The sequence below is a fragment of the Aeromonas sp. FDAARGOS 1404 genome, assembly GCF_019047085.1.
GTDB lineage: Bacteria > Pseudomonadota > Gammaproteobacteria > Enterobacterales > Aeromonadaceae > Aeromonas > Aeromonas veronii.
Genome location: NZ_CP077237.1, coordinates 57,672 through 288,357 on the forward strand (window position 1 = coordinate 57,672; position 230,686 = coordinate 288,357).

Consider the following 230,686-nt stretch of genomic DNA (forward strand, 5'->3'; position numbering starts at 1 on the left):
TTCGATATAGACGGCAGCCGGGGCCGCCCCCACCAGACTGGAGAAGATGCTGCTGACCGAGTCGGCACTGAGCGCCTTGCCGCTGTTGATGATGTGACCATCCTTATCCAGCAGGTTGGCCTGCCCCGCCACGGCGCGGATGGTACCGGTGGCATCGAATACCGCTGTCATCACCAGCGCCAGCACGCTGGGCAGCACCAGCGGCGAGAGGGCCCCCATGATATCCAGACTGAAGATGAGGGACTTGCCCTGATCGTCCGAAAGGCTCGGCAGGGCGAACAGCCCCTGATATTTCACCGCCGGATCGAAAATGAGACCAAAGATGGAGATGGCGATGATCACCAGCAGGATCCCGCCCGGTACTCTCAGCTTCTCCAGCCCGAAGATCACCGCAAGGCCGATCAGGGACATGATGACCGGCATCGAGGTGAAGGCCCCCAGCGCCACCGGCAGCCCCTCCAGCGGGTTCTTGATCACCAGCCCCACCCCGTTGGCGGCGATAAGCAGCAGGAAGAGACCGATCCCGATGCCGGTGCCGTGGGCAATCCCCATCGGCAGGTTGTCGAGGATCCAGCTACGCACCCCGGTCACCGAGATGGCGGTAAACAACACCCCCATCAGGAAGACGGCCCCCAGCGCCACAGGAATGGGGATCTGCTGCCCCAGCACCAGACTGAAGGCGGTAAACGCTGTGAGGGAAATAGCGCAGCCGATGGCCATCGGCAACTTGGCCCAGAGCCCCATCAAGAGCGAACCGAACCCCGCCACCAGACAGGTGGCGACAAACACGGCGCCGGGAGGAAAGCCCGCCTTGCCGAGCATGCTTGGCACCACGATCACCGAGTAGACCATGGCAAGGAAGGTGGTGAGGCCCGCCAGCACCTCCTGTCTGACATTGCTGCCCCGCTCGCTGATCATAAAGTAGCGATCAAGAGCCGTGAGCGGCTGTTGCTTTGCTGCGCTCTGGCTGGCGTCATCATTGGCCAGCTGTTCCACGCTGTTTGTCCTGCTGTTTGCTTGGGTCATACCCAACTCCTTCACACGCGCCTGAATGTTCCATGACGAAATGGCGACAGGATCTGCGGGTCTGCCGAGCGCCAGTCTGATGAGAAACAGGCGATGGTGGCAGAGGATGCGACAGACAGACCAGGGCAGGCAGCCTTGACTCAAACGTTTGCCTTGCTGGTCAAAAAAACCGGGCCATTTCACGTTCTATGCGGGGAGATCCCCTGTGGTGCGGCAAGACTGGCGCTCCTGTGGGGCACGCCAGCCGCCGTATTCGTTGGGGCTGCGCCGCGGCAACCCACTCCAGCCCCTACCCCCGTTCATGCACCAGTTGGCCATCCACATAGGTGCGGTAGATGGATCTGTCATCCCCCAGGGTCAACAGCACAAAGAGCTTGTCCCGCAGGGTGGTGGAGTTGTCATAACGCAGCTGCTGCAGCGGGGTGGCGACCGGGTCGAGTACCACGAAATCCGCCTCCTTGCCTACCGCAAAGCTGCCGATCTTCTCATCAAGCCCGAGCGAATGGGCACCGCCCAGGGTCGCCAGATAGAAAGCCTGATAGGCCGAAAGGCGCTCACCCTGCAACTGCATCACCTTGTAGGCCTCGTTGAGGGTCTGCAGCATGTTGAAGGTGGTACCGGCGCCGATGTCGGTGCCCATCCCCACTTTCACCTGCTTGCGCCACGCCTTGTGCAGCTTGAACAGGCCACTGCCGAGATAAAGGTTGGAGGTGGGACAAAACGCGATAGTGGAGTTGGTCTCTTTCAGGCAATCCCACTCCTGCTCTTCCAGATGGACGCAGTGGGCAAACACGCAGTTGTGACCGGTCAACCCATGCTGGTGATAGACGTCGAGATAACCCTTGTGCGCCGGGAAGAGGGATTTGACCCAGGCGATCTCGTCCTTGTTCTCGCACAGATGGGTGTGCAGATAGGTGGTGGGAAACTCTTCGCGCAGTCGCCGCGCCATCGTCAGCTGCTCGGATGTCGACGTGGGTGCAAATCTTGGTGTGATGGCATATAGAAGCCGACCGTTACCATGCCAGCGCTCGATAAGCTGCTTGCTCTGCACATAGCTGCTCTCGGCGGTATCGAGCAGATAGTCGGGCGCGTTGCGATCCATCATCACCTTGCCCGCGATCATCCGCATGTTGATGCGACTGGCCGCCTCGAACAAAGCATCCACCGACTCGGGGTGAACGGTGCCGAACACCAGCGCCGTGGTAGTGCCGTTGCGCAGAAGCTGCTTGATAAAGAAGGTGGACATCTCGCGGGCATATTCGAGATCGTTGTAGCGCCGCTCGGCCGGGAAGGTGTGGCGGTTTAGCCACTCCAGCAGCTGCTCGCCATAGGCCCCCACCATCTCGCTCTGGGGATAGTGAATGTGGGTGTCGACAAAGCCCGGCACTATCATCTTGCCGCGGTAATCCCGCACCCGCACCTCGGCCGGAATGCGATCCTTCCCCTCCTCCCACTCACCGAACCAGTCGATGCATCCGTTGCGAATGATCAGCAGACCATCCTCGATAAGACGGGCGTTGGACTCAATTTCCTCGGGCTGATCCACCACCCGGGTGATGTCGAAGAAGCTGCCGCGCACGGCTTTGACGGAGTTGTCGTATTTCATACCTCGTTCCCCTACTTTTTATTGTTCTGTTGTGACCATCAAACCCGTTCGACCTGGACGGCGGCGACCGGTTTGGCATCGGCCAGCGCCTCTTCATCGCGGCGGTTCGCGGTGCTGACAGGACGGGCCGTGAAGGTCACGTCCGGTTTGTCACTCAGCTGGATCACCTCCACCGCCTCGGCATCCTTGATGGCCGCCTTGCGTTTGCGGCTTTGCGGCAATACCAGATTCATGATGATGGCGGTGATGCCACCGGCACAGATGGGGTTCTCTACCAGCATGTAGATACCCGCCGGCAGCACCTTGAAGACGTTCGGGTCATAGGAGACACCAAGCCCAAGCCCCAGCGAGGTGGCAACAATCAGGGTCTCCCGCCGATCGAAGCCGTGGCTGATGATGATGCGACCACCGGCGATGGCGATCATGGAGAACATGATGACCATGGCGCCCCCCATCACAGGTGACGGTATGGTGGTAAAGAAGCGCCCCACCACCGGGAAGAGCCCCAACAACACCAGAATGACGGCAATAAACTTGCCCACATGGCGTGAGGCCACCCCGGTCATCTGGATAACGCCGTTGTTCTGGGCAAAGGTGGTGAGCGGCAAAGAGCCGAGGGCCGAGGCGATCACCGAGACCAACCCGTCCGCCAGCACACCGCCGGAGAGCCGTTTTTGAAACTCGGGGCCCTGAATATCCCGGTGGGAGACCATGGCGGTGGCGGTGATGTCCCCCACCGCCTCCAGCACGCTCAACAGATAGATGGTGCCCGCCAACATAAAGGCGTGAAAGTCGAAGGAGAAACCGTACTTGAACGGGATCGGCACCGTAATAAGCGGCAGGTTCTCAAGGGCGGAAAAATCCACCATGCCGAGCATCAGGGCCACCGCATAACCCACCATCAGACCGATGGCAATGCCGCTCATCCGCAGCAGCGGGCTTCGGCTGCAGTTGAAGGCGACGATGACACAGAGCACCAAAAGCCCCAGCCCGATGTGCTCGTATTTGCCAAAGGTGCCGCTGCTCATGGCGGAGAAGCCGCCGCCAAAGTCGATAATCCCCACCTTGATAAGGCTCAGGCCAATCATCAGTACCACTACACCGCTCACGGTCGGGGTGATCACCCGCTTGAGGTAGAGCAGCACGAAGGAGGAGCCCATCACCAGAAAGGCGCCGACAAAGGAGACCCCGAGCAGGGTCGAGACGATCAGCTCCTCGTGGATGCCATCTTTTTTCATGGCGCCGCCGAGTGCGATCATCACGGTCACGAAGGAGAAGTTGACCGACTGGATGGAGAGCAGCCCAGAACCGATGGGGCCATAACGGTTCACCTGCAACCAGGTGCCGATACCGGAGGCGATCATCGCCATGGAGACCAGATAGGCGGTGGTCTCGGTGGATAGACCCAGGGCGCCGCCGACGATCAGCGCCGGGGTTACCATGGGGACAAAAATGGCCAGCAGATGGGTCACTGCGCCCATCAGGGTTTGATAAAACGGGGGTTTGTCTTCCAGCTCGTAAATGAGATCCGAGTGCTTGCGTGTTGTTTTAGACATCGTGTTTGTCCCATCACACAGAATGTAGGCAGAGTACTCATTCCGCCGTCAGGCGCTGGGGGCGAACTGGCGCCCGCCCCTCACCTTTTCTTTTGTTATACCGACACTTTTTGCTCCAGCTTGCCCAGTTCGCGCAGGATCTGCTCCGGCGTGAAGTGCCACTTGCGCAGCCAGACACCGCAGGCGTCGTGGATGGCGGTAGCGATGGCGGGCGCGGCGCCGTTGACCCCGATCTCCGAGATGGACTTGGCGCCGTAAGGGCCAACCTTGTCATCACTCGGTACCAGGAAGGCCCGAAAGTCGCGCGGAATGTCGCCAATCTTGGGTGCACCATAGCTCTTCAGATCCCGGGTGAGCGGAATGCCCTTGCCGTCGTAACAGATCTCCTCGGTCAATGAGTGGCCGATGGCCCGCATGGTCGCCCCGTAGATCTGGCCGAGCGCCAGTTCTGGGTTGATGGGGGTGCCGCAGTCGAGCAGGGCGTAGAACTTGTCGAGCCGGATCTCGCCGGTTCTGACGTTGACCGCCACCTCGGCGAAGTTGGCCCCGTACGGGAAGGCAAGCTCAGAGGTGATGTAACTGGCGGTGCCCACCAGAATGCCGAAGCCGGTACCGGTCTCGGCCTTGTGGGCCAGCTTGGCAAGGCTCACCTCCCCCAGCTTGCCGCGCACCACGCCCGGGAACGCCAGCTCAACATCGGTTACCGGCTCGCCCAGCATGGCGGCACCATGGAACAGGATCTTCTCCTTGAGGTTCTCGGCCGCCTTCTTGGCCGCGTTGCCGGAGAAGCAGGTACCTGACGAGGCATAAGCCCCCTTGTCGAACAGGGCGTGGTCGGTGTCGCCGGAGATGACATGCACATCCCCGAGCGGGCAATGCAGCACTTCAGCGGTCAGCTTGGCCACCACGGTATCGAGGCCGGTGCCGATATCGGCGCCACCGGAGTGGACGATAAAGGTGCCGTCAGACTCCAGCTTGACCATGCAGTTGGCCTGATCGATATCCGGGATCCCCGATTTTTGCATGATGATGGCGACGCCACGACCGATGCGCCAATCCCCATCGGCGGGTTTGGGGCTATCCCACTGGATAAGTTCGCGACCCTGTTTGAGGATGGGTTCGAGGGCGCAGCTGGCCGCATGGGGCACCGAGGTGGGCATCTTGCCCTCGCCGATGGCACCCAGCACCTTGAGGATGTCCCCTTCATGCACCCGGTTGTGCTCCACCATGTCGAGCTGATCGATGCCCAGTTTCTCGGCAAGTTCGGCAATGGCCATGGTCAGCGCGAAGTTGCCCTTGGGCGCGCCATAACCCTGATACGCGCCGGTCGGGCAGATGTTGCTGTAGTAGGTGTTGACGGTAAAGCGCACGTTGTCGCACGGATAGAGCGGCAGGGAGAGCGCCGGGCCGTTGCTCGGCACCGTCAGAGAGTGGTTGCCGTAAGGGCCGGTGTTGGCGCGAAAATCCATCTCGATGGCGGTGATGGTGCCATCTTTCTTGGCCCCTACTTTCACCTTCACCTTGGCCACATGGCGGGAGGTGTTGCTGATGAACTCCTCTTCACGGGTGTAGCGGAAGGTGACCGGACGACCGGTAACCCTGGTCGCCCAGGCGCACACCTCTTCCAGCAGGATATCCTGCTTGGAGCCAAAGCCGCCCCCTACCCGCTCCTTGATCACATGCACCTGATGCTGCTTCATGCCGACGATGCGCGCCACCTGACGGCGCACGTGCCACGGCACCTGAGTGGATGCGTGAATAACCAGACGATCCCCATCCATGTAGGTGAAGCAGATGTGTGGCTCGGTCGGGCACTGCTGGGCCTGGGTCGATTCGTAGGTGCGCTCGACAATCTCGTCCGCCTCTGCAAAGCCTTTGGCCACGTCACCGATCTGGCCATGGACGCTGGCGGCCAGGTTCTCGTGCGGACGGGAACCGATGGGGAAGTTGATGATCATGTGCTCGTCACCGCGACGCACCGAGCAGGCGTTCTGCTGCTCGAGATCCGCCGGCGCCCCGGCCATGTAGACGATGGGCTCGTCGTGGACCAGCGGTGCATTGGGGGCCATCGCCTCATCGATATTCATGACCGCTGGCAGCACCTGATACTCGACCTCGATGAGTTTGAGGGCCGCCAGCGCGACCGCTTCGCTCTCGGCCACCACGGCGGCGACCCTGTCACCTACGTGGCGCACCTTGCGGCTGAACATACGGCGATCGAGCGGTGACGGCTCAGGGGCACTCTGACCACCCGGGGTGTAAAACACATCCGGGCAGTTGAGGTGGGTGATGACATGCACGACGCCCGGCAGCGCCTCGGCGCGGCTCACATCGAGTTTGGTGATCACCGCATGGGGATGGGGGCTGCGCAGCATCTTGATGATCAACGCATCTTCAGTAACCCGATCCTCCACGTAGCAGGGCTTGGCCTGCACCATCTTGGCGGCGTCCACTTTCGGGCAGCTCTTGCCGATATGGCGCAGATCGTCGCGAAACTCCGGGGCGATCTGGCACAGGTAATCGGGATCCTTCATCCGTGAGCAAGCGAGCTCGATGGCCTGATAGAACTGCTGATAACCGCCATCGCGGTGAAAGAGGCCCGAGAGGGCATCGTCGATTTGATCACGGGTAGGCTCGGGATGGCGATCAAGCAGCTCAGTGACGATGAGCGCGGCGGCCGGATCGTTGTAGCCGGACTGCACCACCCCCACATCCACCATCGCCTGCTGCACCAGACTGAGCTGGTTCCAGCTGCCCAGCGACTCGGCGGTGCGCACTTCTGATCCATCCAGCTGGGCGGCGATCAGCAGGGAGGCGTTGATCACCTTGCCGTTGAAGAGAATGGCGTCGGAGCCGGCGAAGCCGAAGCCGTCGTCGCTGTTGCGCACCGAGTGCATCCGGCACTGGTTGAACAGCACCCGCTGGGCATTGTCACCGGCCTTGCAGATGACGGTGCGCAGGGCACCGTTCAGGGTAAAGTTGAGTTCCATCATGCTTGCACCTCCTGCTGCTGGCAATCCACCAGCAGATCCGCCACTACCACGCCGGTGATATACCGCTTGTAACTTATGCTGCCCGCCAGATCTTCACGGGGCGCAATCAGCTCGCTTACGGCGGCCTCCAGCGCGGCATCGTGCAGTTCGCGGCGCTCCAGATCACGCAGGCGCATCGGCTGCGGGGTGACGCCAGCGACGGCCACCCGCATCTCGCCAATGCTGTCGAGGGCCACGGCGGCGGTCATTACCGCCAAGCCATCGGCGTTGCGGCTTATGCGGCGAGTGGCGCAGCGCAGTTCAGGCTCCGGCAGCACAACTCCGAGCACCAGGGCATTGCGCTGGCCCGCCAGATAGGCGTCGATGGGTTGCAGCAGGTTGTTCTCCAGCACGACCACCGCTTCGAGTACCAGCAGCACCGGCAGCAAGGGGGAATCCTGCTGTTGGCAGGCAAGTTCGCCGCCAATGGTGGCCTGATTGCGCAGATGGCGGGAGTAGACAAACCCCAGCGCGTCGCACAGGGCGGCCGGGGTACGGGGATCATCTTTCAGGGTCTGCAGGGTGACGGTGGCGCCGATATGGAGCTGGCCGTGCTGCTGCTCAATCTGGTTCAGTCCCAGCTTGTCCAGTGAGATAGCGACCTTCTTGTCGGTGCGGGTCGGGGCGGCGTTAAGCTTGCTGCCGCCCCCCATGTAGACGGCGTCGTTGCCGAAGCTGGCCTTGAGTTCCAAAGCCTGACCCAGTTGCTCGGGTCGGAAGAATTGCTCAATCATGTGTCGTCCTTACTCTTGCTGCCCGCCGCCGGGGAGATCCACAGGGCGGGCAATCCGGTCCAAAACTGTGGAAGGTGGCCTTAGGCCAGCTGATCCATCCGTTGCCACAGGCGGCTCGCCACCTTGCTGGCCTGCTCATAAAGGGGCGCGACATCGAACGGGAACTCGCGGTCCTGATAGACCATGCGCCCCTCCACCATCACGCTGTTGACGCTGTTCGATCCCATGCCGAAGGCGAGATGGCCACCGAGGTTGCGCGGCGCCAGCGGGGTCGGTGCGTCGTAATCGCAAATGGTGAGGTCGGCCTTGTAGCCCGGCTCCAGGCGGCCAAATTTGGCGCCGAAGTTGCGTTCCAGCAGGGTATTGCCGTTCCAGAGGAACCGGGCAAAGCTGTCGGGCCAGAGCGCGCCACCGGCATCCTTGTGCTTGAAGTAGGCGAACTTGAGCTCTTCGAGCATGTCGGAGCCGATGCCGTCGGTGCCAAGCGCCAGATTGCGATACTCAGGCAGGTGCATGTTGTAGCCCACATGGTTGTTCATGTTGGAGCGGGCGTTGTGCACCAGGAAGGCATCGCGGCTGTTGAGCAGCTCGATGTCGGCCGGGCTCAGGTAGATACCGTGGGCGACAAGCGACTTGCTGTCGATAAGGCCAAACTCGTCCAGCCGGGCGATGGGCTCCTTGCCATAGTGGTGGTGGCCGTGGGCCATGTCGTAGCGGTCTTCCGCCACATGGATATGCAGGCCGCGACCGGTGACCTGCACCGCTTCGCGCAGCATGGCCAGCCCCTCATCGGGGACGGTGAAGGGGGCGTGGGCACCGATATGGGCCTCTACCAGATAGGGTTCATTCCCCTTGGCCTTGGCCGCATCGATCTGTTGGGCGAACAGGATGTTCTCCTCCACCCCGGCCTGCAGCTCGGCGAGGCCGCCGTTGCGATCCGTGGTTTCGAAGCAGGTCATGCCGCGCAGGCCCACCTCCACAAACCCTTTGCGCAATACATTCAACGAGCCCTTGATGAAGTTGGGCGAGGCGTGGTGGTCGATCACCGCACTGCAACCGCTCTTGATCGCTTCCAGCGAGCAGATGAGGCCGCTGTAGTAGAGGGACTCCTCATCGAGCGCCCGATCGAGCCGCCACCAGAGGTTTTTCAGGGTGGAGATAAAATCCGGGCAAGGGGCGATATTGGCCATGATCCCCCGCGACAGGCCGGAGTAGAAGTGGTTGTGGGCACAGACGATGCCCGGCATCACCAGCTTGCCGCCCATCTCCCGATAGTTGGCCTCCGGGTAGAGGGCCCGCAGATTGGGCCCCACCGCTTTGATAAGCGATCCTTCGATGGCGATATCCACCCCTTCCAGCACCCGGGTCGGCTCAAGCTGGACGGCGGTGACGTTCTTCAGAATAAACATGGTGTGCTCCTTCGCTTATTCGTTATTCGCTCAGGCCTCGACGGCCCCCAGCAGGTAGTGGTGATGGGCATGGACATGGCTGATGATCCGGCACATGTCGCCAAGGGCCGCTGGCGCATCCTTGATCCGGCTCTGGGCGTCTATGGTCAGGCGATAGGTCTCGCCATCCTGACGCACCCGCAGTTCGCCACCATCCGCCAGATAGAAACCGGGGTTGCGGCTGTTGTCGAAGTCCTCGGGCAGGCTGAAGATGGTGACCTTGTCCTGATAGGGCTTGCCCTGCCACGGGCAGAACTGGGCGCAGTTGCCACATTCGTTGCAGTAGGCATCCAGGTGCAATGTCTGGAACTGATCCTTGAAGCCCGGCACCGCGATGGCGACGTTGGCCCGGTTGGGGCAGACATCCACGCACTTGCTGCAGAGGTAGTTGCACTCGAGGCAACGGTGCGCCTCTTGCGCCACGAAGGCATCGCGCTCGTTTTTGTCAACCATGGTGACGGCGATGCTCCCCTTGCGGCGGTAGATCTCATCCTTGCCCGACGGCTGGATGGTCACTTCACTCTGCTGGCTGGCGATATGCTCGCGAGAGAGCACCAGATCCGCGGCACGGCGGGCACCACCGATGGCACCGACGATGGAGGACGGGCCGCTCTGCACGTCACCGATCAGGAAGACGTTGCGACGGCTGGTTTCGCCAGTCTGGCTATCCACCTCGGGCCAACCATCGCTGCCAAGAGGAATGCCCATCGCTTTGAGCACCTCGCAGTCAGGCTGCTCGCCAATGGCGGTGATCAGGGCATCCATCTGCATCACTTCGGTCTGCTCGGTGGGCACCGGACGGCGGCGGCCCTGCTCGTCAGGATCCCCCAGTGCCATCATCCGCACGGTGAGCTTGCCATCTTTCTCAAAGCGTTCCGGATTGGTGAGGAAGCAGAAACGTACCCCATCCTCCACCGCTTCGAGATACTCCTCGCGATAGGCAGGCATCTCTTTCTCGCTGCGACGGTAGATCACGGTCACATCGCTGACACCCGGCACCTTGAGGGCGGCGCGGGCGCAGTCCATGGCGGTGTTGCCGGCGCCGATCACCGCCACATGGCGGCCGAGCGGCAGCGGTTTGCCCTGATTGAAGCTGCGCAGGAAGTGGAAGGATTTGTAAATCCGCTCGTGCCCCCCTTCGAGGCGCATGCCGCCATTCTTGTCCGCGCCGATGCCGACGAAGACATAGGTAAAGCCCTGGGCGTGCAGCTTGTCGACGGTGAGCGCCGGATCGCAAGCAAACTCGAACTTGACCCCGTGGGCGGCGACAAAGTCGATGTCGTGCTGGATAAGCTCGGCCGGGATGCGGAACTCGGGGATGATGTGTTTGACCACGCCACCGGCATCCGCTTCGCGCTCGAACACGGTGACCGGATGACCGGCACGGGCCAGGAAGTAACCGGCGGAGAGACCGGCCGGACCAGCACCAATCACCGCAACCGGGTGCTTGTCACCACTGCCTGCCGGTTTATGCCAGCGCGCCTTGTACCCTTCCCAGCCGCGCTCCAGCGCCACTTTTTTCAGCTCGCGGATATTGAGCGCGCTGTCGTAATCGAGACGGGTGCAGTTGTACTGGCACTGGTGATCGCAGATATGGCCGGTGATGGCGGGCAAGGCGTTGCGCTGATAAATCAGCTCAAGGGCCGCCACATACTCCCCCTCGCCCATCAGGCGAATGTACTCGGGGATATCCTGATGCACGGCGCAGGCGGTGACGCAGGGCGCTACGTAGCAGTCGGTCAGCGGCAGGCCGCCACCCACTTCGATGCGATCGTCGGACTTCCACTCCTTCTGGGTGTAATCCATGGTGAGGGCCTTGGCGGCAAGCGCTTCCAGCTTGGCCACATCCACCTGACTCATGCCCCAGCTATCGGAGGCGTCGATCTCTTTGAGGCACTCCAGCTGGCGCAGATAGCCACCCGGCTTGAGCAGGTCGGTGGCCATGGTGATGGGACGAATACCAGTCTCGAAGATCTCGGCGATATTGAACTTGCTGGCACCACCGGAGTAGGAGATGGGCAGCTTGCCATCGAAGGCGCGAGACAGCACGGCCGCCACGTTGATGGAGAGCGGGAACAGCGCACGACCGGACATATACATCTCATCCCCCGGCAGCGCACCTTTGCGGTTGATGGTGCCCAGGGTGTTGGTCAGCTTGACCCCGAAGGTGAGCCCCTTCTCGGCCCCCAGCGCCATCAAACGGGTCAGCATCGCCTTGGCCTGCTCCAGCTTGAGGTCGTGATCGAACGACTCTTCGCTCAGGCCAATGTAATCAAAGCCGCAGGTGTCGAGGATCTCGCGCACCCGCGGGTAGCCCAGCAGGGTCGGGTTGAGTTTGACGAAGGTGTTGAGCCCCTTCTCTTCCAGCATGTAGCGGCAGATGGCCTCAATTTCGTTCGGCGGACAGCCGTGCATGGTAGAGAGGGTGACACCGTGCACCAGATTGGCCGGGATGCGCTCCACCAGCTGTTGCAGGCGATCGCGCCGCGCCCCCAGCCCCAGCTCGGCGATAAACTGCTCGTCGGCCACCAGCTCGCGCAGCACCTGCTGGTACTCGGCAAATTTCGGATTGCTACTGGCATCCATCAGGCTGTGGATGAACTGCTGCATCGGTGGCTGTTTGATGCCGTCTAGGTTGTAACCCACGCTCATGTTGAAGATGAAGGACTTGGCCTCTCCGTCGAGCCGCGGGTCGAACACCTCCTCCAGCAGATAGAGGGCAAACCAGGCCTTCAGGTACTCGTCGAATGCCTTGGGCAGGGTGAACTCGGTGGACCACTCGGTGTTGAAGCACTCGTCTTCGGCATCAATGCAGGGCTTTTCCAGTTCGAGACGGTCAAGGATCTGCACCGTCTTGAGCTCGATAAAGCGCCCGCCGGTCAGCCAGGAGGTGACGATGTTCTGGGCCAACTGGGTATGGGGGCCGGCTGCCGGGCCAATGGGGGTCTCGCAGGTTTCACCGAACACCTTGATCTTGCGCTCGTCCTGCTTGCGATAGAATTGCGCGGCGGGAATACCGAAAATGCTCTGACTCTCTTTATATTCCGCAAAAATACGGGTCAGCAGATTCTTGAACGGAACGGGTCGCATAATATCGCCCATGGCTATCTCCTTGCAGCTGTTCTGCCCATTGGCAGCATGAATAAATGGGGTATCCCGCACAGGTGTTCCCCCTTGGCAAGGAGAAGAGCAACAATCAGGCCACTACAGTTACAAAACTATTTTTTACGGTAAAAGCGTGAGACAGCTCCAATTAATGGAGATAATTTACGATGCCACCATTATGGGTATTGCGAGTAGTTATCAATCACTCTGGAATTTACTTAATGAGCAGTTCAAAAAGAACTCGCCCTATCAGATCAAGTGCGAGAAATATCACTTTGATACGCCATTTATCTCCCCGTTATCTTTTTAAACCGGGTTATTTCGTGGGCTCGCTCTCATTTTCAAGAATGCCACCCAGCAGCGCCTGATAGCGCTCCGGGGTATCCACATCAAACAGGATGGCGGGGCTGTCGACGGGTACCATACGGTGCGGATGCCCGTGCAACCAGCGCCGTACCGACGACTGCACCGGGGCCGCTGCCAACTCACGGGCAAGGGATTTTGGCAGCAACACCGGATGGCCCGCCTCCCCCTGCCAGGTGGGGAAAAGAGCCTCACAGCCCCGTGCCTGCCAGAGCTGTTGATAGACATCGCGCGGGATACAGGGGAGATCCCCGTGGCTGATAAAGAGGTAGTCAGCGTCACTGGCCGCCAGGGCGCAGCGGATGGAGCTGCCCAGCCCCTGCCGATAGTCGGGATTGTGCACGACAACAATATCCGGCCGTGATCCGTAGCGGGCTTGAAGCTCCTCGCCACGATGGCCCACCACCAGAATAACCCGCTGACAAAAAGCCAGGGCATTTTTGAGACTTGCATCAAGCATTGTCCCCTGGCAATAAGGTAGCATCATTTTCCAAGTACCCATTCGGGAAGATAAACCCGCCGCCGTTATTATACAGTCACACTGCACTTGTTCCTGGCAACGTTGTTTCCCACTCCCTTCGATATTTATTTTGGTCGTCATTATGTCGCACCCACACGCTGTTGCTGTCGCATTTCCAGATATAGATCCGCTATTAAACCCGCTCACCAAAAATATTGATAGCCATACCACCTTAATTAGCCTCTGCGGCGCCGGTGGAAAAACCAGCACCCTATTCTGGCTGGCGGAATATTTTTATCAACAGGGTAAAAGGGTGCTAATTACCACCACCACCCGGATGTTTCTGCCTGCCCCGTCACACTATCGGGAATTGATTATCGAGACGGATCCCGTTCGTCAACTTACCCGCTGTCAGGCGCTACCGGATGGCCCGGCGCTGGTTGCCCTGTTCAGCCATCTCGACGAGCGCACCGGCAAGGTGGCCGGCCCCACACCCCAGCAGATTGATCTCATCAAGGGGCAGCAGCGCTTCGATCTGATCCTGGTCGAAGCGGATGGCGCCCATCACAAGTTATTGAAAGTGCCCGCTTTGCACGAACCTTGCATTCCCCAGAGCAGTGATTGGGTAATCGCCCTGACAGGCGGCGCCATGGTGGGGGCCAAGGCCGACCCGCAGCAGATCCACCGCTGGGCAGAGCTTCAGGCCCTGTGCGGGATAGAGGCCGGTGACCCGCTCGACTGGGCCCTGTTTCACCAGCTGCTCTGCCACCCCGAGGGGCTGTTCAAGGGCACCCCGGCCAGGGCGCGCCGGATCTGGTTTATCAATGGGGATTATCAAAATGAGGCGTCGTGGCTCGATGAATTGATAAAGCTGCATAGCCGCCACCCCGAGATCCATGCCATCTGGCAGGGGGCGGTTCGCGAGCCACAGCCCATTCGCCACGCACTCGGTTACTTCGCTCAGGATGAGGCTCAGCCGCCTCGCCCATGATGGTTTAAGGATAAGAAGAGGTACCTTATGAATCTGTTTGCACACGCAGCCCGACTGGAACAGGAGAACACGCCGTTTGCCATGGCCCAGATCATCGAGAGCCGGGGCTCCACCCCGCGCCATCAGGCCCAGATGCTGGTGATGGCCGATGGCCAGATCCTCGGCACCATCGGCGGCGGCATGATCGAGCGGCTGGTGATCGAGGAAGCGATGGCCGCCATTGCCGAGCGCAAGCCGCGCATCTTCCATGGCAGGATGGCCCGTAACGGTGAACATGCGGTAGGGTCGGATTGCGGCGGCGCCATGTCGGTCTATATCGATGTCTATGGCCTGCGCCCCCGACTGGTGCTCATTGGTGCTGGTCACGTCAACCGGGCGCTGGCCCATGCCGCCGCACCGCTGGGTTTTGATATCCATGTGGGCGACTGTTTTGAAGGGAGCCTCAACCCCGATCACTTCCCCGCCGGCACCCATCTCAAACAGGCCGATACCATCAGCGCGGTGATCGAGGCGCTGGCCATCGAGCCCGCCAACTTCGTCATCATCGCCACCAACCATCAGGACAAGGAGGCGCTGGAGCGGCTCATCAATCGCCCCCTCGCCTATCTGGGGCTGCTCGCCAGCAAGCGCAAGGTACAGACCTTCACCCAGGCCCTGCGCCAGCAAGGGGTGAGCCAGGAACAACTGCAGCGGCTGCACGCCCCCATCGGCTACAACATAGGTGCCGAAACCCCCGAGGAGATCGCCATCAGCATCCTCGCCGAGCTGCTGCAGGTGAAAAACGGCAAATCGGGTGGGCTGATGCAGGATGATGTGCGCCTCAAGCGGGATCAGCTGGTGGTGATGCGCGGCTCCGGCGATATCGCCACCGGGGTGGCGCTGCGCCTGCACAATGCCGGCTTCAAGGTGGTGATGCTGGATCTCGACAAGCCCACGGTGATCCGCCGCACCGTCGCCTTCGCGCAAGGGATGTTCGATGGCGAAACCAGTGTCGAGGGTGTGCGCGCCAAGCGGGTCGAGAGCGTTGAGCAAGCGTTCGAGCTGCTGGATCGGGGCATCATTCCGCTGCTGGTTGACCCTGACTGTGCCACCCTCGCCGAGCTCAAGCCCCGCTATCTGGTGGATGCCATCCTCGCCAAGCAGAACCTCGGCACCCACAAGGAGATGGCACCCATCACGGTGGCCCTTGGCCCGGGGTTTGAGGCAGGGCGCGACTGCGATGCGGTCATCGAGACCAACCGCGGCCACCATCTGGGCCGGGTCATCTATCAGGGCCCTGCCCAGCCCAATACCGGCATTCCCGGGGTGATCGAGGGGCACTCCGCCCGCCGGGTGGTGCGCGCCCCCGTCGCCGGAGTGATGAAGAGCATTATCAAGCTCGGTGATCTGGTGCAGGAGGGGGATGTGATCGCCCACGTGGGAGACGCCCCCATCATAGCGCCGCTCTCCGGCATGGTACGGGGATTGCTCAGCGATGGCATCGAGGTGACCGTCGGCTTCAAGATCGGTGACATCGACCCCAGAGGCGAGCGGGCCGACGCCACTACGGTATCGGACAAGGCACGCGCCATCGGCGGCGCCGTGCTGGAAGCCATGATGCATCTGGCCCAGCGCAGATAAGAGAGTGTTCTTAAAACCAGAAGGGCCCGCCATGATGGCGGGCCCTCTTTATCTCTTCGCGGGCAATCGGTTCAGCCGTGCTTGATACGGGTCTCCCCCGCCACCGACACCACTGAGCGCTTGCCCTTGCGGCTGATGACGAGAAGCGCCAGTACGATAAGGGCGATACCGCTCCCCTCCACCGGCCCCAGATTTTCGCCGAGCAGCCACCAGGAGAGCAGCACACCGGTCACCGGCACCGCCAGGGTGCTGAGGCTGGCAATACCCGCCGGCAGTTTTTTCAGTACGAACAGCCAGAGACTCCAGGCGATGGCGGTGGCGAAGATGGCGCTATAGGCCAGCGCCCCCATCACGTAGGGTTGCCAGTCGATGGGGCGCTCCGGCACCAGCGCCGCCACCAGCGCCATCACTATGGTTGCGTAGATCATCTGCCAGGTGGTGAGGGACATCAGATCTACCCCGGGATGGCGGGCATACATCCGCTTGGCGATGATGGCGCTGATCCCCCAGCAGATGCCGGAGAGGATCGCCAAGAGCGCACTCTTGAGGGATTCAAGATGCAGCAACCAGGGCTGGATCACCAGCAGCAGCCCGCAGGCCGCCACCCCGACCGCCAGATAGTGCAGCTTGCGCATCCGCTCGCCGAGAAAGAGCGCCGCGAAGATCACCACCCAGAACGGCATGGTGTAACTCAAAATGGCCACCTTACCCGCTCCGCCGCTGATAAGCGCCCACTGGGCCAACCCCACCATGCCGCAGGTCTGGAACAGGGCGATGGCCAGGGTATAGCGAAACGGGGTGGGTTTGAGATAACGGCGCCCGCGCAGAGCCAATACCAGCAACAGAACCAGAGATCCGCACAGGCAGCGCAGGGCGGTGAACTCGAAGGCCCCCGCGTAGAGCATCACCTGCTTCATCACGATCCAGCTGTAACTCCAGATGGCGGTGAGCAGGATCAATCCCACCAGCGCCGCCATATTGATCTTTCCACTCATTTGTTTGTTACTCACCTCTTGTCACTCATTGCGCCGGGTCTGTTCTCGGCGTCTTGCCCGCGCTTGAAGGCGGCCATCTTACGCCGCTCATCCTCCGCTGACCATGGTCGCCCCCAAAATGAACAAGGGGGCCGTCGGCCCCCGCAATCACACTCAACCCGAGCTGGAACGCCTAGCGGCAGATAAGGGTTCCCGTCTTGCCGGCAATGCCCTCGGCTGCCTTTTCCAGCAGGGTGATGAGGGATTTTCGCCCCGGCAGAGATGTGGCAAACGAGAGCGCAGCCTCTACCTTGGGCAGCATGGAGCCCTTGGCAAACTGCTCCTGGGCAATAAAGCTGTTGGCATCGGCCACGCTCAACTGATCGAGCCACTGCACATCGGGCTTGCCGAAGTTGATGGCGACCTTCTCTACCGCGGTAAGGATGATCAGCATGTCGGCGTCGATAAGCTCCGCCAGCTTGGCACTGGCCCAATCCTTGTCGATCACCGCGCTGGCGCCGCGCAGGTGATTGCCTTCGCGCAGCACCGGAATGCCGCCGCCACCAACTGTGATCACCACCTGACCGGCGGCCAGCATGGCAGAGACGGTATCCTTCTCGATGATATCAACCGGTTTGGGAGATGCGACCACCCGGCGATAGCCGCGACCGGCGTCCTCTTTGAGCCGCTCCCCCTTGGCCATCAGCGCCTCGGCCTCCTCCTTGCTGAAGAAGCCGCCGATGGGCTTGCTCGGGTCAAGGAAGGCGGGATCGTTTTTATCCACCTCAACCTGGGTCACCAGCGTGGCAACCGGCTTGTGAATGCCGCGTTCCAGCAAGGCTTCGCGCAGAGCATTTTGCAGGTCATAACCGATGTAGCCCTGACTCAGGGCCACGCAGACCGACATCGGCAGATGGGGGGACTTGGGCTCGTGGCGGGCCGCCACTTCGAACGCCTGCTGGATCATCCCCACCTGCGGCCCGTTGCCGTGGGTCACCACCACCTCGTGCCCCTGAGCGATCAGGTCGGCGATGGTGTGCGCCGTGCTCTGCACCGCCTTCATCTGCTCGGGCAGGTTGTTGCCCAGAGCGTTGCCCCCCAGGGCCAGTACGATACGCTGTTTCATCTTGTTATCTCCAGTGATGGGACAAGCCGGCGCAATACCGGCCCACCTTTCGTTGTTCACATAACCTTGCTGCTCTGCGTGTTTCGAACGGATTGTCAGCCTGCCGCCGCGGGACAAGGCGAGTGCAGATCCGGCGCCAACGCCGGATCAAAGGGTGCTCTGGCCAAAAACCGGCCATGCCCCCGTTGTCCGGTAAACTCGCCATCGCGAGCGACTATCTCGCCGCGACTGAGGGTCATTCTGATCTGGCCGGGGCAGCGCATCCCCTCGTAGGGGCTGTAGTCGCCGTTGTCATGCAGCAGTGGGTGAGAAATCAGGGTGTCACCACGGGGCTCCATCAGTACCAGATCGGCGTCGGCCCCCGGTTGCAAGTTGCCCTTGCACGGCCAGAGACCGAACAACTTGGCCGAATTGGCGCTGGTGAGGGCCACAAAGCGGGACGGCGAGATGCGCCCGCCCAATACCCCGTGGGCAAACAGCAGCAGCATCCGGTTCTCGACGCCCGGCAAGCCGTTGGGACAGCAGCTGAAATCGCCGCCCGAGAGGGTCATGCGCTGGGCGTGGGAGAAGTTGCAGTGATCGGTCGCCACCGTGTCGATGTCGCCAGCAGCGATACCGACCCACAGCTTGTCCTGCTCGCGGCGTGAGCGCAGCGGCGGGCTGAGCAGATAGTCGACCCCGTTCTCCCGGTAGTAGCAGGAATCATCCAAAAGCAGATATTGCGGGCAGGTCTCTACCCAGACCGGCTGACCCTGACGGCGCGCCAGCTTCAGATACTCCAGCCCCAATCCGTTGGAGAGGTGGACGATATAGAGCGGCGCATTGCCCGCCAGCCCCGCCAGATTGATCATCCGGGCGATCGCCTCCGCCTCGCACTCCAGCGGGCGGCTTTGCGGGTGATACCAGGGCTCATGATGGCCAGCGGCGAGCAGTGCCGCACGGCGCGCCGCGATAGCGGCATCGTTCTCGGGATGGACGGTGGCAAGCGCCCCCACCTCTTTGAGGCGGGCCAGGGCACGCAGCACGTCATGGTCCCCCAGCTTGTACTGGTAGGTAAGATAGAGCTTGAAGCTGCTGATCCCCTCCTCCTGCACCATGGCGGCCATCTCATTAAGGATGGCGTCATCCACATGCTGGATCACGCCATGAAAGCTGTAGTCGATCACCGCCTGATCGGCGGCGTAGTCGTGATAGCGGGCCAGCTGGTGATGCAGATTGCACCCCGCCGGGCCAAATCCCATATGATCGACGATGGTAGTAGTGCCACCACAAGCGGCGGCACGGGTACCGCTGAAAAAGTCATCGCAACTGCGGGCAATCCCGACATCGATGTTGAAATGGGTGTGGACGTCGATGCCACCCGGCATCACATAGCAGCCGCTGGCATCGATCACCTCGGTTTCGCTATCGGGCTGGATATCGGCGGCACGGGCGCGGATCACCCCGTGCTCGATCAGCAGATCCTGACGATATTCACCCTGCGCATCGACCAGCACACCGTTTTTGATCAGCCGTTTCATCCCCACCACCTCGAACATCACTTCAAACAGCAAGGCCCCGCCTCAACACAGACGGGGCACTTGCCACACTTGCGACAGCCGGGCGGCGATGACAGTCACCACCCGGCAGCCCCCTTACTTGTCCAGCTCGGCCAGATAGAGCATGGGGATCACGGCGTACATGGCGGCGCACTTGACCAGATGCTCTTTCCAGGTCTTCTCGTTTGGCGCGTGGGCTTCCGGCTCTTTACCCGGGCCAAAACCGATCACCGGAATACCGTGGCGACCCATGATGGAGACACCGTTGGTCGAGAAGGTCCACTTGTCTACCACCGGCTCCTTGTTGAATAGCTCGCGATAAGCCTTGGAGAGGGTTTTAACGGTGATGTGATTCTCTTCCACCTTCCAGGTCGGGAAGTAGCACTCGGTCGGGTAGACCAGACCGGTGTAGGCCGGACGGTCGTACTGATACATGAAGACCTCGGCACCGGCGGCTTGCACCGCAGGCAGGGCTCGGATCTCGTCGAGAGCCCCTTGCCAGGTCTCGCCCCAGGTGAGGCGGCGGTCGATGGAGACGGCGCAGCTGTCGGCGACAGCGCAGCGGCTCGGCGAAGTGAAGAAGATTTCGGAGACGGTCAGGGTGCCCTTGCCGAGGAAGTCGTCATTGCCTAGGTTGTGGCTGAGCTCCTGCAATTCGCCGAGGATCGGGCCCATCTTGAAGATGGCGTTGTCACCGCGCTCCGGCGCAGAGCCGTGGCAGCTGACCCCCTGCACCTCGACGCGGATCTCCATGCGGCCGCGCTGGCCACGGTAGATCTGGCAGTCGGTGGGCTCGGTACTGACCACGAACTCGGGGCGGATCTTGCTCTGCTCGATGATGTACTGCCAGCAGAGGCCATCGCAATCCTCCTCCTGCACGGTACCGGTCACCAGCAGGGTGTACTGATCTTCCAACCCCAGATCCTTGATGATCTTGCCCGCATAGACCATGGAGGCCATGCCCCCTTCCTGATCGGATGCACCGCGGCCACCGATGATCTCGTGATCTTCCATCCCCTCATAGGGGTCGAACTTCCAGTTGGCCATGTTGCCGACGCCCACGGTATCGATGTGGGCATCCATGGCGATCAGGTGCGGGCCGTGGCCGATATAGCCCAGCACGTTACCCATGGGGTCAATCTCAACCTTGTCAAAGCCAACCTTCTCCATCTCCTGCTTGATGCGCAGCACAACGCGCTCTTCATCGCAGCTCTCGCTCGGGATGGCGATCATGTCGCGCAGGAACTGACTCATCTCGGCCTTGTACTGGTAGGCCTTCTCCAACACCATTTCAAACGGAATTTGCTTGCTCATTGTGATTCTCCATAACAACTGAGAGTGCGCGGCCTGTTCGTCGACAGCGCCCTGTGCCCGTTACCGCGCCCCGTTGGCGAGGCGCGATCAATGCTTCAATTCGTGTCTCTGCTCTGGCGGGAGAGTTAGTCGCAGGCAGGATGCTTGCCTTCCCACACCACTTCCCGGTAATGCTTCACATCGGTGTCCCCTTCGGTGTTGATGATCAGCACGACCGAGTTGCTATCCAGCCCGAGGCGCGCCATCAGCGCCGCGCGATCCGGGTGGTGACGCACCGCCGCCAACACGCCGGTGCCGACCGAGCCGGATTCGCCGGAGATGATGCGGGGGTCATTGCCAAGAGGATTGCCGAGCACTCTCATCCCCAACGCCGACACCTTGTCGTGGCAGGAGATGAACTGGGTGGTGCAGCTTCTGAGCAATGGCCAACCGAGGGGGTTGGGTTCGCCACAGGCGAGACCGGCCATGATGGTGCGCATATCGCCCCCCACGTTGACCATCTCCCCCGCCACGCCGGAGCGATAGATGCAGTCGGCCTGATCCGGCTCGACCACGATGCTGTGCAGGTTTTTCGCACCAAAGCAGTCCACCAGATAACCGAGCACTCCACCCGCCAGCGCCCCTACCCCGGCCTGCAGCAGCACGTGGGTCGGCTGCTTGATGCCCATCCCCTGCATCTGCTCGACCGCTTCGTCGGCCAGGGTGGAGTAACCCTGCATGATCCAGGTCGGGATCTTGGTGTACCCCTCCCAGGCGGTGTCCTGCACTATGTGCCAACCGCGCTCTTCGGCCATCTTCATGGTCAGGCGCACGGTATCGTCGTAGTTCATGTCGGTGACGATGCACTCGGCACCGAGATTGAGAATGTGGTCAACCCGCTCTTGGGCAGAGCCCTTGGGCATGTAGACCACCGCATGCTGACCCACCTGCTTGGCGGCCCAGGCAACGCCGCGACCGTGGTTGCCATCTGTGGTGGTGGCGAAGGTCATCGGCTCCTTGATGGTGCGTTTGATGAGATCGAAGGAGAAATCCTCGATGGCCACCCCGTACTTTTCACAGAGCAGGTTGGCGATGGCATAAACGCCACCCAGCATCTTGAAGGCGTTGAGGCCAAAGCGCTTTGACTCGTCCTTGACCAATATATTTTTCACCCCGATATAGGCGGCCAGATCTTTCAGGTCGCACAATGGGGTCGGTTCATAACCGGCCAGTTTTTTATGAAAAGCGCGAGCCTTTTGTGCTTCGGCGCGAGAAAACAGCGGAGATGGCTCGGCGGTAAAAAAGCGGTTATCGGCAATATCCATCTTCAAAGAAAATTGGGACATGCTTACCTCACTAGGCGTTACCTGACAAAGAGCTGCCTCGCCGGAAGATCCGTTATTCAGATACCACGGGGAGAAAACTCGAAATAATGTGTTCGACAGCGTGGGCAGGATGAATATTCACCCTGCCCTGCCGTTATTTATTTCACCCGCTTTTGCGCCTCTTTAATCAGATTTTCCAGGGTTTCTGCCGGGGCGGAGAATTTACGGGCCATGATCATGGCGGCGATAATATAGGGCTTCCAGCTCGCCTCTTTGTAAGTAGCGATACGGTATTTCTCGAATACCCCTTCGGTCACTTCACCCTCTTTGCAGGAGACACCGGAAATATCGGCCGGCAGGCAGTGCATATAGAGCGCTTCGCCACCCTTGGTAAGCTTCATCATCTCCTCTGTGCAGTGCCAATCCTTGTGCTTGGCGTTCTGCTCAAGGCAATGTTTCTCCAGCTCCTTGAGGCCGGCGTGGTCATTGGCACGCAGTAACTCGGTGCGCTGCTCCATCACCTTGTAGGGGGCCCAGGACTTGGGATAGACGATATCTGCATCCTTGAACGCCTCTTCCATGGAGGTGACCTGACGGAAGCTGCCACCGGAGGCCTTGGCATTCTCCTTGGCCACTTCGATCACATCCGGGATCAGGTCATACCCCTCCGGGTGGGCCAGGGTCACGTCCATACCGAAACGGGTCATCAAGCCGATGATGCCCTGGGGCACGGAGAGCGGCTTGCCGTAGCTGGGGGAGTAAGCCCAAGTCATGGCAATCTTCTTGCCCTTGAGGCTCTCCAGGCTGCCGAAGTACTCCTGCAACCAGGCGAGATCAGCCATGGACTGGGTCGGGTGATCAATGTCGCACTGCAGGTTGACCAGCGCCGGACGCTGGGGCAGCACCCCCTTCTCGAACCCTTCATCCAGCGCCGCCCCCACTTCGCGCATGTAGGCGTTACCGGCACCGAGGAACATGTCGTCACGGATCCCGATGGCATCGGCGCAAAACGAGATCATGTTGGCGGTTTCACGGACGGTTTCGCCGTGAGCGATCTGGGATTTACCCTCATCCAGATCCTGCTGGGCCAGACCGAGCAGGTTCAGCGCAGAGGCGTAAGAGAAGCGGGTTCGGGTGGAGTTATCGCGGAAAACCGAGATACCGAGCCCGCTGTTAAACAGTTTGGTGCAGATATTTTCGGCGCGCAGGGTCTTGAGGGATTCGGCCAGTTTCAATACCAGCTCCAGCTCCTGAGGCGTTTGCTCCCAGGTCAGCAGAAAATCTTTTTCATGCAGGTTGGATTTGAGTGCTCTGATCTCTTTGATTAATTCGTTAACTGCTTTCATCGTTCGCCCCAATCATTGGATGAGATATGGATAGCTCCCCTTTCACTCACGATGTCACCAGCATCCCGGTTGTGGGTGAGCGCGTCGGTTAGCGTCGATATGAGGCAATCAATAACCATGCCAAACCAATAAAATGCCGGTAGATATTAATAAATGGCGAAAGTGTGTGATGCCACCCACAAAATCAGTGGCTATTTCAGCGATTTAATCCATAAAAATGTGAGCAGATCAGCCAGGCCATAAAATAGCAAGGTGATAATAATCAGAGGCGATATCTCGGCATCGGTGAGAATTATCATCAAAGGTCAGTTTCAGGGGCTGAAATGATATCAGCGGGGCTGTCGTTATCATTATGATAATGCCCGCAACACCTTTTCTCTTGGAAGGATCTATCCAGCGTTGACACTGCTGCTATCTCGTCTCCCCTTCGCTCCCCGCCCGTATCACCTCTCGCCTTATCTTCCGGCCACATTGCTGGGCGCGGTTGGCCCAAGGTGCTAACGTGAATACGCCAGCTGCGCATCTGTCTCGGATGCTCAGGATAGGCCAACGTTCACTGCCGCAACTGCGCGGATGAACCTGCATGACTTACATCTTTGAGGGATTATCTATGTCCAGGAATGCTGCTCTGCTCATCACCCTGACCCTGCTCGGGATCGCCCCTGCCCACGCCATCAGCGCCAAATATGCCGAGCAACTGGAACGATCCGGCTGCACCCAGGTCACCGAGGCGCAGGGCTGTGACATTCACAAAACCAAAGCGGAAAATGCCAAGGCGGGATTTGGCACGGCCGCCCCGGCCGCGGAGGGCGGTCTGAATCTGAGCTATGAGCAGAAGCTGGAGCGCTCGGGCTGCACTCAGGTGAGCGAGCTTAATGGCTGCGATATCAAGAAAACCAAGGCTGAGAACGCGGCTACCGGTGTTGGCAATGCTCCGGCCGCGGCAACCAGCGCCAGCCCCTATGCGGGCAACTGGATCGCCACCTTCCCCCAAACCGGCGCCACCGTGGCCAATATCCGCATCGATGGCAAGGATCAGGTGTGGGTCAACGACAAGAAGGTCAATGCCAAGAAATCTGATGGCGCGCTGGTGTTCAAGGATGGCATGGTCATCTACACCATTCAGGGGGATCGCCGTATCAAGGGTGAAGATGGCTGGATCGATAATGATGCTGGCACCAAGGGGCCCATCAACGCCAAGTAAGCAGCTGACCACGAAATGACGGGGGAGCGCGGGCACCCCGTTTCACCCCTGATTGCCCATCGCGTCCAATGACCAGCTCCGCCAGTGAGGGGCCAGAATCAATACCTCCTGCTCCAGCCAAGTCCCGTCTGTGATCAGTTTCTCAAGCCAGGGAACGCCTGCCGACGCGCCATGACCATCAACCTGATCAGCCTGCTTCGTCACACGCCAGGGCACCTTGCCACTGTCCGTCGCAAAGGTGCGCACCGGACGGGCATAGTGCTCCAGATAAGGTTGCAACTCACAGGGGAGCCAGAGCATGGCAGGACGTTGTAGCTCGCGCACCAGCTCGATGGCAATATCGATACCCCGTTGATCGAGGTCGCCAAAATGTGCCCACTGCACGCCCGCAGGCAGCAGCGGGATCAGCTGTTTGGCCAGGGTAGTATTGCGACCGGGGGCAAAGAGCAGCAGTTGCCCGGGTTGCAGCGGGTAGTCGACAAAGGCACCCTTGTTCTCCACCGTAATGACCCGCTCCCCCTGCCAGCCGATGGCAGCCAGCGTGCCCAAAACCCGCTCCGGCAACGCCAACTCCCCCAGCAGCGCCATTATTGCCGTCATATCGTGCTGCTGACCGTGCCGATCGACCAGCGAGAGCGGCTCGAGGGTACGGATGCGGATCACCTCATTTTGCGTGAGCGCCAAGTCCGCAAGCAGTGGCGCGGCAAGGGATGCTGACCGCGGATGCTTGCTATCCCCATGCCAGAGGGCATAAAAGCAGGCCTGATTGAGCCGTGCAGGCAAACTCACTCCCAGACGTTGCAGCAGCTCCCCCTTGTCCGGTTCGGGGAGCTCTGCCCGTGCCAATTGTCCGGTCAGATAAGTCCGCCCCGCTTCGGTCAATATATGACGGGAACTGCGCCCAACTGACTCAACTCCGCCCACTGCCTGCAACAGATCCTTCAACTCGCGGCCATGCCGACTCTCAAGGGAGCAGCCCTTTTCGTTCTGGCTATCGAGCAACCGTGCACACAAATCCTGTACCCGTACCTCATCAAACAGCGGCATCCTCACCTCTCCATGTGGCTTCATATGATGAAGTAGAGGTGATTTTCCCTGTCATTACCGTGACCGGCTTCGCAAGCGGTTCTTATCAGCCCCGCCATGCATGGCCCGTTACTGGTAAACCTGCCACAAAGGGCGCAAGCTGGTTTGATATAGAGACACACTGTGCTCTTCGCGGCACGACAACGCGATACCCGCTTTCACAAGGGCTTGCCATGACCGACGCCACAGACCCCTCGCCATCCTCTTCCTGGCATCTTTCGGATATCCGCGAGCTGGCGCACCTGCTGACTCTGGCGCTGCCCGCCGCGGTAGAGATCACCGAAGCGGTACATCAGGCGGTACTGAGTGGTATGGGGCTCAAGGGACAGGATGAGGGAAAAACAGCTGGGATCACCGGGCTGGTCTACAAGGGGGTACATGGCGCCGCCAACACCCTAAGCAGCGGTATCAACCAACTACTCAGCAGCCTGCCAGCCACACCGCCGCCCCACCAGATCCCCGAAACCCCGAAACGTGCAGCCCTGATCGCCACGCTCAACGGCGTGTTGGGGGACAAGCTGGTCGAGCACCACAATGCCCTCGCCACCCCCATGACCCTGCGCTATCAGGGCAAGCCCCTCGATTGGCAAGCAATGCCGGAGGATCTACCCCGCGAGGGACGGGTGCTGCTGATGGTCCATGGCCTGTGCATGAACGATCTGCAGTGGCAGACCGAGCATCAAGGCAAGCCGGTCAATCACGGAGAGCAACTTGCCAACACGCTTGGCTATCAGCCTCTTTACCTGCGCTACAACTCGGGCCTGCCCATCGCACAAAACGGGCAGCAACTTGCCCTGTTGCTGGAGCAACTGTTCGCCCACTGGCCGGGAGAGCTCAAAGAGATAACGATAATGGGCTACAGCATGGGGGGACTGGTTGCCCGCAGTGCCTGCCACCATGCCAGCCAGGCCGGGCTCACCTGGCCTGTGCACCTTGCCAATATGATCTTTATTGGCACGCCACACCACGGCGCGCCGCTCGAACACGCCGGACACTGGCTGGAGCAGTTGCTGCCCGCCACCGCCTACGGCAAACCCTTCGTCAGGCTGGCGCGGCTGCGCAGTGCAGGCATCAAGGATCTGCGCCACGGCAAGGTGATCGATGCCGTTGCCCCACCCGACCCCGCAGTCCTCTCACAGGACCCACGCGCGCCACTCCCATTGCCCGGCGGCGTCAACTGCTATGCCATCGCCGCGACCACTGCTACCAAGCGCAGCCTGCTGGCCGACCGGCTGATTGGCGATGGACTGGTGCCGCTACGCAGCGCCCTCGGCCAGCACAGCGAGGTGCGCCATCAGCTGGCCTTTCTGCCCGCCCATACCCTGATTGTCTATCGCACCAGCCATATGGCCCTGCTCGGCAGCCCGCAGGTAAGCCAGCAACTGCTGCGTTGGCTCAGCCCCTTGCAGTTATAGCGAGCTGGCTATTAAAGCAACAGAGTGCTGGTTCACAAAGGAGCCCTGTGGCACTCTGGGACGTCAAAGGGGAGACCCACACTGACACCTCATGTGTCCCCACTGCAAAGGAGCGCCACCGATGGCCAAAGCAAGCAAGAAAGAGATCAAAAAGAAGATCGCCGCTCGTCTTGAGAAAATTGCCAAGCATGAAGGCAAGATCAAGAAGCTGAAGAAGGCCCTGAAGTAGGGCCCATCGAATAAGAGAAACCGCCAAAAGGCGGTTTTTTCATCCCCCTTTCGCCCCTTTACCATCGTTTTGATACCAATGGCCTTGATGTAAACGCCTCAAGCGCACCTCAGCAGAACAACCCGACTGAAGCCACGCACGTTCACACCGCTGATATTTGGTCTAACAGCGCCAATCGGGCGCCGCGCGTGCCCATGCCAGCAACTACCTTCAACGGAGTGTTTGATATGAGCCAGCAGTGGAGCGCCATATGTACTCTTACACCCTCACCTTCAAGGAAGATGTCGATCGCCTGACCGCCCCCGAGCAGGAGATCACCTTGCAGAGCCCCGCCCAGGCGGGGGATTTTATTATCCTCTCCGACGGCAGCCGCCATCAGGTTATGTTTGTCACCCACCGCGCCCACTACAGCAGCCTCTATCTCGATAAAGGGGTCAGGGTGCCGCAGAGTTAGTGGCTATCGCCTTCAATTGATGGGGCTGAGTGAAATATTCACGCCGGAGACATAATGATCATCGCATCATGTCAATGTTCCTTTATCTCTATCTCGATATATCTGAGGAAGTGCGATGAAAAAATACAACATTGTCTTATATCAAATTCAATTTATTTAGCCACGAAAAAGCAAATCATACCTCACAAAAACGAACCGCCATCACTCAATATCATTGACCACATCCTTGGTGCGTTATAATAATTACTTTGCTGAACATATTTATTCGCAAGTCATTATTAGTGATGGAGTTATCACAATGAATAAAGTTATCTTACCCATAGCATTAATTACCTGTGCCACGCTCGCTCACGCAGAGTCCAGCACTATTATCAACGGTCTGGATTTTGGTCCATTAGCTCAGTTGGCTGGCACATGGAAAAGCACCGATGCTGGTGGTGTAGATGTAGCCCCCGGCCAGGAGGGTAGCAAAGTTGGCAAAGGGGGGCCGGCAGTGGAACCCTTTTACGAAGTCATTACTTTTGAACCGGCTGCCGATGCTAAAAATGCCAGCGAACAATATCTGGTAGCCATGTATTACAAGCAGGAAGTATTCAGAAAAAGTGATAATGGGAAATTTCATGACCAACGCGGTTATCTGATTTATGACAAGACTAATCAGCTTGTTTACAACTCATACTGTATACCTCGTGCAGTCTGTGTGGTCACTGAAGGCAAAGCGGGTAACAAAATCGAGTTCAAGACGGGCAAGCGCGGTATTGCGGAAAGCAATTATATGACCATTAATGATTCCACCACGGATTTCTCGATGACTCTGGACTTCTCTGAGAAAGATCTCCTCAAATACAGTCAAACCACCAACCTGATGGTGTATGGCAAGCCATTCGCACACTCCGATAGTGCATCCCTGACCAAAACCAATTGATGTTTCATGGCCAAGGTATTCATTACCTTGGCTTTTTTATATTCGTCGATAATCTATCCTGATGGCATCCCTATCCCACTCGGGATTGAGCACACCGGCATACCAAAGTGTCAGAATGACATCCATCTGATTGTTATGCTTCACAACCTTGCCGCTCTTACAGGCCGAGATCACTTCCAGCCATAACTGCTCGGGATTGATCGGTTTGGTAATATCCTTGTGTGACAATAAATCAATGGCAGCCAACACATATGCTCTGGTTTTGGTCGCAGCTACATAATGAACTGGCATGATGCAACTGATACAACCAAGACTGCAAAGAGTCAAAAAAGTTACCTTTGGATTATTTTTGAATTTTCCTGTACTGATATCACCACCAAATGCTTCAGCAATAGCCATATCCCAGGCGGTGGCATGCCCATAATTATTCTGCACCATCAGATGAATAGCTCTCAGCGCTGCACCACCATATTTACCATAGATAATCATCACTAATCCCTCCGTTTGCCCCATAGTAAGGCCGAACAGGCGAGATAAGCTAAAATAAATATCAATCACGATCATCGATTTTTTCCATTGATAACAAATCCATTTTTAGCTGAATTAAATATTGATCCATATCAATGTTATATCTTTATCTACCGAAAGGCTGACTGGTCGATGTCAGCCTCCCAATATCATTCATCAACTTCCATTTTCGTGTATAAACAGGTTCACCCAGCCTAGAGCACCTCTATTTTTACTTTGATAATCCCGTCGCGAATATTGGCGATGGAGCCGAAGGCGGATTTGGAAAGGTCGATAATACGCCCGCTTTTAAAGGCGCCGCGATCATTGACCTTGACCACTACGCTCTTGCCGTTGGCGAGGTTGGTGACCCGCACCATGGAACCAAAGGGCAATTCCATATGGGCGGCGCTATTGAGATTGTTGCGATAGAGCTCGCCGCTGGCGGTCTTTTTGCCGTGATAGCGGTCGGCATAATAGCTGGCATAGCCGGTTTCGCTATAGCCGCGCCAGCTGCCGCCGTGGCTCTCGTCATAACGGCTGCTACAGGCCGCCAACAGCAGACAAAGAGATAACAGCAGCCCTTTCTGGATATGTTGCACCTTTCCCCTCTCCTCTCTTCTTCTTTCCACTCTGCGCTATTTTTGCATCTTCGATGCAGCCGGTGACACTGGCGGCATGTTCGCAAGCAACTTCTCGCCTTATTGTCAGGCCGCAGCGATGGTGCGGCTACTTTGCCATATCTTCCATGTAAAAAGGGAGGCAAATGCCTCCCTTTCAACTAGTTACCGGTCATCCCGTGTCGGATGGGCCAGAGACTTCTCAGGCAATCAGCTTGTCGTCGGCGAAGCCGAAGCCCCGCAGACCCACCACATGCACGTGTTCGTGCTTGCCCTGCACCTTGCGGATGAGCTTGTAGGTCGTGCCCTTCTCGGGGCTGATGTTCTCCGGCGCCGCGATAAGCAGCTGCATATCCTGCCGCTCGCACAGCTCGAACAGGGTGGCGATGGATTTGCCATCCAGACGGGCCGCTTCGTCGAGGAACAACAGACGGCACGGGGCGATATCCTTGCCGCGCAGACGGCGGGACTCCTCCTCCCAGCTGATCAGTACCATCAAGAGGATGGCCTGACCGGTACCGATCGCCTCACCGGTGGAAAGCGCACCGCTCTCGGCACGCAGCCAGCCATCGGCCCCGCGCTGCACCTCAATCTCCAGCTCCAGGTAGTTGCGATAGTCGAGCAGCACGTCACCCATCACCTGATAGCTGCGATCCCCCTGCTCGATCTGCGGATTGAGGCGCTGGAACAGCTTGGCCATCGCCTCGGAGAAGCTGAGCTCCTTGTCGGCGAACAGATCGTTGTGCATGGCGGTTTGATCGGCCAGCGCCGTCAGCAGTCGGGTATGGGCCTCGCGGATATTGACGTTGAGGCGCACCCCGCGCACCAGACCGAAGGCGATGTTCTGCAAGCCCTGGTTGAGCACCCGGATGCGGTTCTGCTCGCGGCGGATGATGTTGGTGATCTTGGCCGCCACCTCGTGGGAGGAGAGCGACAGATGGGTTTCCCGCTGCTTGAGCTCGTCAGCCAGACGGGCCAGCTCGATCTCCATCTCTTCGATCGCCTCGACCGGATCATCGGAGCGGATGATGTCGTTGCGAATGCGATCCTTGAGGTAGCGGTAGACCTGCACATAGAAGGCGACCTTCTGCTCGGTGCTGCGGTTGCCCTCCGACAGTCGCAGCGCATCGCGCAGGGCCTCGTCGTGGGCCACCGCCACCCGCAGGGCGCCGAGGGCCTTGTCCGACATGGAGCGCAGCTCGTCGCTGTCGAGGTAGGCCAGTTCACGCTTGTTGAGGCGCTTCTCGACATCGGTCTCCCGCGCCAGACGCACCACCCGTGACCAGCTCGCCTTGTGACCCACCAGAGATTTACGGGCGCTGTAGTAATCCTTGCCTTCGAGCTTGAGACGACCGCCAAGGGATTCGATCTCGCGCTTGGTTACCTGCAACTGGGCCTCGGCGCTGGTGCGACGGGAACGGGTGCGGATCAGCAGCTCTTCGATCTCTTTCTTGTGGGCGCGCGCCTTCTCTTCCATATCGTCAGAGAGGGTCAGCCCCATGGCCGCCAGCTCCTGCTCGAACTCGGTCAGGGTCTGGCGCTTGGCCTCGACGCTGGAGTTGAGCGCAGTGCGCAGCTGCAACGCCTCGGTGTGGCGCTGGGCAATCTGCTTGTGCTGCTCGCCAGCGGTACGGGCCGCCAGCTCAGCCGCTTTCAGCTTCTCTTTGAGTCGCTCGCTCATCTCGGAGGCCTTGCCCAGCAGGTCTTGTGCATCCTGATAGGCAAAGTGCGGCAGACGGGCGACCAGCTGATCGAGGGCGTAGCAACGGCGTTTCTGCTCGGCCAGCAGGTCGCTCACCTCATCATAGGCAGCCTGCAGCGCAGCCAGATCCTGCGGATCCTGACGCAGCACCTGCACCATGGATTCCAGTTTTTCCAGCGACTTGCCGTGTTTGGCGATAAAGGCTTCGGCCTGTTTCAGGGCTTCCACATCGGCGTGAGCCGCCTCGAGGCGGGCCGCCAGATCAGTCTCGGCAAACAGGTGGGCAAACGGCAGCATGCCCTGCACCAGCTGGATATGGCGGGTCAGCTGGGCGGCGGCCGCTTTGGCCTCGGCCAGCTGCTTGTCGCACTCACCGATGGCACCTTGCAGCGCGCGCAGTTCGGCCTGTTTGGCCTGCACTTCGGCTTCGGGGTCGGGGCGGAAGGCGATATCCAGATGCTGACCGATAAAGTCGCGGAAGTGACCGTAGAGACGGTGATACTTCTGCTGCTCAAACGCGGCCTTGGCGTAGCCCTCGATGAGACCTTCGCGCTCAAGGTCGAGCTGCTCGATCCGTTTTTCCCGCGCGGCGCGACCAAACAGCGGCAGCTCGGGGTAGCGGGAGAAGCGCACCTGACGCTTGCTGGTGCGCACCAGCACGGCATCCCCCAGCTCGTCCGCTTCCACCAGATCCTCGTCAAAGGAGTCGGGGTTGCCCTGAATCAGGTAGATATCCTCCGGGCAATCTTCCAGCTTTTTCAGCCGCTCGATGGCGCCCTCAAGGTCGAGCACCACCAAAGCGCTGCGAGCCGGGCCGTAGAGCGCCGAGTAGTAAGGGGCATCGTCGATGGAGATATCGTCATAGACGTCGGAGAGCAGCACGCCCCCCACTTGCTCGGCAATGCGGGCAAGACGGGGATCCGCCTCGCCGGCTCCCAGCTGCAGGTTGCGAATTTGCAGCTCCAGCGCCTGTTTCTGCGCCGCGATGCGATTGCTCTCCTGCTCGAACTCGCGCTCCTTGTCGAGCACAGTCTGCATACCGGCCGAAAGCTCTTCGGCGGTGGCAAGCGGCAGGCCGCTCTGCTCGCGCAGCTGCTCGAGCTTTTCAAAGGATTTGAGCCAGCGTGGCGCAAGCTTGGTGAGCTCCGCAATATCGCGGCCCAGCTGGGTGCCCTGATGCTCGAGGCTGGCGCGGCGCTGATTCACCTCCGCCTGCTGCTCGGAGAGCTCCTCCTGACGGGTGCGTTGGGCTTCGAGGAAGATCTCCAGCTCATCGCTGCTGGCAATTAGCTGACCAGAGGCCTGCTGCAGCTCGTCACGCAACTTGAAGAGACTCTTCTGGCTTTCGCTCTCTTTCTCGAGGCGAGCCAGCGCAGCGCGCAGCCCCTGCCCCTGGGCAATGCGGGCCTTGTCTTCGATGTGACGCTTGAGCAGCGCCTGCGCGGTAGGCCAGGCGGCCTCGCGCACTGTTTTCGGCGCGATGCTGAGCAGCAGCGCCAGCGCCGCTTCGTGCTCGGCCACTGCCGCCTTGGCCAGTGCCAGCTGTTGCTCGGCCCCCAGCACCCGGCTGGTGAGGCTCTGCTCGGCTGCGCGGAACTGGTGCAGGGTGTCGCTCGCCTGTTCGGCGGTCAGCCCCGGCAGCTCGCACTGCTCGCGGGCAGCATCGAGGGCCTGCACCGCCTGACGGTACTGGATGGCGCGGGTCTGCTGAATATCGAGCGCCTGCTGGTAGTCGGCCAGCTGGGTCTTGAGGCTATCTACCTCGGCCTGCGCCAGCTCCTTGCGCTCTTCTACCTCCAGCAGCTGGCCGTGGATCTCCTCCACCACCGCCTGCTGCTGTTCGAGTTTGTCGGAGAGATCCGCCAGATCGGCGCGATACATCTCGATCTTCTTCTGCAGAGAAACCGCCGCCATCACCTTTGCCAGATGCTCGGAGGCAGACTCCAGCTCGTCGGTCAGCAGTTTCTCACGGTTGGTGAGCTGCTCCACCTCGTCGGCCAGATAGATGGCGCGCTGTTTCTCTTCTGCCAGAATGCGGCGCTTGTCGGCCAGCTCCTGGCGCGCCTTGAGGGCCAGCTCGGAGAGGCGGCTCTTCTCGGCGGCGTTGCGCACATAGTCGGCGGCCACATAGTGGGTGGTCTCTGTGATCAGGTTCTTGAACAGATCCCGCTGACCTTGCGTCTCCTTGATCGCCTCCAGCGTGCGGCGGTTTTCATAGATGGCCGCCTCCATGTCTGCAAACGCCTTGCGCACCCCGGAGTTCTCCGGCAGCAGGTATTCGCGCAGGGAACGGCTGATGGACGAGGAGATGCCGCCGTAGAGGGAAGCCTCGATCAGGCGATAGAACTTGCCGCGATCTTTTTGATCACGCAGTTTCTTCGGGGTGATGCCGAACTCGAACATGAAGTTGTGATAGTCGGTCACCGTATTGAATTTGGCGACTTTCAGCGCCCCCAGCTCGGCGGCCGCCCCTTTCAGGTCGGTAAAGGCACGTACCCGCCCCTTGCCGCCATCAAGCTTCTCCAGCAGCAGATCGGTCGGTGCCAGATTCTCCGGCACATCCACCAGCGCAAACGGGGTGATGTTGACCTTGTTGTCACGGTTGGCCACCTGTTCGAGGTGCACGCCGACCCAGATCCGCTGTTCGCGGCTGTTCATCACTTCCAGCAGGGAATAGCAGTGGCCGCGCTGCAGCTTGCCGTAGAGCCCCTTGTCACGGGAGGCGCTGCTCGATCCCGCTTCCGTGGTATTGCGGAAATGGAGCAATGACTGGTCGGGGATGAGCGCCGCGATAAAGGCCGCCATGGTGGTGGACTTGCCCGCGCCGTTGCCGCCGGAAAGAGTGGTGACCAGCTGGTCGAGATCGAAGGTCCGGGCAAAGAAGCCGTTCCAGTTGACCATGGTCAGGGATTTGAACTTGCCTCGCACCGGTTATACCTCCAGATCCAGTTGTTCTTCATCGAGATCCGCCTCGATGTCATCAAAGAGCGAGTCGCTGCTCGGCATTTCGTCGTCGTGGAAGATGGCTTCCCCCTCCTGGATCATCCGCAGCTGGACGGCGCGCGGATCTTCATCGGAACGCACGTCGGCGGCGAAACGGAACACCGATTCGTTGACCCGGAATTTATCCCCGTTGCCAAGAGCGGTGATCATGCCAAGGCGGCGCAGACGGCGCATGGATGTACGGATCTTTTCGAGCAACTTCTTCTTGTCGAGATCGGTACCGCCGGAGCGGCTGTTGACCATCCGCAGCAGCTGCTTCTCGTCGGCGAGGCTCAGCACCTCTTCTTGCAGCTCGGCCATGGCGAATACCCCTTCCGAAGCCAGACGATCCGGGCTCAGGTAGAGGTAGCAGAGCACCTTGCCCACCAGCATATCGAGCTCGGAGAGCACAGTGGTGCCGATGTCGGAGCTCGGGCGCGGACGCAGGTAGAAGAAGCCTTCCGGCGCCTTGATCAGCTCCACCTGATAGCGGCCGTAGAAGATCTCCAGCTCGCTGTGATATTCGACCAGCGCCGAATGCTGCTCGAACTCGTCGGCACTGATGTGGCGACCGGAGCGCAAGGCGGTGTCGATGCGCGGAAACAAGGGGTTGGCAATCGCCTCTGCGAGCCGCAGCGGCAAGGGAAACTCAGTATTGATCAATGACATAGGCCTGAACCTTGGATCCAGCTTGGTTAATGGGTTTCCATGCGGGTTGGCGATGCAGTTCGCGCTCGCCGCTGGCATGGCCCAGGCGCACGGCCTGGTCGATCAGAAGACGCGCCACATCGAAGTGGGCATGAGCCGGATAGTCCAGCAGGTATTCGCGCAGCACATCGGCCAGATCCAGCTGCTGGCCCTGCTCGGGATAGCGGGCCAGATAGCGCTCGATCCGCTCGGCCAGCTCCTGGTTGATGTCCACCATCTCCATGTACTCCATCTCGAGGGGCACCTCACCGGTCACCTCCTCGTCGTGGATGGCGATGGTTTCGTCGCGCAGCTCCAGCAGACGGGGCTCTTCGGCCACCCGCAGCTGCCAGTTGTGCTGCTCGAAATTGCGGATGGACTCGCGCAGCCGCTGGCTGAAGGCACGGTTCTTGTCCATGTCGATGGCGTTGCGGATAAATTTGTGGACGTGTCTGTCGTAGCGGGACCAGAGCTCGATGCACTGCTGACCCCAGCTGGTGATGACGTCAAGACGACCTTGCAAGGCGTGGGTGAGCTCCTCGACATGGAACAGATCGTCGCGCCCCTGCGCCGCTTCCTGAATGTTGAGCAGCCCCGCCTGCAGGCGGTGGCCGGCAGCGTCCAGGGTATCTTGCAGCTCGCGCAGGGTCTGGCCGGTCTCGTGCAGCAGCTTTTCGCAGCTGTGAATGGCATCGACCCAGTTCTGGGTCAGCAGGGCCGCGATTTCGCTTTTGACCTGATTCTGCTGCTCATCCATGGCGCGCTGGGTGAGATCGATGCGCCCCAAGGTCTCTTCCAGCGAGAAGGTGAGGCGCGGCAGCACCTCGGCATCCCACTGCTCGCGGGTGTTGGTCTCGAGCGCCGCCTTGCGGGCGGTGTCGAGCTCGGCAGCCAGGTGTTCGAGCAGAATGGAGAGCTTGATGGAGTCAACCTGACGCTGATCCATAAAGAAGTCGACGATGCTCACACCCAGGCGCGACAGACGGTAGAGGCTCTCCCCCGCCACCATGTCGGTGTTGAAGCGCGACAGCAGCTGCTGGCGAATGAGATCGTTGATGGCATTGTTGGCGCGACCGGTGAGGGTCTCGTCCATCTGGCCGAAGGCGCTGCTGACATAGCCAAAGGCGTCGTGCAGCGCCGCTTCCGACAAATCCGACTCATCTTCGGACAGGGTCTTGATTGCAATCAGAAAGGCCAGCCGGTCGGTCGGCAGGCTCAACGCCAACCCCTCCTGCCTGACCCACCCTACTAGCTCCGGCAAAGAACGCTCTGGCAGGGTACGGGATGTACTCATCATGATGTTGTCATCTCGTTGTTGTATTGGGCGCAAAATCGTGCTCGCGGCTACATCCGGTAGCATCGAAAACATGGTTCACATCGACGTGAACAGCGAGCAATCAGCTGGCCGGCTTCTGGGCCATCACATGGATATAGCGGCCGAGGGCGACAAAAGGCTCCTGACGGCAATATTGCTGCTCCATGGCCAGCAGATCGTCGAACTTCTCCACCTGATCCTGCTTGTGACGCATATAGTCGTGGATCACCCGCACCCCGGTCTTGCCGATGATGCGCAGCCCCCCGCGACCAATCCAGTCATAGACCTGTTCCGGCAACTGGGGATTGGTGGGCGTAAGCGCTGTCTGGCGCTTCTTGCGAAGGCCAAGGCGTACATAGTCAAAATTGCCCACCACCAGGCTCTGGAACAGCAAGCCATGACGGTTATAGAAAAGCAGCGACAGTATGCCCCCGGCATTGACGAAAGGGAACAGACCCAGCAAGGTCTGGCGCGGCTCGGCAAGCCACTCCAGCACCGCATGGCAGAGCACCAGATCAAAGGTCCCGGTCACGTGTTGCTTCAGATCCTGAATGGGGCAATGGATGAGACGGATTTTGTCTTCCAGCCCCTTCTCGGCGATCTGGCTGCGGGCCAGTTCCAGCATTTCTGCTGACAGATCGCACAGCTCCACCTGATGGCCCATGGCCGCCAGCTTCTGGGCAAAATAGCCAAAACCGCCCCCCGCATCGAGGATGCGCAGCGGTCGGTTGCCAAGGCGGGCCAGGCAGGCTTCGATGTCGCTCCAGACAATGGTGGTGCGGATGCGCCCCTTGGTGGAGTCGTAAATGTTGCGAGCGAACTTGTCGGCGCGCCCGTCAAAACTCTGATCGTGCTTCAAGGAGAAACTCAACATTAGCGCCACAGGGTTGTGGCCATCCCAAAAAAGAGAGGTATTCTGTCACATCCCGAATTTGCTGAAAACTCAAGGAAGTGTCTGCCGTGTTTGTGCTCAAAAAGTGGCTTGGTCAGCTGTTGATGCCGCTCCCCTTCTCCCTCTCCCTGCTGCTGCTCGCCCTGCTGCTGCTCTGGTTCACCCGTTTTCAGAAAACCGGCAAGCTGCTGGCCACCCTCTCGCTGCTCATTGTGGCGCTGATGGGGATGCGGCCGGTGAGCTATGAACTGGCCCGCGGGCTGGAGCAGACCTACCCGCCGTTCGAGGTGAGCCAGCATCCCAACATCGAGGCCATCGTGGTGCTCGGCAATGGTCATGTCAGCGACCCGGCGGTGCCGATGCGCAGTTGGCAGAACAATATCGCCCTGGCCCGCACCCTCGAAGGGGTTCGCCTCGCCCAGGCCTATCCGGACGCCGAGCTGGTGTTCTCCGGCTATGTATCGGGGGATACGCTCTCCAATGCCGAGGTCAATGCCCGGATGGCCGAGAGCCTTGGCATATCCCGTTCGCGAATGACGTTGTTTGAAAACAACAAAGACACTCATGATGAAGCGGTCAGTATCAGCCGCCATCTGAAAGGAAAAGAGGTGGCACTGGTTAGTTCGGCCACTCATTTGCCACGTGCCATGGCCCTCTATCAGGGTCAGGGACTCAAGGCCGTGCCGGCCCCCACCGACTACACCGCCAAGCAGAGCCAGGTACCCCAGCCGCTCTACAGTTATTTGCCCAAAGGGCGTTATTTGATGTATTCCGAAGCTGCCATCCACGAATGGATTGGGGTATGGTGGGCTCGCTTGCGGGGGCAGGTTAACGAATGAGCGATCAAGCGTTTCATTCCTGATTTGGATCAGGAAAGCGAAAAAAAATTACGTCATTTGCCGCCGGGTCAGCTATCTTGGGCTCGGTTCAATTCATATAATGTCGCGCAATCAAATGCCTAGGAGATATACAAGATGAGACAGCACCTGGTAATGGGTAACTGGAAACTGAACGGCACCAAGGCTTCTGTAGAAGCTCTGATCAAAGGACTGACCCCGGCTGCTGCCGCTCATCCTTCTGTGCAAGTCGCCGTCTGCCCGCCGGTTATCTTTTTGGGTCTGGTTGAGCAACTGACCGCTGGCAGCAAGATTGCCTACGGTGCCCAGAACGCTGACGTTCACGAGTCTGGTGCCTTCACCGGCGAAAACGCCCCCTCCATGCTGAAAGCCTTTGGTTGCACCTACTCTCTGGTCGGCCACAGCGAGCGTCGTACCCTGCACGCAGAGACTGACGACGTGGTTGCTGCCAAGTACGAAGCGATCCAGAAAGGCGGCCTGGTGCCGGTTCTGTGCATCGGTGAAACTCTGGAGCAGTTCGAAGCCGGCGTGACCAAGAACGTGGTTGAGACCCAGCTGAAAGCCGTTATCGACCGTTGCGGCATCGCTTCCTTCAACAACGCCGTTATCGCTTACGAGCCGGTATGGGCCATCGGTACTGGCAAGACTGCCACTCCGGAGATCGCTCAGTCCGTTCACGCTCACATCCGTCAGTACCTGGCCGGTTTTGATGCCGCCGTTGCTGCCAAAGTACAGATCCTGTACGGCGGTTCCGTCACTGGCGCCACTGCAGCCGACCTGTTCGGTCAGCCGGACATCGACGGTGGCCTGGTCGGTGGTGCGTCCCTGAAAGTGGACGACTTCTCCCAGATCATCGCTGGCGCTGCCAAGTAATCGCTGATTACGGCAAAGAGAGGGGCTCGTCCCCTCTCTTGTATCGCTTTTCCTATGGTGGCCCCCGCATCCCATATGAAAGCCGATATAGTAAAAGTGGCTTGTCTATTTAAACATTCGTATTTGACAACTCAGATCCAGAGGCACTCATGACCAAACAAATCAAACGTATTGGTGTTTTGACCAGTGGTGGCGACGCACCGGGTATGAACGCAGCCATTCGCGCCGTGGTTCGCGCCGGTTTGCATCATGGCCTGGAAGTTTACGGTATTTATGATGGCTACCTCGGTCTGCACCAGGATCGCATCGTCAAGCTGGAGCGTCACAGCGTCTCCGACGTGGTGAACCGTGGTGGTACTTTCCTCGGCTCCGCCCGTTTCCCTGCTTTCAAAGACCCCGCTGTGCGCGCCGAAGCGATCGAAAACCTGAAAAAACACGGTATCGATGCGCTGGTCGTCATCGGTGGTGACGGCTCCTACATGGGGGCCAAGAAGCTGACTGAAGAGGGTTTCCCCTGCATCGGCCTGCCGGGCACCATCGACAACGACATCGCCGGTACCGACTTCACCATCGGCTTTGATACTGCCCTGAACGTGGTGGTTGACGCCATCGACCGCCTGCGCGACACCTGCAGCTCCCACCACCGTATCTCCGTGGTCGAGATCATGGGTCGCCACTGTGGCGATCTGGCCATGTCTGCCGCCGTTGCCGGTGGTGCCGAGTATGTGATCGTGCCGGAAGTAGCCTTCGACAAAGAGAAGCTGCTCAAGCAGATCAAGGAAGGCGAAGCCAAGGGCAAGAAGCACGCCATCATCACCATCTGTGAACATGTGACCGACGTGAACGCCCTGGCTAAAGACATCGAAGCCCTGACCGGTCGTGAAACCCGCGCCACCATCCTGGGCCACATCCAGCGTGGCGGCGCCCCGACTGCCCGTGACCGCATCATGTCCAGCCGTATGGGTGCCTACGCCGTTGAGCAGCTGCTGGCTGGCCACGGTGGTCGCTGCGTCGGTATTCAGCGCAACGAGCTGGTACACCACGACATCATCGACTGCATCGAGAACATGAAGCGTCCGTTCGATCAGGAGCTTTACAACCTCTCCACCACCCTGTTCTAAGCCACGCGGCTTTTAACCGGCTGTTGATGACAAAAACCCTCCATCGGAGGGTTTTTTAATATCTTACAAAAACGGGTGCATCGGCACGCTGTGTGCCCCTCACCATACGGGTTGCCTGATTACCAACCCTTGCGCCATCTGACTGATCACCAGCCTTCCCCTCCTCACACCAACCAGCATCAGCCTACGAACAGAGTTCCGGTATTGTCGTGGATGTTTTATCACTGCGAACCGGCTTGCGTTGACCTGCGCTCTGTCGCCCCTGAAGCGAGCTTGTTCAGCCTCCTCGTCATACGCCGCTTTTTATATCTCAATCTTGTAGAAGGGACTCAGATATCTTCCCCAACCATGCTCCGGCGCAGTTCTCGTATTGCACTCACATGACTCACGCAGATGCACCGGCTACGCAAATCGCTACTCGCGCCCAGCCCAGCCCAGCCCAGCCCAGCCAGAGAATACGCCTCTGGCCTATTGCGCACCTCACTCTTGCTGCGGCCATGTCTCTTCCGAGGCCAACGGGGAAATTGGCGGTGATTAAACAGCCAGCTGCCACTCTGTATCCCCCCGATGCACCGCTCTCCTCCCTATGTCCCCAGTGTATTGCTGTAAAAATGCGGAGACTCCTGACTGATAAAGTGATGGTGCGACAAGGGTTGGCAACCAGACTCTCTCCATAGACTTCTTTTGGATGGGCTATCTACGTCAGGAATCGTCAAGTCATTGCCTTGCACACTTTTTATGGCCTCAATGACACTATTACGAGGGTGAAAACTTATAAAATGCCACTTAAGCTCCATACAAAACCCTTCACCAAACCAACCAACAGCTCACCAACTAATTGAATTTAAATGAAATAACCATAAAAACAGAATCTTGAATGCCTAACATGCCATGACAGGTGATAAAATCAGCTCAATATGACAAAAATAGCCATCTCAACCAACCACGCACATAAATCAGCTATTTTATCAACTTACACCTTGTTTTACCCCCTTGTTATGGTATCTTGACTACATCAACCAACAACTTAGGGAGAGAAAAATGAAAGAGTTTGTCGTCACTGCCGTTTTCACGGTGTTTTTCACCCTGGTTGCTGTCTCTCTGCCCTCACTGTCACAGTTCTGAGCCGGATAGAGAGGCATCAATCCGGACCGGCCCTCTTTGCCATGTCTGTTTAATCGCCACCAACTGGCGCTTTTCAGTAATAATGCCGAGATGGTCAACATAGATATGATTTTATCACGTTGACGCTGTTTCTTTCGCCACAAGGGTGTAACCAGGATGGTTTAACCATATGGCCTGATGGAGTAGAACCAGCAGCAAATCATATCCGAGGGGAGCGAGGCTCCCCTTTTTGTTACCCGCCGTTTGACAATCCCCTACCCCGGCATCTACAACAGGCCGGTTGACGCCATACGGCCCATACCCACAACTGATGTTTTCCCCTCCTGTACTCTCCATTCAACACAGCTAAATCCGTCAGCAATCTCTTGTGCACACCTTTGCTCTGATACTTGTCAGGCAGATATAAAAAAGCCCCCGCCATCATGGCAGGGGCTCGCGTTACGCAGTGTCAGATTAGGGCTGTTATATCTCAGCCCAGCTCAAAGCAGTTATGCCTTGTTCCAGCGCTCTGGGTCATATTCCGGGCTGAAGCGGTCAACAATGACAGCACAGGCCGCATCGCCGGTGATATTGAGGGAGGTGCGGATCATGTCGAACAGACGATCCAGCGCGAACAGCAGCGGCAGCCCTTCGATGGGGATCCCGGCCGCCAGCAGTACGGCAACCACCAGGAAGCTTGGGCCCGGCACACCGGCCTGACCGATCGCCCCCAGAGTGGAGGTCACAATGATGGCTGCCCAGGCACCGACGCTCAGATCGATGTTGTAAACCTGCGCGAAGAAGATGGCGACCAGACCGTAATAGATGGCGTTGCCGCTCATGTTGATGGTGGCCCCCAGCGGCAACACGAAGGAGGCGGTCGCGTTGGTCACTTTCAGGTCATGCTCGCAGGTCTCCATATTGACCGGTAGGGTCGCCATGGAAGAGGCGGTGGAGAAGGCCACGATCTGCGGCTTCTTCATGGCAGAGAGGTACTTCATTACCGGCGTGTTGGAGAACATCATCACCAGCAGCGGATAGACCACAAAGCCAAAGATAAGGATGGCAGCCACATAGACCACGAACAGCTTGAGTACCAGGGTCAGCACGTCGAAGCCATAGGTACCGATGGCTTCCGCCATCAGACCGAACACCCCGAGTGGTGCGATGATCATCACGATGTTAGTTATTTTAGGATACAGGTATAATCCCCAGTACTGACAGGCAACTACCCATGACACCTATCAAAATGACCACTGCCAGCAAGCCCAAAGCGATCCTGTACTCCCGTTTCTCTAGCAGCCAACAGGCTGATGGTGATTCAATCAGGCGACAAGAAGAAGCCGCATACAAGTTTTGTGAACGTGAGGGCTTAGAACTGATTGAGAGTCAGTTCAAGGATCTTGGCTTCTCCGGCTGGAAACGGCATGTAAAACGCGAGGGTCTTGAATCCCTTCTGATGGCAGTTGAGAACGGTACGATCCCATCTGGAACGTGGCTACTCGTTGAGGCTACCGACCGCCTATCTCGGCAGGGCTGGGATCATGTTGTCTCTCTGGTAAAGTCCCTCGTTAGTACTGGCTGTACCTTCGTTACTTTAGAGAACAACCAGATTTACACAAACGACAACATTCAGGATTTAATGAGTGCCCTGCCCCTGATGATCAGTGCTGACTTGGCATTCAAGGAATCTCAGAAAAAGTCTGAACGTCTTAGAGCCGTGAAGACCCAAAAAAGAAATCAACGAATAATTCAGGGACGACAGCCATTTTGGATTGATGTTGTGGACGGTAAGCCAATACTGAACAATATGGGCCCCCTAGCCCGCCGTATCGTTGATATGGCCCTTGATGGTATTCGCCCCCTAGCAATAGTTAGACAGTTCAATACAGAGGGAATCAAGAGCCCCAAAGGTAAAAACTGGGAAGTGGCAGTAATCCGCAACATTCTGAAAAACACGATCCTCTATGGTGCAAAGACGTACTTTGAGGCAAGGGATGGTGAATACAAAGATGTTGAAACAGTGGCGGGGCTCTATCCCAAGATTTGTACCCTTGCTGAGTTTGAGCTGATCACAATCAAAAAGAAGAAAGACGATACTTCATACAATACTGTGGGGCCTTTCAGTAATCTCTTAAAGTGCCAATGTGGGAAGCCACTTGTTGCAAAACAAAAACGTGGGGATGATTACTATAAAGTGTGTTCTGGAATGCAAAACAGAACTTGTACATACAAAGGTTACTATAAAAATATTGATTTCTATCTAATCAAACAGTTAGGCACACTATCCATGGAAGAAATCACCCACAAAAGTAATGTTATAGATAACTCACCAAGGATTACTGAACTAGAGCAGTTACTGATTGACTTGGAAGCTATGCGAGTAGTGAACAAAGGAAAAACTCGTATCCTTCAAAGAATCTACGAAGACATTGAAGAGGGTGAATCTGAACTTGAACAACTTCAAGCTCAAAAATCCCTCAGCGAAGGAGATACTAAAGTAACGCTGAGGGATGCATTGTCGTTTAGTGATAACCCAACTAAACAGAACATGATTTTCAGACGGCATATAAGTTCGATTGTTTGTAGAAAAGAAACCAAAAATATAATTGTTGGAGAGGTGCGTTTTAAAAGTGGTGCATCATATGAAGTTTGGGTGCACCATGATTCAAAAATAAAAAACACTAGTGAGTCAATTTCATACAAGTACAATCTAAAATCAAACAGACACATTTAGCAATTTATTTCCGTATTATTCATTAGTAACTTAGTAAAGTTACTCTGTGTTTTTGTCATCAACAGCTCAGCCAATATCAATTTAATATATTTGAAACAGCAATCACTGTTCCTAAAACTTCGAAACCACATAGAGACTCATCCGTAACAATCATTTCGTTATATTGCTTGTTATCACTAAGCAAGCTGTACCCTTCAGAAACTATCTGCACCCTCTTGTACAAGTAGCTTCCTCCCTTACGGAGCACAACGACTTTGCTATCCCTGAGGTCTTTCTGGCCCTGATCTAGAACTAGAACACTCCCTACGCCAAACGTTGGCTCCATCACATCGCTATCTACTTGCATAGCAGCAAGACTGTCTGCTTTATCTTGAAGAGCAGGAAAGGCCTCTAAATCCAAAAAAAGGAACTCTAATTTATCTAAGAAAGGAATTTTTAGTATCCTGCCATTCCCTGCTTCCTGAGCTACCGCCATGGTAGCCCTCTTAAACTCTTCGCCTGTCGCCAGCCACTCCACGGAGACATTCCCAGCTCTAGCGAGCGAAACAAGATTCTCAAGAGTCGGGCTTGAGACGCCCTGTAGGTAGTTATGGACAGTGCTGTAGCCAATCCCAGCCCTCTTAGCAAAGTCACGGCCAGAGCCCGCAGGGACAATTGATTTTAGCCTCTCGCTGAACTGCAAAACGCTCTCTTTCTTATCCGCCATACTACCACCTATCACCACAACAAAGGGAACAAAAGTTCCTTATTTGGGTTTGACACGTTCCATATAGTGATCAATCATATGCTCAATGTAAGTAACGAGTGATCATTATGAGTATTCATAATCCTAAAGAATCGCAGAAAAAGGAGCGGGATGCCAGTACAAAGAACTGGCACAGAGCAGACATACTGGCAGCGATTAAGAAGAAGGGAGGAACACTAGCACAGCTTTCAAGAGATAACGGATTACATGAGAGGACTCTCTATAACGCACTTGAGCGGCACTGGCCTAAAGGTGAGCAGATCATTGCTGACTATATAGGCGTTACTACCCATACCATTTGGCCGGAAAGATATGTATCATCAAACATCAGAAACAAATGAGTCTCATCTAATTTTTTAACCGTAATGGAACTACAGATATCATGAAAAAAAGAATGCAAGCGTTAGTATATAGTCTATGGGGATTAATCACTCTAATCTTTGGGCTAGGTACTTATAAAGAAATATATGAGCCCGGAATGGGTTTCTGGTCAAGCACGCTTACTATTATATCTGCCACATTTATGACATTAGTCGCTTTGTTAGCTTTGTCCTGGGCACTACTTTCCATGGAGCGGATTAGGAATAGACTGTTACCCCCCTCAAAATACAAATATGTAAACAATTACACTGTACCTTGTTTATTAATCCTTTTGGTAAGTATCTCGAATACACTGGGATCTTCTGCAAGTGCAATGCAAGGTAAAGAATTGGGATTTCTATCTGAAGCAGAATTTTCAGATGCCAAGAGGAATAAAATTTTTAATAAAAGTGAATACTCAACATATTTGATAGAGAAAAGAGAAAAAGACAGAGCGAATAAAGAAAAGAGAGAAGCAGACAAAGCTGCTGAAGAGGCCCTGTTAGCTAAAAAACAAAAGGAAGATAAAGCCAAGTGTCTTGAGGATGCATACTGTTATGCAACAAAATATGGTAAGGGGGGCAGTTATTCCTGCTCGAATGCTGTCGAAAAGTCAGCTAAATACCAATTCGAATGGACGGATGGTGTACTTGAACAGAAATTTTCTTCATACGACTGGTATGATAAAGAAAATAAGTTAGTAACCCTCTATGGGAGTAAAGCTAAGGCTCAAAATGCTTTCGGTGCATTTAAGAATGTTATATATTCTTGCACGTTCAATGCTGATACTGGTGAAATAATTAATATTCTGATTCAATAGCAAGGGGATACCGATGAAAGCAACATTCATGCTTTTACTATTTTTCAGCACAACAGCCCTAGCAACATATAGAACATACGATCCTTACAATGATAGGAAGTACATAAATGATGCAATAACAGGAAAATGTAGATCTGAACATCAAAGATATGACGATCTTGATTTTGAGTTAAAGTCTAGCCTAAGTGGCCTGAGTAACTCTGAGGCAGATAACGCCCTTGCCGATCTTAACGTTGCTACACGTAATCGCTGGGAGTGTATAGAAAGGGAATTGAATAAGAGAAACATAACTTTAGATCTAGAGAAATTATATAAAGAAAATGGTCTTTAAAGTATAGGAAAGCATTCAATAAGAAGAAGGATCTAATCCTTCTTCTGCCTTCTCGATAATCTATACCTGTTTTGTACTCATCATTTCCTTTTTGACACGAAACACTGTCGCCCTGCCACAATCGCACAGCTTCGCAATCTCATCCGGCGTGTTCTTTCCAGCCAAGAGCATTTCAGTGATCTTACTGTGTAGTTCCTTATTCTTCTGCTTGCCTTTGTACCGACCTGCCTCTTTAGCAATCGCGATGCCTTCATTACGCCTTGAAGCGATCATACCTCGCTCAAACTCTGCCACAGCACCCATCATGGTCAGGATCAGACGACTTTGCGGGGAGTTGTCAAAGCTCATGCCGTTAGCCAGGAAGCGAACAACGATTCCCCGCTCAACAAGGCCATCAATCAGTTCCAGTAAATCGCGGGTGTTACGTGCAAGGCGGTCAATGGAATGGGCAACAAGGGTATCGCCTTCACGGAGGTGTGAAAGTAGGTTCAGCGGCACTGTTGCAAAGTTAGCGATGAGGCAGCCTTTTGTCTTATTCAAAGGCCTTACATTTCAAAAACTCTGCTTACCAGGCGCATTTCGCCCAGGGGATCACCATAATAAAATGCTGAGGCCTGGCCTTTGCGTAGTGCACGCATCACCTCAATACCTTTGATGGTGGCGTAAGCCGTCTTCATGGATTTAAATCCCAGCGTGGCGCCGATTATCCGTTTCAGTTTGCCATGATCGCATTCAATCACGTTGTTCCGGTACTTAATCTGTCGGTGTTCAACGTCAGACGGGCACCGGCCTTCGCGTTTGAGCAGAGCAAGCGCGCGACCATAGGCGGGCGCTTTATCCGTGTTGATGAATCGCGGGATCTGCCACTTCTTCACGTTGTTGAGGATTTTACCCAGAAACCGGTATGCAGCTTTGCTGTTACGACGGGAGGAGAGATAAAAATCGACAGTGCGGCCCCGGCTGTCGACGGCCCGGTACAGATACGCCCAGCGGCCATTGACCTTCACGTAGGTTTCATCCATGTGCCACGGGCAAAGATCGGAAGGGTTACGCCAGTACCAGCGCAGCCGTTTTTCCATTTCAGGCGCATAACGCTGAACCCAGCGGTAAATCGTGGAGTGATCGACATTCACTCCGCGTTCAGCCAGCATCTCCTGCAGCTCACGGTAACTGATGCCGTATTTGCAGTACCAGCGTACGGCCCACAGAATGATGTCACGCTGAAAATGCCGGCCTTTGAATGGGTTCATGTGCAGCTCCATCAGCAAAAGGGGATGATAAGTTTATCACCACCGACTATTTGCAACAGTGCCTCAGCAATCATATTTTTAAATTATATAACTCCCAACTGAGCTTTTGCTCCAACGATAAGGCTTTCATTTTGAGTTTCTAAGGCAAATAAACCATACATCAAAGGAGAGGCCGCTGCTCTTTCTAAAGTCTGTTCATATAGTTTATTCCAAACTTTACCCCCTAGTTTTTCATACTCGATGATTAGAGTTTTGAGGCTTTCTTCTCCAAACAAAGTTACATGCCCAGCAAAATCAATCGCTGGGTCATCTATATGGGCTGTTGACCAATCAATAACGCCTGAAACAGCTCCATCCTTTGAAGCTAGTACATGCCCAGCATATAAATCGCCATGTATAAATTGGGTGAAATCTGCCCATAGAACATCATTATCCAACCATTTTCTGTAGCGGGTTTCCAATTGCTCACTTATACCAATTTCAGATTTTACTAACTGCAAATTGTTTGCTATTTCAGGTCTTAAATCTGAAGGTTTCATAATTTTCAAATCATTTTCCCGAACTTCTTTTTCAGGAATACTATGGATTTCAAATAAGGTTTTTGCCAAAGATGTTATGTATTTCGGGCTATCTTTGTCCATATTCCAAATTATTTCATAGGTTTCAGCATCCAAATTTAAAACAGGATTATCTTTAAGTATGGGATAAGCCACTAATTCTGTAGATGAAATTCTCCAATCAGGAACCTCTACAGAAAGATGTTTTTTTACCAATTCTAAAATGCGTTTTTCTTTCTTGATTTGTTCCCTCATGCCATCACGACGAGGAATACGCAGCAACCATTGTTGCCCCTTTGTATCAAGAGCAAAAACGACCTTAAAATCAATGCCCATTTCATTGAAATTCATTTTGTCCGTAAGCAACAAGCCGTGTGCTTCAGCAAGTGATTGAATATCTTGAATTGTCATTTTTAATTTCCTTTAAAGAGTTCAATAATTAATGTTCGGATTAGATTGGCTATCATTAACAATCTCTCTCAAAAGTCTTGATGATTTTGTGGTCTTTGATCTCGTAGATAATGTCAGCAATATTATCGACCAATTGCTTGTCATGAGATACGAAGATAATAGTTCCTGCATAGGACTTCATCATTGTTTCTAATGCGGCAATACTTTTTAGGTCAAGATAGTTTCCTGGTTCATCCATAAGCAAAATATTATATTTTCCTAAAAGCATTTTGGATAAAAGCAGTTTGATGATTTCACCTCCCGATAAGTCGGATAAGTTTTTTTGAATATCATTCGCTCCGATCCCCATTGAAGCCAATACTGCACGAATTTCCGCAACTGTGTACTCGCACTCTTCCTGCATAAAGGAGAGCACAGATTTATGCGTGTTAAATTTATATCCTGTTTGTGTAAAGTAGCCAATTTCAGCTTTTGGAGATATGGTTAATCCATCAGCACGTTCTGATATCATTTTTAACAAGGACGTTTTCCCTGTTCCATTCGATCCAGTTATAGCGACTTTAGCGCCAAGCGGTATTATAAAGTTAGCGTCATCAAAGATAGTACGGCTACCAAATTTTAAGCTCAGACCATCTGCCGTAATCGGGAACTTATTGTGCAGTTCTAGGGCTGAACTTTGACGAAAACGAATAGAACGCAAATGCTCTGGTGCTTGAATATCTTCTAATGCAGCCAAACGCTTTTCCATACTCTTAGCTGCCTGATACAGTTTTCTTTGCTTGGTGCCAGTCATTTTTGCATGCCCAAGTCGTCCAGCACTTTCGGTAGAGTTTTTGGATTTTTCTCCTTTTTTCTTATTGTCTAATCGATTAGCTTGCTGGCGTTTTTCTTGCACAGCAGATTCTAATCGCTCCCGTTCCTTCATCATCAGCTCATATTCTACGGCTTGGTGTTGTCGCTCTTCTTCTTTTTGACGCAAGTAATCCGAGTAACCACCCCAATATTCCGTAATTTTACCGTCTTTTAACTCCCATATCTTGTCTACAACCATATCAAGAAAATATCGGTCATGACTGATAACAAGTAATGCTCCATCAAATGCTTTAAGTTGACCAATAAGTAGATCTATTCCATTGAGATCAAGGTGGCTGGTTGGTTCATCCGCTAGAATGCCATGTACTTGTTGGGAAAATGCGGCAGCAATTTTTGCACGAGTTTCCTCTCCGCCACTCATTGTGTCGTTTTGTACATTGGAAACACCAAGGCGAGATAACATTGCCCGGTCTTCGACCGTTTCTATTTCGATTCCGCCCAGTTGGCTGATATGTGCAAAATCACCAAAACGCTGTAATGTCGCTTCGGCTAAAACAATTTCGCCATTAAGTACTTTGAGTAAACTACTCTTTCCTGCTCCGTTATCACCCACAAGACCAATACGGTCATAAGAGTGAATTTCCAATTCATCAATATCCAAAACATCACGCCCAGCATAATCCAAGCGTATGTTTCTCGCTTTAATAATTAAACTCATTTTTATTTACTCCTGTTTAGCTCTTGAAATGGCACTGTTGCAAAGTTAGCGATGAGGCAGCCTTTTGTCTTATTCAAAGGCCTTACATTTCAAAAACTCTGCTTACCAGGCGCATTTCGCCCAGGGGATCACCATAATAAAATGCTGAGGCCTGGCCTTTGCGTAGTGCACGCATCACCTCAATACCTTTGATGGTGGCGTAAGCCGTCTTCATGGATTTAAATCCCAGCGTGGCGCCGATTATCCGTTTCAGTTTGCCATGATCGCATTCAATCACGTTGTTCCGGTACTTAATCTGTCGGTGTTCAACGTCAGACGGGCACCGGCCTTCGCGTTTGAGCAGAGCAAGCGCGCGACCATAGGCGGGCGCTTTATCCGTGTTGATGAATCGCGGGATCTGCCACTTCTTCACGTTGTTGAGGATTTTACCCAGAAACCGGTATGCAGCTTTGCTGTTACGACGGGAGGAGAGATAAAAATCGACAGTGCGGCCCCGGCTGTCGACGGCCCGGTACAGATACGCCCAGCGGCCATTGACCTTCACGTAGGTTTCATCCATGTGCCACGGGCAAAGATCGGAAGGGTTACGCCAGTACCAGCGCAGCCGTTTTTCCATTTCAGGCGCATAACGCTGAACCCAGCGGTAAATCGTGGAGTGATCGACATTCACTCCGCGTTCAGCCAGCATCTCCTGCAGCTCACGGTAACTGATGCCGTATTTGCAGTACCAGCGTACGGCCCACAGAATGATGTCACGCTGAAAATGCCGGCCTTTGAATGGGTTCATGTGCAGCTCCATCAGCAAAAGGGGATGATAAGTTTATCACCACCGACTATTTGCAACAGTGCCGAGTGAAGCCAACCCGCAATCGGGTTATGAATCTGCATCGCGATTCGCAATCAGCTGTCTCTTGAGCATGTCGAACTCCTGCGATGTTATCTCGCCGTGCTCGTGCTGCTACACCAACTTGTCCAACTCATCCGCCACACCGCTCCCCACCACCTGCGATGGCCAGGTTGTTTGCTGGGCGCATTGGCGGAGTATCGTCTCGACCCGGGACACCCACACCGGCACAACCTTACGGGAGTGATTCACTGTCAAAGAATCGGCCCGGTGCTCTGACGCAAGTATCGGGATGGTCACCATTTGTAAGCCGTAGACCTGAGTGGTGATCAAGACTTCGATACCACCGACCGTACCGGTACTAATCGACGACGGTCGTGTTCGTCGCCTGCCGCAGGGACTCTGCACACCTCCGTTTACGCATGTGCCTGGAGGAGTTGGAAATCGTCGTGTTCGGGAAACATTAAACACAGGATGGCAGCGATCTGAGCCAGCACATGATCAGCTAGCTCACCATCCGGATCGACGGCCCACTGCATCGTCGCGCCAGCGATGACCGAGTGCAGGAGCAACTCAGCTGCCGCAGGAGCACCTGGGGGCAGTCGCTTGCGGATCCCCTCCACCACCGCGCGGTTCCGCTGGATCGCAAGCGTGCGTAGCTCCGGCACCTGGAGCTCGTACCAGGAGATGAGATAGTTCACCGAGAAGTCGTTGCGAGTGTTCATGCTCCGAACGAGCACCTGCAAAAATTCCCAGAGCCCTTGCGGCCCTGCGCCTATCGGTATCGCATTCAGGTAATGCCGCACCTGCTCGACGCCGCGCTCCATCATCCTCACCAGCAGCGTATCGCGGTTGGTGAAGCGCTGGATTAACGCTGCGCGGGAGAGCCCCACCTCCTTTGCTACTCCGCTGAGCGTGAACTCTATGGGACCGCAACGCTTCAGCACTACGGTGGCGGCCTCGAGTACCTCGTCATCGGACTTGAGCTTGGGGCGGGGCATCAGTGTTCACCTTCTGTATGGGTTGGGGCGGAGGCTGTGGCTGCCGCCGCCATTGTAGCAAATTGAAGACGGAGCGAGAGTAGAGCCACGAGCCCCGCAAACACGGCCGATACAACGAGGCCAGGGAGCGGACCAGCAAGGTCGACAAACGCGCCGGCCGCAAGCATAACCATGGGCGAGGCTGACAGCATCACCGCCGAGACCGTGCCGAGTACCCGGCCGAGAAGTTCTGGCGGCGTGCGGTTGTAGATGGCAGCGTTGAGAATGGGAGAGACTGAGCCGGTCAGCAGTCCCACGAGCGCGCCCAACAACATCAGCACCGGCACGCCTGGCAACTGTGAAAGCAGAAGCGAGCCCACCGCAGAGCCACAAAATGCCACCGCCAGCCAGTTCTGCGCTGATATCCGGGCGCCGACCGACGCATGAATGGCAATGCCAAGGAGACCACCAGCCCCCATCATTGAGGAGAACAGCCCGAGCTCTGCTACTTGGCGTCCTGCATCTACAAACAGCGCAGGCATGATGACGCTGCCGTTGGCGCCAACGATGCCCACGAAGATCATCACTATACCAAAGAGAGGGCGCAGCAGGGGTTCGCTCCAGAGAAAAGCGACGCCGGCGCGCATGGAGAGAGTCGCCGTCGTGGTCATCGTCCGAGCGGCACGCGCGGGAAGCACCCACGCGCCGAGCAGACCTGCAAGGACGGAGCAGAACGCCGTCAGCCCGAGCGTTGGCGCAGCGCCAAGCAGGCCGATTGCGGCCCCCCCAAGGGCCGGGCCACCTAGAATCGCGACGTTCCCGATCACCGCTTTCAGTGACGAGACGCGCTCAACGGAGAGCCCGGCGACGTGGCCGAGTTTGGGCAGCTCACTGTCCTGCGCGGCCATACCGGGTGCGTCGAACGCGGCACCGAGCACCACGCAAGCGATCAGCCCAGTGTTCGAGAGGGCGCCAACGGCATCGAGCAGTGGGATGCTCGCCATGGCCACGCCGCCCACCACACCCGAGATCAATGCGACGGGCGCGCGCCCGAACCGATCGACGAGGCCACCACCAACCCACGCGCCGATGATGGTCGCGATGACGCTGCTAGCGGCCGTGGCGCCCGCCCAGGCCGCGCTCTTTGTATGAGACAGGACGAACCATGGAAGCGCGAGGGCCGCCACCGCGTTGCCGATCCGGAAGAGAAAGGTCGCCGCGAACAGCGTCGCGAGCGGGCTATATCGACGTTCGCTCATTCCGCTGCGGCGAGCTGCGCCTTCGCCGCAGCGAGGTACTCTTCGTTACCCGAGTCGAGGGCGAAGAGTGCGTAGGTGACCGCCCCGAACGCAAGGCGCTCCGCGATGTGGTGGGCGAGCCGCGGCCACACCCGGCCACCGGCCGCTTCATACGTGAGGAGGAGCTTCGCGAGCCCCTCTTCACCAAAGACCATAAGGTGCGCGGCCATGTCGATGGCAGGGTCATCAACGCGGGCCTCGCTCCAGTCGATCATCCCGCTGACGCGCTCCGTGTTGTCGATGAGCACATGGCCCACGTAGAGATCGCCATGCACCACCACGGAGAAATCTGGCCACGACGAATCGTCGTCGAGCCAGCGCTGCCACCGGTGGAGGCGCTTGTCGTTCACCACGAACTCGCGTCGGACGCGGTCAACGTCGTCGGCCACCTTCTGACGGGCCTGCGTCGGTGTACGGATGAGCATCCCCGCATCCACGGCGGCGGAAATGGGGACGGCATGCAGGGCGGCGAGCGCGGTCGCGAAGCTCTCCGCGAAGACCTCCGAGTCCTGCGGCACGACCCAGTCGGGCGTGGACGAACCAGGCTGGATGACCATCGCAGTCGAGTCTTCGAGCATGGGATAGGCAACGAGCTCGGCGTTGGCCACGCGCCAGTCCGGCACCGCGAACGGCAGGCGATTCTTGAGCATTGCCAGCACCCGCGCCTCTGGTTCGACCTTCGCGCTTACCTCGGCTCGGCGCGGGATGCGCAGCACCCACCGACGTCCATCGTCGACGGTGGCGATCACGATCCTATAGTCGAGCCCAAGCTCATTGACAGTCAGCGGGCCATGGAGCTTGAGCCCATGTCGGGCTGCAAGTGCGTACAGTTGGGAGGTATCGGCGGTCGTGACTACGGTCATGATTCACTCCTGAGGGCTTGACGGGTTTAGCCACCTAAATGTAACAGTCACGTCGGTTATATTCAATCCGGCACTGTTGCAAAGTTAGCGATGAGGCAGCCTTTTGTCTTATTCAAAGGCCTTACATTTCAAAAACTCTGCTTACCAGGCGCATTTCGCCCAGGGGATCACCATAATAAAATGCTGAGGCCTGGCCTTTGCGTAGTGCACGCATCACCTCAATACCTTTGATGGTGGCGTAAGCCGTCTTCATGGATTTAAATCCCAGCGTGGCGCCGATTATCCGTTTCAGTTTGCCATGATCGCATTCAATCACGTTGTTCCGGTACTTAATCTGTCGGTGTTCAACGTCAGACGGGCACCGGCCTTCGCGTTTGAGCAGAGCAAGCGCGCGACCATAGGCGGGCGCTTTATCCGTGTTGATGAATCGCGGGATCTGCCACTTCTTCACGTTGTTGAGGATTTTACCCAGAAACCGGTATGCAGCTTTGCTGTTACGACGGGAGGAGAGATAAAAATCGACAGTGCGGCCCCGGCTGTCGACGGCCCGGTACAGATACGCCCAGCGGCCATTGACCTTCACGTAGGTTTCATCCATGTGCCACGGGCAAAGATCGGAAGGGTTACGCCAGTACCAGCGCAGCCGTTTTTCCATTTCAGGCGCATAACGCTGAACCCAGCGGTAAATCGTGGAGTGATCGACATTCACTCCGCGTTCAGCCAGCATCTCCTGCAGCTCACGGTAACTGATGCCGTATTTGCAGTACCAGCGTACGGCCCACAGAATGATGTCACGCTGAAAATGCCGGCCTTTGAATGGGTTCATGTGCAGCTCCATCAGCAAAAGGGGATGATAAGTTTATCACCACCGACTATTTGCAACAGTGCCCATCGGCGTAGTAGTGGATGTGGTCGATGACAAAGCCGGTGCGGGTCAGCGTGCGCCGGAGGATCGGCAGAAAATCGACCAGGAACGAAGTAGCGCGTGTGACGACGGCCGGTACGCCGACACGCGCCACGGCCTCGGCCCAGCGCGCGGCCGGCGGTTGGAGCAGGCCGTTGTGCACCGAACCGTGGTAGGTGCCGACCGCCAATGTGAGCCAGCGCTCTAGCTCGCGCAGCGTCAGGGCGGCCTTGTTTTCGGAATCGTAGTCGCCGCGCTGGTCAGGGTTGGAGAAGGTCGTTCCCGGCAGTTCGTCGTGAATCATCTGCATCGCCGTGCCGATGATCCGTTCCACGATGCCGCCATAGTGCGGCTGTCCCAGCGGGCGATAGTCCAGCCGGATGCCATGCTGCTCGCAACCCCGGCGCAGGGCCTCGCTCTTGAACTCGGCCGCGTTGTCTAGGTAGAGCAGCAAGGGCTTGCCGCTCATCTGCCAATCCATTTCCACGTTCAGTCCTTCCAGCCAAGGGCGCTTGTCGCAGGCGACATGCACGAGGCACAGGCCAACCGAAACGGCAGACGGCGCTTCCAGCGTGACGACCATGCCGAGCACGCAGCGGGTGAACACGTCGATGGCGAGGGTCAGGTACGGGCGGCCAATAGGTTGCCGGTCGCGGTCATCGACCACGATCAGGTCGATGACCGTATGGTCTATCTGCACCTGCTCCAGCGGCGCGGTCACGGCAGGAGGCTCGCCGCCCACACCTTGTAGGTCACGAGCGGCATCCTGGCCTTCCCGCCGGCGGATGACCTTGCGCGGGTCAAGGCTAGCGATCCGTAAGGCCACGGTATTGCGCGCCGGCACTCGCAGTTTTTGAGCCTTGCACACCTGAGTGACTTCGCGGTGAAAGGCCGCTAGGCTGCGCTTCTGCTTGGTCAGGAACCGCTTTTGCAGTAGCTCGTGGATGACGCGCTCGACCGGTTCCGGCAAGCGCCCCTTACCTTTACCTCCACCGGACTGGCCGGGCACCAGATCCGTCACGAGGCCGCTGCCTTGCCGGGCACGCCGGATCAGAACGTATACCTGGCGCCGAGACAAGCCCAGCGCCTGAGCCGCCATATCGGCCGCTTCGTGCCCGACCGTCTCCGACTGCGCCAACGGACTGATGATCTCCGCACGACGGCGCGCACGCTCCCAAGCCTCATCAGGCAGAGTGGCCACGCCTTGTTCTGGAATCCGTGGGGTGTCCGTCGCCATGCTCACCTCGCTTTGGTGCACACGAGTATTGAGCATAGTCGAGATTGGTGCAGATCACTTCTGATATTGAACTGTCAGGAGCTGGCTGCACAACAGCCATTACGCCCAATCAACTGGTGCAGTCGTCTTCTGAAAATGACATGAAACTGCCTATATGATACAGTATCATTTGTTTAATATAAAAGATACTCAATGGCAGACAGGGGTAAGAAAATGATTTTTGGGTATGCGAGAGTTTCGACTAAAGATCAGAGCCTTGAACGCCAGTTAGCTGTACTGGAGCCTGTCTGCGACAAGATCATTTCTGAAAAAGAATCAGGGAAGACCACCAGCGAAAGGCCAGAACTGCTGAACCGGCACTGTTGCAAATAGTCGGTGGTGATAAACTTATCATCCCCTTTTGCTGATGGAGCTGCACATGAACCCATTCAAAGGCCGGCATTTTCAGCGTGACATCATTCTGTGGGCCGTACGCTGGTACTGCAAATACGGCATCAGTTACCGTGAGCTGCAGGAGATGCTGGCTGAACGCGGAGTGAATGTCGATCACTCCACGATTTACCGCTGGGTTCAGCGTTATGCGCCTGAAATGGAAAAACGGCTGCGCTGGTACTGGCGTAACCCTTCCGATCTTTGCCCGTGGCACATGGATGAAACCTACGTGAAGGTCAATGGCCGCTGGGCGTATCTGTACCGGGCCGTCGACAGCCGGGGCCGCACTGTCGATTTTTATCTCTCCTCCCGTCGTAACAGCAAAGCTGCATACCGGTTTCTGGGTAAAATCCTCAACAACGTGAAGAAGTGGCAGATCCCGCGATTCATCAACACGGATAAAGCGCCCGCCTATGGTCGCGCGCTTGCTCTGCTCAAACGCGAAGGCCGGTGCCCGTCTGACGTTGAACACCGACAGATTAAGTACCGGAACAACGTGATTGAATGCGATCATGGCAAACTGAAACGGATAATCGGCGCCACGCTGGGATTTAAATCCATGAAGACGGCTTACGCCACCATCAAAGGTATTGAGGTGATGCGTGCACTACGCAAAGGCCAGGCCTCAGCATTTTATTATGGTGATCCCCTGGGCGAAATGCGCCTGGTAAGCAGAGTTTTTGAAATGTAAGGCCTTTGAATAAGACAAAAGGCTGCCTCATCGCTAACTTTGCAACAGTGCCGCGCAAGTCAATCCTGGCGGATTCACTACCCCTGCGCGAAGGCCATCGGTGCCGCATCGAACGGCCGGTTGCGGAAAGTCCTCCCTGCGTCCGCTGATGGCCGGCAGCAGCCCGTCGTTGCCTGATGGATCCAACCCCTCCGCTGCTATAGTGCAGTCGGCTTCTGACGTTCAGTGCAGCCGTCTTCTGAAAACGACATTTCAACACCCAAATGATACTAAACGAGACTCGGCAGATCGGTATCACTAGGGAGTACTCAAAAGAGATTTTCCTCTAGTGTCTTTTTCAACCGGGATCCCACTCTATCAAATCAGTAATTGCCGTTTACTCAGAATGGTTGAGTTTGATGGGTTATCACGAAACGCTTTTCTGCTGTTGAGAGTTGGGATAGCCTTAAATTTGTAAATTCCCTGTTAAAAACTGCTTTAGGTAGGCCCATATGCTTTTTAATCAGTTGCTTGCACGTTCTGCGGTATTGGAGGAGCGACTAGCTGACTTCTTCTCGTTACCGCTGGTAAATGATTCCAGTCGTCTACAGGCTGCTAGGGCACTTGCTAGCCTTAACTTTGAACATGCTCAAAGCTTGAAGTATCTAGTGGCAGCAGGCCTACATACATCAGCCGCAGCCCTACTTCGCGTGCAGTATGAGTCGCTGGTTCGTTCTCTTTGGGTGCTTTATGTTGCAACAGACAGCCAAGCTGAATTGATGCTCGCTGAGCTCACGCAGGATACTGCTAAGCAAGCCAACAAAATTCCGATGCTCAGCCAAATGCTAGAAGCAATTGAAGAGAAGGCACCACATGCACCAGTGGCTCATCTCAAGGAGTTCAAACATTACTCGTGGCGGCCTCTGAGCTCTTTTGTGCACGGTGGCATCCATGCAGTGAATCGTCATGGCAGAGGCTTCCCGCCTGAGCTGGTTCTGATGCAAATCCGACACTCGAATGGGCTGCTGGGGATTGCAGGTAATCTGCTTTTGATCCTGGCTGGCGTACCAGCAGAGGCCGGTAAAATGGCTGGCATATATACTGAGTTTCAAGACTGCTTTCCCCCGGCCGATTCACCTTACCCGCGAACCACTGAGCCATCTTACTAATTCACATCGGAGGCTCGTTGGTAATCACAAAAAGATAAAATATATCTTTACATTTTCCAGTTGTGCCACATCAAATATTATTCCAGTGGCTCAGATGATTTTTAACCAATGCAGATAAAAACAGGCTGATTTCTGTGCTAAGTATGAGATTCCTTGGACTTTTCAATTCAACAGCCGTGGGGCTGGGGTCTGATACTTTTGAGGAGTGAAGGCCAGTCAGCCTAGGTCAACACAACAAGCAGGGCTCAGAGGGAATTCATCCTATTCCCTGCCCTGCAAAGACCTACTCTTCCTTCTATCAAGACCATCGCATTAACGCGACTATCTGTGATTTTTGAAATCCTCCCCCCTGCATGTGTTACAAATTAATGGCACCCATGCTACGCCATATCAAACCCTAGAGCCTCCAGCCCTACAGTTTCTCTGTATGCGTATGCATGAGTGAAAAATCACCAGTAAACAATGATTTACTGGGATGTATAAAAAGGTATCTCATGAAAATAAAAACAATAAAACACTCCATTCCAATAAATTTCGATCTACTGTTCCCACACCTTCATAAGCTTAAGTTTGCGGCTTATGGCTGTGGAGCTGGCAAAACAACAGCCCTGATCAAAGAGATAAACAGCTCAAAACCCGATCAGTTCTTCATTCTCGTTTTCGGCACTAACAAGATGCAGGAGTATGTGGCATCAAAGATCGATGGTTCTCTTGCCTTCGTCAGCAACAAGGACTCGCTGAACTACTGCCATGACATTCTACAAGCAGTCCTGGACTACCTACGAGCTCCCCAGATCAGCCACAAAGCACTGATAATAAGCGATAAAATCTTCTTTAAACTAGATCCTAAGTTACTGAAAAAATTCAAAATATATCTGGATGACATTGTAACTTTCAGCTCTCATATCACTCTCAACGACGCCACACCAGCAGCAAAGCGACTAGTCCAAGATGAGTTGTTGAAGCTGACCCCCTATGAAATGTCCACCAGTAAGAAGGCTAAAAAGGGACAATCCAGCGAGCAGTACCGCATAGGAACAAAGCGTGATTTTTCGGGGGACATAACCACTACAGTGGGAAAAACTCTCGACATTATTCAGGATAATGACCAGTTCTTCATGGATTCGAGCTGGTTTTCTGACAGTTCAAAGTCCCAATTGAACATCACTGCTTGGCGAGATTTGCAGAAGTATATAGACGCAGGGCTAGACATGACTTTCATTGGAGCGAACTTCACTAACTCCATGATATATAAGGCACATAAGCATTTATTCAGGCCAATTACACTGCCCAATATACATGAACGAGCTGTCCCTTTGGATGATCGCCTAGAAATCTTCTACTTTCTGGAGCACACACGAGCATCAACGACTTGGAAGAATGATAACAATGAGTGCTTAACCAAGATTTATGACTACTTACGCACAAATTTAGGTGCTGATTACTACTACACCCACAACAACTCTGACGACAAACGTAAGAACGCTCGCGGGGAGGCATATGAGCTGCCAGGACACAAAATCAGTGTAGAAGCCCGTGGCTTGAACGATTTCAGGGCGTACGAGACTTGTGTTTGGTTAGCCACGCTCAAACCAAGCCCCAGCGAGGCTGCACACATTGAACATTTATTCGGCATTATCTATGGCGAGTTCATTAGCTCTAGGGAACATGAAGCTATGCACCAATTCGTACTGAGGGGGTGCTCTCGGGATTACAGTTCAACCCAAACCCAACGAGTCTATGTTCTCGACCGCGATCAAGCAGAAGCTCTGGGGACAAACATCAAGCACATTGACCTACAGCTCCCGTCAGATAACCCAGACAAGAAACCTGTCGGTGCACCCGTGAAGCAGTTCAAGCTGGCCGCCGCCGCTTCTGAACGCTGTAGAAGGAAGCTCCAAAAGAACCCAAGTTTGGAGGAGTTCAGGAAGTGGATGTTCAAGAGAGCCAATGCTAGCTGTACTGACTGGGAACGGGAGATCTTCATGGAGAGGTACGAGAAGCACCAGTCTACAGCCGTACTGAGGAAGGCTACGTAGTGGATACGAGGAAAGAGTGGGATTTAATACCTTATATATTATAGGGACTTATTCCCACCTTTTCAGTTCTGATTAATCAAAGGGCGATGAAGAACGCCGCTACCGCTTGCGGTAAGGAGTTCTTCTCATGTAGTCATGAGTAACGAGTGCAGCGAGTTCGCTTGACTACTGCCGACTTTCTGTGCAGTAACATAACCAACACAAAACTTACAACTAATACATACTTGTGCCAGTAGTCACTCGCAGGCTCATGACTACGTGGGGAAAAGAGCCTTACTGCAAGCAGTGACGGCCTTTTCATTTCTATTACTTAAATAAAATCGATTTCTTTTTGTACAAATATAAGTGCTACTGAACACGACGAATGGGCGATCCAGCCCATCGGAGGCCCTAAACCTCATATAGCGATTTATCTTAGGAAGGCACAATGAAAAGATATGATACTCTATCAAGAAAGTAGATCTCAGAGTATACGAAAGACCATATGATCCAAAAGGGTTCAACAAGAGGTTTGCAAACAAGTATGAACCCATCCATATTCCCAACCAAAGTCCACTTTCGCCAGTTCAGGGGAATGCTATCCCTCTTTTCGTTTGTTCATGACATGTACTTAATCAATGGCACGTAGAAACAGAGAAAACCTACTAGGTTCAACCAGAACAAAGTCATTCTCTTGTAGTACCAGAACACTCCGCCAGCTAAGACAGCAAAGAACCAGAGCACTCTAGGCATAATCACAATATATATGGCAGCTAAATCATTTAGATCAGACATCATAAACAAGATCGGCATCATGATGTAGTTGATTGCCAGTACTATGAAAAGTAATCCTATCATTGAATCTCACCACTGAATGGATAGTCCATTTCCATAACCGTAACAAAGGGTTTGAAGGAAAAGCGTTTATAGTGTTGGAGGATGAACCAAGCTCGAAACCCCGGCAATAGACCATATGGTTTGATATGCCCTGTCGTGGGATCTGGCCCAATGTCTGGGGCATCTAATCCGAAATGGTCAAACAAAGTTATTCGAATTGTCCCCTTGAAGAAGTTGCCGAACTTCTCGTACTTGGTGATCTCGGCCTTCCCTGCCCACACATCATTGATTGCGATTGTTGTCCCGCCGATGATGTCAGCCCCAGAGCTAAAATTAGGCAGTCTAAAACCTTGCTGGCGGGCCTTGTATCCATCCATCAGCTTGGATAGATCCAACTGGTTGATCTCACCCTTAAGTTGTTTGTTCTGTGCAACGACTTCATCAATGATGGTCTTTGAGAAGGCTTGTGTTTTGGGATGGATGCGAACCGCTTTCGTTAGTGTCGGATTGCGATAATCAGTGCCTGTGCTCTTCTCGAAGTGCTGGATCATCGCCAAGGTGTTCATCTTCAAATCACCACTTGAGAAGTACCCAACGGCCATTTTTCTGAACGTCTCAAACAGTGGCTTAGGGCTCATTGTCTCAAGGTCTTTGATGTTCAGATCATCGCCCAGCTTGCCCAGGATAAACGGCATAGATTTGATCTGTTGTGCCGTCATTGTCCCGTACATCATGTCATCGGCCTTGCTGCCGTCTAACTTCTTCTCTCGCTCGCGGGGGCTCTTGTAGATCAGTACTGGGACACGGTAGGTAGTAGCTGATTTGGTATCCGTCTTGGGCTGTAACTGCGGGATGGGTCTTTCTATCTTGGGACGTTCTTTCTCTGCTGATCCAAACCACATAGTGGGCTTTGCAGATGCGAATGCTGATTTGACGGTTTGCTCGAATTTATCCGAACCATGAACCGATATCTGATCTCCCTGTACCTTACAACAGGCGAAAACATCAGAACTAAAGCCCAATGCCACTTTAGAGCCATCAGGCAGTGAGCCGCCAGATGTGCTTAGGATGCGGCTGAATTCGTCTTTAGATAACGTCTTGATGTCTCTTAGGTCGGGTTTCTGCATTGGTGGCCCTTGTTCATTTCTGCAATGAGTCGGGCATTTTATCACCATGCACCAATTGAGGCTAACCCATTGGCAACAGTGCAGATTTCAAGCGGCGGTTTTTGTCTTCAAAAAGAACTGGCATCACCTTGTTGATCATCCAGACGAAGGCATCCACCAGGGTATTGAGCCCATCGACCAGTGGCTTGGCCCGCTCGCGCGGCTGTTTGGCCAGCGCAATGCCGAGGAACATGCAGAACACCAGGATCTGCAGGATGTTTGCTTCGTTGAGGGAGTTGAAGACGTTGGTGGGGATCATGCCAAGCAGGGTGGCGACTGCATCCGGCAACGCCCCTTTATCGGCATAGTCACCGCCAAACATGGAGGCAACGGAAGCGAAATCAACCCCGACACCCGGTTTGAAGATCTGCCCCATCACCAGCGCCAGCAACACGGCCAACGCGGAGGTCACGAGGAAGAAGGCCAGCGTAGCCGCACCGATCTTGCCCGCAGCCGGGCTGGCGCCCAGATTGGCGGCGCCGGAGAGGATGGCAACCGCCACCAGCGGGATCACCAGCATCTTGATCAGCTGGATAAACAGGGTACCGAGCGGTGCAAACACGGTGGCTTGTTCACCCATGAACGCGCCGACCACTGCGCCCAGTACCATGGCGACCACAACCTGGAAGCCGATGTTTTTAATGAGTCCTTTAGTTAACACAATATGTTCCTTTATGTAGCAAAATTCACACTTTTCCCAGTGCAATTAACCAAACAGGGGAATGAGCGGCTGCCCATTCCCCTGTTTGCGCGTGTTATCTCACATTTAATTGCTGTTTTAAATCAGCAAATCATTAACCTTGGCTATTAATAAGTTTGCGAAAAAGTGAAGATTCAAAGCGGTCTCGGCGATTTTTACCTCATCCCCCATGACAACTGGCAAAAGATTGTGCTAGTTTGGCTGCACAAACGTACACACAGGGATGTAAAGATGCTGAAAGTTAACGAGTATTTCGACGGAAATGTAAAATCCATCGGTTTCGAACAAAAAGGCGAGAAATCAACCGTCGGGGTGATGAACGCCGGTGACTACCTGTTCAACACTGCCGCCCCCGAACGGATGACAGTGATCAAGGGCGCCCTCACCATCCAGCTGGCTGATGAAGATGAGTGGCACACCTACAACCAGGGTGAATCCTTCCTGGTGGCCGGTCACTCCTCCTTCAAACTGGAAGTGAAAACCCCCACCGCCTACCTGTGCGAATTTCTCGACTGATCAGGCCGGTTGAAGGGGATCAGCCCCTTCAACCTTCTTGGGCAATCCCCAGCCCCATTATCTGTGTCCATGTCACAGCACCGCACATCCCCGCTTTCCATCCACGGCAAAAATCCTAGAATAAACAGACATAAACCATCACCGGATTGATGTCATGATCAGCGTGTTTGACCTGTTTTCCATCGGAATTGGCCCCTCCTCTTCCCATACCGTCGGCCCCATGCGTGCCTCTTATGCCTTCGTCCAGCAGCTCAAGCTGCAAGGGCATCTGCCACAGGTCACGCGGGTCGAAGTGGAGTGTTACGGCTCGCTGGGCCAGACCGGCAAAGGGCACGGCACCGGTAAGGCGATCATTCTGGGGTTGTCGGGCTTTGAACCGGAATCGGTCGATATCGATGCGATTCCCGCCATTCTGGCGCAAGTGGAAAAGGAGCAGAACCTGCCGCTGGCAGGCGAGCAACCAAGCCATTTTCCCCGCACCGGTGCCATCATCTTTAACCGCCGCAAGACCCTGCCGGCCCACACCAACGGCATGACTCTGCGCGCCTTTGATAAAGAGGAAAACCTGCGCTTCAGCCAGACCTACTACTCCATCGGGGGCGGCTTCATCATTGAAGAGAGCCACTTTGCCACCGCCAAGGAGGAGGCAGCCAAGTCCGATGCCGAACACCCAGTCCCCTACCCGTTCGACAGCGGCGCCCAGCTGCTGGCCCATTGTCAGGAGAGCGGACTCTCCATCTCTGGGCTTATCCTCGCCAACGAGCGAATATTTCGCAGCGATGAGCAGATAAAAGCGGGGCTGCGCAAGATCTGGCAGGCGATGCAGGGCTGCGTCGAGCGTGGCTGCAAGAGCGAAGGGGTGCTGCCGGGCGGCCTCAAGGTTCGGCGCCGCGCCCCGGGGCTGTTCCGCCAGTTAAGCTGCGAGACCAACTTCAACAAGGATCCGCTGATGGTGATGGAGTGGGTCGATCTCTTTGCGCTGGCCGTCAATGAAGAGAACGCCGCCGGTGGCCGGGTGGTGACCGCCCCCACCAATGGCGCTGCGGGCATCATCCCCGCCGTGCTGCACTACTACGATCGCTTTGTTCACAAGGTGGATGACGAGACGCTGATCCGCTACTTCCTCACTGCGGCAGCGATCGGCATCTTATATAAGAAGAATGCCTCCCTCTCGGGAGCAGAAGTGGGCTGTCAGGGTGAAGTGGGAGTCGCCTGCTCCATGGCGGCCGGCGCACTGACCGAACTGCTGGGGGGCAGTCCGGCCATGGTGGAGAACGCCGCCGAGATCGGCATGGAGCACAATCTCGGCCTCACCTGCGATCCCATAGGCGGACTGGTGCAGGTGCCCTGCATCGAACGCAACGCCATGGGGGCGGTCAAGGCGATCAATGCCGCCCGCCTCGCCCTGCGCGGCACCGGTGAGCACAAGGTGTCACTGGACAAGGTGATCAAGACCATGTGGGAGACCGGCAACGACATGAAGACCAAATACAAGGAGACGGCCCGTGGCGGACTCGCCGTTAACATTACCGAATGTTAAAAAACGGCAAATGACTCCATTTGGTTCCTAAATGCCCGGCATCGCCGGGTATTTTTATGGGCAAACGCTTAACAAAATGGATAAGCACAAAAATAAATTTTATACTCGCGCCTCAGATTCAACAAAAATAGATCTATTTCAACTTTTTTTAGGTCTGGAGCCGTTACACTACGGTTATCTGGTTCTGTGACCTGCGCTGACAAGCGCGTTCCATGGATCTCCCAAATTTCTGTGAGTGGGCATGCCGCCCCCTTCTACCCTGAGGTAATAGTGACATGATCAGCGTTTTTGATATCTTCAAAATCGGTGTAGGCCCCTCTTCTTCCCACACTGTTGGCCCGATGAAAGCGGCCAAACAGTTTGTTGACGAGCTGCGCGCGGGCGGCAAGATCCGCGATGTAACCCGGATCAATGTCGATGTCTACGGCTCCCTCTCCTGGACTGGCAAAGGCCACCATACCGACACTGCCATCATCATGGGCCTGGCTGGCAACCTGCCGGAAAATGTCGATATCGATGCCATCCCCGAGTTTATCTCCCGTGTTGAACAGACCGAGCGCCTGCCGATCGGCCTGCACTGCCACACCGTCAGCTTCCCGCGTGACGCCATGGTATTCCACGACGAAGCCCTGCCGCTGCACGAAAACGGCATGAAGCTGACTGCCCTGATTGAAGATGAAGTGGTTTACAGCAAGACCTACTACTCCATCGGTGGCGGTTTCATCGTTGACGAAGAGAACTTCGGCAAGGCTGACAGCGGCGACATGTCCGTACGCTATCCGTTCAAGAGCGCCGCTGAGCTGGTTGCCCACTGCAGCCAAACCGGTCTCTCCATCTCTGCCCTGATGATGGAAAACGAGAAGTGCTTCAACACTCCGGAAGAGATCTACAAGAAGTTCGGCAAGATCTGGAACACCATGCGCGAAGGTATCGAGCGCGGCTGCCGTACCGAAGGCGTTCTCTCCGGCCCGCTGCGCGTACCCCGTCGTGCCGCACCGCTCTACCGTCAGCTCAACACCAACGAGAACCTCTCGAGCGACCCGATGAACATCGTTGACTGGGTCAACATGTTCGCTCTGGCCGTGAGTGAAGAGAATGCTGCCGGTGGCCGCGTGGTCACTGCCCCGACCAACGGCGCTGCCGGTATCATCCCGGCCGTACTGGCCTACTACGACAAGTTCATCCAGCCGGTTGGCCGCGACGAGTACACCCGCTTCTATCTGGCTGCCGGTGCCGTCGGCATCCTCTACAAGATGAACGCCTCCATCTCCGGCGCCGAAGTGGGCTGTCAGGGTGAAGTGGGTGTCTCCTGCTCCATGGCCGCTGCCGGTCTGACCGAGCTGATGGGCGGTAGCCCGGAGCACGTCTGCGAAGCTGCCGAGATCGGCATGGAGCACAACCTGGGTCTGACCTGTGATCCGGTTGCCGGTCAGGTACAGGTGCCTTGCATCGAGCGTAACGCCATCGCAGCCATGAAGGCTGTCAACGCCTCCCGTATGGCCCTGCGTCGTACCTCCAAGCCGCGCGTCTCTCTGGACAAGGTGATCGAGACCATGTACATCACCGGCAAGGACATGGACTCCAAGTACCGTGAAACCTCCCGTGGTGGTCTGGCCATCAAGGTGATGCAGGTTGCTTGCGAATAAATAAGGGTTGCGACCCTCATCTGAACAAAGGCGGGATATCCCGCCTTTTTTATTGCCCGAATGGGATGCCGGGCACTTATACCGGCATACCGACCATTTCACTGTAGGGCGTCGCTGATATACCCCTGCTACGCCACCGCAATGCGGATTGCCTTGTCTGCATGCCTCTCTGATGACATGCCTTGATTAACTTTTATCAATGCATTGAAAGGGACATTACGCCCCTACATGAAACCTGTACCTGCTATCTTGCCCCAGCCACAATTTCACAACTAATCGATATCGAGATGCCCCCTCAGCTCAATATCCCCCCTTTGGTCATACCCTTGTTTGGCAAGACGCGGTTACCGCTCACCCTGCGGATTATCACGCCGCCACATTGATTGCCTCCTATGTGGCACTTTCGTGATCAGGGCAAACAATCAAGTACACAAACAGGGGGTTAGCTCATCATTTTGGCCACAGCGCATCGCGCAAACTGGTTTTAGCACCGTTATCACCGCCCTCTTTACGCGCCCTTTGATGGACAACTCATCACGCAGTGGAGGCCAAAACAGCGCCCAAGGAAGAGGCTGAAAATAATCGATGAATGAGCCAATAACCGTTGAAATGGAGGATATGAGTACGCGCCACTCGCTATTTTTGTGAGCGCCAGCAAAGGTTGAGGATATGGTGTTGGGAGCAGATTGACTTTCTATTTAAACAACGAAAAGTGAATATCACCAAAGGGAGGGTTTAATTTGGCCAGATCCTGTCACGGGATTATCGCAGGCCACCTCTCCGGGGCCGGAATGCGTCATGCCGAGTCACAAAGAATTAGCCCCGCTGGGCAGAACACACCACGGGGCTGGATATTCAGGATGTTTTTTTCAGGCTGGCCTTGTGCTGCTCCAGCAAATTCTCGGGGGGCGGCGGCACCTGCAGGTAGAACCCCTGGTTGGTCAGCGCGGCCATCACCTTGCCGACATCAGCCAGACCCAAGGGCTTGGCCGGATCCAGCTTGGTCATCAACACCAGCTCGGGACGCCCGAATGCGCTCAGCAGTGGCTCGGGAACGCGGGAGAAATCCTCTCTTTTTTCAACAAAAAGGTAGGTCTCGGCTTTTTTGCGACTTTTATAGACTGCACACAACATGGAAATTGATATAATCCGATGAGTTTATTGCCTCTGATGGGGGCAAACTATAACATCAGGAATTGAATAACAATAACGGATTAGCATCTCTGCCTCGGGGAAGATTCATGGTTGAGCGCGATAACGAATTGAAAGGGACCACCTTCACTATTTCTGTGTTGCATATCAGCGATGGCGAGCCTGAGCGGATACGTCAGTTGTTGGCCGAAAAAGTCGCCCAGGCACCCTACTTTTTTAATTGTGCGCCGCTGGTGATCAATGTTTCCCGACTGGAGCATATTCCCGATTTCGAACAGCTCAAGGAGCTGGTGGAGTCCGAAGAGTTTGTGCTGGTTGGCATCACGGGGGCGCGCAGTGAAGAGATGAAGACGGCCGCCAAGGCGGTGGGACTGGCCGTGATGGCCTCGGGCAAGAGTCGCAAGAGCGAACCGGAACCCGAGCCTGCCCCCGCGCCAGCCGCTCCTGTGGTGGTTCCCGAGCCCGAACCCGCCCCCTTGATCCCGAGCAAGGTACATGTGGGACCGGTTCGTTCCGGCCAGCAGATTTACGCAGCCGGCACCTCGCTGGTGGTACTGGGGTCCGTCAGTCCGGGAGCTGAAGTGCTCGCCGACGACAGCATTCATATTTATGGCACCCTGCGTGGCAGAGCCATTGCCGGTGCCCGGGGAAACACCCAGGCCCGGATCTATTGCCAGCAATTACAGGCCGAACTGCTCTCCATCGCGGGCACATTCCAGCTGAGCGATGCATTGCCGGCAGGCCTGATCCAGCAACCGGTACACGTCCGGCTGGACAACGAACAACTCCGAATAGACCGTATCAAATAGAGTTACAAGGAAGCGAGAATGGCGCGAATCATAGTCGTTACATCGGGTAAAGGTGGCGTTGGCAAGACCACAACCAGTGCGGCCCTGAGCACCGGCTTAGCCCAGCGTGGTCACAAAACAGTGGTCATTGACTTTGACATCGGTCTGAGAAACCTGGATCTCATCATGGGCTGCGAGCGGCGCGTGGTGTATGACTTCGTCAACGTCATCAACGGGGAAGCAAACCTCAATCAGGCGCTGATCAAAGACAAACGCTCTGAAAATCTGTTTATCCTGCCCGCCTCCCAGACCCGGGACAAAGATGCCCTCACCCGTGAGGGGGTCGAGAAGATCCTGGATCAGCTGGCAGAGATGAAGTTCGATTACATCGTCTGCGACTCCCCGGCGGGGATCGAGGCGGGTGCGCTGATGGCGCTCTATTTTGCCGATGAAGCGATCGTCACCACCAACCCGGAAGTCTCTTCCGTGCGTGACTCCGACCGCATCCTTGGCATCCTGGCCTCCAAGTCCCGCCGCGCCGAGCGTGGCGAAGACCCCATCAAGGAGCACCTGCTGCTGACCCGCTACTGCCCGACCCGCGTCAACCGCGGCGACATGCTGAGCGTGCAGGATGTGCAGGAGATCCTGGCCATCCCGCTGCTCGGGGTGATCCCGGAGTCCCAGGCAGTACTGCGCGCCTCCAACTCCGGCGAACCGGTCATCCTGGACAAGGAGTCCGATGCCGGTCAGGCCTACGAAGATGCGGTGTCCCGCCTGCTGGGCGATGCCAAGGAATTTCGTTTTCTGGAAGAAGAGAAGAAGGGCTTCTTTAGCCGACTGTTCGGGAGTTAAACATGTCATTATTGGATTATTTTCGTTCCAACAAGAAACAGAACACCGCACAACTGGCCAAAGAGCGGTTGCAGATCATTGTTGCTCACGAGCGTTCATCCAGAGGGGGGCCGGATTACCTGCCCCAGCTCAAGCAGGATATCCTCGATGTGATCCGCAAATACGTCAACATTGATCCGGAGAAGATAACCGTCCAACTGGATCAGAAGAGTGATGAGCTGTCGGTACTGGAGCTCAACATCACCTTCGCCGATGACAAGAAGGGATGAGCTGACGCCCTATGCGTGACCCCTTCCCCCAATGAAGACCGGATCCTGTCACTGGATCCGGTTTTTTATTGGCACAAAAACAGGTCACAGCGGCTCGCCTCATCTCGCCAAGGGGTCTGCCGACCGCTAGAATAGCGCCGCCCCGCAGGCAGTGATCTGTGATGGCACCTTTTTCTCTTTTCTGGAACAGACCGCTTATGTCTATGAATGACGAAATGCACAGTGTCGAGGAACTGCTCGATACCGCCCTCGAACTCTTTATGGAGCTGGCCTCTGACAACCTGCCGGAGCAGGAGATCGCCCGCTTCAATCAGGAGTTCAACGACCGCGGCCTGCTGGCCGAAACCGACCCGGCCGATGACTGGGAAGCGGACGTGGGTTTTGCGGTGAGCGATACCGACTATGCCGAGATCTGGGTAGGCCTTGGCAATGAAGAACAAGAGTATGAGCACCTGTTTGCCCGCATGCTGCTCTCCCGCCGTGTTGACGAGAAGTTCTGCCACATCGAATGGCTGCCCCAATAATTCCGGATCCCGATGATCCCAGCCACTATCAGTGGGAGTCAGACCCTGCTGCCGTGGCCCCCGTGCGCCCATCTGCATCCCTTGGGCGCCGGGTGTTGAGGTGGGCAGGCAAGATCGCGCTGGCTGGGCTACTCTGCTCGGTCGGCTCGGTCGCCTTGCTGCGTTTTATCGATCCGCCGATGTGGAGCTGGCGTATCGAGCGGGCCCTCTTTCCGCCCGCCAAGATCACCCAGGTACGCCATGAGTGGGTGGATCTGGAGTCCATCTCCAAGGAGCTGCAACTGGCGGTGATCGCCGCCGAGGATCAGCGCTTTGCCGATCACAACGGCTTTGACATGGATGCCATCAACGCCGCACTCAAGCACAACCAGCACAGCGAACGGGTGCGCGGCGCCAGCACCCTCAGCCAGCAGACCGCCAAGAACCTCTTTATGTGGAGTGATCGCAGCTTCCTGCGCAAGGGGCTGGAGGCCTGGTTTACCCTACTGATGGAGCTGGGTTGGGACAAGGCCCGCATTCTCGAGGTCTATCTCAATATCGTGGAGTTCGGCCCCGGCATCTATGGCGCCGAAGCCGCGGCCCGTACCTACTTCGGCAAACCGGCCAGCCGCTTGACCCGCTACGAGTCATCCCTGCTGGCCGCCGCCCTGCCCAATCCGTGGCGTTATCGGGTCAAGCCCCCGTCACCCTATGTGCAGAAGCGCTCGGTCTGGATCCGCCGCCAGATGGGGCAACTGGGTCAGATCACCCTCAATCGGGTGCATCAGGCCGACTGATCCTCAGGGCTCATCGGGTTTCTCCGGTGGGCCCAGATGACCGCCCACCATCTCGCGGTGAAGCGGCAGATAGTGCCACCACCAGGCCTCGCGCCGTCGCTTGATCTGTTGCCGCCGTCCCCGCTGCTTCATCCCCTTACTCCCTGCCAGATGATCCGCGCCTTAACCATACTCCCCCAACGGCAACTTGGACAGGTCAGGCACGCCCGGCGCACTGGTCTGGCCGCCACAGCCAATAATTGTTACAGTAGCGAACCTCGATGTATCTGGAGTGATTTCATGGAACAGCGTACCCCGGATCAGCTGGTCGAATGGGCCTATGATCAGTTTCTTGAGCAGGCCGCCGATATGCTGGCCCCCGAACAAATAGTCGACATCACCCTGGAGTTTGAGCAGCGTGGCGCCGTGGAGGCGACTCTGCCCAATGCCGACTGGTCGACCGAGCTGGGTGAGCCGGTCGATATGGAGCGCTGGGTCGAAGTGTGGGTCGGTTTGCTGGATCATCAGGATGAGTTTGAGGTGATCTTCGCCACCTTCCTGCTGCCCCGTCTGCTGACCGAAGATCAAGTGCATGTGCGCTGGCATCGCCAGCAGCAGGCATAAAAAAGGCGCCATCGGCGCCTTTCTTGTTTCTGTGCACTCTTATTGCTGTTCTCTGCTAATCCTGCGCCGCGATGGCCTTGGCCAGACAGCGGCGGCACCAGCAAGCGCTGGCCTCCTGCATCGGCATTGCCGGCAACTGGCTGCACCAGCACTGAGCAATGGTCTGACCGGCGGAGACGGCGCAATAGGCCGGTTCGCCACAACCCGGGCAGCGGTGGGTGCTTTTCGAGCCATCCAGCTCGGCCATCACCGCCAGCTGGGCCTTGCTATCCATCGCCGACCAGTGGCCGATCTCGGTCAAGGTGCGGCCACAACCAAGGCAAAGCCCGTCTTTCGCCTTGCAGAGACCAACACAGGGACTCGGCATCTTATTCGCTATCCTGTGCCTGCTCGCCTGCTTGTACCTGCGCGGCACCGGCGTCGGTCAGGGTAATGGCGTTATCTTCGATGACAATCTTGCCCTGCTTGTAGAGGCCGCCGATCGCCTTCTTGAAGGTGCCCTTACTCATGCTGAACAGCTTGTAGATGAGCTCGGGTTCGCTCTTGTCACCCACCGCCAGACTGCCGCCCTGCTTTTTCATCCGGCTCAGAATACGTTCACCGGCGTCATCAACCCGCGCCAGACCGGGCTTTTGCAGAGTCAGATCGAGCTTGCCATCTTCACGCACCTGCTTGACCCAGGCGGTTTGCGGCCGACCGGTCATCACCCGACCGAACACTTCGTTCTTGAACAGCATGCCGGGATACTGACCGTTGACGATCACCTTGATACCAAGAGGAGAATGCTCACCCGGCAGCGCGGTCACTTCGTCACCGACCTTGAAGTTGCTGCCGGCCGGGGTCAGGAAACGCTCGATGCGGCTGGTGCCGACCATGCGCCCTTCGTTATCCAGTTGCAGACGCACCAGATAAACGTGGCCCACCTGCATCGGCTTGTTCTGCTCGCGGCTGGGCACAAACAGATCCTTTTTCATGCCCCAGTCGAGGAAGGCACCAATCTTGTTGGCATTGACCACTTTCAGACCGGCAAATTCGTCCACCATGGCAAATGGCTTGTCGGTGGTGATCACCGGTTCGCAATCGGCATCCAGATAGAGGAAGACCTGCACGCTATCCCCCTCTTTCACCCCTTCCGGCAGTTGACGCTTGGGCAGCAGCAGTTCACCGTACTCATCGGCCGCAAGCCAGGCGCCACGGTCTTCGAGTTCAACAATGGTGAGGGTGTTCATCTTGCCAATCTGTATCATGGTGCTCTCTTTTCTCATTACCCGGATGGGCCAATTGATCATGGCCCCTATGGGCGCGCATGTTACCTCAAGAGCGGTGATCCGGCCTAGTCCCCAAGCCACCACTGGCCGCCCTTTCGCCCTTATCTTATCCGCCAATGGTGATTAAATCGCCAAACAGGCGGCCATTTGCTGCAAATAACCCCACTTTTAGGTAGACTTCGCGGCTGTTCAAATCCAGAGGAACTGTCGATGAACCCATCCACTCGTACCCGCCATCTTAATCAATGGCTCCAGAGCCACAGCGATCAGGATATGACCTACCCGGCCCTGCACGGTTTTCTCTGTGCTCGTCTGGTGGGGCCGGAAAGCCCTGACTGGCAACGCCCGCTGGCTGGTCTGCTGGAACAGGATGCCGAGTTGGATGAAAAAAGCGCAGAAGCCCTCAACCACCTGATCGCCGAGCTGGAATCCCAGGCCGAGGACGCCCAGCTGGCCCTGCCGAGCCAATGCCGCCTGCCCAGCGATAACCCCGAGCAGGTGTTCGAACAGAGCCACCCCCTCGGTCAATGGTGTTATGGCTTCAGCATGGGTTTTGCCACCTGGCCCAAGCCGAAGGATTTGAACGACCCGACCACCCAGTACCGCTTCAGTCTGGCCGCCGAGCTGAGCCTGTTTCGCGACAAGCAGATGGCCCAGATGCTCTATAGCGCCGCCGCCAGTGAACTCCCCTTTGTCGAGTTCTGCAAACGCCAGCGCCAGAACATGAAAACCGCCCTCAACCAGCTGCTCAACCTCGACCAGTATCAGGCAGCCCCCAGCCCTGATGTCACCCTCAATGGCGAGCAGGCCCAACAGTGGCAGACCTGGTTCGAGCTGGCCGACAGCTGCCGCGATCATCAGGCCCGCCTCGGCTGGTTCGAGAAGATCATCGCCGATGCCACTCCGCTCTTTGATGAAGCCTTCTGGCAGCAAATCGACGGCCACGGCTGGAGTGCCCCCGAGCTGCGCCCTCTGCTGGCCGCCAGAGCCGGCCGCGCCGACTGCCTGCTGCGCCTTGGCAAGCTGGGCGAGGCCAAAGCGGAGTATCTGGCGCTGCTGACAATCTGCGTGGCCGATGAGCTGGGTTGCCGCTACAACCTCTCCACCCTCTATGCACTGCAAGGGGATTGGCAGGCGTTGGTCGCCCTGCTGGTGCGCTTCGATGAAGCCTCCAGCTGGTTGCTCTATAACAAGGCGCTGATGGTCTTTGCTACCAAGGGTGCCGAGGCAGCCAAGCCCCATCTGCTGGTCGCCATCGAGGCCAACCCGCACATTCCGGCCTGCCTGCTGGGTCAGCGCAAGCTGCCCAAACAGGAGCCACAAAGCTGGCAAGCGGGCAGCCGCGACGAGGCCGCGCTCTACGCTATCCACACACGCGAGGCCTGGCTCAAGCAGAACGCCCTCATCTGGTTGCGTAAAGGCTGAACAGCGTTGGCTTAAAATCCCGTCGGTCAGACCCGGTTTTTCCTTGAGGGCGTGCGCCACCGCACATTTCATCGCAACCGGGTCAGACAAATCAGCTTGAGTTTCGTATCATCAATGTCAAAGTATCAAAAGAAACTGCATCTGATGCAGCCGTCACAGCAGGGTGTAATATGTCAAAAATCATAGCGTTACTCGCTCACTACCCGCCCTATCAGTTGGTACATGCCGCCGAGATGCTACGGGATACCTTCGAACAGTTTTATGAACAGCGTTACCAGCTGACCGTGCCGCAATGGCGCCTGATGATGGTGCTCGGCCCCAACTACCCCATCAGCCAGAAAGAGCTGGTCGAGGCGAGCGGCATGGACAAGGTGCGCATCTCCCGCGAGATCCGCCGTCTGGTCGAAAAAGGGATCATCTTTACCGAGAGCAGCGAGCAGGATAAACGCATCAGCCTGGTCTCCCTCACCAATGCCGGGCTCGCCCTCTTCCTGCAGCTCAAGAGTGAAGCAGGCAGCTGGCAACATACCCTGACCGACTATCTGCCAAGCGAATCCCGCGAGGCGATCCGCCAGCATCTGCACAGCGTCAGCGCCGCCATCGAGCAGTTGCAATCACTGGATCGGGAGAAATAATCATGGATTTGAAAAAGTTCGCCACCATGGACATCAACATGCTGCTGAGCGTCGTCAATATGCAGCTGCGTGATCGCTATGACGATCTGGATGATCTCTGCAAGGCGCAGGAGATCGATCAGGCTGCACTGGAAGCGCGGCTCGCCAGCGGTGATTTTCACTACCAGCCAGCGCAGAAACAGTTCAGATAAAGAGAGCTAGCGGGATCGGGATCACAGCGCCAGTGATGGCGCTGGCTCTGCGGTAAAAACCTGATATGGTCTGAAGAGCCCCAACAGAGTGATGCACGGATACATCACCCTGTCACAAGAGGGCATTAAAATCGTTTCAGGTGAGCAAACCAAGGATGACCCCATGATATTGATGACCCGACAGAGCCTGTTGATCACGCTCTGTACCCTGTTGATGATCAGCCTCTTCACGCCCCACTTGCCACAAAGTACCGAACAGTGGCTGACCACCCTCTTGCTTGGCCTGCTGGTCACGGTGGCATTGCTGCTGGTGCGCGGTTGTCGCCGCTTTATGATGGAGTAGTGACTCCGCCGGAACGTCTATACCGACCGCTTGCCGCGATACTCTCTGTAGCAGTAACGTCTGTCGCAATCACATCTAGCCAAAAAACAAACGCAGCCTGATGGCTGCGTTCATGTATCTGGCAGGGCAACCCCTAGAGAGAGATAACCCCTGACGGGATAGATAGCCCTTATAGAGAGAGCCCTTAGATAGCCAGAGCCTCAAGCTGCGCTTTGGCCGCTTCCATCCCCTTGCTCTGGGCATCCGGGCCCATACCCATCCCCTCGGCGTAGATGAAATCCACCTCTTTGATACCGATGAAACCGAGCACGGTACGCATGTAGGGAGTGACCAGATCGGTGGCGCTGCCGACGTGCATGCCGCCGCGGGGGCTGATCACCAGCGCACGGGTATTTTCAACCATCCCCACCGGACCGGTCTCGGTGTAGCGGAAGGTGACGCCAGCGCGAGCCACCAGATCGATCCAGTTTTTCAGCTGGGTCGGGATGTTGAAGTTGTACATGGGAGCCGCAATCACCACCAAGTCGCTCGCTTTGAGTTCGGCGATCAGCTCGTCGGACTGGGCGATCACCGCCAGTTGACGCTCGTTCAGGTTATCACCACCGCGCAGGCCGGAGGCCAGCTCGCCATCCAGCACCGGCAGGTTGAGTGCTGCCAGATCACGCACGGTGACGACATCATCCTGATGGTCAGCCAGGAAGCCGTCGATCAGGGCGTTGGATTGGGAATATTGACCCAGGATGCTGGATTTGAGTACGAGGATATTGGCCATGGTGAAACTCCATTTGGTTGTCGGTTGAACAGCTGCGCTGTCGATGGAGGTCACTCTAAACATTGTGCTTATTTGCTGATAGCGAAAATAGATGCTCAACTTGTTCAAATTTTTTGATGCAAGGCCACTTCCTCGCCACCCAGCCCTGCGGCCGCGCTTCAACCCTTGGCAGAACAAACGATTGCCGTTATGATCCGCCGCACTTTTTCCAGCGACCCGGATCCCATGATACCCTCGCGCAGGCACTCTCCTCTGGCCGGTGCAGTCTGGATGATGGTGGCAGGACTCTGCTTCGCCGCCGTCAACAGCCTGAGCCAGTATGTCAGCTTCAAGCTTGGCCTCCCATCGACTCAGGTCGCTTTCCATCAATACCTGATCGCCCTGATCTGCCTGCTGCCCTGGCTGGTCCGCCACGGTCTGCGCCAATCCCTGATGACCAATCAGTTCCGGTTGCACCTGTTGCGGGTATTGCTGGCGGTGATCGGCATCCAGCTCTGGCTCTGGGCACTGGCGTACCCCGTCCCCATCTGGCAGGGGATCGCCCTGCTGATGACCTCACCGCTGTTTGCCACCCTGGGCTCCGCCCTGCTGCTCAAGGAGCAGGTGAGCCGCACCCGCATTCTGGCCACCCTGACGGGCTTTGCCGGCGCCATGCTGATCCTCGCCCCCTGGACTGACGAATTCAACTGGGCTTCCTTGCTGCCGGTGGCGGCGGCGCTGTTCTGGGCAAGTTACTCCCTGATGGTGCGCTATCAGGCGGCCAACGAATCATCCCACACCATAGTGGTGTATCTGCTTATCTTTAGTACCCCGTTCAACGCCATGCTGGCGCTGCCAGAGTGGCAGTGGCCCACCGAGCCACAATGGCTGCTGCTGGCGGCAGCGGGCATTCTGTCGGCACTCGCGCACATGTCCATCGCTCGCGCCTACAGCGTGGCGGAGGCCTCCTTCGTGCAGCCTTTCGATTTTGCCAAGCTGCCGATGAACGTGCTGGCAGGCTGGCTGGTATTTGGCTGGGCGCCACCCGGCCGTCTGTGGCTTGGCGCCGCCATCATCATTGGCGCCATTACCTTGCTGACCCATCTGGAGCAGCGCGCTCACAAACCCTTTTCCTGAGGTACGCCATGCGTGCCTCTTTTTTTGTCCGCTATTCGTGCGATAGCGATCATCAACAATGACCATCGACATCAGGAGAGATCGTATGTTTGGAACCGCAACCCGCCCCGGCGCCACCCGTGCCCTGCTGCTGGGCTCCGGCGAACTTGGCAAGGAGGTCGCCATCGAGTTGCAACGCTTCGGGATCGAAGTGATCGCCGCCGACCGCTATGCCAACGCCCCCGCCATGCAGGTGGCGCACAAAGCCCACGTGCTGGACATGCTCGATGGCAACGCCCTGCGTACCCTGGTCGCCGAGATCAAACCCGACCTCATCATCCCCGAGATCGAGGCCATCGCCACCGATACGCTGGCAGCCCTTGAGCAGGAGGGGGTCAAGGTAGTGCCCAACGCCCGCGCTACCCAGCTCACCATGAACCGGGAAGGGATCCGCCGTCTCGCCGCCGAGACCCTGGGCCTGCCCACCTCCCCCTACCGCTTTGCCCAGAGCAAGGAGGAGTTTGTCGCCGCCGTCGAGACCATCGGCCTGCCCTGCGTGGTGAAACCTGTGATGAGTTCATCCGGCAAGGGACAGAGCGTGCTGCGCGATCTCGCCAAGCTGGATGAGAGCTGGACCTACGCCCAGGAGGGTGGCCGCGCCGGTCGTGGCAAGGTGATCGTCGAGGGCTTCGTTCCCTTCGAGTACGAGATCACCCTGCTCACGGTACGCGCCGTCGATGGCATTCACTTCTGCGACCCTATCGGCCACCGGCAGGAAGATGGCGACTACCGCGAATCCTGGCAGCCACAGGTGATGAGCGAGCTGGCGCTGGCCCGATCCAAAGAGGTAGCGGCCAAGGTGGTCGAAGCGCTGGGCGGTTACGGCCTGTTCGGGGTCGAACTCTTCATCAAGGGGGATGAAGTGTGGTTTAGCGAAGTCTCGCCTCGCCCCCACGATACCGGCATGGTGACCCTGATCTCCCAGGATCTCTCCGAGTTCGCCCTGCACGTGCGCGCCATTCTGGGGCTGCCGGTCGGCACCATCACCCAGTACGGGCCGAGCGCCTCTGCCGTGGTACTGCGCGAAGGGCACAGCCAGGATATCCGCTATCAGGGAATTGGTGAGGCATTGGCGCTGGTGTCGGGTGCCCAGCTGCGGCTGTTTGGCAAACCGGAGATCGCCGGTCGCCGCCGTCTTGGCGTGGCGCTGGCCCGCGCACTGGATTGCCAGGATGCGGTAGAAAAAGCCAAAGCCGTGGCCGCCAAGGTCGATGTACTGTTCTAAGGGCTTTTTTGCCATAGCAAAACAAACGTTTGCCGATGTGATCGGGCGCAAGGGGCATGGCAATGCCCCTTTTGCATTTCCCCGTCAGGCTTATAATCCCCTCTTCAAATTTGTCAGGAGTACAAGATGTTAGCTGCCGTGATCTTCGATATGGATGGTGTTCTGATCGACTCTGAACCCTTTTGGCAACGGGCCCAGATCGCCGTTTTCTCCGAACTGGGTCACCCCCACACGGTAGAGGATTGCGAATCGACCATCGGCGTGCGCATCGATCAGCTGGTTGCCCATTGGTATCGCCTGCGCCCGTGGAGCGGCCCGAGCCAGGACGAGGTGGTGCAGCGCATTCTGGATCAGGTCAACGCCCTGATCCTCTCCGAAGGTCAGGCCAAAGCCGGTGTGCTGGAAGCGCTCGACCTTATCGAAGCCCGCGGCCTGAAAGTGGGTCTGGCGACCTCCTCCCCCTTTGCGATGGTAGAAGCTGTGCTCGGCAAACTCGGCATTCGCGATCGCTTTATGGCGGTTCACTCCGCTGAAATCGAGCGTTTCGGCAAACCGCACCCGGATGTCTATATCCACGCAGCCGAAAAGCTGGGGGTGGAACCGGTACACTGCCTGGCCATCGAAGACAGCTTCACCGGTCTGCTGGCGGCCAAGGCGGCCTCCATGACTGCGCTGATCGTGCCGGATCCCGCTTTAGTGGGTGACCCACGCTTGGCCATCGCCAACTACCAGCTAGGCTCGCTGGCCGAGCTGAATGCCGACATGTTGGCCAGCTGGGTCAAGTAGCGCCTATCGGAGCCTTGTTGCGTTCGCGTTCTCATATCCGCAGGGGGCTCCAGCCCCCTGTTATTACCAGACAAAACCGTTGGCAATCCCCCTCTTTTCACCTGTCATTCACAACCAGATTGTTCCTCTCGCACACGACCACTCCAGCCGGTTTCACCTTGCCATCCCTCAGGCTTGATCTCTGTCATAAACGTGCGTTTGCTCGCGGTTAACCCCCTGCAGCCCGACTAGAATCAGGGTAGATAGGCGGCCTCAGGGCCCGAGGAGGTTATCATGATCGAGTACACCAGCAAGCGCATCGTCTGCCCCCACTGCGGTCACCATACCCGGGTCGAGCTGGATGCCAGCCAGGGTGATCAGGAGTTTTACGAAGATTGCATGGCCTGTTGCAATCCGATCCACCTGCGGCTTCACCGCGACGAAGCCCGCGACTGTTTGCAGTTGTTTGTGGATGCGGATGACGAGCAACTGTTTTGATTGCGAGTCACAGAAAATCGAGTAGAGATTTTCACCACATGAATAACAAGGGCCAGCATACTGCAGGCCCTTGCTTATGAGGCGATTGAAACCGAGCCGTTTCCTTTCAATGACCCCCGCGTGCCGCCAACACCCGCTCCACGGAATCGACGATAGCCTGGGTCTGGGGATCGATCTCGATATTGGTCTGCCAGCCAGCCTTGACCCAACCCAGGTTGGTGCGAGCCAGCGTCTCGGGGATCAGGTGAACGCAAAACTCACTCTCGCGCACCTCGCCGATGGTCAGGCTGATGCCGTCGATACCGATATACCCCTTGGTCAGCACATATTTCATCAGCTCGGGGGCGAGGCGATACCACACCTGACGGTTGTTGGGGGTGTCGATCACCGAGGTCACTTCCGCCATCCCGATAATGTGGCCGGACATGGCGTGACCGCCGATCTCGTCACCAAAGCGGGCAGCCCGCTCCACATTGACCTTGTCCCCCGCCTTTAACAGGCCGAGGTTGGTGAGACGCAGGGTCTCCTGCATCAGATCGAAGCTGACCAGCTCCCCCTCGACCCGGGTGACGGTCAGGCAGCAGCCGTTGTGGGCGACCGAAGCGCCGAGGGCCAGCCCTTCCCCCCACGCCGGGCTGGGCATGCGGATCACATGGGTACGGAAGTTGGGTTGCTCCTCGATGGCCACCAGTTCGGCGGTCCCCTGCACTATGCCAGTGAACATCTCTCGTCTCCTGCTACGGCAAAAAGGGCAGGTTAACCTCGGGCAGAGGGTGAGACAAGGGTACAGGCTGACAAGCTTGCGCCCGATCGCTATAGTGACGCCGTTCACATCCGGGTAAACAAGGAAAAAGAAATGCAGGTATATCAATGTTGTGAAGCGATCCGCATCGCCTATAACCAGATTGGCTCCGGCGAGCAGGGCTATGTGCCAAACGCCATCGCCGCTACTATCCGCGCCCTCAATGCGGTCGCCGCCGATGAACGGGTGCCCGCCGAACTGCGCGAGCAGGCTGCCTATGCCGCTGCCAACCTGCTGATCAGCGATCACGAAGACGCCTGATCCCGCTGCCGGGGTGGCAACTATTTCGTCCTGGCTGAATTTCAGGCTAGAATGCCTCCCCCACCCTTTGCACTTTCGTCCGAAAGTGCAAAGGCTCTTCCCGATTTCCGCTCTTTTTTACTCTTATCTGATCCACTCGGAGGTGTCAGTGCAACGTTATTGGTCCGAGGCGAAGCAGCTCGTCCGTCTAGCCAGCCCCATTCTGGTCGCCCAAGTGGCCCAGGTCGCCATGAACTTCGTCGATACCGTGATGGCGGGTCAGGTGAGTGCAGTCGATCTGGCCGCCGTGTCGGTGGCGTCCAGCTTCTGGCTACCGGTGATCCTGCTGGTGCAGGGGATCATCATGGCGCTCACCCCCATCGTCTCCCAGCTCAATGGCGCCCGTAAACGGGAGGCAATTCGCCCGGCCGTTCATCAGGGCTTCTGGCTGGCACTGATCGTCACCCCGCTGGCGATGATTGCGCTTTATTACAGCCCGCTGGCGTTGCAGTTCATGGATGTGGAGCCGGTGATGGCCGCCAAGACCACTGGTTACCTGCACGCCATCCTGTGGGGCCTGCCCGCCTTCGTGCTGTTCCAGGTGCTGCGCAACTTCAGCGAGGGTCTCTCCCACACCATGCCCACCATGGTGATCGGCTTTGTCGGGCTGGCGGTCAATATTCCCGCCAACTACATCTTCATCCACGGTCACTTCGGCATGCCCAAGCTCGGCGGGGTCGGCTGTGGCGTGGCTACTGCCATCGTGCTGTGGGCCATGCTGCTGGCGATGATCCTCTATGTGAAGCTCTCCCGTCACTTCACCGAGATCCGGCTTTTCTCCCAGCTGGCTCGCCCCAACGGCAGCCGGATCTGGCGCTTGTTCCGCTTAGGGTTCCCCATCGCCATGGCGATCTTCTGCGAGGTGACCCTGTTTACCGTAGTGGCCCTGATGCTGGCCCCCTTCGGCGCCGAAACGGTGGCGAGCCACCAGATTGCGCTGAACTTCTCCAGCCTGGTCTTTATGCTGCCCCTCTCCATCGGGGTGGGTGTCACCATCCGGGTCGGTCACAGCATAGGTGAAGGGCAGCCCCATCACGCCCGGGTAGCTGCTCGCACCGGCTTGATGCTGGGGATGGCCATCGCTGCTGCCACTGCGGCCATGACGGTGCTGCTGCGCGAGCAGATCGCCTCCATCTATACCGATGATCAGCAGGTGATCGTCCTGGCGGCCATTTTGCTGTTCTTCGCCGCCATCTATCAAATCTCCGACTCGGTGCAGGTGGTCGCGGCCGCTGCGCTTCGCGGTTACAAGGATACCCAGGCGATCTTCTACGTCACCATCGTCGCCTACTGGGGACTGGGGCTGCCCACCGGCATGATCCTGGGTCTGACCGACTGGCTGGTGCCGCGGATGGGGCCGCAGGGCTTCTGGATCGGCTTTATCGTCGGCCTCACCAGTGCGGCCCTGATGCTGGGGGCGAGATTGCGCTACATCTATGGCCGCTTTGCCACTCCGGAAGCCTGCACTACCCTGTCGCGGGCCCAGTAACAGGGCTTGGCAAGCGACAACTCGCCTGCAAAATCAACAGGCTGCGCAAGAACTGGGCAAACAGTCTCCTTTGTGCATATGGCCTGTTGACAGCCTTGGGGGGCATGGGTAGTATGCCGACCACGTCAGCAGCGCTGGCGTAGTGAAGTGATAGAAAGTGGGTTTATAGCTCAGTTGGTTAGAGCACTACCTTGACATGGTAGGGGTCGTTGGTTCGAATCCAATTAAACCCACCACTTTTTCTGTGATGCGTCCTTAGCTCAGCTGGTTAGAGCACCACCTTGACATGGTGGGGGTCGGTGGTTCGAATCCACTAGGACGCACCATTACAGAACACTGATTATGCGTCCTTAGCTCAGCTGGTTAGAGCATCACCTTGACATGGTGGGGGTCGGTGGTTCGAATCCACTAGGACGCACCATTCAGTTTCAATACTTTGCAGTTATTCCAGATGTGGGTTTATAGCTCAGTTGGTTAGAGCACTACCTTGACATGGTAGGGGTCGTTGGTTCGAATCCAATTAAACCCACCACTTCTGCATAAAGAAATAAAAGTCGCATTGCGCACCCTGCGTCCTTAGCTCAGCTGGTTAGAGCATCACCTTGACATGGTGGGGGTCGGTGGTTCGAATCCACTAGGACGCACCAGATTAAAAAAGCCCGCTCATCGAGCGGGCTTTTTGCATTCTGCCATGCAGCCACTCCCCTGCCACGCCACTCCGTTCAGCACAATTCGGCCATGGCGCAGAACCTTGTTCCCATAAAAAACCCGTGCCATCCAATAAACGACACGGGCCAGATCGATGCCGCCAGCGCCTCAGCTCTGCACGGCAATCTCGTACTTCTTTATCTTGCGATAGAGGGTGGCAATCCCAATCCCCAGCGCCTGTGCGGCCAGTTTTTTGTTGCCGAGCCGCTGCAGGGTCTCTTCTATCATCTGTTTTTCCATGCTCTCAAGGCCGCTCTCACCCGGAACGGGTTCAGGCAGCTTCTCCGGCGTGGCGGCGAGCGGAGCTGTGGCAGGCACATTGAACGCCGCATCCAGGTTGGTCACCGGGATCGACTGGGCCGCCACGTGATGGGGCTCCTGATTGCGGATGATGTTGGGGGGCAGCAGACTGGCGTCAATCACTTCGCCCGCCTGGCTGACGTTGACCAGATATTCGATGAGGTTGCTGAGCTCGCGGACGTTGCCCGGCCAGCGATACCCCTTGAGCAGCACCATCACCTCGGGAGCCAAACCGGGATAGACGATGCCAATGCGGCTGGTGTGCAGGTTGAGGAAGTAGTGGGTCAGCAACTCCACGTCCCCTTCCCGCTCCCGCAGCGGCGGCAGGTTGAGGGGGATGACGTTGATGCGATAGTAGAGATCTTCACGAAACTTCCCTTCGGCGATGTATTGATCGAGATGCTGGTGAGTGGCGGCGATGATGCGAATATCCACCGGCACAGGTCGGCTGGCCCCGATGGGGGTCACCTCCCGCAGCTCCAGCACCCGTAGCAGCTTGGCCTGCATGGTAAGCGGCATGTCGCCAATTTCGTCAAGGAACAAGGTACCCTGATGGGCCGCCTGGATCAGGCCCTGTTTACCACCGCTGGAAGCTCCGGTAAACGATCCCTTCACATAACCAAACAGCTCGCTCTCCAGCAGTTGTTCGGGAATGGCGGCACAGTTGATGGCAATAAAAGGCTTGTCCTGACGGGGACTCAGGCGATGGACAGCGCGGGCCACCACCTCTTTACCGGTGCCACTCTCGCCACAAATCAGCACGCTGGAGGGACTCTGGGCGATGCGGTGCAGCAGCCGCTTGAGGGTACGCATCGGCTTGCTCTCGCCGATCAGCTGATCGATCCGCACATCCGGATCTGGCTCCTGAACCTGACCGGAGTGGGACTGGTGAAACGCCATCAGAAAGAGCTGCTGGCCCTGCACATGGTGTAGCTGGCCGATGATCAGCTCCTGACGACCTTCAAAGGTGATGATGTGCTGGAGATGACCACTCAGCCCCTGTTGGGAGAAGGTAAGCGGGCGGATCCCCACTTCGCGCCCCTGCAGCTGTTCCTGCTGGCAACCCAGATGATGGAGCGCCGCCTCGTTGGCGTAGAGCAGTTGACTCTTGTCATCGAGCAGCAGGCAGCCCTGATCCATGTTGGTCATCAGATTGAGGAACACCTTGTTGACCCCGTCCGACAACCCGCGCGAATCGAGCAACTTGGCCACAAAGATGGTGGAGATGTGGCGCACATAGTCGCACACATCCTGCAGATTGTTGTTGAGGCGCGCCTGCTGCTCGTCGCTGAAGGCCACCAGACTGATCACCCCGATGCAGCGCTCGTCCACCATGATGGGCACCCCGAGGAAGGCGCGCTCACGGCAGCTCTCCTTGCAGGTACAACCGTCACACACGGGATCATCGCTGGTGTGGGTAACGATCTTCTCCCGCTGGTTATCAATCACATAGCGCAGCAGGCGGGAATCCCCCTCCAGCTGACGTCCGAAGAACTTGCCATAGGGCCCGGTGCCAGCCACCCGAACCATATCGGCATCCACAATCTCGACCTCAAGCTGCAGCACACTGGCCAGCATCTTGGCAAAGCGCAAGATGGTCGGCTGGATCTGCATCAACAGACACTGGTTGCTCACGGATCTCATCCATCATTCCTTTTTGTTCTTGTTCTCTTCCCCCTAAAGGGAGTCATGCTGGCCAGATACTAAGGGATATCAGGGGGAACTACTTCGGGGGGGATCACGAAAAGGGAAAATGATCCGCATCCTCTGCGACTTCCGAGGCACAGATAAAATTCAATAAAAACATAAAGATGAAAACACATGCAGTGAGATAAGCCACTCGGGCCAACCAAGCCTGCTGATCCGCAAAGTCCATCGACAGATCATGCTGAATGTGGGGAAACCAACCACTGATATGGTACGTGACTCACGCGCCGCGTACCTGTTTCAAGACTTGGCACTCATGGTCGAAATCCGCTTTATCTTGCGGCTGAATGTAACTTTGCCAGCGGGCAAACAGCTCGGCCGTCGGATAACGATGCAGACGAATACCGGTGCGATAGAGTTTGGGAAAAAGTGGGTCTGGCTGGGATCTCACGACCAGACCGCGCAGCTTCTCGCCAGAGGGAATGGTAATCACCAGCTCATCCCCCTCTTTCAACCGCATGGCCCCAAGAATGCCGATGCCGCCGATGGCTATGTCTCGCACCACCACATAGGGCACCGGATTGAGCAACTCCAAAAACCAGTTGCGACGGCTGCATTGTGCCTTGTAACCACCGCCACTGAGGATAAAACGGCGGTGTCTGCGCCAGTCATAACCGGTAGGCAATGCCGGGTCATAGCGCGATTTTGCCTGCCCCACAGGATCAGATTGCTCACTTGTGCTCATCCGGTATCCCTCACTGGCATTGGTTAAACAGTGTCAGTCAGCTCTTTTTCAACTATAGCTGTCGCCGTTAGCCCTGGGGCTCAGGGCCGGATACGGGGACGACAGATGTATCACGGAGGCAATGATTTGGTACGAACCGTTTCCACGAGAAGAGCCGCAGCGATGCAATCTGACTTAGCCGGGCAGATGAAGTGCCAGCCAGACCGCCAGCGGGATCACCAGCACAGAGAGGGCATTGCCGCCGAGCACGATACTGGCCACCTTGTCCGGCTGACAGTGATACTGCTCGCAGAGCATGTAATTCAACACCGCAGGGGGCAAGGAAACCGACAACATCAACAGCGGGATCCACTCCGTCTTGAGCGGCAACAGCCAGATCGCCAGCAGCAGCGACAATCCCCCCGCCAGCAGATAGAGCAGGTTGCACTTGAGCGCGAGGCCAAGGTGATCGAGCTCTCCCTCCATCAGGCGAATACCCAGCGCAAAGAGCATCAGGGGCACCGAGATCTGGCCGAGCAGCGAGGCCGTGGTCACCACATATTCCGGCAGCGTAATGTGCAGGTTGGCCACCAGCAAACCGGCCAGCGCGGCCCAGAGCACAGGGCTGCGCAGCCACAACCAGCGGGAGGTATTGGCCGAGAGGATAAACATGCCGACCGAGAAGTGCAGCAGATTGGAGAGCACAAAAAGGATCACGATGGCCCCCAGTTGCTGCTCGCCAAACGCCAGCACCATCAAGGGGATACCAAGATTGCCGGTATTTCGGAACATGGCGGGCAAGATCAGGGCTGCCCGCTCAATCCCTTTGAGTTTGAGCAGCGCAAGCAGCAGACCGGGTAACAGAATAACCAGCGCCCCCGCCGCAATCAGCGGCAGATGCTCCGCCAGCGCCAGCGGATACTTGACCAGCGCAGAGAAGACCAGCGCCGGGGTAAACAGCTCGATATTGGCCCGATTGACGTAACCGAGCGCAGCCCCCGGTCGCAATCGCCCGTAGAGGGCGCCGAGCCCGACCACACCGAACACCGGAATGACGATATTGAGCAAGGCGCTGAACATAGGCGGCGTCCGTTACAGTTCGCGGGCCGGTTTGCCCATCAGCACCACCGGATCCAGCGTCACTTCCAGTGCGCCATTGCTTACCCAGAGCTGACCATCGGAGATAGTGCAGGTGAGCTGCATGGTGCGCTCGACCATGGCGGTGAGCGGCAGTGTCTGGCTGTCGGAGAGTTCGATGATGCTGAGGTTGTCATGCTGGCTCAGCTTGCCCTGGTTCTGCTTCCACCAAACGCTGGTGCCACGACCACCGTAGAGATAGAGCACCACCTGACGGGCGCGGTTACAGGCCTTTTTCAGCCGTTTTTCATCGGGTTGGCCCAGCTCGATCCAGAGCTCTATTTCGTCCGAGTAGTTCTTGCACCAGAGCTCGGGTTCGTCATCGGCGCTCAATCCCTTGGTGAACTCCAGTCGCTCGGCAGCGTGCCAGGCAAAAGCCGCCAGCCGGATCATCATCCGCTCATCGGTTTCGGAGGGGTGGCGCGCCAGCGTGAGGGAGAAGTCCTGATACAGATTGCGATCCATATCAGACAAACTGATCTGGGCCTTGAATACGGTTGCCTTGAGAGCCATAGAAAACCTTGAACCCCTGATAAGAGAAGGGTGAGTGGGAAATACGGGCGCCAGTGTAATCAAAATCGGCGGCAGGTTCGACCATCCTGACCAAAGATTTCCCCTTCCCTGCCGGGATAAGTGCTTTAAAAGACAAAAAAAACAAATGCCAGTCCGAAGACTGGCATTTGGCGGCATGGAGAAGCGACTCACTTCTCGGCGGACTGTACCCCGAACGCGTTCAGCAGCATGCAACAGGTCACTGCCACCGCCACGAATCCGCTCAGAAAGATAAAGGGCATGGCCCCGTATCCCAGTACTGTCCAGATGGTGTGTTCAAGAAGACTCATTGTTGTGTCCTTCATCCGGTGAAAGGTGTGTTCCTTCTGGCGGATATTGGCTCCGCTCTTGATGCCTCCATTTGACCTCAATCAGCGGTTGGGTCCTATGCCACCAAAGTGATAAATGCAGGGTTCATTTGCGCTGGATCAAGCTTTTTGGCCAAATATCCATGCAGTTCAAGCAATTACCACCGCCAATCAAGGATAGACACAAACACGGCAGAATAAAAAAACGCGCCGGATGGCGCGTTTCCTGGACAGCACAGGCAAGGGATCAGTTGTCGCACAGATCGCTTGGCATGTCCTGACGCAGGCGGGTCCAGAGCTTGCCGGACTCGATACCGTACTGACGCACCGTCATGAACACGGCTTCGTGGTTCTTGGTCTCCGCCAGATTGAGCAGAGTCTTGTAGTAGGCATCTGCGGTCTCGCGGGCCTGCTTGTCGGAGAAGTAGTAGCTGCCGACTCTGCTATACAACCCTTTGAAACCGTTCAGGATCAGGGCGTAGATCGGATTGCCGGAAGCAAACGCCAGCTGGTGGTGCAGGCGATAATCGAACTCGGCATAAGCCTGTGCGTTGTTCTCGACCCCATCGGCACCACGCAGGATCTCGGCGGCCTGTTCCGGATTGTGACGGATCGCCCCGCGGATAAAGATGGTGCAGATGTGGGTACGGGCGGAGAGCAGCTGAGCAATCAGATCAGGTACCTTGTCCTGATCCAGACGAGCCAACGTCTCCAGAATATTGAGGCCGGAGGTTTCCCAGAAATTGTTCACCTTGGTCGGCTTGCCATGCTGTATGGTCAACCAGCCATCACGGGCAAGTCGCTGCAGCACTTCGCGCAAGGTAGTCCGCGTCACCCCGATCAACTCGGATAATTCACGCTCGGCGGGCAGAATAGATCCGGGAGGAAAGCGATTGTTCCAGATGGACTCGATGATGTATTCCTCGGCAAACCCAGCTGGGCTCTGCGCTTTTATAACCATGAATTGACTCTGTTGTAATGCGTAAAAAGGCTGACGAATGATATCAAAGCGATGATGGCTGGCAAGCATAAGGTCAGTCCTCTGCTCACATATGGCAAATATAGTGTTGGGAATATGTATCTAATCGCCACGAGGGAGCCAGCCAACCCCGACAAGGTGGTTATAAAACAGACAGATGGGCAGAGATCCATCGGCTATCATTTATAATCGTCACGCTTTTTGATTAAAATCACGAGGAATCAGACAGATAAAGGCCAACATCCGGAGGCACAGGTCGAATCATCCTTGACTGCATAGAAGCAGATCCTAACAACAAAGTTGAGACCCATTATCATGCCAATAAGCCTAGGGCAGGCATTCGCCAAGAACTTCTTGGGCAATGCACCACAGTGGTATAAAAGCGCCATCTTGCTATTTCTGGTGATCAATCCGATTGCCTTCCACCTTGATCCTTTCATTGCGGGCTGGTTACTGGTTGTTGAGTTTATCTTCACCCTGGCCATGGCCCTCAAATGCTACCCCCTGCAACCGGGTGGTCTGCTCGCGACCGAAGCCGTGTTGATCGGCATGACCTCCGCCGATCAGGTCAAACACGAGTTGGTCGCCAATATCGAAGTGCTGCTGTTGCTGGTGTTCATGGTGGCAGGCATCTATTTCATGAAGCAGCTGCTGCTCTATGTCTTCACCAAGCTGCTGATCGGCGTACGCTCCAAGATCCTGCTCTCCCTCTCCTTCTGTCTGGTCTCAGCCTTCCTGTCAGCTTTTCTCGATGCCCTGACCGTGATTGCCGTGGTGATCAGTGTCGCCACCGGCTTTTACGCTATCTATCACAAGGTCTCGTCCGGCAAGGAGTTTGGTCACAGCCATGACCATACCGATGATAAGGAAGTCGCCGAGCTCAATCGCCAGGATCTCGATGATTTTCGCGCCTTCCTGCGCAGCCTGATGATGCATGCCGCCATCGGTACCGCGCTGGGTGGTGTCTGCACTCTGGTGGGCGAGCCGCAAAACCTCATCATCGGCGAGCAAGCCAGCTGGAACTTCGCCGAATTTGCCATTCGCATGTCTCCCGTCACCATCCCCGTCTTTATCTGCGGTCTGCTGACCTGCGTGCTGGTGGAACAGTTCCGCTGGTTTGGCTATGGCGCCCGCCTGCCGGACACGGTGCGCGCCATCATGGAGGAGTACAACCGCTACGAAGAGGCAAAACGCAGCCCGCAAGACAAGGCCAAGCTGATCGTTCAGGCATTGATTGCGGTCTGGCTAATCGTCGGTCTGGCCATGCACCTGGCAGCCGTTGGTCTGATTGGCCTCTCGGTCATCGTGCTGGCCACCTCCCTGACCGGGATCACCGAGGAGCACTCGCTGGGTAAAGCCTTCCAGGAGGCACTCCCCTTCACCGCCCTGTTGGCGGTCTTCTTCAGCGTAGTCGCCGTCATCATCGATCAGCAGCTGTTCAAGCCGGTGATCCAGCTGGTACTGGCAGCCAAACCGGAGAACCAGCTGGCCCTCTTCTATCTGGCCAACGGGGTGCTCTCCATGGTCAGTGACAACGTCTTTGTCGGCACCGTCTACATCAATGAGGTGAAGACGGCCATGCTCAATGGTGCCATCGACCGCGCCCAGTTCGATCTGCTGGCAGTCGCCATCAACACAGGTACCAACCTGCCGTCGGTCGCCACCCCCAATGGTCAGGCCGCCTTCCTGTTTATGCTCACTTCGGCATTGGCGCCGCTGCTGCGTCTCTCCTATGGCCGCATGGTCTGGATGGCGCTGCCCTACACCCTGGTGCTGGGGCTGATCGGCTTTTTCTCTGTCGAATTGCTGCTTGGTCCTGCCACCGAGTGGTTCTATCAGCACGGATGGCTGGTGATGGAGAGTGCGCTGCCAGCGGTACAACCGGCACTGCATTAATCCGTTGCGACGGTTTCCGAGGGCCCTTTCAGGGCCCTTTTCTTTTCTGCCCCGCTCTGCTCTAATTCAGCCACTGTTTTTTCTGAGAGATCAATGAGATGATCGAGTTTCTCCGCCGTATTGCCGCCCATCGGCTGGCTTGGGGCCTGTTGGCAGCATCAGCCCTGTTCCTCGAGTTGTGCGCCCTCTTCTTCCAGCATGTGCTGGGCCTCTCCCCGTGCGTGATGTGCGTTTACGAACGGTTGGCGACCCTTGGTGTGCTGGCCGCCGGTCTGCTCGGCATGGTGGCGCCGGATAAGTGGTATGTTCGCTGGAGCGCCATGCTGCTATGGGGCTACAGTGCCTTCCGCGGCTTCCAGCTGGCCCTCAAGCATGTGGACTATCAGGTCAATCCTTCCCCGTTCAACGTCTGCAGCCCGTTTGCCGACTTCCCGAGCTGGGCTCCGCTCGATCAGTGGCTCCCCTGGCTCTTTATGCCGGAAGGGGATTGTGCCCAGATCACCTGGCAGTTCTTCGGTTACTCCATGCCCCAGTGGCTGGTTGTCATCTTCGCCGCTTACCTGTTGGTCTTCACCGTGGTGGCCATCGGCAATCTGGTGAAAGGACGCTGCTGCAACTGAGTGTCATGCCCGCGTGAAGATAAAAAGGGGGAGCCATAATGGCTCCCCCTTTCTCGTTCTGGCTGACCGTATTTCTGGTTACGCCCTGGCAGTGCTCATCTTGGCCTTGACCGCGCCAATTACCATGGGCAACAGGGAGATACCGATGATGCCGAAGATCAGCAGGGTAAAGTTGTGACGCACCACCGGCAGATTACCAAAGAAGTGGCCGGCATAGACGAAGGAGAGTACCCACAGCAGACCGCCAACCAGGTTGAACGCCAGGAAGCGCGGATAGGTCATGGCCCCCATCCCTGCAACGAACGGCGCAAAGGTACGCACGATGGGCAGGAAGCGGGTGATGATGATGGTCTTGCCGCCATGCTTGGCATAGAAGGCGTGGGTCTTCTCCAGATAATCCCGGCGGAAGATTTTGGAGTCCGGATTGCGGAACAGCTGCTCGCCGAAGAAGTGACCAATGGTGTAGTTGACCACGTTGCCCAGCACGGCTGCTATGATCAGCACGGCCGCCAGGGTATGGACGTCCAGCACGCAGCCCACGGTAAGCGCACCGGCGGCAAACAGCAGGGAGTCACCCGGCAGGAACGGCGTCACTACCAACCCGGTTTCACAGAAGATGATCAGAAACAGGATGGCGTAAACCCAGACACCATAGTTCTCGAACAGCTCTTTCAAATGCACGTCAACGTGCAGGATAAAGTCGATTGCAAAGAGGATCAGATCCATTTTTTCCATACCCATAAAGTGAACGGCGTGGAGTCTACGCCAATGCCATCCGGGCGACAATCACCGGGCCTGCCTCTTTTTCATCCTGCAGTGCCCACCTTCAAATGAAACCGTTTTTCCGCTTCCTTCGAGGGTGGGAGTACAAAGAGATATGCCGAGCGCCGTGTTGAAAAGGTGAACTAGGGGGCCTGTTCCAGCTCGCTGCGCACTGCGGGGGGCAAACAACGCTCCCAGCCCCATAGCAACACCAGCAGCAGGGTCACATCATCGAACCAACCCAGCAAGGGCACCACGTCGGGGATAAGATCCACCGGACTGATGCCATAGAGCAGGATAAGGATCACCAGGCCCCTCGCCCACCAGGGAGTACCGGGATGGCGAAAGCCCTGATAGAGACGACGAAGTCGTTGCCAAACAAGCCAGCGTTTGCGGCTCATGATTCGATCAACTCGCCACGCAGCCGCTGGATCTGATCCCGCAGTGCCGCCGCCTGCTCGAACTCCAGATCCCGCGCATGCTGGAACATCTGTTCCTCCATCCGCTTGATCTCTTTGGCAATCTCGCTGGCAGAGCGGACATGGTATTCCCCTTGCGGCTCGGCTGCCTTGCGCATCCCCTTGCCTGGTTTGCCTGCCGTTCGGCTGCCCCCCATGTCCATCACATCGCCAATGGATTTGTTGAGCCCTTTGGGGGTGATCCCATGCTTGAGGTTATGGGCATGCTGCAAGGCGCGGCGCCGCTCGGTCTCCTCAATAGCTACCTTCATCGAGTTGGTGATGGTATCGCCGTAGAGAATGACCTTGCCGTTGAGGTTACGCGCCGCCCGGCCGATGGTCTGGATCAGCGAGCGGGTCGAGCGCAGGAAGCCCTCTTTATCCGCATCCAGAATCGCCACCAGCGACACCTCCGGCATGTCGAGACCTTCCCGCAGCAGGTTGATGCCCACCAGCACATCGAACTTGCCAAGGCGCAGATCGCGGATGATCTCCACCCGTTCGACCGTGTCGATATCGGAGTGGAGATAGCGCACCTTGACGTCGTGCTCCGCCAGATATTCGGTCAAGTCTTCCGCCATCCGCTTGGTCAGGGTTGTGACCAGCACCCGCTCCTCCACCGCGACCCGCTTGCGGATCTCGGAGAGCAGATCGTCCACCTGAGTAGTCACCGGACGTACCTCGATCTCCGGATCGAGCAGGCCGGTTGGGCGCACCACCTGCTGCACCACATCGCCGCCGGACTTCTCCAGCTCGTAGGGACCGGGAGTCGCCGAGACAAACACAGTCTGCGGCATCAGCGCTTCAAATTCGTCGAACTTGAGCGGCCGGTTGTCGAGCGCCGAGGGGAGCCGGAAGCCGTACTCCACCAGGGTCTCCTTGCGGGAGCGGTCCCCTTTGAACATGGCGCCGATCTGCGGCACCGTGACGTGGGACTCATCGATGATGAGCAAGCCATCCCCCGGCAGGTAGTCAAACAGGGTGGGCGGCGGCTCCCCCGGCGCACGACCGGAAAGGTAGCGGCTGTAGTTCTCGATGCCGGAGCAGTAACCCAGCTCCTGCATCATCTCCATGTCGAACTGGGTACGCTGGCTGATGCGCTGCTCTTCCACCAGCTTGTTGAGGGACAACAGCTGCTCGCGGCGGCTGCGCAGCTCCTCCTTGATATGCTCGATAGCCCCCAGAATGGTCTCGCGCGGGGTGGCGTAGTGGGTCTTGGGGTAGATGGTGTAGCGCACCACCGTCTGCTCGATAGCGCCGGTCAGGGGATCGAACTGGGAGAGGCGCTCCACCTCTTCATCAAACAGCTCTACCCGCAGCGCCAGCTTGTCAGATTCGGCGGGGTAAATATCGATGACTTCACCGCGCACCCGGAAGGTGCCGCGCTGGAACGCCATGTCGTTGCGGGTGTACTGCAGCTCGGCGAGCCGGCGCAGGATATCCCGCTGGTTGATCACATCCCCCACTTTCAAGTGCAGCATCATGCTCAGATAAGCCTGGGGATCACCCAGACCATAGATGGCCGACACCGAGGCGACGATCACCACGTCGCGCCGCTCCAGCAGTGCCTTGGTGGCCGACAATCGCATCTGCTCGATGTGATCGTTGATGGAGGCATCCTTCTCGATGAAGGTATCGGTGGTCGGCACATAGGCTTCGGGCTGGTAGTAGTCGTAATAGGAGACGAAATACTCCACCGCATTGTCGGGAAAGAACTCCTTCATCTCGCCATAGAGCTGGGCGGCCAGGGTCTTGTTGGGAGCCAGGATCATGGTCGGGCGGTTCAGGGTGGCGATGACGTTGGCCATGGTGAAGGTCTTGCCCGAACCGGTCACCCCTAGCAGGGTCTGATGGGCCAGCCCCGACTCGATGCCATCCAGCAGTTGGGCAATCGCCGCGGGCTGATCCCCGGCGGGTTGAAACTGGCTGGCTAACTTGAACAATTTGCTCATGAACACTCCCGACACAAAACAGCAAAGGAGCAGTGTAACCGAGGGTTTGGCAGCGGTACACCAGTGCCATCATCCCGCGAATGGCTTGACCACCTCGGACACCTTCTGTATGATGTTCCTCCTTGCCTGATGTTCCCCCGTAGTTCAGTCGGTAGAACGGCGGACTGTTAATCCGTATGTCACTGGTTCAAGTCCAGTCGGGGGAGCCAATTCCTCACCATCTCGGTGCAAGTTATCCACTTTAGTGCCCTCTCCTGCCAATTTTAATGCACAAGATCCTTCTTGCTGCTGACGCTCCCTTTTGTTACCCGTTCCTGCTCGACAGAGTTTTCTCCTGTTGCACCTAACTATTTGATTTTTATACAAACATTTTTCTTCCGGTATTTTTTGAACAGCCCTTGCATCCCAGTACTGGCGCGGCTTTCAGGGCGATGAACAAGTTTCATAAACAGGGTTATCCACAGATTCTGTGGGTAAGTGCAGCAAGCCCTGTCAGGACGCGGGATTGCCCTTGATGGCCCCCGGCGAAGAGTCATTTTGCTGGCCAACCTGATTTTATGCTGTTTTTTAGCCCCCTCAGGAACAGCGGGGTGACAGGCTCTATTGGCACTTTTCAGAGGCATCTTTTTGCCAACCCTTTTCCCGTGGGCGAACGGGCAAATATCAAGCTGACTTGCCCCTCAGCCAACCATGGCGGCCATCGGTTGAATCTGCTGAAACTGATCCCCGCCAAGCGGCTGAACAGCAGAATCTAAAAAATCGTCCTGCGCCAGAGCACTTCGGTAGCGGGCAGCAGATTTCACTAATTGACAACGACGGTTACAGCAAAAATTGCCAGATTTCATCCGCTTGTCTCCCTATCACGCCGCCGGTTCCACAAATAGCGTCCGATAACGTCCGATTAATCGCTCCCTTGCGCTTCTTTATTGGGGATAGATCCGGCACAATATCGACCCCACTTTTTTCCTCGGTTTTTCCGGGCATGACCATAGATTTCGTGACACTGCTACATCAAAGCGACTCCCTGCTGCTGTTCGTGGTATTGGCCTTCGGCCTGCTGCTGGGCAAGGTGCGAATTGGCAACTTTCAGATTGGCAACACCATCGGCGTGTTGTTTACCGCCCTGCTGTTCGGCCAGATGGGCTTCGAATTTGCGGCCACCACTGAAAACGTCGGCTTTATGCTGTTCATCTTCTGTGTGGGGATCGAGGCGGGCCCTCACTTCTTCAGCGTCTTCCTGCGCGACGGCATCCACTACATCACCCTGACCCTGGTGATCTTGCTGACCGCCCTGTTGCTGACGGTGGGGCTCGCCAAGTTCTTCAATCTGGGGCCTGGGATGGCGGCGGGGATCCTGGCGGGTTCTCTCACCTCGACCCCGGCGCTGGTGGGTGCCCAGGATGCCTTGCGCAGTGGTCTGCTCAACCTGCCCCATCAGACCGATATGCAGGCGGTGCTCGACAATATGGGCATCGGCTACGCCCTGACTTATCTGGTGGGTCTGGTGGGTCTGATGCTGGTGGTGCGCTATCTCCCCTCACTGGCTCGCCTCGACCTCAATACCGAGGCACAAAAAATCGCCCGTGAGCGGGGTCTCTCCGACAGCGAGAGTCGCAAGACCTATCTGCCCATCATCCGCGCCTATCGGGTGGGCCCCGAACTGGCAGCCTGGATCGGTGGCCGTACCCTGCGGGAGACCGGCATCTATCCCCATACCGGCTGCTATGTAGAGCGGATCCGCCGCAACGGCATTCTGGCCAGTCCCGATGGCGATGCCGTTATTCAGGAAGGGGACGAGATCGCCCTGGTGGGCTATCCCGAGAGCCACGAGAAGCTGGACGTCAACTATCGCAACGGTAAAGAGGTGTTTGATCGCAACCTGCTCGACCTGCAGATCGTCACCGAAGAGATAGTGGTAAAGAATGACTCCGTGGTAGGCCGCCATCTGGTGGAGCTCAACCTCACCGAGAAAGGGTGCTTCCTCAACCGGGTAGTACGCTCCCAGATCGAGATGCCGTTCGATCGCAACATCATGCTGCAAAAAGGCGACGTGCTGCAGATCAGCGGCGAGAAGCAGCGGGTCAAACTGCTGGCCAACAAGATCGGCTTTATCAGCATCCACAGCCAGACCACGGATCTGGTGGCATTCACCACCTTCTTCGTACTCGGTCTGCTGATCGGCTCCGTTTCGCTGGTGTTCGGTCAGATCGAATTCGGTCTCGGCAACGCCGTCGGCCTGCTGTTGGCTGGTATTCTGATGGGGTATCTGCGGGCCAACCACCCGACGGTCGGCTATGTGCCGCCCGGTGCGCTCAGATTGGCCAAGGATCTCGGTCTGGCGGTCTTTATGGTGAGCACGGGCCTGAAAGCCGGTGGCGGCATTCTGGATCACCTCAGCGAGGTAGGTACGGTAGTGCTCTTCTCCGGCATGCTGGTGACCACCTTGCCGGTGCTGGTAGGCTATCTGTTCGGGGTCTGGGTGCTCAAGATGAACCCGGCGCTGCTGCTCGGTGCCATCACAGGTGCCCGTACTTGTGCCCCGGCGATGGATGTGGTCAACGAGGCAGCCAACAGCTCCATTCCGGCGCTCGGATATGCCGGTACCTATGCGGTGGCCAACGTGATGCTGACCCTGGCGGGCTCCTTTATCATCGGCTTCTGGTTCTAGCCAACAGCCATCACATTACCGCTAACAAAGAAGGGAGCATCAGGCTCCCTTCTTGCTATCTGCCCCGCGAGAGAGATGTAGATCAGGCTCATTGGTGTGGCGTCACCTCCCCCCACCATCTGCGCTGAAATCTGCCACTAACCCACTCTTCCTATTCCACAATGGCCGATGCTCTGCTCTGCTCTGCTCTGCTCTGCTCTGCTCTGCTCTGCTCTGCTCTGCTCTGCTCTGCTCTGCTCTGCTCTGCTCTGCTCTGCTCTGCTCTGCTCTGCTCTGCTCTGCTCTGCTCTGCAATGAGTGATGGCAGATCCCGAAGACAAAAAAAGCGCCCTGAGGCGCTTTTTTCATATCAACCGGATGATCAAGCTTTGAACTTGCTGAACACTAGGGAGGCGTTGGTACCGCCAAAGCCGAAGCTGTTGGACATGACGGTATTGAGCTCGGCCGCTTCGTACTCACGCACGATGGGCAGACCTTCGGCCTTCTCGTCCAGAGTCTCGATGTTGATGCTGGGGGCGATAAAGCCATGTTCCATCATCAGCAGGGAGTAGACAGCCTCGTGCACGCCCGCAGCGCCCAGCGCATGACCGGTCATCGCCTTGGTGGCAGAGATCTTGGGACCGTTGGCGCCAAACAGAGTCTGGATAGCTTCCAGCTCTTTGGTATCACCCACCGGGGTGGAGGTACCGTGGGTGTTGATGTAATCAACCTTGCCCACACCCTGCATCGCCATCTTCATGCAACGCACAGCGCCTTCACCGCTCGGGGCGACCATGTCATAGCCATCGGAGGTGGCACCATAACCGGTAAGTTCGGCATAGATGTGAGCACCACGGGCCAGCGCATGTTCCAGCTCTTCGATCACCAGAATGCCGCCGCCACCGGAGATAACGAAACCGTCGCGGTTCGCATCATAGGTTCGGGACGCTTTTTCCGGTGTGTCGTTGTACTTGGTGGAGAGGGCGCCCATGGCGTCAAACTGGATGGTAGAGGACCAGTCCAGCTCTTCACCGCCACCGGCGAAGACCACATCCTGTTTGCCAAGCTGGATCAGCTCAAGCGCGTGACCGATGCAATGAGCAGAGGTAGCGCAGGCGGAGCTGATGGAGTAGTTGACCCCCTTGATCTGGAACGGGGTCGCGAGGCAAGCAGAGGTGGTGGAAGACATAGTGCGCGGCACCATGTAAGGGCCCACACGCTTGACCCCTTTCTCGCGGGCGATGTCCACAGATTCCGAGGTGTTCTTGCCGGAGGCACCACCTGAACCGACCACCAGGCCGGTACGCTCGTTGGAGACCTGATCTTCCGCCAGACCGGCATCTTCAATGGCCTGCTGCATGGAGAGATAGGCGTAGGCCGCAGCGTCGCCCATGAAACGCATGACTTTACGGTCGATCAGTTCAGACGGATCGAGTTTGATGTTACCCCAGACACGGCTGCGCAGGTTGTGCTGCTCGAACTGCTCGGAATAGGTGATGCCGGATTTACCTGCTTTCAGGGAGGCCAGCACTTCTTCCTTGTTGTTGCCGATACTGGAGATGACGCCGATACCGGTGATCACTGCTCTTCTCATTAATTCATCTCGTCTGGAAAAACTGGCGCCAAGTCTACCCGCTTTCGGCTGCCAAACTGGTCTGCTTTCACGTAGAATGCCCGCGATTTTGTGACGCGAGCCGAGGAAAACGTGAGTCAAACATCCTTACATCATGCCCGATTGGACTGGAATGAAGCGGGAACTCCTGTCTCCAGTGACTTCGGGGATGTGTACTTTTCCAATGATAACGGTCTAAGTGAAACCCGCTACGTCTTTTTGCAGCAAAACCGGCTACCTGAGCGATTTTCGCACCACGATAGTGACAGTTTCGTGATAGGTGAAACAGGTTTCGGCACAGGTCTTAACTTTCTGGCGACAATGCAAGCCTTCCTGGAACAGGCGCCTCAATCCGGCAACGGCTCCCGTCTGCACTTCATCAGTTTCGAGAAATACCCCCTGACCCAAGACGATCTGCGCAAGGCGCTGGCCGCCTGGCCTGAACTTGGCCACTTGAGTCAGGATCTTGTCGCCCAGTGGCCGCTGCCGGTCTCCGGTTGCCACCGCCTGCATTTTGCGGGTGGCCGCATTCGCCTCGATCTCTGGTTTGGCGACATCAAGGATATGCTGCCGCAGGTGCCTCACCGGGCAGAAGGTCTGGTGGACGCCTGGTATCTGGATGGTTTCTCCCCAGCCAAGAACCCGGAGATGTGGACACAGGATCTGTTTGGTGGTCTCGCTCGCCTCGCCCGTCCCGATTGCTCCATTGCCACCTTTACCTGTGCCGGTTTTGTCCGTCGCGGCCTGATTGCCGCCGGTTTTGCCATGAAGAAGATGAAGGGCCACGGTAGCAAGCGGGAGATGCTGGTGGGGGATCACACCGACAAGCAGCCGCAGCAGACCATCGCCCCCTGGTATGCCCGTCCTGCCGGACGTACTGGCGAGGTAGTGATCATCGGCGGCGGCATCGCCTCGGCCATGACGGCGCTCTCTCTGGTGGAGCGGGGTCGCAAGGTGACATTGCTGTGTACAGATGGCGAACCGGCCACCGGCGCCTCAGGCAATCGTCAGGGGGCGCTCTATCCCCTGCTCAACGGCGAGCACGATGCCCTGTCACGCTTCTATTCGCTCGCCTTTGGCTATGCCCGCCAACGGCTGCTGGCGTTGGCCGAACGCCACCCTATCGCTTTCGAATTATGCGGAGTGACCCAGCTCGGTTATGACGACAAATCGGCAGCCAAGTTGGCGAAAATGAACCAGGGCCCCTTCCCGTCCGAGCTGATGCATCCCCTCTCTACAGCAGAGGTAGAGCAGGTGGTTGGCCTGCCCTGTGGCCACAGCGGCGTCAGTTACCCACAGGGGGGCTGGCTCTGTCCGGCCGATCTCACCCGAGCCGCCCTGAAAGAGGCGCAAGCCAGCGGCCTGCTGGAGGTCGTGTTCAACACCGAGGTGGTCGCTATTACTGAACTGGCCGATGGCTGGCAAGTAGAGAGCCAGGATGGCCGCCACTGGCAGGCCCCCAATCTGGTGGTCGCCGCCGGACACCAGTTGCCAGCACTGCTCCCCTTTGCCGAGCTGCCCCTCTATCCGGTGCGCGGTCAGGTGAGCCATGTGCCAACCACGGCCAGCTTGCGTCAGCTCAAGACCGTGCTCTGCTATGATGGCTACCTAACGCCAGTGCACAACGATCAACACTGCATCGGCGCCAGTTATGGCCGCAACCAGAGCAGCCTTGAGTTTCGAGCCGAGGAGCAAATCCAGAATCAGGTGCGGTTGCAAGCCTGCCTGCCGGAGCAAACCTGGCCCGCCGAAGTGGATGTGAGCGGCAACGAGGCGCGCGTAGGGGTGCGTTGTGCCAGTCGGGATCACCTGCCGGTGGTGGGGCCAGTGGCCAGATTGCAAGGTCTGGCGGATCACTATGCGCAGCTGCAGCATGATCAGCACAACGCCCAGCCACTCCCCCTTCACCCCGGCCTCTATGTGCTGGGGGCGCTCGGCTCGCGGGGCCTCTGCTCGGCGCCGCTCTGTGGTGAGCTGCTCGCCAGCGAGATCTGCGGCGATCCCTTGCCGCTGGCCGCCGATCTGCTGGAAGCGCTCCACCCGACCCGTTATTGGGTACGCAAGCTGCTCAAGGGCAAAGCGCTGGTCTAAACCGGACTCTGCAAACAAATAGAATGGCCGCCCATCGGGCGGCCATTCTATTTATCAAATCGTGCGATGCTGGATATTGCGTCTTGAGATAGCGCTCACTTGGGCCAGTGCACCCCGAGCTGTTCGCCGTAACCTGTCTGACGCTGGAATCCGTCGAGCCGTCCCTTGATCTTGTTCAGCTCGCCACTGCCCGCTGCCCACGCGGCATAGCGCAGCGCCTGGCAATCTGCATGACCGGGTAATCCCGCAATGGCGCCACCCACCTGATTGGCCCCTTGCAGCACCATCTCCTTGAAGCGGGATTCGTAGTCAAACATGCTGGAGAGCAGCCGCCCCCAGCGCTGGCGGGCAGGATCGTTACTGTTCGCGCTCTGACGCCAGCGGGGCAACAACACGGTGGCGTTGGTAGTCACCGTCACCCGGTTGAGCTGGCAGCGCCCCGGCAACTGCTCGGTATCCAGCTGCCAGTCCACCTGATAACTCGCCTTGCCGAGTACGGGCTTGCCATTCACCTTGGGAGCACTCTGGGCAATCGCCCGGGCAAGCTGCTCCGGACCGGTTGCATTGACCTCATAAAAACGGACATTGATGCGGGACTCTGGCACCACTTGCGGCCGGCTCGGTTGAGCCTGACTCATCAGGGGCAACAGCAACAACCCGACCCCCACTACTCCATAAACCTTGCTGACCATGCCAGACTACCTTCCTTGATTGCACGGGCGGAGTACCAACCTTGGTGAACCCCACCGCCACACAGATGACGGGTATAGCCTATGTGTGACGACGAGGCGGCGCAATACAATGATGCGCCCAGAAATCAGAGCACGCTCACAGGTTGCGTGAGCAGAGTATGGCACAAGGCCAAAACTGTATTTTTATTGAGCATGACGGCTGATGCGCTGCCAGTCGAGGTGATAGTTTTTCACATTGATGTCATGACCATCTATCTGAATAAAATGATCATTTTTAAGACGGTTGGCAAAAAAGCCCTGATCTGCCCCCTCATTGAGCCACAGCTCGCAAAGTCCCCGTTTTCCCTCTTTGGCATAGAATCTCGGGGTGACCAGCAGCGCGACACCATCTACCCGGATGGCATGACGGGCCAGGCAGTTTGCTTCGGTGGTTTTGGATGCCAGCGCGGCAAAACGGGGTCTGTTCCCCTCGGCAACCACCAATACGCCGTAAGAGTGAGGAGCAATGAGACGCCGCATGGCGACCGCCTGATGAGGACCGGTTTGATGAAAACCGTCATTGGTTACCGCAAACACGCAAGTAGGTGAAAATAGCATTGCAAGCAGAAAAAGAGAGCGTTTAATGCCTGAAAAATCACCAACCACCATATAAAAGCCTCAAAAGACAACCGAGGCTGGCAAGGGTAGGTAGCCAAACCCGCTGGGTAAAGTACCTTTACCTTTCTTTAATTCTGTTCATGGGGTTAAACGTTGATTTAGCTCACACAACATCCTGTTTCCAGTCGCCACTCTACCCCTATCGGAATAGACTCCCTCCACTCTCATCCAATCAGAAGGCAACATATGCTGGAACTCATCGTTGGCACCCTGATCACCCTGGTGGTGGGCCGTGCCATTTTCAAAGGATACTCCGCGACCGGGGTGCTGCTGAGCGGCGGCTTGCTGCTGCTGGTCATCACCGCCATGATGGGCAAGCCGGTACTGCCGAGCAAGGTGGTCAGCACCGGTTATATCGCTACCGATATCTTCGAATACGTCCGCTTCCTGCTCAATGACCGTGGCGGTGGACTGGGGATGCTGATCATGGTGCTGTGCGGCTTCGCCGGCTACATGAGCCATATCGGCGCCAACACCATTCTGGTCAAGCTGGCCAGCAAACCGCTCGGCATCATCAAGTCCCCCTATATCCTGCTGGTGGCTGCCTATCTGGTGGCCTGCGCCATGTCGCTGGCGGTGAGCTCCGCTACCGGCCTCGGCGTGCTGCTGATGGCCACCCTGTTCCCGCTGATGGTCAACATGGGGATCTCCCGTGGCGCGGCTGCGGCCGTGTGCGCCTCGCCAGCCGCCATCATTCTGGCACCGACCTCAGGGGACGTGGTGATGGCCGCTCAGGCCGCCAACATGCCACTGCTGGATTTTGCCTTCAAGCTGACCCTGCCCATCTCGCTGGTGGCGATCGCCTGCATGGCGGTGACCCACTTCTTCTGGCAGCGCTACCTTGACCAAACATCCGGTGAACACAACGAGCCGGTCGCACCGGGTGATCTGGTGACGACTGCGCCAGCCTTCTACGCCATCCTGCCCTTTACCCCCATCATCGGGGTGCTGGTGTTTGACGGCAAATGGGGTCCGCAGCTGGATATCGTCACCATCATCGTCATGTGCATGGTGCTGGCCAGCCTGCTGGAACTCGTGCGTATCCGCAATGGCAAGGAGCTGCTGGACGGTCTGCAGGTCTGCTGGCGCAACATGGCTGACGCCTTTGCCGGTGTGGTCATGCTGCTGGTCGGTGCCGGCGTCTTCGCCCAGGGTCTGATGACCATCGGCTTTATCGACACCCTGCTGGCTCACGCTCAGGATCTCGGCTCCGGTGGCCTGATCATGATGCTGTCACTGGTGGTGATAACCACCCTGGCCGCCTTCACCACCGGCTCGGGCAATGCCCCCTTCTACGCCTTCGTAGAGCTGATCCCCAATCTGGCAAGCAGCCTTGGCATCAACCCGGCCTATCTGGTGATTCCCATGCTGCAAGCCTCCAACCTGGGTCGCACCATTTCTCCGGTCTCCGGGGTGGTGGTCGCCTGTGCCGGGATGGGCAAGCTCTCGCCGTTCGAAGTGGTCAAGCGCACCAGTATGCCGGTCGCCGTCGGCCTGCTGGTGGTGATCGTCGCCACCCAGATCATGGTTCCCGCCTGATCGCTGACCAGCCCGGCACCCTGCCGGGCTGGTATCCTCCCCCCCCTTTGCAGTAGACTCGGTGCTCATTTTCCCCCTAAGGAGGACCGAGATGAGTATTACGGTTCAACTTGCCCATTTCAGTGATTGCCACTCCCACTTCGATGGCGCGCCCATGAGCTTCTCCCCTGTCGGTGAAGGCCAGTGGCGCACCCAGTGCGGCGGTTATGCCCGGATCCTGACCCGACTGACCCAACTGCGTGCCAAAGCCGCAGCAGCCGGTCAGCGTTTTCTGTTTCTGCACGGTGGCGACTCCTTTCAGGGCTCGCTCTATTTCAACCGCTTCAAAGGTCGCGCCAACGCCGACCTGCTCGCCATGCTGGCCCCCGATGCCATGGTGCTCGGCAACCACGAGTTCGATCTGGGCAACGGCCCGCTGGTGGAGTTCTTGCGCCAGCTCGATTTTCCGGTGCTGGCCGCCAACCTGGACAACAGCCAGGAGCCAGCCGACACGCCGCTTGGGCTGTGGGATATCCCCCACCTCTACGACGCACATCAACCCTGGCATCGCCGGGTGATCGACGGGGTTCCCTTTGCGCTGATCGGCATCACCCTCGCCCAGATGGCCGCCATCGCCAACCCGGATCCCCACACCCGTTTCCACGCGGTAGCCGACACCCTCACCCGGGTGCTGCGGGAGATCAAGAGCGAAGGGATCCAGCATATCGTGCTGCTGAGCCACCTCGGGCTGGATCAGGACAAGCTGCTGGCCGAGCGTTTCCCCGAGCTCAGCCTCATCATCGGCGGCCACACCCACAGCCTGCTGGGGGATCTCGCCCCCCTCGGTCTGCCAAGCGAAGGCAGCTATCCCCTGATGAACAACGGGGTGGCCATTCTGCACGCCGGCCACAGTGCCCTCTGTCTCGGCGTATGCGAGCTCACCTTCGATGAGGCGGGCCGCGTCGTGCAGAGTCAGGGCCAGCTGGAGTGGCTCCCCTGGCAGCCCTGGCCGTTCGCCGCCACGCCGCCCGCTGGGCTTACCTTCTGCGAGCCGGACCCACAGCTTGAACAACATCTGGCCAAACGCTATCGGCCGGAAATTGAAACCATGAGTCAGCGCATCGTCACCCGACTGGAGGCGCCACTGCCCCATCAGCGGCTGCCGGATGCTACCCTGCCCCACGGCAGCCAACTCGCTCCGCTGGTGGCCCGCGCCATGCTGACTGCCGCCCGTGAACAGGTGGGTGAAGTGGACTTTGCCCTGCACAACGCCGGTGGGGTGCGCTGCTCGCTGGAGCCGGGCCCCTTGAGCGAAGCGGACATTGCCGGTCGCCTGCTGCCCTTTGCCATTCCGCTCACCCTCTATCGGGTACACGGTCACGAGCTGGCGGAAGCAATGGAAAATGCCATCGACAACGCCACCAACAACGGCGTGGTCGGTAATGGCAACGGCAGCTTCCCCTACACCGCGGGGGTGCGCTTCACCTATCAGGCCGATCGGCCCAAGGGTCAGCGCATCACCCGACTGGAGTGGGAAGCCGCCCCCGGCCAGTGGCAAGCGGTCAATGCCGAACAGGTCTATCGCGGAGTGTCGAGCGCCTATACCGCCTCCGGCAAGGAGGGCTACACCGCACTGGCGCGGACCCTGACCCAGCACAATCAGGAGCTCGGCATCACCCTGGCCGACGCCTTTATCCGCTGGGCTCGCCACCTGCCGACACTGGAAGCGCAGCCCCCCCTGATTGAGTACATCCATTGATGCAGAGGGGGGATGGCTTTGCCACATCCCCTGACGGCCAAAATTGCCGCAGCCAGCGCCCGGTTCCCTGCAAGAACCGGGCTTTTTCGAGAATATTTGCCCCACACGGGCCTGCCCCATTGCATCACACTCACTAGCTCGGCAAGATAGGCCCGCTTTCAAGACCAGCTGCAGGAACAGGCGACTTCATGAATCACTCCATCCGTTTCACTCCCCCCCGCGTCAATCCGGCCATCAAGCCCACCGCCATCTTGCTGACCGCGTTGCTGGCGCTGCTCTTCTGCCTGCGCAACCCGCTCGTTCATGCCATGGCGCCGGGGTTTGACGCCTCGCTCTTTGCCGTCATGGGCAAAATGTGGAGTGAAGGGGGGGTGCTCTATCGCGACATGATCGATATCAAAGGGCCGATGATCTTCGCCCTCGATGCGCTGGGGTATGGTCTGGGTGGATTTGCCGGGATCTGGGCGCTGGAGTGGGTGCTCTGCTGGCTCGGGCTGATGGCAAGCTGGCAGGCTTTCTCCCAGCTTGGCCTCTCGGTCAGGGCGCGCCTTGGCGCCATGCTGGCACTGCTGGCCCTCTACGGCACCCGTTACTACTACGGCAACATGACCGAGGACTGGACCTTCCACCTCGCCCTCATCGCCCAGTGGGCCTTCATTACCCTGCTGCTGGACAAGGGATTTCGCTGGTGGCCCGCGCTGGTGGCCGCCCTCACCTTTGCCGTCGTCGCCTGGATGCGCACCAACAACGGCGCCTTCTGGGGTGCCTGGTATCTGGTACTGTTCTGCCACTGGTGTCTGCACGAGAAGTGGCGTGACGCCATCTTGCTGCTCATCTCCAGTCTGCTGGGGCTGGCGCTGATTGGCGGCCCGCTTTACGCCTACTTCCAGCAGCATGATATGCTGGCGGCCTTCAAATACTACGCCTTCGACATCTTCTTCGAAGGGAGCTACGGCAACGGCTTCTCCCCCATGGTGGGTGCGGTGGGCCTGCTGCGCACCGGCCTCATCATGCTGCTGCCCGCCTTCATCATTCTGATGCTGAGCCGTCGTCAGGAGTGGTATCTGCCCGCCCTGCTGGCGACCCTGTTTGGGGTGCTGTTTACCCTGATCGCCAACTCGGTCTCCGGCCATGTGTTCGATCACTACGATGTGCTCTATCTGCAGCTAGCTCTGCTGCCGCTGGCGGTACTGCTGGATCGCAGCGAGCAGAAGGCCGATGCCCTCGGCCTACTCTGCATCTCGCTGGTGGTGCTGACCGCCAGCTGGCTGCTGGCCCAGCAGCTGGTCTTCGGCTGGAGCACCAAGGAGTGGTCCCTCGAGCGGGTTAACGAGGTGCTCGGCACCAGTCTGCTGTGGGCCCTGCCGGTACTCATTCTGGTACCCCTGTGGCGCGCCTGGGATGTGCGCAACGCCACTCCCTGGCTCGCCACCCTGGCCATGCTGCTGCTGATGATCAACAACGCCTGGGAAGGGACCCTCAAGGGGCGCCCCTTCAATCCGGCGGCGCAGGTGCGGGTCGATCGCATCAAGGCCGAGACCAGCCCGAGCGACAAGATCTGGGTCGATGGTATCCAGCCGCAATATTATCTCTGGACCGATCGCCAGCCGGCGTCCGCCTATCTCTTCTTTGCCAACGTCAATCCGCCCTATGACGTGCGCGAGCGGGTGCTGGCCGATATCCAGCGCCAGAGCCCGAAGTTCATCATCGCCAAGCCGGGTCGGGTGAGCGAAGAGCTGAAAAAACCGAGCTCGCCTTCCCATCTCGCCTTCTATCAATACCTGACCAGCCACTACGAAGAGGTGGATCCGGGTCTCTATCGCCGACGCTGATCGTCAATACGCCCCGCAGGGCGGCCATTGTTGCAATGGCCGCCCTTTTTCTTGCGCCAAAGCCCCTTGCAGCAGCGGCCCGCAGTAGGCAAGCCCGCCCGAGATAACTACAATGACGCTCTTTTTGATGTAACGAGTGACACCATGGCGGAACTGACTTATCTGGGCGGCTATCCAGACCCCCTCAAGGCACAGGTACAGCAGCTGATTGCGGCGGGCAAGCTGGGGGAGATGCTGGCCAAAAGCTATCCGGAGAGCCACCAGATCCAGAGCGACAAGGCGTTGCTCGCCTACACCATGGAGCTGAAGAACCGCTACCTCAAGAGCTCGGCGCCCCTGTCAAAGGTGGTGTTCGATGGCAAGATCAACGTGATCAAGGATGCCCTCGGTCTGCACACCTACGTCAGCCGGGTGCAGGGCAGCAAGCTCAAGGCCAAGAACGAGATCCGCATCGCCGCCCTGTTCAAGGAGGCGCCCCCCCCGTTTCTGAAAATGATCGTGGTGCACGAGCTGGCCCATATCAAAGAGAAGGATCACAACAAGAGCTTCTACCAGCTCTGCCAGCATATGGAGCCGGACTATCATCAACTGGAGTTTGATCTCAGGCTCTGGCTCACCTGGCGTGATATCGACAAGGCCAACCGCTAGGTAGACAACCGTTTCAGGGAGGAAACATGTCATTTGCCGCAACCCCCTTTGGTGCCACGCGCTTTATTGCCACTTTGGTAATGGCCAGCTTGGGCCGCGCTGCCCATCCCCGCCGCGCGTCACGTGGGCTGCTGGCGCTGCTGCTTCTGCTCGCTGGCCACAGTGCCCGTGCCGATGAGCGCTGGCAGAGCGACAGCTATCTCACCGAGAGCTTTATGACCATCGCCATGGAGCGGGAGTATGACGAAGCCAGGCAGACCCATTTTGCCCGCTGGCAGCAGCCGATCCGGCTGCAACTTATCAACGAATCGGGTGACAAGCCGCTGCAGGCCGACGTGGTGAAGGTACAGGCAGCCCATCTGGCCCGCATCACCGGCCACTCCATCAGCATGGTGGCCGCAAAGCCCAACCTCACCCTGATCATGACCGACTACAGCAAGATGAAGAGCTGGGCCAACCGCACCATGGGGGGGGATCCATCGGTCAAGATGGCGCTCAAGGAGGGGCTTTGCCTTGCCAACTTCGCAACCAATGCGAAACACGAGATCAGCCGTGCCACCATCATCATTCCGGTAGACTACAGCAGAGCCAAGGGGCGCTTTCTCGACTGCGTGGTGGAGGAGTTCACCCAGGTGATGGGGCTGCCCAACGACTCGGACAAGGTGTTTCCCTCCATCTTCAATGACAACAGCATCGACAGCTTTTTGACCGGGCTGGACTATGTGCTGCTCAAGATGGCCTATCACCCGGCCCTCAAAGCCGGAATGAGCAGTGACGAGATCCGCGCCGCACTGCCCATTGCGCTGGCCGACCTGCGCGCTAGGGGGGAGATCCGCGAAGCCAACCGCCGGGTGCAGCAGCAGAGCCTGAAAAGCTGGGCGGGGTTGTAACGGGCCAGGCTCAACCCAGAGCCAGACAAGCCACCGCGAACTCATCACCAACAAAAACGCAGCCACCTGGCTGCGTTTTTTGTTGTCCGGGGCTCTGCGAATCGTTAGCGGGCATGCCCGTTTATCAGCTACCCATTTATCCACCGCCCAGAATTATCCACTGACCATGGGGATCAGGAGGCGACGTTCTCTTCCGGCATCCAGCTCTCGGCGTTCTCCCACACCTCCTGCACCATGGCTTCGGCCAGCTCTTTGTCTTCCTTGCTGGCACGGCTGACGGTCAGGGCCATGGCACTGCCCGGCGCGACCCGCACATGGATGTCGGGGAATTTTTCGCCAAGCTGCTTGAGCAGCTCCTGACGCAGCGCCTCCATGGTCGAGGTCGGGATCTGATGTTTTCTGTCGATGATGATTTCAAGACGCATAGGAAACTTCTCCATGATTTGTAACTGTATTTTTATCCAGTATTTATGGGAAGTAAAGTGCCAACTTGCACCAATCAGAAAAGATCCAGCTGCTGACCACAGATCCGGTCGAACGACTCGCCGATAAAGGGCAGGATGGCATCGGCAATGGGCCGCAACTGCTTGTCGATATAGTGTTCGTAATCGATGGCGCTGCGCCGGTACTCCAGCGGTTCTGGGCCATTGAGGGTCATCAGATAGGCGATGGCGCCCCGATGCTGATAGCGCTGGGGCAGACCGCGGCGCAGGTTCTCCTCATCGGCCAGCCGCGCCGCCCGCACATGGGGCGGCACATTCTTCTGATACTCCTCCAGCTTCTGGCGCAGCCGTTTGCGGTAGATAAGCAGATCGTCGTGACGACCGGCGCGGGTCTCATCGACCATGGTGCGCACATAACCGCTGGGATCTTCATCGTGAAACACCAGCTCATAGAGGCGGGTCTGGAACTGCTTGGCCAGCATGGTCCAGTCGGTGCGCACCGATTCGAGCCCCTTGAACACCAGCTGTTCACTCCCCTCACTGGCCTTGCCAACCAGCCCCGCATAGCGCTTCTTGCTCCCCTTCTCCAAGCCGCGGATGGTGGGCATCAGAAAGCGGCGATAGTGGGTCTCGTACTGGATCTCGAGATAACTCGGCAGGTCGAACTCGCGCCTGATCAGTGCAGCCCAGTTATCGTTGATCATTTGAGCCAGTCGCTGGCCAATCTCGTCCGCCTCATCCGGGCTGGTCTCGCGCCCCAGATGGACAAAGGTGGAGTCAGTATCGCCATAGATCACCTCGAATCCCTTCGCCTCAATCCACTCGCGGGTCTGCTGCATGATGCTGTGGCCACGTAGGGTGATAGATGAGGCTAGGCGCGGATCATAGAAACGGCAGCCCCCCGACCCCAGCACGCCGTAGAAGGAGTTCATGATGATCTTGATGGCCTGGGAGAGCGCCTTGTTGCTGGCGGCCTTGGCCCGATCCCGCGCCGCCCACAGGGTGGCGATGAGATCCGGCAGGAAGTGCCGCTCGCGGGAGAACATGGCGCCGCGAAAGCCGGGAATCGCGTGCTCGGGATGCTGCAGCCCCTCGATGAGCCCCATGGGATCGATGCAGAAGGTGCGGATGATGCTGGGATAGAGGCTCTTGAAATCGAGCACCAGCACGTGGCGATAGAGGCCGGGTTTGGAGTCCATCACATAGCCGCCGGGGCTTGCGAGCCCCCCGTCGGCCGGCAGATTGGGGGCCACGTAGCCGCCACGATGGAGCCGCGGCAGATAGAGGTTGGTAAACGCCGCCACCGAGCCCCCCACCCGGTCCAGCTCAAGGCCGGTGAGTGAGGCACGCTCGATGGCAAAGGGGATGAGGTGGCAATAGTCGAAGATCTCCCACACCAGCTTGCAATCTTCCAGGTTGTAGCGGGCCAGCGCCTCCTTGTCGGAGTGGAACAGCTCGGTGATCTTCTCCCCCCGATTGGCCACATCCTCGATATCCTTACCGCGGCCAAGCAGCTCGCTCGCCACCGCATCCAGGCTGTAGCTGGCAAACTGCCAGGTGGCGCTCTTCAGCGTATCGATGCCATCCAGCACCATGCGCCCGGGAATGATGACGTTGCCAGTCTGGGGGTCGTTGCGCGATGAGCGCCAGAAGCAGAGCTCATGGCCGCGCCCCAGCCGCAGCCGCCGCTTGTTGAGCTCGGCGCGGCGCAGCAGCAGGCGAAAGTCAAAGTTAACCACGTTCCAACCGATGACCAGGTCGGGGTCATGCAGGCTGAACCAGCTCTCCAGCGCACTCAGCAGGGCGCTCTCGTCCGCCACCCACTCCACTCGAGTGCCCCAGCTCTCGGCATCCGCTTCCGGGGTGCCGATCATGATGACCCGCGCATCCTGTTCGCTGTAAAGACCGACCGAGAAGAGGGCCCCGTCCATGGCGCACTCCACGTCCAGCGACACCCAGGAGAGGGTTGGCGTCACCGCCTGCGGCGCGCAGCGCGCCTCGTTCACCTCCCAGTAGCCCTGCTTGCCCCCCTTTTTTACCGCCCGGCCATCGAAGCGCACGCCAGCGGTGATGAAACGCTCCATCAGAAACCGCTCCGGCAGCCGGATATCCGCCTCGAAGTGCTCCAGTCCGCGAATAAGCAACAGCTCGATGGCGCGGTGAAAGGCGCTCAGGGTGGCGAAATAGCAGCCCACCACAGGGCGACCGTCGAAGGTGTGCATTGGCAGGCGGCGAAACCGCCCGCTCACCCCGGCGCCTTTGAACAGCTCGGCGGCTTCTGCCATATGGCTCTGCGGCAGGAAGAACACCGGCTCCTGCCCCGGCACCACCACCCGCACCGGCCCCTGCGCGCTCCAGAGCCACATCACGATTTCGGTAGTTGCAGGCTGCCCGTTGCGACCGCGCACGTCCCGACCGTGGCGGGTCAGAATAAAACCGTCGAGGGGCGGAGTGGCGGGTACGGTGGGCTGGGTTGCAGTCATGAAGCGTAAAGGGGCTGTCCGAGAATGGGACTATTGTACGTTCATACAGTACCTGCTCGCAATCGTCACGCTGGCTGCGAGGCGGGAGTCAAACTGGTAAGCTCGATCCGGTCGTTATTCCCGCCCATCCCGTTCTGACCACTCTTCGCCGACGAAAGGAGTCTTTGTGGCAATCTATTCCCTGCTGGATCAGCTGGCTATCCCCTACCAGCGCTTTGACCATCCCCCGGTGTTTACCTGTGAGGAAGCGAGCAGGCTGCTGCCCGACCTGCCCGCCGCCAAGACCAAGAACCTCTTTTTGCGCGATCCGAAAAGCGAACGGCTGTTTCTGGTGGTGAGTCCGGAGGATCGCCGGGTCGATCTCAAGGCGCTGGCAGCCATGCTCGGCGTCAAGCGGCTGAGCTTTGGCTCCCCCGAGCGGCTCGATGCGGTGCTCGGCCTTACCCCGGGCTCGGTGACCCTGCTCGCCATGGTGCGCGACAGGGAAAAAGCGGTAGAGCTGGTGGTGGACGAGGCCATCTGGCAAGCCGAACAGATGCAGTGCCATCCGCTGGTCAACACCGCTACCCTGATCATCCGCCTCGACGACGTGCGCCGTCTGCTGACCCATCTGGGCCGGGAGGCCACCGTCATGCGCTTGCCTGCTACAACCTGCGATTAGCACAACGTCTGGCGGTTGGGTTCACCCTGCCGCCAACACAACCACCGTTCACACAGCACAATTGACTGACAAGACAATAAAATACCCCCTTGAGCTCTGATAAATCGAGTCAGCAGTTGCCATCGTGCAAGAAATCGGAGGTAAGCATATTCAGCCATTTAACCAATTGATAATAGGTTGGATTCATGTTGTGATCGGCCACTGCCAGCGGGCGATACCCCATCGCCTGTTCGTTCACAGGTGACTTCCCAGAGAGCCCCTTGATGCCAAGTCTGTTTTCCTCAGCCCAGTTGTTGAGTCTGGTGCTGTTCGTCACGCTGTCACATGTGGGGGTCGCCACCATTTTCGCCGCCATGTGGCACACCCATCGCCAGATCAGGGCATTGATCTACTGGTCAGCGGGGGAACTGGTTATCGCGGGGGCTTTTTGCTGCCTGCTGCTGCGCCCCCTTGAGGGAAATGCATCTCTTGCCAATATTCTCTGCACCAATCTGCTGTTGATGTCGGCCACCCTGCTCTATGAACGGGGGATGCGCCACTTCTTTCGCCGTGAAGCCGACCAACTGGGTTGGCTGCTGCCCACCGTTACTCTCGGTGGTTTCGTCCTGTTTGCCCTGACCGCCCTGCAGCAACCCCTCTTTGATGTGCACAGCCGGATCATCGTGCTCTCCGGCGTGCTCTCGCTGCAGATTGCGCTGCTTATCTGGCAGCTCTGGCGCTACCAGCGGCTGGCCCCTGTCTATCGGGTGCTGCGCTTTGCCATTCTGCTGCTCGGACTGCAACTGCTGTTGCAACTACTGCGGATCGCCAAACACATCTGGCAGCCGGAGCAGGCGGCCAACTCCTTCACCGATCCGCTGCTCGGGCCTGTGATCCTGCTCAGCCTGCTCTTTACCATCGCCCGCAGTTATCTGCTGCTGAGCCTGGTCCACACTCGCCAGCAGCAAGCCTTGCTGGCCACCCAGCGCAAGCTGGAGCGGCGCGCCAATCAGGACGAGCTGACCGGCCTGTTCAGCCGCCACTATTTCGAGCGCCAGGTGGCCCTGCGTGCCCGCAAGGTGAGGAGCCCCAGCCAGCTACTGCTGATCGATCTGGATAACTTCAAACAGATCAACGACCGCCACGGCCACCCCGCCGGTGATGCCATGCTGCGGGCCGTGGGTCGGGTGATCACCAATACCCTGCCTTCTGAGGGCATGGCCGGCCGGCTTGGCGGCGATGAGCTGGCCCTGCTGTTGATGGCGGACCCGCAGAACCTGCCCGACTACTGTCACAGCCTGCAACAGCAGATCGCCGAAGCGACCCGGGAGCTGGCCGGTGGCCCCATCAGCCTCAGCATCGGCCTCACCTCGCTGCACCCTGACGAGGGGTTTGAAGCGGCCTACCTGCGCGCGGATCAGGCCCTTTACGCCGCCAAACAGGCTGGGAGGCAACGGGCCTGCGTGCAGGAGCTCCACCACAACGAGCCGCAACCGCTGCCGCCCTGCGCGCTCCTGTCATGAGCGCAGTGCTCGCTCTGCAATGCCGACCGGCCAGGCTGGCAGATGCTCCGGCTTACCGGCGCTATGTTACCGAATGCGCCGAAGACGGACAGCCGCTCTATCAGGTGGCGCAATTTGACCCGGACGGCTGGCTACAGAGCCTGCTGGATCACGCCAAAGGGCGCAACTTGCCCAGTGGATACCTGCCGACCACCACCTATTTTGCCCTCGATGGCGAGGAGATCATCGCCACCCTGCGCCTGCGTCACGGTGACAATGAGGCAACCCGCCAGTGGCTGGGTCATATCGGTTACGAAACTCGCCCCTCTCGCCGTGGCGAAGGGGCCGCGACCGTGCTGCTGCGCTGGGTACAACAACAGGTGCTGGCAGCGCCGGTGCTGATCTGCTGTGACCAAGACAATCTGGCCTCCCGCAAGGTCATTACAGCAGCCGGTGGCGTGTGGCTGGGACGGCGCTTCCATCCGGGGGATCGCAACTGGCTGGAGATGTATCAACTAGCCCCCTGCCCCAGCCGACCATAGCCGCAGCAGTAATAAAAAGAGCGCCCCGAAGGCGCTCTTTTTGCGAACGTGGCAAGACCGTTAGTAGCTGTCTTCCTGCTCCGCCTTCATCCGGGCCTGACGGGCATAGGCCTCCTCCTCGGCGCTCTCGATCTCCTGCAGCACCGAATCGAGATCGATGGCGGCGCGGCTCTCTTCAAAGTGACCGGTCAGCTCGCTATCGGGGGTGAGTTTGCCATCTTCAAACAGCGCCCACATCTCCTGGGCATAACGGGTCTTGAGCAGCTCGGGGGCATACATGCCGTAGTAGTTGCGCATATTGTTGACGTCCCGCTCCAGCATCGCCTTGGCCTGGTTGTTGGCGGCGGCGTCCACCACCTGGGGCAGGTCGATAATGACGGGGCCCTGTTCATCCACCAGCACGTTGAACTCGGAAAGATCGCCGTGAATAAGACCGGCGCAGAGCATCCGCACCACGTAACGGATCACCTTGGCATGGTCGATGACCGCCTGCTCGGGGCTCAACGCCACATCGTTGAGGCGCGGCGCGACATTGCCATCCTCATCGGTGATAAGTTCCATCAAGAGGACGCCATCGAGGCAGACATAGGGCTGCGGCACCCGCACACCGGCCGCCGCCAGCTTGAACAGGGCGTCGACCTCGGTGTTCTGCCACACCTCTTCATGCTGTTTGCGGCCGTACTTGGAGCCCTTCTCCATGGCGCGGGCGCTGCGGCTGTTACGCACCTTGCGCCCCTCCTGATAGACCACGGCCTGCTTGAAGCTGCGCTTGGACGCCTCTTTATAGACTTTGGCGCAGCGGATCTCGCCGCCGCAGCGCACCACATAGACGTCGGCCTCTTTGCCGCTCATCAACCGGCTGACGACCTCATCGACCAGGCCGTCATCAACCAGAGGTTGGATTCGATTTGGAATTTTCATGGCCGCCCTTTTACCCTATTTCCGCTCTCGAAGATAGCTCCGCGCACGCTCACCTGCCTCTCCCTTTCATAAGACACCCTGTTATCCCCTGTTTGCGCTGTTTTTGTCCACCCGTTCGCCTTAAAAACCACCAGCAGCAGACCAAATACGAAAGGCTTCTGTGCCCACAAAAATGGCCCGCAAGCGGGCCAATTTTCAAGGTTCGGGCGGCAAGCCCTGACGAATGCGCTGGATCCCCGCTTCATAAAGGCCGTCATCCCCCTCCTGATGCTCCAGGGTTTCGAAGATCTTGAGAAACCACATGTACTGCTCGGGATGGCGCGCCACCTGCATCTCTACCACCCGGTTCATGGCATTGACGTCTGCCAGCAGATCGGCGGTGGGATAAGGGTCAAACGGCGGCTCGATCTCCAGCAGATAGCGTCCCTCATCCTCGTCATAGCTGGCGAAGATGGGCACGGCCCTGGCGCCAGTCAGCTTCACCAGCTTGGGCAGCGCGGGCAGGGTTGCCTTGGGGCGACCAAAGAAGGGAACAAACACGCTCGCCTCGCGGCCGTGATCCTGATCCGGCAGGTAGAAAAAACTGGCACCAGCCCGGATCGACTTGATCGCCGGCTTGATCCCGGCGCTGCGCTCGTACACCTTGCCCCCTTTGGCCCGCTCGCGGTTGATGTACCAGTCGAACACCTGATCTTTCGGGCTCTTCATCATGGTGCACATCTCGATCCCCATCATGGAGAAGTAGCGGCCAATCATGTCGACCGCCCAGGTATGAGGCACCACCAGGATCACCGGGCGGCCCGCAGCCTGCTCCGCTTGCACATGCTCCCAGCCGGTGACCTTGATGCGGCGGGTCAGCCGCGCCTTGCTGCGCCAGCTGAGCTCGCCAAAGCCCATAAAGGTCTTGAGCCCGACCCGGATCGATTTGAGTAGCAGCGCCTGCCGTGCAGCGGCATCCAGCTCGGGAAAGCAGATCTTGAGGTTGGTATCTGCGATATAGGCCTGCTTTTTCGAAAAACGCAGCAGGGTCGGTGAGACCAGATCGGCAAAGCGATCCCTCAGTCTCGCGGGGGTAAATGCCAGCAGGGAGAGCAGGCCCAGCGCGCACCAGCTGCCCCACCATTTGGGATGCAGCAGGCGACTATGAAATGAGGTATCAAATACCGGATCTAACGCAGACATGGCGACCATCAAGTCATCAAAAACAAACGGTTATTGTAGTTATCCTGACATTTTTTTCTACCCTGGGGAGGCTGGCCATCGACCTGCAAGGCACTGATCAGACTAGTTATCATAAAAAATGGCCCACCTGGGGCCATTTCAATCAATCAAAATTCAGGGTCAGCCGTGGGGCGACAATCCCTTGCGGATCCGGCGTATCCCCTCTTCGTAGAGGCCATCCAGCCCCTCCTGATCCTGACGGGTATCGAAGATCTTGAGGAACCACATGTATTGACCCGGATGGCGCATCAGCTGCTGCTGCACCGTGTCGTTCATCCGGCAGGTATCGGCCATTACATCCTCGGTGGGATAGTTGTCGAACGGTGCCTCAATCTCCAGCCGGTAGCAGTGGTTCTCTTCGTCATAGCAGGCGAGCAGCGGCACCGCCTTGGCGCCACTGACCTGCACCAGACGGGGCAAGGCAGGCAGGGTCGCTTTGGGATAGCCAAAGAAGGGGGCGAAGATGCTCTTCTCGCGGCCATGATCCTGATCCGGCAGATAGAAGAAGCTGCGACCGCTCTTGATGGTCCTGATCACCGCCTTGATCCCGGCGCTGCGCTCATAGACGCGGCAGCCGTTCTTGGCTCGTGCACGGTTGAGGTGCCAATCAAACACCGGATTGCGCGCCCGTTTCATCATGGTGCACATGGGCACCCCGCGCTGGGTGAAGCAGTAACCGGCTGCATCCACCGGCCAGGTATGGGGCACCACCAGGATCACCGGACGACCGGCAGCCCGCTCCGCCTCGATATGCTCCCAACCGATCACCTGCATCCGGCTCATCAGATAACGCTGACTGCGCATGGTGAACTCGCCAAACCCCAACAGACTCTTGAGACCGACCCGGATCGAGGTCAGTGCAATGGCATCTCGCTCTTCCGGGCTCTTGTCCGGGAAGCAGATCTCCAGATTGGTTCTGGCGATATAGATCTGTTTTTTCGAGATACGAAACACCAGCGGTGCCAAGGCTTCGGCCAAACGGTCGCGCAATCGCACCGGCACAAAGGCCAGCAGCATCAGCACACCGAGCGCCAGCCAGCTGAACCAGTAGCGAGGATGCAGAAAACGGGCTTCAAAAGAGGAGTCAAATACGGGATCTTGGGACGACATGTATTGGGGTCGAGCGAAAAAGTGGTGCTGCATTGTAGTCGTCCTGACAGGTAATACCAGTTAAATCCATGGCAAATAGCCCGCCACAGGCGCCACATCAAAAAACCATAAAAAAATGCCCCGCACTGCGGGGCATTTTGCTCGTTACACAACCAGGGTGGAGGCTCTTTGTCCATCCATCGTATGACTGGTCGTTTATCCCGTCGCTCTCGGAGCGCACTGCTTATCCATTTCCCGATGTCACATCTTCTTCAAGATTTAACGGTGAGCACCCTGGCGGGCCATGCCGTTATTCATTTCGGTATTACGCAGCGGCAGAAAAAACATCAGGTAACGCAGTGCCACATACCCGACGATGACGGTAGCCACCCCCAGCTCGAAGTGGGCCAGCAGTCTGATCTGCTCGACGTAGTGACTCCCTTGCGCAAACCCTTCAACCAGATGAGCCACTTTGAACAGGGCGGTGGCACCGATCACCAGCGGGAAGGTGAAGGCGGCATAACCCGGCGAAAAGGGCAGACGCAGCAGTTTGATGAAGGCCAGATAGATGATACCGGTCATCAGGATGGCAATCCCCAGCAGCACGGCCACCAGCAGCAGTGACGGTTCCTGGCTGACGGTCAGGTAACCGGCCAGAGAGAGGCTGGCAGGGGCCGCCAGAATGGCGATGGTCGGTTTGGCGGCATCCGGCACTTCATGGCTGAAGATCAGGCGATAGAGCATCAGCGGCAGCATCAGGCCATAGCAGATGATCCCGAACCAGAGCAGGCCGTTGGCCAGCGGGGCAAACTGACCGCCCGGGAAGGCGACGTCAGCCACGATGATCCCCACCGGCGGCACGAACCAGCTCGGCACCATGTGGTGGATTTCAAACTCTTTGGCGCGATGCCAGATAAAGGTGGCCAGGAACAGCAGGTGAACCGCCACGGCAAACAGCCAGAGGGCCTCGCCCGCTTGCGGCGCAATCATACCCAGCGCTTTGGAGACCACCATGGTGCCCATGGCATAGGTCGGTACCACACTGCCCACCACGGGGTGAGCGAGATCCTGCAACAGCAGGCGGGGGTGAAGCAGAAACTTGAAGGTCAGGATCACCAGCAGCACAGCCGCAACGGCAGCACCCAGCAGTTGCATCCGGCCATCGAAGTGACCGGCATTTTCCCAACACCAACCAAGGCTGGCGATGCCCAGCGCCAGACCCGCCATGGGGGTTGGGGCGGCAGCCAGTGATTTACGGGTTCTTGCGATCATGATGACACCTTTCTATTGATGACTATGGCGATAGGATAATGGTCCCTTATCGTTTACGATATCTAAATGAATTAAATCAATCATTCAGGAAAACCAAACACGATGAAACTGACCCTGCAGCAGCTGAAAGTGTTCGCCACCATTGCCCGTTATGGAAACCTTGGCCTTGCCGCCAACGAGCTCTGCCTGAGCAAGGGGGCCGTCTCCCAGTCGCTGCAGGAGCTGGAGCGCCAGCTCTCTACCCCGCTGTTTGACCGCATTCACCCCAGATTGCAGCTCAACAACGAGGGGCGCCTGCTGCAACCAGCTGCTGAAGAGCTGCTGACCCGGATGCAGGATATCGAGAACCTGTTCAGCCCCGATGCCGAGCCGAGCGGCCAGCTTCGCCTTGGTGCCAGCCAGACCATCGGCAACTACCTGCTCCCTACCCTGCTCGCCAGCAGCAAACAGGAGCTGGGACTCCCCCCCAAGGTGACCATCAACAACACTCACCTGCTCTGCCATGCGCTGGCCAACTTCGAGCTGGATATGGCACTGATCGAGGGGGAGAACCACCACCCCGACCTGCTCGCCGAACCCTGGCTGCAGGACGAGATGCTGGTGGTGGCCCCACCCGGTCACCCGCTTGCCAACAAGAAGGAGCTCTCCCTCTCCCGACTTGGGGGCGAGACCTGGGTATTGCGTGAAGCGCAATCGGGCAGCCGAGAACAGTTTATCCAGCAGATCCAGCCCGAGCTGCCCCGCTGGCAACCAGGGCTTGAACTCAACACCCTGGAGGCGGTGATGCTGGCGGTGGAGAAGGGGCTTGGCATCTCCTTTATCTCCCGGCTGGCAGCCTCGGATCGCCTGGCAGATGGGCGGCTGATCGCCCTGCCCCTCTCCCGTCGCTTCCCGCGCCAGCTCTCCCTTATCTGGCACAAGCAGAAATACCACTCCACCTCCCTGCGCCACTTTATCCACTTCTGCCGGGCTCAAGTGAAGGATGCCGAGGTGAGCCGCCCAGAGTAACGCCCGCTCGGAGCGCCGCTGGCAGGCTCGCCCGCCAATAACGGAAAAAGCAGAGAGGGAGCCGCGGCTCCCCCTCTTTGATTCGATTGCTCGGTATCACTTCGCCAGACTGCGCAACCAGCTGATCTCCTCGCCCCAGATGGACTCATCTATGGTCTCGAGGATCAGCGGAATGCGATCGAAGCGATCATCATTCATGATGTGGTGGAAAACAGCCTCCCCCAGATTGCCCTCCCGCAAGCTGTGGTGGCGATCGACCCGGCTACCGAAAGTGCACTTGGCGCCGTTGATATGCATCCCCTTGAGATAATGAAAACCCACCGTGCGGTCGAACTCGGCAAAGACGGCAGCGCAGCTCTCGGCGGTGCGCAGATCGTAGCCGGCGGCAAAGGCGTGGCAGGTATCGAAACAGATCCCGACCCGGCTCTTGTCCTCCACCCCCTCGATGATGGTGGCGAGGTGCTCGAACGACCAGCCGAGGTTGGTCCCCTGCCCGGCGGTATTCTCGATCACCGCCGTCACCCCTTCACTGCGCTCCAGCGCCCAGTTGATGGACTCGCTCACCAACTTGAGGCTGGTCGCCTCAGGGATCTGCTTGAGATGGCTACCGGGGTGGAAGTTCAGATAGCAAAGCCCCAGCTGCTCGCAGCGCTTCATCTCGTCGAGAAACGCATCGCGGGATTTGGCCAGACCATCGGGATCCGGGTGGCCCAGATTGATGAGATAGCTGTCGTGGGGCAGGATCTGCTCCGGCAGAAAACCGGCCTTGTCACAGGCCGTCTTGAAGGCGAGGATGGTGGCATCCGACAAGGGGGCCGCCTGCCACTGACGTTGATTCTTGGTAAAGAGGGCAAACGCGTTGGCCCCGATGGCCTGGGCGCGGGCGATGGTATTCTCCACCCCGCCGGCCGCACTGACGTGGGCTCCGATATATTTCATACAATCTCCTCGATACGGCAAGCCGCCATTATGCCGATCCAGCCCGGCCACGCCAAACCGGGATATCCGATAGCGGGTATCGACAAATAGCGCCGCCTTAGCAAGGCTGCTGCGTTTCATGGCGTAATCGGCCTTCGCTGTGGCAACCTCTCCCCAGAAGGGATAGTTAGAGCCCGCCCGCGCCAGCATGGCGCCCATAAAAAACGCAGCGTATCGCCTGAGCAATAACGCTGCGTCTTTGGGTCTCTCGGCCGTCCCCCTTGCCGTGACCCGAATGGCCAGCGACAAGGGAGCAAGAATGCGCGGGGAGAGTCGCCTTAGAACGGCATCTTGAAGCCTGGCGGCAGTTGCATGCCACCGGTCAGCTCGCCCATCTTGGCCTTGTTCTGCTCTTCCACACGACGCACGGCATCGTTGCAAGCGGCGGCAACCAGATCTTCCAGCAGCTCCTTGTCATCTTCCATCAGGGAGGGATCGATCTCGATGCGACGAACGCTGTGGCTACCGGTCATGGTGACCTTGACCATGCCAGCACCGGCTTCACCGGTCACTTCCATCTGAGCCAGCTGCTCCTGCGCCTTCTGCATACGCTCTTGCATCTGTTGGGCCTGTTTCATCAGGTTCCCCATTCCACCTTTACCAAACATATGTCGTCTCTCGTCTTGAAATCCGGCATCCAGCGCCGGGCTGTGGGCTTGTCTGTCCTAGATGGGGACAGCCAAACTGCTTTTCAACCGGAAGCGAGCTCCCGGCCACGGAATTTAGCGGTTGAGGGGCTCGATACTCTCGTGATGGAGCACGGCACCAAACCGCTGAACTAAAAACTGTACGTTGGGATCCTGCTCCAGATCCCGGGTCACCTGATCGCGCACCCCGAGATAAAGGCGGTGTTCGATCTCGAGGGGGGTCTCCTGGTCAGGCACCACACCAAGCGTCACCTCGACCTGCACCGGTTGACCCAGCGCTGGCCCGATGATCTCGGCCAGATCGGCGCGCGCCTTGTCGCTCACCAGATGGCGCTGCTCGGGCTTGAGGGTTAGCAGTACCTTGTCCCCTTCCCGCGTCATCACCGAGTTGATAGCCAGCTGGCGCAACCGACCACCCACCTGAGTGTGGGCAATCAACTCGGCCCAAGGGTCGCCGCAACCATTGAGCAGCGAGGAGGGAATAAGGCGGGTCGCCTCCCCCTCTTGCGGCTCGCTGTCGCTCTCGAGCTCATCCCAGTCGATGGTCTCCATCACCGGCTGAGGGGGCTCGCTCTGTGTCACAGGTGCAGTAGCCACCGCCGTGGTAACAACGGGCGGCTGGGCCGCTGGGGTGGGCGTCACCGCTGGCGCCGCAGCACTGCGCTCGCCGGGTCGATAGCTCGGCTGCCCATCGAGATCCCAGGGGGGCAGATCGGTTGGCTGGGCCGGTGCCGTGACGGGAGCATGGCTCATCACCTGAGTCTGCCCGGCAAAGCCCTGATTGAGGTACTCCTCGTATTCCCCGTTGTCACCCTGTGGCTCGTAACCGTCGCCATAGAGATCCACTGGCGGCAGATCATCATAGTGACCCATCGCCGCTATCCCCTGCCCGGCCGGTTGGCTGATCGGGGCAGGCTGTGGAGCAACGACCGGTGCGGCGGCGGGCGCGACAGGGCGCGCTGGCGTAACCGGCACAGCGCGCGGCGCGGGTGCCGCCGGGGCATCCTGACCACGCTGACGACTGCGCAGCATGTTTCGCTTGCCAAGCAGGCTCTGCATGCTCGACACCGCTGAAACAGCTTCAGGAGCGGTAACCAGCGCGGTTGTCGGCTCGAGCGTAGGCTCGAAGGGGGCGGTCAGCGGCTCGCCACGGGAATAGTCGGTATCGGCTGCGGCAGACTCTCGCTCATCAGCATCTGCGGGCTGTGCAGCCGAGTGCGCAGACACATCGGGCTGCACATGGGGTAACGCGGGCTCGGGTTGATACCCCATGCCCGCAGCTTCAAGCAGCAGCTCATCCTGCTGGCTGAACAGCTCGGCGGCTTGCGCCTCCTCCTCGCTGTCGGCGGGGTTGCCGATGTCATCCGTCATCGCAGGCAGGGAGACATCAACCGCGGGCACTGCACTGGTAGCAACAGGCGTGCTGGCAACAGGGCTGGCTAGCGGTGCAGGCACGGCGCCGCTGATCGGTGCCACTGCGGCCGATTCAGCGGCCGGGCGCTTTCCCGGCAAGGAGGCTACCGGCGTGGCACTGCTCGCCGCACTGCTCGTCATTGACGGGGGCAACGCAGTGAGGCTGGCCGGATGCAGGGCATCGCGCCTTGGGGAGAATGCGAGCATCCGCAGGCAGGTCATCTCCAGCGCGGTGCGGCCATCGGGGGCCCAGGGAAGATCTTTACGGCCACCCAGCACGATCTGGTAGCAGAGCTGCACCTCTTCCGGGCTCATCGCCTTGGCCAGTTGCAGCAGGGAATCGGCATCCGCCCCCTGCTCCTGCACGCTGGCAGGCAGCAGCTGCGCCATGGCGATGCGATGGAGCAAGCCTTCCAGCTCGGCATGGAGCTGATCAAAATCGGGGCCCAAGGTGGCGATCTCGGTGATCTTGGCCATGGTCGCGGGGGCATCTTGCCGCAAAATGGCTTCCAGCAGCTGGTGCAGATGGCGGTGATCGAGCGTGCCCAGCATCGCCAGCACGCTGTCGAGGCGCACGCTGCCGTTACCGTGGGCCAGCGCCTGATCGGTCAGGCTCAGGGCATCGCGCATACTGCCGTCGGCGGCTTTGGCCAGTGCCAGCAGGGCGCGTGGTTCGAAGGGCTGCCCCTCATGATCCAGCACCCATTCGAGCTGCTTGGCGATCTGGGTCTGATCCAGACTCTTCAGATGAAACTGCAGGCAGCGCGAGAGAATGGTAATGGGCAGCTTCTGCGGATCCGTGGTGGCCAGCAGAAACTTCACATAGGGGGGCGGCTCTTCCAGGGTTTTCAGCAACGCGTTGAAGCTGTGGCGCGACAACATGTGCACTTCATCGATGAGGTAGACCTTGAAGCGGCCACGGGCCGGGCGGTACTGCACGTTGTCGAGCAGCTCGCGGGTATCTTCCACCTTGGTGCGGGACGCCGCGTCAATCTCCAGCAGGTCGACAAAGTTGCCCTGATCGATCTCGCGGCAGGTATCGCAGACACCGCACGGATGGCTGCAGATCCCCTGCTCGCAGTTGAGGCTCTTGGCCAGAATACGGGCGATGGTGGTCTTGCCGACCCCGCGGGTACCGCTCAGCAGATAGGCGTGATGCAGTCGTCCCTGATCCAGGGCGTTGGTCAAGGCGGTCAGCACATGTTGCTGGCCTACCACTTGTTCAAACGTATGGGGGCGCCATTTACGCGCCAGAACCTGATAGCTCATAAATCCATCATGCAGGGAAGACAGGGCATTGAGGCCGGATGCTAACACAAATGGCGGGCTGGCTGTATCGGCTATCGGTGAGAGCGGGAGGGATCGCTTGATTTTCAAACCGATGCCCGCAAGGGCACCGGTTCAATGCAGGCCCGATGCAGAGGATCGGGCCGAAGAGGCATTACTCGCCGGCCAGCTCGACAAGTGAGACCACCTTGATGCCAGCGGCAGTCAGGCGGGCATCGCCACCCAGAGACGGCAGGGAGATGATGAAGGCCGCATCGGCAACTTCACCACCGGCACGGCGGATCAGCTTGACGGTCGCATCGACGGTACCACCGGTCGCCAGCAGATCGTCCACGACCAGCACCTTGTCACCGGGCACGATGGCATCGGTGTGCAGTTGCAGGGTGTCAGTGCCGTACTCGAGGGCATAGGACTCCTCGATCACTTCGCGCGGCAGCTTGCCCGGCTTGCGGACCGGCACGAAGCCCAGCCCCATGGCATAGGCAACCGGCGCGCCAAAGATGAAGCCGCGAGCTTCGGTGCCAACAATCTTGGTGATCCCTTGATCACGATAATGATTGGCCAGCAGATCGATGGTGGCCTTGAAGGCCTCGGCGTTCTCGATCAGGCTGGTGATGTCACGAAACAGAATGCCCGGCTTCGGATAGTCGGGAATGGTCTTGATGCTTGCTTCGATAAATTTCAGGGTTTCCGGATTCATGTGTTGACCGCTTATTTTTTTGACCCAGGGGTGGCCATTTTTTCTCAATTCCCTTCTGCGGGAAATAAAAAAGCCTGTCACGCAAAAATGACAGGCCGACTCCATAGCATTATTGCTGCAATAGCTTAGGGACTTCACTTCACCATTGCAACTGGCTCCAGCACCGGCAGGCGCATTAACCAGGTGAGCAGGATCACCATTATGACAACCAGCAGCCCCTTGACCCACAGCAGTGGCACCACCGCCAGCGACACCGAAAAGGTGAGCAAAATGAAGATAATGGCGCGCCGTCTGGCCTGACGACGAATGCCGCGATACTGCTGCCAATCCACGATGGGCGGGCCAAACCAGGGATGGGTCAGCAACCAGCGATGAAAACGGGGCGACGAGCGGGCAAACAGGGCGGCAGCCAGCAACATGAAGGGGGTAGTCGGCAACAGGGGCAGCACAATGCCCACAATACCGGTGGCAAATGCCAGCCACCCGAGTGCCATCAGACACCAACGCTTCATTCCTTCTCCTTGCGTGATTTATCTCCCTCTAGCCTAACAGAGTTTGAGCGGGTGCTGACAGCGGGCCGCAACCCCACTACAATCTGCGCTCTTTTTTCTTGCCACTCTCGTCGGAAAGCCGTTATGCGCGTTATTTTGGCCCCCATGCAGGGGGTACTGGATCACCTGATGCGGGAGGTACTCACCTCCGTCAATGATTACGATCTCTGCGTGAGCGAGTTTATCCGGGTCGTCGATCAGCTGCTGCCCGCCAAGGTGTTCTACCGCCTCTGCCCTGAACTGCTGCAAGATGGCAAAACCCGCGCAGGCACCCCGGTGCGGGTACAACTGCTGGGCCAACACCCCGAGTGGCTGGCCGAGAACGCCGTGCGCGCCATCGAGCTGGGCTCCCCCGGAGTCGACCTCAACTTCGGCTGTCCCGCCCCTACGGTCAACAAGAGCAAGGGCGGTGCGGTGCTGCTCAAAGAGCCCGAGACCATCTACCGCATCGTCAAGGCGGTGCGCGAGGCGGTGCCTACCCACCTGCCGGTGAGCGCCAAAATTCGCCTCGGTTACGATGACAAGGATCTCTATCTGGAGAACGCCCAGGCGGTCTTCCAGGGGGGCGCCAACGAGCTGGCCGTTCATGCCCGCACCAAGCGCGAAGGCTACAAGGCACCCGCCCACTGGGAGTATGTGGATGCCATTCGCCGCGCCCTGCCCATCCCCGTCACCGCCAACGGCGAAATTTGGGATCACAAAGATGCCCTCGCCTGCGCCAGGGTCTCGGGTTGCGATGCCCTGATGGTCGGGCGCGGCGCCATCTCCCTGCCCAATCTGGCCAACGTGATGAAAACCGGCTGCCCGCACATGAGCTGGGCCGAGGTGCTGCAGTTGATGGTGAGCTATACCGAGCAGGATCTGGCCAGTGAAAAAGCCGACTACTACCCCAGCCGCATCAAACAGTGGTTCAGCTACCTCAAGCGGGAATATCCCGAAGCAGACCTGCTGTTTCAGGAGATCCGGGTGCTCAAAGAGACGGATCCCATCCGCGATGCCCTGCTGCAAGCAGCCAAAAGCCACGGCTAACCACCTTTAACTTGACGCATATCATCTTGATAGAGTTATCGGATCCCTATACTGCCCCGAATCTGTCGTCTGTCCTGTGGGGGATAATGTGTGTGAAATGACGCAAGCACAGTTGACTGTCTGGCGTAATCGCCTGCTGTCAGACTGGGCCCAAGTACGAGAAACGCTGATCGGTCAGCTTAAAGCCTGCCGCCGTGACGAGTGGGCCGAACAGGTCGGTCACTGCGAGCAGGATCAACTGGTAGAACTGACCAGCCGGCTGGATCTGCCGAAGGTTGAGCAGAGCGTGGCCCGCCTCAAGCGGATCGATGCGGCACTCTGCCAAATGGATCTTGGCCTCTATGGCCTCTGCTCCGATTGTGAAGAGCCGCTTTCCATCGAACAGCTGGAACAGGATCCGACCCTGCAACGCTGCCCGCGCTGTGAAACCCGTTATCGCAAGGGATTCCACGCCCACGAACTGTGAGGGATGCACATCTGTGCATCCGCTCAACCCTCAGCACTGGTTACTCCGTCGTTCCTGTCCAATACTCAACCGTATCAGCCTGTTCGAGGGTATGCGTTGTGTACAGACTCTTGTTGTTATGGTGTTTGTGTTGCCAGGCTACGGCACAGGAGTCATTGGTCGTGGGCTGGGTCGACTGGCAGCCCTTCAGTTATCGCAATGAACAGCAACAGCTCCGCGGACTGGATGTGGAGCTGCTCAATGCCATCTTCCTGCGGGCCGGTTATCAGGCCAAATTCAATGAAATGCCCTGGGCTCGCGTGCTGCACGAGCTGAAATTCGGCACGGTTCAGCTGACCATGTCAGCCAATATCACCGCCGAGCGGCAGCAATATGCCCGCTTCAGCCACCCCTATCGGGAAGAGGAGACGGCCATCATCATCCGCCGGCAAGATGCCGAACGCTGGCGCGGGATCACCACCCTCGAGCAGTTGATCAACACCCCCAACTTCCATATCGGGGTGCTCAAGGGCTTTGATTACGGCACTACCTTCCGCCAGTTGATGGCAAGGCCCGAGCTGCAGCCTCGCTTGCAGATGCGCCTGCGGCTGGATCAGCTGCTGAAGATGTTGCAAGGGGGTCGGATCCAGGGGTTTATTCTGGATCCCCACGGACTGCAGGGGTGGCAGGATAAGGATGAAGCGCAGGATCAGCTGCATACCCTGCTGCGTATCGAAGTCACGCCGGTTCACCTGATGCTGAGCAAAGAGAGCACCACAGAGGCGCAACTGCAGCGGATCAATCAGGCTATCGATCAATTGAAACAGAGTCCCGACTATCAGCAGATCCTCGATCGCTATCAGTTCAGATCCCTGCATTCACAGGAAAACACTCATAAGTAAGGGGAGCATCAGCTCCCCTTACTGTCTCAAGCAAACCCAATCCTGTCTCAAACAACCCTGGTTGCAACTTGCCAGGACGTTTTGGTAACCGATAACGTGATGGGTTAAGCCTGGCTATCAGCGTCCCAGCACAATGTCGGCAAGGTGGGCGAAGTGGTGGATTTCGTGGGTGGCATCGCACTCGCCCGCTTGCCGCGCCGGGTTGTACCAGCAGGTTGCCAGCCCCTGCGCCGCCGCCCCGGCAATATCGGTTTTCGGGTTATCCCCCACCATCAGCACCCGCGCAGGATCTGGCTGTCCCATCAAGGAAAGAGTGTGCTGAAAAATGGCTGGCGCCGGCTTGGTCACCCGGATCTCGTCGGAGATCACCAGCGGCTCGAACCATTCGCTCCAGCCCAGTTTGCCGAGCCGCCCCCGCTGAGGCACGCTGAAACCATTGGTGATGATCCCCATCCGCACCTTGCTGCGCAGTTTCTGCAGGGTCTCGACCACCCCTTCGAGAGGCATGCTAAGGGCAATGATCTGCTCCAGAAAGGTGTTGTTCATCGCCATGGGATCGGCGGCAACCTGCTGGGCAAAGAGGGAGAAGCGGGTCTGCTGCAACGCCGTTGCATCGATCTCGCCGTCGTTGTACTGCTGCCAGAGCCCGTGGTTGAGGGCGTGGTACTGCGCCATGCTGGCGTCATCAGCCTGTACACCATAGATCTGCAAGGTATGCGTCAGCGCGGAGGCGACCGGAAAATCGAGCAGGGTTTCATCCAAATCGAACAGCACCCAGTCATAGCTTGGTTGTTTCACAGAAATCCTTGTTATCATTCAGATTGTTCAGAGGCTTGGCGACCAACTCTGCCAAGCGGGCTGGCTAGCAGATCCAGCGTGAGACGCACGCCAAAGCCGGTCACTTCACTGGAGACCACCCCATTGCCCCCCTTGTTGCGAAAACCGCTCAGGTCGAAATGCAGCCAGGGGGTCTGCTCGGGCACGAAGTGGGCGAGGAAACGGGCCGCATCGATGTGATCCGGCGAACTGCCCGGCGCACACTGCAACAGATCGGCCCACTCGCTCTCGATGTTGTCGTCGTAATCGTCATCAAGCGGGAAGGGCCAGATCCGCTCACCGCTGCGCTGACCCAGATTGACCAGTGATGCCATCCATTCGCTGCGATTGGTAAAGACACCGCTGTAGCGGCTACCCAGCGCCCGTTTGCAGGCCCCGGTCAGGGTTGCGTAATCGAGCAGCAGATCCGGGGTATCCTGCACCGCCATCGCCAGGGTGTCGGCCAATACCATTCGCCCTTCGGCATCGGTATCGACCACCTCGATGGAGGTGCCATTGATGGCAGTCACCACCTCGCCAGGACGATAGGCATGAGGGCCGATATGGTTCTCGGCAATGGCCAGCCAGCAGTGCACCTCGTAAGGCAACCGGGCTCGGCTGATGGCGTAGAGGGTGCCGAGCGCCACTGCACTCCCCCCCATGTCCAGATGCATGCCATACATGCTGCCGGAGACCTTGAGGTTGTAACCGCCAGAGTCGTGGCAGATCCCCTTGCCCACCAACGCAATGCGGCGCACCGGCTTGGGTGGATAGTAGCTGAGCTTGACCATGGCCCCCTGATTGTCTTCCGAGCCACGAGCAACGGCCAGAAACGCCCCCGCCCCCAACTCGGCCAGCTGCGCCTGATCATAGTGATGGCACTGCCACCCCTCATCTTGCGCCAGCTTGCTGACAAACTCGCGATAGCTGGCGGCCGTCAGCTCGGAGGCAGGCAACACCGCCAGATGGCGAGCCAGCCCGTTACCCCCCGCTTCGCTGTAAAGGCGCGCCAAGTCCAGCACCACCGCGGGTGAAACCTTGATCTGCTGGTAGCTCCAGCTGATTTCGCTGCGGCGCTTGCTGGTGGGCAACGAAATATTGGCGGCAAGCAGGGCCGACAACATCACTTCGGCCAGCATCACTCGCTCGGAGGGGGAAAAACCTTCCAGATGCAGCCCGAGGCGCTCCACATTGAGCCCAGAAAGAGGAGCAATCCAGCCTCTGATCTGTTTATAGAGGCGGTGATCCCGCGTCACACTGCCGGCCACAAACATCACCTGCAACAGGGTATTGCCATGCATCAGGGTAAAGGGCGCTTTTTTCCCCAGCGCAAGCTGGGTCTGGAGACCCGCAAGGGCGGGCAGCGAAAGCAAGGACTCCTTCTGCTCTTCAGCGATCAGCAGAAGTTGCAACGGCAGCCCTTGGGCAAGGGTTTCGGCCAGTGTGGCATCCCGGCTTTCAATAGCAGGAGGAAGATAGGTGAAAGGAGTGATCACAGGCGCGTGCCTCATCCATGAAGAGATACCTGATGATACCCAACAAATGGTCGATACGACCAGTTTTGGTCTTGAAAATGCGTCAGAAATAGCAGCAATCACCAGATGGTGACGAGCATCAAGAAGGATTGTTCAATGATTGGCAATGCAGGAAGGGAACGTACAAAAAGTTGGTTGCGGGGGCCGGATTTGAACCGACGACCTTCGGGTTATGAGCCCGACGAGCTACCGAGCTGCTCCACCCCGCGTCCGAATTGTCACCCCCAAGCCGAGCAGTAGCTTGTTGGCGTTTGTCTGCCTTCGACTGTTTATACAATCGCAAGCTGACGAAAGAGTTGGTTGCGGGGGCCGGATTTGAACCGACGACCTTCGGGTTATGAGCCCGACGAGCTACCGAGCTGCTCCACCCCGCGTCCGAATTGTCGCCCTCAAGCCGAGCAGTAGCTTGGTGGCGTTTGTCTGCTTTCGACTGTTTACACAATCGCAAGCTGACGAAAAGTTGGTTGCGGGGGCCGGATTTGAACCGACGACCTTCGGGTTATGAGCCCGACGAGCTACCGAGCTGCTCCACCCCGCGTCCGAATTGTCACCCTCAAGCCGAGCAGTAGCTTGTTGGCGTTTGTCTGCTTTCGACTGTTTACACAATCGCAGGCTGACGAAAACTTGGTTGCGGGGGCCGGATTTGAACCGACGACCTTCGGGTTATGAGCCCGACGAGCTACCGAGCTGCTCCACCCCGCGTCCGAATTGTCACCCCCAAGCCGAGCAGTAGCTTGTTGGCGTTTGTCTGCTTTCGACTGTTTACACAATCGCAGGCTGACGAAAAGTTGGTTGCGGGGGCCGGATTTGAACCGACGACCTTCGGGTTATGAGCCCGACGAGCTACCGAGCTGCTCCACCCCGCGTCCGAATTGTCACCCTCAAGCCGAGCAGTAGCTTGTTGGCGTTTGTCTGCTTTCGACTGTTTACACAATCGCAGGCTGACGAAAATTTGGTTGCGGGGGCCGGATTTGAACCGACGACCTTCGGGTTATGAGCCCGACGAGCTACCGAGCTGCTCCACCCCGCGTCCGAATTTTTCTCGAAGTGGCCGAGCAGTAGCCAGTTCGATTTCTCCTTTTCCACCAACCGGTTACACCGATTTGACCGGTCAGGATCTCAGATGGTTGCGGGGGCCAGATTTGAACTGACGACCTTCGGGTTATGAGCCCGACGAGCTACCGGGCTGCTCCACCCCGCGTCTGAGGTCGCCAATAATAGGCGCCAGCGCACAGATTGCAAGTAAATATCTCAAAAAAAGTTTATTCGTAGATTAATCGGACAAATAGTGCGGTCATTAGCAGCATCATGCTGTTTTTTCAGGCAATCGAGTCCTTGCCAGGCATCCGGCACTACACTCAATAAGGTGAACACTCCTCATTTTGGGTAGGTAGAATATGCGCATCTCCGCCGGTCACTGCCGTCAGTTGGGGGCCACACCCGACAGTCACGGCGTCAACTTTGCGATCTGGGCACGCCTTGCCAGCCGGGTCGAACTGCTGCTCTTCGCAAGCGCAGACGATGCGACCCCCGAGGTGATCCCCCTCTCCCCGCGCCTAAACCGCACCGCCTACTACTGGCATATCCATGTGGAGGGGATCTCGGTCGGGCAACGTTACGCCTATCGCATTCAGGGCCCGTGGCGCCCATATGGCGGCACCCGCTTCGATGCCGAGAAGGTGTTGCTCGACCCTTACGGCCGCAGCATCGAGCTTGGCGCCAATTACGATCGATGGGCGGCGGCCCGTCCAGGCAGCAATCTGGCTTGTTGCGCCAAGAACAAGGTGGTCGATACTCGCCACTACGACTGGGAAGGAGACAAACTGCCCGCTCACTCCCTCTCCCGCTCGGTGATCTACGAACTGCATCTGGGGGGCTTTACCAAGTCCCCGAGCTCCGGGGTCGATCCGGCGCTGCGTGGCACCTATCTCGGGCTGATTGAGAAGATCCCCTATCTGCAATCTCTCGGTGTCACCGCCGTCGAGCTGCTGCCGGTGTTCCAGTTCGATCCTCAGGATGCGCCCAAAGGACTCTCCAACTACTGGGGTTACAGCCCCATGTCCTTTTTCGCCCCCCACGCCCAATACGCCTGCGGCGATGATCCGCTGACCGAATTTCGCGACATGGTCAAGGCGCTGCACAAGGCCAATATCGAGGTGATCCTGGACGTGGTTTACAACCACACCGCCGAAGGGGGTGATGATGGCCCCACCTTCTCGTTTCGCGGCATCGACAACGAGGCCTACTACATCCTCGACAACAACCAGAAGGACACCAACTATTCGGGCTGCGGCAACACCTTCAACGGCGCCCATCCGGTGGTGCTGCGAATGATCATGGATAGCCTCCACTTCTGGCGTCAGGAGATGCACGTCGATGGCTTTCGGTTTGATCTGGCCGCCATTCTGTCGCGGGATGAATCGGGTCAGCCGCAGGCCAATGCGCCTACCTTGCGCACCATAGATACCGACCCCAACATCGCCGACATCAAGCTGATTGCCGAAGCCTGGGACGCGGGGGGGCTCTATCAGGTGGGGTCACTGGCCGGCGCCCGCTGGCGTGAGTGGAACGGCCAGTTCCGGGATGATGTGCGCCGCTTTTTGCGCGGGGATGACAACAGCGTCACCGCCTTTGTCGAGCGGCTCTGCGGCAGTCCCGACATCTACCACTATCACCACGCCGATCCCGAGAAGAGCATCAACTTCGTTACCTGCCACGACGGTTTTACCCTATGGGACTGGGCCAGTTACAACAGCAAGCACAACGAGGCCAACGGGGAGGAGAACCGTGACGGCTGCGATCATAACTTCAGCTGGAACCACGGCCATGAAGGGGTAACGGAAGATCCCCAGATCAACGCCCTGCGGATGCGCCAGGCCAAAAACATGATGGTGGCGACCCTGCTCTCGGTGGGATCCCCCATGGTGCTGATGGGAGACGAGCTGCTGCGCACCCAGCGGGGCAACAACAACGGCTACTGCCAGGACAATGCCACCTGCTGGATGAACTGGCTGCCCAATGCCCGCAGTCAGGAGATGTTCCGCTTTATGAAGGAGCTGATCCAGTACCGCAAACACCTGTTTCAGCGCCCGGAACAGGAGAGCATGCCGCTGTCACTGACCGAGATCCTGCGCCACAGCGAGATCTGCTGGCATGGGGTAAACGCCGGGCAACCGGATTTCAGCCCCCACTCCCACGCCATCGCCATGTCGGCGCTGTCGAGCGAAACCAAGCTGGCGCTCTATGTGCTGTTCAACGCCTACTGGGAGCCCCTCACCTTCAACCTGCCGAGCCCGCCAAAGGGGGTCGGCGGCTACTGGCGGCGGATCCTCGATACCGCCCTCCCCTCGCCGCAAGATATCTGCACCTTCGGCATGCCGCTGGAGGGATTGACCCGCGAATATCTGGCCCAGCCGCGCAGCAGTTGCCTCTTTATCTGCGGGGCAGACGACTTCTATTGATCGATAGCTGCTGCTTGATTGCTGCTAATTGATAGCAGCGATACCTGCAAGCCAGATATGCAAAAGCCCCGAGTGTTGGCTCGGGGCTTTCTATTTTCAGCGCCAGTGTCAGATCAGCTGGTGCAACACGCTGGTAGCGGCAATCTGGGCGATCAGCAGGCCACACAGGGAGGTGGAGACCACCACTGGCGCGGTATCACGCTGCAAGTAGAGCGGGCTGAACCAGAGCAGCAGAGAGGCCACCAGCAGCGCTGCCTGGGTCACCACCGCCGGGATCAGGGCATCGAGATTGGCCTCACCCCCTTGCCAGCCCACCAGCACTGCCAGCCAGACAAGGCTGGCCATCGCCCCCACCAGACCGGCCAACGGCAACAGGGTGTTGAATGCCTTGAGGCGGTGACGGGCCCGCAGCAGCATCAGGTGGGCAAAGGCCGCCCCCAGCATCGCCATCTGCAGCAGACCGCTCACCCAGCCCTGCAGTTGCAGCAGCCCGATGCCATAGAGAGCGAGCGGCAACGCTGGTAGCCAGAGCAGTGTCGAGGGGACTGAACGCTTGCCCTCCAGCCGTGACTGAGCCAGTGACAAGCCGACTCCGAGCACCAGTGCGGCCCCACCACTCCAGATGAGCCAGCTGGCCGCCTTGGCCTCTACCGCCAGCATCAGGGAGAGCGCGGTGATGACCCAGATGGAGAAGAGCTGCTGACTGATGCGCGAGCGCTGGCCAGGGCAGATATCACCGCGCCACAGCACGATGCCGAGGGCGATCAGGGCGCCAAGCGCCATCAATCCGGTGAGAGGAAAGAGCCAAAAAGGGAGTTGGACGAACACGACGCCTCCAGCAGTAAAGATTCGAGGTGCGCCACCGGGGCGCCAGAGAGGGGCGAGTATACCCAAACCGGCGGCTATCCCCAATCGCGACAAACAATCGCGGGCAAACAATCCGGGGCAATTTGCGCCAGCACGGCCCACCTTGAAGGGTGCCCTGCTGGCAGCCATGTCCATAGGGACGGGATACGGCGCTGGCTTTAGCCCTGACCACGGGCCAGCGCCACCACCCGGGCAAACATCTGGCGGATCACCGGCGGAATATGCTCGGCGCCGAGCCGCTCCGCCTCTTCCACCACCGCCAGCGCCATTCCCGGCTTGCTGCGGTGATGGATCGCCTTGTTGATAATGTGACTGGCGCTCCACATGGCGCGCCCGCCCACCCCAGCCTCGCGGCGAAACACAGCTTCAAAACCGTTGTGATAGAGGTAGTGCTCGATGTCGGCGGCAGGGAGCTGGGTCAGTCGGTCCCGCTCCCGCTCTCCCTTGAGCTGGCCCCGGGCCGAGGTGGCATACTTGAGCCCCGCCTCGTCGCCATCGGTCAGCAGGTGCCACTCGATGCCAAAGTCCCGCGCCACCTTGATGAGCGGCGACTGGCCGCACTGGGCAAACTCGATGATCCGCACCCCCTCGGCCCGCAGACTGTAACCGCAGATCTGCGCCAACTCGGAGAGCAGCCAGATCTCGGTCTCCCCCTCCACCAGCAGCCAGCAACGGGCAAACAGCGACATGGGGCGGTTGATCCGCACATGGAAGGCGATCTTGCGCAGATCGTCGCTGCTGTAACGCTCGCCCCCCAGCTGGTGACAGAGGATATCCTGCTGACGGCGCACCAGCCGCCGCACCTGATTGAGCGGCAGGGAAGAGAGCAAGTCCCCCGAGTTGGTGGTGAGCAGCTTCTGGCCCGGCAGTTGTTCCAGCAGCCCCCACGCCAGCGCCAGCATGGTCGGGTGCAGCCGGCTCTCCGGGTCCTCCAGGATCATGATGGGACGGGCCCCCTCCTCCAGCTCGCGGTTGCCCCGCGCTTGCAGCAGGGTAGCAGCCATCCCCGCCATCGCCAGCTGCAGCGCGCGGTTATCGGCGCGGCGCAGCAGGGTATGCAGGTTGCCAGGATTGCGCAATGTCATGGGGCGATTGATGATGTCGCGCTGACTGCGCGGCTTGTTCTTGATGGGGGCCAGGGCGTTGAAGTAGTGATCCATCAGCTGGCGCACCGCCTGCAGCGCCTCTTTGAGCTCCGGTTCGCCGATCCGCTGGGGTTCGTCGATCAGCTTGTCCGCCAGCTCGCTCAGGCGATGCTCGGAGAGATCTCCCCACTGCAATGTCTCCACCCCGTTGCGAGCGGTACGGGCGTCCCGCAGCCGGAACACCGGGTTCATGGTGATCAGCATGCAGACCAGCTCGTGGGTGTTGGCGATGGGCAGGCTCTTGCCTACCCCGTCGAGAAAGTCGTGAATGGTGAGCACAGAGCCATCCGCCTGCAGCTCGGCGCTGGCGCGATAGTGAATGCGGTGGAATTTGTCCTTGTGCAGCACCCAGGAGGGGCAAAGACGGGCCAGCCGACGGGAGTGCTGACACATCTGGGGTCTGTGCTCACTGAAGGTGAGCACCAGTTGCAGGTGGCGCGCCGGGGCCAATTCGGGATCTTCCGGTTGGTGAAAATCCTCGGCGGTGAACTGATAGGGCTCGGCATCCTGCCCCAGCAAACACCAGAGGGCGCGCAGCAGGCTTGATTTGCCCCAGGTATTCTCGCCGATCAGCACTGTGGTGTGATCCAGCCCGAGCGACAGGCGATTTATACCGCGAAAACCTTTGACTTCAATACGTTCCAGAAACATCCAGCCATGTCCACATCATTGTGATGGGGCAATAGTGGCAAAGTTACCGGAAAAATCCTATCGCAGGCGGGGCTTTTTCAACGTGAACTGTGAGGCACTGCAGGTTCGGGAGGGGTAACAACAGCAGTGCGATCTTGCGGGGCATTCCAGTGGCTGAACCAGAGATGACGGGTACGGATTTGACGTTTGCGATAATTCAATGGGCATTCCTTTCAATGGATAAGTGGTAGAGAGTACACCTCTTTTGCCCAAAGTCTCAGGGTTATCTGTGACGAGAAGATGACAATTGCGCCCGCCACTGCCCCGGCGTCAAACCAAACGCCTCGCGAAAACGATTACCGAAATGGGCCTGGGAAGAGAAGCCACACTGACTGGCGATGCTGGCCAGCGGCTCGGGGCCAGCCAACAGCTGCTTGGCCCGTTTGAGCCGCAGCCCAAGCAGATAACGATGGGGCGGGCAGCCGAGACTCTGGCCGAACATGCGGGCAAAGTGATACTCGCTCAGCCCCGCCTGCTGCGCCAGCTCTGCCAGCGTGACCGAATCGGCCAGATGGGCCTGCAGATACTCCTGCACCCGCTTGATCACCACGGGCGCCAGCCCGCCGCGTAGAGGCGGCAGACCGGGAGCCTCTTCGGTGTGGTGGCGGTAGGCGTGGAGGATCAACATCCAGGCGCCGTGGGAGAGTGCCAACCGATCGATCCCATGCTGCCACTGCAGTTGCATCAACTGGCGCTGCACCAGTCCGGCCGCCTGCGGATCGTCTATAAAGGTCTTGTCCACCAGTTGCAGGTTGCGCCCCTCCTTGTCACACACCTCCTCGGCGATACGGGTGAGGTGAGCCGGGGTGAAGTAGAGATGAAAGAAGCGAAACTCTTCGCGCACCAGCCACTCGGATCTGTGGTGATCCGGCATGATGCACACCTTGCCGGTGCCGCCGTGGCCACCCGGCCCATCGAGTCGCTCGGTCTGCTCGCCTCCTTGCAGATAGACGCTCAGGGTGTGGTGGCCCGGCTTGTGATAGCGGGTCTGGTCATAGCAGTTGCGCCAACTGGCGACGCCAAGCCCGGGTTCGAGCCAGCAGGCGTCCTCCAGCCGGGCGCCGGTGCTGACCAGTGCATCAAATACCCCTGCTGTTTTCATTCGCCCCTGCCGCCTGTTCCGGTTATGTGTACGGGTTATCCCGCTGCCATCCATCTTACCGACCGCGCCTGCAGATGACAGCGCAGGGCGATGAAAAACCGCAAGATGGTGCAATCCAGCCATCAGGGCTCGCCCCATAGTGGGTCATCTCTCCCTGACTCACCGGAACTGTGATGAATCTGATGCTCTATCTTGCCACCGTGCTTATCTGGGGCAGCACCTGGATTGCCATCGCCTGGCAACTTGGCCCCATCCCCATCGAGGTGTCGGTGCTCTATCGCTTCCTGCTGGCAGCGGTTGCGCTGTTTGCACTGCTCACCGCCAGCGGCCGCTTTCCACGCCTCCCCTGGCACGGCCAGCGCTATGCCGCACTACTCGGTGCCCTGCTCTTTTCCACCAACTTTCTCTGCTTCTACCACGCCACATGCTATATCCCGAGCGGCATGTCGGCGGTGATCTTCGCCAGTGCCAGCATCTTCAACGGCCTCAACCTCTGGCTGTTCGAGCGCAAGCGCCCCACCCTGCGCTGGCTGCAAGGCTCCCTGCTGGGGCTCCTGGGCACCCTGCTGCTGTTCTGGCCAGTGTTGGCGGATGCGCAACTGGGTGCAAACGGCTGGAAGGGGCTGCTGCTCGCCTGTTGCGGCACCCTCTGCTTTTCACTGGGCAATCTGGTCTCGGCCCGGGGCCAGCGCCATGGCTACCACGTACTGCAACTGGTGCCCTGGGGCATGGTTTACGGCGTGGTGCTGTTGCTGGGCTGGGTCACATTGCTCGGGCAGCAACTGGTGGTGCCAACCGATGGCCACTATCTGGCGGCCATGGTCTATCTCGCCCTGTTTGGCTCGGTGATCGCCTTTACCGCCTATCTGACGCTGGTGGGGCGCATCGGTGCCAGCAAGGCCTCCTACGCCACCGTGCTCTTTCCGTTGGTGGCGCTTACCCTCTCTACCTTCTATGAAGGCTTTGTCTGGCAGCCGGTCTCGGTGGCCGGAGTGGTGATCAGCCTCATCGGCAATCTGGTGATCTTCGCGCCGCCCTTAAGCGAGTGGCGCATTCGACCGGCCAAGGCAGCAAACGCCCCTTGCTCCTGAGCCAGTCAGCCCCTAAGGTAGCGCTGATCAATCTGTGACGATCCTGATGGCGATAAACAAGGGGGCGAGATGTTACTGGAAGGGCTGGAGACGCTGAGCCTGCTGGCAAGTGAAGGAACCATGGCCAAGGTGGCCAGTCGCCTCTATATCAGCCAGTCGGCGGTGAGCAAGCGGATTGCCCAGCTGGAGCAGCGCCTCGGCAAGAAGCTGATCGAGCCGGAGGGGCGCCAGATCCGCCTCACCCCGCAGGCCAAGGAGCTGCTTGAGCGAGTGGCCCCGAGTCTGGCAGAGATGAAAGGAGTGCTGGCCGATAGCCAGGATCTGGCGGATCAGAGTCCGCTCCCCATCGCCTGCTCCGAAACCCTGCTGGCCGGTTATCTCGCCCACTTTATGCGCGACTATCTGGAGCGCGATCCCCACCTTGCCCTCTCTACCCACCACACCCCGGTCATTCTGGCGCGGGTGCGCAGCGGCGATGCCCTGCTCGGCATCTGCGCCGGTCGGCTCCCGCCCGGCCATGGCCTCGGCGCCGATCTGCTGCTTGAGGAGCCCTTCTATCTGGTGGGCGAGGCGCAGCCGAGCCTGCCGCCAGCCAGCGTAGAAAGCAGGCGCAAGATCCTCACCATGGATCTGGAGAACCCCTCCAACCGCTACCTGCGCGAACCGCTGGCTGATTTGGGGCTGGAGCCCGCCATGGAGCTCGACTCCTATCTGGCACTCATCGAACTCGCCAAGGCAGGCATTGGCCCGGTACTGCTCCCCGCTGGCCTGCTGGGGCTGGTGGGAGAACAGGGGGAGATGGCGCGCCCACTGCCCGGACTGGGCCGCCCCCTTCATCTGGTCTACCGGCCAAACAGCCTAAAACGAGAGCGGATCGCCAGGCTGGTGAGCGCCCTGCACCAACACTTTCGCCACCGCAGCGACACACCGCGCTAGCGCTGTAAAACACCAGATATGACAACGGGGCCCTTGGGCCCCGTAAACATCCGATTTATCACACACTCGCCGCGGCTCAGATCCAGGCAAACAGCTCCGGATACTGGCTCCACACCAGCTTGGCAGACATCAGCAAGGAGACGGTCACCAGCAGCGGCTTGATCAGCTTCACCCCTTTTTTCAGCACCATCTTGGAGCCAAAGCGGGCGCCGATAAACTGCCCCAACGCCATGCAAAAACCGACACTCCACACCACCTTGCCACCAAGAGCAAAGAACAGCAGGGAGGCAATATTCGAGGTGAAGTTGAGCAGCTTGGTATGGGCGGTGGCGCGCGCCATGCCAAAGCCCGCCAGCGCCACGAAACCGATGGCAAAAAACGAACCTGTGCCCGGCCCGAAGAAGCCGTCATAAAAGCCGACACCGCCCCCCACCAGCAGCGCAAACAGCATGGGAGTCAGACGGCGGGAGCTCTCGGCATCGCTTACCCGCGGCGAGAAGTAGAAGTAGCAGGCAAAGGCCATCAGCAGGAAAGGGAGCAGGCTCTCGAGAATAGCGGCGTCTATGGTCTGCACCGCCAGCGTGCCGATGGCCGCACCGATAAAGGTGCAGATCACCGCAGGCCAGATCATGGCCCACTCCAGCAGCCCCTTGCGGGCATAGAACCAGGTGGCGGAGAAGGAGCCAAAACTGCTCTGCAGCTTGTTGGTACCGAGCACCAGCGCGGGCGGCATGCCGGTGGCAAGCAACGCTGGCACCGTCAGCAGGCCGCCGCCACCAGCGATGGCATCGATAAAGCCGGCGACAAGCGCCACACCAAACAGGGCAAACAGGGTAACCAGTTCCAATTCCATCCATAGACCTCACGAGAGTGGGTTGCCCGAAGGAGCAACCGGAGATAACCAAAACGACGTTGTGCGGGGGGCACAGGCTGTCCGCTATCCTAGCGAGCCACTGACCATGAATCTAACGAAACAGTGGCAGCCAATTGATTCCTGATTTTCATTAATTTGAGCGGCCACGTCCCTAGCCCAACCCTCAGAGTGCCCGTTAGCAAGCCGGTGAAGCGACGTTCGCTTCCTTGATGGCTGCCAGCGCCTCACAGAGATGATCCTCATCGGCACCGGGAAAACGGCTGACCCGCCCGGCCATGTAGCGGCTGCTGAACAGATTGAACCAGTGCTGCAGTGCCTGCCCCGCATTGAGCTCCCCCACCACTTCCAGCACGCAGGCCGCCACTTCGGCGGTGCAGAGGTGCTCATCGCAGTTGGCCACCCGCATACCATAGGTGGAGAGCGTATCGGGTTTGATGGCGAGCACCGGAAAACCGTCCAGGTAGGGGCTCTTGTTGAACATCTTGCGCGCCTCCGGCCAGGTGCCATCGAGCAGGATAAAGAGCGGTTTTTTACCCGGTGCCAGCGTCACCTCGCCGGTCAGGCGGGCAGGCTCCTTCTCGCAAGCGGGAAAGACTACATAGGGCTGCCAGGCGGGATCGGCCAGCAGGGCCAGCAACTCTGGATGGGGCTGGGTACGTGACCAGAGAAACGCCCAGGTGGTATCCGGCAACACATCGGCGATGAGGCGACCGGTGTTGGAGGGCTTCATCGGCTCGCTGTCATACATCAGCAGGCAGAAACCGGCCTCGGCTTTGAGCTCGGGGCGCCACTCGCAGGCACACCAATCCTCGCGCAGCTGACAGGCCGGACAGCGGGCCAGGGTGCCGCCACGGGCAAGAAACGGTCGGGTAGAGATACTCTTGCGCCAGGCCCGCAGGCGGTTGACGGCGTGATCAGGAACAGGCTTCATCTAGGTTCACAACTGGAGTCAAAACAGGAACGGCAGCGGTGCCAACAAGTCACGCCGCCACAGGGCGCGATAACAGGGGGACTGCCGGAAAAGCGCAAGATTGTACCGAGTTACGGGCTGGCGGAACAGCAATCCGTGCCCCTTTCGCCAGACACAGAGCCAACTCCTCTTGCCTTACGACTCCTGACAGCTGCGCAGCAGCTCCAGCAACAGGCTGCCATCGCGCAGTGCCTTGTGCACCTGCACCGAAGTGGGCTTGGTGGGATCTTCGTAGAAGTGGGTGGATTCAATCTGCAGCCGCACCAGATATTCGGCGGGCAACTGGCTGGCCAGCGACTGGTGCAGCATGGGGAACAGCAGCCGATCGGCACGGGTGATTTCCCCCCCCAGCAGCAGCTTGCCCGGATTGAGCAGGCAGATGAGATTGGAGAGCACCTTGGAGAGGCGACCCGCCGCCTGATGGAGAATATCCTGACAGAGGCTGTTGCCTGCCAGCGCCAGCTCGCACAGCTCGCGTATGGTGACGCTCTCGGGCAAGTCGTGCTCCTGCATCCGCTCGCGCAGATCCCGGTATTGCGCCTCCAGCGCCTGATTGGTCACCAGGGTGCAGGCGCAGCCAAAGCCGCCGCAGTAGCAGCGCTGGCCATAGGGCTCGAGCTGCAGGTGGCTGAGATCCCCGAGCAGCGCATTCTCGCTCTCGATGAGCTGGCCATTGACCACCATGCCAACACCGATGTCGTTGTGGACAAACACCAGCACCGCATCGGCGCAATTCTTGGCGGCTCCCCACTCCCGCTCGGCCTGGATCCAGGTGCGCACGTCTCCGCTCACCAGCACAGGTACCGAGAACGCCTGTTGCAGAGTCGGGCCAAGGGGCCAGTTGCGCAGATCGTAGAAGGGGAAGTGTTTGACCATGCCGGAGTGGCGCTCCACCTGACCCGGCAGGCAGAGGGCGATACAGGCCAGACTGAGGGACTTTCTCGGCAAAAACACCTTGATGGCGTGCACCAGACTGCCCAGCAGATCGGCGCGCTCCTCCTCGGTAAAGAGGTGGCGCTGGCGGGCCAGCGAGCGACCGGAGAAGTCAAACAGCGCCATATCCACGTAGCCACGGCCAAGACGCATGGAGAGAAACTGGAAGCGGCGCTCGTTGATGCGCAGCAAGGTCTGACGACGGCCACGCCCCACCGAACTTTCACCACAGGTGACCACCAGACCCCCATCGAGCAGTTCCCTGGTGATCTTGGTGATACTGGCTGGCGAGAGACCGGTCAGACGGGAGAGATCGGTGCGCGACAGCTCCTTGTGCTCTTCCAGGCTGGCATAGACCAGGCCGTAGTTGAGCTGCCGGATCAAATCGATACTACCTTTCACGATCTCATTCATAGGGTATGGGGCAAAGGCTGAAAAAAAGAGGCTGGCAATTTTCACACATTATTGGTCAATCCCCAAATAAAGTGCGGCCTGAACCGGGGGTCAGGCCGCATCTTGTGGTTGCCGTCACGGACCATTACAAGATCAATAACGGAATTGCGACACCAGTTTGCGCAATTTGTCGCCGGTACTGGCCAGATCGCGGGTGGTGCTGTTGGATTCCACCGCCGCGCTGGTCAGCTCGCTGACAATCTGCTGAATGGCCACCAGGTTCTTGTTGATCTCCTCCGACACCGCATGCTGCTCTTCGGCGGCGGTGGCGATCTGGATGTTCATGTCGTTGATGGTACTGACCGCCATCACCATGCTGTCGAGGGAGCTGGCGATATGGCTCGCCTCCTGCACCGTCTCCTGGCTGCGATCCTCGCTCGCCTGCATCACCTCCACCGCCTGTTTGACGCCACCTTGCAGCCGTTGCAACATCTCGTTGATCTCTTTAGTACTCTGCTGGGTACGGCCAGCCAGCGAACGCACTTCGTCCGCTACCACCGCAAAGCCCCGCCCCTGCTCACCGGCGCGGGCCGCCTCGATGGCAGCGTTCAGCGCCAGCAGGTTGGTCTGCTCGGCAATGCCGCGAATGACCTCCACCACCGAGCCAATCTTGGCGGTCTCTTGCGCCAGCTGTTCGATAACGCCGGAGGCGGTATGCACCTCCCCCACCAGCCGGTTGATACTGTTGATGGCCCCGCTCACCACACCCCGGGCGGCGTCCGATTCACGAGCCGCATCGCTGGTTGCCGTCGCGGCATTGGAGGCACTGGCCGCCACCTCCTGCGCGGTGGAGCTCATCTCGGTCACCGCGGTGACCACCTGATCGGTCTCGCGACTGTGGCCCTGCATCTGATGGTCATAGTGCTCGCTCAGATGGTGCAACTTGTCGACCGCGCTGAAGAGGTGGTTGCTGGTCTCGCCCACCTGACTCACCACCGACTGGATCCGCTCGACAAAGCGGTTGAAGGCGCTGGCTAGCTGGCCAATCTCGTCCTGACTCTGCACCTTGAGGCGCTGGGTGAGATCCCCGTCACCATTGGCAATATCGTTCAATGCCAGCACCGCATCCGCCAGCGGCTTGGTGACCCGGTTGCCCACAATAACGGTCGCCGCCAGGGTGATACCGAGGATCAACAGGATCACCAGCACACTGCTCTGCAACGAGGCATGCATGTTACTCTCGCGCTCTGCCCGCAAGGCCGCCAGCTCGTTGTCGATATCATCGATATAAAAACCGGTGCCAATGGCCCACTGGTATTTGTCCAGCACCAGAGTAAAGGCCAGTTTGGGAGCATCGCGACCGATGGAGGGCTTGGCCGTCCAGTATTCGGTAAAACCATCCCCCTGACGGGCCGACTTGAGGATCTCCTGGATCAGCAACTTGCCCTTGGCATCCTTGTCGTTCCAGCGGTTTTTCCCCTCCAGCTCGGTACGCACCGGCAGCAGTATGGTGTTGCCCTCGAAGTCATAGACAAAGAAGTAGCCATCACTGCTGTAACGCAGCGGCCTGAGCAACTCTTTGACCTTTTGACGATTTTCCGGAGAATCCGGCAGCGCATAAACGGCATCGACGGCGGTTTTGGCCATCATGATGTAACTGCTGAGCAGCGCTTTACGCTCCTTGATGGCATTTTCCCTCGCCACCACCAGATCAGACTCCAGATCGCGCTTGGAGACCATGTAGTTACTGAGATTAACCACCAGGGCCATCAACAGTACGGGGACTGCACCCAGTAACAGGATTTTCTGCTTTAGCGTCATCTTTCACATCCTTGCAGCTGTTTTTATTGGAATTCCTTGCTTACTCATCAGTATAGGTGCTGGCAGGGCGAGCCCAGCTTTCGTTACAATTCCCTTAAACAAATCGGCCAGAACGTGAAAATCATGAATCTTTGTCCTTGCGGCTCAACCCTTTCTCTCGAATTGTGCTGTGGCTCACGTCACAGTGGCGCTGTGGCTGACACCCCGGAACAGCTGATGCGCTCGCGCTACAGCGCTTTTGTGCTTGGTCTGGGGGAGTATCTGGTCCATAGCTGGCACCCGGCCCACCTTGGCGGTCTCACCGCCGAAGAGCTTTCACGCATCGACACCCGCTGGGATGGTCTCGAGATCATCGCCAGCCAGGGCGGTCCGGAGGATGAAACCGGGATGGTGGAGTTTAAAGCCTGGTTTCTGGAGGGGGATGAGCGTCACTGCCTCCATGAGCGTTCTCGCTTCGTGCGTTATCAGGGGCGCTGGGTCTACACCGAGGGAGAGCAGGATCCGGCCCCCCTCAAGGCGGGGCGCAACGATCCCTGCCCCTGTGGCAGCGGCAAAAAGCACAAGAAGTGCTGCGGCTGACCCATAACACACCCACCAGACTCATCAAACAGTGACAAGGGGCATCCGATGCCCCTTTTTTGTGCCTGTTATTCGCCACCAGCCCACAAACCGATGTGATAACAAGCGTGACAAATGTCACATAATGCTCATTAACGCGCGATCAAATGAGCGTTTGCGAGCGCAAATTTAGCCCATATCAAACATTTTCACTCAGAAGTAGGCCACACTGGCCTCATCTGGAAGAGATGAGACGGGCAACAATGAAAAGAATAACTACACAAGTCGTCATCATAGGCGGCGGTGCCACAGGGGCCGGCATCATGCGCGATTGCGCACTGCGCGGCATCGACTGCATCCTGCTCGAGCGCGATGATATTGCCGCCGGCACCACCGGTCGCAACCACGGCCTGCTCCACTCCGGTGCCCGCTACGCGGTGACAGATCAGGAATCCGCCCGCGAATGCATCCAGGAAAACCGCATCCTCAAGCGGATCGCCAGCCACTGTGTCGAAGACACGGGCGGCCTCTTCCTCACCCTGCCGGAAGATGACATCAATTTCCAAACCACCTTTATGGATGCCTGCGCCCTGGCCGGTATCGAAACCCGCCAGCTCGATCCCGGTGAAGCCCTGCGCATGGAGCCCAACGCCAACCCGGCGATGATCGGCGCCATCCATGTGCCGGATGGGACGGTCGATCCGTTCCGCCTCGCCGCCGCCAACGTGCTGGACGCGAAAGAGCATGGCGCGCGCATCTTCACCCACTGCAAGGTGCTGGGGCTGTTGCGCACGCAAGATCGGGTGCACGGGGTCAAGGCGATCAATACCCGCACCGGCGAAGCGTTCGAGGTAGAGTGTCAGGAGGTGATCAACGCCGCTGGCATCTGGGGCCAGCAAATTTGCGAATACGCCGATCTCGGCATCCGCATGTTCCCGGCCAAGGGCTCCCTGCTCATCATGGATTACCGCATCAACCAGTTGGTGCTCAACCGCGCCCGCAAACCGGCGGATGCGGATATTCTGGTGCCCGGCGATACCATCTCCCTCATCGGTACCACCTCCAGTCGCATTGATTACAACAAGATTGACCAGCTCACAGTCGAACCCGAAGAGGTCGAAGTGTTGCTGCGCGAGGGGATCAAGCTCGCCCCCATCATGGCCCGCACCCGTCTGCTGCGCGCCTACGCCGGGGTACGCCCGCTGGTGGCGGTGGACGGTGACGACACCGGTCGCAACATCAGCCGCGGTATCGTGCTGCTGGATCACGCCGAGCGTGACGGCCTCAAGGGCTTCAACACCATCACCGGCGGCAAGCTGATGACCTACCGCCTGATGGCGGAATGGGCCACCGATCTGCTGGCCAAGAAACTCGGCAACAGCAAGCCCTGCCAGACCGCCGAACTGAGCCTGCCCGGCTCGCGGGATCCGGAAAAGGTCTCCGCCCCCGGTCTCTCGGTGCCGGTCGAAGGCTCCGCCCAGTACCGCCACGGCGAGCGGGTCATCGCCTTCTTCCGTGACAATCCGAAAGCCAACGCCCTTATCTGCGAGTGCGAAATGGTCACCGCGGGCGAAATCGAATACGCCCTGCGCGAGCTGGATGTGGACAACCTCATCGATCTGCGCCGCCGCACCCGTCTGGGGATGGGGCCCTGTCAGGGCGAGCTGTGTGCCTACCGCGCCGCTGGTCTGATGCAGGAGTATGGCAAGGCTGACGGTCGTCAGGCCTGCGTCATGCTGCGCCAGTTCCTCGAGGAGCGTTACAAGGGAACCCGCCCCGTCCTGTGGGGCGATGCCCTGCGCGAGGCCGAGTTTACCTACTGGATCTACGAAGGGCTGTTTGGCCTGGGGGAATGGACGGCGCCGCAGCTGGTTGCCGATACCCCACGCGGCTCAACCAGCGAGACCACTCACAAGGAGAGCCGTCATGAAGTTTGACAATATCGTTATCGGCGGTGGCATGGCGGGACTCTCGGCTGCCCTGCGGCTGGTGGAGGCAGGCCAGAAGACCCTGCTGATGGCATCCGGCCAGAGCGCCCTGCACTTCTCCTCCGGCTCGGTCGATCTGCTGGAAAGCGAGGGGGATCCCCGCGCAGCCCTGCCCGCCTTTATGGCTGCCCATCCGGATCACCCCTACAGCAAAGTAGGAATGCAAAATATCGAAGCGAGTCTGGCCGATCTGCAGCGCCACTGCGCCAAGCAGGGATTGCCTCTGGTTCGCCAAGACACCAATCACCAGCGCCTGACCCCCATCGGTACCCTCAAGCGCACCTGGCTCTCCCCCGATACCTGTGCCTGCGTGACCGATGCGCCGATCCCGGACGTGCTGCTGCTGGCCACCCTCGAAGGCTTTCGCGACTTTCATCCGGCACTGGCGGCCGCCAATCTGGCGACCCATCCGCGCTTTGCCCACTGCCGCATTCTGACCGGCGAAATCCGCCTGCCCCAGCTGGCCGAATTCAGCCGCAATCCCCACGAGTTTCGCTCAGCCGACATCGCGCGCCTGTGTGACAAGCATCATCTGGTGGCCGATCTGGCCCGCGAGATCAGCCGCATGGTGCAGGAGAGCGGTGTACCCGGCTGCCGCCATATCGTACTGCCCGCCTGCCTTTCGCTGGGGCTGGTAGGCCCGCGTCTGGCGGAGCTGGAGCAGCGTACCGGCTGCACCATCAAGGAGGTGGCCACCATGCCGCCATCACTCATCGGCATGCGGATGCAGGAGGCGCTCAAGCGCCGCTTTGTGGCCCTTGGTGGCACCTTCCTCACCAGCGAGCGGGTGCTGGGCGCCCGTTACGAAGGTGACCGGGTGGTCGGCGTACACACCCAGAATGGCGATGATCAGCTGTTTGAAGCGGACAACTTTGTGCTCGCCTCCGGCAGCTTCTTCAGCCGTGGGCTGGAGTCCCGTCTGCGTGGCATTCGCGAGCCCATCTTCGATGCCGATGTGCTGAGTCTGGAGGAGCGTGACGCCTGGGCCGGTCGCCGCCTGTTCGACCACCACCCCTTCATGGGCTTCGGGGTCAAGACTGACGACAAGCTGCGGGTGCTGCGCGGCGGCAAGCCACTCACCAACCTCTATGGCGCGGGCAGTGTCTTGGCCCATTACGACCCTATTAAAGAGGGCTCAGGCTCCGGCGTTGCCGTTGCCACCGGCTGGCAGGCTGCCGGCCATATTCTGGGCGCGGCCCAATGATTACTACGTCCCATATCCCGTGTCTTCATCATCGCCGGGAGGAGAACTGACATGCTACTGGATCACGCCAACCAAACTTTCGATCAGTGCATCAAATGCACCGTCTGTACCGCCTACTGTCCGGTTGCCAAGGCCAACCCCGCCTACCCCGGCCCGAAACAGGCGGGCCCGGATGGCGAGCGGCTGCGCATCAAGAGCCCCGAGCTCTTTGACAGCGCCCTCAAGCACTGCACCAACTGCAAACGCTGCGAAGTAGCCTGCCCGAGCGGGGTGCGCATCGGCGACATCATCGCCAAGGCCAAACACCAGTACAGCGGCTTCAAACCGGGGATCCGCGAGTTCGTGCTCTCTCACACCGATCTGATGGGCAGCATGTCTACCCTGATGGCCCCGGTGGTCAACTTCACCACCGGCCTCAAGCCGATGAAGCTGGTGCTGGACAAGGCGCTGGGGGTCTCATCCCACCGCGGCCTGCCCAAATACTCCCAGGGCACCTTCCGCGGCTGGTACAAGAAGCAAAAAGAATCTCAGGCCCGCTTTGCGCGGCAGATCGCCTACTTCCACGGCTGCTACGTCAACTACAACCATCCTCAGCTTGGTAAGGAGCTGGTGCAGGTGCTCAACGCCATGAACATCGGCGTGCAGTTGCTGGAGCGGGAGAAGTGCTGTGGCGTGCCGCTCATTGCCAACGGCTTCATGGACAAGGCCAAACAGCAGGCAGCGTTCAATATCAAGCAGATGGAGAACTCCCTGCTCGGCAACGAGATGCCGCTGCTGGCTACCTCCTCCACCTGCGGCTTTACCCTGCGCGATGAATATCCCCACCTGCTGGAGCAGGACAACCACAAGGTGCGGGATCGCATCTCGCTGGTGACCCGCTTCCTGTGGAACGAGTTCTACAAGGGCAACAAACCGGCGATGAAGCCGCTCAATCTGCACATCGCCTACCACACCCCCTGCCATATGGAAAAAATGGGGGGCGTCATCTACACCCTCGAATTGCTGCGCGCCATTCCCGGGGTCAAGGTGACGGTGCTGGAGTCCCAGTGCTGCGGCATCGCCGGCACCTACGGCTTCAAGTCGGAGAACTACCAGACCAGCCAGACCATCGGTGAGGGGCTGTTTGATCAAATCAACCGCCTCTCCCCCGATCTGGTGATCACCGATTGCGAGACCTGCAAATGGCAGATCGAGATGAGCACCAGCTTCCGCTGTGAACATCCGATCCACCTGCTGGCCCAGGCGTTGGCCTGAATCCCCGGCCCTTGCGGCCGCATAAAAACAATCCACGCAGAGATAAACAAAGAGCCGGCAATTGCCGGCTCTTCTTTTTTACGCTTCACGCACGCTATCAGGGGTGCTGGATGATCAGGCTATGTTGATCTTCCAGCATGCTCTGCAGGATATCGTGGGACGAGGTGCTGGTGAGATTCCAGCTGCTCAAATCCACATCCTTCAGGGTGATCTGCTGGGTCACATGACCATCCCCGGCTGGCGCTACCGAGAGGTTCACATCGCTCAGGCCATTGCTCCCCGTGGTCACCGAGGCTGAGAGATGCTTGAGCAGATCATCGACACCATTGCCAGTGACCCCTTGCAGCATATCAGCCAGATCGATCTTGTCCCCCTGTTCCGGATGGAAGTCGGTGATGGTATCGATGGCGGGCTGCCCCTGACTCCCCTCATCCCCGTGCTGCCAGACGAAGAGATCGCTGCCAGCCCCGCCGGTGAGAATGTCGTTGCCATGGCCCCCCAGCAGACGGTCATCGCCTGAGGAGCCAAACAGCCAATCCCCCTGATCGGAACCGACCAGCTCATGACCACTCTGGCCGTGCACCGTAATGGTCTCAAGGGGCGTGCTGACGGTTGAGCCGCCGACACTCGACTCGGCACTGATCCCCAGCACATGGTCACCGTCGCCAAAACCGCTGAAGTAGAGCGGAACCGAGTGATCGGCCGAGATCAGCCAGTCGCCATTGCCATCGGCATGACCGACGCTCTGACCATGCTCGTCCTGCACCTGCGCCCCATTCAGGCCGCTGATGCGGATGGAGAGCTCGCCAGTGGCCGGATTGACCACGCTGGCATTGATGCCAAGGGGGATAACGGCCCCCTGCAAGGCATGGAACGCATGCTGATCCACCGTCAGACCCGGCATATCCGGCTCGGGGGTGACAGTGATGGTCACCTGATCGGTGTCGCTCAGAGAACCGCCCGCGCCGCTGTTGCCCTGATCGGAGGTAGTGACGGTAAGGGTATCTTCTCCCCAAAAATCTTTGGCCGGTTCATAGTGCAGGTTGCTTGCCAACAACTGGTTGAGATCAGCCAGCGACCCCACCAGGGTGATCTCGCTGGTACCCGCCCCCTGCACCATCACGGCACCGGTTGCACCCAGCAAGGTCAGTACACCATGTTCGACCCGCAGCACCATGGAGACAGGCGCACTGCCTGCATCCACATCCTTCACGCTGACGCCGGAGAGCGACAGGGAGCCATCTTCCTTCACCGTCATGCTGCCAGGCAGCTGATTGACCGGGGCATCATTGACCGGCTGCACCTCGATGGGCAGCACATCGGTATCGCTTAGTGCCCCGCCACTCCCCGTGTTCCCCTGATCGTTGGTGACCATGGTCAGGGCGTCATTGCCGTAGAAATCACTGTTGCCCTGATAGGTGACCCCACCAGAGAGCAAGGCATTGAGATCGGCCAGCGTGCCGGTCAGCACCAGCGAACCGGTGCCGTTTCCGACCACCGTCACGCCGCTGCCAGCAGGTAGCGTCAGGGTGCCATGCTCCACCGAGAGGGTGATCTTGATGGGGCTGTTGCCCGCATCCACATCTTTCACCTGCAAACCGTGGATAACGAAGGGCTGATCTTCCTGCGCGACTTGAGGGGTCGTTGGCAATACGTTGATTGGCGCATCGTTGACCGGGCTTACATCCACATGGATGGTGCCATTGACCTCGGGGCCAAGGGCGCCGTTGTCGAGGCTCTGGGCGGTGATCTTGAGATCCAGTGCACCGTTGGCATCATTGGTCACCAGCTCGACCGTACCCAGCTTGCCGCCCTCGGTAGTGACCTGCCAGCGACCGCCACCCAGATCAACAACCGTTCCCGCCACGCCATTTGGCAAGCGGATCTCGGCACCATCAGGCACCCCTTCGATGGTGACCCGCACCTGCTCTGGCTTGTTCTCATGCACATTACCCGCACTGCCGCCGGTTGGCTGGGTATCCCGGGTCTCCAGCCCCAGATCCAGCGTGATCACATCCCCTTCGGTACCGCTCGCCTGACCCTGAATGTCAGCGATAAGGGCATCCCCCACCGGATTGACGGTGACGGTAAAGCTGCTACTGGTTTCGAGCGGAATGGTGAGCCCCTTGTCGAGGGTAAAGGCGCTCAGCGACAGCTCCACGGTGCCGCTGAAATCAGCTGGCGGGATCAGGGTCAGCTTGGAGAAATCGGTCCCCACCGGGATCTGCCAGACGCCGCCACCATTGTTGACCGCCGGAGCCGACAGGGTGAAGCCATCCGGTACCCCCTTGATCTGCAGCGCGACGATCTGCTCCGAGCCATCGTTATCGATTAGGGTTGCGCCAAATCCGGCAAGGTTGACCGTGCCATCCTCGCTCCCCGTGACGCTGTGCACCGAGAGCTGGGCCGGATCGTTGACCGGTCTCACCTCAAAGCCGACCTGGCCGCTCCAGCTGCCGCTGTCAGTCACCTGCTGGCCGCCGACCAGCGCGGTATCGACGATATCGACCTTGATGTCGAGCGGTACCTGACCGCTGAAATGCTCTTTGGGCACAAACACCAAATCCTTAAGTGCCGCCATATCACTCACAACCAGAATGTTGACCGGCTTGCCGCTGCCATCGAGGAAGTAACCATATTTGGCATCCACCGTGATGGTGACCCGCTCAACGGTTTCGAGACCGCCGCCCGCGATGGAGGGGCTGATATCGGCCAGTTTCACCGAGAGATCGAGGTGGATCTCGCTATCTTCCAGATTGTCCGGCTGCCCGTCCTGGTTGGTGTCCTGAACGGTCAGAGTCAGTTCCGGATGCTCGCCACGACCACCATTCACATCGACTACGGGGGCCACATCGACCCTAACCGTGCTGCTGTCAACCTTGATATCGCCACTGGCGGTATCGGTATTCACCACCTTCACCTCGATATTGAGCGAACCGGCAAAGTCCTGTGGCAAGCCAAGGGTCAACCCTTCCAGGCCCGCCAGTGACGGCGGCACCTTGATGACGTATTCACCGGTCGAGATGTTGTACTCGGCCCCGCTGATGGTCACGCCCGCAGGCAACCCCTTGAGGACAATGGTCACCTCGTCGCTGGCCTGATCGGCGGCGCCGATATGGATCACGCCTTTGAGCTGCTGACCAAAATCAACCCGGATATCCTCCTTGCCCACCAGCACGGCGTTGTCGTCGATATCGACAGTCGCCGCCGGCGTCTTGGGCGTCACTGGCTTGTTTTCAAATTCGGCACTGGTTTGCAGGCTCACTTTGACATGGGCACTGGCATCGCCATCATCGCCCCGGTCGATCACCATGGCATCGATGCGGATCGGTTCGACCTTGCCGACAAACCCGTCCGGCGCATGCAGCTTGAAGCTGCCGAGGTTGCCCGCCGGCACGATCCAGCTGCCGTTACCGTTGTTGATACCGCCAACCACCACGAACTGATCGCCTGCACCACCGTTCAACACCGGCAGGTTGATCACCAGATAGTCGATCTCCTCCACGCTCGAGGGATCGAGGTCGGTAAAGACGAAGCGTCCAGTCAGGTCTATATCAGCCCCACTCTGCCCCACGAGAGCTCCACCGCTCTGGGTCAGCACGCCATCGGGCTCCACCACGGCCTGGATATCGACATGCAGATTGCCATCGATCACCTTCTCGGCCACCGCGCCCGAATCCACATCATGCTGGGTCACGGTAACATGGCTCTGGATAGTGGTATCCCGATCGCTATCCTCCGGCGCCTTCACCAGCAGTTGCCCCCCGTTTAGCAGGCTGTCGAGCTGGGCAGCAGTCAGGGTGACCTTGCCACTGACCACGGTCAGCTGGCTCTCGACACCGCCGACTCGCAGCCAGATCTGGTAGCCATCCTCCACCCCGGAGAGACTCAGCGCCGTGACTTTCTCGGCGCCGTCAGTAAGGGTCGGATGCCAGTCCAGCACGGTGAACTGATCTTCCAGGCCATGACTGGTCTTGCTGTAGTCGGTGGCGTCAATCTCCGGTTCCACCTTGATATGCAGCGGCACATCGAAGCTCTTGTGGTCGCCATCGTTCTCGGTCACCACCACCTTGGCGATCAGGTTCAAATCCGCCGTGCTGTTATGGGGCGGCTGAATAAGCAGGTTGCCAAAATCGGAGACATCGACCTGATAGGTCGGCTTGCCATGGGCGTCGAGTCCGGCAAAGGTGAGGGTCAGCTCCTTGCCATTGGCATCAAAGACCCGAGCACCTTCCGGCAGCCCTTGCAGCACCACGTTGAGGCTCTCGGAAGTGTCGTGCGGGGTATCGACCCACTCGCCCGAGGTGAGGGTAAAGTTGAGCGGTGCCCGTCCATCCTCACCCACTGTGGTGGCATAGCCTGTCCCCTCGACCTCCCAGCCGGTATTGCCAAGCTCGAAGTGAGGCTGATCCACCACCCCCACCAGATCCACATGAAGGGTCTGGGAGCCGGTCTCCTTCTCGTTCACCACGGTATGGGTCTGGCCGTTGGCATCGGTCAAGGTCGCCGTGTCTTTCACCACCCCCTTGATGGTCAGATCGAAATCAACGTTGCTGTTTTTCGGCGGTTGCAGCTTGAGTTCGCCAATCCGATCAAAAGGAACCTCATAGTAACCGGCTATGTTCTGTGCAACGGCGGAACCACCCAGCAACAAGGTTGCGCCGTCAGGCAGGCCACTGATGCGGACAAACATCTGTTCGGAGCCATCGAGTTTGTCACCCAGATGAGCAAGGGCAATCTTGCTGCCCAGATCGAGCAGGGTGTCTTCCTTGCCCTGAATGTCACGCACGGTGAGCTTGGCGTCATCGGCCACCGGATTGACATTGATCACCAGATCAATTTTGTCTCCCTGCGCCATACCCTGACCCTGAGCGATCGGGTTCTTCTCGGTGCTGATCGGCGTCACCGACAGCTTGATGTCACCACTGAAATCCTTGCCCGGAACCACAGTCACTTTGTTGATGTTGCCGGCCGAAACGGTGTAGATGCCATTGCTATTTGGCTTGAGCTCGACTCCGTTGAGCATCAGGGTTCCCTTGCCCGCTTCCAGCTTGATCTGATAGGTCAACGTCTCGGAGCTGTCGGTATCAGTCAGGCTTGCCTTGACGTCCAGCTTGATACCTGTGCTGTCTTCATTGGTGTCATAGTGGCGAGTGGTGTTGGCTGTGTCCCACATCGGCTTGTCGGCCACGCCGCGCACTGTCACAGCCAGATCGCCCGTTACAGCCGCAGGTGCTGCCCCTTCGGTGACCCCGACCTGCAGTTGCACCTGGAAGTGCAGCGGCTGACCGCCATTGCTCCAGCTCGACCAGTTGCTTGAAGGCACAAAGGTCACCCCCTGAGTGGTGTAGTGAACATTATCACTGGTCACCATGGCCGCTGGCGGCACGATAAACCACTTGCCATCAGCCGTAGTGGTAAGCGCTACGCCGTTGTAATAGAAGGTGCCATGGGCATTGGCAGGCGCCTGGATAAGCAACTGATCCACATGCTCACCGCGATCGAAATCGCCAATATCGAGCTGCATGTTGATAGGGATACCCAGCCTCGGGTCTTGCGCCCCCTGATCTTCGTTACCAATGGCTGCGCTAACGGTAAAGCGCACCGCTTCATCCTGCAGATTGAGAGTCAGTGTGCTGTCTGCACGATCGCCATCGCCATCGACCAGATGGGCTGTCACCACCTGACTGAGCTGACTTGCATCGTGATTGAAACCGGCCGCAGGATTGAAGGAGTAGGAGCCATCGGCAGAGATGGTCAGGGTTCCCATCACCTGCTTGCCATCGGGGCTCATCACATCTTGTATCAAAGAGCCATTGATGGCGTACGTCTGGCCATTGATGGTAATCGACTCGACGCGGGCACCATCCGCACCTTCATTGGCGGTAGGCAGCAGATCGCCGGTCACGGTACTGCTCCCCTCGCTCAGGGTATGTGCCAGCACAGTGCCGATAGGCATGTCATCTTGTACCGTCACGGTCACACTGACGTTCGTACTGCGATCGCCATCATGATCGGTGACAAACAGCGGCACTTCGATGGTCAACTCATCCTTGCCTTGTGCACCGTGATCAAGCTGGCCTACCAGATGAACGCTGTAACTGCCGTTAACATCGAGGTGGACCCAGAAAACGGGCTTGCCCCCCTCGGCCGTAGCCAGATACCAGCCGGTGCTGTGTGGAGCCAGCGTAACCGCTTTGCCACCCGACATGAGGTGATTGGCCTGATTGAATGCAGCCACATCCAGCTCAAGGGAGGCAACCCGATCCGAACCGGCGGTGATGGTCACCTTGCCACTATCGGTTTCTCCACTCCCTGCAGGTGTGGTCCCCGGATGCTGACCGTTCACTGCATCGAGATCAGACTCCTCGACCCGAACCGGTTCAATGGCGGATATGATCGGGTTGATGCCATCAGTCACCGTGACAGTGGCGGTGCCCTGATTTTTGCTGCCGTCGCTGTCGGTGACTTCGACCGGCAGATTCAGTTCCAGCTTGTTGTCTGCCCCGTGATCCAGGTTGGTATGCACCGTTACCTGATAACCTATCTCTGCGCTGGTGTGAGCGGCGATGGTGGCGGGCACTGTGGGGATGGAGACCGTCATCACTACCAGACCACCACTGGTCACCGCCTGGAAGGTGTGACCATCGGTGCCAACCGCTTTCCAGCTCAAGCTCTCGCCATTGTGAGTAATGGGCTTGCCGCTGACATCCATGACCTGACCGGAGAGGGTCAATCGCACATCAGTCACCGGATCCGAGTCAGCCTTGATGGTGATCTTACCGCTCGTCTGTTGGTCGTCGGTGGCCGAGTTGGCGCCATCGAAGCGCCCTTCGCTTAAGGTCACGCCAGTCAGGGTGAGGGTCGGTTTCTCCCCTTCCCCAATCTGGATATTGAGGGTGCCGCTGGTGCTGTCGTTGTTACCGCCCGCCTTGTCGTAATCGTTGACGATCACCTTGATGGGCAGCTCGGTCACGGCGTTGCCGCCCTGATGAAGCCCCTGATAGAGGGTGACCTGATAGTCAAACCCGTTCTTGCCCGCCTGATCGAGGCTGCCAATCAGCTTGACCTCGAACACCTCGACCCGCTGGCCATCCACCATCACATAACCCTTGAGCAGCTGGCTGCCCGGGATCAGCGGGTCACCATCCACCAGCTCGTACTGCACCGGTTTACCCAATGCGGTCAGCGCAGGCTGTTCGCTGCCATCGGCAAAGGCCACCTCGATCACCCGATCCGACCCGGCTTGCACATCGAAGTGACCGGTTTGACTCAAGCTGTTGCTGCCGGTGAGGTCCCCCTCATCCAGGGACACGCCTTTGCCCGGGATAAAGCTCGGCGCCTTGCCGTCCGCAATGGTGAGCGGCAACGTGGTACCGATGCGATCGCCATCCTTGTCAGCCAGGGTGACGGCAAGCGGCAGGTTGAGGGATTCACTCCCCTTGTGATCCAGCTCGCCGCTCAGGGTGACCTTGGCGGTGACGCTCCAGTTACCGTTGTTATCGACCAGGCTCAGCTCGACGCGCAGCACCACCTGGCCACCGGCGGTTCCGACCAGCTGGCCATTGGCATCGAGGGAAAAGGTGATCGGGTTGCCATGACTGGTCAATCCGGTCAAGGTGCTCTGGATAGCGGCGATATCAAAACCGAGGGATGCTGGGTCAAGGGCATCGCTGCCGTGCGCGACCGAGAAACTCATGGTACTGACGGCAGCCGTCTCCCCTTGCGCCATCTCGGTGATGGTGGTGCCAGTCACGGCGGAGATGGTCGGATTGGCACCATCACCCACCGCCACGGTAATGGTGGAGGATACCTTGTCACCATCGCTGTCGAGCAGGGTAAAGCCCGCCTTGAGCAGGCTGTCGGCACTGCCCTGATCCAGCGGTTGATGGAGGGTGAAGCTGTATTTGCCATCGTTACCGAGGGTCAGCTCAAACACCAGCTTGCCATCGGGGGTACGCCCCTCTATAAGATGGTCTGCCACCGTGATAGTCACGGCCTGCTTGCCCGAGGTGAACCCTTGCAGCCCCGGCTGGTTGGCATCGAAGGTGATGCTGGCCAGCGGATCGCTGCCCGCGGTGATAGTCAGATCACCGTTAAGGGTCTGGCCTTGCTGCCAGTTGCTATCTTCGGTGAGCGTGAGGGAGACAGGATTAACCTGCGGCAAGGCACCGTCGGTAATGGTGATATTGAGGGTGCCGAGATTGCTCTTGTCGCCGTCAAAATCTGAACCCTGTACCTTCAGGCCAAGGTTGAGGCTGTTGGTCGCTTCCGGCTCGTCAAACACCCCGGTCAGGGAGACATTGTATTTGCCATCCAGCCCGATGGTAACGGTGAGGATTGCCTTGCCCTGCCAATCTTTGACGATCAGCTGGTTGTCTTGAACCTCGTAAGTCGTCGCCTTGCCCTGGCTGGTGAGCCCATCCAGCGCCGGTTGGCTGGCCTCAAAGTTGAGGGAGACCAGACGATCGCTCCCCACCGTCACCGGCAGTTGGCCATCGATGCTCTGGTTGCCCCCCTCTTGCAGGGCGACCCCCTTGTCGATGCCCAATGCGGGATCACTGCCATCATTGACAGTCAACGTCAGGTTGGCGCTGGTGCTGTCGCCATCTATCTCGTTGGCGCTCACCTGCAAATCGAGGGAAAGCGTGTCGCTCCCCTGATGATCGAGCGGGCCGGTGAGGGTGACCACCACCCGCCCAGCCAGATCGCTGCCCTGCTGCTGCGCATTCAATTCGGCACGCAGCACCTCCACCCGTTGACCACTGCCATCCAGGTAGTAACCCACCAAGGTGCGATCATCGGCAAATTCAAAGGTCAGCGGATGACCATCGCTGGCAAGACCCGATCCGTTGAGGGTAGTCAGGGTGTTGCTCTGATTGCTGAACACCAACGAATCCACCAGCAGAGGATCGGCGGTGTGTTTGACCACAAAGCTGCTCTCGCCCACCACGGCGGCGCCGTTGGTAAAGGCATCTTCGGTCAGGGGAATGGCCGGGATCTCGAAACTGGGCGGATTGCTGTCCACCAGATTGATCACCAGCGGCGCCTTCACCAGATCGCCGTCACTGTCGCGATATTCGAGGTTGAATGGCAGGCGCAACGCGTCCTGACCGTGATCCAGGCTTTGACTCCAGACGATGCGGTAACTGCCGTCATTGTTGAGGGTCAGGGTGAAGACAGTCGCCCCACCAGCACTGGCGGTCAGGGTCTGACCGTTGATGGTGTAGCCAAGAAGCGCGCCATGGCTGACGAGCCCCAACCCTTCCAAGGCACTCTGATCAGCGGCAAACTGGACTTGCAGATTGCCATCCTGGCCGGCACCGGTATTTAGACTACCGGTCGCGGTGATCGGGCCACCGGCCAATCCGGCTTCAGAGAGCGTCAGGGTTTCGCTCTGACCGATCAGCGGCGCCCCATCGCTGGCGCTGTTGCCCGCCAGATCGGTGACACTGGCACGTACTTCAAAGGATTGATTGATACCGGAGAGATCAAGACCTGATACCTGCCAGCGGCCATCGGCCCCCACCTGTGCCGAGGTGGTCAACAACGGCTGGCCATTGCTGTCGACCAGAGTGATGGTGACACTCTGACCCGCTTCCACATTGCTGGTGGAACCGCTCAGGGTGGCGCTGCTGTTGCCAAACAGGGCAGTGGTATCGAGATCATCGATATCGATGAAGGCCTGAGTATCGACATTGATAACGAGGGTATCGCTGGCGCGGTTGCCGGCAATATCCACGGAATTGACCTGAAACTGGTACTGGCCATCGGCCAGGGTCTGCGGCAGCTGATATTGCCAGTTACCGGCGGCATCCACCGTCAGGACGGCGAGCACGCTGCCGCCAAGGCTCAGGGTTACGGTGGCACCGGGCTCCCCCTTTCCTTGCAGCAGCGGGGTATTGTCGCGGGTCAGATCATCAGTCTGGCTGGCGCCGGTGTCGCTCTCATCGGCGAGATCGAGGGTAATGGTGGTGATGGTATCGAGCAGAGTCTGTCCGGTGTCGCTGGCATTGTTGCCCGCCTGATCCTGGGTATTGGCCACAATCTGCAACGGGCCATCCACCAGCTTGCCGGTCACATCGCCAAAATTGGCTTCCCACACCAGGCCGGGCAGCACCACTGTCGTCACCGTCAGTGAATTTCCCGCCTGATCGATAAGGGTCACAGTGACTGGCTGGCCTACCTCCACATCATCCACCACACCACGAATGATGACGCCAGCCGCTTCATCGGCGTTGATAATGTTGTCGCTGGTTTGGGGCTCGGTGATGGTGATGGCAGCAAAGAAATCGCGCTCTTCGGAAAACAGCAGCTCATCGCCAACAGGTTGCACCGCATGGTCGGTATCAAAACCGGCCTCGGCCAGGGTGGCGTCATTGGTACGATCGACCACCACAAATCCACCCGAGCTGGAACCGGCTACACCACCGATATTACCCGCAGCGGCTGCGTTGCCGGCAGCGGTCTCCTGGAACAATTCGGTCGGGTCAATCCCCTGACGGATCGCCTCTTGCAACGAGGCCAGTTCCGGATCGGCCGGTTGCCCATCAGCAGCAGGTGTGGCGGGCTCAGGTTTGGCGGCCATATCTTGCTCACCAGCAGGATCACTGCCCGGCTCGGCTAGTTGAAAGTGGCCATCTTGGGCAGCTTGCAGGCGATCCCCCGGCTGCAATGCCATCCCCACCTTTGCTCGTATGACAGATCCATCTGCACTGATGACAAACACGGAGCCCTCGAGTTGGGTGATCACCGTGGACTTTTCAATTTGCAACTCTGCCATACAACCTCCAGCAAAACCTTAACCACCAACATCAGTACCTACAGGGTACTTGTCTGTTCAATAATCATACCGCACCAGACTAAGTGGGTCTTTTCGCTATTTTCGACAATTATTGCCATAAAATGGCCATAACTTACAAGATTGTGCATCGAACAGGCCTTTTTAAATAAAATGAGATTTGGATGACCCCAATCACATCACCTTTATTAATAGGTCTATCAGACTCCATGTGACCATTTCTGTCGTTTGACGATAGATCCACTGTAGCTTCAACAAATGGATCATAATCCGAAGGTCAACAGTTCATGCCACAACACCGCAAGATTGCATATTTAGTCAATTATTAGCATGAAACATTGCCAAAATGTGTGAACAATACGGCAGCAATCCAGCTCAGCTGGCAAAAATTGCCAGTACGTAACTGTATCGATCAAACGCCTGCCATCGAATGCTCGGCAGTTAACAAGAAGTTGAGTTTCCATAAAATTTAATCCAGATCTCATTTCAGCAATCAATCCTGTGCACCAATTGATCTGGCACAACTCTCCCTCCGATAAATCATCATTAAATTTACCTATTTGTTAGGGTAACCCTCGAGCAATCACATATTGCGCGGTTTTATTCACCCGCAAGCGAATGTCTGCCCACCCCGCCCGACGGGGGGAAGATCCACACCAAGATGGAACGGGTCAGACGAGACCAAAACATTTATCTGGGAGTGATAAACGTGGGTTCACAACACAGGCATATCAAACTGGGCCTCGCCGCCCTGCTACTGACTACCAGCCTTGGCACCAGCGGCTGGGCACTGGCTGATGACTCAACCACCAAGGGCAAGATAGAGGCGCGCAGCGAGCTGTTCGCCAAGGATCACGCCGATCAGTTCACCAGCTGGCAAGCCACCAGCGAAAGCAAGGAGCGCACCGATGCACTGGCGGAAGATCCCAATATGGTGGTGCTGTGGGGCGGTTACCCCTTTTCCAAGGATTACAACAAGCCGCGCGGTCACTTCTATGCGCTGACCGACGTGCGGGAAACCCTGCGTACTGGCGCCCCCAAGACCGCCGAAGATGGCCCCCTGCCCATGGCCTGCTGGAGCTGCAAAGGCCCGGATGTGGCCCGCGTCATCGACGAGAAGGGTGAGGATGGCTACTTCAAGGGGATGTGGGCAAAAGGCGGGCCGGAAGTAGTCAACACCATCGGCTGCGCCGACTGCCACGACACCGCCTCGAAGGAGTTCAAGGAGGGCAAACCTGCCCTGCACCTCTCCCGTCCCTATGCCGATCGGGCCATGACCGCCATCGGCAAGCCGTTCAAGGAGCAGGGGCGCTTTGATCAGCAGTCCCAGGTGTGCGGCCAGTGCCACGTGGAGTATTACTTCAGCGGCCCCACCAAGGCGGTCAAATTCCCCTGGGACAAGGGCACCACGGTGGAGCAGATGGAGGCCTATTACGATGAAATCGGCTTTGCCGACTGGACCCATGCCCTCTCTAAGACCCCCATGCTGAAAGCCCAGCATCCCGAGTACGAGACTTGGCGCGCCGGCATTCACGGCCAGAACAACGTCGCCTGTGTCGACTGCCACATGCCCAAGGTGCAGAACGAGCAGGGCAAGGTCTACACGGATCACAAGGTGGGTAACCCCTTCGATCGTTTCGAGCAGACCTGCCGCAACTGCCACACCCAGAGCAAGGAGATGCTGCAAGGGATTGTCAAACAGCGCAAAGAGGCGGTGATCGAAACCAAGCTGAAGGTCGAGAAGCAGCTGGTACATGCCCACTTTGAAGCCAAGGCGGCCTGGGATGCCGGCGCCACCGAGGCAGAGATGAAGGATATTCTGCAGGACATCCGGCACGCCCAGTGGCGCTGGGACTACGCCATCGCCTCCCACGGGGTGCAGATGCACGCCCCCGAAGTGGCCCTCAAGGTACTTGGCAGCGCGCTGGATAAAGCCGCTGACGCCCGCACCAAGCTGGCACGCCTGTTGGCCAGCAAGGGGATCAGCCACGAAATCGCCATCCCCGACATCTCCACCAAGGAGAAAGCGCAAGCCGCCCTTGGCATGGATATGAAGCAGTTCAACAGCGACAAGGCCCAGTTCCTCAAGACCACGGTCCCCGCCTGGGATGCCGAGGCCAAAGCGGCCGGACGGCTGGCACAGTAACGGCGCCTGCGGGCCCGGTCAGACCAGGCCCGCAGCGGATGGAGGCTTCCTATGGGTGATTTAACGATGGATTTCTTACGACTGATGCTGATGGCAGCCATGCTGCTGACCAGCCTGCAGGGTCAGGCGGCCGAGCCGGCAGCAGCCCCTGTTTCAGCTACACATGAGGTGGAATTTTTACGCAATCCCGACAAGGCCTGCACCGACTGTCACAAGGAGCAGAGCGAGGGGATGCACGGCAAGCATGGTCAGGCGACCAATCCCAACAACCTGGCACCTGTCACCTGCACCAACTGCCACGGTCAGCCCTCCCCTCAGCATCGGGAAGGGGTCAAGGATGTGATGCGTTTTAGCCACAGCCTGAAGGATAAAGAGAGCATCAAGCTTTATCCCATCAGCGAGCAGAACGGGGTCTGCATGAGCTGCCACGAGCCCAAAGAGCTTCGCGAGGCGCTCTGGGCCCACGACGTGCACGCCACCAAGCTCACCTGCACCAGCTGCCACCAGTTGCATCCGGCCAAGGAGCCCATGGTGGGGATCCCGGAAAAATCCCGCATCAAGCTCTGCGTCGACTGTCACAGCAAGCAGCATGAGGCCAGCAAGGCCCGGCAGGAGCAGTCCAAACCGGCTACCGGCAAGGAGGCCTCATGAGCTGCTCTCGCCGTGATTTTATGGCGGGCATGGGCGCGGGGGCCCTTATCATGATGACGGGGACTGCTCGTGCCAACACCCGCTCCCTTGCCACCCCCCTCGCCCACAGCCAGACCATCGACGGGATACGCTATGGCATGATCCACGATGAGACGGCCTGCATCGGCTGCACCGCCTGCATGGATGCCTGCCGGGAAGTTAACAAAGTGCCGGAAGGGGTCTCGCGGCTCGAGATCATCCGTTCAGGCCCGGTCGGTGAATTTCCCGACGCCGAGTACCGCTTCTTTCGCAAGTCCTGCCAGCACTGCGACAACGCCCCCTGCGTGCATGTCTGCCCCACCGGAGCCTCCCATATCCGCAAGGAGGATGGCATCGTCGATGTGGACGCGGATCTCTGCGTCGGTTGCATGTATTGCCTCGCCGCCTGCCCCTATCAGGTGCGCTTTATCAACCCTGTGACCAAGGTTGCCGATAAGTGCGACTTTTGCCGCAAGACCAATCTGGCGGCGGGCAAGGAGCCGGCCTGCGTGGAATCCTGCCCCACCAAGGCGCTGGTGTTCGGCAATCTGGATGATCCGGACAGCCCCATCGCCCAACGGCTGGTGAAGGAGACCACCTATCGCTACAAACAGGCACTCGGCACCTCGCCCAAGATGTACCGCGTGCCCAAAGGGGATATAACGTCATGACCATGCAAGCGGCTTTTCACTTCCCTTCCCTTGTCTGGGGATTTGTCCGATCGCCATCTACCGCAGTCACAGAAGGAGGAATGGCTCATGTTGCATGACGCATTTCACTTTCCCTCCCTTGTCTGGGACTGGCCCATCGCCATCTATCTCTTTCTGCTCGGCATCTCCGCCGGGGCCACCACCCTCTCGGTGCTGCTGCGCCGCAAGGGGGCAGGCAGCGAGAGCGGCATCATCAAGGCGACCGCAATCCTGGCGCCGGCGAGCGTGATATTGGGGCTGCTGATCCTTATCTTCCATCTGGCCCGCCCCTGGACCTTCTGGAAGCTGATGTTCCACTACCAGTTCGACTCCGTGATGTCGATGGGGGTCATGCTGTTCCAGCTCTATATGGTTGTGCTGTTCGCCTGGCTGGCGGTGGTGTTTCGCACCGAGATCGAGACAATGCGCAGCCGGTTGCTGAAAGAGAAGTTCGCTTTTGTGGATGGGCTGATTGGCTGGCTTGCCCGCATCGAGCGGCTGCTGGCCCCGCTGTTGCTGCTGCTCGCCGTGCTGCTGGGGGCCTACACCGGCTTTCTGCTTTCCGCGCTCAAGACCTATCCGCTCTTGAACAACCCGGTGCTGCCGGTGCTGTTTCTGGTCTCGGGCATCAGCTCCGGCATCGCCTCCACCATCTTGCTGGCGGTGACGCTCTTCAAGGAGAACTATCACAGCAAGGGGGTGAGCTTCGTGCATCGCTTCGAGCGACCCGTGCTGGCGGTGGAGGTGTTGCTGCTGGTCTGCTTCTTTACCGGCCTCTACTTCGGTGGCGGCCAGAAAGAGGTGGCGATGTGGGCGGCCATCGGCAGCGGCTTCTGGGCTCAGGTGTTCTGGGTCGGCGTGGTGGGGGTCGGCATGCTGCTGCCCCAGCTGCTGGCCCTGCTGACCCCGGCGCCCCTGCGGGAGCGAAACGGCCATCTGGTGCTGGTCTGCAGCCTGACCCTGGTGGGGATCCTGCTGCTGCGCTACTTCGTGCTTTATGCCGGCCAGATGACGGTAGTTTAAAAACCGGTTCACGCTCCTGTTGCGAGGCCGTGATCAAGGCTCATGTGCTGCTCGGAATCCTCATGTATTCACATACATTGCGGTTCCTGCGCAGCTCTTTACCTTGCTGACGACCTCTCACGACGGATCGTGAACCGGTTATTGAAAGCTGGGGATAAGCACCAGCCGCCCTTCGGTTGACTGGCGCTGGTTTGTTGCTGGCCCAATGAATTTCTGGTGATGCCACACCCGTTGCTTGGCAATGTTCCCCGCCAAAGCGAGACGACGCTACGTGTGTGCCATGACATGAATGACATCAAAGATTGACTGGAGGTTGTGTGCTAGCGGAGCTCGGCTATCTCTCACTGTTGCTGGCGACCGGGCTCGCCCTGCTGCAAGGGCTGCTGCCCTGGCTGGGATTCCGGCTCGCCTCCCCGACCCTGCTGCGCTGCACCAAGCCGCTGGCCCTCCTGGTCACGCTCCTGCTGTTAGCCGCCCTGCTGCTGCTCGCCAGCTGTTTTGGCCTCGATGACTTCACCCTGGTCTATGTGGCCCAACATGCCAACAGCACCCTGCCGCTGGGCTTCAAGCTGGCGGCGGTGTGGGGCGGCCACGAGGGCTCCATGCTCTTTTTCGTCTTTGCGCTGGGACTGTGGGGCGCCCTGGTGGCCCTTTGTTCCAGGCGGGTCGATCCGCTGATCACAGCCCGGGTATTGGCCATCATGGGGCTGATCGTCGGGCTGTTCGGCCTCTATACCCTGATCTTCTCCAGCCCGTTTGACCGCCAGTTTCCGGGACCGCTGGAGGGGCGCGATCTCAACCCCATGCTGCAGGATATCGGCCTTATCATCCACCCGCCCCTGCTCTATCTCGGTTACGTCGGCTTTGCGGTCAACTTCGCCTTCGCCATGGCGGCGCTGCATTCGGGCAGGCTCGATGGCGCAGTAGCCCACTGGAGTCGCCCCTGGGCGCTCGGCTCCTGGGTCTTTCTCACCGCCGGCATCGTGCTGGGCTCCTGGTGGGCCTATTACGAGCTCGGCTGGGGTGGCTGGTGGTTCTGGGATCCGGTAGAAAACGCCTCCCTCTTGCCCTGGCTGCTGGGCACTGCCCTGCTGCACGCCCTGATTGTCTGCGAGAAGCGCGGCGCTTACGGCCACGCCGTACTGCTGCTCTCCATCTTTACCTTTGCCTTGAGCCTGCTCGGCACCTTTGTGGTGCGCTCCGGGGTGCTCACCTCGGTGCACGCCTTTGCGGTGGACCCCAGCCGCGGCCTCACCCTCTTGTTGCTGCTCGGCTTGCTATTGACCAGCGCCCTCACCCTGTTTGCCCTGCGGGCGGACATTCGCGCCCCCTATGCCCGCTTTGGCTTGCTGTCAAAGGAGGGGCTGCTCGGCGCTGCTATCCTGCTGCTCTGCGTGGCCTGCGCCAGCGTGCTGCTCGGCACCTTCTACCCCATGGTGTTCCAGTCGCTTCATCTGGGCTCGCTCTCGGTGGGGGCCCCCTATTTCAATGCCATCTTCGTGCCGCTGGCCCTCTGCCTGATGGGGCTGATGACCCAGCTGCCGCGCCTGCGCTGGCAGCAGCTTGCGGCACATTCCCGACTCAACGCTCTGTTGCCGCCGCTGTTTGGACTGCTTGGCGGCGGGCTGCTTAGCCTTGCCTATCTGGAACAGGGGTCGTTTTCCGGTAGCTGGATTGGCATCCTCGCCAATATGGTGAGCCTCTGGCTGATGGCCAGTCTGTTGCTCCCGCTCTTGCAACCGACGTCGTTGCGCGAGCTCACCCTCAATCGGCTCGGCAGCCTGCTGGCCCACCTTGGGGTGGCGGTGTGCGCCCTTGGCATCGCGCAGGTGAGTGACCACAGTCAGGAGGGGGGCACTGTGCTTGGTGCCAACCAACCCTACCAACTCGGCGCGTTCGAGTTTCGCTATGAGGGGCGCGAGCCGGTGATCGGCCCCAACTATACCGCCGAGCGGATCACGCTTAGCGTGCACAAGAACGGTAAAGAGGTGGCGCGGCTGACGCCGGAGCGGCGCCATTACAGCGTTCGCACCATGAACATGAACGAACCCGGCATCGCGTGGGGAATGTTCGGCGATCTCTACGTGGTACTGGGTGAGAAGATGGGACCAGATGCCTATGCCATGCGGCTGCACTACAAGCCGCTGGTGCGCTGGATCTGGTTCGGCGGCCTGTTGATGATGGCGGGCGGCACCCTGCGCCTGCTCGCCCGTCGCCCCTTGCTTGCCTCTCGTTCCGTTGCGGTTCGCACCTCCCATCAACGGCTCGAACAGGAGGCGTTATGAGATCCCGCCTGCGTCTCTTTCTTCCCCTGCTCCTTACTCTGGGGCTCGGCACTCTGCTCTGGCTCGGCCTTGGCAACAATCCATATAGCCAAGATGAAGCGACGCTCGGGCGTACCCTGCCTGCGTGGCAGAGCGACAATCTGCTGGACGGGAGTCCGATCCAGACCGCCAGCCTCAAGGGCGAACCCTTTGTCCTTAACGTCTGGGCCAGCTGGTGCGCCAACTGCCGCGCCGAGCATCCGCTGCTCAGCGAGCTCGCGGGCACAGTGCCCCTCTACGGTCTCAACTACCGGGACAAGGGGGATGCCGCCCGCGCCTGGCTTATCCAGGCGGGCAACCCCTATCGCGCCGTACTGGCCGACCCTGACGGCAAACTGGCTCTTGAGCTCGGCGTCTACGGCACGCCAGAGACCTATCTGTTTGATGCCGATGGTGCCCTGCTAGCCCGCCATACCGGCGAGCTTACCAAAGGGATCTGGCAACGTCAGTTTGCTCCCCTGCTCGACCAGGCGCGAACGGACGCGCAGATAAAGGCCGCCACAACGGCACCCGCGATTGCGCCATCTATTGCACCATCTATTGCAATATCAGCTCGGGAGACACAGCCATGATGTGCCGTTCTCTTGCCTGCACCCTGCTGGCCCTCGGCATGCTGCTGAGTGCAACTGCATATTCCAGCGGGGTCGACACCTATCAGTTTCGCCACCCCGAGCTGCAAAATCGGGCGCAAGAGCTGGCCCGCGCCCTGCGCTGCCCTCAGTGCCAGAACCAGAATCTGGTGGAGTCCAACTCCCCCATCGCGCGGGATCTGCGACTCGAAGTCTACCGTTGGGTGGACGAGGGGCAGTCTGATGAACAGGTGATCGCCCGCATGACGGAGCGCTTCGGCGATTTCGTCCGCTACGATCCCCCCTTCAAGGCCAGCACGGCGCTACTGTGGGGCGGCCCGCTGCTGCTGTTGGGGCTGGCGCTATTGACCCTGTTTCGCCGCCTGACACGCACAAAGGTGCAACCCATCCCTGCCGTTAAGGCCATCGTTGAGGCCCCCCCTCAACCCGCCGCCGATCCGCGCAGCAAACTGAATTTGCTGATCATGCACGGGGAGCAGGCAGGCCTCTCCCCCGACCAACCACTCTACAGGGAGCTAAGCGCCGCCCGCCTGGCCAACGCCATCCCGGCGGCTGAGCTGGCCCTGCGCGCGCAACTGGCCAGCCAGCGTGACAATCGCGGCCGCAATAACCAGCACGGGCGGGCCTTGTTGCTGCTTGGCATCATGGCCATAGCGGCCGTTGCCGCTGTGTATTTCAGCAGCGGCCGCTATCAGGCATGGCAGGATTATGCATCCCGTCCCGATCCGCTGGCGGGGTTGAGCCCGCGGGATCTGCAGGACAAGGAGCTGGGGAGTCTGCATCAGAAGCTTCAGCGCAGCCCCGCCGATCTCGACAGCTGGGCGGCGCTCGGCCAGCTCTATCTCTATCGGGGTGAATATGACAACGCCCTGCTCGCCTACCAGCGTCTCGCTCTGTTGGAGGGGGGCGCCAGCGCGGCGACTCAAGCCGCGCAAGCCACCGTGCTCTACTATCAGGCGGGCCAGCAGCTGACTCCCGAGGCAACCCGCCTGCTGGAGAGTGCCCTCAAGCAAGATGCGGGGGAAGTGAGCGCCCTGATGCTGCTTGCCTCCGATCACTTCCTGCATGGCCGCTACAGTCAGGCCATTGCCCTGTGGCAGCAACTGCTCGATGGCGAGCGCCCTCGCATCAACCGGGCCGCGCTGATCGAGGCGATCCAGACGGCAAGCATAATGGGCGGGTAACCCCTTGATTGAAGGAGGGTAATCGTGGTGATATGGCGCCGCGACCACGCAAGTGGCTCAGCACTCTCTTTCAATAGACAAGGATGTCTGGATGCAACTCACCCTGTTAAACGACTCGGGCAAATTCGATGGGCTCGATGACACCATTAGGCACGTTTTTGCCGAGACGGCGCACAAATTGAATGCCTTGTTCGATCTCTCCCAACTGGATGTCACCTTCAGCCCTTTTGCCGAGGGGGATGCTCCCGATTCGGGTATCGGTGGCTGGGCCATCAACATGTATCGAATAGAACTCCAGCTTGATCTGGAACGGCCTGATATCAAAGAGGTGATCATCACCGAATTACCTGCCGTGCTGGCCCACGAAGTCCACCATATCGTGCAAAAGAAGAACAAGGTGGAAGCAGAAACACTGGCCGAAAACCTGATTTTTGAAGGGCTGGCCTGCTACTTTGAGCAGAGGTTCAATGGCGGCACACTCCCCTCGCTGTTCAAGGAGTCTCATCACCATGACTGGCAATCGCTCCTGGCAGAGATGACGCCCCATCTATCCAGCAAGCAGTTCAACTTTTTAGACTTTTTCTACTGCCGTGATAACCGGCCATTTCCCAAATATGCCGGTTACTGGGTGGGGTTCAATCTGGTGGCCAACTATCTGGCCAAAAATGGACTGAATGAAATAGAGGTCATGGGCCTACCCGCCGAGGCGTATTTCAATTAACACGCCTTCACACTGTTCATGGCTATCACAGAGCCCAAATCCGGAGAGAAGATCATGATCCCCATTCGCTGCAAGGCCGTCTCCGGCGTTGCCCTCACCACTGTCGATGGCGAAACAAAATTGCTGGTGATGAAGCGGGTCAAGGGAGGCTTCTGGTGCCATGTGGCGGGCACGGTGGAGGTGGGTGAAACCGGCTGGCAGACCATTATTCGGGAGTTTGGCGAAGAGACGGGTATCACGGTTTGCGAGTTATACACAGCCCATTATCTGGAACAATTTTACGAAAGCGCTTCAAATACGGTGGAGGTGGTGCCGGTCTTTGTGGTCTATTGTCCGCCCAATCAGGCGGTGACCCTCAACGACGAGCACACCGACTATCGCTGGTGTTCCCTGGCCGAGGCCAAGGCGCTGGTGAGTTTCCCCGGCCAGAAGGCGCTCTACGACCATATCTGGCACCACTTTGTCGACAACGCCCCCTCTCCCCTGATGCGGGTCGATATCCGCTGACCGCGCACGGCTTCCCCCTGTAAATGCAACACGCCCCCGGATGAGGGCGTATTGCATCTAAAGCCAGCCAAGCGCTTATGTTAGACCACGCCGATGGCCTACGGCCGCTCGCCAGCGGCCAGACGGCGGTTGATATCGGCGATAACCGGGGCGATGTCGGCAAGGGTATCAATCACATAGTGTGCCCCCGCCGCCCGCAGTTTGGCCTCGGCCGGTGCGCGCCGGGCGGCGATCTCCGCCTCGCTCATGGCGGCAAACTCTTCCCAGGTGGCACCAAATTCGTTGCCGGAAACCGACAATCCCACCGTCCACATGCCCGCGTTAAGCCCTTCGCTGATACCCGGCACGGCGTCATCCACCTTGATGCAGCGATGCACGGCGCTCACTCCGAGCTCAATTACGTTGGCCAGCGCCATCCAGGGGCCGGGACGACCACCGGCTTTGAGATCGTCGGTGGCGACCCAGTGATCCGGGCGGTAGCCGTGATTGGCCGCCGCTGGCACCAGCGCTTCCATCACCGGACGGGGGTAACCGGAGCAGGAGCCGATTTTCATTCCCTGCCCCCGCAAAGCGTCCAGCACCGGCAGCACACCGGGGATGGGGGCGGCAAAGCGGGTCACGGCGGCAATCTGCAGCGGCATAAAGGTGTGATAAATGTGGTCCACCTCGGCGTGGCTCATGGGGTGGCCGAAGCGGGCCTGCCAGCGCGCATCCACCGAGGGCAGACGGCCCAGCGCGGCGATATGATCCCACTTGCCAAGGCCCATGGGCTGGCGTGCTTCGTCCAGGGTCACGGGAAAGTCATAGGCGCGGGCGAAGGCCTCGACGAAGATGGAAGTGGGGGCGAAGGAGCCGAAATCGACGACGGTGCCGGCCCAGTCGAGGATCAGCGCCTCCACGTCGGTGGTCGGGTCGATGGCAGTCTGCAAGTCAGTCATGGTGATGTTCCTGTTTCGGTGAAAGTGCGATCTCGCCCAATGCGCGATCGAGAATGGTGATGGCGCGCACCAGATCGGCGCGGGCGATATTGAGTGGGGGCGAGAGCTGGATGACGTTCCCTTGGGAGACTTTGAAGCTGAGCCCCAGCTCCAGACAGCGGTAGAGCAGGCGCTCGGCGGCCTGGCTGTTGCGGGTGCGACTCTGGTGATCGACCACCAGATCGAGCGCCCAAAGCATACCGATACCGCGCACCTGCCCGATCAGCGGGTGACGTTCGGCCAACTTGCCGAGCTCGGCCGCCATAAAACGGCCATCCTCCTGCGCTTTTGCCAGCAACCCCTCTTCGCGGATGGTCGCGATGGTCGCGAGCGCCGCCGCGCAGCCGATAGGGCTCTTCTCGTGGGTGTAGTGACCGAGCGAGATGGCCGCAGCCTGATTGAAACGGTCGCGGGTAATGAGAGCCGCAAACGGTACCACCCCGCCCCCCACCCCCTTGCCCAAGCAGATGATGTCGGGCTCGATGCCGAACTCTTCAAAGCTGAACCAGTGGCCGGTGCGGCCCAGAGCATTGGGGATCTCGTCGACGATCAGCAGCACCTTGTGGCGATCGCAGATCTCCCGCACCCGCTGCCAGTAGGCCTTCGAGGGCACCTGCACATCGGTGTTGCGGATAGGTTCGGCGATAAAGGCGCCGATCCCTCCCTCCTTCTCGATGACGTACTCCAGATAATCGGCGTAGTGCAGGTCATCCCCCTCCCCGCGGTACCAGACACCGCGATAACGGGTGGGCGGCGGGATTCTCTCCACTCCAGCCATCAGCGGGCCCATACCGGCGCGAAAACAGGCCTCGCCACCGACCGAGATGGCATCGAGGGAGGCGCCGTGAAAGGCATCCCAGAGGGACACCACCTTGCTGTTGCCGGTAATAAAGCGGGCAAGCTTCAGGGCAATCCCCACTACCTCGCTGCCGCCGGGGGCGAACAGCACCCGGTTGAGATCGCCAGGAGCCAGTTCGGCCAGGGTGCGGGCACAGTCGATAGCAACCTGATGGGTGTAGCGGCGGGGCGCAAACGGCAGATCGGCGAGTTGCTGCTGCACCGCGGCCACCACTCTGGGGTGGCCGTGGCCCAGCTGATGGACGCTGTTGCCGTGAAAATCGAGGTAACGCTTGCCCGATACGCTGGTCAACCAGCTCCCCTGCGCGCGCTCAAGCAGATCGAGACAGGGGGTGGAGAGGGCCTGATGGAGAAAGTAGCGGCTATCCTCCGCCAATCCGGCCTGTACATCTTCGCTCTGACCCGCCCACCAGCGCGCCCGCCCCTCGCCGAGGTTGATATCCCCTTCGCTGTCGGCGCGGCCGCTGCCGTGCAGCTTATGGTCATGCAAATCGCGGCCACGCAGATCGCAACCCTGAGGCGCCATGCTGGTCATCGCGCGTCCCCCTGCCAGTAGCAGGCGCTGGCCATGGCGGCGAGCAGATCGCGCACCCGCTCTGGGGTCACATCGCCTATATTACCGATACGGAAGCAGTCGGCCTGCGAGACCTTGCCCGGGTAGATGACAAAGCCCTGCGCCTTGAGCCGCTGGTAGAAGTCGGCGAAGCGGTAGTCAGGGTGGGTCGGAGAGTAGAATGCGGTGATGATGGGAGACTGCCATTTTTCTGGCAGCAGCGGCGCAAAGCCGAGAGCGGCCATCCCCGTCACCAGGGTGCGCTGGTTCTCGCTATAGCGCCGATGGCGGGCGGCAATGCCCCCCTCCTCGTCCAGCTCGCGCAGGGCCTGGGCAAAGGCAAGCACGGTATGGGTGGGCGAAGTAAAGCGCCACTTGCCCCCCTGCTGCTCCATGGTCTGCCACTGGGCATGCAGGTCGAGGGAGACCGAGCGGGCACGACCGGCGCAGGCCGCCAGCGCAGCGCGGCGGGCGATGACGAAGCCAAAGCCCGGCACCCCCTGAATGCACTTGTTGGCCGAGCTGATAAGAAACTCGATGCCAAGGCGCCCCATGTCGATGGGGATACCGCCAAAGCTGCTCATGGCATCGACGATCAGGCGGATGCCGCGGCGCTGGCAGAGCGCAGCCACCTCCTCAAGGGGGTTGAGCATACCGGTGGTGGTCTCGCAATGCACCATGGCCAGATGGGTGATCTCGGGGTGGCGCACCAGCATCGCCTCGATGGCGGCGGGCTCCGGGCGGGTGGTCTCGCCGCAGTCCAGCTCATGGTGACGCAGGCCAAGGCAGCGGGCCATCTCCCCCATGCGGGCGCCGTAGGCGCCGTTGTTGATGATCAGCAGACACTCATCGATGCCTATCGCCGAGCCCAGTACGCTCTCCACCACATAGCTGCCGCTCCCCTGCAGCAGCACGGCACTGTAGTCGCTTTGATATTCCGGGCCAGTGGCGAGGCGCACCAGCTCGCGGCGGATGGGCTCCACCACACCCTGGTTGTAGTCCGCATCCCAGGTGCAGCTGTCTTGCAGCATGGCGGCACGCACCGTGGCGGTGGTCGAGAGGGGGCCCGGGGTCAGCAACAGGTAATCGACGGCGGCGGGAGCCGCAGGGATATGGGTCATGACTTCGCTCCTTTTGGTATATACCAGAATGAGCGCATTGTGGGTAACTGCCCCGCCAAGGTCAAAGGGGTGGCGCTACGTGCAACAAAAAATTCATTTTCAGCGCCGGGATCGCGATAATCTAGGAAGCCTGAACAACAGGGGCGATGCTGGTATCTACCAACGCATGTTGATGTTGCCCTTTAACGACCGGGCAGATGACCTGCCCTGTGCCCAGCCCATTGCCCAACTCATTGCACAACTTATTGCAAAACCAGGGATTTTCATGAGCAAACCCCAATATCTGCAGATCAAGGATGCCCTCGCCAACCAGATCCTGGCGGGGGGGCTGGCTCCCAATGACAAGCTCCCCTCCGAGCGGCTGCTGGGAGAACTCTATGGCACCACCCGGGTTACCATCCGCGAGGCACTGGTGCAGCTGGAGGCGAACGGCCTTATCTATCGGGAGGATCGCCGCGGCTGGTTCGTCACCCCGCCGCGCTTTCGCTTGAACCCCAGACGCACCTCCAACTTTCACCAGATAGTGCGGGAGCAAGGGGGTGAGCCGCGCACCGAGCTGCTGGATAAAAGCCGTCAGGCGGTGCCGCCCGCGTTGATGGCGCAGCTGCAGCTCAAGCCGTTTGACAGCCTCTTTTTGCTCAAGCGACTGCGCTACGCCAACGGGCGCGCCATCTGCTACTGCGAGAACCACTGCCTGCCCGAGCGGGTACCCGGCCTGCTGGAGCTGGATCTCAACGGCAGCCTGACCGAGATCTACCAGGCCCATTACGATCTCCACTACGCCCGCATGCAGGTGCGCTTCTTCCCCACCGCCCTGCCGGACGAAGTGGCCAAGGCGCTGGGGGCCACTGCCGGTCTGCCCGCCCTGCGCCTCGAGCGACTCAACTTCGATCAGCACGGCCGGGTGCTCGACTTCGATCTGGAGTACTGGCGCCACGACAGTTTGGAGATCGAGGTGGATACCCAGGATTAGTCACAGACAAATCAGGAACGGCAAAACGTCACGGGGCTGTCACGGTCACGTCATAAAGATCCCCTAGCCTCTCTCTCGACCAATCTGGTTTATACCAAACCAATTTAACTGGAGAAGAGGATGAAACAGGGAACCCATCTGCTGGCCGCCGCCGTGCTGGCTGCAATGACCGCCCCGGCACTGGCCGCGACTGATCTCACCGTCTACACCGCCTTCGAACCGGAGCAGCTCAACGAGCTGAAAACCGCTTTCGAGCGCCAGCATCCGGACATCAACATCAAGTGGGTGCGTGACTCCACCGGCGTGGTCACCGCCCGCTTGCTGGCAGAAAAAGCCCAGCCCAAAGCGGATGTGGTGTGGGGACTGGCCGCCACCAGCCTGATGCAGCTCGATCAGCAGCAGATGCTCAATGCCTATGCACCGAAAGGGCTGGATAAGCTCGACAGCCGCTTTCGCGACAGCAAGGCCGAGCCGCACTGGATCGGTCTGGACGCCTTCTTCAGCGCCATCTGCTTCAACAAGGTAGAGGCGGAGAAACAGGGGATCCCGGCCCCCACCAGCTGGGCCGACCTCACCAAGCCCATCTACAAGGGCAAGGTGATCATGCCCAACCCCAGCTCCTCCGGCACCGGTTACCTGAGCGTCGCTGGCTGGCTGCAGACCATGGGCGAGCAGCAGGGTTGGCAATTTATGAACGGCCTGCACCAGAACATCGACCGTTACACCCACTCGGGCTCCGCCCCCTGCAAGCTGGCCGCCAGCGGTGAAACGGTGATCGGTATCTCCTTCGACTTCCCGGCTACCAGCCTCAAGGCCAAGGGTGCCCCCATCGAGGTGGTGTTCCCGAAAGAGGGTTCGGGCTGGGATATGGAAGCCGCCGCCATCATCAAGGGCACTCCCAAGCTGGAAGCCGCCAAACAGCTGCTCGACTTTGCCGCCACCGAACAGGCCAACGCCCTCTACAACAAGTCGTTCGCAGTGGTCGCCATCCCCGATGTAGCCCAACCGAGAGCGGGCTATCCGGCGGATATCAAAGGCCAGATGATCGACAACGACTTTAGCTGGGCAGCCCGCGAGCGTAACGCCATCCTGGCCCAGTGGAGCGCCAGCTTCGACGGCAAGACCGAAGCCAAACAGTAAGCGTGAAGGGCGGCGGTTTGTTCACGCCAGACACACCGCTGCCAATAAACTGCCAGTCGAAGGCCAACAGCTGTTGGCCTTCGCTTTTTGGTTTTAACTTCCCGAGTGTGTAGTGCCTTCAATTAGCGATGCTTAGTCCATTCGCACAGTGCCCAGCCACTTGCTGGCGACCCGATGTCATTTGACTGTCATCAAGCTGTCATCCCCCGTTCACCTGACCGTCACACTTCACCCGCAAACTGGTATATACCAAATCAGTAGCGAGTCGAACCATGACCCAGCCCTATCTGGACATTCAACATCTCAACAAGCAGTTCGGTGCTTTTCAGGCCCTTAAAGGGATCTCTCTGACCATTGAGCCGGGGGAGTTTATCTGCTTTCTCGGCCCCTCCGGCTGCGGCAAGACCACTCTGCTCAGAGCCATCGCCGGCTTGGATCTGCCGGACAGCGGCGAGATCTGGCAAGGGGGGCGCAATATCTCCCGCCTGCCGCCCCAGGAGCGCGATTTTGGCATCGTGTTTCAGTCCTATGCTCTCTTCCCCAACCTGACGGTGGCCCAGAACATCGCCTTTGGCCTTGAGAATCAGGGGCTGGCGCGGGATCTTATCAAGGAGCGAGTCGATCACTGGCTGGGGCTGGTGGATCTCACTGCCCAGTCCCACAAATACCCGAGCCAGATCTCTGGCGGCCAGCAGCAGCGGGTGGCGCTGGCCCGGGCGCTCGCCCTCTCCCCCGGTCTGTTGCTGCTGGACGAACCGCTCAGCGCGCTGGATGCGCTGGTACGCACCCACCTTCGCAGCGAGATCCGCGCCCTGCAGCAGCGCCTTGGCATCACCACCATCATGGTGACCCACGATCAGGAAGAGGCGCTGACCATGGCCGATCGCATCGTGGTGATGGAGGGCGGCCGCATCGTACAGGTGGGCACTCCGCAGGAAATCTACCACCAGCCTGCCAGCCGTTTCGTGGCAAGCTTTGTCGGTACCATGAACTTCCTCGAGACCCTGGTGCTGAGCCCCAATCAGGTGCGCCTCAACGAACAACCGCTGCAACTCGCCAATCAGGCCGCGGCCGGCAGCAAATTGCAGGTGGCGATCCGCCCCGAGGCAATCACCCTGAGTGCGCCGAGCGAGCCGTATCTTGGCCAACATGGCGTTGAAGCAACCATCGATCAGGTGGAGTTTCTCGGCGCCGCCCAGCGCCTTATCTGCACCGCCGACACCTATCTGGGCCCGCAGCAAATTCTGGTGGAGCGCCCGACCCACGAGCTGCCCCGCCACGAACAGGGTGGCTGGCGCAGCGGCATGCGCTGCTCACTGCACTGGCCTGCCGGGGCGATGCAGCTGTTTGAAGGAGAACGCCCATGACTGCCCCCTTTGCGACCTCCTCCCTGCTGCCACCAGTGACAGCCCGCCAAGACTCTCGCTGGCAGCGGCTCTGTCGCGGCTGGAGCCGGGATCAGCTGCTGCAACTGATCCTGCTGGTGCTCGGCATCGCCCTGCTCACCGGCGGTCTGTTGCTGCCACTGCTCACCATGCTGCAAAAGAGTCTGCAGGATGAGAACGGCCTCTGGGTGAGCCTTGCCAACTTCAGCGCCTACTTCGACTCCCCTCATCTGGGGCGCACCATCGGCAACACCCTCTGGCTCGGGGTGCTGATCACCGCGCTGGTGGTGACCATCGCCTTTGGCTACGCCTATGCCCTCACCCGCACCTGCATGCCGGGCAAGCCCCTGTTTCGCCTCATCGGTTTGATCCCGCTCCTGATGCCCTCCCTGCTGCCCGCCATCAGTCTGGTCTACTGGTTTGGCAATCAGGGGATCGCCAAGGGGCTGCTCGGCGGCGAGAGCATCTACGGCCCCATCGGCATCGTCATTGGCCTTGGCTTCTGGTGCTTCCCCCACGCCCTGATGATCCTTATCACGGCGCTGGGCCAGAGCGATGCCCGCCTCTATGAAGCCTCCCGGGTGCTCGGCAGCAGCGGCTGGCGCACCTTTGTCACCGTCACCCTGCCTACCGCCCGTTATGGCCTGCTCAGCGCAGCCATCGCGGTCTTCACCCTCACCATCTGCGACTTCGGGGTAGCCAAGGTGATTGGCGGCCAGTACAGCGTGCTGGCTACCGACATCTACCGGCAGGTGATCGGAATGCAGAACTTCTCGCTGGGCGCAGTGGCCAGCGTCACCCTGCTGCTGCCGGCACTGTTGAGCTTTGCGCTGGAGCACAGGGTACGCAGCAAGATGCAAGAGCAGAGCAGCACCAAGGCGGTGCCCTATCAGCCCAAACCCCACCGGCTGCGTGATCTGCTGGCACTCGGTTGGTGCACGCTCTGGGCCCTGCTGTTTCTGGCACTGGTGGGCATGGCCGTTTACGGCTCCCTGGTGCAGTTCTGGCCCTACAACCTCGGGCTGACGCTGGATCACTACGCCTTTGACAGCAACAGCGTCTACGGCTGGCAGCCCTTTACCAACACCTTGCAGCTGGGCCTCTATACCGCGCTTATCGGCACCGTGCTGGTGATGGTGCTGGCCTGGGCGCAGGAGAAGGGGCGCCACTTTGCGCCGCTGCGCCAGCTGTTGCATCTGCTTGCCATGCTGTCGCTGGCGGTGCCCGGCATGGTACTGGGGCTCGGTTACATCTTCTTTTTCAACGGCAATCCGCTCTTTGGCAGCCTATACGGCACCCTGCCGCTGATGGTGCTCTCCTGCGTCATCCACTACTACACCGTGGGCCATATGACGGCGCTGACCAGCCTCAAGCAGTTGCCCAAGGAGCTGGAGCTGGTGGCCATCTCATTGCGCATTCCGCTCTGGAAGGCGTTCTGGCGAGTCACCCTGCCCGCCTCCCTGCCAGCGCTCTTGGAGATCTTTATCTATCTGTTCGTCAACGCCATGACCACCACCTCGGCGGTGATCTTCCTCTATTCGAGCGACAGCGTGCTCGCCTCCATCGCCGTGCTGAACATGGAGGATTCCGGCGATACCGCCGCGGCCGCCGCCATGGCCACCCTGATCCTGCTGGCCGCCGCCACCGTCAAGCTGCTCCAGCTCTTTTTGAGCCGCGCCCTGCTGGATCGCACCCAGCGCTGGCGCCACCAATAACCTTATCGAGGAGTCATCATGTCCACTCTCCCCTTCTGGCTGGCCGAGGCGCTCGCCGCCGAACAGCCCGTGCCGCCCACGCCCCTTCACGGCCACCACGAGGCCGATGTCTGCATCGTCGGTGGCGGCTTTACCGGGCTGTGGAGCGCCATCGCCCTTAAACAGGCCGAGCCAGCCTTACGCATCATGGTGCTGGAGAAAGATCGCTGCGGCAGCGGCGCCTCCGGGCGCAACGGCGGCTGCCTGCTCACCTGGTCGGCCAAATACCTGACCTTAAAGCGCCTCTTTGGCGAAAAGCAGGCCGCCTGGCTGGTGCAAAGATCCGAGCAGGCGGTGCACGAGATTGCCCGCTTCTGCGAAACGCACAACATAGAGGCACAGCTGAGGGTCGAGGGCACCTGCTACACCGCCACCAGCGAGGCGCAGCGCGGCCTGATGGAGCCGGTATTGCGGGAGCTACAGCGAGCCGACCTTAACCAGTGGCAGGCGATTGAAGAGGGTGAACTGGCGAGCCAGAGCGGCTCCCACGTTCATCTGGAGGGGCTCTACAGCCCCCACGCGGGCTCGGTGCAACCGGCGCTCTTGGTGCGCGGCCTGCTGCGGGTGGCGCGGGAGCTGGGGGTCGAGGTCTATGAGCACTCCCCCATGCAGCGGCTTGAGGCGGGTCAGCCGGCACGGGTGCAGACACCGCAAGGTGAGGTGCGTGCCCGCAAGGTGGTGCTGGCCCTCAACAGCGCCATGGTGCAGCACTTTCGCGAGTTTCGCCGCAGTATCGTGCTGGTCTCCTCCGATATGGTGATCACCGACCCCGCGCCGGATGCACTGGCTGCCCAGCAGCTTGAGCACGGCCGCTCCGTGGTGGATGGCCGCACCTTTGTGCATTACTACCGCTCCACCCCGCAAGGGCGGCTGATGCTGGGCAAGGGGGGCAACACCTTCGCCTTTGCCAACCGCCATCTGGCCGAGTTTGATGCCCCCAGCCGTTATCTTGCCCCTCTCACCCACACCCTGCGCCGCTTCTTTCCTGCGCTCAAAGAGGTGCCCATCGCCGCCAGCTGGTGCGGCGCCTCCGACCGCTCAGTAGATGGCCTTCCCTTCTTCGGCCACTGGCGAGGGCAGCCCAATATTGTCTATGGCCTCGGTTACTCCGGCAACGGGGTGGCGCAAAGCTGGATCGGCGGCCAGATCCTGGCGGCCCTAGTGAGAGACGAGGTGCGGGAGGAGGATAAACCCTGGCGTGAATGCTCGCTGGTCAGCGGCCCGCGCGGCTACTTCCCGCCCGAGCCATTTCGCTGGCTGGGCGCCATGGCGGTGCGCAATGCCATCCGGCGCAAGGAGCGGGCGGAAGATGAGAACCGCCCGGTGGCCTGGTATGACAAACAGCTGGCCAAACTTGCCGATGCAGCGGGCAAGGCGGATAAATAAGTTATTTCACTTGACCTTGATATTGCACCAGGCTCTAACGCTTGGCCTCTCAGGCGACCTCATCGTGGATGAGCTATCAACATCTTCATCGGCAATCATCCATAACAATGTGCTGACCCGAAGGTCAGCACATATATTGTTACAACTCTAATTAAAAATTCACAGCGGCGTTAAATCTAATATCCCAGAGGTCAAGGTCCTGACGCCCGATACTGTAATAACCAGTGATAACTTCAAAACGCTGATGACGCTGAGGGGCTACCGCCAGTGCAATCCGCGCAGATCCACTCCACGGGGTCGTACTTTCCATTGTCAGATTTTCATTCAGGATCTGACCATCATTGGGACGCTCAATATCATAACGAACCCCAAGACGCAGGGCCGGTATAATTTGAACCCCATCGGTTGTGGTGAAAATACGACTGATATCCCCTGATGCTTCACTGGTGGCATATTCAAAAGAGTTTTCATTAACCCGCAATGTCACGTTATAAATCTGGTTTGCATAAGGCAATGAGCCTGTGTAATCAAACGCATCGGATTTATTGTGACTGTAAAAGAGGGCAAGCTTGGGCCGCAGCAGATATTCACCAACGTCGTAGCCGCCGGTCAGGTTGGCTGAGATCAACCCGGTCGTTGTCTTGAAACTCCCTTTAAGTACATCGAGTTCGGTATCGTTATCAGTTCGTCCCCATGCAGCCCAGCCATCCAGCAGCCAGTGCGTATCTAGCCTATAGCCGCCATATGGCCCAACAAAGAAGCTGTCCCCCTCATTTCGTACCGAACTGCCAAACGTGCCAAGAGAGGTTTTGCTATTGGCAAATGCAATACCGCCAAGCCCGTCTTTACCAAGGGATCTGTGTATACCGATCAAAAAGCTGTTGGCATGTCCGGATGTGTCTATCTCGTTACGATCATCGGAGACTCCGGTATGGCGTACATCAGTCCATACCTGCCACAACCCCTTTTGACTGGCAATATCTTCAAATTGGTCAAGCCCGACAACGACACGATCTGAAATACTGAGGGAGCCGCTCAAATAGCCCATCAAGGCATCTGCACTGATACTGGTCACAATATTGCGGATCGGGTCACTCCCACCGCCGGTGCCACCACCACTACCACCATTGCTGCCATCCCCACCGCCGGTTCCGCCACCAGTTCCACCATTGCCGCCCCCCCCACCGCCGGTTCCGCCACCACTTCCTCCATTGCTGCCGCCACCACCTCCGGTTCCGCCACCAGTGCCACCGTTACTCTCTCCCCCATCGATCGGGGGAATATTTGGAAATACCGGATTGGTCTGGTTTCTCGAATCGAGGAAGCAGTTGAAAGAACCATCCGCATTGAGGAGATCCAGTTTGTGAGTCCCGTTAAGGTCATCAAGTACTACAGGTGAGACACTCAAGTGCAACGACGCGCGGTTTGCATTCCAACTATCGATTTCAGATACCCCGGGAGCAGAGAGGCGAAAATTCCCCCCGGAACCGGGTCTTGAAAGCCATAGTGATACCGAATTGTCAGCCGAACGCCCAAGAAACTCTAGATGCTGCCCCGGTTGCCTGTTCGGGCAATCCGCCGCCCATGCTGTTGGCAAGCAGATACTGGTAAGGCAGCCAATTCCCAAAATACGTGAAATCATTATGTCCTCCTGACACTACGTTATCTCACTGACATCCTTGCATGACTTTTAGCATTCCCCACAAACAGGTCACTCGATGCAATGGGTAAAGGAACAAATCAATCTGACAAGTTCAAATCGCAGACTATTTTAGTATCCACACTGTTTCTGGTCTCCTGTAATAAAATTCGTTTAGCGCCTGAATCGCGATGATTGATTAAATCAAACCACTTTAAAACCCATAAAAAATGCCGCCCATCGGGCGGCACTTTTATTAGAGATAACGGGCTAACAGGAATTACCAGCCGGTTACTTCGCGCAGGGCCTTGCCGATATCGGCCAGGGAGCGGACGGTTTTCACGCCAGCATCTTCCAGCGCGGCAAACTTCTCGGCGGCAGTACCCTTGCCACCGGAAATGATGGCGCCAGCGTGGCCCATCCGCTTGCCGGGAGGGGCAGTAACACCCGCGATATAGGAGACCACCGGCTTGGTGACGTGGGCCTTGATATAGGCGGCAGCATCTTCCTCGGCGTTGCCGCCGATCTCGCCGATCATCACGATCGCTTCGGTCTGCGGATCGTTCTGGAACATCTCCAGAATGTCGATAAAGTTGGAGCCCGGGATGGGGTCGCCACCGATACCAACGCAGGTGGACTGGCCAAAGCCCTCGTCAGTGGTCTGCTTGACCGCTTCGTAGGTCAGGGTGCCGGAGCGGGAGACGATACCCACCTTGCCCGGCTTGTGGATGTGGCCCGGCATGATGCCGATCTTGCACTCACCCGGGGTGATCACGCCCGGGCAGTTGGGGCCGATCATCCGCACGCCGGTCTCTTGCAGCTTCACTTTGACATCCAGCATATCCAGCGTCGGGATGCCTTCGGTGATGGTGACAATCAGCTTGATGCCCGCGTCGATCGCTTCCAGGATGGCATCCTTGCAAAACGGCGCCGGAACATAGATGACGGAGGCAGTAGCGCCGGTCGCTTCGACCGCGTCACGGACGGTGTTGAACACCGGCAGGCCCAGATGGGTGGTGCCGCCCTTACCCGGGGAGACGCCGCCCACCAGCTGGGTGCCGTAGGAGAGCGCCTGCTCGGAGTGGAAAGTACCCTGACCGCCGGTAAAGCCCTGGCAGATGACTCGGGTGTCCTTGTTGATCAGTACGCTCATCAGTTGGCCTCCGCTGCTTTGACGACTTGCTGCGCGGCATCGGTCAGACTCTTGGCCGCAATGATGTTGAGGCCGCTCTCGGCCAGCTTGATACCACCCAGCTCGGCGTTGTTGCCTTCCAGACGGACCACGACGGGCACCTTGACCCCCACTTCCTTGACCGCACCAATGATGCCTTCTGCGATCATGTCGCAGCGCACGATGCCGCCGAAGATGTTGACCAGCACCGCTTTGACGTTGTTGTCGGAGAGGATGATCTTGAACGCCTCGGTTACGCGCTCCTTGGTGGCGCCGCCGCCGACGTCAAGGAAGTTGGCCGGCTTGCCGCCGTGCAGGTTGACGATGTCCATGGTGCCCATGGCCAGACCCGCGCCGTTGACCATGCAGCCGATGTTGCCATCGAGGGCCACATAGTTGAGCTCCCACTGGGCAGCGTGCGCTTCGCGGGGGTCATCTTGTGACGGGTCGTGCATCTCGCGCAGCTTGGGCTGACGATACAGTGCGTTGGCATCGATGTTGATCTTGCCATCCAGGCAGTGCAGGTTGCCCTGCGCGGTGATCACCAGCGGGTTGATCTCCAGCAGCGCGAAATCGCAATCCAGGAACATCTGGCCCAGACCCATGAAGATCTTGGTGAACTGTTTGATCTGATCGCCGACCAGACCCAGTTTGAAGGCCAGTTCGCGGGCCTGATAAGCTTGCGGACCCACCAGCGGATCGATGGCCGCCTTGTGGATCAGATGGGGGGTTTCGTGGGCAATCTTCTCGATATCCACGCCACCTTCGGTCGAGGCCATGAAGACCACGCGGCGAGAGCCACGGTCAACCACGGCGCCCAGGTAGAGCTCTTTGGCGATGTCGGTGCAGGATTCAACCAGGATCTTGGTGACCGGCTGGCCGTTGGCGTCGGTCTGGTAGGTCACCAGATTCTTGCCAAGCCAGTTTTGGGCAAAAGCACGGATCTCATCCTTGCTCTTGGCCACTTTCACGCCGCCCGCTTTACCGCGGCCACCGGCGTGTACCTGGCATTTGACGACCCAGGTATTGCCGCCAATCTTGTCGGCCGCTTCGGCCGCTTCTTGTGGGGTAGCACAGGCATAACCTTCGGAGACCGGCAGGCCATACTCGGCAAACAGCTGTTTTGCCTGATATTCATGCAGATTCATAGATGCTCTATCCGTGTTGTAGGTATTTCCGTCCGGGGCTGGTGTTTCTCAATCCCCTGTGAATGGGGGCCTGGGCGGCCCCTCGTTATCTTTCAATCGCTCGGGTATTACTCAAACGTCCAGCAGCACATCCGGCTCGGGGCGCAAACCCCTTGCCCGGGTGCCACAGGCTTAGACGTCCAGCAACAGACGGGTCGGGTCTTCCAGCAGCTCCTTGACGGAGACCAGGAAGCCTACCGATTCGCGTCCGTCGATGAGACGGTGATCGTAGGAGAGCGCCAGATACATCATCGGCAGGATCTCGACCTTGCCGTCAACGGCCATCGGGCGATCCTGGATCTTGTGCATGCCCAGAATGGCGCTCTGGGGCGGGTTGATGATCGGGGTGGACATCAGGGAGCCGAACACGCCACCGTTGGTGATGGTGAAGTTGCCGCCAGTCAGTTCATCCACTGTCAGCTTGCCGTCACGGCCCTTGCCCGCCAGATCCTTGATGGCCTTCTCGATGTCCGCCAGGCTCATGTTGTCGCAGTCGCGCAGCACCGGCGTCACCAGACCACGGGGGGTAGAGACGGCGATGCTGACGTCGAAGTAGTTGTGGTAAACCACGTCATCACCATCGAGCGCCGCGTTCACTTCCGGATAGCGCTTGAGGGACTCAACCACCGCCTTCACGTAGAAGGACATAAAGCCGAGCTTGATGCCGTGCTTCTTCTCGAAGATCTCGCCGTACTGCTTGCGCAGATCCATGATGGGCTTCATGTTGACCTCGTTGAAGGTGGTCAGCATGGCGGTGGTGTTTTTCGCTTCCAGCAGACGCTCGGCAATGCGCTTGCGCAGACGGGTCATCGGTACCCGCTTGTCGGTACGACCACCCAGCGGGGCAACCTTGGCTGCCGGAACGGCAGCGGCGACCGGTGCGGCTACCGCAGGCTGGCTCTTGGCCTTGATGAAGGCTTCCACATCATCCTTGGTGATGCGACCGCCCTTGCCGGTACCGGTCAGCTTGGTCACGTCGATATCGTGCTCACCAATCAGGCGGCGTACCGAGGGGCTCAGGCCATCGGCACCATCATCGGCCACCGCTTCAGCGGGTTTCTCTTTGGTCTCTTCACCGGCCACGGGGGCGGCGGTGAGGATGGCAATCAGTTGACGGGACAACACAGTCGCCCCTTCCCCTTGCAGAATATCCCCCAGCACACCGGCTTGCGGTGCCGGCACTTCCAGCACCACCTTGTCGGTCTCGATGTCGACCAGCACTTCGTCACGGGCGACCAGATCGCCCGGTTTTTTGTGCCAGGTAGCGATAGTGGCATCGGCCACTGATTCCGGCAGATCCGGTACCTTGATTTCGATAGTCATCCAATCAGTTCCTTTTTACTTCTATGCCAGAGGCTTTACAGGGTAAGGGCATCTTCCACCAAGGCTTTTTGCTGCTTGGCGTGGACAGACATGTAACCGACGGCCGGTGAGGCTGACGCGGGGCGACCGGCATAACGCAGGGTGGCTCCGGCTGGCAGCACGCCATCGTAGTGGTGACGGGTGCAGTACCAGGCGCCCTGGTTCTGCGGCTCTTCCTGACACCAGACAAAGTCGGTGACGTGGCTGTAATCGGCCAGAATGGCGCGCACTTCCTCTTCCGGGAAGGGGTAGAGCTGCTCAATTCGCACCAGAGCCACATCTTGCTGCTCGGCCTTGCGACGGGCATCGAGCAGGTCGTAGTAGACCTTGCCGGAGCAGAAGACCACGCGCTTGACCGCTTTCGGATCCAGCGCATCAATCTCGCCGATGGCGTTCTGGAAGGTACCTTCCGCCAGCTCTTCAAGCTTGCTCACCGCCAGCGGATGGCGCAGCAGAGATTTGGGCGTCATGACGATCAGCGGACGGCGCATCGGGCGCACTACCTGACGACGCAGCATGTGGAATACCTGTGCTGGGGTAGAGGGCACGCACACCTGCATGTTGTGCTGGGCACACATCTGCAGATAACGCTCCAGACGGGCGGAGGAGTGCTCTGGGCCCTGCCCCTCGTAACCGTGTGGCAGCAGCATGGTCAAGCCGCACATACGGCCCCACTTTTGCTCACCGGAGGAGAGGAACTGGTCGATCACCACCTGGGCACAGTTGGCGAAGTCGCCGAACTGGGCTTCCCAAATGGTGAGGCCGGCCGGCTCGGCGCTGGCGTAACCATATTCAAAGGCCAGTACCGCGTTCTCGGTCAGCACAGAGTCATACACCTCGAACGGGCCCTGCTCGTCGTGCAGGTTGCACAGCGGGGTGTAGGTGCTGGCATCGGTCTGGCTGTGCAGCACGGCGTGGCGGTGGAAGAAGGTGCCACGGCCGGAGTCTTCACCGGTAAAGCGGATACGGGACCCCTTGTCCACCAGAGTGGCGTAGGCCAGAGTCTCGGCAAAGCCCCAATCCACCAACTTCTCGCCAGCGGCCATCAGACGGCGGTCTTCGTAAATCTTCTCGACCTGACGCTGCAGCACGTGGGTCGCCGGATACTGGCTCACCCGCTCGCCGAGGCTCTTGAGGTGATCCATCGGCACGGCACTCTCATAGGCCATGTTCCAGTCGTGGCCCAGATAAGGGGTCCAGTCGACAGAGTGCAGCTCCATCGGCCGCCACTCCTTGCTCACCCGCTCGCCGCGATCCAGCGCTTCGCGATACTCGTTGACCAGTTCGGTCGCCCGCTCCTGGGCGAGGCTCCCCTCGGCCACCAGCTGATCGGCGTAGATCTTGCGCGGGGTCGGGTGCTGCTTGATCTTCTGGTACATCAAAGGCTGGGTGGCGCTCGGCTCATCCGCTTCGTTGTGACCGTGACGACGGTAGCAGACTAGCTCGATCACCACGTCGCGTTTGAAGGTATTGCGGTAATCCAGTGCAATCTGGGTCACCAGCACCACAGCCTCCGGATCATCCCCGTTGACGTGCAGCACCGGCGCCTGCACCGCCTTGGCGATGTCGGTGCAATATTCGGTGGAACGCAGGTCACGGATATAGGAGGTGGTGAAACCAACCTGGTTGTTGATGACGATGCGCACCGTCCCGCCGACGCCATAGGCACGGGTCTGGGACATGTTGAAGGTCTCGGCCACCACGCCCTGACCGGCCATGGCCGAGTCACCGTGAATGGTGATGGGCAACACGCTGGAGCCATCTTTGTCACCGCGACGATCCATACGAGCACGGACCGAGCCGATGACCACAGGGTTGACGATCTCGAGGTGAGAGGGGTTGAACGCCAGCGCAAGGTGGACGTTGCCACCCGGGGTGGCGAAGTCGGAGGAGAAGCCCATATGGTACTTCACATCACCGGTCCCCCAGGATTCACCATGCTTGCCGGCAAACTCGTCGAACAGATCCTGAGCGCGCTTGCCCAGCACGTTGATCAGCACGTTGAGGCGACCGCGGTGGGCCATACCGATAACGGCCTCTTTGCAGCCCTGCTCACCGGCGCGACGGATCAGCTCCTTGAGCATGGGGATCATGGCGTCGCCACCTTCCAGCGAGAAGCGCTTGGCTCCCGGGAACTTGGCACCCAGATATTTCTCCAGCCCTTCGGCGGCGGTCAGGCTCTCGAGGAAACGGGTCTTCTCTTCGAGGGTGTAACTCCCCTTCCCTTCAATGGATTCGAGACGCTGTTGCAGCCAGCGCTTCTCTTCCGTGGAGGTGAGGTGCATGTAGTCGGCGCCGATGGAGCCGCAATAGGTCTTCTTCAGCGAGGCGTAGAGGTCGGAGAGCACCATGGTCTCGCGACCGATGGCGTAGGAGCCCACATTGAAGGTGGCCTCCATATCTGCGCCCAGCAGGTTGTGGAACGCAGGATCCAGTTCGGCAACGGTTTCACGCTGCCACAGGCCCAGCGGGTCCAGATTGGCATTCTGGTGACCACGGAAACGGAAGGCGTTGATCAGCTGCAATACCCGCACCTGCTTGGCATCCACTTGCGGATCGGATACGGGGGCACTGTAGCGAGAGGGATCCTTGGCCAGACGACGGAAATAATCGCGGACCTGGGAGTGGGGTTGTTCAACCGCATGGCCATTGACCTGGGGCAGCTCGCTAAACAGGCTGCGCCACTCATCGGACACGGAGTCAGGATTTTCCAGGAAGGATTCGTACAAATCCTCGATATAGCTTGCATTCGCACCAGCCAGGTGAGATGACTCCAACCAGGCCTTCATCACGCCGTTATGCATTTCTATCCCTTGTACTTCTTGTTACTGCTGCGCAGCTTGTAGGGGTCAAATAGCCATCCTGCCACGGGTGGGATGGCTATCCAGAGGTCGGGCCAGCACCTGGCCGGCCCTGATACTAAACAGCCCGATTGAGCAACATCGACTTGATCTGACCAATCGCCTTGGTCGGGTTCAAGCCTTTCGGACAGACGTTCACGCAGTTCATGATGCCATGGCAGCGGAACACGCTGAATGCGTCGTCCAGATTCCCCAGTCGTTCGGTGGTCGCGGTGTCGCGGCTGTCAGCCAGCCAGCGGTAGGCGGCGAGCAGCCCGGCCGGACCGATGAACTTGTCGGGATTCCACCAGAAGGAGGGGCACGAAGTGGAGCAGCAGGCACAGAGAATGCACTCGTACAGGCCGTCAAGCTTGGCGCGCTCTTCGGGGGATTGCAGGTGCTCACGCACCGGCGGCAACTTGTCATCATTGATGAGGAAGGGTTTGACCTTCTCCCACTGGGTGTAGAACTGGGTCATGTCGATCACCAGATCACGGATCACCGGCAGGCCGGGCAAGGGGCGGATAACGACGTTATTGCCCTTCTTCAGCAGGTCGGAGAGCGGGGTGATACAGGCAAGACCGTTCTTGCCATTCATGTTGAGACCATCTGATCCACAGACCCCTTCGCGGCAAGAGCGGCGGAAGGCGAGCGTGGGATCCAGCTCTTTCAACTGGATCAGTGCGTCGAGCACCATCATGTCGGAACCTTCAGGAATATCAAGACGATATTCCTTCATATGGGGGACGTTATCAACATCCGGATTGTATCTGTAGACAGAGAATGTGACGTTCATAGGGCTGGCTCCGCAATCAGTAAGTCCGAACCTTGGGCGGGAACGCCTCACGGGTCTTGGGTGACATGTTGACAGCGCGACGGGTCATGGACTCGGTGTCCGGATGATAGAGGCTGTGGCACAGCCAGTTCTCATCGTCGCGATCCGGGAAGTCGAAACGGCAGTGAGCACCGCGACTCTCGGTACGGAAGTTGGCGGCAACCGCCGTGGCAAACGCCGTCTCCATCAGGTTGTCCAGCTCCAGGCACTCGATGCGCTGGGTGTTGAACTCTTTGGAGGTGTCATCCAGACGGGCTGACTTGAGGCGCTCGCGGATAACCTTGAGCTCGGCCAGCCCCTCTGCCATCGCCGCACCTTCGCGGAATACGGAGAAGTTGTTCTGCATGCAGCGCTGCAGGTCTTTGCGGATCTGCACCGGGTCTTCACCGTCACGGCAATTTTCCCAGCGGTTGAAGCGGGCCAGTGCGGCATCCAGATCCGACTCGGAAGCATCACGACCGTGCTCCATCTCGCCCAGGGTGTTGACCAGATGCATGCCGGCAGCGCGCCCGAAGACCACCAGATCCAGCAGGGAGTTGCCACCCAGACGGTTGGCACCGTGTACGGAGACGCAGGCAATCTCGCCCACCGCAAACAGACCGACCACCGGTACATCGTTGCCGTTCTTGTCCTGAGTCAGACACTGGCCATTCACGTTGGTCGGCACGCCGCCCATCATGTAGTGGCAGGTCGGGATGATCGGGATCGGCTCTTTGACCGGATCCACGTGGGCGAAGGTGCGGGAGAGTTCACAGATGCCCGGCAGACGGGATTCCAGCACCTCTTTGCCGAGGTGATCCAGTTTAAGCTTGATGTGCGGGCCCCAGGGACCATCGCAGCCACGGCCTTCACGGATCTCGATCATGATGGAGCGGGCCACCACGTCGCGACCGGCCAAGTCCTTGGCGTTCGGGGCGTAACGCTCCATGAAGCGCTCGCCATCTTTATTGAGCAGATAGCCGCCTTCACCACGGCAGCCTTCAGTTACCAGCACCCCTGCCCCGGCGATGCCGGTCGGGTGAAACTGCCACATCTCCATGTCCTGCACGCCGACGCCAGCGCGCAGCGCCATACCGACACCGTCACCTGTATTGATGTGGGCGTTGGTGGTGGACTGGTAGATACGACCGGCACCGCCAGTCGCCAGCACGGTGGCCTTGGCCTTGAAGTAGACCACTTCACCGCTCTCCATGTCGATGGCGGTACAACCCACCACATGGCCATCCTGGTTTTTCACCAGATCCAGCGCATACCACTCGGAGAAGACGGTGGTCTTGTTCTTGACGTTTTGTTGGTAAAGGGTGTGCAGCAGGGCGTGACCGGTACGGTCGGCGGCCGCTGCGGTACGAGCAGCCTGCTCGCCACCGAAATTCTTGGACTGACCACCAAACGGACGCTGGTAGACAGACCCGTTGTCGAAACGGGAGAAGGGCAAGCCCATGTTCTCCAGCTCATAGATAGCCTCGGGGCCGGTTTTGCACATGTACTCGATGGCTTCCTGATCACCGATGTAATCGGAACCTTTTACCGTGTCATACATATGCCACTGCCAGTTGTCATCATGGGCATTGCCCAGCGCAACCGTGATCCCGCCCTGAGCGGAAACAGTGTGAGAACGGGTTGGAAAAACCTTGGACAACAGAGCGCAGCTCTTGCCGGACTGGGCAATCTGCAGCGCGGCGCGCATACCGGCACCACCGGCACCAATCACCACCGCATCAAATTCACGAGTTGGAATAGTCACCTTACACACCCCACAGCACGACGAAACCCGTCATCAGATAGACAAACAGCACCACGACCAGGGCAAATTGCAGCGCCCCGCGCAGCCCTACCGGCTTGATATAGTCAGTCAGCACCTGCCACAGACCAATCCAGGCGTGGATCAGTACGCAGAGCAGGGTCAACAGGGTGAATACTTTGGTGAATGTTTTGGCGAAGAAGCCTGCCCACACCTCGTAGGTGATGTCGTTGAACGCGACAAAGCCCACCAGATAGAGGACATAACAGGTCATGATGAGGGCGGTGGCGCGGATCAGGATGTAATCATGAACGCCGCTGCGCCCGAAGGTTGCAGAATTGGTTACCATACAAGCACTCCCGCCAATACAGCCAGGATCGCGGTGATCACGAAGGCCACGCGGGCGCTCTGATTGCCGGATTCCAGCTCTTCCCAATAGCCCATATCCATGACCAGATGACGCAAGCCGCCCACAATGTGGTATGCCAGCGCAGTCAGGATCCCCCACAGCACGAGTTTGACCAGGAAGTTGTCCATGATGGCAACCACGGTTTCAAACCCTTCGGGAGAGGCGAGTGAAGTACCAAGCATCCACAGCAAGATGCCCAGTGCAACAAAGGTAATGACCCCTGAAACACGGTGCAGGATGGATGCAATGGCAGTGACAGGAAAGCTGATCGTCTGTAGGTCGAGGTTGACCGGTCTCTGTTTGTTTTTCACGCTTGCCCACTCAGCTCCATTGAGCACGTTAGTTATTGTTTTAACTCACACTTGAGGGCACGGAATGGTGATTGTTGGCTTTTTGTTACCAAAACACTCTGAAAAAGCCAAAACGCGAGTTTTCGGTTTCACATCAGGCTTTGCCAAAGCGTTTCAAACACCCGCAGCCATGACCCACGTGGCGCAGTATATCGGCGGCCTTAACCGAAGACAATCAATTAGCTACAAAGAAAACACAAAACCGCAAACTCGATCGCATATTTAATTTAACATTTCATTAATGCCATTAATGGGGTTCCAGCAAAATTGACATTGATAAGGAACTCTGTTTCAAATAAGGCGCTCCAGCCACTTCGGTATGGGTAACAACCTTTGCCAGCGTCATAAAAGTCGTAATAGAGTAGGACTGGAACCAAATTATAAAGAGCAAAGGAGACGTGCTATGGCTGATAAGATAGCCACCCTACACCTGCCCGGAAAAGATCCGGTCGAACTGCCGATCCTCTCCGGCACCATCGGCCCGGATGTCATCGATGTCAGAAAATTGGGATCACAGGGGTATTTCACCTTTGACCCCGGTTTTATGGCCACCGGTTCTTGCAAATCTGCCATTACCTACATTGACGGGGATCAGGGTGTCTTGCTGCACCGTGGTTACCCCATCGCCCAGTTGGCCACCCAGGCCACCTATCTGGAAGTCTGCTATATCCTGTTGTACGGCGAAGCGCCGACCAAGGCCCAATATGCCGAATTCGAACGCCTGGTCACCCGCCACACCATGGTGCACGAGCAGATCGCCTTCTTCTTCCGCGGCTTCCGTCGCGACTCCCACCCCATGGCCATCATGTGCGGTGTAGTCAGCGCCCTCTCCGCCTTCTATCACGATGCCCTCGACATCAATAACGAGCAGCATCGCGAGATCTGTGCCTTCCGTCTGCTCTCCAAGATGCCGACTCTGGCCGCTATGTGTTACAAGTACTCCATCGGCCAGCCGTTCATGCAGCCGCGTAACGCCCTCTCCTATGCCGGTAACTTCCTGCACATGATGTTTGGCGTGCCGACCGAAGAGTACAAGGTCAACCCCATCGTTGAACGCGCCATGGATCGTATCTTTACCCTCCATGCGGATCACGAGCAGAACGCCTCCACTTCCACCGTTCGTCTGGCTGGATCCTCCGGTGCCAACCCGTTCGCCTGTATCGCCGCGGGGATCGCCTCCCTGTGGGGACCGGCCCACGGTGGTGCCAACGAAGCCTGCCTGCGCATGCTGGAAGAGATCGGCTCGGTGGATCGCATCCCCGAGTACATCGCCAAGGCCAAGGACAAGAATGATCCGTTCCGTCTGATGGGCTTTGGTCACCGTGTCTACAAGAACCACGACCCTCGTGCCACAGTGATGCGCGAAACCTGCCACGAAGTACTGACCGAGCTGCAGATCAAGGATCCACTGCTGGACGTGGCCATGGAGCTGGAGCGCATTGCGCTCTCCGACCCCTACTTCGTCGAGAAGAAACTCTACCCGAACGTGGACTTCTACTCCGGCATCATCATGAAGGCGATCGGCATCCCGATGAGCATGTTCACCGTGATCTTCGCCATCTCCCGCACTATCGGCTGGATTGCGCACTGGAACGAGTTCCACTCAGACCCGGACAGCAAGATTGGTCGCCCACGCCAGCTCTACGTGGGCCACCCGCTGCGCGAGTTCACTCCACTCGAGCAGCGCTAACCACTGCGCTGATATGGTTTGTTACAAAGGCGGTCATTGACCGCCTTTTTGTTTGCCGCTCTAATGCCCCCTTTCGCGTTAAGGAGTCCATTATGAAACCACTGTTTATCAGCGCAGCCTTGCTGCTGACCGCCTGCCAGAGCGCCCCCGCCCCGTCACAGGGGGAGACCCTCTATATCAACAGCCAGCTGGTCGATTGCGTCGGAGTTGGCCCAATGCAGTGCATGCAGGTTCGCAGTGATGAGCAGCAGCCCTGGACGCTGTTCTACCAGAATATTGAAGGCTTCCAATTCGAGCCGGGCTACCGGTATCAGCTCACAGTCAGCAAAGAGCAGCTCACCGATGTGCCGGCCGATGCCCCCTCCCTGCGCTATCAGCTGATCAAGGTAGTGAACAAGGTCGCCAGCAAGTAACAAACACGATCAAAAAAACGGGGGATGGCTGATGCCATCCCCCGTTGGTTTATGGGTACTGCGCCTCATCAGGCACGATCAGGTCGGCGCCAGCGCCATATGCAGCAGCGGATAGGGCTTGCCCTGACCATCCAGCGGCGAACGACCCGTCACGGTGAATCCCATCTTCAGATAGAAGCCCACCGCCTGTTCGTTCTGCTCGTTGACGTCAACCTGCGTCGCGCCGCCCTGCGTGATGGCATGGGCCACCAGCAAACGCCCCACGCCACTACCGCGCGCCTCGGGAGCCACAAACAGCATCTCCAGCTTGCCCTCGTACACTCCGCTAAAACCCGTAATGTGCCCCTCTTCTGTGCGGGCACTGCGCAGTGTCACCGCATCGAAGTAGTGCTCCAGAATAAGCGGTTTAAGCGCGAGGATCTCGGCCTCGGGCAGGAAGTGGTGGGTCGCCCGAACAGAGGCCTCCCACAGGTCGATCAGGGCCGGATAATCGGCCCGGGATACCGGAACAATCGTCATGAAATAACTCGATATGATAACCAGCGGGAAGAGACATCTTCCCGCTGGCAACGGTGATTAGCGCGCCTGCACCGCCTGCAGCAGCACGGACATATCAGCGCCAAAGTTGCGGCTGCGGATCGCCTCGCGGATATCCGCTTCGCTATAACGGCTGCCCGGGTAGACCACCACGCAGGAAGTGTCGCCCGGTTTGAGGAAGTGGGTCTCGCCAAACGGGGTATAGCGGGTGGCGCCGATACTGATGAGCGCATGGGGAGGATGTCCCGCCTGCGCCAGCAGCCCCTGAATGTGCTCCGCCGGCCCCTCATCCTGCTGATGGTTGAACTTGTCGATGGCCCAGTCGAGCAGCTTGCCGTGGAAGTAGCTGTAGTCGATGGCGGCGCTGTCTACCCCGTAGGCGTGCAGCTCGCCATCGCGCTCCAGATAGCAGGCGATACGATAGTCATCGAGCTCGCAACCGGCGGCAAAACCGGAAAGCGGCAGCAGCTTGTCCGCCAGCCCCTTGCTCTCTTCGCCCCAGTTCTTCTTCTCGCTGATCTTCTTGGCGTTGGGACGACGGATGGAGCAGTCGTTATAGGCGCCAAAGGCGCGGGGATGGATCGCCACCACCTGCTTGTCGGCATACTCCAGCTCGCACCAGAGGGCTACTTCCGGCTCGATCTGCACCTTCTCGTCCCCACTGACCGCCGCTTCCGGCAGGAAGATCGCCTTGTCGCTCAACGGGAATACCCCGAGCTGACCCGGATGGCCCGGCACGAAGAAGGGGAACAGCGCCTTGGGCGCCGTGGTATCGCGCACCACGACCGCTACGAAGTCCGACGCTTCACCCGCCTGCTCCAGATGACCGGCGAAATTGCCCGCGACCCCGAGTCCGATAAACTTGCTCTCTGCTGCTATCTGCATCTTGCTCACCTGCATCTTGCCAACGCAAGGTAGCAGGCTCGTCGCCTACTACCGCTAAAGTGGCAAGATTAAACCACAAGGACCCCGCCTTCGCCCAGTCCGGCCCTGTCGTGATGTGCGCCAGTCCGCTTTTTTAGGGACGAGAAGGCTGTGGTGAACCAGCCATTGCGCACTCATTCAGCTACGCGGTGACCGCGCTGGAAACAGTGCGTTTCCGGCATCTCCCCTCTTTCTCCTTGGGACTCAACTTCATCTTTGTTAGGCTGCCGGCATGCAAAACAACTGTGCGCTTGAATGCGCCACTGCTCATCACGGCAACCCCATTGGAGAGAAAACGGATGATCGACAAACTCGCCTGGCTCACCTTTAAAGATCAGCAACTGCTCTGCGCCCGCTCCCACGGCAAGGACATCTATTACATCCCGGGCGGCAAGCGGGAACCGGGCGAGAGCGACGAGGCGGCGCTGATCCGCGAGATTGAGGAGGAGCTGGCTGTCACCCTGCAACCCGACACCCTGCGCTTTGCCTGCGAATTCAACGCTCAGGCCGATGGCAAACCGGCAGGTGTCGAGGTGAGACTGCGCTGCTACACCGGCGAAGCGAGCGGCCCCCCGATCGCCTCGGCAGAAATTGCCGAGCTGCGCTGGCTCGACAGCTCTCACCTCGATGAGCTCTCCCCCGTCTCCCGCTTGCTGTTTACCTGGCTGGTTGAGCAGGAGCTGATCCGCTGACAAGCCGTACTCGCGGCGAGCATAAGTGCCTACCTCATATGAACCAACGGTGGCAATCAGCCACATAACAGCGCAACGACAAGGATGTCAGATGAACATTGTGGAAGTTAAGAGCGCAGTAACCTACCAAAGTGCGCTCATCAACCTGCTGCAAGATTGTGTCGATAGAGGCGCCTCGGTCGGTTTTTTACCGCCGCTGACCACGGAGGAATCTGCCCACTACTGGCAAGGAGTTGAAGCGGATCTGGCGGCAGGTCACCGAAAGCTGTGGCTTGCCCTTGAGCAACAACAGCTCGTGGGAGCGATTCAGCTCGCGCTCTGTGGCAAGGCCAACGGTCGCCACCGGGCCGAAGTGGAAAAACTGATGGTACTGCAAACGGCGAGAGGTAAAGGTGTCGGTCGTGCGCTGATGCTGTCAATGGAACAAGGCGCCCATGCCGCGGGCCGTTCGCTGCTGGTGCTGGATACTCGCGCCGGTGATGTGGCCTCCCACCTTTATCGTCAACTCGGCTATCTGGAGGCGGGCCAGATCCCCAGCTTTGCACGCAACGCCGATGACACTCTTGCTGCAACCGTCATCTTCTACAAACCGCTCTGACTATCCCCTATCCCTTATCCAAATACAGCAGGGCCGCACCAAGCGGCCCTGCTTGTTGCCAGCGTGACTGTTTGTTGCAGCAGTATGGCTTGCGACGGATTGCCACGATACGGCCATTGCGCCTGTATGCCTCAACACCGCCAATTGCTCGCCCCAAAATACAACCAACCAAACAAACAAACAAACAAACAAACAAACAGAAAGATTAATTAATGATTAAAACGCCCCCCTTTTCTTCTTCATCTATTGCCTCATCAGGCGTATCGTAAGAGACCCATTTGATAATCAAATCTATGTTGTTCACTGCCTTGAGGAATAATGGATGCCCACTTTGCCCCGTACAGTTACCTCCCCCAAAAAGTTCATCATCGGTCAACACCTTCTCCCGCAACTCCATGAGCACGTTAAAGATTTTGGTGACTATGCGTTGCTCATCAGCGATGAGTTCATTCTGGAGCGGGTACGGGAAGAAGCTTTGGCGGGGCTCCTGCAGGCAGGCCTCAGGGGAGTGGTCGACAAGTTTCGCTACGAATGCACCGAACAGGAGATCCACCGCCTGACCCACCTTGCAGAGCAATATGGTGCGAACGTGATTGTCGGGATCGGCGGCGGCAAGACGCTGGATGTCGCCAAGGCCGTGGCCTTCTATCTGCGCCGTCCGGTTGTGCTGTTTCCGACGATTGCCTCCACAGATGCCCCCTGCACGGCACTGGCGGTGATCTACAACCAGGCGGGGGAATTTGAGCGCTATCTCTTCCTGCCGCAAAATCCGGACGTGGTGCTGGCTGACACGGCCATCATTGCCGCCGCCCCTCCCCGCTTCTTTTCCGCAGGCGTTGGCGATGCCCTGGCCACCTATTTCGAGGCGCGCGCCTGCTATCGGGCGGACGGGCTCAATCTGGTCGGCAAGCGCCCTTCACGCACTGGCCTTGGTCTGGCAAAGCTCTGTTACGAGCTGCTTGGTGAGAACATCGAGCTGGCCATGGATGCGATACGCCACCATGTCTCGACCCCGGCGCTGGAGCAGGTTATCGAGGCCACCATCTACCTCAGCGGGGTCGGCGCCGAAGCCGGTGGACTGGCCGCCGCTCATGCAATCAACAACGGCATGTCACTGATCGCGGAGCTCCATCGTGCCCAGCATGGCGAGAAGGTAGTCTTCGGCCTGCTGACCCAACTCGTGCTTGAGCGCGCCCCGCAACACGAACTTGATGCGGTGTTTCGCATCATCGACTGTGCAGGTCTGCCCATGACGCTGCAAGAGCTGGGGCTCACCCACTTTGATGAAAGCGAGTGGCGCAAGGTGGCGCAGCTGGCCTGCGATCCCCTCGATACCATGGGCAACATGCCGATGACAGTGAGTGAACAGGATGTCTACGCCGCCATGGTAGCGGCCAATGCCATGGCTGAGCGTTATCGCCTCCGCCATCCCCGCATCTGATTGCTTGCCGCACTAAATAGGCAAACAGTAAAAAGGCTTGCCCATTGGCAAGCCTTTTTCGTTTGCATCCCATCCCTTGTCGGGATAGACGAAAGTCAGCGCAGTATCAGGGCAGTTTCACCGCTCGCACTGCAACCTCTGGCAGGGCGAAGGCATCTTGCGCGGCAATGAGTTGCAGCTCGTAAGCCTGCTGGCGCCAGGTCTCCTGCAGCACCGCATCCACCGAGGCGTTGGTGCGCTCGAACGCGCTGACCGCATCGTGACCGGCCAGCAAGTTGGCCAGCATCAGGGCGCTGATAAGATCGCCAACCCCCACCGGCTGGCGGGCAAAGTCATAAAGCGGACGGGCAATCAAGTAATCCCCTTGCGGGGTGGCCAGCAGCATCTCGAAGCGGCTGGAGTCCTGCGCCGCACGACCGAGATGCTTGACCAGCACCAGCTTGACGCCGCGGGCCAGCAGCTGATGGGCAGCCGCGCGGGTCTGATCCAGATCTGCCAGATGGGTATCACAGAGGGTCTCCAGCTCCAGCAGGTTGGGGGCCATCATGTCGGCCACCGGCAACGCCTGCTCGGTCAGGAAACGGGTGACGCCAGGAGCGACGATACACCCCTTCTCCGGATGACCCATCACAGGGTCGCAGAAGTAGATGGCATCGGGGTTGGCCGCCTTGACGGCGTTGACCACAGTCAGGATCTCGTCTCCCTGTTCGGCGGAGCCAAGGTAACCGCTCAGCACGGCATCACACTGGCTCAACACCTCGATATTGCCCAATCCTTTCACCAGCGCACTGATATGACCCGCCGGCATCGCCATTCCCTGCCACCCCTGGGCATATTGGGTGTGGTTGGAAAACTGCACCGTGTTGATGGGCCATACATCCATGCCGAGGCGACGCATGGGGAAGACGGCCGCGCTGTTGCCGGCACAACCAAAGACCACGTGGGACTGAATAGAGAGAACGGATTTCATCGGGAATACCACAGCAAAGGATCAGCAAGGTGGGCAATATATCGGATGAAGATAACGATGCGCCACCTTGGCGCGGGATGAACAGGCAATTTCCTGACTAAAGACAGGTTTTTTGCGCCATTTGGCCCGCGTCGACAGGATGAGCGGCGCCATGATCCGCCGCGTCACCGTCCATCACATGCCGTTGTGCTCAACGCCATGACGGGCAAAGTGATAGACCCATCCCTCATCACACGGCATGTCACTGGGTGGCGAAATCAGCTCAGGCAATACCGTCACCTTGCCACCAGCGGCATATTGCAGCGCCATCAGGGCGCAGAGCGCCGCATCATAGCGATCGGTGCCGACCAGCACATCCGCAGGCAGCTGCGCCGCCAGCTCGGGCCGTGCCGGGGAGGCCTTGCCGCCCACTTTGGCCAATGCCGGATAGACCTCCAGCACGGCACGACTGGCCTTCGGGGCAACTGTCGGCACCAGTTGCAGATCAGAGAGCTGCGGCAGCATGGAGAGCGCCAGGGTGGCGTTGTTGCCGAGCCGGTCGAAGGTGGCCGACAGCGGCTTTTTGCCGTACTGCTGATACAGCCAGCGCTCGCAGTCGCGATAGGCGTAGGGGTTGTCTATCTCCCGCTCGGGCACGGCGCAGCTGTGTGGCTGGCCGTTGAGCAGATCCCGCAAGGCGCGGGGAAAGGCGAGCGGCGCATCGATACCGAGCGCCAGTTGCGGGCAGGCTTCTACCTGCATCAGGGTCAGCTCGTTTTGCAGGGCGGGACGCAGCAGAGCGGCCAGATCTGGCGCCACCCGCGAGCTCAGACGAAACAGCGGCGACACCCCGAGCCAGTGCAGGCGGTTGGATTCGGCCTGCCAGCCCACCACGGCCACCGCCTGGGCACTGCCCTGCCAGCCACGCACATCCCAGCCGATCCCGATTGCACTCATTTGCCCTGCCGTCATCGATTACCTCTGTTCGCCTATCACAAGTTGCAAGAGGCACAGGGTAATCAGCAGAGGCCCTTAACGCAAAGCGAACTGCCTTGGTCAGAACGATTTCTGGAAGTTCACCAGTGGCAGAATGGGGAACACGCCGTTGGCGGCATAGTTGGCCAGCCCGATCTGCAAGCCATCGAGGTGCTTGGTCGCATTGATAAAGCCAATCTGGAAGGTGGTACGCTCGGCATAATTGACGAAGCCGACGTTGGCCAGCGCATTGCCCTTGGCGATATTGACCGCCCCCCAGTTAAGCCCCTGTACATTGTTGGTCAGGTTGACCAGCCCCAGATTGACGCCGGTATCCTGCCCTTCGTGCCAGTTGATGGCGCTGATAGCGACCCCGCCAAACTGGTGACGCACCCGACCAGCACCGAGGAAAATCCCGAGCTGCAGACCGCTGAACTGATCCACATCGGAGAGGGCGAAGATCGGCAGATCAATGCCCTTCACCTGACCGGTCCGACCGTAGAGCAGCGAGGCGCGCGCCCCTTCCACCTGATGGGACGCGGGCAAATTGACCCCGGGCAGCGAGACCTGCACCGGAGTACTGGCCTGCGCGACACCGCACAGAGTAAGGGCGCTGCATGCCAGCAGCAGGCGGGAGAGTGTCATGGAAAGTTCCTTGGGCCATTGAAAGTGGCCCGATCCTAACAGTCAGGGGAGAGTGTGGGCACACCAGCAGGGACGAGGTGCGTCACGATACGTCACGGGTGGCCCTCTCACCTCTCCATCAGGTCTTGCGAAAGCGCCACCTCAAGGACAATCAGCCACTTTTTCGCAGCGAGTGGCCCCTCTTCCTTTCTTTGCTTGAGCGAACTGCCTAAAATAGTCGCCCTGCTGTATCCGGCATTCATCCATCTAGAGGATTTCCCATGGAAACGTTTCTGCTCGAAGGTCACCCCTTCGTTGCCTTGTGTGATCTTATCAAACATCAGGGATGGGCCGATTGTGGCGGCGCCGCCAAAGCCCTCGTTGCCGAAGGGCTGGTCGAGGTGGACGGTCAGGTCGAGACCCGCAAGCGCTGCAAGATCGTGGCCGAACAGGTGGTCAACTTCAACGGCATGAAGGTCGTGGTGAAAGAGGGTGTCAGCCCGGAGATTGGCTAAACCCGTTTCGGGGAGCCACTCTCCGGCAACCCGCTAGCTGGCCTTGATCGACAGGGTCAGCACAAAACGCGCCATCGCCTCATCCCCGTTCAATGACGGGCAGGTGGCCACCACCCGGATGGGGCGATTAATGCGCTGACCGCTTGCCAGCGACTCGTCGATCATGGCGTCAATCTCCTCCCCCGCTGCGCAGTCGAACTGCACATCCCCCTCCGGTCGTTTCAAAAACTCCCCCTGCACATCCTTGAAGGCGAAGTGCACCTTCTTGCGCCGCTGCCGCCCCTTCTCCATCACCAGTAGACCACCTACCAGATCGGCGCCGGTCGCCAGCGCGCCAAAATACATGCTGCCCAGGTGGTTGCGGGTACGCCAGCCAAGAGGAATGCGAATGCGCAGCGCTTTGGCGTTCATCTCTTCGATGATCGGGGCACAAAACCCGATGACGGGAATATAGCGCCAGGCAAACAGCCGAAGCGCCAGATTGGCTTTGAAGCGTTGCAAATCCATATGCGAACTGATCCGATGAGTTAATGTAAACAACATGTTGCCTGCATCTGCGCCATTCGACAAGCACAGGGATCACGGTTACGACCTTTGCCCAACGCAAAAAAACAGAGGGAACCGCACCGGTTCCCTCTTTTCGTTCATGTCGCCGTTACAGCAAATGTGTCGATCAGGCGCGCTTCTCTTCCAGCCAGGCCCCCTGACTCTGCATCTCGAACAGCTGGGCATAGTGACCGCCGAGGGCCATCAACTCACCATGGGTACCCCGCTCGTTCACCTGACCGCGGGAGAGCAGCAGGATCTCGTCCGCATCGACGATGGTCGAGAGGCGGTGGGCGATGGCGATGGTGGTGCGGCCACGACGGGCAGCAGAGATCGCCTGCGACAGCGCCAGCTCGGTCTGGGAGTCTACGCTGGCCGTCGCTTCATCCAGAATGAGGATGCGCGGATCCCCCACCAGCGCCCGGGCAAAGGAGAGCAGTTGCCGCTGACCGGCGGAGAGATTCTTGCCCCCCTCCTCCATCAGGGTGTTGATCCCCTGTGGCAGGCTGCGCACAAACTCGGCCAGCTGCACCTCGCTCAGCGCCAGCCAGAGCCGCGCGTCATCTATGCCGGCGCGGCCGAGACGCAGGTTCTCCGCCAAAGTGCCGACGAAGATAAAGGGATCTTGCTGCACCAGCCCGATGCTGCGGCGCACCGCCGCCAGCGACAGGGTATCCAGTGCGTGATCATCGAAGCGGATCTGTCCTTGATCCAGCGGATAGAAGCCCATCAACAGGCTGATGATGGTGGACTTGCCGCTGCCGGTATGCCCCACCAGCGCCAGCATCTGGCCCGGTTTGGCGGTAAAGCTTATGTCGCGCAGCACCTGCTGTTCGCCATCGTAGGAGAAGCTCACCCGCTCGAAACTGACCCTTCCTTCCAGCGGGCGCAGCTCGCCGTCGGTGCTCTCGCGGGTTTCATCGAGCAGGGCAAAGACCCGCTCCCCAGCCACCATCGCCTGCTGCAGCTGGTTGAGCTGGTTGGTCATCTCGATGAGCGGCTCGATCATCCGCCCAAGATAGCTGATAAAGGCGTAGAGCACCCCCACCTGAATGGCACCCGCGTGGCTCCCCCCCTCATGGGCAAACAGCGCCAACAGGCCGATCAGCACCATCATGTAGAAGAGATCGATGAGCGGACGCAGCAAAATGCCGTTGATCTTGAGGCTCTTGATCCGTGCCGACCAGTGTTGCTGGTTCACCTCGGCAAAGGCGTTGGCAAAGTGGCGCTCCTGCACCATCGCCTGGATCACCGGCATCCCCTGCAGCGACTCGTTGAGGCGGCTGTTGATGTCGGAGAGCAGACTGCGGGTCGCTCGCACCACCGGCACGCTCAGTTTCTGGTAGAGCCACATCACCCCCCCCACTGCGGGCAGCAACAGGGAGCAGACCAGCATCAGCCGCAGATCCAGCAGCGCCATGGAGATGAGGATGCCGCACAACAGCACCACCTTTTGCACCAGTAAGCCGATCACCTGCACATAGAGGTTCATGATCGCCTCGGTGTCGTTGGTGATGCGGGAAATCAGCGAGCCGGAGCGATGCTTGTCAAAGTAGCGGGCCGGCAAGCGAATGGCGGTGGCAAATACCTGCTCGCGAAGGGTTTGCACCACCGCCTGAGCGATACGGTTAAAGCGCAAGGATTGCAAATAGAAACCCGCCGCCGAGAGCACCTGCAAACCCAGATAGCCCGCTGCAATCAAAGCAATGGTGGGCAGCACGATATTGCGTGGCGCCAGATAGTCATCGATAAAAAGCTTGATCAGCAGCGGCCCGGCCACTTCGGCGCCGGTGGCAAGCAGCAGGCAAATCCCCGCCTGGATCAGCCAGCGAGGATAGCGGGCGCAGTAGGCGAGCAGTCGTTTAATGGTCGGATTCACAGGCTCTCCTCCACCGCTTCTTCAAGTCGCTGATAACGCACCATATCTGCATACCAACCATTGTGCGCCATCAGGGCACCGTGATGACCCCGCTCGCTGACGGCCCCCTGCTCCAGCACCAGGATCTCGTCGGCCTGCTCCACCGCCGTCATGCGATGGCTGACCAGGATCAGGGTGCGACGATGGGCCTTGAGGGAATGCAGAATTTGCTGCTCGGTGTGGGCATCCACCGCCGAGAGCGCATCATCGAGCACCAGAATGGGTGCATCCAGCAGCAGGGCGCGGGCAATGGCCAGCCGCTGTTTCTGGCCGCCGGAGAGGGTCACCCCTTTCTCCCCGACCTCGGTCTCATAACCCTTGGGGAAACGCACGATATCATCGTGGACACAGGCAATGCGTGCCACCCGTTCGACCTCCTCGCGGCTCGCATCGGGTTTGCCCAGGGCGATATTGGCGGCGATAGTGGTGGAAAACAGGAATGGCTCCTGCGGCACATAGGCAAACTGGCTGCGCAGTGTGGCGAGCGGCAGCTGGTCAATCGGAACGCCACCCATGACAATCGAACCGTGAGTCGGATTGGCAAGGCGCATCAACAGCTTGAGCAGGGAGCTCTTGCCTGCCCCGGTGCGCCCCACCACCCCGAGCATCCCCCCTTGCTTGAGGGTAACGTCGATATCCGCAAGCAGGGTGCGCTGCTCAAGTTGATAGCTCACCCCTTTGATCTGCAAAGGAAAGGCAGAGGTAAACGCGGCCGGCTGGGCGGGCTCTTCGATATCGCTGAGCTCCCCCAGCAGGCTTTCGATACGGGAGTAGGCGGCGCTGCCCCGCTCGATGATGTTGAACAGCCAGGCGATGGCAAACATCGGCCAGATCAGCTGGCCGAGGTACATGGTGAAGCTGGTGAGCTCACCCAGAGTCAGCTCATCGCGCAGCACCAGCACACTGCCCCCCGCCACCGCGAGGAAGTAGGAGCAACCGATACAGAGATAGATGACCGGATCGAACTTGGCATCGATGCGGGCCACCGCCATATTGCGCTCCCCCGCCTGTTTGGTCAGCTCGGCAAAGCCTTCATCTTCCAGCGATTCAACCGCATAGGATTTCAACACCCGCACGCCGGAAAGGGCCTCCTGGGTCTTGTTGTTGAGCCTGGAGAAGGCCCCTTGCGCCGCCTTGAACTGGGTGTAGATCTGGGTGCCGAAGCGGTTCATGAAATAGGCCATCACCGGCAGCGGCAGCAAGGAGGCCAGCGTCAACTGCCAGGAGTACTGGCTGCACATGATGGAGAGCACCAATACCCCGACCATGATGGAGTCCACCAGAGTCAGCACCCCTTCGCCAGCGGTCATCTCCACAGCCTGAATGTCATTGGTGGCATGGGCCATCAAATCGCCAGTACGGTGGCGCTGATAAAAATCGGGGCTCATCCGGGTGAAATGACTGAACAGGCGATTGCGCAACACATAGGCCAGACGGTAAGAGGCACCGAACAGCATCACCCGCCAGACGTAGCGCAGCAGATAAATCAGCACACCCAGACCAAACAGCCCCGCCAGATAGCGCATCAGGGTGCCAATGTCGAGACCGCCCTTGGTGATGCCATCCACCACCCAGCCCACCACTTTGGGCGGAATAACGGTCAACAGGGCCACCATCAGCAGCAGGGAGATGGCAGCCAGATAACGGGGCCACTGCTCCTTGAAAAACCAGCTCAATCGTAGAAATACGCTCACACCACCAACCTTTAGCGCTCTCTGCCCGTGACCGCTCCAAGGAGCGGCCATCAGAGAAGCCACGCAGAAATAGAAGAATGAAAACAATCGCCTCCGGCTGGAGGCGATTCGAACGAAAGCTCATCATATCCCGAACCGGGATGGTTGAGAATAATTACTATTTAATTCACTGTGACATGCGCTCATCCCCTGATGAATAGGGATTATACGAATTTTCATGCTGCTCACCGGTCAACAGGAAGTGTGACACCTCTTCCCGGGTCTGGCTAAAGACCTGTTGCAACTGCTCCAGATCCGTCTCGCTTAGCACCTCGTTTTGCCGCAAGCGCCACTCCAGCTCGCCAGCCACCAATTGCAGACGGGCCGCCGAGATATTGGCAGACACCCCCTTGAGGGTGTGCAGCAGCTTGCTGGCCACCTCGGGCTGCTGACGGCGCAGGGCGGAGCGGATCTCCCACAGATCGTCCTTGTGCTCCGACATGAACAGCTTGAACAGGATCTGCAACGCCTCCTTGTCCTGCTCCAGCCGCTTGAGTGCATCCTGCAGATCGAGGATCCCGATCATATCCGGCGGTTTAACCTCCATGATCCCCGCCTGCTCCACCCCTTGCGGCTTTACCCACTGCAGCAGGTTGTTGTAGAGATCCAGCTTGCTCACCGGCTTGGTGACATAGCCATTCATCCCCACCCCCAGGCAGCGCTCCTTGTCACCGGGCATGGCACTGGCGGTGAGGGCAATGATGGGCACATCGTGTTTGTCGACCATCTTGCGGATCTGGCGGGTGGCATCGAGTCCGTCCAGCACCGGCATCTGCAAATCCATCAGGATCACGTCAAAAGGCTGCTCGGCGACCCGCTCCACCGCCTCCCGACCATTGCTGACCACACACACCACCGCATCGACGCGCCGCAGATACTCGATGATGAGCTGCTGATTGACCCGGTTATCTTCCGCCAACAGCACTCGGGTACCCTGCAACAGGGATTTGAAGTGTTGCTGATCCCCCTGTGCCTCGGCCTTGCGCAGGTTGAGTTCGTAGGAGCTGCCGTTAAGCAGCTCGTCCACCTTGGCCAGCAGGGCATTTTCGGTCATCGGTTTGGGCAGAAAATGGGTCAGCCCCATGCTGTCCATCCTAGCGTGTAGCCCCTCTCTGGCCCAGGCACTGATCATCAGGATGGGGATCCGCCGCCACTGGCTGTGCTGATACATCTCCAGCGCCAGATCGAGCCCATCCTCCTGACCCATGCGCCAGTCGAGGATCGCCAACCGCAGATTCGGTCCCTCTTCACGGAGCAGCTGACGGGCGCGGGAAAGGGAGTTAACCGGCAGCACCCGCACTCCCGCGCGTGTCAGAATGTCCCGGGCCAGATCCAGCACCAGTTCGTTGTCATCCATCACCATCACCAACGGCTGGTTCTCGAAGAAGACTTTCCGTCCAGCCACGCCGTAGACCGCCTGCGCCATCGGGATATCGAACTTGAACAGAGAGCCGACGCCAGGCTTGCTCTCTACGGTGATCCGCCCCCCCATCAGCTCCACCAGCCGCTGGGAGATGTTGAGCCCAAGACCCGAGCCGCCATATTTGCGGGTATTGCCCGCCTCCAGCTGGGTAAACGCCTGAAACAGTTGGGTCTGCTTCTCTTCGGCAATGCCGATGCCGGTATCGCGAACACTGAAGCGGATCCGCATTGGGTGAGGATTGGCCAGCTCGATGCAGACTTCGACTTCACCGCGTTCGGTAAACTTGATGGCGTTGTTCACCAGATTGACCAGCACTTGTCCCAGTCGCAAGGGATCCCCACGCAAGAAGACCGGCACCTCCGGTGACTTGCGAATAACCACTTCCACGTGTTTGCGCTCCGCCAGATCGGCAAACATGCCCGCCAGCGAATCGAGCTGCTCGCTGAGATCGAAGTCGATCTCCTCCAACGTCAGCTTGCCTGACTCCACCTTGGTCAAATCAAGGATGTCGTTGATCAGCAACAGCAGGGTATCGGATGAGGATTTGATCTTGCCCAGATAGTCCCGCTGTTGCTGATCCAGTTCGGTCTGCAGTGCCAGCGAGCTAAAACCTATGATGGCATTCATGGGGGTGCGGATCTCATGGCTCATGTTGGCCAGAAAATCGCTTTTGGCCTGGGCCAGCAAGCCGGTCTGGCGCGACAACTCGCTCAGCTTCTGGTTGCGGCGCCACAGGGTGAAGGCCACCAGCGCAAAGCAGATCAAAGCCCCGCACAGCACCATCAGATAGAAGCGGTTCATCAAAGAGGAGGCGCGCTCCAGCTTGTCGAGTTTCCAGCGCACCAGACTCTCGATCACATGCATGTCGATGAGCTGGTAACGCAAGGTGTGATAGGCAATCACCTGCTGGCTCATCTCCTTGCTCAGGCGGATCAGGGTAGCGATCTCCGGCAAGTTGCCATAACGGGATTGCAACTGCTGTTGCAGCTGGTCCAGCGTAGTCTGTTCACGTTTGTCCCAACTGCGCTGCAGATAGTTGCTCAGTTGCGCCAGCTCCTCCAGGTCGCGATGGAGAGCACTGTCTGACGGGCTTATCCCCCGCACCTTTTTAATCTGGGCCTGCAGGGGCGCATTGAGGTACTCGATAGCCATCTCAATGGCATGAAGCCTGGCCAGCGCCATCAGATAGGTGTCCATGTCCTCAAGCAGTGCCTGGGAGAGATCGTCTTGCACCAGCTCGGGATCACTTCTGACTTCCCGTACAAAACCGTCAAGGGTGATGGATAACTGGTTCAGGCGCTGCTGGACATTGCTGTCATTGGCCTGCTCCCGCCCAAGCAGATAGACGGTATCGGCGTTCATCCGGTTCAGCACCACCTCGGCCGCGTCGTTCAGGTCGTGGGCCTTTTGCTGCTGACTGAGCGACTGCCAGCAGTAGCCCGAAAAGGCAAGCAGCAGGGCAACAATCAGCCCTGGCACAGCACGGTTTTTCCGTGATCCTTTATTCATCCCGTCTCGACTCTCATCTGGTGGTCGCTGAATTATCCGGTCAGGCAATGAACCCTGGGGGAATTATCCACTCCCGCTGGGCACTGTGTTACCGTTATTGCTCTGATATTTCGCTATTGTTTCGCGATTGCTTCATTCTGGCTTTTCATCATATCCCCAGCCAGAGCTGATTTAGAAGGAACCAATTATGTCATTTATCACTACTTATTGTAGCCACTGCTTTACCAGGAACCGCCTGCCCGTTACCCATATCGATACATCTGCCAAATGCGGGCGCTGCAAAGCCCTCCTGTTCAGCCAGACCCCTTGCCTCGGGAATGCGGATAACTTCGATACCCTGATCAACTCAGATATCCCGGTCGTGGTCGATTTCTGGGCCAGCTGGTGCGGCCCCTGACAGCAGTTTGCTCCGGTATTTCATGAGGTTGCCCATGAACTCGAACCACGGATGCGCTTTGTCAAAGTCGATACCGAGCAGCAGAGCACCATTGCCGCCCGTTACGCCATTCGCAGCATCCCCACCCTGATGGTCTTCAAACAGGGCAAACTGGTGAACCAGATAAATGGCTCCTTGCCCAAGAACATGTTCAAGCAGTGGCTGGAACAGTTCATGGATGTTTGATTTATATTTCGCACATGTTTTATTTATGTGTTTATTTCCTCATTTTTACCAATGAGTATGTGAGTAGAGGCTGATTTTCAACATGTGAGTCTGTTTCAAACAAGTGAATGGATGTAATCTCGGCAACACAAAAACAACCATAAATTAACCGAGAGAACATTATGCACACATCAGCTGTACCCTCTGCTCCATCTCGCTGGCTGGACATCAAATCAGGGATCGTCATCCTGGATGTTTTGCTACTTTGTGCCATGCTCGCCAGGCTCCCGTTTGACCCCATGGTCAACAAGGGGCTGGGCATTCTGGTCTTTATCGCCATCCTCTGGCTGACCGAAGCACTGCACGTCACCATCACCGCGCTGCTGGTACCCCTGCTGGCTACCGTGCTCGGGGTGTTTGACATGAGCAAATCCCTCACCGATTTTGCCAACCCGATCCTGTTCCTCTTTTTTGGCGGTTTCGCCCTCGCGGCAGCCCTCTCCAAACAGGGACTGGATACCCTGATGGCAGGCAAGGTGATGCACCTGGCCAATGGTCATCTGGGTTGGGGCGTGATCCTGCTCTTTACCATCACAGCCGCCATGTCGATGTGGATCAGCAACACCGCTACCACCGCCATGATGCTGCCACTGGCGATCGGTATGCTGGCACGCCTCGATAGCAAAAAAGAGCGCGCCACCTTCGTCTTCGTATTGCTGGGGATCGCCTACAGCGCCAGTATCGGCGGCATCGGTACCCTGGTGGGTAGCCCACCCAACGCCATCGCAGCAGCCCAGATGGGGATTGGCTTCACTGACTGGATGAAATTCGGTGTTCCAGTAGTGCTGATCCTGATGCCCTGCGGCATTGCCCTGCTCTATCTGGTAACCCGCCCGCGTCTCAGCCACCGCGTCGAGATCCAGGATGTCACCATCAACTGGACCCGCGAGCGGAAAGTGACGCTGGCAATCTTCCTGACCACTGTTGTGCTCTGGATCGGCTCACAACCCATCTCCAACGCCTTTGGCGGTATTCCGCAACTCGACACCCTGATTGCCATGGGCGCCATCGTAGCCATCGTGGTCAGCCGTGTCGCCAGCTGGGATGACGTCAACCAGAACACCGACTGGGGCGTGCTGATGCTGTTTGGCGGCGGTTTGACTCTGAGCGCCATTCTCAAGGCCACTGGTACCAGCGCATTCCTGGCCAGCCATTTGTCGGCCGTGCTCTCCAACGCCAACATTTTTGTCGTATTGCTTATGCTGGCCGCCTTCGTGGTGTTCCTGACCGAGCTGGTCTCCAACACCGCCACCGCCGCGCTGTTGGTTCCCCTGTTTGCCGGTGTCGCCGAGGCGCTGGGGGTATCACCTGTGGTGATGTCTGTGCTAATCGCTATCGGTGCCTCCTGTGCCTTTATGCTGCCGGTCGCCACGCCGCCCAATGCCATCGTCTTTGCCAGTGGCCACATCCGCCAAAGGGAGATGATGAAAGCCGGTATGGCTCTGAACGTGGTCTTTACCGTGCTGCTCGCCCTGCTGGCCTACTTCGTTGGCGATATCCTCTGATCCAGCTCCCCCCAATAAACAAAAACCCCCGCATTGCGGGGGTTTTCTCATTTATGAATCCGATTAGCCAATGTTGCAGGCCTTCAGATCCCAGATCCGATCCACATAGTCCTGAATAGAGCGGTCGGAGTTGAACTTGCCCATGGTGGCCGAGTTGATGATGGCCTTCTTCGCCCACAGTGCCGGATCCCGATACCAGGTATCGATCAGCTTGTGTGCATCCGAGTAGGACTGGAAGTCCGCCAGGGTCAGGTAAGGGTCTCCCCCTTCCAGCAAGGAGCGCTTGATGGAGGCCAGCTCACCCGGACGACCAGGCGTGAAGTAGTCGGTATCAAACCAGTCCAGCACGGCTTTGAGCTCGGAGTTGGCATAATAGAAGTCGTACGGGTTGTAACCGCGCGCCTTCAGCGACTTCACTTCGTCCACGTTCAGACCGAAGATGGCACAGTTTTCGGCACCCGCCTCTTCGGCGATCTCGATGTTGGCCCCATCCAGCGTCCCGATGGTGATTGCACCGTTGAGTGCCATCTTCATGTTGCCGGTACCGGATGCTTCGTAACCTGCAGTGGAGATCTGCTCGGAGACATCTGCCGCCGGGATCAGCTTCTCGGCCAGACTCACGCGGTAGTTCGGCATGAACACCACTTTCAGCTTGCCCTGGATACGAGCATCGTTATTGACCCTATCCGCCAGCTTGTTGATGGCATAGATGATGTCTTTGGCCAGCTTGTAACCAGGCGCCGCTTTGGAGCCGAAGATAAACACGCGCGGATGCATGTCATAGTCCGGGTTGGCCAGCAGGCGACGATAGAGCGCCATGATGTGAATAAGATTCAGCTGCTGGCGCTTGTACTCGTGCAGACGCTTGATCTGAACGTCAAAGATCGCCTCGGCACTGACATCGATACCGGTTTCGTCTTTGATGACCTTGACCAGCTTCTCTTTGTTGTGACGCTTGATGGTCATGAACTGCTGCTGGAACGCCTTGTCGTCGGCAAACTTCACCACGCCACGCAGTTTGTCCAGTTGCAGCGGCCACTCCTTGCCCACTACTTCGTTGTAGAGGCCAGCCAGTTCCGGGTTGCACGCCAGCAGCCAGCGACGCGGGGTCACCCCGTTGGTCACGTTGCACATTTTTTCCGGCCACAGCTCGGCATACTCGGGGAAGAGATCTTCCTTCACCAGCTTGGAGTGGATCTCGGCCACACCGTTCACTTTGGACGAACCGATCACGCACAGGTTGCCCATGCGAACCTTGCGCACATCTCCCTCTTCGATGATGGAGAGCTTGGCTTTGATAGCATCGTTGCCCGGCCACTTGGGCTCCACCCACTCGTTCAGGAAGCGGGCGTTGATCTCGTAAATCACCTCCAGATGGCGAGGCAGTACTTTCTCGAACAGGCTGACTGACCACTTCTCCAGCGCTTCCGGCAGCAGAGTGTGGTTGGTATAAGAGAAGACCTGATAGCAGATAGCCCAAGCGGCATCCCAGTTCAGATCTTCCTCGTCAACCAGCACCCGCATCAGTTCCGGGATGGCGACAGTCGGGTGAGTATCGTTAAGCTGAATGGCAATTTGCGCGGCAAAGTTGCTGAAGTCACTGCCATGGACCCGCTTGTAGCGGCGCATGATGTCCTTGATGGAGCAAGCACAGAAGAAGTACTGCTGGATCAGACGCAGCTCTTTACCTGCATCGGTCTCATCGTTCGGATACAGCACCTTGGAGATGGTCTCGGCCTGGGCTTTCTCAGCCTGGGAGTCGATGTAACCACCAGCGTTGAACACGTCCCAGTCGAAAAACTCGGAGGCGCGGGATTCCCACAAACGCAGGATGTTGACGGTGTGACCGCCAAAACCGACCACCGGAATATCCCAAGGCACCCCTTTAATCTTGCGACCGGCGTGCCATACCTTCTTCAGGCCGCCATTGTCACCAAACACGGTCTCGACGTAGCCATAGAGCGGCACTTCTTGCACCGACTCGGGGCGGCAGATCTCCCATGGGTTGCCATATTCACGCCAGGAGTCCGGACGCTCGATCTGGCGGCCATCCTGGATTTCCTGACGGAACAGACCGTGTTCGTAGTGGATACCGTAACCAACCGCCGGATAGTTCAGAGTGGCCAGCGAGTCGATAAAGCAGGCAGCCAGACGACCCAGGCCGCCGTTGCCAAGTGCCATGTCCGGCTCTTGTTCGCACAGGTCGGTCAGTTCCAGACCGAGTTCGCCCAGCGCCTCTTCGCAAGTCTTGTAGAGGGAGAGGTTGTGCAGGTTGTTGGAAGTCAATCGTCCCATCAGGAATTCAGCAGAGAGATAGTGAATCGCACGAGTATCTTTCTTGAAATGAGTCTGCTGAGTGCGGGTCAGGCGCTCGTACACCTGTTCATTGACAGCCGCAGCAGTGGCTTTCCACCACGCTTCGGGAGAGGCTTTCTGTTCGCTTGTTCCCAAGGTAGAACGCAGGTGACGCACGATACTCGCCTTGAGCTGATCTTTATCCAGTTGGAGATCCTGGTCTGTCTTCTTCTTGGTAGCCATAAACCATATTCCTTCGTTACAAATAAAATTGTTATCCCGCTTGCGGGACCGGCGCTGTTGTTATCTCAAAATATGTACCGGCGTGAGAATACTAACTAAAGCGGCAGAATTAAAAGTTAACGCAAGTCACACTTTAACCGATAAAAACAGCCTGAAAAGCTTGAAAACCCTTTCCTTTAATTGATCGCATAAAAACAAACATTCCCTTTATTATCATAAGCTTAATGAAACAATAAAAATATTCTGGCATGAATAGGTTTTCAGAGATTGCCAAGCCTTGAAAATCCCTGAAAATAGGCAGCAAGACGGCACATTGAAACCGATTTCAATGTGCCTGAAAAATTACCGTATAAATATGAAGCAATCATTGCATCCTTAAAGATGTGCTTTGAACTGATTGCTCAATGGATCGTAATGGTACCCAATCTGATCCAGACGCCCTGCCAACTGCTCTTCACTCATATCGTAATAGGCCAGCAACTCCTCCAACCCGTCACATTCAAGCCTTAGCTTCTCATTGATGATGCCCAGCAAGATGTTGGCATCAAGACGTTGCAAGGTACTGATATCCATGGCGGCACCTCCTGTAAATGACCTGTATAACCATGGGCGGTTACGCAAGGTTTGTCCATAGTACGAAAAACACCCAACCAGATTTATATTAAATAGTGTTTAAAAACATAACCTTACTAACGACACATGCCAACACCATCACATTTTTCAGCAAAAACACCTTGTCACTGCCACAGGATAGAACTACTGTATGCGCATACAGCTTGGATATCCATACAGGAACCCCATATATGAACCAGCCCCTGCACTCACTGCCCTTTGCGATGAATCGTGTCATGAGCAAGCCCTGGCCAACCAGAACCGCCTGCAAAGCGGAGTTGGCTCATTATGGTGTGACTATCCAGCCTGATGATCAGTTTCTGAGCGAGCTGACAAAGCTTGGGGAGGCTCATACCGGCTGGATCTTGCTGATCGCCCCTCCGGGACGCCCCACAGTCAGCCGCTTGGAAGAGCGAGGGATCGATCCCAAGAGAGTGCTGGTGGTACATAGCCCCAAAATCAAGAACTGGCAGCAAACTCTGGAGCGCAGTCTTGGCAATGGTCATTGCGCCGCTGTATTTACCTGGCTACCCGAGCAGATCGAGCTGGATCACGTCAAGCTGCAGCGACTGGGACAGCAATCTGGCGTACTCACCCGCTTCTTTGGCGCGAAACGGACTAACCTCGGCACACCTCTGCTGGCCTATGCAGAGCAAGATATCTATCTCAATCATTAAGACAAAAAACGAAAGCCTACGCAGGCTCTCCCGCGGGTCGCAGTGACAGAAGGGCGCAAACAATATGTGACCAGCGGCTTTATTTGAAAGACAAGCGTGCAACAGCCTGACGGTAGGCATCGGAGATCATTTGACCCTGCTTACTGCAAGCAGACAAACATCAAAAGATGTAACGGATAAAGAAGCAGAAAATAAAACCTGAACTGGACAATCATGCAGCCCAAGTATTCAAACCTTCGGGACTTCCTGCCCACCAGCGAACCCGTTTGAGTAATATGATGAGGCTGAAAGTCATTGCATTCATTTGAGCTGATCACGACAATTTTCCCCCCGGAGTGACCCTCTCCTTGAAATACCGGGTAACAAGGGGTATAACCACGCGTTTTATCAGGTGTAATAAGTGAGCGGTATGATGCAAGCCCCCTTTTGGCAGACCAAGAGTCTGCAGCAGATGACTGAATCCGAATGGGAATCCCTCTGCGATGGTTGCGGAAAATGCTGCCTCAACAAGCTGATCGATGAAGATACCGACGAACTGGTTTTCACCAATGTCGCCTGCAATTTGCTTAACACCAAGACCTGTCAGTGCTCTGATTACGCCAATCGTTTCAAAAAAGAGCCTGACTGTCTGCAGATCACCCATGACAAGATCGCCGAATATGACTGGCTCCCCTCAACTTGCGCATATCGCCTGCTGTCTGAAGGTGACGCTCTTCCAGAGTGGCATCCTCTGCTGACCGGCAGTCGTTCCGCGATGCATCAGGCTGGTCAATCCGTCCGTGGCAAAGTCATTCACGAGGATCAGGCGGGTGAATGGATCGATCACATCATCACCTGGGCCAGCTGACACGCTCAACCCGCTATTCTCCAGAGACAAGGGCTGCACAATGTGCAGCCCTTGTTGTTTCTGCAAGCAGGGTTTGTAGCTTCACACATATCTGGCTGGCTAAACCAGACCCCCTCCCAGCTACGCATTGAGAGAGGCAGAGAATGATTCCATAGTCACAGGCTTATGGGTATTGCTTGATACCCGCGATGGCGCCTCTGTTCACCCCTTAAACCTGATCAGCTGTTCCACGAGCCATAGCAACACTGATGAAATGGCAGGCAAAGCAACCGCCTATCCCCTTAGAGCGCTAATAAAGCATAATCGCATTACAGACGGGGCCTAGGTCAATCCTGGTGAGCCCCTCCCCTTAATCCTCTTCGAATACCCAGTAACAACTGTTGTGGTTGCGATGGAACTGGAGGCGATTCACAGGGGATGATTACTCCCCCTGAATCGCACGCATAAAAAAACCGGCGCCTTGGCGCCGGTTTTTGCTCACTATCTCTCGATTACAGAGAAGCAGTGAAGGTACGGGTGATGACGTCTTGCTGTTGCTCTTTGGTCAAAGAGTTGAAGCGAACGGCATAACCGGATACGCGGATGGTCAACTGCGGATATTTCTCCGGGTTTTCCATGGCGTCCAGCAGCATTTCACGGTTCATCACGTTAACGTTCAGGTGCTGACCACCCTCTACGTTGGATTCGTGGTGGAAGTAACCGTCCATCAGGCCAGCCAGGTTGGCTTTCTGGGCTTCCATATCTTTACCCAGTGCGTTCGGAACGATGGAGAAGGTATAGGAGATACCATCTTTAGCGTAAGCGAACGGCAGCTTGGCTACGGAAGTCAGGGAAGCAACAGCACCTTTCTGGTCACGACCGTGCATCGGGTTTGCACCCGGGCCGAACGGAGCACCGGCACGACGGCCATCCGGGGTGTTACCGGTCTTCTTGCCATATACCACGTTGGAGGTAATGGTCAGAACAGACTGGGTAGCAACAGCACCACGGTAGGTGTTCAGCTTCTGAATCTTCTTCATGAAGCGCTCAACCAGGTCACAGGCGATATCATCAACGCGAGCGTCGTTGTTACCGAACTGCGGGTATTCGCCGTCGATTTCGAAGTCGATGGCAACGCCATCTTCGTCACGAATCGGCTTGACCTTGGCGTACTTGATGGCAGACAGAGAGTCAGCCGCTACAGACAGACCAGCGATACCACACGCCATAGTGCGATATACGTCACGGTCGTGCAGCGCCATCAGAGAGGCTTCGTAGCTGTACTTGTCATGCATGTAGTGGATGATGTTCAGCGCAGCAACGTATTGCTTGGCCAGCCAATCCATGAAGTGGTCCAGACGATCCATTACGTCGTTGTAGTCGAGGTACTCGGACTTGACCATCTCGGTTTTCGGACCGACCTGGATCTTGAGTTTCTCGTCCATACCACCGTTGATTGCATACAGCATGGTCTTGGCCAGGTTGGCACGAGCACCGAAGAACTGCATCTGCTTACCAACGATCATCGGGGATACACAGCAAGCGATGGCGTAGTCATCGTTGTTGAAATCCGGACGCATCAGATCGTCGTTCTCGTACTGAACGGAAGAGGTCTCGATGGATACCTTGGCACAGTACTTCTTGAAACCGACCGGCAGCTTCTCGGACCACAGGATGGTCAGGTTCGGCTCAGGGGACGGGCCCATGGTGTACAGGGTGTTCAGCATACGGAAGCTGTTCTTGGTGACCAGGGTACGGCCGTCAACGCCCATACCAGCCAGGGTCTCGGTCGCCCACATCGGGTCGCCGGAGAACAGTGAATCGTATTCCGGAGTACGCAGGAAGCGAACCATACGCAGCTTCATGACCATGTGGTCCATCAGCTCCTGGGCTTCTTGCTCGGTGATCAGGCCTTTCTGCAGGTCACGCTCGATGTAGATATCCAGGAAGCTGGAGGTACGACCGAAGGACATGGCTGCACCGTTCTGGGACTTGACTGCCGCCAGGTAGGCGAAGTAGGTCCACTGTACGGCTTCTTTAGCGTTCTTGGCCGGTACGGAGATATCGCAACCGTACTTGGCAGCCATCACCTTCATCTGTGCCAGGGCACGGTGCTGCTCGGAGATCTCTTCGCGCAGACGGATGGTGGCTTCCAGGTTGACGCCGTTTTCCAGGTCAGCTTGCAGGGACTTGAACTGGGCCAGTTTGTCGGCCATCAGGAAGTCAACACCGTACAGAGCAACACGACGGTAGTCACCGATGATACGGCCACGGCCGTAGGCATCCGGCAGACCGGTGATAACACCAGACTTGCGGCAGTTCAGGATGTCTTTGGTGTAAACGTCAAACACGCCCTGGTTGTGAGTCTTGCGGTATTCGGTGAAGATCTTCTCGACCATCGGGTCCAGTTGACGACCGTACACTTCGCAAGAAGTTTTAACCATCTTGATACCGCCGTTGGCGATGATGGCGCGCTTCAGCGGCTTGTCAGTCTGCAGACCAACGATCTGCTCCAGGCTCTGATCGATATAACCGGCATCGTGTGCGGTAATGGTGGAGGGCAGGTCAGTATCAAAATCAACCGGCGCATGAGTGCGGTTCTCGATTTTGATCCCTTCCATGACCTTGTCCCACAGCTTGGTGGTCGCTTCGGTCGCGCCAGCCAGGAAGGACTCGTCACCTTCATACGGGGTGTAGTTCTTCTGGATGAAGTCACGGGTGTTGACAGAGGTCTGCCATTCACCGGCCGCGAAGCCTTCCCATGCTTTTTGGAACTGTTCGTTAAGTTCTGCCATTTTTCATTACCTCACACGGTATTGATGTAGTATCCCGCAATCATCCTTAATGATGACGACGGAAGATAAACCAGTAAGTCAGACCAACCATCACGCCACCACCGATGATATTGCCGATGGTCACGGGGATGAGGTTGTGTAGGACGAAGTTGGATACGGTCAGGTCAGCAAAGGTTGCCGGATCCTGGCCGATGGCCTGCCAAAATTCCGGACTAGCCACGCTGTGGATAGCGATACCAACCGGAATCATAAACATGTTTGCGATGCTGTGCTCGAAACCTGAGGCAACGAACATGGCAACCGGCAGCAGCATAACCACTACCTTGTCAGTCGCGCTGCGGGCACCAAAGGCCATCCATGCAGCAAGACATACCATCAGGTTACAGAGGATACCGAGCGCCACCGCTTCGAAGAAGGTGTGGTGAATTTTGTGTTGGGCCACTTTGAGGGCGTTAAGGCCCCACTGACCGTCTGCTGCCGTGTACTCTGCAGAAACGATGATCAGCGCCACCATCAGCAGACCGCCAATCAGGTTACCGAAGTAGACCAAACCCCAATTCTTGAGCAGCTGAGCCCAGCTGATGCGATTGGCAGCCTTGGCCACCAGTGTCAGGGTGGTGGAGGTGAACAGCTCGGCACCGAGCAGCACACAGAGAATAAGTCCGAGAGAGAAGCAGAGACCGCCCACCAGCTTGGCCATACCCCAAGGCATGGAGCCAGTTCCGGTCGTCACTGTGATGTAGAAGATAAATGCGATGGCGATGAAAGCGCCTGCGGTGATGGCCAGTGGAATGACCTTGTATGCCGGCTTGGTAGCCTTGGCATAGGTGATGTCTTCAGCCAGTGCAGCGATGGCTTCGGGCTTGAGACAATCGAATGGAGATTCAGCTTTCAATTATTTTCTACCTGAATGTTTTGCCTGTTGAAATCATAACAAAGGGCCAAATAGCCAAAATTGACATTGATCAAGTTTATCAGAGTGCGAATGTAATTTTACTACAAATATTTTAGTGCGATGGCTACGCCACTTTACACCAGGTATCAGCTGAAACAGAAATATCACATTTTTAATGCAATGATTTTAAAGAATTTATTTTCGATCATGGAAATATGGTATTGGCAAGATATCTTTGCAGATCGACAGCACATCCCCTGCCCTGCCATCAACCCCCTTAGGGGTATTTTTTGTTTTTTATTTCATCTTTGAATAACAATCCCGTGCTTTGCCGCACGATAAACAGAAGGGGCCACACGGCCCCTTCCTTTACAACAACGATCACGCCCAGTGATGGGCTCGCTTGGCCTTCTGCAGCTTATCGTAAGCCGCCAGCAGCTTCTGGTGCAGCGGGAACTGGGAGAGCGACAGGTCGGCCGCTTCCAGCCCGTGGAAGCGTGCTTCGCCAGTGGCGTTGGCCCATGCCTGTGCCAGCGTCTCTTCACCATACATGCGAGTGAAGACGGCGCGATACTGCTCGGGGTCGCGCTCCTCGTCGAGGAACAACTCGACGCAGGCACGCAAAGCGCGGTAGTAGCTGGCACGCTCGGCAGTGAACACCGACTGGTTGAACTCCATGGTCCAGTCGATGAGATCCAGCGCGGTCTCCAGCTCACCGGCGGCCAGCGCCAGCATGGCTTTCAGCTCGCCAACGCGCAGGGTGTGCAGCGCGGTCCCCTTGGCAGCGGCGATGCCCAGCAGCTCGCGTACACGGGTACGCTCGTCGTGCCCCTCTTCATCCAGTTGATCAAACAACGCCATGTACTGCTCGGCATCCCAATCCAGTGATGGCAGCGCCAGGATCACTTCGCGCAGGTTGGCGCCCATGTTGTTGTTGGCCAGCAGCAGATCTTCGGCCGGATAGATGTCGGACATGCCCGGCACCAGAATGCGGCAGGCGTAGACCCCCAGATGCTCGTAGTCGGCGATATAGACCGGCTGCTCCAGCTCATGGAAGATGCCGATCAGGTGGTCGAACTCCTCCTGCGAGGTGCCACAGAAGTCCCAATCGGCAAACTCAAAGTCCGCATCCTGCTTGAACAGATCCCAGCTGATAAGGCCCGAGGAGTCGATGAAGTGGGTCTCGAGGTTGTGGTGATCCGCCACCTGCTCGTTGTCGAATGACGGCGGCACAAACACGTCGAGATCCTTGAGACCACGGCCCTGCAGCAGCTCGGTGACGGTCCGCTCGAAGGCCACTTCGAAGCGCGGGTGGGCACCGAAGGAGGCAAAGCAGGTGCCGTTGCTCGGGTTGAGCAGCACCACGCAGATGACCGGATAACGACCACCCAGAGAGGCATCGAAGCTGTAAATGGGGAAGCCTTCCGCTTCGAGCGCCGCGATGGAGGCGGCAATCCCCGGATAACGGGCAATGACCTCGTCCGGGATCAGCGGCAGACTGATGGCCTCGGCGATGATCTTGTTCTTCACGTGGCGCTCGAACACCTCGGAGAGCGCTTGAGTGCGCGCTTCGGTCTTGGTGTTGCCAGCACTCATGCCGTTGGAGACATAGAGGTTGCCGATGATGTTCATCGGGATGTAGACGGTCTCGTGATCGGACTGACGCTCGAACGGCAGGGCGACGATACCGCGCTCCTCGTTGTTTGACTGCAGATCCACCAGCATGTCGGCGGTCACTTCACCGTCCGGGTTGTAGAACTTGCGGGTGAAGCTGTCTAGCAGACCGGCCGGGAACTGGTCACCCTCGATGGGGAACCACTTTTCGTTCGGGTAGTGAACGAAATCACCGTTGGCGACCTGCTCGCCCAGATAGAAGTCGGCGAAGAAGTAGTTGGTGGAGAGACGCTCGAAATATTCGCCAAGGGCGGAAGCGAGGGCCGCCTTCTTGCTGGCACCCTTGCCGTTGGTAAAGCAGAGGGGGCACTCTTTGTCCCGAATATGCACCGACCAGACGTTCGGCACAGGGTTGAGCCAGGAGGCCTCTTCAATATCAAAGCCCAAGGCTTGCAGCTTGGTCTGGAAGCGTTCGATGGAGTCTTCCAGCGCCGCGTCCTTGCCGGGAATAAAAGTGTGGTCAGTCATCACGATATCCTGATTTTTATTGGCTCATGTTCGGCCGCAGATAATAGCAGGGGTCGGCGGCTTTGGCAGGACAAAAATCAACAAACAGGGATGAGTCGCACGTTGAGAAACCGGCTTATCCCCGCTCCCCCGCCACAAACAGCGCGGGCCCGGGGATTGCCCGGGCCCGCTGGTTACGCGACGCGATAAACCGTCAGAGCTGCTTGCCCTGGCTCGCAATCACCTGGCTGTACCAGTGGAAGCTCGCTTTCTTGATCCGGCGAAGGGAGCCCCCCTGCTCGTCACGCTCCACATAGACGAAGCCGTAGCGCTTCTGATAGCCGTTGAGCCAGCTCAGGATGTCGGTGAACGACCAGGCGCAGTAGCCGAGCAATTCCACCCCATCCTGCATCGCCTCCTGGCACGCCTTGACGTGGCTGCGCAGGTAATCGATGCGGTACTCATCGTTCACCTTGTCGCCCGCCTCCAGCTTGTCGAACTCGCCAAGACCGTTCTCGGTGATCATCAGCGGCAGGCCATAGCGGGAAGAGAGGCGACGCAGGGCGATGCGCATACCGGTCGGGTCGATGGCCCAATCCCAGTTGCTGGTCTCAAGGTGCGGATTGGGTGCCGTCTTGTAGAGGCCGGGGATGCCGCTCGATGGCGTAGTACCCTTCTTGCCGGTGGTGTTGATCCGCTGCAGGGTCTGACCGCCCAAGGGGTTATCAGTGTAGGTCAGGGTGTAGTAATAGTTGACGCCGATGTAGTCGGGCGTCCCCTCTCGCAGCAGCTCCATATCGCCCGGCAGGATCTCCGGCGCCTCACCGTTTTCCCGCAAGTAAGCGAGCGCCGCCTGCGGATAGCGGCCAAAGCAGTAGGCATCCAGCCACCAGAGGTTGTTGAACTCCTCGGCGTTCTCGTAGGCCAGCATATCTTTCGGATCGCACGACGCCGGATAGGCAGGAGAGTAAGCAAAGCTCGGGCCGATGAGGCCATTTGGCACATGCTGGCGAAACGCCTTGATCACCCGGGCGTTGGCCAGAAACGCGATATGGTTGGCGGCAAAGAAGCGCTTGCGATCCTGCACAGCGGGCGGATGGGTGCCGAGCTGATAGGCGTTAGTCAGGTTGTAGTTCTGCTCGTTAAGCGACACCCAGTACTTCACCTTGCCGGCAAAGCGCTGATAGAGGGTCACGCAGTAGCGCTCGAAATCCTCGATAATGCGTCGGTCTTCCCAACCGCCGTACTCATCCTGCAGCGCCTGCGGCAGATCCCAGTGATAAAGGGTCAGTACCGGCTCGATCTGGTGGGCCAAGAGGGTGTCGATCAGCTTCTCGTAGAAGGCCAGACCCGCCTCGTTCAACTCCCCCCGACCGGTGGGATAGATGCGCGGCCAGCTCACCGAGAAGCGGTAAGCCTTGAGCCCCATCTCGGCCATCAGCGCCACGTCCTCTTCCATGCGGTGGTAGTGATCCACCGCCACATCGCCGTTGCTCCCCTCAAAGGTCTTGCCCGGCAGCTTGGTGAAGAGATCCCACACCGAGGGCCCCTTGCCATCGGCATTCCAGCCCCCCTCCACCTGATAGGCGGCGGAGGCGGCGCCCCACAGAAAATCGCTCGGGAAGTCGTTGAACTTGTGATGATGCATCTGGTGTTGCTCCTTCTGCGCTGATGGTGTCAGCCATCTCTGATAACTCGGCGCCCCCGTGCCGGGGTACCCGAAATGAATTGGCATAAGCATCCATCACTTCTAAAATTCCGTCCAATGACAAATATGACCACTCAGCATTCCCAACAGGAATGAAAGGAGCCCTGATGGAGCTACGGGATCTGAAAGCCTTCGTCACTCTGGGGGAGGTGCTGCACTTCGGCCAGGCGGCGGTACGTCAGCACGTTACCCAGTCGGCCCTGAGCAAACAGATAAGGCGACTGGAGGAGGAGCTGGGCGGCGAGCTGTTCGAGCGCAACGCCAGCACCACTCGCCTCACCGGACTGGGCAGGGCGCTGTATGAAAATGCCCGCGCTGTAGTCATCCAGAGCGAGCAGCTCTCGCGCACCGCCCGCGACGTGCTGGCGGGCAATGTCGGCACCCTGCGCATCGGCTTTGGCGTGGCCACCAAAATCCTGGTGCCCGCCGCCATCGCCCGCTTTCGCGCCGAGCGGCCGCAGGTGACCATCGAGCTCAACGATCTCTCCACCCACCACCAGCTACTGGCGCTCAGTGAAGGCAAGCTGGATCTCGGTTTTTGCCGCCTGCCCGCCCCCAAGGGGTGGCACGCCCTGCCAGTGGTCGAAGCCCACTTTGTCGCCGTGCTGCCCGCCAGCTACCGAGATGTGAGGGAGTTGGCGGATCTGGTGGACAAACCGCTGGCGATCCTGCGTCGTGACAAGGCCCCATCCTTTTACGATCACCTGATGAACTATCTGGCCCAGAGCGGGCTGCGTTTTCGCGATATCCAGTACGTCAACGACTTCGCCGCCGGTGTTGCCACCGCGGCGGCAGAGATCGCCTGGACTCTGGTTCCCTCCTCCACCACCATCGAGCACCCGGATGTGCTCACCCTCCCTCTGAGAGACGGGGAAGCCTGCTGGACCATTGGCCTTATCCGTCCGCCCCACAGCAAGGGGCCCTTGATCGATGCCTTCTGGGCAACCATTTCTGATATGACGCCAAGATAGACACGCCGTTGGCAAACCGCAGATGGCGGCCTCGCATCAACGATAGCGTTCGACGATACGCGCCAACTCGCCGCTTTGTCGCAGCTGTTGCAGGGCCCGGTTGAACTCGGTTATCCGGGTATTAAAGCGGGAGTGCTTACCGATGCAGAGATTGAATGGGGTAGAGGCAAGCTGCAGCGGCACCTCGACCACCTGCCCGGACAATCCCAGCTGGTTGAGTTTGAAACGAGCCACCAGTGGGTCGGTCACCATCAGATCCCCCCGCCCCGCCGCCAGCATTTTGAAGACGTTATCAACATTGATGGTCTGATGAACGGTGAAGCTGGCCAGGTTCTCCTTGCCCCAGCCGTTACCGAAATAGTCGAGAAAGGTAAGCGATTTGAAGTCGCTCAAGCGGCTGGCTCGCTGAAACTCCGCCATGCGGGGATGGGCGCGCTGGGTAAAAATGGTTAGCACTGTGGTGGTAACCGGCTCTTCCACAATCAGGGTATAGCTGCGCCGCTCCCGGGTGGCGATGGTGACAAAACCATCGGCCTGCGCCATCCGCACCATTTTTTGCGCCCGTTGCCACGGATAGCCTTCGTGGTGCACCCGCAGCCCCATCTGCGCTGCCACCCGCTCCATCACATCGATCATCAGCCCGCGCATCTTGCCCTGTTCGTCACGCCACGAATATGGGGCAAAGTCGTCAAAATAGACCAGCTTCAACTCGGCCGCTGGCGCCGCCCATGCACTCTGCCACATCAGCAATCCCCACAGGATTGTGATCCTCATACCAACACCCATGGCCGCGACTCCATCCACTTCTGCCACCTCTGAGCCTAGTGCAAAGCGGGCTGCGGCAAGGATCAGGAGCAAGTGGAAAAAGTGGCCAAAGAAAAAGAGAGAGGAAGCAGTGGCTTCCCCTCTCTCGTTCGTTTGTCAGCACGCCACCTTACCGATGGCAGTCACGGCTTGCCGGTTACGCCAGCTCGGTCCGCAGCGCCTTGGTGGCATTGACCATCACCTTGAGTGCGGCTTCCGTCTCTTCCCAACCCCGGGTCTTGAGGCCGCAATCCGGGTTGACCCAGAGCCGCTCGACCGGGATCTGTTTGGCCGCCTTGCGCAGCAAGCCCTCAATCCAGCCCTGGCTCGGCACGTTCGGCGAGTGGATGTCATACACGCCCGGCCCGATCTCGTTGGGGTAGTTGAAGCGCTCGAACGCTTCAAGCAACTGCATCTGGCTGCGGCTGGTCTCTATGGTGATCACGTCCGCATCCAGCGCAGCCACCGCCTCTATGATGAGGTTGAAATCGCTATAACACATGTGGGTGTGGATCTGGGTGCTGTCCACCACAGGGCTTGCGCTCAGGCGGAAGGCGCGCACCGCCCAGTCCAGATATGCCTGGTGATCCTGCTTGCGCAGGGGCAGCCCTTCACGGATCGCAGGCTCGTCGATCTGGATGATCTTGATGCCGGCGGCTTCCAGATCCGCCACCTCGTCACGAATGGCCAGACCAATCTGCAGAGCAGACTGCTCGCGGCTCACGTCTTCCCGCGGGAAGGACCAGCAGAGAATGGTCACGGGCCCGGTCAGCATGCCCTTGACCGGCTTGTCGGTCAGGCTCTGGGCAAACTTGGTCCATTCGAGGGTCATGGGGGTCGGGCGGTCGATATCCGTGGTGATCACCGGCGGCTTGACGCAGCGGGAGCCATAGCTCTGTACCCAGCCGAAGCGGGTGATGGCAAAGCCGTCCAGCAGCTCGCCGAAATACTCCACCATGTCGTTGCGCTCGGCCTCGCCGTGCACCAGCACATCCAGCCCGATGGCTTCCTGGCGCTCGATGGCATCCTTGATCTGGGCCTGAATGCCCGCCTCGTAAGCACTGTCGTCGATGCGACCGGCCCGCCACTCCTGACGCAGCACCCGAATTTCCGAGGTCTGCGGGAAGGAGCCTATGGTGGTGGTGGGCAAGAGCGGCAGCTTGAGATCATTGCGCTGGGCCTGCGCCCGTACCGGATAGGCGCTCTGGCGATCGAAATCGCTGTTGGTCAGGCTGGCCAGACGGGACTGCACCGCTTTCTTGTGGACCCGGCTGTCGGATTCCCGATCCACGATGGGCTGACTGTAAGCGGTGATCTTGTCCAGCTCCCCTCCGTCCAGGTAGTCGGAGAGCAGCCCCAGCTCGTAGCACTTTTGCAGGGCGAAGGCGAACCAGCTGCGGGTCTGGGGATCCAGCTCGTGCTCCAGGGTCAAGTCCACCGGGCTGTGCAACAAGGAACAAGAAGAGGCAACCCAGAGCCGCTCGCCGAGCTTCTCTTTCAATGCTTTCAGCGTCGGCGCCAGCTTGGCCAGGTTGGCACGCCAGACGTTGCGACCATTGATCACACCGGCTGAGAGGACCCACTGGGCCGGCAAGTGCGGGACCAGGGTCTCCAGCTGCTCGGGGGCGGCCACCAGATCCAGGTGCAGGCCATCCACCTTCAGGCTGGTGATGATGTCGCGCTGATGGGCCACTGAGCCGAAATAGGTGGTGAGCAGCAGCTTGCAAGGGCCCGCAAGGCGCTCGTAGGCGTTGAGGTAGGCCAGCCGCCACTCGTCCGGCAAGTCCAGCGTCAGCGCAGGTTCATCGATCTGTACCCACTCCACCCCTTGGGCGGCCAACTTGGCCAGGATCTCCTGATAGACGATGAGCAGGCGATCGAGCAGTTCAAGGCGGGAGAAGCCGCTCTCTTTCTCCTTGCCGAGCCACAGATAAGAGACCGGTCCCAGCAGCACCGCCTTGACCGGCAGCCCCAGCGCCTTGGCCTCTTCCACCTCGTCAAACAGCTGGCTCCAGCCCAGCTTGAAGCGCTGATCACGGCTGAATTCCGGCACCAGATAGTGATAGTTGGTGTTGAACCATTTGGTCATCTCGGCGGCTGCCGCCGCCGGGCCGGTCGGCGCACGGCCGCGGGCCACCCGGAACAGGGTGTCGAGATCGGTCTCGCCATGGCGGTGACGGGCAGGCACCGCATCCACCAGCAGGCTGGTACCGAGCACCTGATCGTACCAGGCGAAGTCGCCCACCGGCAGCAGATTGACCCCTGCGCCGTGCTGGGCCTGCCAGTGGCGCTCACGCAGCGTCTTGCCCACGGCAACGAGTTCGGCCTGAGTGGTCTCACCACGCCAGTAGGATTCGAGGGCAAATTTCAGCTCGCGCTTGGCACCGATACGGGGGAAGCCCAGGGTGTGTGCTCGTGTCATAGGTTCATTTCCTTATGCTCATTCATCTGATGGGAAACTGGATGATTTGGCCATCCAGATGTTTACACATCCAAAATGACAAGATAAGGTGACGCTGGCTATTGAATCCTCTTCAAGTGGCTCTCAAATAATCCTCAACTGACCGCCAGTCAGGTTCACCGCGAGGATGCAGAGGCCGATTTTTACAGGTGCAAGAGGTGCCGGAGTCAAGAAGCGCAGCAGGCCACCGCCGGCCGCAACCTCAGCGCCATACGCAATCTCACAAGGAGCCATCTTATGGCAGTGCCAAGCAATGCAGGGATAGAGATCAAACACTTGAAAACATTGACCGCGCTGGCCGAGCAGGGCTCGCTGGCCGGTGCGGCGCTGACCCTCAACCTCACCCAGTCCGCCCTCTCCCACCAGCTCAAAGAGCTGGAGACCCGCCTCAATCTGGAGCTCTACCTGCGCAAAAGCCGCCCGCTGGTGCTGACCGCAGCCGGCAGCCAGCTGCTCGCCCTCGCCCGTCAGGTGTTACCTGCGCTATCCCAGACCGAGAAACAGCTGCAGGCCCTGCAGAGCGGCGATGCGGGCAGGCTGCATCTGGCGCTCGATTGCCACAGCTGCATCCAATGGCTGTTGCCGCTGTTGCCCGATTTTCGCCGCCAGTGGCCCGGCGTGGATCTGGAGGTGGAGTCTGTGCCGGGTTTTGATGCCATCAATGCCCTGCTCGGCGGTCAACTCGATCTGCTGCTCACCTCCGATGTGCAGGCCCGCGGCGATCTCCACTTCGAGCCGCTGTTCGCCTTCGATCTGACTCTGGTGATGGCGCCGGATCATCCCCTCTGCCACCAGAGTCGCATCGAGCCGGGCGATCTGGGGCCGGAGGTGCTGCTGGTCTATCCGGTGGAGCGCAGCCGCATGGATATCTTCAGCCGCTTTTTGCAACCCGCCGGGGTGGAGCCCGCCCGCTGCAAGCCGGTGGACAACACCTCTGTGATGCTGCAGATGGCCGCCGCAGGACTCGGCGTCGCCGCCTTGCCGCGCTGGGCAAGCGACGAGTTTGTCAGACAGGGGATGCTCTGCGCCCGCCCCCTCGGCAGTGGTATTCGTCGCCATATGTACGGCGCGGTGCGGGCCGCCGATCGGGATCAAGCCTGCCTGCAGAGCCTGTTCGAGCGCATTCGCCGCAAGATGGAGGGATAGCCCTCCTCAGCGTGGCTGACCGACCTCTGCCAGCAGTGCAAGCAACTGCACCTTGATAAAGTCGATGAGGGCCCTGACCGCCGGTGACAGACCGCGCCGCGCGGGATAGAGCATCACCAGCTTGCCATCTTTGGGACGCCACTCGGGCAGCAGTTGTTGCAGCCGCCCATCCGCCAGCTCATTCACGCAGGCGTAAAGTGGCAAGCCCACCATCCCGAGCCCCGCCAGCGCCGCCTGTTTGAGGGTTTGCACATTGTCGCTGCGCAGCAGCACATTGACCGCCACCTCCTCACTCTCCCCGCTATCGTGCCGCAGCCGCAACAGATCGGCCTGACGCTCCAGCGAGCTGAAGAGCAGGGCATCCTCTCCCTCCAGCTGGCTAGGGTGCGCCAGCGCATTGTGGCGCGAGAGCCACGCCGGGGTCGCCAGCACACCCCACTGCACCGTGCAGAGCGGCACCTGCACCAGGCTGGAGGGGGGCTGCTCGAAGGCCACCCCGCGGATCACCACATCCAGTCCCTCCTCCAGCAGATCCACCTGCCGATTGCTGGCTTGCACGGCGAGCCTCACCTTGGGGTATTGCGCCATAAAAGCGGGCAGCAAACGGGCAAGCAGCGCATCTGCAATGGTAATGGGCACGCTGATGCGCACCAGACCGCTCGGCTTCTGCTGCCGTTGCCGCACTGCCGCCTCTCCGGCCTGCGCTTCGGCCAGCATCGCCTGACAGTGGCGATAGAGCACCTCACCGGCATCGGTCAGGCTGAGCTGGCGCGAGGTACGTTGCAGCAGCCGGGTATCCAGCCGCTCCTCCAGCAGCCGGATCCGGCGCGAGATCCGCGACTTGGGCACGCCAAGCGCTCGCGCGGCGGCGGTGAATCCCTGTCGCTGCACCACATGGGTGAAGAGATAGAGATCATTCAAATCAAGTTCCAGTGGTGTCATCGGGCAGCCTTGGTCAGGGTGAGGTGCATTCACATCGTTCTACCAATAGAACGATAAGAACCTATTTCACCAGATTGTCGCCATTTTTGCAGCCATCATAATGGCCCTGTCCCCATCAGACGGTTGCTGCGCGGGCAATCCACCCACCAGCAAGGGCCGTTTGACTGTTCCGATATCACAAGGAGTTCACCATGAAACTGCGACAAATCTGCTCTGCCACCCTGCTCGGTCTGGCGACCCTGACCGCCACGCTGGCCACCACAGCGACACCGGCCATGGCCGCCGAGGCTGCCAGCCATCCGACCGTATCACCCAACCGCTATCTGGAGATGCTCTCCCGAGACAATGCGGTACTGCTGCTGGTCGACCATCAGGTCGGCTTGCTGAGCGGCGTGCGCGACACCACGGTGGGCGAGCTCAAGCACAACGTGGTGGCACTGGCCAACGCCGCCCGCGCCCTCGGCGTGCCGGTGATCGTGACCGCGACCATGCCCGATGGCATGTGGGGCCCCACTATGCCCGAACTGACCAGCGCCCTGCCGGATGTGAAGGTGATCAACCGCACCGTCATCAACGCCTGGGACGATCCTGCCGTGCGCGCCGCCATTGAGAAGACCGGCCGCAAACAGCTGATCATCGCCGGGGTATCCCTCGAGATCTGCGCCAGCTTCCCGGCCCTCTCTGCCAAGGCTGCCGGCTATGATGCCCGGGTGGTGCTCGATGCCTCCGGCACCTTCAACGAAGCCAAGCGCACCACTGGGCTGCAACGCTTGCTGGGGGCCGGTATCCCGGTCACCGACTACGCCTCCGCCGCGGTCGAGATGCTGCGCAGCAACGTCGACCCCAAGGCGCACGATGTCTACAGCGCCCTCGACATGCCTTTCGCCACCCTGGTGTGGCAGATGCAAGAGGGTGCCAAGAAGTCGTAACTCGCCCCGCCTTCGGTCAGATGACCGAAGGCTTCTTTTGTCTTCAAGAGGTTATATCGATGACCAGACGCCTGACTCTCTCCGCCCCCGTCAAGGGCCAACCGCTACGCATTGGCAGCGGCTTTGAAGCCAGCCATTTTGGCGAACACTTTTTCAACGGTCTGATAGACCCCGTGGTGATGGTGGATCACTTCCAGATGACCGCCCCCACCTTCGAGCCCCATCCCCACGCCGGGATCTCTGCCGTCACCTATCTGTTCGAG

Annotated in this window: 188 protein-coding genes, 13 tRNA genes and 5 pseudogenes (2 of these 206 only partly in view); 94 read left to right on the forward strand and 112 right to left on the reverse strand. The window is 58.5% G+C overall.

All coding sequences use genetic code 11. The features are described from left to right. From I6L34_RS00270 to I6L34_RS00305, 8 genes are all read right to left on the reverse strand, one after another. A protein-coding gene (locus I6L34_RS00270; protein WP_180343373.1) for an NCS2 family permease crosses the window boundary here: on the reverse strand, positions 1–918 show its 5' portion. It extends 384 nt beyond the left edge of the window; the window shows 918 of its 1,302 coding nt (coding positions 1–918); the start codon lies at positions 916–918; its stop codon lies beyond the left edge, outside the window. 397 nt (positions 919–1,315) lie between these two features. Then, positions 1,316–2,632 (reverse strand): guanine deaminase, encoded by a 1,317-nt coding sequence (guaD, locus tag I6L34_RS00275; RefSeq protein WP_058056844.1) that lies wholly within the window; start codon positions 2,630–2,632, stop codon positions 1,316–1,318. A gap of 38 nt (positions 2,633–2,670) precedes the next feature. Beyond that, positions 2,671–4,188, reverse strand: coding sequence for a nucleobase:cation symporter-2 family protein (locus I6L34_RS00280; protein WP_058056845.1), 1,518 nt, complete (start codon positions 4,186–4,188; stop codon positions 2,671–2,673). A 95-nt stretch (positions 4,189–4,283) separates the two neighbouring features. Beyond that, a complete protein-coding gene (locus I6L34_RS00285) occupies positions 4,284–7,181 on the reverse strand; it encodes a molybdopterin-dependent oxidoreductase Mo/Fe-S-binding subunit (RefSeq protein ID WP_205635548.1) in 2,898 nt (965 codons plus the stop codon). Beyond that, a complete protein-coding gene (gene ygfM, locus I6L34_RS00290; protein ID WP_106843655.1) occupies positions 7,178–7,954 on the reverse strand; it encodes a molybdopterin-dependent oxidoreductase FAD-binding subunit in 777 nt (258 codons plus the stop codon). Before ygfM ends, I6L34_RS00285 begins: the two co-directional genes overlap by 4 nt. Before the next feature lie 80 nt (positions 7,955–8,034). Continuing rightward, positions 8,035–9,363 carry a putative aminohydrolase SsnA gene (ssnA, locus tag I6L34_RS00295; RefSeq protein ID WP_106843654.1) on the reverse strand — a complete coding sequence of 443 codons (1,329 nt, stop codon included), beginning with the start codon at positions 9,361–9,363 and terminating at the stop codon, positions 8,035–8,037. Positions 9,364–9,393: 30 nt separating this feature from the next. Then, entirely contained in the window at positions 9,394–12,504 is a 3,111-nt protein-coding gene (ygfK, locus tag I6L34_RS00300; RefSeq protein WP_216955342.1) for a putative selenate reductase subunit YgfK, read from the reverse strand. A 319-nt stretch (positions 12,505–12,823) separates the two neighbouring features. Further along, positions 12,824–13,372 carry an NTP transferase domain-containing protein gene (locus tag I6L34_RS00305; RefSeq protein WP_199868621.1) on the reverse strand — a complete coding sequence of 183 codons (549 nt, stop codon included), beginning with the start codon at positions 13,370–13,372 and terminating at the stop codon, positions 12,824–12,826. Positions 13,373–13,472: 100 nt separating this feature from the next. On the opposite strand from I6L34_RS00305, the gene yqeC reads away from it, so the two are divergent. Continuing rightward, a complete protein-coding gene (gene yqeC / locus I6L34_RS00310; protein WP_058056850.1) occupies positions 13,473–14,321 on the forward strand; it encodes a selenium cofactor biosynthesis protein YqeC in 849 nt (282 codons plus the stop codon). Between the two features lie 27 nt (positions 14,322–14,348). After that, positions 14,349–15,941 (forward strand): selenium-dependent molybdenum cofactor biosynthesis protein YqeB, encoded by a 1,593-nt coding sequence (gene yqeB, locus I6L34_RS00315; RefSeq protein WP_058058813.1) that lies wholly within the window; start codon positions 14,349–14,351, stop codon positions 15,939–15,941. A 71-nt stretch (positions 15,942–16,012) separates the two neighbouring features. Here yqeB and I6L34_RS00320 read toward each other — a convergent pair whose 3' ends face one another. The 6 genes from I6L34_RS00320 to ygeW form a co-directional block, all read right to left on the reverse strand. Further along, positions 16,013–16,936 carry a DMT family transporter gene (locus tag I6L34_RS00320; protein ID WP_216955343.1) on the reverse strand — a complete coding sequence of 308 codons (924 nt, stop codon included), beginning with the start codon at positions 16,934–16,936 and terminating at the stop codon, positions 16,013–16,015. A 172-nt stretch (positions 16,937–17,108) separates the two neighbouring features. Continuing rightward, positions 17,109–18,041 (reverse strand): carbamate kinase, encoded by a 933-nt coding sequence (arcC, locus tag I6L34_RS00325; protein WP_058058815.1) that lies wholly within the window; start codon positions 18,039–18,041, stop codon positions 17,109–17,111. 95 nt (positions 18,042–18,136) lie between these two features. Continuing rightward, positions 18,137–19,561 (reverse strand): dihydropyrimidinase, encoded by a 1,425-nt coding sequence (gene hydA, locus I6L34_RS00330; protein ID WP_075115356.1) that lies wholly within the window; start codon positions 19,559–19,561, stop codon positions 18,137–18,139. Between the two features lie 114 nt (positions 19,562–19,675). Further along, complete coding sequence (locus I6L34_RS00335) at positions 19,676–20,893, reverse strand: YgeY family selenium metabolism-linked hydrolase (protein ID WP_058058816.1); 1,218 nt, start codon at positions 20,891–20,893, stop codon at positions 19,676–19,678. A gap of 125 nt (positions 20,894–21,018) precedes the next feature. After that, entirely contained in the window at positions 21,019–22,218 is a 1,200-nt protein-coding gene (gene dpaL / locus I6L34_RS00340) for a diaminopropionate ammonia-lyase (RefSeq protein WP_058058817.1), read from the reverse strand. Between the two features lie 137 nt (positions 22,219–22,355). Further along, complete coding sequence (gene ygeW, locus I6L34_RS00345; RefSeq protein ID WP_075115335.1) at positions 22,356–23,543, reverse strand: knotted carbamoyltransferase YgeW; 1,188 nt, start codon at positions 23,541–23,543, stop codon at positions 22,356–22,358. 610 nt (positions 23,544–24,153) lie between these two features. Between ygeW and I6L34_RS00350 the strand changes: the two genes are divergently transcribed. After that, complete coding sequence (locus I6L34_RS00350) at positions 24,154–24,747, forward strand: hypothetical protein (RefSeq protein WP_058058819.1); 594 nt, start codon at positions 24,154–24,156, stop codon at positions 24,745–24,747. A 42-nt stretch (positions 24,748–24,789) separates the two neighbouring features. On the opposite strand, the gene I6L34_RS00355 is transcribed toward I6L34_RS00350, so the two are convergent. Then, positions 24,790–25,794 (reverse strand): Wadjet anti-phage system protein JetD domain-containing protein, encoded by a 1,005-nt coding sequence (locus I6L34_RS00355; RefSeq protein WP_058058820.1) that lies wholly within the window; start codon positions 25,792–25,794, stop codon positions 24,790–24,792. A gap of 212 nt (positions 25,795–26,006) precedes the next feature. On the opposite strand from I6L34_RS00355, the gene I6L34_RS00360 reads away from it, so the two are divergent. The 3 genes from I6L34_RS00360 to I6L34_RS00370 all read left to right on the forward strand — a co-directional run bounded on the left by I6L34_RS00360 (position 26,007) and on the right by I6L34_RS00370 (position 28,856). Next, positions 26,007–27,248 (forward strand): alpha/beta hydrolase, encoded by a 1,242-nt coding sequence (locus I6L34_RS00360; protein ID WP_075115337.1) that lies wholly within the window; start codon positions 26,007–26,009, stop codon positions 27,246–27,248. A gap of 479 nt (positions 27,249–27,727) precedes the next feature. Beyond that, positions 27,728–27,931: a hypothetical protein gene (locus I6L34_RS00365; RefSeq protein WP_005352285.1), complete on the forward strand. Its 204-nt coding sequence runs from the start codon at positions 27,728–27,730 to the stop codon at positions 27,929–27,931. Positions 27,932–28,229: 298 nt separating this feature from the next. Further along, a complete protein-coding gene (locus I6L34_RS00370; RefSeq protein ID WP_043820266.1) occupies positions 28,230–28,856 on the forward strand; it encodes a heme-binding beta-barrel domain-containing protein in 627 nt (208 codons plus the stop codon). Positions 28,857–28,892: 36 nt separating this feature from the next. Here I6L34_RS00370 and I6L34_RS00375 read toward each other — a convergent pair whose 3' ends face one another. From I6L34_RS00375 to cmoM, 6 genes are all read right to left on the reverse strand, one after another. Beyond that, positions 28,893–29,420 (reverse strand): hypothetical protein, encoded by a 528-nt coding sequence (locus I6L34_RS00375; protein ID WP_234781293.1) that lies wholly within the window; start codon positions 29,418–29,420, stop codon positions 28,893–28,895. 158 nt (positions 29,421–29,578) lie between these two features. After that, positions 29,579–29,965, reverse strand: a complete 387-nt coding sequence (locus I6L34_RS00380) for a septal ring lytic transglycosylase RlpA family protein (protein WP_058056859.1) — start codon at positions 29,963–29,965, stop codon at positions 29,579–29,581. Positions 29,966–30,185: 220 nt separating this feature from the next. Then, complete coding sequence (gene mukB, locus I6L34_RS00385) at positions 30,186–34,613, reverse strand: chromosome partition protein MukB (protein WP_216955344.1); 4,428 nt, start codon at positions 34,611–34,613, stop codon at positions 30,186–30,188. Between the two features lie 3 nt (positions 34,614–34,616). Beyond that, the gene (gene mukE / locus I6L34_RS00390) at positions 34,617–35,336 is read right to left on the reverse strand and encodes a chromosome partition protein MukE (RefSeq protein WP_005345759.1); all 720 of its coding nucleotides are present in this window, start codon (positions 35,334–35,336) and stop codon (positions 34,617–34,619) included. Then, positions 35,317–36,651, reverse strand: coding sequence for a chromosome partition protein MukF (gene mukF / locus I6L34_RS00395; RefSeq protein WP_058058822.1), 1,335 nt, complete (start codon positions 36,649–36,651; stop codon positions 35,317–35,319). The genes mukE and mukF overlap by 20 nt, the downstream gene beginning before the upstream one ends. A gap of 100 nt (positions 36,652–36,751) precedes the next feature. Next, entirely contained in the window at positions 36,752–37,528 is a 777-nt protein-coding gene (cmoM, locus tag I6L34_RS00400) for a tRNA uridine 5-oxyacetic acid(34) methyltransferase CmoM (protein WP_031227571.1), read from the reverse strand. Positions 37,529–37,629: 101 nt separating this feature from the next. On the opposite strand from cmoM, the gene elyC reads away from it, so the two are divergent. The 3 genes from elyC to pfkA all read left to right on the forward strand — a co-directional run bounded on the left by elyC (position 37,630) and on the right by pfkA (position 40,412). Continuing rightward, complete coding sequence (gene elyC, locus I6L34_RS00405) at positions 37,630–38,400, forward strand: envelope biogenesis factor ElyC (protein ID WP_058058823.1); 771 nt, start codon at positions 37,630–37,632, stop codon at positions 38,398–38,400. A gap of 135 nt (positions 38,401–38,535) precedes the next feature. Beyond that, positions 38,536–39,291, forward strand: a complete 756-nt coding sequence (gene tpiA, locus I6L34_RS00410; protein ID WP_005336839.1) for a triose-phosphate isomerase — start codon at positions 38,536–38,538, stop codon at positions 39,289–39,291. A 149-nt stretch (positions 39,292–39,440) separates the two neighbouring features. Then, entirely contained in the window at positions 39,441–40,412 is a 972-nt protein-coding gene (gene pfkA, locus I6L34_RS00415) for a 6-phosphofructokinase (protein ID WP_005336840.1), read from the forward strand. A gap of 1,613 nt (positions 40,413–42,025) precedes the next feature. On the opposite strand, the pseudogene I6L34_RS00420 reads toward pfkA, so the two are convergent. Continuing rightward, a pseudogene (locus I6L34_RS00420) lies at positions 42,026–42,694 on the reverse strand (dicarboxylate/amino acid:cation symporter); the annotation flags it as partial. Between the two features lie 56 nt (positions 42,695–42,750). Here I6L34_RS00420 and I6L34_RS00425 point away from each other — a divergent pair. Continuing rightward, positions 42,751–44,253, forward strand: a complete 1,503-nt coding sequence (locus I6L34_RS00425; RefSeq protein WP_216955345.1) for a recombinase family protein — start codon at positions 42,751–42,753, stop codon at positions 44,251–44,253. A gap of 76 nt (positions 44,254–44,329) precedes the next feature. Here I6L34_RS00425 and I6L34_RS00430 read toward each other — a convergent pair whose 3' ends face one another. Then, a complete protein-coding gene (locus tag I6L34_RS00430) occupies positions 44,330–44,959 on the reverse strand; it encodes a LexA family transcriptional regulator (protein ID WP_216955346.1) in 630 nt (209 codons plus the stop codon). A 107-nt stretch (positions 44,960–45,066) separates the two neighbouring features. On the opposite strand from I6L34_RS00430, the gene I6L34_RS00435 reads away from it, so the two are divergent. The 3 genes from I6L34_RS00435 to I6L34_RS00445 are packed head-to-tail and all read left to right on the forward strand — an operon-like array spanning position 45,067 to position 46,509. Beyond that, positions 45,067–45,339 carry a helix-turn-helix domain-containing protein gene (locus I6L34_RS00435; protein WP_254202912.1) on the forward strand — a complete coding sequence of 91 codons (273 nt, stop codon included), beginning with the start codon at positions 45,067–45,069 and terminating at the stop codon, positions 45,337–45,339. Positions 45,340–45,380: 41 nt separating this feature from the next. Beyond that, a complete protein-coding gene (locus I6L34_RS00440; protein ID WP_216955347.1) occupies positions 45,381–46,178 on the forward strand; it encodes a hypothetical protein in 798 nt (265 codons plus the stop codon). 13 nt (positions 46,179–46,191) lie between these two features. After that, positions 46,192–46,509: a hypothetical protein gene (locus I6L34_RS00445; RefSeq protein WP_216955348.1), complete on the forward strand. Its 318-nt coding sequence runs from the start codon at positions 46,192–46,194 to the stop codon at positions 46,507–46,509. 60 nt (positions 46,510–46,569) lie between these two features. Here the strand turns inward: I6L34_RS00445 and I6L34_RS00450 are convergent, their stop codons facing one another. From I6L34_RS00450 to I6L34_RS00495, 10 genes and pseudogenes are all read right to left on the reverse strand, one after another. Continuing rightward, a complete protein-coding gene (locus tag I6L34_RS00450) occupies positions 46,570–47,049 on the reverse strand; it encodes a recombinase family protein (protein WP_216955349.1) in 480 nt (159 codons plus the stop codon). Between the two features lie 5 nt (positions 47,050–47,054). Then, positions 47,055–47,759 (reverse strand): IS6-like element IS26 family transposase, encoded by a 705-nt coding sequence (locus I6L34_RS00455; RefSeq protein ID WP_001067855.1) that lies wholly within the window; start codon positions 47,757–47,759, stop codon positions 47,055–47,057. A gap of 83 nt (positions 47,760–47,842) precedes the next feature. Beyond that, on the reverse strand, positions 47,843–48,727 hold the full coding sequence (locus I6L34_RS00460) for an Mph(E) family macrolide 2'-phosphotransferase (protein ID WP_000155092.1): 885 nt from the start codon (positions 48,725–48,727) through the stop codon (positions 47,843–47,845). Between the two features lie 55 nt (positions 48,728–48,782). Continuing rightward, on the reverse strand, positions 48,783–50,258 hold the full coding sequence (msr(E), locus tag I6L34_RS00465; RefSeq protein WP_000052512.1) for an ABC-F type ribosomal protection protein Msr(E): 1,476 nt from the start codon (positions 50,256–50,258) through the stop codon (positions 48,783–48,785). 82 nt (positions 50,259–50,340) lie between these two features. Continuing rightward, positions 50,341–51,045 (reverse strand): IS6-like element IS26 family transposase, encoded by a 705-nt coding sequence (locus tag I6L34_RS00470; protein ID WP_001067855.1) that lies wholly within the window; start codon positions 51,043–51,045, stop codon positions 50,341–50,343. A gap of 473 nt (positions 51,046–51,518) precedes the next feature. Next, positions 51,519–52,103: a macrolide-binding transcriptional repressor MphR(A) gene (gene mphR(A), locus I6L34_RS00475; RefSeq protein ID WP_001137892.1), complete on the reverse strand. Its 585-nt coding sequence runs from the start codon at positions 52,101–52,103 to the stop codon at positions 51,519–51,521. Continuing rightward, on the reverse strand, positions 52,103–53,341 hold the full coding sequence (mrx(A), locus tag I6L34_RS00480) for a macrolide resistance MFS transporter Mrx(A) (protein ID WP_000004159.1): 1,239 nt from the start codon (positions 53,339–53,341) through the stop codon (positions 52,103–52,105). The genes mphR(A) and mrx(A) overlap by 1 nt, the downstream gene beginning before the upstream one ends. Further along, the gene (locus tag I6L34_RS00485) at positions 53,338–54,243 is read right to left on the reverse strand and encodes an Mph(A) family macrolide 2'-phosphotransferase (RefSeq protein WP_000219391.1); all 906 of its coding nucleotides are present in this window, start codon (positions 54,241–54,243) and stop codon (positions 53,338–53,340) included. Before I6L34_RS00485 ends, mrx(A) begins: the two co-directional genes overlap by 4 nt. Positions 54,244–54,364: 121 nt before the next feature. Continuing rightward, on the reverse strand, positions 54,365–55,069 hold the full coding sequence (locus I6L34_RS00490) for an IS6-like element IS26 family transposase (RefSeq protein WP_001067855.1): 705 nt from the start codon (positions 55,067–55,069) through the stop codon (positions 54,365–54,367). Positions 55,070–55,133: 64 nt separating this feature from the next. Next, positions 55,134–56,384 (reverse strand): annotated as a pseudogene (locus I6L34_RS00495) (transposase); the annotation flags it as partial. Between the two features lie 213 nt (positions 56,385–56,597). Between I6L34_RS00495 and I6L34_RS00500 the strand changes: the two are divergent. The 4 genes and pseudogenes from I6L34_RS00500 to I6L34_RS00515 all read left to right on the forward strand — a co-directional run. Beyond that, positions 56,598–56,711 (forward strand): annotated as a pseudogene (locus I6L34_RS00500) (recombinase family protein); the annotation flags it as partial. A gap of 91 nt (positions 56,712–56,802) precedes the next feature. Further along, entirely contained in the window at positions 56,803–57,507 is a 705-nt protein-coding gene (locus I6L34_RS00505; RefSeq protein WP_001067855.1) for an IS6-like element IS26 family transposase, read from the forward strand. Between the two features lie 491 nt (positions 57,508–57,998). Next, a complete protein-coding gene (locus I6L34_RS00510) occupies positions 57,999–58,655 on the forward strand; it encodes a hypothetical protein (RefSeq protein ID WP_216955350.1) in 657 nt (218 codons plus the stop codon). Between the two features lie 437 nt (positions 58,656–59,092). Further along, entirely contained in the window at positions 59,093–60,694 is a 1,602-nt protein-coding gene (locus tag I6L34_RS00515) for a hypothetical protein (protein ID WP_216955351.1), read from the forward strand. Between the two features lie 833 nt (positions 60,695–61,527). Here the strand turns inward: I6L34_RS00515 and I6L34_RS00520 are convergent. After that, on the reverse strand, positions 61,528–62,637 hold the full coding sequence (locus I6L34_RS00520) for a DUF3289 family protein (RefSeq protein ID WP_216955352.1): 1,110 nt from the start codon (positions 62,635–62,637) through the stop codon (positions 61,528–61,530). A 121-nt stretch (positions 62,638–62,758) separates the two neighbouring features. Beyond that, positions 62,759–63,337, reverse strand: a pseudogene (locus I6L34_RS00525) (dicarboxylate/amino acid:cation symporter); the annotation flags it as partial. A 270-nt stretch (positions 63,338–63,607) separates the two neighbouring features. On the opposite strand from I6L34_RS00525, the gene I6L34_RS00530 reads away from it, so the two are divergent. The 3 genes from I6L34_RS00530 to I6L34_RS00540 all read left to right on the forward strand — a co-directional run bounded on the left by I6L34_RS00530 (position 63,608) and on the right by I6L34_RS00540 (position 67,078). Then, entirely contained in the window at positions 63,608–63,892 is a 285-nt protein-coding gene (locus tag I6L34_RS00530) for a pyrimidine/purine nucleoside phosphorylase (RefSeq protein ID WP_042055930.1), read from the forward strand. 154 nt (positions 63,893–64,046) lie between these two features. After that, the gene (locus tag I6L34_RS00535; RefSeq protein ID WP_058056864.1) at positions 64,047–65,432 is read left to right on the forward strand and encodes an L-serine ammonia-lyase; all 1,386 of its coding nucleotides are present in this window, start codon (positions 64,047–64,049) and stop codon (positions 65,430–65,432) included. Between the two features lie 275 nt (positions 65,433–65,707). Further along, positions 65,708–67,078 (forward strand): L-serine ammonia-lyase, encoded by a 1,371-nt coding sequence (locus tag I6L34_RS00540; protein WP_005336844.1) that lies wholly within the window; start codon positions 65,708–65,710, stop codon positions 67,076–67,078. Between the two features lie 855 nt (positions 67,079–67,933). Here I6L34_RS00540 and I6L34_RS00545 read toward each other — a convergent pair. Beyond that, the gene (locus tag I6L34_RS00545) at positions 67,934–68,212 is read right to left on the reverse strand and encodes a YcgL domain-containing protein (RefSeq protein WP_216955353.1); all 279 of its coding nucleotides are present in this window, start codon (positions 68,210–68,212) and stop codon (positions 67,934–67,936) included. A 107-nt stretch (positions 68,213–68,319) separates the two neighbouring features. On the opposite strand from I6L34_RS00545, the gene minC reads away from it, so the two are divergent. The 5 genes from minC (at position 68,320) to mtgA (ending at position 71,439) form a co-directional block, all read left to right on the forward strand. Then, positions 68,320–69,039, forward strand: coding sequence for a septum site-determining protein MinC (minC, locus tag I6L34_RS00550; protein WP_058056865.1), 720 nt, complete (start codon positions 68,320–68,322; stop codon positions 69,037–69,039). An 18-nt stretch (positions 69,040–69,057) separates the two neighbouring features. After that, the gene (gene minD / locus I6L34_RS00555; protein ID WP_005336847.1) at positions 69,058–69,870 is read left to right on the forward strand and encodes a septum site-determining protein MinD; all 813 of its coding nucleotides are present in this window, start codon (positions 69,058–69,060) and stop codon (positions 69,868–69,870) included. Positions 69,871–69,872: 2 nt separating this feature from the next. Beyond that, the gene (gene minE / locus I6L34_RS00560) at positions 69,873–70,139 is read left to right on the forward strand and encodes a cell division topological specificity factor MinE (protein WP_005336848.1); all 267 of its coding nucleotides are present in this window, start codon (positions 69,873–69,875) and stop codon (positions 70,137–70,139) included. 197 nt (positions 70,140–70,336) lie between these two features. Then, positions 70,337–70,663, forward strand: coding sequence for an HI1450 family dsDNA-mimic protein (locus tag I6L34_RS00565; protein WP_005352317.1), 327 nt, complete (start codon positions 70,337–70,339; stop codon positions 70,661–70,663). Between the two features lie 62 nt (positions 70,664–70,725). Continuing rightward, positions 70,726–71,439: a monofunctional biosynthetic peptidoglycan transglycosylase gene (gene mtgA / locus I6L34_RS00570; protein ID WP_152985396.1), complete on the forward strand. Its 714-nt coding sequence runs from the start codon at positions 70,726–70,728 to the stop codon at positions 71,437–71,439. A gap of 3 nt (positions 71,440–71,442) precedes the next feature. Here the strand turns inward: mtgA and I6L34_RS21935 are convergent, their stop codons facing one another. Then, positions 71,443–71,571 (reverse strand): hypothetical protein, encoded by a 129-nt coding sequence (locus I6L34_RS21935; protein WP_256689486.1) that lies wholly within the window; start codon positions 71,569–71,571, stop codon positions 71,443–71,445. Between the two features lie 147 nt (positions 71,572–71,718). Here I6L34_RS21935 and I6L34_RS00575 point away from each other — a divergent pair, with 147 nt between their 5' ends. Continuing rightward, positions 71,719–72,042 (forward strand): HI1450 family dsDNA-mimic protein, encoded by a 324-nt coding sequence (locus I6L34_RS00575; RefSeq protein WP_005336851.1) that lies wholly within the window; start codon positions 71,719–71,721, stop codon positions 72,040–72,042. A 55-nt stretch (positions 72,043–72,097) separates the two neighbouring features. Here I6L34_RS00575 and I6L34_RS00580 read toward each other — a convergent pair whose 3' ends face one another. Further along, positions 72,098–72,409 (reverse strand): DUF1289 domain-containing protein, encoded by a 312-nt coding sequence (locus I6L34_RS00580; protein ID WP_019445851.1) that lies wholly within the window; start codon positions 72,407–72,409, stop codon positions 72,098–72,100. Between the two features lies 1 nt (position 72,410). Then, positions 72,411–73,289, reverse strand: a complete 879-nt coding sequence (locus tag I6L34_RS00585) for a S1 RNA-binding domain-containing protein (protein ID WP_230848178.1) — start codon at positions 73,287–73,289, stop codon at positions 72,411–72,413. Positions 73,290–73,520: 231 nt separating this feature from the next. Here I6L34_RS00585 and I6L34_RS00590 point away from each other — a divergent pair, with 231 nt between their 5' ends. The 4 genes from I6L34_RS00590 (at position 73,521) to I6L34_RS00605 (ending at position 75,904) form a co-directional block, all read left to right on the forward strand. Then, the gene (locus I6L34_RS00590) at positions 73,521–74,735 is read left to right on the forward strand and encodes a YecA family protein (RefSeq protein ID WP_216955354.1); all 1,215 of its coding nucleotides are present in this window, start codon (positions 73,521–73,523) and stop codon (positions 74,733–74,735) included. A 170-nt stretch (positions 74,736–74,905) separates the two neighbouring features. Next, positions 74,906–75,370, forward strand: coding sequence for a MarR family winged helix-turn-helix transcriptional regulator (locus I6L34_RS00595; RefSeq protein WP_005336856.1), 465 nt, complete (start codon positions 74,906–74,908; stop codon positions 75,368–75,370). Positions 75,371–75,372: 2 nt separating this feature from the next. Continuing rightward, positions 75,373–75,561: a DUF4250 domain-containing protein gene (locus I6L34_RS00600; protein ID WP_019445848.1), complete on the forward strand. Its 189-nt coding sequence runs from the start codon at positions 75,373–75,375 to the stop codon at positions 75,559–75,561. Between the two features lie 163 nt (positions 75,562–75,724). Next, complete coding sequence (locus tag I6L34_RS00605) at positions 75,725–75,904, forward strand: hypothetical protein (RefSeq protein WP_005345799.1); 180 nt, start codon at positions 75,725–75,727, stop codon at positions 75,902–75,904. Positions 75,905–76,088: 184 nt separating this feature from the next. Here the strand turns inward: I6L34_RS00605 and I6L34_RS00610 are convergent, their stop codons facing one another. After that, entirely contained in the window at positions 76,089–76,676 is a 588-nt protein-coding gene (locus tag I6L34_RS00610; protein WP_005336864.1) for an FMN-dependent NADH-azoreductase, read from the reverse strand. Positions 76,677–76,901: 225 nt separating this feature from the next. Here I6L34_RS00610 and I6L34_RS00615 point away from each other — a divergent pair, with 225 nt between their 5' ends. The 4 genes from I6L34_RS00615 to I6L34_RS00630 all read left to right on the forward strand — a co-directional run bounded on the left by I6L34_RS00615 (position 76,902) and on the right by I6L34_RS00630 (position 80,319). Further along, the gene (locus I6L34_RS00615) at positions 76,902–77,792 is read left to right on the forward strand and encodes a DMT family transporter (RefSeq protein WP_050498428.1); all 891 of its coding nucleotides are present in this window, start codon (positions 76,902–76,904) and stop codon (positions 77,790–77,792) included. 85 nt (positions 77,793–77,877) lie between these two features. Then, on the forward strand, positions 77,878–79,056 hold the full coding sequence (purT, locus tag I6L34_RS00620; protein ID WP_075115067.1) for a formate-dependent phosphoribosylglycinamide formyltransferase: 1,179 nt from the start codon (positions 77,878–77,880) through the stop codon (positions 79,054–79,056). Positions 79,057–79,182: 126 nt separating this feature from the next. Further along, a complete protein-coding gene (hxpB, locus tag I6L34_RS00625; protein ID WP_058056871.1) occupies positions 79,183–79,842 on the forward strand; it encodes a hexitol phosphatase HxpB in 660 nt (219 codons plus the stop codon). Between the two features lie 273 nt (positions 79,843–80,115). Then, entirely contained in the window at positions 80,116–80,319 is a 204-nt protein-coding gene (locus I6L34_RS00630; RefSeq protein ID WP_005336871.1) for a CPXCG motif-containing cysteine-rich protein, read from the forward strand. Positions 80,320–80,425: 106 nt separating this feature from the next. Here I6L34_RS00630 and I6L34_RS00635 read toward each other — a convergent pair whose 3' ends face one another. Then, positions 80,426–81,043 (reverse strand): riboflavin synthase, encoded by a 618-nt coding sequence (locus I6L34_RS00635; RefSeq protein WP_058056872.1) that lies wholly within the window; start codon positions 81,041–81,043, stop codon positions 80,426–80,428. A 132-nt stretch (positions 81,044–81,175) separates the two neighbouring features. Here I6L34_RS00635 and I6L34_RS00640 point away from each other — a divergent pair, with 132 nt between their 5' ends. From I6L34_RS00640 to I6L34_RS00670, 7 genes are all read left to right on the forward strand, one after another. After that, entirely contained in the window at positions 81,176–81,382 is a 207-nt protein-coding gene (locus I6L34_RS00640) for a YaeP family protein (protein ID WP_005345813.1), read from the forward strand. 148 nt (positions 81,383–81,530) lie between these two features. Next, a complete protein-coding gene (locus I6L34_RS00645) occupies positions 81,531–82,910 on the forward strand; it encodes an MATE family efflux transporter (protein ID WP_047440645.1) in 1,380 nt (459 codons plus the stop codon). A gap of 159 nt (positions 82,911–83,069) precedes the next feature. After that, positions 83,070–83,146, forward strand: a tRNA-Val gene (locus I6L34_RS00650). A 13-nt stretch (positions 83,147–83,159) separates the two neighbouring features. Beyond that, positions 83,160–83,236, forward strand: a tRNA-Val gene (locus I6L34_RS00655). A gap of 18 nt (positions 83,237–83,254) precedes the next feature. Further along, positions 83,255–83,331, forward strand: a tRNA-Val gene (locus tag I6L34_RS00660). A 34-nt stretch (positions 83,332–83,365) separates the two neighbouring features. Further along, positions 83,366–83,442: transfer RNA gene (locus I6L34_RS00665), tRNA-Val, on the forward strand. A 38-nt stretch (positions 83,443–83,480) separates the two neighbouring features. Continuing rightward, positions 83,481–83,557: transfer RNA gene (locus I6L34_RS00670), tRNA-Val, on the forward strand. A gap of 169 nt (positions 83,558–83,726) precedes the next feature. Here I6L34_RS00670 and I6L34_RS00675 read toward each other — a convergent pair. From I6L34_RS00675 to fadR, 6 genes are all read right to left on the reverse strand, one after another. Next, entirely contained in the window at positions 83,727–85,562 is a 1,836-nt protein-coding gene (locus I6L34_RS00675) for a sigma 54-interacting transcriptional regulator (RefSeq protein ID WP_216955355.1), read from the reverse strand. 283 nt (positions 85,563–85,845) lie between these two features. Then, positions 85,846–86,310 carry a hypothetical protein gene (locus I6L34_RS00680; RefSeq protein WP_216955356.1) on the reverse strand — a complete coding sequence of 155 codons (465 nt, stop codon included), beginning with the start codon at positions 86,308–86,310 and terminating at the stop codon, positions 85,846–85,848. A gap of 174 nt (positions 86,311–86,484) precedes the next feature. After that, positions 86,485–87,369, reverse strand: a complete 885-nt coding sequence (locus I6L34_RS00685) for an AEC family transporter (protein WP_005345962.1) — start codon at positions 87,367–87,369, stop codon at positions 86,485–86,487. A gap of 12 nt (positions 87,370–87,381) precedes the next feature. Beyond that, complete coding sequence (locus I6L34_RS00690; RefSeq protein WP_005336887.1) at positions 87,382–87,939, reverse strand: YaeQ family protein; 558 nt, start codon at positions 87,937–87,939, stop codon at positions 87,382–87,384. Between the two features lie 188 nt (positions 87,940–88,127). Further along, a complete protein-coding gene (locus I6L34_RS00695; protein WP_005345965.1) occupies positions 88,128–88,268 on the reverse strand; it encodes a TIGR02808 family protein in 141 nt (46 codons plus the stop codon). A gap of 265 nt (positions 88,269–88,533) precedes the next feature. After that, positions 88,534–89,247 (reverse strand): fatty acid metabolism transcriptional regulator FadR, encoded by a 714-nt coding sequence (fadR, locus tag I6L34_RS00700; RefSeq protein ID WP_026034983.1) that lies wholly within the window; start codon positions 89,245–89,247, stop codon positions 88,534–88,536. 333 nt (positions 89,248–89,580) lie between these two features. Between fadR and nhaB the strand changes: the two genes are divergently transcribed. Both nhaB and dsbB read left to right on the forward strand, forming a co-directional pair. Further along, a complete protein-coding gene (nhaB, locus tag I6L34_RS00705; RefSeq protein WP_216955357.1) occupies positions 89,581–91,161 on the forward strand; it encodes a Na(+)/H(+) antiporter NhaB in 1,581 nt (526 codons plus the stop codon). A 98-nt stretch (positions 91,162–91,259) separates the two neighbouring features. Then, complete coding sequence (gene dsbB / locus I6L34_RS00710; protein WP_005336895.1) at positions 91,260–91,781, forward strand: disulfide bond formation protein DsbB; 522 nt, start codon at positions 91,260–91,262, stop codon at positions 91,779–91,781. Positions 91,782–91,859: 78 nt separating this feature from the next. Here the strand turns inward: dsbB and I6L34_RS00715 are convergent, their stop codons facing one another. The 3 genes from I6L34_RS00715 to uvrB form a co-directional block, all read right to left on the reverse strand. Continuing rightward, positions 91,860–92,507 (reverse strand): DedA family protein, encoded by a 648-nt coding sequence (locus tag I6L34_RS00715; RefSeq protein ID WP_058058447.1) that lies wholly within the window; start codon positions 92,505–92,507, stop codon positions 91,860–91,862. Between the two features lie 179 nt (positions 92,508–92,686). Next, entirely contained in the window at positions 92,687–92,944 is a 258-nt protein-coding gene (locus I6L34_RS00720) for a YkvA family protein (RefSeq protein WP_058058448.1), read from the reverse strand. Then, a complete protein-coding gene (gene uvrB, locus I6L34_RS00725; protein WP_058058449.1) occupies positions 92,941–94,953 on the reverse strand; it encodes an excinuclease ABC subunit UvrB in 2,013 nt (670 codons plus the stop codon). Before uvrB ends, I6L34_RS00720 begins: the two co-directional genes overlap by 4 nt. Before the next feature lie 133 nt (positions 94,954–95,086). Between uvrB and I6L34_RS00730 the strand changes: the two genes are divergently transcribed. Further along, positions 95,087–95,162: transfer RNA gene (locus tag I6L34_RS00730), tRNA-Asn, on the forward strand. A gap of 471 nt (positions 95,163–95,633) precedes the next feature. On the opposite strand, the gene I6L34_RS00735 is transcribed toward I6L34_RS00730, so the two are convergent. Further along, a complete protein-coding gene (locus I6L34_RS00735; protein ID WP_155521816.1) occupies positions 95,634–95,798 on the reverse strand; it encodes a hypothetical protein in 165 nt (54 codons plus the stop codon). 137 nt (positions 95,799–95,935) lie between these two features. On the opposite strand from I6L34_RS00735, the gene I6L34_RS00740 reads away from it, so the two are divergent. Together I6L34_RS00740 and I6L34_RS21940 are read left to right on the forward strand one after the other, a co-directional pair. Continuing rightward, positions 95,936–97,621: an aspartate:alanine antiporter gene (locus I6L34_RS00740; protein WP_005336899.1), complete on the forward strand. Its 1,686-nt coding sequence runs from the start codon at positions 95,936–95,938 to the stop codon at positions 97,619–97,621. Positions 97,622–97,789: 168 nt separating this feature from the next. Further along, a complete protein-coding gene (locus tag I6L34_RS21940) occupies positions 97,790–97,918 on the forward strand; it encodes a hypothetical protein (RefSeq protein WP_302054757.1) in 129 nt (42 codons plus the stop codon). 64 nt (positions 97,919–97,982) lie between these two features. Here I6L34_RS21940 and fabB read toward each other — a convergent pair whose 3' ends face one another. Then, positions 97,983–99,194, reverse strand: a complete 1,212-nt coding sequence (gene fabB, locus I6L34_RS00745) for a beta-ketoacyl-ACP synthase I (RefSeq protein ID WP_005336905.1) — start codon at positions 99,192–99,194, stop codon at positions 97,983–97,985. A 90-nt stretch (positions 99,195–99,284) separates the two neighbouring features. On the opposite strand from fabB, the gene mnmC reads away from it, so the two are divergent. Further along, the gene (gene mnmC, locus I6L34_RS00750; protein WP_216955358.1) at positions 99,285–101,303 is read left to right on the forward strand and encodes a bifunctional tRNA (5-methylaminomethyl-2-thiouridine)(34)-methyltransferase MnmD/FAD-dependent 5-carboxymethylaminomethyl-2-thiouridine(34) oxidoreductase MnmC; all 2,019 of its coding nucleotides are present in this window, start codon (positions 99,285–99,287) and stop codon (positions 101,301–101,303) included. A 95-nt stretch (positions 101,304–101,398) separates the two neighbouring features. Here the strand turns inward: mnmC and I6L34_RS00755 are convergent, their stop codons facing one another. Both I6L34_RS00755 and I6L34_RS00760 read right to left on the reverse strand, forming a co-directional pair. Then, positions 101,399–101,995, reverse strand: a complete 597-nt coding sequence (locus I6L34_RS00755) for a DUF922 domain-containing protein (protein ID WP_075115073.1) — start codon at positions 101,993–101,995, stop codon at positions 101,399–101,401. A gap of 183 nt (positions 101,996–102,178) precedes the next feature. Beyond that, entirely contained in the window at positions 102,179–102,643 is a 465-nt protein-coding gene (locus I6L34_RS00760; RefSeq protein ID WP_075115074.1) for a hypothetical protein, read from the reverse strand. Between the two features lie 195 nt (positions 102,644–102,838). Between I6L34_RS00760 and dcuC the strand changes: the two genes are divergently transcribed. The 5 genes from dcuC to I6L34_RS00785 all read left to right on the forward strand — a co-directional run bounded on the left by dcuC (position 102,839) and on the right by I6L34_RS00785 (position 109,299). Continuing rightward, on the forward strand, positions 102,839–104,191 hold the full coding sequence (dcuC, locus tag I6L34_RS00765; protein ID WP_042055401.1) for an anaerobic C4-dicarboxylate transporter DcuC: 1,353 nt from the start codon (positions 102,839–102,841) through the stop codon (positions 104,189–104,191). 91 nt (positions 104,192–104,282) lie between these two features. Next, complete coding sequence (locus I6L34_RS00770; protein WP_216955359.1) at positions 104,283–105,929, forward strand: bifunctional UDP-sugar hydrolase/5'-nucleotidase; 1,647 nt, start codon at positions 104,283–104,285, stop codon at positions 105,927–105,929. A gap of 188 nt (positions 105,930–106,117) precedes the next feature. Further along, positions 106,118–107,761, forward strand: a complete 1,644-nt coding sequence (locus tag I6L34_RS00775; RefSeq protein WP_216955360.1) for a hypothetical protein — start codon at positions 106,118–106,120, stop codon at positions 107,759–107,761. A 144-nt stretch (positions 107,762–107,905) separates the two neighbouring features. Continuing rightward, a complete protein-coding gene (locus tag I6L34_RS00780) occupies positions 107,906–108,409 on the forward strand; it encodes a M48 family metallopeptidase (protein WP_216955361.1) in 504 nt (167 codons plus the stop codon). Between the two features lie 26 nt (positions 108,410–108,435). Next, on the forward strand, positions 108,436–109,299 hold the full coding sequence (locus I6L34_RS00785) for a DUF2927 domain-containing protein (protein ID WP_216955362.1): 864 nt from the start codon (positions 108,436–108,438) through the stop codon (positions 109,297–109,299). A gap of 173 nt (positions 109,300–109,472) precedes the next feature. Here I6L34_RS00785 and I6L34_RS00790 read toward each other — a convergent pair whose 3' ends face one another. Then, a complete protein-coding gene (locus tag I6L34_RS00790; RefSeq protein WP_005333426.1) occupies positions 109,473–109,724 on the reverse strand; it encodes a DinI family protein in 252 nt (83 codons plus the stop codon). A gap of 74 nt (positions 109,725–109,798) precedes the next feature. Beyond that, the gene (locus I6L34_RS00795; protein ID WP_058056884.1) at positions 109,799–112,225 is read right to left on the reverse strand and encodes a DNA polymerase II; all 2,427 of its coding nucleotides are present in this window, start codon (positions 112,223–112,225) and stop codon (positions 109,799–109,801) included. 166 nt (positions 112,226–112,391) lie between these two features. Between I6L34_RS00795 and I6L34_RS00800 the strand changes: the two genes are divergently transcribed. The 3 genes from I6L34_RS00800 to I6L34_RS00810 all read left to right on the forward strand — a co-directional run bounded on the left by I6L34_RS00800 (position 112,392) and on the right by I6L34_RS00810 (position 114,909). Continuing rightward, on the forward strand, positions 112,392–112,886 hold the full coding sequence (locus I6L34_RS00800) for a prolyl-tRNA synthetase associated domain-containing protein (RefSeq protein ID WP_058056885.1): 495 nt from the start codon (positions 112,392–112,394) through the stop codon (positions 112,884–112,886). A gap of 263 nt (positions 112,887–113,149) precedes the next feature. Next, positions 113,150–114,388 carry a GGDEF domain-containing protein gene (locus I6L34_RS00805; protein ID WP_216955363.1) on the forward strand — a complete coding sequence of 413 codons (1,239 nt, stop codon included), beginning with the start codon at positions 113,150–113,152 and terminating at the stop codon, positions 114,386–114,388. Beyond that, positions 114,385–114,909, forward strand: a complete 525-nt coding sequence (locus tag I6L34_RS00810) for a GNAT family N-acetyltransferase (protein WP_058056887.1) — start codon at positions 114,385–114,387, stop codon at positions 114,907–114,909. The genes I6L34_RS00805 and I6L34_RS00810 overlap by 4 nt, the downstream gene beginning before the upstream one ends. Before the next feature lie 60 nt (positions 114,910–114,969). Here the strand turns inward: I6L34_RS00810 and I6L34_RS00815 are convergent, their stop codons facing one another. The 4 genes from I6L34_RS00815 to I6L34_RS00830 all read right to left on the reverse strand — a co-directional run bounded on the left by I6L34_RS00815 (position 114,970) and on the right by I6L34_RS00830 (position 119,412). Further along, complete coding sequence (locus tag I6L34_RS00815; RefSeq protein ID WP_058056888.1) at positions 114,970–115,830, reverse strand: PA4780 family RIO1-like protein kinase; 861 nt, start codon at positions 115,828–115,830, stop codon at positions 114,970–114,972. 195 nt (positions 115,831–116,025) lie between these two features. Continuing rightward, the gene (locus I6L34_RS00820) at positions 116,026–117,021 is read right to left on the reverse strand and encodes a lipid A biosynthesis acyltransferase (RefSeq protein ID WP_005360998.1); all 996 of its coding nucleotides are present in this window, start codon (positions 117,019–117,021) and stop codon (positions 116,026–116,028) included. 150 nt (positions 117,022–117,171) lie between these two features. Then, positions 117,172–118,161: a lauroyl-Kdo(2)-lipid IV(A) myristoyltransferase gene (gene lpxM, locus I6L34_RS00825; protein WP_058058486.1), complete on the reverse strand. Its 990-nt coding sequence runs from the start codon at positions 118,159–118,161 to the stop codon at positions 117,172–117,174. Between the two features lie 258 nt (positions 118,162–118,419). Beyond that, positions 118,420–119,412 (reverse strand): TDT family transporter, encoded by a 993-nt coding sequence (locus I6L34_RS00830; protein ID WP_058058460.1) that lies wholly within the window; start codon positions 119,410–119,412, stop codon positions 118,420–118,422. A gap of 102 nt (positions 119,413–119,514) precedes the next feature. Between I6L34_RS00830 and I6L34_RS00835 the strand changes: the two genes are divergently transcribed. Continuing rightward, positions 119,515–120,420 (forward strand): LysR substrate-binding domain-containing protein, encoded by a 906-nt coding sequence (locus I6L34_RS00835; RefSeq protein WP_058058461.1) that lies wholly within the window; start codon positions 119,515–119,517, stop codon positions 120,418–120,420. Positions 120,421–120,516: 96 nt separating this feature from the next. Here I6L34_RS00835 and nfo read toward each other — a convergent pair whose 3' ends face one another. The 5 genes from nfo to I6L34_RS00860 all read right to left on the reverse strand — a co-directional run bounded on the left by nfo (position 120,517) and on the right by I6L34_RS00860 (position 125,957). Then, positions 120,517–121,359 (reverse strand): deoxyribonuclease IV, encoded by an 843-nt coding sequence (gene nfo / locus I6L34_RS00840; RefSeq protein WP_058058462.1) that lies wholly within the window; start codon positions 121,357–121,359, stop codon positions 120,517–120,519. Between the two features lie 317 nt (positions 121,360–121,676). After that, positions 121,677–122,006 carry a YbaB/EbfC family nucleoid-associated protein gene (locus I6L34_RS00845; protein ID WP_005333445.1) on the reverse strand — a complete coding sequence of 110 codons (330 nt, stop codon included), beginning with the start codon at positions 122,004–122,006 and terminating at the stop codon, positions 121,677–121,679. Positions 122,007–122,120: 114 nt separating this feature from the next. Further along, positions 122,121–124,727 (reverse strand): DNA polymerase III subunit gamma/tau, encoded by a 2,607-nt coding sequence (dnaX, locus tag I6L34_RS00850; protein ID WP_216955364.1) that lies wholly within the window; start codon positions 124,725–124,727, stop codon positions 122,121–122,123. A gap of 172 nt (positions 124,728–124,899) precedes the next feature. Further along, positions 124,900–125,445 carry an adenine phosphoribosyltransferase gene (apt, locus tag I6L34_RS00855; protein ID WP_005352403.1) on the reverse strand — a complete coding sequence of 182 codons (546 nt, stop codon included), beginning with the start codon at positions 125,443–125,445 and terminating at the stop codon, positions 124,900–124,902. Between the two features lie 134 nt (positions 125,446–125,579). After that, positions 125,580–125,957, reverse strand: a complete 378-nt coding sequence (locus I6L34_RS00860) for a YbaN family protein (RefSeq protein ID WP_005352406.1) — start codon at positions 125,955–125,957, stop codon at positions 125,580–125,582. 123 nt (positions 125,958–126,080) lie between these two features. Between I6L34_RS00860 and dusC the strand changes: the two genes are divergently transcribed. From dusC to I6L34_RS00875, 3 genes are all read left to right on the forward strand, one after another. Continuing rightward, on the forward strand, positions 126,081–127,025 hold the full coding sequence (dusC, locus tag I6L34_RS00865) for a tRNA dihydrouridine(16) synthase DusC (RefSeq protein WP_058056895.1): 945 nt from the start codon (positions 126,081–126,083) through the stop codon (positions 127,023–127,025). 97 nt (positions 127,026–127,122) lie between these two features. Then, entirely contained in the window at positions 127,123–127,491 is a 369-nt protein-coding gene (locus I6L34_RS00870; RefSeq protein ID WP_005333451.1) for a hypothetical protein, read from the forward strand. Positions 127,492–127,652: 161 nt separating this feature from the next. Beyond that, complete coding sequence (locus I6L34_RS00875) at positions 127,653–128,372, forward strand: ABC transporter substrate-binding protein (protein WP_081043461.1); 720 nt, start codon at positions 127,653–127,655, stop codon at positions 128,370–128,372. A 117-nt stretch (positions 128,373–128,489) separates the two neighbouring features. On the opposite strand, the gene yjjG is transcribed toward I6L34_RS00875, so the two are convergent. The 9 genes from yjjG to I6L34_RS00920 all read right to left on the reverse strand — a co-directional run bounded on the left by yjjG (position 128,490) and on the right by I6L34_RS00920 (position 131,924). Continuing rightward, a complete protein-coding gene (yjjG, locus tag I6L34_RS00880) occupies positions 128,490–129,170 on the reverse strand; it encodes a pyrimidine 5'-nucleotidase (protein ID WP_058056897.1) in 681 nt (226 codons plus the stop codon). Between the two features lie 14 nt (positions 129,171–129,184). Then, positions 129,185–130,684 (reverse strand): leucyl aminopeptidase family protein, encoded by a 1,500-nt coding sequence (locus tag I6L34_RS00885; protein WP_058056898.1) that lies wholly within the window; start codon positions 130,682–130,684, stop codon positions 129,185–129,187. Positions 130,685–130,855: 171 nt separating this feature from the next. Beyond that, positions 130,856–130,932: transfer RNA gene (locus tag I6L34_RS00890), tRNA-Met, on the reverse strand. 88 nt (positions 130,933–131,020) lie between these two features. Continuing rightward, positions 131,021–131,097 (reverse strand) — tRNA-Met (locus I6L34_RS00895). An 87-nt stretch (positions 131,098–131,184) separates the two neighbouring features. Then, positions 131,185–131,261: transfer RNA gene (locus I6L34_RS00900), tRNA-Met, on the reverse strand. A gap of 87 nt (positions 131,262–131,348) precedes the next feature. Beyond that, a tRNA-Met gene (locus I6L34_RS00905) sits at positions 131,349–131,425 on the reverse strand. A gap of 87 nt (positions 131,426–131,512) precedes the next feature. Beyond that, a tRNA-Met gene (locus I6L34_RS00910) sits at positions 131,513–131,589 on the reverse strand. An 87-nt stretch (positions 131,590–131,676) separates the two neighbouring features. Beyond that, positions 131,677–131,753 (reverse strand) — tRNA-Met (locus I6L34_RS00915). 94 nt (positions 131,754–131,847) lie between these two features. Further along, positions 131,848–131,924: transfer RNA gene (locus tag I6L34_RS00920), tRNA-Met, on the reverse strand. 196 nt (positions 131,925–132,120) lie between these two features. Here I6L34_RS00920 and glgX point away from each other — a divergent pair. Continuing rightward, the gene (gene glgX / locus I6L34_RS00925) at positions 132,121–134,184 is read left to right on the forward strand and encodes a glycogen debranching protein GlgX (RefSeq protein ID WP_139734708.1); all 2,064 of its coding nucleotides are present in this window, start codon (positions 132,121–132,123) and stop codon (positions 134,182–134,184) included. 108 nt (positions 134,185–134,292) lie between these two features. Here glgX and I6L34_RS00930 read toward each other — a convergent pair whose 3' ends face one another. The 3 genes from I6L34_RS00930 to I6L34_RS00940 form a co-directional block, all read right to left on the reverse strand. Continuing rightward, positions 134,293–135,012 (reverse strand): hypothetical protein, encoded by a 720-nt coding sequence (locus I6L34_RS00930; RefSeq protein WP_088868835.1) that lies wholly within the window; start codon positions 135,010–135,012, stop codon positions 134,293–134,295. 197 nt (positions 135,013–135,209) lie between these two features. After that, positions 135,210–136,847, reverse strand: a complete 1,638-nt coding sequence (locus I6L34_RS00935) for an ATP-dependent endonuclease (protein WP_124929339.1) — start codon at positions 136,845–136,847, stop codon at positions 135,210–135,212. Between the two features lie 262 nt (positions 136,848–137,109). After that, the gene (locus I6L34_RS00940) at positions 137,110–137,988 is read right to left on the reverse strand and encodes a helix-turn-helix domain-containing protein (RefSeq protein WP_058058467.1); all 879 of its coding nucleotides are present in this window, start codon (positions 137,986–137,988) and stop codon (positions 137,110–137,112) included. A gap of 173 nt (positions 137,989–138,161) precedes the next feature. Here I6L34_RS00940 and I6L34_RS00945 point away from each other — a divergent pair, with 173 nt between their 5' ends. Both I6L34_RS00945 and I6L34_RS00950 read left to right on the forward strand, forming a co-directional pair. Further along, positions 138,162–139,079: a DMT family transporter gene (locus tag I6L34_RS00945; RefSeq protein WP_075115080.1), complete on the forward strand. Its 918-nt coding sequence runs from the start codon at positions 138,162–138,164 to the stop codon at positions 139,077–139,079. Positions 139,080–139,148: 69 nt separating this feature from the next. Continuing rightward, the gene (locus I6L34_RS00950; RefSeq protein ID WP_058058469.1) at positions 139,149–140,015 is read left to right on the forward strand and encodes a LysR family transcriptional regulator; all 867 of its coding nucleotides are present in this window, start codon (positions 139,149–139,151) and stop codon (positions 140,013–140,015) included. 76 nt (positions 140,016–140,091) lie between these two features. On the opposite strand, the gene I6L34_RS00955 is transcribed toward I6L34_RS00950, so the two are convergent. The 4 genes from I6L34_RS00955 to I6L34_RS00970 all read right to left on the reverse strand — a co-directional run bounded on the left by I6L34_RS00955 (position 140,092) and on the right by I6L34_RS00970 (position 145,006). Beyond that, positions 140,092–140,868 carry a TSUP family transporter gene (locus tag I6L34_RS00955; protein WP_058058470.1) on the reverse strand — a complete coding sequence of 259 codons (777 nt, stop codon included), beginning with the start codon at positions 140,866–140,868 and terminating at the stop codon, positions 140,092–140,094. Between the two features lie 196 nt (positions 140,869–141,064). Beyond that, positions 141,065–141,820 carry a tRNA-uridine aminocarboxypropyltransferase gene (locus I6L34_RS00960; protein ID WP_058058471.1) on the reverse strand — a complete coding sequence of 252 codons (756 nt, stop codon included), beginning with the start codon at positions 141,818–141,820 and terminating at the stop codon, positions 141,065–141,067. A gap of 174 nt (positions 141,821–141,994) precedes the next feature. Next, positions 141,995–143,206, reverse strand: coding sequence for an ROK family transcriptional regulator (locus tag I6L34_RS00965; RefSeq protein WP_005333476.1), 1,212 nt, complete (start codon positions 143,204–143,206; stop codon positions 141,995–141,997). Positions 143,207–143,338: 132 nt separating this feature from the next. After that, the gene (locus tag I6L34_RS00970) at positions 143,339–145,006 is read right to left on the reverse strand and encodes a methyl-accepting chemotaxis protein (RefSeq protein WP_075115081.1); all 1,668 of its coding nucleotides are present in this window, start codon (positions 145,004–145,006) and stop codon (positions 143,339–143,341) included. Between the two features lie 123 nt (positions 145,007–145,129). Between I6L34_RS00970 and I6L34_RS00975 the strand changes: the two genes are divergently transcribed. From I6L34_RS00975 to glpC, 4 genes are all read left to right on the forward strand, one after another. Beyond that, positions 145,130–145,585 carry a YchJ family protein gene (locus tag I6L34_RS00975; protein WP_075115082.1) on the forward strand — a complete coding sequence of 152 codons (456 nt, stop codon included), beginning with the start codon at positions 145,130–145,132 and terminating at the stop codon, positions 145,583–145,585. Between the two features lie 242 nt (positions 145,586–145,827). Further along, positions 145,828–147,501 (forward strand): anaerobic glycerol-3-phosphate dehydrogenase subunit A, encoded by a 1,674-nt coding sequence (gene glpA, locus I6L34_RS00980; protein WP_005352453.1) that lies wholly within the window; start codon positions 145,828–145,830, stop codon positions 147,499–147,501. Beyond that, positions 147,491–148,756 (forward strand): glycerol-3-phosphate dehydrogenase subunit GlpB, encoded by a 1,266-nt coding sequence (glpB, locus tag I6L34_RS00985; protein WP_075115083.1) that lies wholly within the window; start codon positions 147,491–147,493, stop codon positions 148,754–148,756. Before glpA ends, glpB begins: the two co-directional genes overlap by 11 nt. Before the next feature lie 51 nt (positions 148,757–148,807). Further along, positions 148,808–150,010 (forward strand): anaerobic glycerol-3-phosphate dehydrogenase subunit GlpC, encoded by a 1,203-nt coding sequence (gene glpC, locus I6L34_RS00990; protein ID WP_216955365.1) that lies wholly within the window; start codon positions 148,808–148,810, stop codon positions 150,008–150,010. Positions 150,011–150,107: 97 nt separating this feature from the next. Here the strand turns inward: glpC and I6L34_RS00995 are convergent, their stop codons facing one another. Beyond that, positions 150,108–160,793, reverse strand: a complete 10,686-nt coding sequence (locus I6L34_RS00995; RefSeq protein WP_216955366.1) for a retention module-containing protein — start codon at positions 160,791–160,793, stop codon at positions 150,108–150,110. A gap of 721 nt (positions 160,794–161,514) precedes the next feature. On the opposite strand from I6L34_RS00995, the gene nrfA reads away from it, so the two are divergent. The 9 genes from nrfA (at position 161,515) to I6L34_RS01040 (ending at position 170,664) form a co-directional block, all read left to right on the forward strand. Then, on the forward strand, positions 161,515–162,957 hold the full coding sequence (gene nrfA / locus I6L34_RS01000; RefSeq protein ID WP_058058487.1) for an ammonia-forming nitrite reductase cytochrome c552 subunit: 1,443 nt from the start codon (positions 161,515–161,517) through the stop codon (positions 162,955–162,957). Positions 162,958–163,008: 51 nt separating this feature from the next. Beyond that, positions 163,009–163,608 (forward strand): cytochrome c nitrite reductase pentaheme subunit, encoded by a 600-nt coding sequence (gene nrfB / locus I6L34_RS01005; RefSeq protein ID WP_216955367.1) that lies wholly within the window; start codon positions 163,009–163,011, stop codon positions 163,606–163,608. Then, on the forward strand, positions 163,605–164,297 hold the full coding sequence (gene nrfC, locus I6L34_RS01010) for a cytochrome c nitrite reductase Fe-S protein (RefSeq protein WP_058058479.1): 693 nt from the start codon (positions 163,605–163,607) through the stop codon (positions 164,295–164,297). Before nrfB ends, nrfC begins: the two co-directional genes overlap by 4 nt. 87 nt (positions 164,298–164,384) lie before the next feature. Beyond that, positions 164,385–165,338 (forward strand): cytochrome c nitrite reductase subunit NrfD, encoded by a 954-nt coding sequence (nrfD, locus tag I6L34_RS01015; protein ID WP_058058480.1) that lies wholly within the window; start codon positions 164,385–164,387, stop codon positions 165,336–165,338. Positions 165,339–165,655: 317 nt separating this feature from the next. Continuing rightward, positions 165,656–167,623 (forward strand): heme lyase NrfEFG subunit NrfE, encoded by a 1,968-nt coding sequence (nrfE, locus tag I6L34_RS01020; protein ID WP_216955368.1) that lies wholly within the window; start codon positions 165,656–165,658, stop codon positions 167,621–167,623. Beyond that, complete coding sequence (locus I6L34_RS01025; RefSeq protein ID WP_216955369.1) at positions 167,620–168,234, forward strand: DsbE family thiol:disulfide interchange protein; 615 nt, start codon at positions 167,620–167,622, stop codon at positions 168,232–168,234. The genes nrfE and I6L34_RS01025 overlap by 4 nt, the downstream gene beginning before the upstream one ends. Positions 168,235–168,272: 38 nt before the next feature. Next, the gene (gene nrfF / locus I6L34_RS01030) at positions 168,273–169,436 is read left to right on the forward strand and encodes a heme lyase NrfEFG subunit NrfF (protein ID WP_234799750.1); all 1,164 of its coding nucleotides are present in this window, start codon (positions 168,273–168,275) and stop codon (positions 169,434–169,436) included. Positions 169,437–169,527: 91 nt separating this feature from the next. Continuing rightward, the gene (locus I6L34_RS01035) at positions 169,528–170,157 is read left to right on the forward strand and encodes a DUF2268 domain-containing putative Zn-dependent protease (RefSeq protein WP_043824168.1); all 630 of its coding nucleotides are present in this window, start codon (positions 169,528–169,530) and stop codon (positions 170,155–170,157) included. 54 nt (positions 170,158–170,211) lie between these two features. Continuing rightward, positions 170,212–170,664, forward strand: coding sequence for an NUDIX pyrophosphatase (locus I6L34_RS01040; protein ID WP_151285674.1), 453 nt, complete (start codon positions 170,212–170,214; stop codon positions 170,662–170,664). 98 nt (positions 170,665–170,762) lie between these two features. Here I6L34_RS01040 and phnX read toward each other — a convergent pair whose 3' ends face one another. The 3 genes from phnX to phnW are packed head-to-tail and all read right to left on the reverse strand — an operon-like array spanning position 170,763 to position 174,173. Then, on the reverse strand, positions 170,763–171,602 hold the full coding sequence (gene phnX / locus I6L34_RS01045; protein WP_075115090.1) for a phosphonoacetaldehyde hydrolase: 840 nt from the start codon (positions 171,600–171,602) through the stop codon (positions 170,763–170,765). After that, on the reverse strand, positions 171,595–173,034 hold the full coding sequence (locus tag I6L34_RS01050; protein WP_058060073.1) for an aspartate aminotransferase family protein: 1,440 nt from the start codon (positions 173,032–173,034) through the stop codon (positions 171,595–171,597). The genes phnX and I6L34_RS01050 overlap by 8 nt, the downstream gene beginning before the upstream one ends. Continuing rightward, the gene (gene phnW / locus I6L34_RS01055; RefSeq protein WP_058059370.1) at positions 173,031–174,173 is read right to left on the reverse strand and encodes a 2-aminoethylphosphonate--pyruvate transaminase; all 1,143 of its coding nucleotides are present in this window, start codon (positions 174,171–174,173) and stop codon (positions 173,031–173,033) included. Before phnW ends, I6L34_RS01050 begins: the two co-directional genes overlap by 4 nt. A gap of 265 nt (positions 174,174–174,438) precedes the next feature. On the opposite strand from phnW, the gene phnR reads away from it, so the two are divergent. The 5 genes from phnR (at position 174,439) to I6L34_RS01080 (ending at position 180,811) form a co-directional block, all read left to right on the forward strand. After that, positions 174,439–175,146, forward strand: coding sequence for a phosphonate utilization transcriptional regulator PhnR (gene phnR, locus I6L34_RS01060; RefSeq protein ID WP_058059371.1), 708 nt, complete (start codon positions 174,439–174,441; stop codon positions 175,144–175,146). 120 nt (positions 175,147–175,266) lie between these two features. Then, on the forward strand, positions 175,267–176,286 hold the full coding sequence (locus I6L34_RS01065) for a putative 2-aminoethylphosphonate ABC transporter substrate-binding protein (RefSeq protein ID WP_005352506.1): 1,020 nt from the start codon (positions 175,267–175,269) through the stop codon (positions 176,284–176,286). 272 nt (positions 176,287–176,558) lie between these two features. After that, complete coding sequence (locus tag I6L34_RS01070) at positions 176,559–177,653, forward strand: putative 2-aminoethylphosphonate ABC transporter ATP-binding protein (protein WP_069529342.1); 1,095 nt, start codon at positions 176,559–176,561, stop codon at positions 177,651–177,653. After that, the gene (locus I6L34_RS01075) at positions 177,650–179,386 is read left to right on the forward strand and encodes a putative 2-aminoethylphosphonate ABC transporter permease subunit (protein WP_216955370.1); all 1,737 of its coding nucleotides are present in this window, start codon (positions 177,650–177,652) and stop codon (positions 179,384–179,386) included. The genes I6L34_RS01070 and I6L34_RS01075 overlap by 4 nt, the downstream gene beginning before the upstream one ends. Before the next feature lie 18 nt (positions 179,387–179,404). Continuing rightward, on the forward strand, positions 179,405–180,811 hold the full coding sequence (locus tag I6L34_RS01080; protein ID WP_216955371.1) for an FAD-dependent oxidoreductase: 1,407 nt from the start codon (positions 179,405–179,407) through the stop codon (positions 180,809–180,811). A gap of 151 nt (positions 180,812–180,962) precedes the next feature. Here I6L34_RS01080 and I6L34_RS01085 read toward each other — a convergent pair whose 3' ends face one another. From I6L34_RS01085 to sdhC, 9 genes are all read right to left on the reverse strand, one after another. Beyond that, positions 180,963–182,453, reverse strand: coding sequence for an autotransporter outer membrane beta-barrel domain-containing protein (locus I6L34_RS01085; RefSeq protein ID WP_216955372.1), 1,491 nt, complete (start codon positions 182,451–182,453; stop codon positions 180,963–180,965). 277 nt (positions 182,454–182,730) lie between these two features. Then, the gene (gene sucD / locus I6L34_RS01090; protein ID WP_005333542.1) at positions 182,731–183,603 is read right to left on the reverse strand and encodes a succinate--CoA ligase subunit alpha; all 873 of its coding nucleotides are present in this window, start codon (positions 183,601–183,603) and stop codon (positions 182,731–182,733) included. Continuing rightward, entirely contained in the window at positions 183,603–184,769 is a 1,167-nt protein-coding gene (gene sucC, locus I6L34_RS01095) for an ADP-forming succinate--CoA ligase subunit beta (RefSeq protein ID WP_005333544.1), read from the reverse strand. Before sucC ends, sucD begins: the two co-directional genes overlap by 1 nt. A 171-nt stretch (positions 184,770–184,940) precedes the next feature. Then, entirely contained in the window at positions 184,941–186,131 is a 1,191-nt protein-coding gene (gene odhB, locus I6L34_RS01100; RefSeq protein ID WP_216955373.1) for a 2-oxoglutarate dehydrogenase complex dihydrolipoyllysine-residue succinyltransferase, read from the reverse strand. A 35-nt stretch (positions 186,132–186,166) separates the two neighbouring features. After that, a complete protein-coding gene (gene sucA / locus I6L34_RS01105) occupies positions 186,167–188,974 on the reverse strand; it encodes a 2-oxoglutarate dehydrogenase E1 component (protein ID WP_216955374.1) in 2,808 nt (935 codons plus the stop codon). Positions 188,975–189,089: 115 nt separating this feature from the next. Next, positions 189,090–189,806, reverse strand: coding sequence for a succinate dehydrogenase iron-sulfur subunit (locus I6L34_RS01110; RefSeq protein WP_005333549.1), 717 nt, complete (start codon positions 189,804–189,806; stop codon positions 189,090–189,092). Between the two features lie 16 nt (positions 189,807–189,822). Further along, positions 189,823–191,589 carry a succinate dehydrogenase flavoprotein subunit gene (sdhA, locus tag I6L34_RS01115; RefSeq protein ID WP_013723668.1) on the reverse strand — a complete coding sequence of 589 codons (1,767 nt, stop codon included), beginning with the start codon at positions 191,587–191,589 and terminating at the stop codon, positions 189,823–189,825. Between the two features lies 1 nt (position 191,590). Next, positions 191,591–191,935, reverse strand: coding sequence for a succinate dehydrogenase, hydrophobic membrane anchor protein (sdhD, locus tag I6L34_RS01120; protein ID WP_005333558.1), 345 nt, complete (start codon positions 191,933–191,935; stop codon positions 191,591–191,593). Further along, positions 191,929–192,306 carry a succinate dehydrogenase cytochrome b556 subunit gene (sdhC, locus tag I6L34_RS01125; protein WP_005333571.1) on the reverse strand — a complete coding sequence of 126 codons (378 nt, stop codon included), beginning with the start codon at positions 192,304–192,306 and terminating at the stop codon, positions 191,929–191,931. The genes sdhD and sdhC overlap by 7 nt, the downstream gene beginning before the upstream one ends. A 442-nt stretch (positions 192,307–192,748) precedes the next feature. Here sdhC and I6L34_RS01130 point away from each other — a divergent pair, with 442 nt between their 5' ends. Together I6L34_RS01130 and I6L34_RS01135 are read left to right on the forward strand one after the other, a co-directional pair. Beyond that, positions 192,749–194,035 carry a citrate synthase gene (locus I6L34_RS01130; protein ID WP_005333572.1) on the forward strand — a complete coding sequence of 429 codons (1,287 nt, stop codon included), beginning with the start codon at positions 192,749–192,751 and terminating at the stop codon, positions 194,033–194,035. Positions 194,036–194,127: 92 nt separating this feature from the next. Then, positions 194,128–194,448 (forward strand): DUF4377 domain-containing protein, encoded by a 321-nt coding sequence (locus I6L34_RS01135; protein WP_088868807.1) that lies wholly within the window; start codon positions 194,128–194,130, stop codon positions 194,446–194,448. A 78-nt stretch (positions 194,449–194,526) separates the two neighbouring features. Here the strand turns inward: I6L34_RS01135 and I6L34_RS01140 are convergent, their stop codons facing one another. Continuing rightward, positions 194,527–194,967 (reverse strand): acetyltransferase, encoded by a 441-nt coding sequence (locus I6L34_RS01140; RefSeq protein WP_064335901.1) that lies wholly within the window; start codon positions 194,965–194,967, stop codon positions 194,527–194,529. Between the two features lie 57 nt (positions 194,968–195,024). Beyond that, positions 195,025–195,870: a DUF5718 family protein gene (locus I6L34_RS01145; RefSeq protein WP_103251154.1), complete on the reverse strand. Its 846-nt coding sequence runs from the start codon at positions 195,868–195,870 to the stop codon at positions 195,025–195,027. A 338-nt stretch (positions 195,871–196,208) separates the two neighbouring features. Here I6L34_RS01145 and I6L34_RS01150 point away from each other — a divergent pair, with 338 nt between their 5' ends. The 3 genes from I6L34_RS01150 to I6L34_RS01160 all read left to right on the forward strand — a co-directional run bounded on the left by I6L34_RS01150 (position 196,209) and on the right by I6L34_RS01160 (position 198,640). Continuing rightward, a complete protein-coding gene (locus I6L34_RS01150) occupies positions 196,209–196,601 on the forward strand; it encodes an NUDIX domain-containing protein (protein ID WP_216955375.1) in 393 nt (130 codons plus the stop codon). Between the two features lie 91 nt (positions 196,602–196,692). Next, complete coding sequence (locus I6L34_RS01155) at positions 196,693–197,199, forward strand: GNAT family N-acetyltransferase (protein WP_216955376.1); 507 nt, start codon at positions 196,693–196,695, stop codon at positions 197,197–197,199. 322 nt (positions 197,200–197,521) lie between these two features. Beyond that, positions 197,522–198,640, forward strand: coding sequence for a glycerol dehydrogenase (locus tag I6L34_RS01160; protein ID WP_216955378.1), 1,119 nt, complete (start codon positions 197,522–197,524; stop codon positions 198,638–198,640). 106 nt (positions 198,641–198,746) lie between these two features. Here I6L34_RS01160 and pdxY read toward each other — a convergent pair whose 3' ends face one another. The 3 genes from pdxY to I6L34_RS01175 all read right to left on the reverse strand — a co-directional run bounded on the left by pdxY (position 198,747) and on the right by I6L34_RS01175 (position 201,209). Further along, complete coding sequence (pdxY, locus tag I6L34_RS01165; RefSeq protein WP_019446110.1) at positions 198,747–199,610, reverse strand: pyridoxal kinase PdxY; 864 nt, start codon at positions 199,608–199,610, stop codon at positions 198,747–198,749. Between the two features lie 174 nt (positions 199,611–199,784). Then, positions 199,785–200,561, reverse strand: coding sequence for a DUF429 domain-containing protein (locus tag I6L34_RS01170; protein WP_216955379.1), 777 nt, complete (start codon positions 200,559–200,561; stop codon positions 199,785–199,787). Between the two features lie 84 nt (positions 200,562–200,645). Then, positions 200,646–201,209, reverse strand: a complete 564-nt coding sequence (locus I6L34_RS01175; RefSeq protein ID WP_216955381.1) for a phaC PHA synthase — start codon at positions 201,207–201,209, stop codon at positions 200,646–200,648. A 260-nt stretch (positions 201,210–201,469) separates the two neighbouring features. On the opposite strand from I6L34_RS01175, the gene ybcJ reads away from it, so the two are divergent. Continuing rightward, entirely contained in the window at positions 201,470–201,703 is a 234-nt protein-coding gene (gene ybcJ / locus I6L34_RS01180) for a ribosome-associated protein YbcJ (RefSeq protein WP_005361116.1), read from the forward strand. A gap of 33 nt (positions 201,704–201,736) precedes the next feature. On the opposite strand, the gene I6L34_RS01185 is transcribed toward ybcJ, so the two are convergent. From I6L34_RS01185 to I6L34_RS01200, 4 genes are all read right to left on the reverse strand, one after another. Next, complete coding sequence (locus tag I6L34_RS01185) at positions 201,737–202,210, reverse strand: DUF4442 domain-containing protein (RefSeq protein ID WP_005352552.1); 474 nt, start codon at positions 202,208–202,210, stop codon at positions 201,737–201,739. Between the two features lie 166 nt (positions 202,211–202,376). Beyond that, the gene (locus I6L34_RS01190) at positions 202,377–204,128 is read right to left on the reverse strand and encodes an ABC transporter transmembrane domain-containing protein (RefSeq protein WP_216955383.1); all 1,752 of its coding nucleotides are present in this window, start codon (positions 204,126–204,128) and stop codon (positions 202,377–202,379) included. Beyond that, positions 204,125–205,861 (reverse strand): ABC transporter transmembrane domain-containing protein, encoded by a 1,737-nt coding sequence (locus I6L34_RS01195; protein WP_216955385.1) that lies wholly within the window; start codon positions 205,859–205,861, stop codon positions 204,125–204,127. Before I6L34_RS01195 ends, I6L34_RS01190 begins: the two co-directional genes overlap by 4 nt. Positions 205,862–206,027: 166 nt before the next feature. Next, positions 206,028–208,832 (reverse strand): response regulator, encoded by a 2,805-nt coding sequence (locus I6L34_RS01200; RefSeq protein ID WP_216955387.1) that lies wholly within the window; start codon positions 208,830–208,832, stop codon positions 206,028–206,030. A gap of 187 nt (positions 208,833–209,019) precedes the next feature. On the opposite strand from I6L34_RS01200, the pseudogene trxC reads away from it, so the two are divergent. Beyond that, a pseudogene (gene trxC / locus I6L34_RS01205) lies at positions 209,020–209,454 on the forward strand (thioredoxin TrxC). 161 nt (positions 209,455–209,615) lie between these two features. Then, on the forward strand, positions 209,616–210,998 hold the full coding sequence (locus I6L34_RS01210) for a DASS family sodium-coupled anion symporter (RefSeq protein WP_216955390.1): 1,383 nt from the start codon (positions 209,616–209,618) through the stop codon (positions 210,996–210,998). A 63-nt stretch (positions 210,999–211,061) separates the two neighbouring features. Here I6L34_RS01210 and I6L34_RS01215 read toward each other — a convergent pair whose 3' ends face one another. Together I6L34_RS01215 and I6L34_RS01220 are read right to left on the reverse strand one after the other, a co-directional pair. Next, positions 211,062–213,536, reverse strand: coding sequence for a glycogen/starch/alpha-glucan phosphorylase (locus tag I6L34_RS01215; protein WP_019446118.1), 2,475 nt, complete (start codon positions 213,534–213,536; stop codon positions 211,062–211,064). A gap of 375 nt (positions 213,537–213,911) precedes the next feature. After that, on the reverse strand, positions 213,912–214,109 hold the full coding sequence (locus I6L34_RS01220; RefSeq protein ID WP_005333612.1) for a DUF4250 domain-containing protein: 198 nt from the start codon (positions 214,107–214,109) through the stop codon (positions 213,912–213,914). A 230-nt stretch (positions 214,110–214,339) separates the two neighbouring features. Here I6L34_RS01220 and I6L34_RS01225 point away from each other — a divergent pair, with 230 nt between their 5' ends. Together I6L34_RS01225 and I6L34_RS01230 are read left to right on the forward strand one after the other, a co-directional pair. Continuing rightward, complete coding sequence (locus I6L34_RS01225; RefSeq protein ID WP_216955392.1) at positions 214,340–214,825, forward strand: cell division inhibitor; 486 nt, start codon at positions 214,340–214,342, stop codon at positions 214,823–214,825. Between the two features lie 412 nt (positions 214,826–215,237). Continuing rightward, positions 215,238–215,672: a YcgN family cysteine cluster protein gene (locus I6L34_RS01230; RefSeq protein WP_005352569.1), complete on the forward strand. Its 435-nt coding sequence runs from the start codon at positions 215,238–215,240 to the stop codon at positions 215,670–215,672. A 491-nt stretch (positions 215,673–216,163) separates the two neighbouring features. Here I6L34_RS01230 and pflB read toward each other — a convergent pair whose 3' ends face one another. The 4 genes from pflB to I6L34_RS01250 form a co-directional block, all read right to left on the reverse strand. Continuing rightward, positions 216,164–218,446: a formate C-acetyltransferase gene (pflB, locus tag I6L34_RS01235; protein WP_058056933.1), complete on the reverse strand. Its 2,283-nt coding sequence runs from the start codon at positions 218,444–218,446 to the stop codon at positions 216,164–216,166. 46 nt (positions 218,447–218,492) lie between these two features. Next, a complete protein-coding gene (gene focA, locus I6L34_RS01240; protein ID WP_005333620.1) occupies positions 218,493–219,341 on the reverse strand; it encodes a formate transporter FocA in 849 nt (282 codons plus the stop codon). Positions 219,342–219,722: 381 nt separating this feature from the next. Then, entirely contained in the window at positions 219,723–221,483 is a 1,761-nt protein-coding gene (ycaO, locus tag I6L34_RS01245; RefSeq protein ID WP_216955394.1) for a 30S ribosomal protein S12 methylthiotransferase accessory factor YcaO, read from the reverse strand. Positions 221,484–221,676: 193 nt separating this feature from the next. Beyond that, positions 221,677–223,110, reverse strand: coding sequence for a glycoside hydrolase family 1 protein (locus I6L34_RS01250; protein WP_216955397.1), 1,434 nt, complete (start codon positions 223,108–223,110; stop codon positions 221,677–221,679). Positions 223,111–223,277: 167 nt separating this feature from the next. Between I6L34_RS01250 and I6L34_RS01255 the strand changes: the two genes are divergently transcribed. Next, positions 223,278–224,141 carry a LysR family transcriptional regulator gene (locus I6L34_RS01255; protein ID WP_216955399.1) on the forward strand — a complete coding sequence of 288 codons (864 nt, stop codon included), beginning with the start codon at positions 223,278–223,280 and terminating at the stop codon, positions 224,139–224,141. A gap of 36 nt (positions 224,142–224,177) precedes the next feature. Here I6L34_RS01255 and I6L34_RS01260 read toward each other — a convergent pair whose 3' ends face one another. Together I6L34_RS01260 and metE are read right to left on the reverse strand one after the other, a co-directional pair. Next, complete coding sequence (locus I6L34_RS01260) at positions 224,178–224,915, reverse strand: ABC transporter substrate-binding protein (protein WP_254202915.1); 738 nt, start codon at positions 224,913–224,915, stop codon at positions 224,178–224,180. 187 nt (positions 224,916–225,102) lie between these two features. Next, complete coding sequence (metE, locus tag I6L34_RS01265; protein WP_216955401.1) at positions 225,103–227,367, reverse strand: 5-methyltetrahydropteroyltriglutamate--homocysteine S-methyltransferase; 2,265 nt, start codon at positions 227,365–227,367, stop codon at positions 225,103–225,105. 276 nt (positions 227,368–227,643) lie between these two features. Here metE and I6L34_RS01270 point away from each other — a divergent pair, with 276 nt between their 5' ends. Next, a complete protein-coding gene (locus tag I6L34_RS01270; protein WP_216955403.1) occupies positions 227,644–228,552 on the forward strand; it encodes a LysR substrate-binding domain-containing protein in 909 nt (302 codons plus the stop codon). 6 nt (positions 228,553–228,558) lie between these two features. Here I6L34_RS01270 and I6L34_RS01275 read toward each other — a convergent pair whose 3' ends face one another. Further along, complete coding sequence (locus I6L34_RS01275) at positions 228,559–229,494, reverse strand: LysR substrate-binding domain-containing protein (RefSeq protein WP_216955405.1); 936 nt, start codon at positions 229,492–229,494, stop codon at positions 228,559–228,561. 191 nt (positions 229,495–229,685) lie between these two features. Here I6L34_RS01275 and I6L34_RS01280 point away from each other — a divergent pair, with 191 nt between their 5' ends. Together I6L34_RS01280 and I6L34_RS01285 are read left to right on the forward strand one after the other, a co-directional pair. Beyond that, the gene (locus I6L34_RS01280) at positions 229,686–230,423 is read left to right on the forward strand and encodes an isochorismatase family protein (protein ID WP_041210334.1); all 738 of its coding nucleotides are present in this window, start codon (positions 229,686–229,688) and stop codon (positions 230,421–230,423) included. Between the two features lie 59 nt (positions 230,424–230,482). Further along, a protein-coding gene (locus I6L34_RS01285) for a pirin family protein (protein ID WP_216955407.1) crosses the window boundary here: on the forward strand, positions 230,483–230,686 show its 5' end (the start). Its footprint extends 696 nt past the window's final position; 204 of the gene's 900 nt are visible here — the first part of the coding sequence; its start codon is at positions 230,483–230,485; the stop codon falls past the right edge of the window.

Coding starts and splice junctions, on each gene's coding strand:
- guaD (WP_058056844.1), bottom strand. CDS start 2,632: ATGAAATACGACAACTCCGTCAAAGCCGTGCGCGGCAGCTTCTTCGAC.
- I6L34_RS00280 (WP_058056845.1), bottom strand. CDS start 4,188: ATGTCTAAAACAACACGCAAGCACTCGGATCTCATTTACGAGCTGGAA.
- I6L34_RS00285 (WP_205635548.1), bottom strand. CDS start 7,181: ATGATGGAACTCAACTTTACCCTGAACGGTGCCCTGCGCACCGTCATC.
- ygfM (WP_106843655.1), bottom strand. CDS start 7,954: ATGATTGAGCAATTCTTCCGACCCGAGCAACTGGGTCAGGCTTTGGAA.
- ssnA (WP_106843654.1), bottom strand. CDS start 9,363: ATGTTTATTCTGAAGAACGTCACCGCCGTCCAGCTTGAGCCGACCCGG.
- ygfK (WP_216955342.1), bottom strand. CDS start 12,504: ATGGGCGATATTATGCGACCCGTTCCGTTCAAGAATCTGCTGACCCGT.
- I6L34_RS00305 (WP_199868621.1), bottom strand. CDS start 13,372: ATGGGTACTTGGAAAATGATGCTACCTTATTGCCAGGGGACAATGCTT.
- yqeC (WP_058056850.1), top strand. CDS start 13,473: ATGTCGCACCCACACGCTGTTGCTGTCGCATTTCCAGATATAGATCCG.
- yqeB (WP_058058813.1), top strand. CDS start 14,349: ATGAATCTGTTTGCACACGCAGCCCGACTGGAACAGGAGAACACGCCG.
- I6L34_RS00320 (WP_216955343.1), bottom strand. CDS start 16,936: ATGAGTGGAAAGATCAATATGGCGGCGCTGGTGGGATTGATCCTGCTC.
- arcC (WP_058058815.1), bottom strand. CDS start 18,041: ATGAAACAGCGTATCGTACTGGCCCTGGGGGGCAACGCTCTGGGCAAC.
- hydA (WP_075115356.1), bottom strand. CDS start 19,561: ATGAAACGGCTGATCAAAAACGGTGTGCTGGTCGATGCGCAGGGTGAA.
- I6L34_RS00335 (WP_058058816.1), bottom strand. CDS start 20,893: ATGAGCAAGCAAATTCCGTTTGAAATGGTGTTGGAGAAGGCCTACCAG.
- dpaL (WP_058058817.1), bottom strand. CDS start 22,218: ATGTCCCAATTTTCTTTGAAGATGGATATTGCCGATAACCGCTTTTTT.
- ygeW (WP_075115335.1), bottom strand. CDS start 23,543: ATGAAAGCAGTTAACGAATTAATCAAAGAGATCAGAGCACTCAAATCC.
- I6L34_RS00350 (WP_058058819.1), top strand. CDS start 24,154: ATGTCCAGGAATGCTGCTCTGCTCATCACCCTGACCCTGCTCGGGATC.
- I6L34_RS00355 (WP_058058820.1), bottom strand. CDS start 25,794: ATGCCGCTGTTTGATGAGGTACGGGTACAGGATTTGTGTGCACGGTTG.
- I6L34_RS00360 (WP_075115337.1), top strand. CDS start 26,007: ATGACCGACGCCACAGACCCCTCGCCATCCTCTTCCTGGCATCTTTCG.
- I6L34_RS00365 (WP_005352285.1), top strand. CDS start 27,728: ATGTACTCTTACACCCTCACCTTCAAGGAAGATGTCGATCGCCTGACC.
- I6L34_RS00370 (WP_043820266.1), top strand. CDS start 28,230: ATGAATAAAGTTATCTTACCCATAGCATTAATTACCTGTGCCACGCTC.
- I6L34_RS00375 (WP_234781293.1), bottom strand. CDS start 29,420: ATGATCGTGATTGATATTTATTTTAGCTTATCTCGCCTGTTCGGCCTT.
- mukE (WP_005345759.1), bottom strand. CDS start 35,336: ATGTCATTGATCAATACTGAGTTTCCCTTGCCGCTGCGGCTCGCAGAG.
- mukF (WP_058058822.1), bottom strand. CDS start 36,651: ATGATGAGTACATCCCGTACCCTGCCAGAGCGTTCTTTGCCGGAGCTA.
- tpiA (WP_005336839.1), top strand. CDS start 38,536: ATGAGACAGCACCTGGTAATGGGTAACTGGAAACTGAACGGCACCAAG.
- pfkA (WP_005336840.1), top strand. CDS start 39,441: ATGACCAAACAAATCAAACGTATTGGTGTTTTGACCAGTGGTGGCGAC.
- I6L34_RS00425 (WP_216955345.1), top strand. CDS start 42,751: ATGACACCTATCAAAATGACCACTGCCAGCAAGCCCAAAGCGATCCTG.
- I6L34_RS00430 (WP_216955346.1), bottom strand. CDS start 44,959: ATGGCGGATAAGAAAGAGAGCGTTTTGCAGTTCAGCGAGAGGCTAAAA.
- I6L34_RS00435 (WP_254202912.1), top strand. CDS start 45,067: ATGAGTATTCATAATCCTAAAGAATCGCAGAAAAAGGAGCGGGATGCC.
- I6L34_RS00440 (WP_216955347.1), top strand. CDS start 45,381: ATGAAAAAAAGAATGCAAGCGTTAGTATATAGTCTATGGGGATTAATC.
- I6L34_RS00445 (WP_216955348.1), top strand. CDS start 46,192: ATGAAAGCAACATTCATGCTTTTACTATTTTTCAGCACAACAGCCCTA.
- I6L34_RS00455 (WP_001067855.1), bottom strand. CDS start 47,759: ATGAACCCATTCAAAGGCCGGCATTTTCAGCGTGACATCATTCTGTGG.
- I6L34_RS00460 (WP_000155092.1), bottom strand. CDS start 48,727: ATGACAATTCAAGATATTCAATCACTTGCTGAAGCACACGGCTTGTTG.
- I6L34_RS00470 (WP_001067855.1), bottom strand. CDS start 51,045: ATGAACCCATTCAAAGGCCGGCATTTTCAGCGTGACATCATTCTGTGG.
- I6L34_RS00485 (WP_000219391.1), bottom strand. CDS start 54,243: ATGACCGTAGTCACGACCGCCGATACCTCCCAACTGTACGCACTTGCA.
- I6L34_RS00490 (WP_001067855.1), bottom strand. CDS start 55,069: ATGAACCCATTCAAAGGCCGGCATTTTCAGCGTGACATCATTCTGTGG.
- I6L34_RS00505 (WP_001067855.1), top strand. CDS start 56,803: ATGAACCCATTCAAAGGCCGGCATTTTCAGCGTGACATCATTCTGTGG.
- I6L34_RS00510 (WP_216955350.1), top strand. CDS start 57,999: ATGCTTTTTAATCAGTTGCTTGCACGTTCTGCGGTATTGGAGGAGCGA.
- I6L34_RS00515 (WP_216955351.1), top strand. CDS start 59,093: ATGAGTGAAAAATCACCAGTAAACAATGATTTACTGGGATGTATAAAA.
- I6L34_RS00520 (WP_216955352.1), bottom strand. CDS start 62,637: ATGCAGAAACCCGACCTAAGAGACATCAAGACGTTATCTAAAGACGAA.
- I6L34_RS00530 (WP_042055930.1), top strand. CDS start 63,608: ATGCTGAAAGTTAACGAGTATTTCGACGGAAATGTAAAATCCATCGGT.
- I6L34_RS00535 (WP_058056864.1), top strand. CDS start 64,047: ATGATCAGCGTGTTTGACCTGTTTTCCATCGGAATTGGCCCCTCCTCT.
- I6L34_RS00540 (WP_005336844.1), top strand. CDS start 65,708: ATGATCAGCGTTTTTGATATCTTCAAAATCGGTGTAGGCCCCTCTTCT.
- I6L34_RS00545 (WP_216955353.1), bottom strand. CDS start 68,212: ATGTTGTGTGCAGTCTATAAAAGTCGCAAAAAAGCCGAGACCTACCTT.
- minC (WP_058056865.1), top strand. CDS start 68,320: ATGGTTGAGCGCGATAACGAATTGAAAGGGACCACCTTCACTATTTCT.
- minD (WP_005336847.1), top strand. CDS start 69,058: ATGGCGCGAATCATAGTCGTTACATCGGGTAAAGGTGGCGTTGGCAAG.
- minE (WP_005336848.1), top strand. CDS start 69,873: ATGTCATTATTGGATTATTTTCGTTCCAACAAGAAACAGAACACCGCA.
- I6L34_RS00565 (WP_005352317.1), top strand. CDS start 70,337: ATGTCTATGAATGACGAAATGCACAGTGTCGAGGAACTGCTCGATACC.
- I6L34_RS21935 (WP_256689486.1), bottom strand. CDS start 71,571: ATGAAGCAGCGGGGACGGCGGCAACAGATCAAGCGACGGCGCGAGGCC.
- I6L34_RS00575 (WP_005336851.1), top strand. CDS start 71,719: ATGGAACAGCGTACCCCGGATCAGCTGGTCGAATGGGCCTATGATCAG.
- I6L34_RS00580 (WP_019445851.1), bottom strand. CDS start 72,409: ATGCCGAGTCCCTGTGTTGGTCTCTGCAAGGCGAAAGACGGGCTTTGC.
- I6L34_RS00585 (WP_230848178.1), bottom strand. CDS start 73,289: ATGATACAGATTGGCAAGATGAACACCCTCACCATTGTTGAACTCGAA.
- I6L34_RS00590 (WP_216955354.1), top strand. CDS start 73,521: ATGAACCCATCCACTCGTACCCGCCATCTTAATCAATGGCTCCAGAGC.
- I6L34_RS00595 (WP_005336856.1), top strand. CDS start 74,906: ATGTCAAAAATCATAGCGTTACTCGCTCACTACCCGCCCTATCAGTTG.
- I6L34_RS00600 (WP_019445848.1), top strand. CDS start 75,373: ATGGATTTGAAAAAGTTCGCCACCATGGACATCAACATGCTGCTGAGC.
- I6L34_RS00605 (WP_005345799.1), top strand. CDS start 75,725: ATGATATTGATGACCCGACAGAGCCTGTTGATCACGCTCTGTACCCTG.
- I6L34_RS00610 (WP_005336864.1), bottom strand. CDS start 76,676: ATGGCCAATATCCTCGTACTCAAATCCAGCATCCTGGGTCAATATTCC.
- I6L34_RS00615 (WP_050498428.1), top strand. CDS start 76,902: ATGATACCCTCGCGCAGGCACTCTCCTCTGGCCGGTGCAGTCTGGATG.
- purT (WP_075115067.1), top strand. CDS start 77,878: ATGTTTGGAACCGCAACCCGCCCCGGCGCCACCCGTGCCCTGCTGCTG.
- hxpB (WP_058056871.1), top strand. CDS start 79,183: ATGTTAGCTGCCGTGATCTTCGATATGGATGGTGTTCTGATCGACTCT.
- I6L34_RS00630 (WP_005336871.1), top strand. CDS start 80,116: ATGATCGAGTACACCAGCAAGCGCATCGTCTGCCCCCACTGCGGTCAC.
- I6L34_RS00635 (WP_058056872.1), bottom strand. CDS start 81,043: ATGTTCACTGGCATAGTGCAGGGGACCGCCGAACTGGTGGCCATCGAG.
- I6L34_RS00640 (WP_005345813.1), top strand. CDS start 81,176: ATGCAGGTATATCAATGTTGTGAAGCGATCCGCATCGCCTATAACCAG.
- I6L34_RS00675 (WP_216955355.1), bottom strand. CDS start 85,562: ATGAGATCCGTGAGCAACCAGTGTCTGTTGATGCAGATCCAGCCGACC.
- I6L34_RS00680 (WP_216955356.1), bottom strand. CDS start 86,310: ATGAGCACAAGTGAGCAATCTGATCCTGTGGGGCAGGCAAAATCGCGC.
- I6L34_RS00685 (WP_005345962.1), bottom strand. CDS start 87,369: ATGTTCAGCGCCTTGCTCAATATCGTCATTCCGGTGTTCGGTGTGGTC.
- I6L34_RS00690 (WP_005336887.1), bottom strand. CDS start 87,939: ATGGCTCTCAAGGCAACCGTATTCAAGGCCCAGATCAGTTTGTCTGAT.
- I6L34_RS00695 (WP_005345965.1), bottom strand. CDS start 88,268: ATGAGTCTTCTTGAACACACCATCTGGACAGTACTGGGATACGGGGCC.
- fadR (WP_026034983.1), bottom strand. CDS start 89,247: ATGGTTATAAAAGCGCAGAGCCCAGCTGGGTTTGCCGAGGAATACATC.
- nhaB (WP_216955357.1), top strand. CDS start 89,581: ATGCCAATAAGCCTAGGGCAGGCATTCGCCAAGAACTTCTTGGGCAAT.
- dsbB (WP_005336895.1), top strand. CDS start 91,260: ATGATCGAGTTTCTCCGCCGTATTGCCGCCCATCGGCTGGCTTGGGGC.
- I6L34_RS00715 (WP_058058447.1), bottom strand. CDS start 92,507: ATGGATCTGATCCTCTTTGCAATCGACTTTATCCTGCACGTTGACGTG.
- I6L34_RS00720 (WP_058058448.1), bottom strand. CDS start 92,944: ATGAGCCGCAAACGCTGGCTTGTTTGGCAACGACTTCGTCGTCTCTAT.
- uvrB (WP_058058449.1), bottom strand. CDS start 94,953: ATGAGCAAATTGTTCAAGTTAGCCAGCCAGTTTCAACCCGCCGGGGAT.
- I6L34_RS00735 (WP_155521816.1), bottom strand. CDS start 95,798: ATGAAATCTGGCAATTTTTGCTGTAACCGTCGTTGTCAATTAGTGAAA.
- I6L34_RS00740 (WP_005336899.1), top strand. CDS start 95,936: ATGACCATAGATTTCGTGACACTGCTACATCAAAGCGACTCCCTGCTG.
- I6L34_RS21940 (WP_302054757.1), top strand. CDS start 97,790: ATGCTCTGCTCTGCTCTGCTCTGCTCTGCTCTGCTCTGCTCTGCTCTG.
- fabB (WP_005336905.1), bottom strand. CDS start 99,194: ATGAGAAGAGCAGTGATCACCGGTATCGGCGTCATCTCCAGTATCGGC.
- I6L34_RS00755 (WP_075115073.1), bottom strand. CDS start 101,995: ATGGTCAGCAAGGTTTATGGAGTAGTGGGGGTCGGGTTGTTGCTGTTG.
- I6L34_RS00760 (WP_075115074.1), bottom strand. CDS start 102,643: ATGGTGGTTGGTGATTTTTCAGGCATTAAACGCTCTCTTTTTCTGCTT.
- dcuC (WP_042055401.1), top strand. CDS start 102,839: ATGCTGGAACTCATCGTTGGCACCCTGATCACCCTGGTGGTGGGCCGT.
- I6L34_RS00770 (WP_216955359.1), top strand. CDS start 104,283: ATGAGTATTACGGTTCAACTTGCCCATTTCAGTGATTGCCACTCCCAC.
- I6L34_RS00775 (WP_216955360.1), top strand. CDS start 106,118: ATGAATCACTCCATCCGTTTCACTCCCCCCCGCGTCAATCCGGCCATC.
- I6L34_RS00780 (WP_216955361.1), top strand. CDS start 107,906: ATGGCGGAACTGACTTATCTGGGCGGCTATCCAGACCCCCTCAAGGCA.
- I6L34_RS00785 (WP_216955362.1), top strand. CDS start 108,436: ATGTCATTTGCCGCAACCCCCTTTGGTGCCACGCGCTTTATTGCCACT.
- I6L34_RS00790 (WP_005333426.1), bottom strand. CDS start 109,724: ATGCGTCTTGAAATCATCATCGACAGAAAACATCAGATCCCGACCTCG.
- I6L34_RS00795 (WP_058056884.1), bottom strand. CDS start 112,225: ATGACTGCAACCCAGCCCACCGTACCCGCCACTCCGCCCCTCGACGGT.
- I6L34_RS00805 (WP_216955363.1), top strand. CDS start 113,150: ATGCCAAGTCTGTTTTCCTCAGCCCAGTTGTTGAGTCTGGTGCTGTTC.
- I6L34_RS00810 (WP_058056887.1), top strand. CDS start 114,385: ATGAGCGCAGTGCTCGCTCTGCAATGCCGACCGGCCAGGCTGGCAGAT.
- I6L34_RS00815 (WP_058056888.1), bottom strand. CDS start 115,830: ATGAAAATTCCAAATCGAATCCAACCTCTGGTTGATGACGGCCTGGTC.
- I6L34_RS00820 (WP_005360998.1), bottom strand. CDS start 117,021: ATGGTCGCCATGTCTGCGTTAGATCCGGTATTTGATACCTCATTTCAT.
- lpxM (WP_058058486.1), bottom strand. CDS start 118,161: ATGTCGTCCCAAGATCCCGTATTTGACTCCTCTTTTGAAGCCCGTTTT.
- I6L34_RS00830 (WP_058058460.1), bottom strand. CDS start 119,412: ATGATCGCAAGAACCCGTAAATCACTGGCTGCCGCCCCAACCCCCATG.
- I6L34_RS00835 (WP_058058461.1), top strand. CDS start 119,515: ATGAAACTGACCCTGCAGCAGCTGAAAGTGTTCGCCACCATTGCCCGT.
- nfo (WP_058058462.1), bottom strand. CDS start 121,359: ATGAAATATATCGGAGCCCACGTCAGTGCGGCCGGCGGGGTGGAGAAT.
- I6L34_RS00845 (WP_005333445.1), bottom strand. CDS start 122,006: ATGTTTGGTAAAGGTGGAATGGGGAACCTGATGAAACAGGCCCAACAG.
- dnaX (WP_216955364.1), bottom strand. CDS start 124,727: ATGAGCTATCAGGTTCTGGCGCGTAAATGGCGCCCCCATACGTTTGAA.
- apt (WP_005352403.1), bottom strand. CDS start 125,445: ATGAATCCGGAAACCCTGAAATTTATCGAAGCAAGCATCAAGACCATT.
- I6L34_RS00860 (WP_005352406.1), bottom strand. CDS start 125,957: ATGAAGCGTTGGTGTCTGATGGCACTCGGGTGGCTGGCATTTGCCACC.
- dusC (WP_058056895.1), top strand. CDS start 126,081: ATGCGCGTTATTTTGGCCCCCATGCAGGGGGTACTGGATCACCTGATG.
- I6L34_RS00870 (WP_005333451.1), top strand. CDS start 127,123: ATGACGCAAGCACAGTTGACTGTCTGGCGTAATCGCCTGCTGTCAGAC.
- glgX (WP_139734708.1), top strand. CDS start 132,121: ATGCGCATCTCCGCCGGTCACTGCCGTCAGTTGGGGGCCACACCCGAC.
- I6L34_RS00935 (WP_124929339.1), bottom strand. CDS start 136,847: ATGTTTCTGGAACGTATTGAAGTCAAAGGTTTTCGCGGTATAAATCGC.
- I6L34_RS00940 (WP_058058467.1), bottom strand. CDS start 137,988: ATGAAAACAGCAGGGGTATTTGATGCACTGGTCAGCACCGGCGCCCGG.
- I6L34_RS00945 (WP_075115080.1), top strand. CDS start 138,162: ATGAATCTGATGCTCTATCTTGCCACCGTGCTTATCTGGGGCAGCACC.
- I6L34_RS00950 (WP_058058469.1), top strand. CDS start 139,149: ATGTTACTGGAAGGGCTGGAGACGCTGAGCCTGCTGGCAAGTGAAGGA.
- I6L34_RS00955 (WP_058058470.1), bottom strand. CDS start 140,868: ATGGAATTGGAACTGGTTACCCTGTTTGCCCTGTTTGGTGTGGCGCTT.
- I6L34_RS00960 (WP_058058471.1), bottom strand. CDS start 141,820: ATGAAGCCTGTTCCTGATCACGCCGTCAACCGCCTGCGGGCCTGGCGC.
- I6L34_RS00965 (WP_005333476.1), bottom strand. CDS start 143,206: ATGAATGAGATCGTGAAAGGTAGTATCGATTTGATCCGGCAGCTCAAC.
- I6L34_RS00970 (WP_075115081.1), bottom strand. CDS start 145,006: ATGACGCTAAAGCAGAAAATCCTGTTACTGGGTGCAGTCCCCGTACTG.
- I6L34_RS00975 (WP_075115082.1), top strand. CDS start 145,130: ATGAATCTTTGTCCTTGCGGCTCAACCCTTTCTCTCGAATTGTGCTGT.
- glpA (WP_005352453.1), top strand. CDS start 145,828: ATGAAAAGAATAACTACACAAGTCGTCATCATAGGCGGCGGTGCCACA.
- glpB (WP_075115083.1), top strand. CDS start 147,491: ATGAAGTTTGACAATATCGTTATCGGCGGTGGCATGGCGGGACTCTCG.
- glpC (WP_216955365.1), top strand. CDS start 148,808: ATGCTACTGGATCACGCCAACCAAACTTTCGATCAGTGCATCAAATGC.
- I6L34_RS00995 (WP_216955366.1), bottom strand. CDS start 160,793: ATGGCAGAGTTGCAAATTGAAAAGTCCACGGTGATCACCCAACTCGAG.
- nrfB (WP_216955367.1), top strand. CDS start 163,009: ATGGGTGATTTAACGATGGATTTCTTACGACTGATGCTGATGGCAGCC.
- nrfC (WP_058058479.1), top strand. CDS start 163,605: ATGAGCTGCTCTCGCCGTGATTTTATGGCGGGCATGGGCGCGGGGGCC.
- nrfD (WP_058058480.1), top strand. CDS start 164,385: ATGTTGCATGACGCATTTCACTTTCCCTCCCTTGTCTGGGACTGGCCC.
- I6L34_RS01025 (WP_216955369.1), top strand. CDS start 167,620: ATGAGATCCCGCCTGCGTCTCTTTCTTCCCCTGCTCCTTACTCTGGGG.
- nrfF (WP_234799750.1), top strand. CDS start 168,273: ATGCTGCTGAGTGCAACTGCATATTCCAGCGGGGTCGACACCTATCAG.
- I6L34_RS01035 (WP_043824168.1), top strand. CDS start 169,528: ATGCAACTCACCCTGTTAAACGACTCGGGCAAATTCGATGGGCTCGAT.
- I6L34_RS01040 (WP_151285674.1), top strand. CDS start 170,212: ATGATCCCCATTCGCTGCAAGGCCGTCTCCGGCGTTGCCCTCACCACT.
- phnX (WP_075115090.1), bottom strand. CDS start 171,602: ATGACTGACTTGCAGACTGCCATCGACCCGACCACCGACGTGGAGGCG.
- I6L34_RS01050 (WP_058060073.1), bottom strand. CDS start 173,034: ATGACCAGCATGGCGCCTCAGGGTTGCGATCTGCGTGGCCGCGATTTG.
- phnW (WP_058059370.1), bottom strand. CDS start 174,173: ATGACCCATATCCCTGCGGCTCCCGCCGCCGTCGATTACCTGTTGCTG.
- phnR (WP_058059371.1), top strand. CDS start 174,439: ATGAGCAAACCCCAATATCTGCAGATCAAGGATGCCCTCGCCAACCAG.
- I6L34_RS01065 (WP_005352506.1), top strand. CDS start 175,267: ATGAAACAGGGAACCCATCTGCTGGCCGCCGCCGTGCTGGCTGCAATG.
- I6L34_RS01070 (WP_069529342.1), top strand. CDS start 176,559: ATGACCCAGCCCTATCTGGACATTCAACATCTCAACAAGCAGTTCGGT.
- I6L34_RS01075 (WP_216955370.1), top strand. CDS start 177,650: ATGACTGCCCCCTTTGCGACCTCCTCCCTGCTGCCACCAGTGACAGCC.
- I6L34_RS01080 (WP_216955371.1), top strand. CDS start 179,405: ATGTCCACTCTCCCCTTCTGGCTGGCCGAGGCGCTCGCCGCCGAACAG.
- I6L34_RS01085 (WP_216955372.1), bottom strand. CDS start 182,453: ATGATTTCACGTATTTTGGGAATTGGCTGCCTTACCAGTATCTGCTTG.
- sucD (WP_005333542.1), bottom strand. CDS start 183,603: ATGAGCGTACTGATCAACAAGGACACCCGAGTCATCTGCCAGGGCTTT.
- sucC (WP_005333544.1), bottom strand. CDS start 184,769: ATGAATCTGCATGAATATCAGGCAAAACAGCTGTTTGCCGAGTATGGC.
- odhB (WP_216955373.1), bottom strand. CDS start 186,131: ATGACTATCGAAATCAAGGTACCGGATCTGCCGGAATCAGTGGCCGAT.
- sucA (WP_216955374.1), bottom strand. CDS start 188,974: ATGCATAACGGCGTGATGAAGGCCTGGTTGGAGTCATCTCACCTGGCT.
- I6L34_RS01110 (WP_005333549.1), bottom strand. CDS start 189,806: ATGAACGTCACATTCTCTGTCTACAGATACAATCCGGATGTTGATAAC.
- sdhD (WP_005333558.1), bottom strand. CDS start 191,935: ATGGTAACCAATTCTGCAACCTTCGGGCGCAGCGGCGTTCATGATTAC.
- I6L34_RS01130 (WP_005333572.1), top strand. CDS start 192,749: ATGGCTGATAAGATAGCCACCCTACACCTGCCCGGAAAAGATCCGGTC.
- I6L34_RS01135 (WP_088868807.1), top strand. CDS start 194,128: ATGAAACCACTGTTTATCAGCGCAGCCTTGCTGCTGACCGCCTGCCAG.
- I6L34_RS01140 (WP_064335901.1), bottom strand. CDS start 194,967: ATGACGATTGTTCCGGTATCCCGGGCCGATTATCCGGCCCTGATCGAC.
- I6L34_RS01145 (WP_103251154.1), bottom strand. CDS start 195,870: ATGCAGATAGCAGCAGAGAGCAAGTTTATCGGACTCGGGGTCGCGGGC.
- I6L34_RS01150 (WP_216955375.1), top strand. CDS start 196,209: ATGATCGACAAACTCGCCTGGCTCACCTTTAAAGATCAGCAACTGCTC.
- I6L34_RS01155 (WP_216955376.1), top strand. CDS start 196,693: ATGAACATTGTGGAAGTTAAGAGCGCAGTAACCTACCAAAGTGCGCTC.
- I6L34_RS01160 (WP_216955378.1), top strand. CDS start 197,522: ATGCCCACTTTGCCCCGTACAGTTACCTCCCCCAAAAAGTTCATCATC.
- pdxY (WP_019446110.1), bottom strand. CDS start 199,610: ATGAAATCCGTTCTCTCTATTCAGTCCCACGTGGTCTTTGGTTGTGCC.
- I6L34_RS01170 (WP_216955379.1), bottom strand. CDS start 200,561: ATGACGGCAGGGCAAATGAGTGCAATCGGGATCGGCTGGGATGTGCGT.
- I6L34_RS01175 (WP_216955381.1), bottom strand. CDS start 201,209: ATGACACTCTCCCGCCTGCTGCTGGCATGCAGCGCCCTTACTCTGTGC.
- ybcJ (WP_005361116.1), top strand. CDS start 201,470: ATGGAAACGTTTCTGCTCGAAGGTCACCCCTTCGTTGCCTTGTGTGAT.
- I6L34_RS01185 (WP_005352552.1), bottom strand. CDS start 202,210: ATGGATTTGCAACGCTTCAAAGCCAATCTGGCGCTTCGGCTGTTTGCC.
- I6L34_RS01200 (WP_216955387.1), bottom strand. CDS start 208,832: ATGAATAAAGGATCACGGAAAAACCGTGCTGTGCCAGGGCTGATTGTT.
- I6L34_RS01210 (WP_216955390.1), top strand. CDS start 209,616: ATGCACACATCAGCTGTACCCTCTGCTCCATCTCGCTGGCTGGACATC.
- I6L34_RS01215 (WP_019446118.1), bottom strand. CDS start 213,536: ATGGCTACCAAGAAGAAGACAGACCAGGATCTCCAACTGGATAAAGAT.
- I6L34_RS01220 (WP_005333612.1), bottom strand. CDS start 214,109: ATGGATATCAGTACCTTGCAACGTCTTGATGCCAACATCTTGCTGGGC.
- I6L34_RS01225 (WP_216955392.1), top strand. CDS start 214,340: ATGAACCAGCCCCTGCACTCACTGCCCTTTGCGATGAATCGTGTCATG.
- I6L34_RS01230 (WP_005352569.1), top strand. CDS start 215,238: ATGCAAGCCCCCTTTTGGCAGACCAAGAGTCTGCAGCAGATGACTGAA.
- pflB (WP_058056933.1), bottom strand. CDS start 218,446: ATGGCAGAACTTAACGAACAGTTCCAAAAAGCATGGGAAGGCTTCGCG.
- ycaO (WP_216955394.1), bottom strand. CDS start 221,483: ATGACTGACCACACTTTTATTCCCGGCAAGGACGCGGCGCTGGAAGAC.
- I6L34_RS01250 (WP_216955397.1), bottom strand. CDS start 223,110: ATGCATCATCACAAGTTCAACGACTTCCCGAGCGATTTTCTGTGGGGC.
- I6L34_RS01255 (WP_216955399.1), top strand. CDS start 223,278: ATGGAGCTACGGGATCTGAAAGCCTTCGTCACTCTGGGGGAGGTGCTG.
- I6L34_RS01260 (WP_254202915.1), bottom strand. CDS start 224,915: ATGAGGATCACAATCCTGTGGGGATTGCTGATGTGGCAGAGTGCATGG.
- metE (WP_216955401.1), bottom strand. CDS start 227,367: ATGACACGAGCACACACCCTGGGCTTCCCCCGTATCGGTGCCAAGCGC.
- I6L34_RS01270 (WP_216955403.1), top strand. CDS start 227,644: ATGGCAGTGCCAAGCAATGCAGGGATAGAGATCAAACACTTGAAAACA.
- I6L34_RS01275 (WP_216955405.1), bottom strand. CDS start 229,494: ATGACACCACTGGAACTTGATTTGAATGATCTCTATCTCTTCACCCAT.
- I6L34_RS01280 (WP_041210334.1), top strand. CDS start 229,686: ATGAAACTGCGACAAATCTGCTCTGCCACCCTGCTCGGTCTGGCGACC.